Source organism: Arthrobacter sp. P2b, assembly GCF_900168295.1.
Taxonomy (GTDB): Bacteria; Actinomycetota; Actinomycetes; order Actinomycetales; family Micrococcaceae; genus Arthrobacter.
The window spans coordinates 634,000-864,685 of the sequence record NZ_FVZL01000001.1 but is presented as its reverse complement, the minus strand read 5'-3'; the positions used below and the strand labels follow the sequence as shown (position 1 = coordinate 864,685).

Here is a 230,686-nt window from a genome sequence, read left to right as displayed (position 1 = left end):
CTCTGTTGGCCGGCCTCTTGAACCCGGTGGTGGGGTGGCTCAAGCGCGACCGGGTGCCGGCAGGCCTGGCCGTAGCCATCACCGTGCTGGGCTTCCTGGGCCTGATTGCGGGAGCGCTGGCGCTGGTGGGCAGGCAGCTCATCGTCGGTTTCGGGGAACTCTGGTCCGAGGCGCTGACCGGAATAAGGCAGATCCAGGACTGGCTGTCAGAGGGGCCCCTCCACCTGACCGCAGACCAGATTGACCAGTACCTGCAGGAAGCAAGTACCGCGCTGCAGGACAACAGCAGCAGCATCCTCAGCGGGGCCCTTTCCTTCGGCAGCACTGCAGGGCATTTTGCCGCGGGACTCATCCTTGCGCTCTTCGTCCTGATCTTCTTCCTGCTGGAAGGGGACAGGATCTGGGCGTTCCTGGTGCGGCTGCTTCCCAAAAAGGCCAGGGCCGCAACGTTTGGGGCCGGGCGCAAGGGCTGGTCATCCATGGTGAGCTACGCCCGCATCCAGATGTTCGTTGCGTTCGTGGATGCGGTGGGCATCGGCGTGGGAGCGGCCATCATCGGCGTTCCGCTGGCGCTTCCGCTGAGCGTGCTCGTGTTCATAGGCTCGTTCATTCCGATTGTTGGTGCCCTGGTCACGGGCGCCATCGCCGTGCTGCTGGCCCTGGTGGCCAACGGCCCGGTGAACGCCCTGATCATGCTGGCCATCGTGCTGCTGGTCCAGCAACTGGAAAGCCACATCCTGCAGCCCCTCGTCATGGGCAAGGCCGTAGCGCTGCACCCGGTGGCCGTCATCCTGTCCGTGGCCGCGGGTTCCTACCTGGCCGGCATCCCCGGCGCCCTGTTCTCGGTGCCCATCCTCGCCGTCGCAAATTCCGCCATTCGCTACATTGCCGCCAGAACGTGGGAACATGAACAAGTGCCGGCAACGCCGCTGGTGGCTGGCCCGCCGGCGGACAACACGATTAAGCACGTCGAGCCGCCGGAGCCGATCCAGCGCGGCAGGGACGCCGTTACCGGCACGACAGCAGAACATCCTGATGCCCGCACCTCAGCGGAGCGGGGCACCGGGGACGAATCCAGAGGAGAATAGTCCGTGAACATCCTTGAAACCCTTCCCGTCACACTGGACGATGTCCTGGAGGCGCAGAAGCTGCTTGACGGGATTATTGCGCGCACGCCTGTGGAATCGTCCAGGGCCCTGGGGGCCATGGTGGGCGGCGACGTGTACTTCAAGTGCGAAAACCTGCAGCGGGCAGGATCGTTCAAGGTCCGGGGCGCCTACGTGCGCATGGCCCGGCTGTCCCCGGAGGAGAAGAAGCGGGGAGTTGTGGCGGCATCGGCCGGCAACCATGCCCAAGGCGTGGCCGTGGCCGCCAAGAGCCTGGGCATCAAAGCCCGGATCTACATGCCGCTGGGCGTCGCGCTGCCGAAGCTTGCTGCCACCCGCAGCCACGGCGCCGAAGTGATCCTGCACGGCCACAATGTCGACGAAGCGCTCGCGGAAGCCCAACGCTACAGCAACGAGACCGGCACGGTGTTCGTCCACCCCTTTGACAATGTGGATGTTGTTGCCGGCCAGGGCACCCTGGGCCTTGAGATCCTGGAACAGGTGCCCAACGTGGATACGGTCCTGATGGGCGTCGGCGGCGGCGGGCTGCTGGCCGGTGTCGCCGTCGCCATCAAGGCGCGGGCAAAGGAGCTGGGCCGGGAAATCCGCATCATTGGCGTCCAGGCGGAAAACGCCGCAGCCTACCCGCCGTCGTTGGCGGCTGACGCGCTGGTACCCCTGAAGAAGGTGTCCACCATGGCGGACGGCATTGCCGTGGGGCGTCCCGGCCAGCTGCCGTTCAGCATCATCCGCGAACTGGTGGATGACGTGGTCACCGTCAGCGAAGACTCGCTGGCCCGTGCGCTGATCTTCCTGCTGGAACGGGCCAAGATGGTGGTGGAACCCGCCGGGGCCGTAGGAGTGGCAGCACTCATGGACGGCAAAATCGAAAATCCCGGAACCACCGCAGTGGTTCTTTCCGGCGGCAATATCGACCCGATGCTGATGCTCAAGGTCATCCAGCGCGGCCTTTCCGCCGCGGGGCGTTATATGACCGTCCGCATGATGCTGGACGACCGCCCGGGCTCACTGGCCACCATCGCCAGGATCATTGCGGAGAACGATGCCAACGTGACGGGCCTTGACCATACCCGGGTAGGCGGCTCCATCAGCATGGGGGACGTCTCCATCACGGTGAACCTCGAAACCAAGGGTCACCAGCACGGTGAGCAGGTCCTCAGCGCGCTCCGTGCCGAAGGCTTCCAGCCAATCGTGGTGCATTAGGACGCGCCATGGCCGGGCTGATGGGTTTCGGGCAGCGGCAGACCGTGGCCGCAAGGGCCAAAGGCGGCCTCCTGGTATTGGGCGCCTTCGTGGTCCTGCTGTTTGTTATTGAGCTGTTCAACATGGTGATGCTGCGTTCGCTTAACAGCACGTTCGGCCTGCGGCCGCGCAGCGCTGACGGGCTGCTGGACATCTTCACGTTTCCGCTCCTGCACGCGAACCTGAACCATCTGCTGTCCAACAGCCTGCCGCTGATCATCTTTGGCTTCCTGGTGTTCCTCTCGGGCCTCCGGGTGTTCCTGACGGCGCTGGCATTCAGCTGGCTGGGATCCGGCCTTACCGTGTGGCTGATCGGCGACGGCGGCATCACCGTGGGGTCGTCAGGCCTCGTCTTCGGGCTGTTTTCATTCCTGCTTGTCCGCGGCTTCTTCAACCGGAGCTGGCGCCAAATCCTGTTGGCCGTGGTCCTCTTCATGGGTTACGGAAGCATCCTTCTGGGAGTCCTGCCCATCGTGGCCGGCTTCGTCTCCTGGCAGGCCCACCTGGGCGGCGCGGCCGGGGGAGTGGTGGCGGCCCTGCTCCTGCGCCCGCGGACCGGCAGGACGCCGTAACGGCATCCCCGAATGACCCAATAAACGAAGAGCGCCGGCCGTCCCCAGGGGACGGCCGGCGCTTTTGGTGCGCGGGAAACTAGCCTGCGTACGGCTTGGCGGACAGGATCTCCACCTTGATGTCCTTGCCGTTGGGAGCAACGTAGCTCAGCGTGTCGCCTTCCTTGTGGCCAAGGATGGCCGCACCCAGCGGTGACTTTTCGCTGAAGACGTCCAGGTCCGAGTCGCCGGCGATTTCACGCGAGCCCAGGAGGAAGGTCTCTTCGTCGCCTGCGATCCTCGCGACGACGATCATGCCGGGCTCAACGATTCCGTCGTCTGCAGGAGCCTCGCCCACATGGGCGTCGCGGAGCAGCGCCGTGAGCTGGCGGATGCGGGCTTCGATCTTGCCCTGTTCCTCCTTGGCAGCGTGGTAGCCGCCGTTCTCCTTAAGGTCACCCTCCTGCCGGGCTGCTTCAATCTTCTGGACGATCTCCGCCCGGCCAGCGCCGGAAAGGTGGTCCAGCTCTGCCTTCAGGCGGTCAAAAGCTTCCTGGGTGAGCCAGGCTGCAGCTGCGCTGTTGGTGGTAGACACGGACTTCTCCTCTAATGGTCCTACATGCAAAAGACCCCGCCACGGTGGCCACTTGTGGAACAGCAACCAGCTCAGCGGGGTAAAGGTATTGCTCCATTGTAGTCAATCCCCCGGACTTAACCCAACAATGGAGCGGCGCACATCACATGTCTTACGCTGTTCCGTCAGCTATCCAGCAGCTGTCCACCACGCCGGACACGGAAAGCGACTCGGTGCGCACGGCCACCCGCTGCGAAACTGTCCTGCCGCCGTCGGCCGTTCCTTCCGCTGCGTCCGCGGGAATGTCCACCACTTTCCAGCCGACCACCGCGTACTTTGAATCGAGCGCCTTGACGGCGCACTTGACGGCGGTCCCCGGCTCGCGGGTCACCTGGAAGTCCACCTCAGCAAGGGTGGCATCGGGAGTGGTGTATCCCACGTCCTTGAACGTGACGTCCGTCAGCGAGTTGGACGTTGAAACCCACGCCATGAAGCCGATTCCTCCGGCCAGGGCCACGCCCGCAATGGTGCGCTTGGCGGCGGGCGTCAAGCCGCGCTTTTTAGCACCATAGCGATTGGCTAGGCTAGTGTCTGCGGGCGCGGTTGGAGCCGGCTGGTCCGGGGAAGTCACCAGACCAGTTTAGTGCCCTTTCCGCCGGGGCCGGTTGCAGCGGCGACCGGCAGCAGTCCACCCCCGTTCCCCGTCCATTCAGCAGCACTTGGCAAAAGATGAATTAGGAGCCGTCCTTCCATGACAGCGTCCAGCAACTCCCCGGCACCGCTACGGCTGCTCGCAGTCCACGCCCACCCGGATGATGAATCCAGCAAGGGCGCTGCGACCATGGCCATGTATGCCGCCTCTGGCGTGGATGTCATGGTTGCCACGTGCACGGACGGTTCCCGCGGGGACATCCAAAACCCCGCGGTGGAGGGCGAACCCCACCCGAAGCGGGACATGGCAGGGGCCAGGCGGCTGGAAATGGACCGGGCCGCCGCCATATTGGGCATCAGGCAACGCTGGCTGGGTTTTGTTGATTCCGGGCTCCCCGAGGGCGACCCGCTGCCTCCGCTGCCTTCCGGTTCCTTCGCCACCCTGCCCCTGCACCATGCTGCAGCACCGCTGGTGAGGCTGGTGCGGTCCTTCAAGCCCCACGTCATCCTCAGCTACGACGAAAACGGCGGGTACCCCCACCCGGACCACATCATGGCGCACCGGGTTGCTGTTGAAGCCTTCGATTCCGCCGGCGACCCCGCCCGGTACCCGGAGGCGGGGGATCCATGGGAACCCAGCAAGCTCTACTATGACCGGGCCTTCAGCCCCGAGCGTTTCCGTGCGCTGCACTTCGCGCTGGAAGAGGCCGGCCTGCAGTCCCCGTACGCCGAGCGCCTGGCCGCGTGGCTGGAGTCCGACGCCGAGGGGCACACCCCGCCGCCGGCTCCGCACCCCACCACCACGCAGGTGGACTGCGGGGATTTCTTCGAAGTGCGCGACGACGCCCTCCGGGCCCACCGGACGCAGGTGGATCCGCTGGGGTTCTTCTTTGCCGTCTCCGCTGAGATGCAGCGGCGCGCCTGGCCGTGGGAGGACTACTCGCTGATCCGCTCCCGGGTACCCTCGGAGCTCCCGGAAAAGGATCTGTTCGCGGGGCTAAGATAGAACCGCAGGCAATTTCTATGCCGCGTAGAAGATAGGTTCAGGCCCTGTGGCCGTGCTGTCCGCCGCCTGCTGCAACCCGTTCCACAGAAGGTTTTAAACGTGCATCGTCTGCTCCTCAGCCTGGCCACAACCCCCACACCGCTGCCCACCCCTACTCTGCGGGAAGGTATCTCGGAGGATCAGGTGACGCCGGGCCTCCTGGGCTTCATCATGACTGCCTTCTTCGTGGTGGCCACCGCACTGCTGATCGTCGACATGGTGCGGCGGATCCGCAGGGTGCGGTACCGTGCCCAGGTGGAGGAGGACCGCCTTGCGGCCGCTGCCGCCGCCGACGTGCAGGCGTCCGACGCCCAGGACGGGCTCAATGCCCCCGAACCCGGCCGGTCCGACGGCGACGGGAACGGCATTGCCCCCGGCCAGTCCCGGCCGCGGGAGTAAGGCGCCCGGACTCTCCGCTTTCCGCCTGCCGCAGCTCAGCCCAGCACTGCCAGGGTGATGGCCGTGAAGTGGGCCGCGAAGGCAAAAACGGTGAAAGCGTGGAAGAGCTCGTGGAAGCCGAAGTGGTGGTAGCTGATGTTCGGTTTCTTCAGGGCGTAGAAGATTGCGCCGGCAATGTAGAGGGCGCCGCCGACGCAGATCAGCACGGCTGACGGAACGCTGGCCTGGAAGAACTGCGGAAGGTAAAACAAGGCGCCGCAACCCAGCGCAATGTAGATGGGAACGTACAGCCACCGCGGCGCGTCCGTCCACAGGAGCCGGAACAGCACGCCAAGGATGGCTCCGGACCAGATGACCCACAGCAGCAGGACCGCCTGCGGACGGTCCAGGAGGGTCCAGGCCAGCGGTGTATAGCTGCCCGCGATCACCAGCATGATGTTGGTGTGGTCCAGCCGCTTGAGGACCATCTTTACGCCGGGGGACCAGTTGCCGCGGTGGTAAACGGCGCTGATCCCGAAGAGCAGCACGCCGGTGGCGGCGTAGATGGCTGATGTGATCTTGCGGTCCGGCGTCGGAGCCAGTGCCACCAGGACAATCCCGGCGATGAGGGCCAGCGGTGCTGTGACGGTATGGATCCAGCCGCGCCACTTTGGCTTGATCATCAGCAGCTCAGCGAGCCTGACTGCAGCGTCGTCCACCGCACCGGTTTCGGGGTTTGCTTCCGCCGGATGTCTCTTCGGCTCCGGCACGTGCGGGGTATCCGGAGAGTCGCTCTTCATCGCTCCAGAATAACTTACGTCCCGGTAAGTTACTGGCGGGTAATGTCTTATCCTCCGGCGGCCGGTGCCCGGTGGGACTGCCACTGCCCAGGCTGGCGGTAGCCTAGGATGTGGCAAGTACGTACAGCAAGGAAGTCAGGTGAGTGGACGCGTGGAGTTGCCCGGGTTCCTCTACGGCTTTTACGAGCGCAGGCTCCTCAAAGACCTATCCCGGGACCGGATCCCGCGCCATATTGGGGTCATGGTGGACGGCAACAGGCGGTGGGCCAAGCAGTTCAACGCCCCCACCAGCCAGGGCCACCAGGCAGGTGCGGACAAGATCCATGAGTTCCTGGGCTGGTGCCAGGAGCTCGGCGTTAAGGTGGTCACGCTCTACATGCTGTCCACGGACAACATGAACCGCTCCAGCGAAGAGCTGGACCTCCTGATGGGCATCATCGCCAACACCTTGGACCGCCTGGACGAGGACTCCAACATCTCCGTCCACGCGATGGGGGCGCCCGAACTGCTTCCCGAATACCTCGCCGAGCGCCTGAACAAGCTGACTGCGCGCACGCCGGTCCGCGAGAAGATCCACGTCAACGTTGCGGTGGGCTATGGCGGGCGCCGGGAAATCGTGGACGCCGTGCGCGAACTCCTGCGCGACGCCATGGCCAAAGGCAAGGACATCCCGCAGCTTGCCGACGAGCTGAGCGTGGACGACATTTCCCGCTTCCTCTACACCCGCGGGCAGCCGGACCCTGACCTGGTGATACGGACTTCCGGCGAGCAACGGCTCTCGGGTTTCCTCATGTGGCAAAGCGCCTACAGCGAGTTCTACTTCTGCGAGGCGCTCTGGCCCGCCTTCCGCAAGGTGGACTTCCTGCGTGCCCTCCGCGACTACGCGGGCAGGCAGCGGCGCTTCGGCTCCTGACGTCCGCCATTCACTGCGAGTTCACGCAAGCGCAACAGGAATCGCCGCGTAATGGTTGCGGAAATTACTTGGGGTGGAATTACGTTATATCCATCAGCAGGCAAAACCGCCGGCTGATCGGGGAGGCCAGTACATGGAGCGAAACATCGCACCGGTTGTATGGGAGGCCGGACCCGGCCTCGTGGCCGAGCCGCCTCACCAATAACAAATCCGGGCTGGCGCCCGGGGCTGGAGTCGATGTGGCTACTTCTGAACAACTGCCCGAGGTCGTTTTTGACCAGGGAGGGAAAGCTACCTCTCGCGCCATGCGAGCCACCACACAAACCGGCGCAGCAACGGATGCTGCGGCCGGTTTTGCCGTCTCCGGAAAGGAAGCCGACATCCACACCTTCGTGATCGACACCTCGGTCCTGCTGTCCGACCCCCGCGCACTGCTTCGCTTCGCCGAACACGAAGTCATCGTCCCGGTGGTGGTTATCACCGAGCTTGAGGCCAAGCGGCATGATCCCGAACTCGGCTACTTCGCACGCAAGGCACTCCGGCTCCTCGACGACCTCCGGGTCAAACATGGCGGCCTCAACCAGCCCATCCCCATCGGAGACGACGGCGGCACCCTCATGGTGGAGCTGAACCACATTTCCGCAGAGGTGCTGCCACTGGGCTTCCGCAGCGGCGACAACGACAGCCGCATCCTCGCCGTAGCCAAGAACCTCTCCAACGAGGGCCGGGACGTTACGGTAGTGTCCAAGGACCTGCCGATGCGGGTCAAGGCCTCCGCCATGGGGCTCACCGCCGACGAATACCGCAACGAGCTGGTCAAGGATTCAGGCTGGACAGGCGTTGCCGAGGTTGAAGCCAACGAACAGGAAATCTCCGCTCTGTACGGCCATGAGCCGGTCTTCATCCCCGCGGCAGCCGAGATGCCGGTCAACACCGGACTCGTCCTGCTTTCCAACCGGGGATCCGCCCTGGGCCGGGTAGGCCCCGACAAGCAGGTCCGCCTGGTGAAGGGCGACCGGGACGTCTTCGGCCTCCACGGCCGGTCCGCCGAACAGCGCCTGGCCATCGACATGCTGATGGATCCCGCCGTCGGAATCGTATCGATCGGTGGCAGGGCCGGCACCGGCAAGTCAGCCCTGGCACTCTGCGCCGGCCTGGAAGCCGTACTGGAACGCCGCGAGCACCGCAAGGTGATCGTCTTCCGTCCCCTCTACGCCGTGGGCGGGCAGGAACTGGGCTACCTGCCAGGCTCCGAGTCCGAAAAGATGAATCCCTGGGCCCAGGCCGTTTTCGACACCCTCGGCGCGCTGGTCAGCCAGGAAGTGGTGGAGGAGGTCATGGACCGCGGCATGCTCGAGGTCATGCCCCTCACCCACATCCGCGGCCGCTCCCTCCACGACGCCTTCGTGATCGTGGACGAGGCCCAGTCCCTCGAAAAGAACGTCCTCCTCACCGTCATGAGCCGCATCGGCCAGAACTCCAAGATCGTGCTGACCCACGACGTCGCCCAGCGCGACAACCTCCGCGTCGGACGCCACGACGGAATCGCCGCCGTCGTCGAAACCCTGAAAGGACACCCGCTCTTCGGCCACGTCACCCTGACCCGCTCCGAACGCTCGCCAATAGCAGCCCTGGTCACAGAACTGCTCGAAGGCTAGGTCCCCTGGAGGAAGGGCCGTGACCGCGTTTGGGCTGGTCGCGGCCCTTTCGTGTGTGGCAGTAGCCGGGTCCGTGGGTCCCCAGCACTTCGCCGTCGCTTAGACACCTCCCGCCGCGCCGCTCCGGTCGCGGACGACCTGCGCAGCGCTCTGGTCGGCGATGCGCTCCTACGCGAAGCGCTGGCGACCCACGTGTGCCTTGCCTCACCGCGCGAGACGAACGTGCTCACAAGCCTGGTCACGGGCCTTCTCGTAGGAGCGCATCGCGGCGCATCGGCTGCCGGAGGTCGCCCAGCGACCGCAGGTGGCCCTATGCGTCGTGTCTAAGCGACGGAGAAGGACCGTGGCCTGGCGAACCCAGCCACGGCGCCGCACTCAACCTGACGACGAAGTGTTAGCGACGGACGGACCCAGCCACCGGGCACTAAGTGACCTTGAGGAACGCTGCTGCTGCTTCGTGGCCCTCTACGTGGAGGGTCCAGTCGGGGCGTTTGAAGGTCTCGGGGGTGAGGCGGACGTGCTGGACTGTTTCGGCCTTGGTGCCCCAGGCCTTGCGGGTGGTTCCGTTGAGCTCGTAGCCGAGGGAGCGGGAGACACCCAGGGAGGCTTTGTTCCAGGCTGCTGCCTCTGATTCGGCGGCGTCGGCGCCGAGCCAGTCGAAGGCGTACAGTGCGACCGCGGCGCGCATCTCCTTGCCCAGTCCCTGCCCCTGGGCGGACTGCTTGAGCCAGGAGCCGGTGGAAACTGTGCGAAGGGTGGCGAAGTCCTTCGCGCCCACGTCCTGGCAGCCCAGGAATTCCCCGCCGCGCCAGATGCCCAGGAGCAGGGTCCAGCTTTCGGGGGTACATTCCGCGCGGCATTTCCAGTACCAGCGGGCCATGTTGGGGCCGAGCTCCTCTGCGGGAAGCTCGGCCCAGGGGGTGCTGAACGGGTTCCTGCCGGCTTGGTGGATGCCGCTGCGGGCCGCGGCCACGGCGCTGGGGATCTCGTCGTCCGTGATTGGGCGGAGTTCGAGCCGTGGGGTGGCCAGCCTGAGGTCGAAGAGTGGCCAGACGGAGCTCAGCGTAGTCATCAGCGAAGCCTAGCTGATGGCGCGGAAAGGGTCAGGCCGGGATGTCCCAGCTGATGTGCCGCCGCACGTCCGTAAGGTTCATCGATTCGGCCAGGAACAGGTCATCGAGCATGTACTCGTCCACGGCGATGATCCGGAGCCAGTGGCCGTATTCTTCGTTCCCGGGTTCCAAGGACTGGCTGGCCACGCAGACCCCGGTGCCCAGGTCCACCCGGATGCGGGACGGCCCCGGAAGGCAGAGGGGCGCTGCGGGGTCACCGGGATGGTAGGCCGCCGTGGGCGTCACAAGTGCCTCGAACGCCGGCATGCCCTCGTGGTCGACGGTGTGAAGTTCCTGTACCTGGACTGCGTTGCTGCCCGGGAACTCCAGGGGAACCGGTGCGTTGCCGGCGAGTTCCACCGGATCGAGTGCTGCCGAGAAGCGGCCGTTCCCGAATCCGGGCTCCCCGTAGGCTGCCTCGGGCCGGCGCTTGACCAGGCCCGCATCATCGTAGACGGGGGTGACCAGATGCGGGGGCAGCAGCCAGGATTTCCGGGTGGAACTGACGTAGGAGCCATCCCGCGAGTCGTTGATGCCGGTGGTGCTGTGGAGGACCAGTCCCTCAGGGCTTTCCAGGCGGAGTGCCCCCGGCCGGCGTAGCCACGCCCTGACCAGGGGTGCGCCGGGAGAAGGTGCCTCCGCAAAGGGTTCGTCCCAGTATTCAAAGCGCAGGGACTGCCACTTCCACGGCGAGGACCGGCACAGGTTGCGGAACGTGGTGATCGGATCTGCGGGGGGTGCGCCGCCGTTCGGGTCCGGGCGGTGCCGGCTATCCCATGTCGCCATATCCACAGTTTACGCGGGGGCGGTAGGGCGGCCAGGGGAATTCCAGTAGCATCCGGAGGGTGATCGGACGACTCGGCGAACTGTGGCAGCACAATCCGGTGGCCTTTTGGCTGGTGCTTGCGGCGTGCCTGTACTTTGCCGTGATGGCTGTCCGGCTGACGGTGATCGATGTCCGTCACCATCTCCTGCCCAACCGGATCGTATTCCCGTCCTATGCCGTGGCCGGAGTGCTGCTGCTGATGGCAGCTGCTGTGGCGGGTGCCGCCGAGCCGGAGGGTCCGCTGCCCGCCCTGCTCGCCGTTCCGGTGCGCGTGGTGGCCGGAGCGGGGCTGCTGTGGCTCTTCTACTTCGTCCTTCGGCTTGTTTATCCGCCGGGCATGGGGTTTGGTGACGTCAAGCTGGCCGGGGTGCTGGGGATGTACCTGGGCTACCTGGGCTGGGGGCACCTTTTTGCCGGTACTTTCCTGGCGTTCCTGCTGGGTGGCCTGTGGTCCATTGCCCTGCTTGCGGCGCGGCGGGGAACACTGAAGTCCTCCATCCCGTTTGGCCCCTTCATGCTGGCCGGGGCGGCCGCCGCCATGCTGCTGCCTGCCTGAGAAGCAGCACTGGGTAGGCTGTCCGTATGCCTGCGCCTGACTACATCCTGAGTTTACGGAAGAAGATTGGTAATGCCCCGCTGTGGGTCCCCGCGGTCAGGGGAGTGGTGGTGGACGCTGCAGGCCGCATCCTGCTCGCCCAGCGGGCAGACAACCGGCAGTGGGCGCTGATCAGCGGAATACTGGATCCGGGGGAGCAGCCGGCCCGCGGTCTTGTGCGGGAAATTTTTGAGGAAACCGCCGTGGTGGCAGAAGCCGAGCGTGTGGTGTCCGTGGGGGCCGTGGGCCCTTTCACTTACCCGAACGGTGACGTCTGCGAGTTCCTCGACGTGGTTTTTCTATGCCGGTACATCAGCGGGACTGCAAGGGTCAACGACGACGAATCCCTGGCGGTCAGCTGGTTCACAATGGATGAACTTCCCGACGACCTCATGCCGGGGCACCTGACCAGCATCCGCCACGCCCTGGCACCTGCCGAGGCGGCGCACTTCGAACCCTGACCAGCTACTAAAAACAGGGACGCCGCAATCTCCCAGGATTGCGGCGTCCCCGTTTCCCGTGCAGCGGCACCCGTCCCGGCCACGGCTGGGGGAGTACGACGGCGGTCAGCGGCCTTGGGAGACCAGCCCGCCGTCGTCGTCCCTCACGCTGTTTCCGGCCTGGCCGGCAAGCCCGGCGGCAAGAAGCTCGGCTTCCTCGCCGCCGACCGCCTCACCGCGCGCCACCATCCCGGCGGTGTCCGAGAGCGGGATCTGCTTGAGCGTGATGGCCAGCAGCAGGGCCACGGCGATAAAGGGCAGCAGGTACCAGAACACCGGGGCAAGGGAGCCTGCGTAGGCGTTGACCACGGCATCACGCAGCTGCTCCGGGAGCTGGGTCAGCGCGTGCGGGTCCAGGGTGCTGGTGGACTGTGCCGCCTGTTCAGCAGATGCGCCGGCGCCGGTGAAAGCACTGGTGAGGGACTCGGACAGCCTGTTGGTGAAAATCGCGCCGAACACCGCTACGCCCATGGCGGCTCCTACCTCGCGGAAGTAGTTGTTGGTGCTGGTGGCGGTGCCGATCTGATCGGCCGGGACGGAGTTCTGCACCACCAGGACTGTCACCTGCATGATCAGGCCGAGCCCTGCCCCGAAGAAGAACAGCTGGACGCAGATGACCCAGATGGGGGTGGCAGCGGCAAGGGTGGTCATCCACAGCATGGCCGCCATGGTAAGGGCTGCACCCAGGATGGGGTACATCCTGTACTTGCCGGTCTTGGAGATCCGAATGCCCGAGTAGATGGAGGTGCCCATCAGGCCCGCCATCATCGGCAGCATCAGCAGGCCCGATTCCGCTGCCGAAGTACCGGAGGACATCTGGAGGAAGGTGGGCACGAAGGCCAGCGCCGAAAACATGCCCAGGCCCAGGGTGAAGCCGATGGCCGTGGCGTTGACGAAGATGCGGTTCCGGAAGAGGCTCAGCGGAATGATGGGGTCCTCGGCGCGGCGCTCGACCATAACAAAGGCGGCAGCCGAAACCAGCAGCCCGGCACCAAAGGCCCAGGTCAACGGGGAGTCCCAGCCTTCATCCTTCTTGCCGCCGAAGTCGGTGAAGAAGATGAGGCACGTGGTGGCGGCGGAGAGCAAAACAACGCCCAGGATGTCGATCCGCTTCTCGGCCTTCTTGTTGGGAAGCGTCAGGGTGAACCAGGCGATGGCGAAAGCGGCGATGCCGATGGGGATGTTGATGTAGAAGGCCCATTCCCAGGTCATGTGGTCCACAAAGAAGCCGCCCAGCAGGGGACCGGCCACGGCGGAGAGGCCGAAGATGGCGCCGAGCGGGCCCATGTACTTGCCGCGGTCCTTGGCGGGCACGATGTCGGCAATGATCGCCTGCGAGAGGATCATCAGTCCGCCGCCGCCCAGGCCCTGGATGGCGCGGAAGATGACAAAGCCCCAGAAATCGGTGGCGAGGGCGCAGCCAACCGAGGCGAGCGTGAATAACGCGATGGCTATCAGGAAGAGGTTGCGCCGGCCCAGGACGTCGCCGAACTTGCCATAGATGGGCATCACGATGGTGGTGGCCAGCAGGTAGGCGGTAGTAATCCAGGCCTGGTGTTCCACCCCGCCGAGCTTGCCCACGATGGTGGGCATGGCGGTGGAGACAATGGTCTGGTCGAGGCTGGACAGCAGCATCCCGGCGATCAGCGCCGAGAAGATGATCCAGATGCGTTTCTGCGTCAGCAGCAGGGGGCCCGCTGGCGGCTTGGTGGCGATACTCATGGTTGTCCTTCTGCGGCGGGGGTTTCAGGGTGTCCGAGGGGCTGGGAGAAGAGTGTGCTGGCGGCCGTGATGTTTTCCATCAGCAGGTCGGGGTAAGGGCGGGTGTTGCCGTCGGAGAAGTAGGCCATGCTGCTCTTGCGGGCGATGGTGCCAAGCAACACCACGGCCATCTGCACCACGGGATGGTCCGCGGCCACGCCTTCCCGGCGGGCGACGTCGCGGGCGAACTGCGCCTCGCGCTGCTCGGTGATGCCGATGATCCTCAGGATCAGCTGGGGCTCTTTTTTGATCACGCCGATCAGCTGCCGGGTGTCCTCCTCGGAGCCGGCCATGCCCTCGGAAAGCCGCAGGGAGAGCCGCACCAGGTCCTGGAACAGGGTGGGGGAGATTTCACCGGGCGGAGACGAGGCGCCGCCCTCAATGAATTCCTCGATGACGTCCGCGGGGATGTCATCGTCCGCGTGGCCAATGATCGCGTCTTCCTTGGTGGGGAAGTAGTTGAAGAAGGTGCGGCGGGAGATGTCGGCGCGCTCGCATACTTCCTCCACGGTATAGCCGTTGAGGCCATGTTCTGCGGTCAGTGCCCGTGCGGCGGCAGTGATGGCTGCACGTGTGGCGGCGCGCTTCCGTTCGCGGAGCCCGCCCTCAATAACTGCACTTTCTTCCATGGAGTATATTTTTGCACTCAGACAGTAATAGTGCAAAGTTACGTGCCTACGACGGCGGGACGGCCCTGAGGCCGAAGGTGCGCCAACCTGCCTTAAACGACGGCGGCCGCCCGCCTTCGCTGGGAAGGTGGGCGGCCGCCGTCGTACTTGCTGCGGGTGTCAGGCCTTGTGGGCCGGGGACGTCATGGTGGTGACATCCAGGGCCTTGTCGAGGTCGGCTTCGGAGACCTTGCCTTCACCGTCACCGACGAAGCCGAGCTTCTCGGTGGCCTGGCGGACGGTGAGGCCTTCGGCCACGGCCGTCTTGGCAATCTTGGCGGCGTTCTCGTAGCCGATGTACTTGTTCAGCGGGGTGACGATGGACGGCGAAGCCTCTGCCAGGAAGCGGGCACGCTCCACGTTGGCCGTGATGCCGTCGATCATCTTGTCGGCCATGACGCGGCTGGTGTTGGCCAGCAGGCGGATGGATTCAAGCAGGTTGGAGGCCATGACCGGGATGCCGACGTTCAATTCGAAGGCGCCGTTGGTGCCGGACCAGGCGATGGCGGTGTCGTTGCCGATGACCTGGGCGGCGACCATGATGGACGCCTCGCAGATGACGGGGTTGACCTTGCCGGGCATGATCGAGGAGCCGGGCTGCAGGTCCGGGATGGCGATTTCGCCGAGGCCGGTGTTGGGGCCGGAGCCCATCCAGCGCAGGTCATTGTTGATCTTCATGAAGGAGATGGCGATGTTGCGCAGCTGGCTGGACGCTTCGATGAGGCCGTCGCGGTTGGCCTGTGCCTCGAAGTGGTCGCGGGCCTCGGTCAGCGGCAGGCCGGTGTCCGTGGCGAGGAGCTCGATCACACGCTCCGGGAAGCCTGCCGGGGTGTTGATGCCGGTTCCAACAGCGGTGCCGCCCAGCGGAACTTCGGCAACGCGGGGGAGCGAAGCGTTGATCCGCTCGATGCCGTAGCGCACCTGTGCTGCGTAGCCGCCGAATTCCTGGCCCAGCGTGACCGGGGTGGCGTCCATCAGGTGGGTGCGGCCGGACTTGACGACGTCCTTGAACTCAACGGCCTTGCGCTCCAGGGATTCGGCCAGGTAGCCGAGGGCCGGGATGAGGTCGTTGATCAGGGCCGAGGTTGCGGCCACGTGCACGGACGTGGGGAACACGTCGTTGGACGACTGGGAGGCGTTGACGTGGTCGTTCGGGTGGACAACCTTGTCGCTTCCGGCAGCCTTGAGGGACCGGGTTGCCAGTTCGGCGATGACCTCGTTGGTGTTCATGTTCGAGGACGTGCCGGAACCGGTCTGGAAGACGTCGATGGGGAAGTCGCCGTCGTACTTGCCGGTGGCTACCTCATCGGCAGCCTCCGCGATCGCCTTGGCCAGCTCGCCGTCGAGCACTCCAAGTTCAGCGTTGGCCTGGGCGGCTGCCTTCTTGACCCGGGCGAGGGCCTCGATGTGGGCGCGTTCCAGAGTCTTGCCGGAGATGGGGAAGTTTTCAACTGCACGCTGCGTCTGTGCACGGTACAGTGCGTTCACGGGGACGCGGACTTCGCCCATCGTGTCGTGTTCAATGCGGAATTCTTCAGTGGAAGTCATGGGGTTAGCTTAGGGCGATCAGCCGTGCCACCGAAAACCGTGAAGAGCATGCTACGGGTCCCGGCAGCGCGGCTTTTCGGCGCCTTCTAGAGGTCGCCGATTCCCGAAACAAGGTTCGCGCGGCCCTCCGCAAGGCTGTAGGACAGGCCGATGACGGCAGTCCGCCCTTCCTGGATTGCGTCGGAAATCACACGTGAGCTGTCCACCAGACGCTGCGAGGTCTGCTTCACGTGTTCCACCACCATGTCGTTGACCTCGGTTTCGTTGTTGCGCAGCGAGGTGAGGACGGACGGGGTGATCCGCTCCACAAGGTCCCTGATGAATCCGGTGGGCATCTGTCCGGTCTCCACGGCAGACTTGGTGGCGGAGACGGCACCGCAGCTGTCGTGGCCCAGGACAACGATCAAGGGGACCCCGAGCACACCGACGCTGTACTCAAGCGAGCCAAGGACGGCGTCGTCAATCACCTGGCCTGCGGTCCGCACCACAAATACGTCACCCAGTCCGACGTCGAAGATGATCTCGGCGGCCAGGCGCGAATCCGAGCAGCCGAAAATTACGGCGAAGGGGTGCTGGTTCTCCACCAATGAGGACCGGCGGGATGCGTCCTGGTTGGGGTGGGAAGTTTCACCGTTGACAAAGCGTTCATTTCCTTCGCGCAGGCGGCGCCAGGCAAGTGCGGGAGTCAGGTAGGTAGTCACCCTGCTTACCTTAAGGGGCAGTGGTGGCCGCAGGTGAAACTGTGACGGCGGGATTGCTGTCGATGGACTTCACGACGGCGTCAGCGAGGGTGGCGAACTCGTCCAGTTCGGCGGCGCCGGACAGGATGACGGTAGTTCCGCGGTAGTCGAGGACCAGGGATTTCTCGCCTTTGCCGGTGTCCCGGAGCTCCCACTCCTGGCCGCCTGCGTTGCGCGAGCCGGTGACCGGCGCGTTGCGGGTCTGCTGCAGCAGCCAGGTGGGGTTGGCCTTGGTGGTCTGCACCAGGGCGATGAACGAATCCTTGGGTGTCAGGAAGCCGACCTCCCACGTGGGCACCCCGCTGCCGGTTCCCGCTTCCCACCGTGCGTAGTTCGGCCTGAAAGCGCCGCCCGTATCGGGGGCCGCCGGTGTGAATCCCGCCACATCCGCGGCATTCCTGGAGACCGCCGCGACGTCGACGTCCGGACGGTAGCCGTCGCTTTTGGGCAGCGGGTTCATCAGGATGATCGGCAGGAACGCGGCGATGCTCACCACGAGGGCGATGATCATGCCGATCACCGAAGCGTTGGCACGTTTGGCCGCTGCGGCCGGAATGACAGGCTTAACCGGGGCATCCGCGCCCGTTCCACCTGCGCCCTGGCTGCCTGCGGATCCGGCCGGCTCGGGACTGGGACTGGTCTTTTCCTGCATGTCATTCACCCCTCTATAGTCGCCCATCCGGGGACGCAAGTTCTATTCGGCGCCCTCGGGTGCCCGGCCGCTCCGTTCCTGCACATTGCGCACCCGCGTCATCCGCCGTCCCGGGAGCTGTGAGCGCGACTATGATCGGGAGTAGAGGAATCACCGTCCCGCTGTTCCGGCTGGGCGGGTTCAATGATCGCCACTCGAAGAAGAGGTTCACGTGTCACCAGCGTCCATGACCCAGAAGTACTCCACGATCTCACCGTCCCTGGCTGTGGGCAACGATGAGCCGGACCGCAACCTTGCCCTCGAGCTTGTCCGGGTTACCGAAGCTGCGGCAATCGCCGGCGGACACTGGGTGGGTTTCGGCGACAAGAACACGGCGGACGGCGCTGCCGTGGACGCCATGCGCTCCTTCCTGCAGACGGTCCACTTCAACGGCGTCGTGGTCATCGGTGAAGGCGAAAAAGACGAAGCCCCCATGCTGTTCAACGGCGAACGCGTCGGTGACGGCACCGGCCCCGAATGCGATGTGGCCGTCGATCCCATCGACGGAACGCGGCTCACCGCGCTGGGCATCAACAACGCGCTGGCGGTCCTGGCCGTGGCAGAACGCGGTTCCATGTTCGACCCCTCAGCCGTGTTCTACATGGAGAAGCTCGTCACCGGCCCGGAAGCCGCCGACATGGTGGACCTCCGCCTGCCGGTGAAGCAGAACCTCCACCTGATCGCCAAGGCCAAGGGCGTGAAGGTCAACCAGCTCAACGTCATGATCCTGGACCGCGACCGCCACCGCCCGCTGGTCGAGGAAATCCGCGAGGCCGGCGCCCGCACCAAATTCATCATGGACGGAGACGTCGCCGGTGCCATCGCCGCCGCCCGCTCCGGAACGGGCGTCGACGCCCTGATGGGCATCGGCGGAACCCCCGAAGGAATCGTCGCGGCCTGTGCCATCAAGTCCCTTGGCGGCGTGATCCAGGGCCGGCTGTGGCCCACCAGCGACGAAGAAAAGCAGAAGGCAATCGACGCCGGCCACGACCTGGAACGCGTCCTGTCCACCAACGACCTCGTCTCCAGCGACAACTGCTACTTCGCTGCCACCGGCATCACCGACGGTGACCTCCTGAAGGGCGTCCGCTACTCCAAGGACAAGGTCCTGACCCAGTCCATCGTGATGCGTTCCAAGTCCGGGACCATCCGCTTCGTGGACGGCGAGCACCAGGCCAGCAAGTGGGAAGGCTACGCCCGCAAGAGCTGATCCGCGGCCACGCATTCCACCCGGAGCCCCGGAACGCCCAGCGCGTTCAGGGGCTCCGGCGTTAAGCCTTGGTATAGGGTTTAAGCCATGATTCCAGCTGTTGTGCCCTGTACTGACCGCGCCCTTTGGGACGAATACGTCGACCGGTTCCAGGGGCACCCGCAACAGCTCTGGGGCTGGGGCGAGACCAAGGCGATGCACGGCTGGTCCGTGGACCGCGTGCTCCTGAACGACGGCGACAACACGATCGGCTGTGCCCAGCTGCTGATCCGGCGGCTTCCTGTCCCGTTCCGGGCTTTGGTCTACATCCCCAGGGGGCCGATGTGTTCGGTGGAGGACGCTCCCGCCGTCCTCAGCAGCCTTGCGGACCATGCCGCCGCCCGCCACCGCGGCGTTGCCCTGAGCATTGAACCGGACTGGGACAAGGACTCGCCCTACGCGGCCGCGGTGTCCGAAGCCGGTTTCCGGGAGTCCACCAACACGGTCCTGATCCCGCGGACGCTCATCCTGGACCTGCGCAGGTCCGATGACGAACTGATGGCGGAGATGTCCAAGTCCACCCGCGCCAATATCCGCAAGGCAATGCGCAGCGACGTGGAGTTCCGGAAGGTCAAGAACGAATCCGAGCTGGAGCAGGTGCTCGCGATCTACCACGAAACGGCGGAACGCGCCGGTTTCGGTATCCACGAGGACCAGTACTACCGGGACATTTTCCGGAACATGGGAGACGGTTCACCCATCATCGGAGCATTCGACGGAGAGCAGATGCTGGCGTTCGTCTGGCTGGCCCGCAGCGGCTCCACCGCCTTCGAGCTCTACGGCGGCGTCTCCGCCGAGGGGCAGAAGCAGCGCGTGAACTACGGGGTCAAATGGGCGGCGCTGCAGTCCATGCGGGAAGACGGATGCTCCCGGTACGACTTCAACGGCCTGCTCAACGACGGTATTTCGGACTTCAAGAAGCAGTTCGCCAAGCACGAAAACATGCTCCTGGGAACGTGGGAAAAGCCGCTGTCCCCGTTCTACCCGGCGTACTCAAAGGCCATGCCGCTGGCACGGAAGGGCCTCCAGACGGCGCGCCGGCTCGTCAAAACTGCGGCCGGGCGCGCGCGTCTGGTGCTTCGGCGCGGCTAAAGGCCGGTAGTCACCGCAAACGCCAGTGCCGGCTGCGTGCTCCCGGCAACAGGGTGGACGTTGACGGGGGCCTCGGCGGCGGCGAGGAATGCGCTGCCGCCCCGTGAAAGCTGCAGGTCGCCCTTGGGTGAGTCCAGGTAGACGTCGCCCGCCACGACGATGACCACGGCGGCCCCGGACTGCGCCAGCGGGACGGGGCCATCATTCGGCCCGAGCTCGATCCGCTGCAGCTGGAATTCCTCGAACGGCGGCCGGTAGAGCTCCTGGTCCAGGACGGTCTTTTCGGCATTGAGCATCGGCACGGCCACGGGGTGGAAGTCGATGGTGCGCAAGAGCTCGGGGACATCCACGAACTTGGGCGTCAGCCCGCCGCGCAGGACGTTGTCCGAGGACGCCATGACCTCCACGCCCAGCCCGTGCAGGTAGGCGTGGACGTTTCCCGCGGGCAGGTAGACGGACTCTCCCGGCTGCAGGGATATCCGGTTCAGGAGCAGGGAGATGAGGACGCCGGGATCGCCCGGGTACTTCTCGTTTAGGCTGATGGCCGTTCCCAGCTCTGCTTCGTAGGGTGCCAGCGATCCCCGGGAGAGGAGCGACGCCACCACCTGGGTGGTGGCTTCCGCCACGGCTTCTCCGCCCGTGATGAGGCGTTCAAACGCCTTCCGCAGGCCGGCACCTTCGTCGCCGTCGCCCAGGTCATCCAGCAGAGCCGTGATAACGGCAGGCGGCTGCGCGTCCACTGATTCACAAGCTGAGGCGACGTGCAGCAGGAGCTCCCGGGTTTCCGCCGGCGGGCGGAACCCGCACAGGGCTTCGAACGGGGTCAGCGCGAAGATCATTTCCGGCTTGTGGTTATCATCGCGGTAGTTCCGGTGTGGTGCATCCGCCGCCACACCTTCCGCGTTCTCACGGGCAAACCCCGCCCGTGCCTGCTCCAGGCTTGGATGCACCTGGAGGGACAGCGGCTGGGCTGCGGCCAGGATTTTCGCCAGGAACGGCAGCCGCGGCCCAAACCGGGTTACTGATTCGGTGCCGAGGAAGTGCTCCGGATCGCTGGCGATCAAGGCATCGAGGGGAGTCGCGGTGCCGTCTTCCGGGACATGCGCCACGGACGGCGAATCAGTATGCGCCCCGATCCACAGTTCGGCTTCGGGCCCACCGGATTCCGGGCGTCCCAGGAGCGATGCGATCGCCGTTGTCGAACCCCAGGCGTAATCCCGGAGGACGTTTTCAATCTCGTACAAAACCGGTTCCGTTTCTTTCGTATGTAGCGGGGCTAGAGCGCGGCGCACTGGCCGTTGGTGGCCACGAGCCCGGCGATGGCCTGCTCGTTACCCTCGCGCTTGAGCTGGTTCAGCAGTTCTTCGGTGATCGGCTCGCCGTCGGGTGTTGTGGTCACTGGGATGAAGTCCGACGGCGTGGGCTGGTGCGGAAGGCTTCCGCCGGCCAGCAGGGAAGCAGTGGGAGCGTAGGCTCCTGCAGCCTGCACCGGTCCGCCGCCGGCGGCGGGCACAGCAATTGCATCGTCAGGGGTTCCCAGCGACTGCGCGGATGATGCAGAAGCCAGAAGTTCGTCCACGCGCACGTGGATCTGGTCAAAGTCCGGGACCGTGGAGAAGGAGGCGTCGAAGTCCGGCGGGCCGATGGTCAGCCGCTTGACGTCCTGGCCTCTTGCCTTGATGGCGAGGTCCACGAAGCTGCCCAACTGCGTTGAGGAAATGTTGGATTCCACCACTTGGGTCCCCGCGTTGACGATGTCCTCGAACTTCGACAGGAGCGTGGCAGGGTCCAGCTGCTTCAGCATGGCCTGCTGCACGCATTGCTGGCGCTGGATGCGGGCGTAGTCGTCAACGTACTCGCGGGACCGGCCGTACCAGAGTGCCTGGTTGCCGTTGAGTGTTTGCTCACCGGCGGGGATCCATCCCAGCGGCACGCCGTAGGTCCTGCTGAATTCGTCGAAATAACCGCTCATGGGAACCCAGCCGCCCGCCTTGATCCTGATGCCTCCCATGGCGTCGATGAGCGTGGAGAAGCCCTCCATGTCCACCAGGACGTAAGCCTGGACGGTGAGCCCCAGCGTTCCGGACACGGCCTCCAAAGTCGCCTGGGCGCCTGGATCGGCCACTCCGGGGTAAAGGTCTGCGTACTCGTTGGTTACCTCTGTGTTGATGGCGTTGATCAGGCACTCGTCGCCGCAGTCGTAGCCGTCCGGGTAGATGGCCCGCATGGGGGAGCCCTCACTGAACTGCGCGTTCTGCAGGTTGCGGGGTACCGAGATGATGGCCGTCTGGCCGGTTTCGGCGTCGACGCTCAGCACGGAGAGGCTGTCCGGCCGCCGGCCGGTGCGGTCGTCACCGGCGTCGCCTCCCATCATCAGGAAGTTGTAGCGTCCGTCCACCGGATCAATCGCCGGTCCCGAGGAGAAGATACTGCCGATGGCGTTGCGGCTGACGTTGAGCAGGTATGCCGCGTAGCCGAGCGACCCGCTGCCCAGCACCAGTGCCACCACCAAGGCAATGCCGACGGCGGGCCGCGCCGGCGGCGCCAGCAGCACCGGGCGGATGAGCCGCAGGGTGTTGATGAACAGGACAGCCCAGCCGGCCGCGAGAGCCACCAGCACGATGACGATGGCCAGCGATGCGAAGGGGTTGGTGATGATGCTGACCAGCGCGGTCCGGTTGACGATGAGCAGAAGCAAGGCCAGCACCAGGAGTGCCCAGACGCAGAGCGTCACGCGCAGTGCTGCCCGGCCCAGCCTGCGGTCGCCCGCCACGAGTTGCGCGCTGCCGGGGACGAGGAGGGTCAGCAGGACCAGCACGAAGGCACGTTTTGTGCGGACGGGAGGGGAAGCGCTGACCGGGTAACGTACCGGGTCCGTCAGGGCCGTGTCCGAGGCGGACTGCGGAACTTTGCTGCTGGACATGCCGGCGGTCCTAACGGCTGCCCCGGAAGGAGCTGTTGCCGTCGGCGAAGACCTCGCTGACTTTCTGCCGGAGGTTTGCCCCCTTGCGGGAGGCTACAGCGTTGAGGTCGGCGGCAAAGTCGAGAAGGTCGGTGCGCAGCGAAGCTGCGAGCTCATCGGTTCCCGCGGCCAGCATGCGGACAGCCAGAAGTCCGGCGTTGCGTGCGCCGGCGATGGAAACCGTCGCAACGGGGACGCCGGCCGGCATCTGGACGATCGACAGCAGGGAGTCCATGCCGTCCAGTGTCTTCAGCGGCACAGGCACGCCGATCACCGGCAGGGGAGTGACGCTCGCCAGCATGCCCGGCAGGTGCGCGGCGCCGCCGGCCCCGGCGATGATCACGCGGAGTCCGCGTTCGTGGGCCGTTTGCCCGTAGCGGATCATCTCGGTGGGCATCCTGTGTGCGGAGACCACGTCTGCTTCAAACGGAATCCCGAATTCGGCCAGGGCGTCCGCTGCGGCTTCCATGACCGGCCAGTCGGAGTCGGAGCCCATGACCAGGCCCACCAGGGGGTTCGCCGCTGGACCCGCGGCAGGCGTTGCTGGGGCGCTCATGCGTTCTCCTCGAAAGTTTGTGGCGTCTCTTCCGCCGCTGCCCGCCCGTCGCGGATGATGCTTGCCACCCTCGTGGCACGGCGCCGGACCGAATCAACGTCCGCCGTGGACGTGCCCACCAGGTTCACGTGGCCAATTTTCCGGCCCGGACGGACGGATTTGCCGTAGCAGTGGACTTTGGCCGCGGGCTCACTCGCGAGTGCCAGCGGAAATGCTGAGTACAGGTCCTGGTTTTCTCCGCCGAGGAAGTTCTTCATGACCGTCACCGGGGCCAGGGCATCGGTGGCACCGAGGGGCAGGTTCAGGACAGCGCGAAGGTGCTGCTCGAACTGGCTCGTCACCGCTCCGTCCTGGGTCCAGTGCCCGGTGTTGTGCGGGCGCATGGCGAGTTCATTGATGAGAAACCCTGCCCCCACGCCGGGAGTCTCGAAAAGTTCCACGGCCAGGACGCCGGTGACTCCCAGTTCGCCGGCTATCCGGAGGGCGGCATCTTCTGCTGCCGCCGCAACCTCAACGGGGATGTCCAGGGCCGGAGCGATCACTTCGTCACACACACCGTCCACCTGGATCGTATGCACCACGGGCCAGGCGCGGGCCTCCCCGTCGGGCGTCCTCGCCACGAGTGCGGACAGCTCCCGCGTGAAGTCAACCTTTGCCTCGGCCAGGAGCGGACTCATGGCCGCAAACCACTCTTCCGTCCCGGCGGCCTCTTCGGCGGACCCTACGACCCGTACGCCCTTGCCGTCGTAACCGCCGCGCGGCATCTTCAGTATCACTGGCCAGCCCGTTTTGTCACCGAAACTGACCAGGGCGGCAACGTCGTCCACGGACGCCCAGGCGGGGTTGGGAAGTTCGAGCCGGTCTACGGCGGCGCGCATCACCAGCTTGTCCTGCGCATTCACCAGCGCGTCCGGACCGGGCTGGACGTTGACGCCGGCCGCCTGCAAGGCCCGCAGGTGTTCAGTGGGCACGTGCTCGTGATCAAAGGTCATCACGTCCAGGCCTTCTGAGAAGTCAAGCAGCGTCTGCAGATCCTTATAGTCGCCAACGGGCGACGTGGACACGGCCGAAACCGCCGAAACGTCGTCGCCTTCAACAAGGACACGGAGTTCGAAACCGAGTGCTGTTGCGGCTGGGGCCATCATTCGCGCAAGCTGGCCGCCGCCAACCACACCTATTACTGGAAAAGTCACATGGGCCAGCCTACCGAAGACCGTCCGGTATCCCGGCTTTCGGCCGCTCCGGAGGAGGCAAATTAAGGTGAAGGGGGCATCCCGGGACGGTCCAAGGGAGGCTGGCGCAGAGTTTTGGGGGCTAAAATAGGCCTTTGGCCACGTGGCCCACAGATCATTCGGCCATGGAGGGTCATGTTTAGCACACTTGCAGATCGTATTCGGGGACTGGCCTCGCTTTTTTGGCGTGAAGTGGCCAAGTTCGGAGCTGTCGGCGGTGTGGCGTTCGTCATCGACTCCGCGGTCTACATCTGGCTTTTCACGGGTCCGATGCACGGCAGCGAGGTCTGGGCCAAGGCCGTTGCCACCATCGTGGCCAGTATCTTCTCCTGGGTAGCCAACCGCTACTGGACGTTCAGGCACCGCAAGCAGGCCAACGTGGTGCGCGAAGCCGTGCTCTTCGCCGTGATGAACCTGGTGGGGCTTCTGATTGCCTCCGGGTGCGTCTGGTTTGCGAAGTACGTGCTGGACCTCAACGACAAGCCGTCACTCTTCATTGCGGGAAGCGTTGTGGGACTCGTCCTGGGAACCATTTTCCGGTTCTTTGCCTACCGCTTCTGGGTCTTTAACGAAGAACTGGACCAGGAACCCGAGTTCTCGCACGACCATGAACTTATCGAGCTCCACCACCAGCCCAAGGAACACGTGGTGGCGGCGGAACGCGAAGCCTCCTCCGAGGGTCCCGGCCAGCCATAGCAGGCCTCTCCGGCTCAGGCGGGCCGGCTGTGGAAAGCCAGCCGGGGCGGGAACACTATTTGCCGTGGATACGCTCGGCGGCCAGCAGCTTGTCCGTCAGCTCCACGTCTGGATGCGTGAGGACCACCGAGCCGCCCTGCTTCCACGCTCCCAGGGCGTTCGCCAGTGCTGCCTCAAGACCGGTGCCGGCAGGTATATGGAGCCGCACGCCCTCATCATGGGCAACGGCGAAACCGTCGAGCAGATCCCGGTGCAGGTGCCCGCGGCCCTCCCGGTCCACGAGTGCTGATACAGCCGGGTCCGCGTCTGCATGTGCCATGAAGATGTCGCCGTGGGAGCGCACTTCCGCAGCGTAGTCGATGCAACCCGCAGGAAGCTCCCCCGGCCAGCGCATGGCGAGAGCGGGAAGCGCGACGGCGATGACGGCGTCGTACCTGCCGTCCACTGATTCCGGATCTGCCGTGACCAGGAAGTCCGCAGGGCCTCCCTCCAGCACGGTTTCAAGGCCGAGTTGCCAGCTGGCAAGTGCCCACACCATTGCCTTCCAATGTGCAGGCAGCTCGAGGCGAAGCCGCATTCCGGGGGCTGCGTCCAGTTCGTCCTGCAGCAGATTGCTGGTCTTGGCCACCCAGTTGTCCAGGACCCGTCCGGAGAGTTCCACCCGTTCCGCGTCCGGGCCGTACCAGGTAAGCCGCGGCGACGTTGAGTTCCCTGAACGAAGGCTGGCCATCAGATCGAGCGCAGGAGTAGTCATGGCACCATCCTGCCACCGGCCCGGCGGCGGGTCATCCGGTTTCTCCGCAGGCTATGAAGCACCGCGCCGAAAGTGATGTTTATCACATGCGATGCTAAGCGTGCTTGCTATTTATGCTGAATCCGGGTAACTTCCCGCCAGTGGCGCGGGTTTTTCGGGCAAATTTGCCGCCCAGGCCTATGGTGCCCGCCGCTTGGCGGCCTGCGGAGGAAAATTCCCGGGCGTGGCGTACGCGGCGTTGGGGAACTTCAGTGATTATTATCCCGGCCGCGGCTTGACTCGCCCTAGTTACACACGTGTAATTAGGTATCTAAAGCGACTGCGCAAATACCGGCACACAACCGAGTGCCCACGTATCCAGGCAGAGGCTGCAACATCAGGAGGGTCGCCGTGGGGCAAGCAGAGCGTATCCAGGAAGATGCCGTCGTGGCCGGCCAGGCAACGGCAAAATACCGTGCACGGGGGGTGCCGAGCGATTGGTACGTGGATCCTGCTGATCCTGAAGCTGCGGAGCGGTACAACCGGAATGCCAGCGGCATCCTGGAGGACCAGGCCACGGCATTCCTTGCCGCGCATGAGGCCCTCCTGGACGGCGGCGGGGACCTTGAAGACGACCTCGACCCGCCCATGGAGCTGGCTGCGCCCGGCACGGCCCAGCCTGTGTGGATCGGACTGCCCTTCCAACAGGACTTCGACGACGAAGGCGAACTCGGCTGGCAAACTGACGCTTTGTGCGCCCAGACGGACCCCGAGGCCTTCTTCCCGGAGAAGGGCGGCTCCACCCGCGATGCCAAAAAGGTGTGCGGTGCCTGCAACGTGCGGTCGCAATGCCTTGAATACGCGCTGGCCAATGACGAACGGTTCGGCATTTGGGGAGGCCTGTCCGAGCGTGAGCGCCGGCGGCTGAGGAAGCGAGCAATCTAATTCACCAGGATGTTTATGTCACTGCCGTTGTGGTTGCCCACAACGGCAGTGCCTATCTCCCCAGGACCCTCTCGGCTTTGGCGGACCAGACCCGGTCCGTGGACCGTGCCATCGGCGTCGATACCGGATCCCGCGATCACTCGCTGGCCCTCCTTGAGCGGGCCTTTGGTGCACATAGCGTCCTGAGCCATGAACGCGGGAAAGGCGGGATGGGGGCCGCGGTTTCCGCGGGCCTCGGAGGACTCGCGCCCCGGGTGGCCGGCGGGGCGGACGCCATGCCGGAGTGGATCTGGCTGCTGCATGACGATGCCGCCCCTGCACCGGAAGCCCTTGCTGAACTGCTCGCCGCCGTGGAGCGCGCGCCCTCCGTGACCGTCGCCGGCTGCAAGCAGCTGGACTGGCACGAGGAACGGAAGCTGATCGATGTCGGCCTCTCCACCAGCCGCTGGGCCGAGCGGCTCACCCTTATCGACGCCGATGAGCTCGACCAGGGGCAGTACGACGGCCGCAGCGATACGTTCGCCGTGAATTCGGCCGGAATGCTGGTTCGCCGTGACGTCTGGGAGCAGCTGGGCGGCTTCGATCCCGCACTTCCGGGCAGCGGAGACGACGTCGACTTCTGCTGGCGCAACCGCCTCGCGGGCCATCGGGTTGTGGTTGTCCCTGCCGCCCGCATGTTCCACGTGGCCCACCGGCCCCATGCATTGGGCAATCCCGCAGCGGCCCGAAAAGCGCAGGTTCACCTGCGGCTCAAGCACTCGCCGCTCTGGATGGTGCCGGTCCATGCTGCCGGCGCGCTGCTGGGCAGTCTCTTCAAGCTGGTCCTTAGCATTGCAGTCAAGGACCCGGGGCACGGGATTTCCCAACTGGCTGCCACCGTTGCCGCACTGGGCAGGCCCAGGGCAGTGGCGCGGGCCCGCCGGGCAGCCCGGCAGTCGCGGCGGATCCGCCGCTCTGTCATCCGCAAGCTGCAGACACCCCGGCGGGAGGTGTGGAGCCACAGGCGGTCGCTCATGGAGGCCATCGGTTCGGACAACAGCCCGGCTGACGACCTCGAACATGACCCGCTGGCGCACCAGCCCAGCGGCGACTCCTCCGACGATTTCGCTGCCCTGGCCACCAGCAAACGCGGGTGGGTAGGCAATGGGGCCCTGGCGGCGGTCATCATCGCATCCGTCGCTTCACTTCTCGGACTCGCCGGGCTGTTCCGCGCCGACGCCGTTGCCGGCGGGGCACTCATACCGGTTTCTGCGGGTCTCGGTGACATCTGGCACCACGCCTCCAGCTGGTGGATCAGCCTGGGCGCCGGACTCCCGGGAAGGGGCGACCCCTTCGGCTACGTCCTGTGGATCCTCGGCGTCCTCGGCGGCGGGGATGCCAATACAGCCATGGCCTGGCTCCTCCTGCTCAGCACCCCGTTGTCCGCCCTTACCGCCTGGTTTGCTGCGGGCGGATTGACAGTCCGACGCCGCCTGCGCCTCGCTGCCGCAATCTTCTGGGCCGCTTCCCCCGCTCTCCAGGTGGCCCTGAACCAAGGCCGTGCCGGCGCCCTGATTGCCCATCTCATGATCCCCCTGCTGGTCCTTGCCCTGCTGCGCGCCACCGGCTCGGCGGTGGGACACGGACGGTTCACTCTGCCTGCCGCGGACGGGCGCCGCGGGGACCGGCCTCCTGTCCGGCCCGGGATCAACGGCACACCGTCATGGACGGCGGCGGCGGCAGCAGGACTTGCTCTGGCGGTTGTCGCTGCATCTGCGCCCTCCCTCCTGATTCCTGCAACCGCCGTGATCGCGCTCTGCGGGCTCCTGCTGGGCCGCCGCGGCCGCACCGTGTGGTGGGCCCTGCTGCCAAGCGCCGCGCTCTTCATTCCATTCGGCCTGACCGTGCTCGACAAACCGAGGGCGCTGCTCGCGGATCCGGGCCTGCCCCTCGGCTTCACCGCCGCCCCGCTCTGGCAGCAGCTCCTGGGCCAGCCGTTGGCCTTCGGCCCCGACGGAGGACTGGACGGCCTTCCCTACTTCCAGGACGCCGCCTTCCCCTGGGCCCTGCTGTTGGCACTCCTCGTGGGTGCGCCAGTCCTGGTCCTGGCCGTGGCGGGACTTTTCACCACGGGCCGCCGCGCCAGGACGGCCAGGTCACTGTGGGTGGCCGGAGCGATCGCCTTGGCCGGCGGCTGGCTGGCCTCCCACGTGGCAACGGGCATGAACGCCGACACGCTCGTGACGCCCTTCACGGGGCCCGCTGTTTCCGCCGCTGCCTTCGCGTTCCTGGGGGCGGGCCTGCTGGGGGCAGAGCACTTCCTCAATGTGGCGGACAAGGCTGTTGCAGGCACCGCGAAGCAGCGCACCGCGGCACGTTCCGCCATGGCCTTCGGGATGGTGCTGCTGCTCGTCGGCCCCATGGCCGGGATGGCCGCCTGGTCTGCCCGCAACCTGCTCCGTCCCGCAGCTGTTTCCGCCGCCGGCCCCGTTGGCGCTGCCGACACTGAAGGTCCGGCATCCCCCGGATTCGGCGCCGCCCGCCTGGTGGAGGCCGCCAGCCCGCGGACCTTGCCGGCTACAGCCATCGACCGCGGAACAGGCCCCGAGCAGACGCGCACCCTCATGATCAGCACGCGGGATAACGGCTCCTTTGACGCCTCCCTGATGAGGGGCGCGGGCACCACCCTGGACAGCCTCTCGGCAGTCGCTTCCGCACGGAACATCATTGGTGCTCCGGGGGCTGAAACGGTCCGGGACGACGACGACGTCACAGCGGCCGTCCGGCGCGTTGTGGCAACCCTCGTGGCCGGCCAGGGCGTCGACCCGCGCAGCGACCTGGAACAGCTGGGAGTCGGCTTTGTTGTGCTCCGCTCCGCAGATACAGCGGCGCAGCTTACCGCCAGCAGGATGGACGCGGTGCCGGGCCTCGTAGCCGTGGGACAGACCGACGTGGGATGGCTCTGGCGGATCACCCCGCTGAACCAGCCCGTCCTGCAGCCCGCGGATATCGCCCACCGGGTCCGGATCGTGGACGCGGACGGATCAACGGTCTCGCTGGTGCCGTCGGCCTACAACGACGTCGATGCCCAGGTGCCCGAGGGGCCCGAGGGGCGGCTGGCAGTTCTTGCCGAACGCGCCGATCCCGGTTGGAGTGCCTGGCTTGACGGCCGGAAACTGACATCAACCACCTCCGGATGGTCCCAGGCGTTCACGCTTCCCGCTTCCGGCGGCCACCTGACAATCCGCTACGAAAACCCCTGGGCAGCATGGGCAGGAATAGCCCAGGCCACGGTAATTGGCCTGACTGTCATGCTGGCCATCCCCATGCCGGCACGAAGGCCGCGGACCGGCCTCTCCCGGGATGAGGGCTCCCTGCGTAAGGAACAGCAGAATGCATGAGCACACCGTGTCCGGCCAGGCGCCGGACGCCCCGGTAACGGATGCCGGAGAAGCGCCCGGCGGGGCCGGCAACCAGGGGCCCGAAGGCAAGCGCCGGAAGGGGACCCTGGCGGGTTTCGCCACCGCTGCACTCGTCCTGACGGGTGCCGCGGCCGTGGTGGCCGCGGGATCCTTGCTCCCTGCGCCGGAATCGAGCCGCAACCTGCCGGCGGCCGTTGCCGCCGTCCCCGCAGGAGAAAGCCTGGGCGTATGTCCGGGCCCCGCCCGGCTGCTGGAAGGCACCCAGGCAGGCACTGATCCACAATTCAGCCCGGAATCCGCCACGGCCGCCAGTACGGTGACCGCGGCCATCCTCGGCGCCGCAGGCGTGCTGCCGTCCAGCCGGCTGTCCCTGCTGGACGGGACCACCGCCGTCGAGATCGCCAAGGATTCCGGCGAAGTTCCCGCCGAGGGTGCGCGCCAGGAACTCATCGCGGGCGTCCTGGCTAACCGCCAAGTGGACCAGGCAACAGTCGTTAGCGCCGATGCTTTGGCAAACCAGCAGGCGTCGGCTGCGGCAGCGATGAAATTCACGGCAACGGACGGTGACCTCCAGGGAACAGCGGCCGCCAACTGCCAGCGGCCGTCCAACGACCAGTGGCTGGCCGGCGCCAGTACCACTGTGGGCCGTACATCGGTGCTGGTCCTGACAAACGCTTCCACCACCCCGGCCACGGTCAGCCTTGAGTTGTTCGGCCGCAACGGTCAGATCCAGGCGCCCGGCAGCCGTGGCCTGCTCGTGGCACCCGGCACCACACGCTCGGTGGTACTCGCCGGTCTGGCTCCGGGGGAGCCGCAGCTGAGCGTCCATGTCCGCAGCGCGGGGGGACCCGTTGCGGCGGCTATCCAGCAAAGCGTCCTGCGCGGCCTGACACCCGGCGGAGTGGACTTCATCGCACCCGGGGCGGCCCCCGCGGTCCGCCAGGTCATGACCGGCGTGGACATCCAGGATCCGGCCGGAGTTGCCGCCTTGACCGGAAGATCCGGGTACGAGGATGCCGCTCCTGCCCTGCAGATCACTGTTCCGGGTCCGTCGGATGCAGTGGTGGAGGTCAAAGTGTATGGCCGCGACGGTCAGAAATCCCTGCCGTCCGGCGGTGTGATCACCGCCAAAGCCGGTTCCATCACGGAAGTTTCGCTTGCGGGCGTTCCGGCCGGGCACTACACCGTTTCTGCGGCATCCGATGTCTCCTTTGTTGCCGCCACACGCATCAGCCGGGGGACCCAGGAGGGGCAGCCGTCCGATGTCGCCTGGGCGTCCTCCGGGGTGCGGCTTGGCAGCCAGCACGTGGTTCCTGTTCCACGGGGCGGGACCCGTCAGCTGGTCTTTGGTGCCCTGGACGCCAGGGCCACCATCACCTACGCGGCAATCACCGCCGACGGGAAGGTCCGGGCACCGTCCACGGCCGACATCGCGGGCGGAACCACTGCGTCCATCGCCGTTCCGGACAAGGCCGAGGACGCCGACGTGGTTGGCTACGTCGTCTCTGCATCCGGGGATGCCGCCTACGGCGCTGTCCTTGTGGAACAGGACGGCCGGAATGACGTCTCATCCCTTGCCTTCCAGCCCGCTGCGGCGGGGCAGGAAACGGTACCGGTCACCATCAGCTACTGAAACCGGGGTGCCGCCCGGAGACCCTCCGGGCGGTTGGGGCTGGGTGCGTCAGTAGCGGCGCCGGTACACCGGGTCCAGGGTTTCAGGGGCAACGCCCAGCATCTCCGCGGTGTGCTCCACCACCACGTCGTGGACCAGGTCCTGAAGTTCCTCGACGCCGGGGCAGGCCTGCTCCACGACGCGCCGGTACACCGTGATCATGGGGCCGTCTTCACCGGAAGCAGGCGTGTAGGAGCCCATGGGAATGGGGGCGGAGTCAGCGGCCAGCTGCTCGAGGTCCGGCGGAATCTCGTCCACGCCAAACCGGACGCCGTCCAGTGTCTTGCCCCAGATATCGTGCAGCCGCTGGGCCGAATCCAGGACCATGTCATCAAACCGGTCAGACCGTGTCCGGTAGCCCGGATGGGTGGGAAGCATAACCTCGCCGCGCAGCCCGCGACCGTGGCGGTTCCGGCGGCGCTGCATGAAGCTCCTGCCCGTGGAGTCCCCGCCCGTCTGCTGTGGGGCGTCCGGGTCAGCCAACCGGACCGTAAAGCCTGATTCATGGTTCGATGACTGCATACATTGACTGTAAACCCGGGAAATGATTTACGCGATAGATTCACCCTGCAGCGAAGGCGCGTCACGCCCGCGGCGCCAATGCACGGTTTTGCCGAGTACAGAGAGTAGTCTGTGATGTCGTGGGAGCTATCCGTCAGTGTTCAAGATCTGCCTGCCGCCAGTCGGCGGTAGCTACCCTGACGTACGTCTATGCGGACTCCACGGCTGTTCTCGGCCCCTTGGCTACTTACGCCGAGCCGCATTGTTACGACCTTTGTGAACAGCACGCCGATTCGTTGACGGTCCCCAGGGGCTGGGAAGTCCTGCGACTGGCCATGCCGTCCACGCCGCAGCAGCCCGGCCCTGATGACCTGCTCGCACTCGCCAACGCAGTCAGGGACGCCGCGGCCCTGCCCGCCCAGGCGCCGCAGCTGCCGGCCCAGCGCGGTCCCCATTCGGCGCTCGAAGCTCCTCCGGGCACCGAAGGTACCCGCAGGGGGCACCTGCGCGTCCTGCGCGAGCCGTCCTGAATCGGATCTAACGGTACGCTGGAACCTGCACACCAGTCCGCTACCGGCGCGAGCGCGCCCGCCAGGGAGCATGAACCAAATGCCAAAGATCAGTCCCGAACTGCTGTCCGTCCTGCGTTGTCCCGTGACGGGTTCACCCCTGGTCCAGGACGGCGAGGAACTGGTAGCTACCACTGCCGGGGAAACAGGCGTGAAGCCCCGCTACGCGATAGAGGACGGCATCCCCCTTCTCCTGCCCCCGGAACTGCTGGCCGCAGCAACATCGGCGGGCTCCGACCAGCACGACTCTGCCCCCGGGACTGCCCGGGCCATTTAGCCCCCGCTTACCCGCAGACCAGACCCTGGCGCCCCGAGCGCCGATGAATACGCCGTCCTTCACGGACGAAGCAGTACCGGACACAGCAAAGGACCACCCATGACTTTCGATTACAAGGTTGCCGATATTTCCCTGGCGGAAGCAGGCCGGCACCAGATCCGCCTGGCCGAGCACGAGATGCCCGGCCTCATGTCGCTGCGCGAGGAGTTCGGCCCCAGCCAGCCGCTCAAAGGCGCCAGGATTGCAGGATCGCTGCACATGACCGTGCAGACCGCCGTGCTCATCGAAACCCTGACCGCGCTTGGCGCAGAGGTCCGTTGGGCCTCCTGCAACATCTTCTCCACCCAGGACGAGGCCGCCGCGGCCGTTGTGGTGGGCAAAGGCACCGTTGAGGACCCGCAGGGCGTCCCGGTGTTCGCCTGGAAGGGCGAAACCCTCGAGGAATACTGGTGGACCGCAGAACAGATCCTGACCTGGCCGGGTGCGGAGTCCAACCCTGAACTGGGACCCAACATGATCCTGGACGACGGCGGCGACGCCACCATGCTGGTGCACAAGGGCGCCGAATTCGAGGCCGTGGGCAACGTCCCGTCCGCCGGCCCCGCCGATTCCGAAGAGTACGGCATCTTCCTTGACGTGATCCGGCGCTCCATCGCAGCCGACCCGCAGAAGTGGACGCGCACCGCCTCCACCATCAAGGGCGTCAGCGAAGAAACCACCACGGGCGTCCACCGCCTCTACCAGCTGGCAGAGCAGGGCAAGCTGCTGTTCCCCGCCATCAACGTCAACGACTCCGTAACCAAGAGCAAGTTCGACAACAAGTACGGGATCCGGCACTCCCTGCCGGACGGCATCAACCGTGCCACGGACGTGCTCATGGGCGGCAAGGTCGCCGTCGTCTGCGGCTACGGTGACGTCGGAAAGGGCGCCGCGGAAGCACTGCGGGGCCAGGGATCGCGCGTGATCGTGACCGAGATCGACCCCATCTGCGCCCTGCAGGCTGCCATGGACGGCTACCAGGTGGCAAAGCTCGAATCGGTCCTGGCCCAGGGGGACATCTTCATCACCACCACGGGCAACAAGGATGTCATCATGGCCGAGCACATGGCCGGCATGAAGAACAAGGCCATCGTCGGCAACATTGGCCACTTCGACAACGAGATCGACATGGCAGGCCTGGCCAGGATCCCCGGCATCAAGAAGGTGGAGATCAAGCCGCAGGTCCACGAGTGGGTGTTCGACGCAGGAACTGCGTCCGAGCGTTCCATCATCGTCCTGTCCGAGGGCCGCCTGCTGAACCTGGGCAACGCCACGGGACACCCGTCCTTCGTGATGAGCAACTCCTTCGCCAACCAGACCATCGCGCAGATTGAGCTGTGGACCAAGAAGGACCAGCCCGAAGGCGAACGCGAGTACGAAAACCAGGTGTACGTCCTGCCCAAGGTCCTGGACGAAAAGGTGGCCCGCCTGCACCTCGACGCCCTGGGCGTGGAGCTGACGGAGCTGACGAAGGACCAGGCCGAGTACCTGGACATCGACGTCGCCGGCCCCTACAAGCCCGAACATTATCGTTACTAAGAAGTAAAGTGCCCGGGTGCCGAGCGCACCCGGGTTGTTACTTCCAGCATTTAGGATCGGAATATGGAGCCCGAAGCACCCCGCCGCCCGCGGACCTTGAAGAAAATTCTCATCGTCACCGTGGTGTGCCTCCTCGCAGCAGCCGGCGGTGTTTTCGCCGCCGTCGCGCCGGGACTCGCGGGCGGCGCCCTGGAATCCGAAGCCGGCTCCGCCGTCCGGTCGTCTCCGGGCATCGCCTCGCCCGTGATCGCCCCGGTGAAACTCGATGCGGCACCCGCGAACGGTGCCAAACAGGTCAATCCTGCCGCCCCCGTTTCACTCAAGGTCAGCAACGGGACCATCGAGCGCGTGACCCTCACCAGTACCTCCGGTGAAACGGTGGAAGGCCGCATCGACCCGCAGGGCACCGGCTGGTCCGCGTCCGGGCCGCTGGAATTCAATACCGATTACAGCTACACCTGGGTGGTCAAGGACGGCGCGGGGCGCGAAACGAGCACAACGCAGTCCTTCAGCACCGTCTCAAGCTCGCATGAGGCTGACGCGGCCATCTACCCCCTTGACGGGATGAAGGTGGGGGTGGGGCAGCCGCTGCAGATCATCTTCAGCGAACCCGTGCTGAACCGCGACGCCGTCGAGAAGGCCATCAAGATCACCAGCAGCGCAGGCCAGGTGGGAGCCTTCCACTGGCACAGCGACACCATGGTCCGGTACCGGGCGGAGGGCTTCTGGGCCGCCAATTCCACCATTGCCATGGACATGCAGCTCTTCGGCGTGGACCTGGGCAACGGGCAGATTGCCAACTTCAACAAGAAAGTGAACGTGGCCATCGGGGACAAGAAGGTGGCTGTCGCCGACGCCGCTGCCCACACCTTCACCCTCAGCATCAACGACCAGCCGGTCAAGACGCTGCCGGTCAGCATGGGGGACAAGCGCTTCCCGTCCGCCCGCGGTTACGGCGTGCTGATGGAGAAGAAGCGCTACGACCACTTCCGGGCTTCCAGCATCGGGTTGAAGCCCGACGACCCGGCCTACTACGGCGACGTGGACGTCGAGTACACCATCAGGCTGACGCTGAGCGGAGCCTATATCCACCAGGCCCTCGAGTCCGCCTACCCCTTCATCGGCAACACCAACGTCTCACACGGCTGCATCGGTTTTGCCCCCGACGGCGCCGCCTGGGTCTTCGAGAACATGGGTACCGGCGACGTGGTGCAGATCGTGAACACGGAAGGCGACTACGCCGCGCACGACGATGGGTTCGGCGACTGGAACATTCCCTGGAGCGAGTACGACAACTGACGTCAACTGCTGAAAGGCAGCCGCTGGAGGCGCTCGCCCACCTCGGTGTTGCGCCGCCGCTGCTGCGTCAGCCTGGTGAGTTCCCGGTTCCGGCGTTCAGCGACGACGGCGGCAAGGTAGTCATCCGGGCTGGTTCCGGCGGGCGGGGCGGGAGCCACGTGGGCTGACAGTTCCGTGGCGATTGACGCGGCCATGCCGGCACGTGACAGCGGGGCCATCCTGGCCGCCTGGCGGATGAACTGGGAGGCCCTGCGCGCCGTCGCATCGGGGATCCTTCCGATATCCGCCGCGGCCGCCCAGGCACGCAGCTTCGGCGGTACAAAGACCGGCACGGCCTGCTCCACGGGAACCCGGCGGCGGATGGCATAGGTTCCGGCCAGCAGGTCGCCGAGGCGGCGGGACCTGTCATTGAACAGGGCTACGCACAGCGCCAGCCCGCCGAAGGTCAGGTAAATCTCGAGGAACCCCGTGAGCCCGCGGATCACGGCATGGCGGAAGCGGATTGCGCCCCCGTCGTCCCGCACCACGCGCAGGCCGGTCGCCAGCTTGCCCAGTGACAGGCCCCGGCTCAGTGTCTCCACCGCCACCGGAACGATCACCAGGCAAAAGACCACGCTGGAAAGGACCAGGGCGCGCATGGCTGCCTCATCAAGGTCCGCACCGGCCGCGGCCAGGCCAATCAGGATTCCCACCAGCAGCACGACGTTGAAGAGGACATCAAGGACCAGGCCCAGCGCACGGGCCGCGAAGGATGCGGGCCGCAGTTCCAGGACTACTGCCTCGCCGGTGACTATCGAACTCACAGTGCGTACCCATTCCTCGCGGCTCGTGGTGCAGACGGTCAAAGTCTAGTGGTGGCACTAGGCTGGGCCCGTGGATATGGACGCCTTCTCCGCCGTGAACGCGGACAAATGGTCACGGCTGCACCACCTTGCCACAAAGGGCAGGCTCAGCGGACGTGAGGCCGATGAACTGCTGGCGCTGTACCAGTCGACGTCCTCGCATCTGTCCCTGATCCGCTCCGTCGCCCCCGAAAGCGGCCTTTCCGCCTCACTGTCGGCCACGCTGGCCCAGGCCAGGACCCGCTTCACCGGCGCACGGTCCAACCCGATGGCGGACCTCGCACGGTTCTTCGTGGTGGCACTTCCGGCCGCGTTCTACCGGCTTACCTGGCTGACATTGGCCTGCGGGGCCGCGTTCATCCTCATCGGTGCCGCCTATGCCCTCTGGATCGGCACGTCGCCCGAGGCGCTGCGGGCAGTAGCCTCCGAGGCCGCCGCCCAACAGTATGTCGAGGAAGACTTCATCGACTATTACTCGGAGAACCCGGCGGCGTCCTTCGCGGGCGCGGTATGGACGAACAACGCCTGGATCAGCGCGCAGGCCGTAGCCCTCGGCATTACGGGGGTCTGGGTCCCGATGATCCTGTTCAGCAATGCCCAAGGGGTGGGCATTGCAGCCGGGGTCTTCGCTGCCGCGGGCAAGTCCGACGTGTTCTTCAGCTACATCCTGCCGCACGGCCTGATGGAACTCACCGCAGTGTTTGTGGCCTGCGCGGCAGGGCTGCGGGTTTTTTGGGCCATGGTGTCGCCGGGCCCGCGGACCAGGAGCCGGGCGGTGGCGGAGGAGGGCAGGTCGCTGATAACGGTGGCACTCGGCCTGGTGCTGGTGCTTTTCGTGTCCGGACTGGTGGAGGGGTTCATCACGCCCAGCCCGTTGCCGGTGTGGGCGAAGATCAGCATCGGCGCCGGAGTGCTGGCCTCTTACTGGGTTTACGTCCTGGTCTGGGGCAGGCGCGCCTACCTCTCAGGGGAACGTGGTGACCTTCGCCCCGGGGATGCCGGCTACACGGAAATCGCTGCCTGAATCGTTGTAATACCGCCGGGGTGGTTCCTCGCCCACGCCAAGGCCCGGACTGTAGGCTCGTCAACAGATAGAGCGCCGCGCCGGCGGACCCTCGCGCGGCACGGAAAACCCAACGGAAGTGACGCTGCTGTGAAAGACGAAACACCGGCCCGCGCCAAGAGCGCCGCGCCGCAGCCGGACCCTTTCCTGGATACGTCCGGGGACTCCGAGGAGCCCGCTTTTTCCTGGCTGACGCCCGCTGGAAAGGGCGACGCCGGGACGGAAGCCGAAGGCACTTCCACCGCCGAAGGCCCGTCCGTGGGGTCTTCCCGGGTGTCATCGCAGGCCGACACCCATGGACCCGGCTCGACCACTAATCCCCAGGCGGAGAGCAGGGCTGGCCGTAAAGCCGCGGAGGCTGCCGCCGAACCCTCCGGCGGGGCAGCACCAACGGAGGCCGCCGCCGCATCGGAGACGGTCCCGCCGTCGGACTCCGACGGGTCGACCGGCCACGGCAGTTCGCCCGTCTTCAAGGAACCCCTTCCCACGTCCGCGCTGCACGTACGTCCGCCGGAGGAGGAGGTGGCGCGCCGCAACGCAGAGCGGGAGAGCGCCGCCAACGCCAAGCCGGTTGCCCCGCGGGTGATACAGGTCCTCCTTGCCATTTTCTTCCCGGTGGTCCTCCTGGTCCTTGCCGTGCGCGCAGTGACCAGTCCCTTGTTCCTGTGGGTGGAATACAACCGCCCCGGCTTCCCCGGCGACGGCTACGGCTTCAGCACGGACGACCGCATGACCTACGGCTCCTACGCGGTGGACTACCTGACAAACTGGGCAGGTCCGCGGTACCTGGGGGACCTGGTGCACCGCAGCGGCGACAAACTGTTCAAGGACGGCGAAGTCAGCCACATGGCCGACGTCAAGGCGGTGATCCTGTCGACCTTTGGTGCCGGCGCGCTGCTGCTTCTCCTGGGCCTCATCGCCGTCCTGTACCTGCGGAAGCGGAGCAGGGGCGGTGTCCGCAGGGGCCTGTTCGCGGGTTCCATCGTCACCCTGGTCCTCATCCTCGGCCTCGGCACGTTGGCTGTCCTGGGCTGGCAGCAGTTCTTCACCGAGTTCCACCGCATTTTCTTCGCCGACGGGTCCTGGACCTTCAGCCTCGACGACACCCTGATCCGACTGTTCCCCGGCCAGTTCTGGATTGACGCCGGCCTGGTGATCGCAGGCCTGGTGCTCCTGACGGCGCTGGTGACGCTGGTCCTCACCTGGCCCACACGCCGCCGCCGCGGGCTGCTGCGCGAGGAGCCGGCGGCGGAGGGTCAAGCGTAAAGCCTGGCGACGTCCGCCTGGAAGTCCTGCACGACGGCGGCCCGCTTCAGTTTGAGCGACGGCGTCAGGTGTCCGGACTCCACGGTGAATTCTGTATCGAGGAGCGAGAAGGAGCGGATGGATTCGGCCTTGGACACGAGCAGGTTGGCCTGATCCACCGCTTCCTGCACCGCCTTGACCACCTCGGGATCCGCGACGGCTTCGCGGCGGGGGAGCGGCGGCAGGCCGCGCTCGGAGCGCCAGTTGTCCAGGCCCTCCGGGTCCAGGGTCACCAGGGCTGACACGAACGGTTTGCCGTCGCCCACCACCACCGCGTGGCCCACCAGCGGGTGGGAACGGATGGTTTCCTCGAGTGGTCCCGGTGCCACGTTCTTGCCGCCTGCGGTCACCAGCAGGTCCTTCTTCCGGCCGGTAACGGTGAGGTAGCCATCGCGGTCAAGTATGCCGAGATCACCGGTGCGGAAGAAGCCGTCCACGAAGGCTTCGGCGTTCGCTGCCGGGTTGTTGTGATAACCCTTGAAGACGCCGATGCCCTTGACCAGGATCTCCCCGTCCTCGGCCACCCGGATGGTGGTGCCGGGAATGGGGATGCCCACCGTCCCCACCCGCGTGCGCGATGGAGTGTTGACCGTGCACGGAGCCGTGGTTTCGGTCAGGCCATACCCCTCCAGTACGGGAATGCCTGCCCCGCGGAAGAAGTGCGCGTCCTCGAGCGCCAGCGGGCTCGCGCCGGAGACGGTGTACCCTACCTGGCCGCCCAGTGCCTGGCGGAGCCGGGGATACAGCAACCGGTCAAACACCCCGTGCCGGACTTTCAGCAGCAGGCCGGGGCCGGGGCCGTCGCCGCGGCTTTGGCTGTCCAGGTCCCGCGAGTAGGCGATGGCCGCAGCCGAGGCAGCCTTGAACAGGCGGCCCTTCCCGGCCACTGCTGCCTTGTGGGCGGCGGTGGCCCGGACTTTTTCGAAGATCCGCGGGACCACCAGGAGAAACGTGGGCCGGAACGTCCCCAGGTCATCCAGGAGCTGCGCCGCCCCCGGAGTGTGCCCCAGGGTGGCCCCCGCCGCGAGGCAGACCACCTGGACGGCCCGCGCCAGGACGTGGGCCAGCGGCAGGAACATCAGCGTGCGCGCCTGGTCCTTCAGCAGCAGTTCCGGAAGGAACGCGACGATGTTCCTGGCCACCAGCGCAAAATTCCCGTGCGTGATCTCGCAGCCCTTGGGGTTGCCTGTGGTGCCCGAGGTATAGACGAGGGACGCGACGCCGTCCAGCCCTGCCCGGCTCCGGTGCCGCTCCAGCTCGGCGTCGCTGACTCCGGCCCCCGCGGCGGCGAGGCTGGCCAGGTTGGGTGCCGCGCCGTCGTCGTCCATCCTGACCACGTTCACCAGGCGGTCCCGGAGCGGGGGCGAGCCGGCAACAACACCGGCCACCAGCTCCACCGTCGCCTGGTCCTGCGCAAACACCCGCCGCACCCCCGCGTCGCGGATGATCCACTCCACCTGGCGTGCGGAGGACGTCTCGTAGATGGGGACCGTCACCCCGCCGGCGAACCAGATGGCGAAATCCACCAAGGTCCATTCATAGGAGGTGGCGGACATAACGGCCACGGTGTCACCGGGTTCCAGTCCACCTGCAATGAGTCCCTTGGCCAGCGCACTGACGTCCTGCAGGAATTTTCCGGTGGGGACATCCACCCAGCCGTTGGGGCCCTTGCGACGGTAGAGGGCATGGGCCGGGTTGGCGGCGTGCTGTTCCAACAGCAGGTCCGTGACGTTGCTGTCAGCATCCAGCTCAACCAGCAGTTCGATGCTTGCTTCCCTCACAGATGGTCTCCGTTCCGCTGCCAGGCCGCGGCAGCGGCTTCGATCGGGGCTCTGATGCAATCCTGCCCTAGATCCAGGACGGCATCCACATCCTGACTTTCCAGTCCACGTAGGGGATGGTCTCTGCTGCCCAGATCGGGTAGAAGAAGGCTGAGAGCAGGACGGCGGCCGCCACGAACAGCACCACGAGGTACAGCCCGGAGCGCCGGCGCCACGGCGGATCCGCGGCCCTGCCCAGGACGAGGCCCAGGCAATACACCAGCGCCAGGATGAGGAAGGGCTCAAATGACACGGCGTAGAAGTAGAACATGGTCCGCTCCGGGTAAAGGAACCACGGAAGGTATCCGGCGCCCACGCCCAGGAGTACCGCGCCGGCCCGCCAGTCCCGCCGCCCGGCCCACCAGAACAGCAGTACCACCAGCGAGATGGCGGCACCCCACCAGATCAGGGGGTTGCCCACGGACAGGATGGCCGAGGTGCACTTGGCCACGTCGCACCCCGGCGTGCCTTGCTCAGGGGATTCGTAGAAGAACGACGTCGGCCGGCCAAGGACCAGCCAGCTCCAGGCGCTTGCCTCGTACGGGTGGTCGGATCCCAGGCCCTGGTGGAAGGTGTACGCTTCGCGGTGGTAGTGGGCCAGGGACCTGATGGAGTCCGGCAGCCAGGCCCATTCAGGGGAGGGATTGCCCGCAGCCCAGTTGCGGAAGTAGGCGTCTTCCGAGCGGAACCAGCCTGTCCACGCCGCCGCGTACACCAGGCCGGCAACGGGGACCATGCTGAGGAAAGCGGGGATTCCGTCTTTGATGACGCCGCCGCTGATCCAGCCGCGGATTCCCGCCACCCGCCGGGCGCTGAGGTCCCAAAAGACCGTCAGGAGGCCAAACCCGGCGAGGAAAAACAGTCCGGACCATTTGGTGCCAATGGCCAGGCCCAGGCAGAGGCCCGCGGCCACCCTCCACCAGCGGACACCCAGCCAGGGCCCGGACAGCAGCAGGGCAGCCGGCGGCAGTCCGCCGTTCCGGATCGCGGCCTGTGCCAGCCGGGCAGCGAGCCGGCGCCGGCCGTCATCGCGGTCCACCAGCAGTGCACCGAAGGCGGCGAGGATCCAGAACATCAGGAAGATGTCCAGCAGGGAGGTGCGTGACATCACCAGGTGGTGACCGTCCACGGCCAGGAGCAGGCCCGCGGCACCGGCCAGCGGCAGCGACCGGAACAGCTTCAGGGCGATCAGGGACACGAGGAGGATGGAGAGGGTTCCGGTCAGGGCTGCCGCGAAGCGCCAGCCGAAGGCGTTGTCCGCACCGAAAATCCACATCCCGGCGGCGATCATCCATTTGCCCACCGGCGGATGGACCACGTACTCGGGGGAGCTGAGCAGGACCGTGGGGTCACCTGCATTGAAGGAATCGTTCGCCTTGTCCGGCCAGTTGCGTTCGTAGCCGCTGATGAGGAAGGAGTATGCGTCCTTGACGTAGTACGTCTCATCGAAGACCAGCTTTTGCGGAGTCTCCAGCCGGACAAACCGGAGGATGCCTCCGGCCACTGCCGTCAGGACCGGGACGAGCAGGAACCAGAGGCGCAGCGACGGCGGATAGTCCCGCCAGGACCGGACCCCTCCCAGGAGCCGCTCCTGCAGCGCTTCACGGGTGAACGCCTCTTCCGGGGGCCTGATCCAGGTACGGGATCCGCGGCCGCCTGATCCTGCGCCCCGGCCTTCCGCCGCAGCCTCCGTAGCTGCCGTACCGGATGCGGCGGGAGCGGCGTGTCCGGCTCCGGGCGGCCGCGTCGAGGTCTGCGTCACGAGCCCCATGCTACCTTTTGCGGCCGCAGTCCCCCTCAGCAGTAGGCTGGTGGCGTGGACCCTAACCCCAGCACCCCTCCAGAATCCGGCCCGGCAGCGCCAGGACGCATTGTCCTGGCCGCCACTCCGATCGGAAACACGGGTGACGCTTCCGCCCGGCTCGTGGAGCTGCTGGGAACGGCGGACATCGTTGCGGCAGAGGACACCCGCCGCCTGCACCGGCTGGTCCAGAGCCTGGGGGTCACAGTGGCCGGCCGGGTCATCAGTTACCACGAGCACAACGAGGCGACGAAGACGGCGGAGCTTTTGGACCAGGTGCGGACCGGCAGCACCCTTGTGATGGTCACGGACGCCGGCATGCCCTCCGTGTCCGATCCGGGCTTCCGGCTGGTGGAAGGTGCCGTTGCGGCGGGGTTGACCGTTACCGCCGTGCCGGGCCCTTCGGCTGTGCTGACTGCCCTGGCATTGTCCGGCCTGCCCACCGACCGGTTCTGCTTCGAAGGGTTCCTCCCACGGAAATCCGGGGAACGCGCCTCCCGGCTGGCAGACCTCGCCGGGGAACGCCGGACCATGGTGTTCTTCGAGGCGCCGCACCGCCTCGAAGCCATGCTGCGGGCACTGCGGGAACGGTTCGGGCCTGAGCGGCCCATCGCCGTGTGCCGGGAACTGACAAAGACCTACGAAGAAGTCATCCGCGGGTCCCTCGGCGAGCTTTTGCAGTGGGCTGAGGATACGGAGGTCCGGGGCGAGATCGCCGTTGTGCTTGGCGGGGCGCCCGAACAGGCTGCCGGCACGCCCGAGGACCACGTGGCCGCGGTCAACGAACTGGTGGCCCAGGGCATCCGGCTCAAGGAAGCGGTGGCTGCTGTTGCGGACGACGTCCGGGTGAGCAAAAGGGAGCTCTATTCGGCCGTGTTGGCGGCCCGCTGACGGTAGCCGACGGGCCGGGTTGCTGCTGTGCAGATGCACAGGAGAACGGCGTTGGGGCAGTGCGCCGCGGCGTAGACCGGGGCGGTGGCCCGCAGTAGTCTGACAGTTAATCAGCCTGATGAGCCCGGTCACTCCGGCCGCCGCCGCAGGGCTGCAACAACCCTACTGACGAGGGAGTCATCGTGACTGTCACTGCACAGCCAGCCGTTACCGCGGACCGCGAAAGCCGGCTTCTGGCCTCTGTCCCCACCGGACTGCTGATTAATGGTGAGTGGCGCGCCGCCGCCTCCGGCAAGACCTTCGACGTCGAGGATCCCGCCACCGGGAACGTCCTGCTCAGCATTGCCGACGCCGGCGCCGAGGATGGCGCCGCGGCGCTGGACGCCGCCGCTGCCGCGCAGGAGTCCTGGGCGAAGGTCCCGCCGCGTGAACGCGGCGAAATCCTGCGCCGGGCTTTTGACCTGGTGACCGAACGCGCCGAGGACTTCGCACTCCTGATGACCATGGAAATGGGCAAGCCGCTCGCCGAAGCCCGCGGTGAGGTGACCTATGGTGCCGAATTCCTGCGCTGGTTCTCCGAGGAAGCCGTCCGTGCTTTCGGCCGCTACTCGGTGTCCCCGGACGGCAAGTCCCGGCTCCTGGTCACCAAGAAGCCCGTTGGCCCCTGCCTGCTGATCACCCCGTGGAACTTCCCGCTGGCCATGGCCACCCGCAAGATCGCCCCGGCCGTCGCGGCCGGCTGCACCATGGTCCTGAAGTCAGCGAACCTCACCCCGCTGACCTCCCAGCTGTTCGCCGCCGTGATGCAGGAAGCCGGCCTGCCCGCCGGTGTCCTGAACGTCATCCCCACCTCCACCGCCGGCGCCACAACGGGCCCGCTGATCAAGGACGCCCGGCTCCGGAAGCTGTCCTTCACCGGTTCCACAGAGGTGGGCCGCCGCCTGCTGGCTGACGCGTCCGAGACCGTGCTGCGCACTTCCATGGAACTGGGCGGCAACGCCCCCTTCGTCGTCTTCGAGGACGCCGACCTGGATGCCGCCGTCGCCGGCGCCATGCTCGCGAAGCTCCGGAACATGGGCGAGGCCTGCACCGCGGCCAACCGCTTCATCGTCCACGAATCCGTGGCAGCCGAGTTCGCGGAGAAGTTCGCCGCGAAGATGAAGGAGATGACCACCGCCCGGGGCACCGAGCCGGAGTCCAAGGTGGGCCCGCTGATCGACGCCAAGAGCCGGGACAAGGTCCACGAGCTGGTCTCCGACGCCGTTGCCTCCGGCGCAAAGGCCGTCCTGGGCGGCGGACCGGTGGAGGGCCCGGGCTACTTCTACCAGCCCACCATCCTCTCGGGCGTCACCGAAGGCACCCGCATCCTGTCCGAGGAGATCTTCGGGCCGGTGGCACCGATCATCACCTTCAGCAGCGAGGACGACGCCGTGCGCCTGGCAAACAACACCGAATACGGGCTGGTGGCCTACGTCTTCACCAAGGACCTCAACCGCGGCATCCGGATGGGCGAAAAGCTCGAAACCGGCATGCTCGGCCTGAACGCCGGCGTCATCTCCAACGCCGCCGCACCCTTTGGCGGCGTCAAGCAGTCCGGGCTGGGCCGCGAAGGCGGCCTCGAAGGCATCGAGGAATACCTCTACACCCAGTACATCGGCATCGCCGACCCCTACGCCGGGTAATCCCCGGACGGCACCAACTGGAGCCGCCGCCCGCCCTACCGTGAACGCACGGGCCAGGAGCGTGCGGCGGCTTTTGCCGTTACAGCCAACGCCCGTCCGGCGGCCCTGAAGGGCGCGGCAATGATCCGCCCCAGCCGTCCCATCACGGACGGTGGAAGCCACGCGGCCCGAAGCCTCTGCGGCAGGGTGGCATTGGCGCGCAACGCGAGCTCCAAGGCAGCCAGCTGCCCGGACGCGGCGCCGCCTTTTGCGCCTGTCCCGGTCCGTCCGCCGTCGTCCGCATCCTGTCCGCCGGCTGACGGCGGGGGCGGGCCGAACCTGTGCCGCTCGAAGCCTGCGGTGAGTGCAACCGCGGCGCGGTGGGCCGCCTCGTCCATCCCGCCGGGTTCCCCCAGATGCCCACGCAGCCGCGTGGAATAGGCCCGCGGGGTCTCGCTGGAGCCCGGGGCTACGCCGTAGTCGGTGCCCAGGTCCAGCATTTCAGTCCAGGCCAGGGGGACGGCGTCCCCGGGATCCCTTGGGCGGAGGCGCCGGGCACGGATGGCGGTCCGGACCAGATGCGGCGACGCGGCCAGGAGTGCAACGCCCAGGACTCCGCCGGCCCCGAACAGCCATGGCAGGAGCTGCAGGCCATCGTCGCTGCCACCGCCTGTCCCCGGGGCCGGAAGCGGCGTGGCACTGGGCACCGGGGCGGGGGCCGGAGTGGCGTCGGGAATCAGGTCGTCATTGTTGTCAAGCGACCCGGGGGCAGTCGGGGCGGACGAGTCCGTGGCATATTCGGGGACCACGCCGCGGGAGGGTGTGGGCTCGAAAGGTACCCAGCCCAGGCCCTGGAAGTACAGCTCCGGCCACGCATGGGCATCGCGGGCGTCCACCTCGAACTCGGGCAGCGTACCCTGGCCTGCCACCGTCACCGTGGCACCTGTCAGCCGTCCCGGGGCATAACCCACGGCGATACGGCTGGGGATCCCTTCCAGCCGTGCCATGACCGCCATTGCCGACGCGTAGTGGATGCAGTAGCCGCTCTTTTGGTCCAGGAAGTCGGCCAGGACCGAGAGCCCGTTCCCGTCGTAGCCGTTTTGCACCGGTGACTGCAGCGAGTAGGTGAACTCCGCCGACCGGAGGAACCGCTGGATGGCCATCGCTTTTTCATAGGGTGAGCTGGCGGACCCGGCCACCGTGCCGGCCGTGGTCCTGACAATCTCCGGGACGTTGCCCGGGACCCTGGTGAAATCGTCGGGGATGTCCCGCACCCCGCTGGATGATTGGGCCAGCAGCCCTGCCGACAGTTTGGGCACTGAGGACGTTACAACGTACTCCTGCCGCCGGGAGCTGACGTCCGTCCCCTTGATGCTCAAGGTGGCGGGATCCCAGGTCCACCGTCCGTCCAGCCCGCGCACCGTTTCGGGGGCGTAGGGCACAGGCAGATAGGGGCTGGTGAAGGTCCCGGTATCGATCGCGGTCACTTGCTGCAGCTGTTCGTCGGCCAGGACTGCATAGCCGGGATCGATCCGTCCGCCCAGGGGAAGCCGCGATGCGTTCCGGTCGTCCGGGCCCCAGGATTCGCCGTCGAAGTGGTCCACGGTGACAGACCGCAGGTACAGCGGGACGGAGGCGTTGGTGGCGTACGTGATCCGCCCGCTTCCGTCCGGTGTCCGCAGGCTGTTCCCGAGGGTAATCATCGGGTTCAGGCCCGTGGAGGTGCCCCAGGGGTTGAGCCGGGAACCCTGCGGGAAGGTGCCCTGGTCGAATCCCGGGATGGCAAGCGGAACCAGCAGGGTGGCAGCAAGCGCAGCGGAGCCCGTCAACGCCGCCCGCCGGACCTGCCCCGGGTTGCGGGCCGAGTCCGCCTGCGTGCGGGCATCCGGCGCGAACCACTGGCTGCAGGCAAGGATCATCAGGTACCCGGCGACAGCGACGGTAAAACCAAAGAAGCCCACGCTCTGCGGCTTGATCATGGCCGGCACCACCAGGATGGCCAGCAGGCCCACGCCGGTGGCTGCCGGCATGCCGAGGGGTACTGCCAGCGCGTCCACCAGGATGACCGCCAAACCCAACACCGCGCAGATCACCATCACGATCCCCACGTTGGGTGCCACGGGTGCGGTTTCGGCCAGCACGGTTTCGCTGGCACGGCGGACCAGCCGCTGCAGTTCGGTAAAGGTGGCGCCGGTGGGGATCAGCCCCAGCAGGCTGGATCCGCGGAAGAACGTCAGGGTGAGGATGGCGCCCAGGGACAGGAAGCCGCCGGCGGTCACCAGCAGTGGTTGGGCCCGGACGGCGCGCAGCGCGGCGAGGGTGAAACTTACCACCAGCACTGTGGTGAGCACCGGCCAGTACCAGGCCCAGCCCCTCAGCACCCCGTTCAAGGACAGGGCAGCACCGCAGACAGCGACGGCAATGGAGGCGGCCATGGCCCACGGAAACGCGCCAACCCTTGGCCGCCCCGCGGATGTTCCCGCCGGGGAAGCAGGCTGTTTGCCGGTGCCGGGGGTCCGGGCCGGGGCCATGGTCATCGCGCCACCCCCGCTCCGCGCCGGACTTCCGCTGTTGGCGCCGGCAATTCAACGTCCTGGTCAAACTGGCCCCAGGCGGCGGTCACCGGGACCGACGGCGGAACGGCCACCGCCCGCCAGCCACCCTGCCGGAGGGCCTCGAGGACAACGGAGTACTCGGCGGGCTTCTCCACAACAACGATGGCAAAGGCGTTGGTTCCGTAGCCGGCGGCAGGGGCCAGGGCCAGCGCCTCCTCCGGAGAAATCCTCCCGAGCACGGCAATCAGGGGGCCGCGCATGCGGTGCGCGGACAGCTTGTCCATCAGTTGGTCGTCAAAGGAAGGGGGCCCGGCGTCCTGGCCGCTGGTGTGCCGGGAGCCAAAAAGCTCGGGACCAGGTGCTTCGCGCCCCACGATTTCCCGAAGCCTGGCATCGCGCCGCTGATGATGTGGCCCGGTGAGCTGGATGGCCGCGAGGCTCTCGGCAATGGACTGGAGCCCGGAGGCGCCGCTGTACTCCTCGGCCTCGGGATCCGGTGACGAGTGCGAATGAAGGAAGGCCGGTTCCCCGCGCGTGTCCAGCAGGCGCAGGCCGTAGTTGCGTTCTGCAAGGTGGGCGCTGATGGACATGGCCGCTACTACCGACCATTCAAAGGTTTCGCTGGTGACCATGGAATGGCTGTCCTGCGCGGCCAGTCCCGCCAAAGTGGGCGGGGACCCGCCGGAGAACGCCATGAACCGGTGGTCCAGGACGATCGTTGCCTCGGGCGTCGTGACGGATTCCTCCTGGCGGACCATCAGGGCACCGTGGCGGGCGGTGGCTGCCCAGTGGACGCGGCGCATGGGGTCGCCGTGGCGGTATTCACGGGTCATCACGTCGTCGTCGCTGGGGTTTGCGCGGATTCTGGTGGCGGTGACGCCGTCGTTTCCCCGGGCTCCGGCGAGCCCCGTCAGGGGAAGGACGACGGCGGCAGGCGTCACGGTGAGCGTGTCGCCGTCGTCAATGGCCTGGCGGTGCAGTGAGAGCCCGAACGGGTCCGTGAACTCGGCCGTGACAGGGCCGATCCTGAACTGGCCGCGCTGGGCGGATCGCAGGTGGTATTCGTAGCGGCTTGTTCCGCCGGTGGCTGAGCGGGAGGGGAACCGGAACACGGGAGACTCGCCGAAGCGGGGCGGCAGCCGTTCCTCCATGGTGGCCCGGCCGCTTGCGGTTCCCGTCCGGGCCACCGCCAGCCGCACGGTGGTGGGGGAAGACGTCTCCACCGGGGACGGATTGAACTCGCGGTACACGCGGAAGCGGGGCTTCACCAGGCGGATGCCGGCCAGCGAAACCAGGGGGAGGACCAGCAACAGGACACTGAGCGTCAGGAGATCCCGCCGCCCCATGACGTGGGCGGCCGCGAGGGCAGCAGCGCCGGCCCCCAGCATTCCCCAGCCGCGCTGGGTGAAGAGGTGCCGTGGCAGTCTGTCGAGCAGCGCCATGGGTCCGCCTAGTGGTTCCTGCCCACGCCGGCCACCGGGGCAGGGCTCCTGCCGGTGGACCTGGGCTGCCGGGCAGGCTCGGCCGGCGTGTGCGGAACGGGCAGGCGCGACAGGATGCCCCGCAGGACGCTGTGCGGAGTCTCGCCCGCTCCGGCCGCCTTCCGGTCCAGGATGATGCGGTGCGCCAGGACGGCCTCTGCCACCTGGAGCACGTCATCGGGCAAAACGAAGTCCCGGCCGTCAAGGGCGGCAGTGGCCTTCGCTGCACGCAACAGCTGCAGCATGGAACGGGGGCTCGCGCCCAGCCGGAGGAGGGGGCTTTCCCGGGTGGCCCTGCCCACCGAAACCGTGTACTCCTTGACCGCCTGCGAAACATAGACCTGCTGGACGCTGGCGATCATGGCGGCCACGTCGGCCGTGGTTACCACAGCGGCGACCTTGGCCAGCGGAGAGGTGGCCTGATGTGTTTCGAGCATCTCGATCTCGGCGTCCTTGTCCGGGTAGCCCATGGAGATCCGTGCCATGAACCGGTCCCGCTGCGCCTCCGGCAGAGGATAGGTTCCTTCCATCTCAATGGGATTCTGGGTGGCAACCACCATGAACGGCTCGTCGAGCCGGTAGGAGTTGCCGTCCACGGTGACCTGGTGCTCCTCCATGCACTCGAGGAGGGCGGACTGGGTTTTGGCGGACGCGCGGTTGATTTCGTCGCCGATGACGATGTTCGCGAAAACCGCGCCGGGCCGGAACTCGAACAGCCTTGACGCCTGGTTGTAGATGGACACCCCGGTGACGTCGGAGGGCAGCAGGTCAGGGGTGAACTGGATGCGGTTGACGGTGCAGTCGATGGTCCGGGCCAGCGTCTTGGCCAGGAGGGTCTTCCCGACGCCGGGTACGTCCTCGAGCAGCAGGTGGCCCTGCGCCAGCAGGACAGTCAGTGCCAGCTTTGCAGCATCCGATTTCCCATCGATTACCGTGTTCACCGTTGTCAGGATGCGCTGGCTTGCCGCGTGGAAAGACTCACCGTCCATCGCCGCCGGACGGTGCCCGTTCAGGCGGCTGACGGGGTCCGGGACGCCGGCCAGGTTGCCGGTAGCAGCGCTCACATCGTTGGCAGTACGTCGGTGGGATTCCATCGGCAACCTTTCAGCCCGGGGTCTCGCCTGGACGGGACAAGTAAGCCTGCCTTCGCCCGTCGGTGGGCGTTCGCATCTGTCCGTACCAGACTACTAACACAACTGCCGCAGCTGACAGAGAGTTCCGGCAAAAATGGGGCCAACCTCCGCAGTTAGGCTGGAGGGATGTGCAACACGCTGATCCCCGACGCTTACCGCAGCCCCGTTGCCGGGGACGCACCCGATCCTGAGAACGGCAGGAAGCGCGAGTTCCCGCCCGCCCCGGAACCCCTGCCGGTGCCGGTCATGGACAACCACACCCACCTCGATTTTCCCGACGGGAAGGCGCCCGTGGGCATTAAGGCCGCCCTGGATGCAGCCGCCGCGGTGGGTGTCCAGGGTGCGGTGCAGGTGGGCTGCGACCTCGAGTCCTCCCGTTTCACCGTGCAGGCGGTGGACCAGGACGAACGGCTCCTCGGGGCTGTTGCCCTGCACCCCAACGATGCCCCCCGCTACGCGGCCCGCGGCGGGCTGGAAGAGGCGCTCGCTGAAATCGAGCAGCTGGCAGCCCACCCGCGCATCAGGGCCATCGGGGAGACCGGCCTGGACTTCTTCCGTACCGAAGGCGAAGGCCTGGTCCACCAGAAATACTCCTTCCGCCGCCATATCGACATTGCCAAGCGCCTGGGCCTCACACTGCAGATCCACGACCGTGACGCGCACAGTGACGTGGTGCAGGTCCTGCGGGAGGAAGGCGCACCGGAGCGGGTGGTGTTCCACTGCTTCTCGGGTGATGAGGAGCTGGCCGCAGTCTGCAACCAGGAGGGCTGGTGGATGTCCTTCGCGGGAACACTCACCTTCCGGAACGCCACAAACCTGCGTGCCGCGCTGGCCGTCGCCGATCCTGCGTTGGTCCTGGTGGAAACCGATGCTCCCTTCCTCACACCCCACCCGCACCGGGGCCGGCCGAACGCGAGCTACATGGTGCCCTACACGGTGCGTGCCATGGCTGAATTGACAAATACCGACCTGGCCTCGCTGTGCGCCGGTATCAGCGAAAATACCGTGCGGGCGTACGGATCCTGGGTGTAACGAAACAGCTTTGTTGCTCACCCCAAGGAATACCTGGTATGCAAAATTGTTGGTCCCTTTATAACGCTACGGTTACAGTGAAGAACTATTAGCCGGGGTCGGGGAAGGCCAGCGGGTAATTCACTTCTTTCTGCAGCACGATGTGCCGGACCTTGTTCCGGCCTGACCGTTGCGCGAAGTGTGGCGGCGCAACGGTGCCCGGACTGCCTCATGCAAGGCGGTGCCGGGCATTTTATTGCGCGATCCCCGTGCCCGGATGGACCTAAAGTTATGGGCAATCGTGGTCAAGTTCTTCACAACGGACGGCAAGTTCAGCTTTATCAAAGTTGGCGCCCAGTTGCTGGTGCTTTGCGCGCTGGTGGTGGGGCTCGTAGCCTTCGTCGGCAATAACAAAACTGTCACGCTCAATGTCGACGGCAAAGTCACGTCCGTGCAGACCTTCGGCGGTACCGTGGGCCAGGTGGTTAAGAGCGCCAACCTTGAGCTCAAGCCCACCGACCGGGTCTCCCCGGCCATCGACGCCTCGGTCCGGAACGGCACCGTCATCAACGTCAACCAGGCCAAAGAGGTCAAGGTGAGCCTGGACGGGGCAGAGAAGACCGTCAACACCAACGCCCAGGACGTGGCAGGCCTGGTGACCGAGCTTGGCGTTGCCAGCGCATCGTCCGTTTCGGTTCCCAAGGACGCGCAGCTCGCCGTCGCGGGATCCTTCGTCTCGATCTCCACTCCCAAGACCGTCAGCATCGTCGCCGACGGCAAGGTGGATACCGCCACCACCACCGCAGCCACGGTTGGCAAGGTTCTGGAAGACGCCGGCCTGACCCTCGGCGCCAACGACCGCACTTCCCAGCCCGCCAACGCCCACGTGGTAAACAACATGGTGATCAAGGTCTCCCGCGTGGATAACGCCCAGACCGCCGTGACCACCGACGAGGTTCCTTTCGAAAAGGTCACCACGGAGAGCGCCGAGCTTCTGAAGGGCGAACAGGAAGTCACCCAGGCAGGTTCTGCCGGAAAGATCGAAAAGACCTACAAACTGGTTCTGGTGGATGGCCGCGAAGCGTCGCGCACCCTGGTTTCGGAGACGGTATCCGTCCAGCCTGTTGCTGAGAAGATTACGGTCGGCACCAAGCCGAAGCCGGTGGCCCAGGCAGCTCCGGCCCCCGCGGCCGGCACCAACACCGGCGCAGCAGCCCCCGCCATCATGAACGAAGCCATGTGGGACAAGATTGCCCAGTGCGAATCCGGCGGAAACTGGAGCATCAACACCGGCAACGGCTACTACGGCGGCCTGCAGTTCGATATCCAGACTTGGATCGGATCCGGCGGCGGAGCCTATGCGCCGAACGCCAGCCTGGCGACGAAAGCCCAGCAGATCGACATCGCCAACCGCGTCTACGCACAGCGCGGCCTGCAGCCCTGGGGCTGCGGCTGGGCAGCCACCAGCTGACCAGGAGCGGGCACCAGCCCGCCCGCGCACAGCGGCCGGGCCCGGACTTTCCGGGCCCGGCCGCTGCCGTTAAGCAGGCCGGCCGCGGGCATAGACCGGACCGGACGGAACCGGCGCGCGGGATAGGATACCTAGGTGACTGAACCCATCCCCGCCGCGCCCGCACCCTTGTTTGGTGCCTCCGACATACGACGGCTGGCGGAGGAAATCGGCATCAGGCCCACCAAGACCCTGGGCCAAAATTTCGTGATCGATGGCAACACGATCCGCAGGATCGTGGCTGCCGCGGGCGTGGGGCCGGCGGAAACAGTACTCGAAGTCGGGCCAGGCCTCGGCTCCCTGACCTTGGGGCTCCTGGACGCGGCAGCCTCCGTGGTCGCCGTCGAAATCGATCCGGTACTGGCTGCGAAGCTTCCGGAGACGGTGAAGGAATGGCGGCCTGCCGCTGCGGGTTCCTTCCACCTGGTCCATGCCGACGCCATGAAGGTCACCGAACTCCCGGTCCAGCCCACTGCGTTGGTGGCCAACCTGCCCTATAACGTGGCCGTGCCCGTGGTGCTGCACCTGCTGCAGCATTTCCCCAGCCTGCAGCACGGCCTGGTCATGGTGCAGGACGAGGTGGCGGACCGGCTGGCTGCCGGCCCCGGATCGAAAACGTATGGCGTCCCGTCGGTTAAGGCCGCGTGGTACAGCCAGATGCGCAAGGCCGGCGTGATCGGCATGAACGTTTTCTGGCCGGCACCCAAGATCCACTCCGGCCTGGTTGCCTTCACCCGCCGCGAACCGCCGGCCACTACAGCCAGCCGCGAGCAGGTCTTCGCCGTGGTGGACGCCGCTTTCGCGCAGCGGCGCAAGACCCTGCGCGCCGCCCTTGCCGGCTGGGCCGGGGGAGCGCCGGCGGCCGAACGCTGCCTGGTGGCAGCCGGCGTCGACCCCACTGCCCGGGGCGAGGTCATCGACATCGCCGCGTTCGCCAGGATCGCCGAAGCCAAGGAGGCCGGGGCGTGAAACCCGTGGCAGGGCGGTTCACTGCGAGGACGGTCCGGGTGAAAGCTCCGGGCAAGGTCAACGTGTCCCTTGATGTCGGCCCGCTCCGTCCTGACGGCTACCACTCGGTAGCCAGCGTTTACCTCGCCGTTTCCCTCTATGAGGAAGTGGCCGCCACCAGTACCGAAACGCCCGGAATCACAGTCAGCCTCAGTGCGGACAGCACGCTTGACCTGGACGCCGTGGACATCCCCTTGGACGGCAACAACCTGGCCTACAAAGCGGCCGCAATCATGGCGGACGTCTCTGAACATGCCACCGGGGTGCACCTGGAGATCACCAAGCGCGTGCCGGTGGCCGGCGGCATGGGCGGCGGGTCCGCGGACGCCGCAGCCACCCTCCTGGCCTGCGACGCGCTGTGGAACAGCGGCCTGTCGCGGGAGGAACTGGCCCACCTGGCCGCCGAACTCGGCGCGGACGTCCCCTTCTCCCTGCTGGGCGGCACCGCAGTTGGGCTGGGGCTGGGCGACAAGCTGTCCCCGGCGCTGGCGAAGGCCCAGACCCACTGGGTCCTGGTAACGGCGGATTATGGCCTGTCCACCCCGGAGGTGTACCGGACCCTGGACCGGCTGCGCGACGCTGAAGGCGTCAATGCCACCGAGCCCACCGGCGTCGACCCCCAGATCCTGACAGCACTGCGGAGCGGCGATGCCGAAGCCCTGAGCCGCGTCCTGGTGAACGATCTCCAGCGCGCCTCCATAGAACTGGCACCGTCACTCCGCGATACTCTTGGCATTGGCGAATCCCACGGAGCCATCGCGGGCATCGTGTCCGGTTCCGGTCCCACGGTTGCCTTGCTCGCGGATGACTCCCTAACCGCGGACGGCCTGGCAGAAGATCTGCGGCGCTACGGCTTGTCGGCCATCGCCGTGCACGGCCCCGTTCCGGGGGCACGCATCATCTCCGACACCCTGATCTGACAACGTTCAACCCACATCCCACCCGAGCAGCAGAAAGCAGTACCCTTTGGCACACCTTCTTGGCGGCGAGAACCTCACGGTTTCCTACGCAACCCGCACCGTCCTGGACGGCGTCACCCTGGGACTCGAGGAGGGTGACAGGATCGGCATGGTGGGCCGCAACGGCGACGGCAAATCCACCCTCATGCGGCTGCTCGCGCTGCGCTCCACCCCCGACGCCGGCAGGGTCACCAAACGCGGCGACGTCAACGTCGGCTACCTGGACCAGAGCGACGTGCTCGACGGCGACCTCACGGTGGGTGCCGCCATCGTGGGGGACCAGGCGGACTACGAGTGGGCCCGGAACCCCCGGATCCGCGAAATCATGGGCGGTCTGGTTTCCGACGTGGACTGGCACGCCAACGTCCATGCCCTCTCCGGCGGCCAGAAGCGGCGCGTGGCACTCGCCAAGCTGCTGATCGAGGACCACGACGTCATCATGCTGGACGAGCCCACCAACCACCTCGACGTCGAGGGCGTTGCCTGGCTGGCCCGGCACCTGAAGACACGCTGGCGGGCCAACCAGGGCGCGTTCCTGGTGGTCACCCACGACCGCTGGTTCCTGGATGAAGTCTGCACCAAAACGTGGGAAGTCCACGACGGAATCGTTGACCCCTTCGAAGGCGGTTACGCGGCCTACGTGCTGGCCCGCGCCGAGCGGGACCGGATGGCCTCCGTGGTGGAGAGCAAGCGCCAGCAGCTGGTCAAGAAGGAGCTCGCCTGGCTGCGCCGCGGCGCACCGGCACGGACATCAAAGCCGAAGTTCCGGATCGAAGCAGCCAACGCCCTTATCGAAGACGTCCCGGCACCCCGGGATTCCATGGCGCTGAACAAGATGGCCACGGCCCGCCTGGGCAAGGACGTCCTGGACCTGGAGCACGTCTCCCTCAACTTCCAGGGCGCCGACGACGGCCGGAAGCTTTTTGACAACATCACCCTCCGCCTCGCCCCGGGTGAGCGCCTGGGATTGGTAGGCGTCAACGGCGCCGGCAAGACCACCCTCCTGAAGCTCCTCAACGGCCAGATCACCCCCGACGCCGGCAAGCTGAAGCGCGGCAAGACCGTGGTTACGGCCGTGCTCACGCAGGAGGTCAAGGAGCTCGACGACGTCTCCGACCTTCGCGTCATCGAAGTCATCGAGCGGGAGAAACGTTCCTTTAACGTCGGCGGGCGGGAATTCACCGCCGGGCAGTTGGTGGAGCAGCTCGGGTTCACCAACCAGAAGCAGTGGACACCGGTGAAGGACCTCTCGGGCGGTGAGCGCCGGCGCCTGCAGCTCCTGCGATTGCTCGTGGGGGAGCCGAACGTGCTGATGCTCGACGAGCCCACCAACGATCTGGACACCGACACCCTTGCCGCTGTGGAAGACGTCCTGGACGGCTGGCCGGGGACGCTCGTGGTGGTCAGCCACGACCGCTACCTCCTGGAGCGCGTCACCGACCACCAGATGGCCCTGCTTGGCGACGGCAAGCTCCGCGGCCTGCCCGGCGGCGTGGACCAGTACCTGGAACTCCGTGAAGCTGCACTTGCGGGATCCACCGTCACGGGCGGCGGAAACCCCGTCACCAGCGGCGGTTCGGCACCTGCAGCGGCCCAGTCCGGCCCGTCCGAAGCCGAAAAGCGCGACGCCCGCAAAGCCAAGAACCGGATCGAACGCCAGCTGGGCAAACTGGACCAGGCAGAGAAAAAGCTTCACGACCTGATGCTGAAAAGCACCGAGGCCTCCGACTTCGACGCCCTGGCCGAGCAAAACCGGCAACTCAAAGACCTGGCCGGCGAACGCGACGCCCTCGAACTCGAATGGCTCGAAGCTGTAGAGGTCCTCGGGGAGTAGTCCCTTGTTCGGTTCTCTGCGGTTGGTTCCGGAACCGGCCCTTCGACGTCCGCCGCTCGCCTTGGGTGCCGGAGCCGGCCCTTCGACGTCCGCCGCTCGCCTTGGGTGCCGGAGCCGGCCCTTCGACGTCCGCCGCTCGCCTTGGGTGCCGGAGCCGGCCCTTCGACGTCCGCCGCTCGCCTTGGGTGCCGGAGCCGGCCCTTCGACGTCCGCCGCTCGCCTTGGGTGCCGGAGCCGGCCCTTCGACGTCCGCCCGCCTTGGGTTCCGGAACCGGCCCTTCGACGTCGCTTAGACACAGGACATAGGGAGCGCTGCGGTCGCTGAGCGACCTCCACGCTCCGATGTCCCGCGATGCGCGACTTTCCGAAGGACCGTCTCCGGAAGCTAGCGTCCCCTCCCAGCGTGCTCACGTCCGGAACGAAGGAGCGGCAGGGTGCCGGGAACTTCCGTCGGGACCGCCCTGGAAGGTGACGACGCTTCTGTGAGGTTGGCGGTGGGTAAGTTGGCAGCCATGCGAAGGCAACGATCGGGAAAAGTGGTGCGGGGGGCCTTCGTGTAGTCGCGCATCGCGGCGCATCGTAGCGTGGAGGTCGCCCAGCGACCGGAGCGTTACCTATGCGTCGTGTCTAAGCGACGGCGAAGGGCCACTGCACCGCGAACCTAACCACGGCCCACCTGCGAAGGTGACCAAAGGGCGACTCGCAAAGGTGACAAAGGGCCCGGAAAGGCGAGCAGGGGAGACTTAGCCCTCGGACTTCAGCTCAGGGTCTTTCTTGAGGCCGGTCAGGCCGTTCCAGGCGAGGTTGACCAGGTGGGCGGCGACGGTGTGTTTGTCGGGCTGGCGGCTGTCCTGCCACCACTGGCCGGTCATGGCTACCATGCCCACGAGCATCTGGGCGTACATGGCGCCGTCCTCGCCGCTGAACCCCCGGCGGGAGAACTCGTCGGAGAGGATGTGCTCCACGCGGGCGGTGACGTGGGAGAGCAGGGTGGAAAAAGCGCCTTCGGGTTGGGACGGCGGGGCGTCCCGCATCAGGATCCGGAAACCTTCGGTGCGGTCTTCGATGTAGGTCAGAAGTGCCAGCGCGGCGCGTTCCACCAGGACGCGCGGCTTCGCCTCCTCAGTGAGGGCCGTATTGATGGCGTCCAGCAGGATATGGAACTCAAAGTCCACCACCTGGGTGTACAGCCCTTCCTTGGAACCGAAATGTTCGTAAATGACCGGCTTGGAGACTCCCGCGCAGGCGGCGATTTCCTCGATGGTGGTGCCGTCCAGTCCGCGGACGGCGAAGAGGCCGCGCCCGACGTCGATCAGCTGGCTCCGGCGCTGAAGTCCGGTCATCCGCGTCCGCGGCGGGTTGTTGCTCACATTTCCATCATGCCTTACCCGTCTGCGGCGGGATTCCGGTGCGTCCGGGAGGACCCGGCGGCCTCGTGTCGCGCGGCGCCCCGAACCCGTGGCAAAATAGGGGATTGTGCCCGGGCCTTGCGCCTTGGGCATGGTCCGCTCTGGTGTAACGGCAGCACCCCGGCCTTTGGAGCCGTGGAGTATAGGTTCGAATCCTATGGGCGGAACTGCTGTGCGAGGAGTTCAGTAGGATGACACTCGGTGCCGCGCCGGCAGACTGGCCGGACACCGCAAGCGCCAGCGTAACCCAAGCAAGGAGAGCCCGTACGTGATCCCCGAGAAGGCCCCGTCCGCCGTAATCGTCCTGGCGGCAGGCGCCGGCACCCGGATGAAGTCACGTACCCCCAAGATCCTCCATGAAATCGGTGGCCGGTCGATGGTGGGGCACGCGCTCCTGGCAGCCCGCAGCATCAACCCCCGGCAGCTCGCCATTGTCGTCCGCCACGAACGGGACCTGGTGGCCGGTCATGTCGCTGACCTCGATCCTGCTGCCGTCATTGTGGACCAGGACGATATCCCCGGCACGGGCCGCGCGGTTGAAGCCGCGCTGCAGGCCCTGGATGCGGAACAGTTGCTGACGGGCACCGTCGTGGTGACCTACGGCGACGTGCCCCTGCTCTCCGGCCAATTGCTGGCTGAGCTGGTTGCCACCCACGAGCAGGAAGCCAACGCCGTCACGGTCCTGACGGCCGTCCTGGACGACGCCTCCGGCTACGGCCGCATCCTGCGCGGCGACGACGGCACAATAACCGGCATCCGCGAGCACAAGGACGCCACGGAAGCCGAACGGCTGATCCGCGAGGTCAACTCCGGCATTTACGCATTCGATGCCGACGTACTCCGCAACGCCCTGGGCAAGGTCACCACGGACAACGCGCAGGGCGAGAAGTACCTCACGGACGTGCTGGGACTGGCGAGGGAGGCAGGCGGGCGCGTTGCCGCCGTCGTCACCGCTGACCGCTGGCAGGTGGAGGGCGCCAACGACCGCGTCCAGCTGGCGGCCCTCGGAGCGGAGCTGAACCGCCGCACCGTGGAAGCCTGGATGCGCGCCGGCGTCACCGTCGTGGACCCGGCCACCACGTGGATCGATTCCTCCGTGACGCTTGACGAGGACGTCCGTCTCCTGCCCAACACCCAGCTTCACGGGGCCACCCGCGTGGCGAGGGACGCCGTCGTCGGCCCCGACACCACGCTGACGGACGTCACCGTGGGCGAAGGCGCGAAGGTGGTCCGCACGCACGGTTCCGGGTCGGTGATCGGCGCCGGCGCCGCCGTCGGGCCCTTCACGTACCTGCGGCCCGGCACCGTCCTGGGCGAAAGCGGCAAGATCGGCGCGTTCTACGAAACCAAGAACGTGACCATCGGCCGCGGCTCCAAACTGTCCCACCTCGGCTACGCCGGCGACGCCGAAATCGGCGAGGACACGAACATCGGCTGCGGCAACATCACAGCCAATTACGACGGCCAGAACAAACACCGCACCGTCATCGGTTCCGGCGTCCGCACCGGTTCCAACACCGTTTTTGTTGCCCCGGTCACCGTGGGGGACGGCGCCTACAGCGGCGCCGGCGCGGTGATCCGCAAGGACGTGCCTGCGGGCGCCCTGGCGCTGAGCATCGCAGCGCAGCGCAACACCGAAGGGTGGGTCCCCGCCAACAGGCCGGGAACGCGCTCCGCCGAACTGGCCCAGGCAGCCACCACAGATTCCTCAAGTACCCCGGCATCTACAGAAGAGGGCAAGTAATAATGAGCGAAATTACGGCGCACGGCGAGAAGAAGCTGGTGCTCGCCACCGGGCGGGCCCATCCGGAGCTGGCCCGGGAGATCGCCAAGGAGCTCGGTACTGACCTGCTGCCGGTGGACGCCTACGACTTCGCCAACGGTGAAATCTACGTCCGCGCCGGCGAGAGCGTCCGCGGCACCGACGCCTTCGTCATCCAGGCGCACCCGGCCCCGCTGAACAACCACCTCATGGAACAGCTGATCATGATCGATTCGCTGAAGCGGGCCTCCGCCAAGAGGATCACCGTGGTCTCCCCGTTCTACCCCTACGCACGCCAGGACAAGAAGGGCCGCGGCCGCGAGCCCATTTCCGCCCGCCTGGTGGCCGACCTCTACAAGACCGCCGGCGCCGACCGCATCATGAGCGTGGACCTGCACACCTCCCAGATCCAGGGCTTCTTCGACGGGCCCGTGGACCACCTCATGGCCATCCCGCTGCTCGCGGACTACATCCGCACCCGGGTGGACGCAGAGAACATTACGGTTGTGTCCCCGGACACCGGCCGCGTCCGCGTGGCCGAGCAGTGGGCTGAGCGCCTGGGCGGCGCCCCCCTGGCCTTCGTGCACAAGAGCCGCGACCTGACTGTCCCCAACCAGGCGGTCTCCAAGACCGTGGTGGGCCAGATCGAGGGACGCACCTGTGTCCTGATCGACGACATGATCGACACCGGGGGAACCATCTCCGGCGCCGTCCAGGTACTGAAGAACGCGGGCGCCAAGGATGTCATCATCGCCGCCACCCACGCCGTCTTCTCCGACCCCGCAGCCCAGCGGCTCGCCGACTCGGGTGCCCGCGAAGTGGTGGTCACCAACACCCTTCCGCTCACCGCGTCCCAGCGGTTCCCGCAGCTGACCGTCCTGTCCATCGCCCCGCTGATTGCGCGCGCCGTCCGTGAAGTGTTCGACGACGGTTCCGTCACCAGCCTGTTTGACGGCAACGCCTAGGCAGTGCCGGTGCCGGGTCCGTTTTCAGTAAACGGGCCCGGCGCTGGTAAGCTTTACAGCGATACCTTGGCGAGGGAGAGCAGCCGGGCAACCGGCTTGCAGGTCTCCGTTATCGACTGGGTCTGATCTGCCCTTCATGTGAAGGGCTGCCTTCTTGAAAGGGCCGCCTTCGGCCGCCCGGCGTTGAAGGTCGCAACAGACCTCCGCCCTTGCTGAACACCGTTTAGTTTTCAAGGAGATTTCCATGTCTGAGCAGAAGCTCGCAGCAGAACTGCGCACCGAATTCGGCAAGGGCTACGCCCGCCGCGCACGGATGGCGAACCTGATCCCCGCCGTTATCTACGGCCACGGCGCAGAGCCCATCCACGTCACCCTCCCGGCCAAGGCCACCACCCTGGCTGTCCGCACCGCCAACGCCCTGCTGTCCCTGGACATCAACGGCGAAGGCCACCTGGCCCTGGTCAAAGACGTACAGCGCGACCCGATCAAGCAGATCATCGAGCACATCGACCTCCTGACGGTCCGCCAGGGCGAGAAGGTCACCGTCGACGTTCCGGTCCACGTCACCGGCGAAACCGCCCCCGGCACCGTCCACAACCTGGAACTGACCGTTGTGTCCCTCGAGGCCGAGGCAACCCACCTGCCCGAGACCGTCGAGGTCAGCATCGAAGGCCGTGCCGCCGGCGAGCACATCCACGCTTCCGACCTGGTTCTGCCGAAGGGTTCCGCACTGCTGACCGACGCCGAGGCGCTCGTGGTCAACATCTCCGAGGCCACCGCCACGGAAGAAGAGACCGAAGCCGCTGAAGGAGCCGAGGCTCCCGCAGCAGCCGGGGAAGCCGCAGCAGAGTAATCAGCCGCTACTTCCTGACAGTGGCCGGATCCCGCAGGGGTCCGGCCACTGTTGCGTCTGCCGCCCTCCCGCCGCGGAAACACCCCTCACAACACCACCTTAGGATTGACCCATGACTGATACCTGGCTGATCGTCGGCCTCGGCAACCCCGGCGCCCAGTACCACGGCAACAGGCACAATGTTGGCCAGATGGTGCTCGACGAACTGGCGGGCAGGATCGGCGCCGGGTTCAAGACCCACAAGGCACGTGCCCAGGTTGTGGAGGGGCGGCTCGGTATCGGTGGCCCCCGCGTGGTGCTGGCAAAGCCCATGACCTACATGAATGTTTCGGGCGGTCCCGTCTCGGCGCTGGCCAACTTCTACGGCATCACGCCGGACCACGTGGTTGCCGTGCACGATGAGATCGACATTCCCTTCAACACGGTGAAACTCAAGATCGGCGGCGGGGAAGGCGGCCACAACGGGCTGCGGGACATCTCCAAAGCACTCGCCACCAAGGACTACCTCCGCGTCCGCGTGGGGGTGGGCCGTCCACCCGGCAGGATGGACACCGCGGACTACGTCCTGCGTGACTTTGGCAGCGCGGAGCTTAAGGAACTGCCGTTCCTGCTGGACGAAGCGGCCGACGCCGTCGAGTTGCTGCTGCGCGACGGGCTCACGTCAGCCCAGCAAAAATTCCATCCGGCCAAATCCGATCGATAGCAATATACAAACTTAAAGTCGTTTTGACCTGTCTCCTGGTCCGTGCCACAGGGTACTCTTCTTCGTATGCGGGGGAGCAATGGGGCTACATCCCGCTATCGCGGGATGTAGGGGAAAAGTTCATGTCAATCGAGCCACTCAGCTGGGGACGTGGGTCAACACCTCAGGACGTTGGGCTGCGCACACCAAGCTCCGGTGCACCGGGGCAGCAATGGTCCGCGCCCGCCCGCAGTGCCAACCTGGAAACCGTCCGCACTGCGCTGACCACTGAAAACTCATTGGGCGTCGTCATCACCGGGGGCCGCGGGGTAGGCAAATCCTCCCTCGCCCGTGCCGCCGTGGCCGATCTGGGGCCGGAGGTGTGGTCCCTGCAGCTCCGCAGCGGGCCTACCGGATCCACCACGCCCTACGGCTGCCTCTCCTTCCTGCTGGCCAGGCTTCCGCAGGCCTACATGGGGTCGCCCACGGCCATCCTGCGCGGCATCACGTCGCTGATCCGCAGCGACGCCGCAGGCAGGCCATGCGTGATCACCCTTGACACCTCAGGCAGCATTGACGACATGAGCGCCGGAGTGCTGTTGAACGTACTCCTGACGGGCACCGCCAAAATCATTGCCGTCGCACCGAACATCAGCGACCTTCCGGCCGACTTCCACTGGCTGCTCACGGACCGGCGCCTGACAGAAGTACGCCTCAACAACCTCAACGAGCTCCAGACCCGCCAGGTCCTGCTGTCCCTGCTGGGCCACCGGGTGTCTGCCTCCCTGGTCAACACCTACCACCGGATGGTGGGCGGCAATCCGCTGCTGCTCAAAGCACTGGTCACCGAACAGCAACTGTCCGGAAACCTGGTGCTGTCCGACTCCGTCTGGACCCTGCGTGACAAGGTGGTGCTCGACGGCGCCGCCAGCCTCGATGACATCGTCCGGTCTCGCTGGTCGCGGGAAACCCCGGAAACCCGGGAAGTCATTGAAATGCTGTCCTGCGCCCGCCGGGTTGAGCTGTCCCGCCTTACCGCCGTGTACGGGGCAGACGTCGTGGCGGACATGGAAGACGGCGGGCTGCTGGAGGTCGACGACTCGGACCACCGGTGGGTGTCCCTGCGAGAAAAGTACATCGGCGACGTCGTGCGCACCTGGCTGAGCATCGCCCGGCGCCGTGAACTGCGCAGCGTGCTGCTGGCAGGTGAGGAACCTGATCCGGCCCGCATGACGCTCGAAGAACTGATGGCGTTTGCCGCCTGGACCCATGAGTGTGAGGCCCCGCTGAGCCCCGCCCTGGCCCTCGCGGCTGCCGAAGCGGCGGTCCAGCTGTTCGATCCGCGGTTCGCCCTGACCTACGCCGAGATGCTGCACAGGACGGACCGCGAATGGCTGCCCGCGCAGCGCCAGAAGGCTGCCGCGTACCTGCAGCTGGACATGCCCGTCCAGGCACTCGCAGCACTGGACGGCATCTCCCGGCCGGAACTCGAGGCCCTGGACGTCGAGGAATACGCGCACGTTGTAGCCGCCAAAGCACGGGTCATGATGAGGCTGCCGGAGCGGGCCGGCAAGGTACCGGAACTTCTTCAGGAAGCCCGGAACAGGCTGGCACCGGCCGGGAACAACGCATCATGGCCGGAGCCCGCCGCCGTGGCAGCCAACCTTGTCTCTTTGAGCGACTTCGAATACCGCGCCTTCGTGGGTGACTACGCCGCCTTGATTCCGGACCTTGAGGCAGCCGCGGACCCTGCCTTGAACCCTGACGCGGACTACCGGATGCATTCGGCCATCCTCCTGATGACTGCACTAGCCCTGACCGGCCGGGAAATGGACGCCTTGGGCCTGATGCGGCAGCTCGGCGGCCAGATCAGCGACGCCTCCCACGTGGTGGGCCTGCGTGAGCGGTACACCAGGGAGGCCTACCTGGTGCTGCTGCTGGCCGGGCAGTGGCGGCGGTGCATCGACCTGCTGGGACCACAAAGCGACGAGGAACAGTACCGGCTTCCCTACGGCAGTGCCGCCACGGAACTGGCTGCCGGGATCGCCTACGTCTATGCCGGCCGGGGCGCTGCCGCGCTCGATCCGCTGATGTCCGCTGCCGCCCAGCTGGAACTGCAACCTGTGCAGGCTGCACTCCGCTTCGCCTACGCGGCAACAGCCCTGGCGCACGCGCAAACCGGCAACGCCGGCCAGGCCCGCAAATACCTCAGCAAACTGCAGCGGGTTCCCGGCACATCAGGTTTCGCAACCGAAAGCCTCATCAGTTTCTGCGCCCTCGTGGCGGGGCGCTGGCTGGGCGACTCCGACGCCGTCACCCGCCTGAAGCAGTCGGCCCGCCAGAACATGGAGGCCGGGCGCTACACGCTCGCCGGCGTCGAACTGCTTGCGGCCACGGTGAACGGGAGCGACAACGACTTCCGGCTTCTGGAGGAGCTTGCGTCCCACCGCCAGGGACCACTGGCGGAGGTTTCCCGGCTCATTGCCGTGGGCAGCCGGACCAGGGACGCGAAGACGCTCCTTGCCGGCGGCGAGCTGGCGGCCACGCTGGAACTGGACGCGGTGGAGGCCAGGTGCATGGCCCTGGCCGTGGACTTCGCACGCCAGGACGGGGATTCCATCTCCGCCCGGACCGCGCAGGCCCGCCTTGACATCCTGGCCGCCACTGTCGCCAACCTGCCCATCGTGCCCAGCAGCGGCAGCCCGCTGCTGACGAGCAGGGAGCGCCAGATTGCCCGGCTTGCAGGGCGTGGTGCGTCAAACCGTGACATTGCCCTGGAAATGGGCGTGTCAGTCCGGACTGTGGAAGGCCACCTGTACCAGGTCTTCACCAAGCTGGGCGTAACTTCCAGGGGTGATCTGACTGGACTCGTCTAATGGACACAAGCCGGCACCGGCGCACCGGCTCCTCACCGGCCGCCGCGAGCCGCTGGACCGGATCTGCAACATTGTCCGGAACCGCACCAGCCAGGCAGTTTTCGTCATGGCCGGTCCCGGCATCGGCAAATCATCCCTGACGGAGGCCATCGCGGAGCGGCTTGCCGGCGACATGCACATCCTGCAGATCCATGCCAGTTCCGCCCTCACCGCCGTGCCGTTCGGGGTCCTGACCCCGTACACCGCTGACCTGACAGCCGAGGAATCAGTCTCACCCGTAGCGGTCCTGCGTTCCATGTGGACATATTTCGAGAAGCTCAAGACGGGTACCGGCAGCCAGGTCCTGCTGGTGGTGGATGACGCCCACCATCTGGATGACGCTTCCGCCGGTGTTGTGGCAGACCTGATCTCCGCTGGCTGGGCGACCGTCGTGGCGGCCGCACGTCCGCGGCCTGGATTGCCGCAGCCCCTGGACCAGCTGTGGTACGACGGCCTGGCCGAGCGCGTGGACCTGCGGCCCCTGAACCGGGAACAGATCGAGGAAGTCCTCGCCCACGTCCTGGACGGAACAGTTCCCGCAGCCACCGTTGACTCGCTCTGGAGTGCATCAGGCGGCAACCCCCGCATCCTGGACGCGCTGTTGCATGATGCCGCCGAAGCCGGGATCCTGTCCAAGCGCAACGGGATCTGGATCCTGCTGGGCTCCCTGCCGGCTGACGGCGCCAGGTTGACGGCAGTGGTTGCAAAGGACCACCTCCGGCGGCGGCCCGAAGAACAGGAAGCATTGAAGCTGATTGCGCTGGCCGGACCGGTTGGGCGGAAGGTCATCGAGGACATCTGCGGCGCCCCTGTGGTCCGGTCCCTGCTGGACCAGCAGATGGTGGTTGAAACGTCCGGGGTGCCGGCTGAGCTCTCCATGTGGAACGCCTTGTTCGCCAATGCGATACGGAACACGATTTCGGTGTCCCGCAGCCTTCAGCTGCAGGAAAGAACCCGCGCACACCAGGACGGCATCGTGCTGCGCGGCGAAGGCCGGCTGCGTTCCGTGGAATGGGCGTTGGAATGCGGGCTGCGGATACCCGACGCCGACCTGCTGGAGGCCGCCCGCGAGGCGTTGGCGCGGTTCCGCAACGACAGCGCCGCCTCCATCGCCGCCAGGGTGCAGGACCCCGCGATGGCACCCATGGCCCGGGCGGTCCACGCCCGTGCACTGTACAACAACGGCGCCTATGCGGACGCTGCCGCGCTGCTTGACGGCTGCTGGCTTCAGCTTGCGGACGATCCCCAGGGCCCGGCAGTCCTCCTGCTCCGGGTCTCGGCGCATCAGGCGGCCGGGCACCAGCTGGCAGCCGTGGCCGAGGACGTCCGGGAGCACACCGGCCGGTCAGCCGACGGGCAGCGGACCTGGCAGGAGGAGATCCTCCACCTCCTGCAGTCAGGCGCCGAGGTGGACTACCGGGCGCTCGCGGCCGAGGTGGAAACCATCAGGAACCGAAGCTCCCCGGAAGCGGACGTTGAGCCCATCGGCGCTGTGGGCGAGGCGTTGCTGGCCCATGCCCTTACGGCTGCCGGACGGCCCGCAGAAGGACTGGATGCCGCGCTGCTGGCAGCTTCCGAGCTGCCGCCGCTGGAAGACAGCCTGTTTTTCTTTCCCGAGTTCGTGCTGGGCAGGCTCGTCATCAGCTACCTGGCCATGGGGGAGTGGGAATCAGCGGAGCGGGAACTCGACAGCTACGCCGCCGGCCATGCCACCGGTGCCGCAACCTTTGACGGCAGCCTGCAGGTGCTCCGTGGCTATTCGCTGCTGAAGCAGGGCCGGATGGAGCGCGCCTACCAGCTGCTGCTGCCGGCGGTGGAAGCACTGAGGCTCAACGACCCCCTCCAGCTGTTCCGCTTTGGTTCTTCGCTGGGCTTCTATGTTGCGGCGCGGCTGGGAGACTCCGCGCAGGCAAGGCGCCTGGAGCAGGACTACAAGGACGCCGTGGCCGGCGGGCCCGCGCATGACCTCCTTGCAGGAGCGTACGCCGCCGCGGCCGCCGAGTACTTGTCCCGCGACGGCAAGGGCATCGCCTCGCTGCACACGATGATGACAGCTGCCGAAGCCTCGGGAAGGGCCGGCCACCTGCTCGAACTCCTGGCCGTGTGCTGGGATCTGGGGGACCCGTCGGTGATTCCCATGGTGCAGGACGCCGCGCGCGATGTGCTGGGACGCTGGGCAGCGGCCATGCTGACGCTTGCCACCAGCTGGGAAGCGGCCGACGGGGATGCCTTGATGGAAACGGCGGCATCGCTGGAAGCGTCAGGCTTCGTCAACCTTGCCCGCGAGGCCTACGCCCGTGCCAGCTCCGTACTGGAGCACGCCGGGGAACGCCGCCGCTCCAGGCAGGCTGTTGCGCAGCGCGAGCGGTGCGACCATGAACTGGGCGAACGGTTCAGGGAAGGCCGCTTCATCGCCGCGGCTCCCGCCGTCCACCTCACCCGGCGTGAACAGGACATCGTGGAACTCGCGGTGCAGGGCCTCACCGACCGCGAGATAGCGCAAAAGCTGATGGTCTCCGTCCGCACCGTGGAGGGGCACCTGTACAGGACCTACGTGAAGCTGGGTGTACGCAGCAGGGACGAACTGGAGTCCGCTCTGCCCAAGTAGGCCGGGACATCCCGCAACGCCCGGCATCCGGCACGCTGCATCAACCTGCCCTTCTCACCTGCGGCTTTGTCGCCTTCAGGCTGCTCCGCTGTGCCATGCCCGCCTCCGCTCTGACGGGAATGGACCGGTGCCTGCAGCGTCCCAGGGCTCCTAGGTAGTACCCCGGCGCGGAAATCGAGTACACCCTACTCGTGTACAGGAGGGTGGCGCAGGATTTACTTAAGGAGGCAAAGCAAACGGCAGGCAGGACGCCGCAGAGGTTGCCAGCAGCACATCGAGGCCTCTTTCAAACTTCCGGTCCCCAGGGACCGGGCCAAGACGGGGCCGGCGGCGTCAGAGTCTTCTGAGACCGAGACTCTCCCCCCAGCCGTCGCCGGCCCTCCACTCCGCGGGCTGAAGCCCGGAGCGACTGTGGCGGCTGCCCCTCCGGGCGGCCGCCACAGTCGTGCTGTGGGACAATTGAATGTCATCCGTTGGCATCCCAAGGAGATTGTTTTGGCCCTCGTATCAACGCCAGCCTCACTGGAGCAAGCCCTCCCGGCCACACTGGATAACGCCGAAGTTCTCCGCATCCGTAATGATTTCCCGGTCCTGGACCAGCTCGTCAACGGACGGCCACTGGTTTATCTGGACTCCGGGGCAACCTCACAGAACCCCCTCAGCGTCATTGAAGCCGAGCAGGAATTCTATGAGCAGCGGAATGCGGCCGTGCACCGTGGCGCCCACCACCTTGCCGTGGAGGCCACCGAAGCATTCGAGGACGCCCGGCAGACAGTGGCCGACTTCATTGGCGCCGACTACTCGGAGACCATCTGGACGTCCAACGCCACCGAAGGCCTGAACCTCATCTCCTACACCCTGTCCACAGCGGGACTGTGGGCTGCCCAGGGCCGGGGTGACGCCGGGCTGGCGGACCTCGCCCTGAAGCCCGGCGATGAGATTGTGGTGACGGAGATGGAACACCACGCCAACCTCATTCCCTGGCAGGAGCTGGCGTTCCGCACCGGCGCCACCCTCCGTTACATTCCCATCGATGACGCCGGTAGCCTCCGGATGGACCAGGCCGGGGACATCATCGGCAGCCGGACCAAGGTTCTTGCCTTCACGCATGCGTCCAATGTCCTGGGCACCATCAACCCGGTCCGGGAACTCGTGGCCCTGGGCCGCGCCGTGGGCGCTTTGGTGGTCCTGGATGCCTGCCAGTCGGCACCGCACATGGTGCTGGACGTCAAAAAACTCGATGTGGACTTCGCCGTTTTCTCCGGGCACAAGATGCTCGCCCCCACCGGAATCGGCGTGCTCTACGGCAAGCAGGAATTGCTGGATATCCTGCCGCCCTTCCTGACGGGCGGTTCCATGATCACCACCGTCACCATGGAGCGTGCCGAGTATCTGCCTGCCCCGCAGCGCTTCGAGGCCGGGACCCAGCGCATCTCACAGGCCGTAGCCCTGGCCGCGGCAGCAAACTACCTGACGGAAACCGGGCTGGACCGGATCCACCGGTGGGAAACCGAACTCGGGGGACGGATGGTGACCGGTCTCGAATCGATCCCCGGCATCCGCGTGCTGGGTCCGGCCGCCGGCGGGGAACGGATTGGGCTTGCCGCGTTCGACGTCGAAGGCGTCCATGCCCACGACGTGGGGCAGTTCCTGGACTCCAGGGGGATCGCCGTGCGTGTTGGCCACCACTGCGCGCAGCCGCTGCACCGCCGGCTGGGGCTGACCGCCACCACCCGCGCCAGCGCCTACCTCTACAACACCACCGATGACGTGGACCAGTTCCTGGATGCCGTGGCCGGCGTACGGGCCTATTTCCGCGCCTAGCCGGAAGATCGAAGGTAACCCATGAGTTTGGACCAGCTGTACCAGCAGATCATTCTCGACCACTCCAAAGCGCGGCACGGCAGCGGCCTCGCCGGAACCGTAGCTCCCGAGGGCGCGTCCACAGGGCAATCCCACCAGCTCAACCCGGTGTGCGGGGATGAGGTGACCCTTCGCCTTGCGGTGGAGGACGGAAAGGTGGCCCAGGTTTCCTGGGACGGGGCGGGCTGCTCCATCTCCATGGCATCGGCCTCGGTGCTCACGGAGCTTGCGGAGGGCATGACCGTGGCGGAACTGCATGAGGTCATTGACAGCTTCCGCGAAGTCCTGCGGTCCCGCGGCAAGATCCACGCCGATCCGGACCTGCTGGGGGACGCCGCGGCGTTTGAAGGCGTTGCCCGGTACGCCGCACGCGTGAAGTGCGCCATGATTTCCTGGGTTGCCGCGGAGGATGCACTGAACCAGGCCGCCTGACACGCCGGCGCGGATACGAAAAGACCCTCCTCCCCGTGAAGTTCGGGAGGAGGGTCTTCCGGTTTAATGCAACTTACCCGAACAGCCCCATGATGCCGATGACGGCCGTGGCGGCTCCCAGCACCATCGAGATGCTGACCAGCACCACGTGGACCGTCAGGAACTTCGTGGCCTTGCCGGCGGCATCGCGAGCACGCGGGTCCTTCATGACCCGGCGCAGGAACTGCGGCCAGACCACCAGGGACCAGACGCCGGCCACGATCAGGACCAGGGCAGCGAAAACGGGCAGCTCCACGGAACTAGTGGCTTTCCAGCCAGGCCTGCGCCTGCTTGGCCTGCAGGTTCAGGGCCTTGGCCACCATGGGCTCGGCAGCGTCTGCGATCTTGCCGCCCAGGAAAGGCACGGAGGACTTGACCTCGCCTTCGAGCTCGACGCGGGTTCCGCTGGCCTCAGCCACCAGCCGCTGCACGGCGGTGACGTCCACGGGTGCGCCCGCGATCTTGAGGGAGATGTTGCTCTGCCGGGAGCCGTCGGCGGCGGGAGCGGCCCAGCTTTCCACCTGGGTCACCTTCAGGTGCTCGCCCACGAACTTGCGGGCGAATTCGGGAAGGCGGGTGGTGGGAAGGGTCCGCACCGACGTGGCGCTGAACGCACCGGCGACGTCGCCGTCAACGGTGAAGGATTCCAGGTTGCCGCCCACCAGCTGGCTGACGTGGCGCTGGAAATCCTCGTTCACCAGGACAGCTGCAACGCTGTCGACGGAGTGCGGAAGGGTGGTGGTAGCGCTCAGGGCCATGGGTCCTCCTGGGACATTGGGGAACGGATTTAACTCAAAACATCCTACGGTGTCCCGGCCGGGCGCTCCGCATCGACGAGCTTTTGCGCGGCCCCGGTGATGTTCCGTGCCATGGCCGGGAAGATGAGGCTGTGGAACGGCAGCACGGCCAGCCAGTACAGCCGGCCACTCAAGCCCTTGGGGAAGAAGATGGCCCGTTGCCGGTAGCGGCTGCCGGTTCCGTCGGGTTCCACGGACAGCTCCAGCCAGGCCCGCCCGGGCGCCCGCATCTCGGCACGCAGCCGCAGCAGCCGGCCGCGGTCGATCCGTTCCACCCGCCACCAGTCCACCACTTCGCCGGTGGCCAGTGTGTGGGGATGCCGGCGTCCGCGGAGCAGTCCGGCGCCTCCGGTCAGTTTGTCCAGCCACCCGCGCACCTGCCAGGCAAGGGGCAGCGAGTACCAGCCGTTCCGGCCGCCGATGCCTTCGATAATCGTCCACACATGGGCCGGGTCAACGTCGCCGTGGAAGGTCCGTTCGTCGATGTACACCTTGTGTCCGGCCCAGTCAGGGTCGCTCGGCAACGGGTCCGATGCCACGCCGGCGTTGGCCCAGGTGGTGACCACCTGGCCGTCCCGTTCCTTGCCCAGCGCCAGGGCGACGGCGGTCCGGTAGGGGGTCAGGCCGCCGTCGGGCTGTGGCACGTACTGGTCGATGTCATGTTCGTTGGACACGGCGTCATGTTGCAGGGATTGGACCAGCGGTACCGCCATGGAGAGCGGGATGGGCGTGGTCAGTGCCACCCACATGCCTGCCAGCTTCGGCGCCGGGACGGGCAGCGCCAGCACCACCCGGTAGGGCAGGCCAGCTTCCGCGGCGTACTCCTTCATCATCCCCGCGTAGGTGAGCACCTGCCGGCAGCCGACGTCGAACGTCCGGTTGATCGGCCCGTCCAGCGACGCCGCGGCCACCAGGTAGTACAGGACGTCGCGCACGGCGATGGCCTCGATCCGGTTCCGCACCCAGCTGGGTGCGGGCATCAGGGGCAGCGTTTCGGAAAGGTGGCGGATCATTTCGAAGGACGCCGAGCCGGAGCCGATCACCACGCCTGCCTGGAAGACGACGGCGTCCACCGGGCTGTCCAGGAACACCTGGCCCACGGCCTCCCGGGAACGCATGTGGGTGGAGAGCTCCACGCCCTTGGGGTGCAGACCCCCCAGGTAGACGATCCGGTCAACGCCGGCGTCCGCGGCTGCCTGGGCGGCGGTCCGGGCCATAGCCTGCTCCTTGGCCTCGAACCCGGCCCCGGCGGCCATGGAGTGCACCAGGTAATAAAAGACGTCGACGCCGGCCAGCGCCGCCCGCAGCGCGTCGCCGTCGTCCAGGCTGCTTTCCACAACCTCCACGTCGTCCCGCCACGGCACCCCGGCGATCTTGTCAGGGGAACGCACCAGCACCTTGACGCTGTGGCCTGCCTCCAGGAGCTTGGGCACCAGCCGGCCGCCGATGTAGCCGGTGGCGCCGGTGACCAGGACGGTTTTTGGTGACACCTGCAGTTTTTTGCTTTCGGTCATGCCTGTCTCCTTTTCGTCCCCAGCAGTTCGGAGCCGAAGCCACTGTGGACGGGGCTCCGGTTGCCTGGCCGGTGTGGCCAGCCTAGCCGCCACATCCGGTGGAGGCTTTCCGGATCCGGCCACAGCCATGTCGCCGGTGCGCGGTAGGCTGGGGGTACCCGGGATTCGCAGCGAATTTCGGGTTTTCGCGTTGCCTGCGATCCATGAACACCACAGGAGCTTCTGCCATGAGCCTTCCCGGCCCGTCCACCGCTGGCCAATCCACCCCAGGCCCGTCACTGGACGGCCTGCGCCGCGTACTCGCCACGGACCAGACCTTCGCCCGCGTCCGGGCCGAGGCCGCCCGGGGATTTTCCATCCGGGGCCAGGACTACCAGATCAGTGCACCTGCCGGGCTGCGGGCCGTACTGCTCGCCGAAATGGCGGACGGGCTGACGGCCGCCACGGCAGAACAGCCCGGTGACGCAGAGCCCGGCGTGGTGCTGGCCGTCACCGCCACGGGCCGCGAAGCCGAGGACCTGGCCGCCGCACTCCGCGCCTACCTGCCGGCTGACGCGGTGGCGGAGTTCCCCAGCTGGGAGACCCTCCCGCACGAGCGCCTCTCGCCGCGCTCGGACACCGTGGGACGCCGGTTGTCCGTCCTGCGCCGCCTGGCGCACCCTGAAAGTTCGACGGCGGGGCGGCTCCGGGTGGTTGTGGCTCCCGTCAGGGCAGTGGTCCAGCCCGTCGTGGCCGGGCTGGGCGACCTGGTGCCGGTCACGCTGAAGGTGGGACAGGACGTCTCCTTCACGGACGTGGTGCGCCGCCTCGCCGATGCTGCGTACGCGCGCGTGGACATGGTGACGCACCGGGGCGAGTTCGCTGTCCGTGGCGGCATCATCGACGTCTTCCCGCCCACCGAGGACCACCCCATCAGGGTGGAGTTCTTCGGCGACGAGGTGGACCAGATGCGCTGGTTCGCCGTGGCAGACCAGCGCTCGCTGTCCGCCCCCGGCATCCACCACCCCACCGAACTGCATGCCCCGCCCTGCCGCGAAATCCTCATCACGCCGTCCGTGATGTCCCGGGCCGCTACGCTCAAGGCCCAGCTTCCGGCCGCGGCCGACATGCTGGAAAAGATCGCCGGCGGCATCGCCGTGGAAGGCATGGAGTCCCTCGCCCCGGTGCTGGTCGACTCCATGGTCCCGTTCGTGGACCAGCTGCCCGCGGAATCCATTGCCGTGGTCATCGAACCAGAAAAGGTCAGGACCCGGGCCCACGACCTTGCCGCGACCAATGAGGAGTTCCTGGAGGCAGCCTGGTCCACGGCATCCGACGGCGGGACGGCGCCCCTGGACCTGAGCTCCCAGGCAACCGCGGCCCTCCACTCGGCCAGCTTCCGGTCCCTGGCAGAGACCCGCACAACCTCACTGGAGCACGGCGTTTCCTGGTGGTCCATCACCTCGCTCGCCCAGGACGAGGAGCTCCTCCCCGAAATTGACGTCCTGAACCTGCACGCCCGCGAGCCGCGCGGCTACCAGGGCGACGTGGCGGAAATGATGGACTTCATCGGATCCCACGTGCGCGACCAGTGGCGGATCGTGGTGGCCACCGAGGGCCCCGGCCCCGCCCAGCGCCTGGCCGAGCTCTTCCACGACGCTGACATCCCCTGCGCCCGCGTGGACAGCCTTGACCACGAACCCCAGGCGGGAATCATCGAAGTGACCACTGCCGCCGTCGGACGCGGTTTTGTCCTGGACGGCCTGAAGCTGGGCCTGCTCACCGAAGCCGACCTCCTGGGCCGCACGTCCGCCGGATCCACCAAGGACATGCGCCGCATGCCGTCCAAGCGGCGCAACGCCGTGGACCCGCTCCAGCTGGTGGCGGGGGACCACGTGGTCCACGAGCAGCACGGCATCGGCCGGTTCGTGGAGCTCATCCAGCGCAAGGTGGCCGGTGGAGGCGACGGCGTCCGCGAGTACCTTGTCCTGGAGTACGCGCCGTCAAAGCGCGGCGCACCGGGAGACCGGCTGTTCGTTCCCACCGACCAGCTGGACCAGGTGACCCGCTACGTGGGCGGCGACACCCCTGTCCTGAGCAAGATGGGCGGAGCGGACTGGGCCAGCACCAAGTCCAAAGCCCGGAAAGCCGTCAAGGAAATCGCCGGTGAGCTCATCCGGCTGTACTCCGCCCGGATGGCCTCGCGCGGGCACGCCTTCGGCCCAGACACGCCGTGGCAGCGTGAACTGGAGGAAGCCTTCCCGTACGTGGAAACGCCAGACCAGCTGACCACCATCAACGAGGTCAAGGCGGACATGGAGCGGGAAATCCCGATGGACCGCCTGGTGTCCGGCGACGTGGGCTACGGCAAGACCGAGATCGCGGTGCGCGCTGCCTTCAAGGCCGTGCAGGACGGCAAACAGGTGGCCGTGCTGGTGCCCACCACCCTGCTGGCCCAGCAGCACTACGAGACCTTCACGGAGCGCTTCTCCGGCTTCCCCCTGCGTGTGAAGCCGCTGTCCCGCTTCCAGGCCGCCAAGGAGGCCAAGGAGACGGCGGAAGGCGTCAAGAACGGTTCCGTGGACGTGGTGATCGGTACCCACCGGCTGCTGTCCAAGGACTTCGAGTTCAAGGACCTGGGCCTGGTGATCGTGGACGAGGAACAGCGTTTTGGCGTCGAACACAAGGAAGCGCTCAAGAAGATGCGCACCAACGTGGACGTGCTGGCGATGAGCGCCACGCCGATTCCCCGCACCCTGGAGATGTCCCTCACCGGCATCCGGGAGACCTCCACGCTGGCTACACCGCCGGAGGAACGCCATCCCGTGCTGACCTACGTTGGCCCGTACACGGACAAGCAGACCTCGGCCGCCATCCGCCGCGAGCTCATGCGCGAGGGGCAGGTGTTCCTGGTCCACAACCGGGTGTCCACCATTGAACGGACCGCGGCGAAAATCCGTGAGCTGGTTCCGGAAGCCCGGGTGGAAGTGGCCCACGGCAAGATGTCCGAGAGCCGCCTGGAACAGATCATCGTGGACTTCTGGGAGCGGCGCTTCGACGTCCTGGTGTGCACCACCATCATCGAGACGGGCCTGGACATCTCCAACGCCAACACCCTGATTGTGGACGGCGCGGACAAGTACGGCCTATCCCAGCTCCACCAGCTCCGCGGGCGGGTGGGCCGCGGCCGCGAACGCGCTTATGCCTATTTCCTGTACCCCTCCGAGAAGCCGCTCGGCGAGGTGGCGCTGGAACGGCTCAAGGCCGTAGCGGCCCACAACGAGTTGGGCGCGGGCATGCAGCTGGCCATGAAGGACCTGGAAATCCGCGGGGCAGGCAACCTGCTGGGCGGCGAACAGTCCGGGCACATCCAGGGAGTGGGTTTCGACCTCTACATCCGGCTGGTGGGCGAGGCTGTGGCGGACTTCCGCGGCGAGGCCGAGGAGAAGGCCGCCGAGATGAAGATCGAGCTGCCGGTCAATGCGCACCTCCCACACGACTATGTGCCGGGGGAGCGGCTGCGCCTTGAGGCCTACCGGAAACTGGCCTCCGCCCTCACCAACGAGGCCATTGACGAGGTCCTGGCCGAGCTGGTGGACCGCTACGGCGAGCCGCCGCTGCCCGCGCAGAACCTGGTGGCGGTGGCCCGGTTCCGGGTGGGCGCCCGGGAAGCCGGCTTGTCGGACGTCGCCCTGCAGGGCAACTTCATCAAATTCTCGCCGGCGCAGCTGCCGGAATCGAAGATTATGCGGCTGACCCGGATGTATCCGGGCTCGCAGTCCAAGCCGGCACTCGACGCTGTATTGATTCCCAAGCCAAAAACGGCGCGGATCGGTGGCCGGGACCTGCAGGACGCGGAAATCCTGGAATGGGCCAACGGAGTGATCCGCAACATCTTCTCCGACCAGCCGCTGACAGTGGCCTGACGGATGATGGGAGGACACCACGCCGCGTCGGGAGCCGCGGCGTGGGTAGCTGTTGCGTCCACCGGCCCCTACACCCTGGGCTGGTACCCGCTGGATGCCACCGGCATCCTGATCGGCGGCATGGCGACGGCGGGGACAGCACTGGTGTGCGACTGGGACCATCGGCACAGTACGGTGGCCAACTCCCTGCCGCCGCTGTCCAACGTGATTGCCGTGGGTATCGAAAACGCCAGCGGCGGGCACCGGCAGGGCACTCATTCAATCCTCGGCGCAGGGATTTTTGTGCTCCTTGCCGCCCTGGCGTCCCAGTTCCAGATGGAGACCCCCTGGGGCCTGCTGTCCGTGGGCGCCGGGCTGCTCTGCATGTTCCTGATCAACATTGCGGCCAAGGCCCTGAAGCTCTTCCCCAAGAGCGGGTTCGTCACCAACTGGATCTTCGCGCTGGCCATGGCCGGTTTGGTCACCGTGTACGCACCGGAGCAGTGGACGTGGCTGCCCATGTCCATGCTCATCGGCGTGGTGGTGCACATCGTGGGCGACCTGATCACCACCGGGGGAGTGCCGCTGCTGTGGCCGCTTGTCATCCGGCCGCCAAAGCTGCTGCGCAAGGTCCCGCTGCTGCGGAACGTGTGGCGGCCCAACGGCGCACTGTCCCTGCCATTGCTGGGCAGGGCCGGGTCCAAACGTGAATGGCTGGTGCTGATCCCGGTAAGCGCTTACGCCATGGTGGGGCTCACCGTTGCCGGCTGGTCCATCGCGCAGAACCAGTGGACCAGGGTGGCGGCGGCAGCCGGTGCCTGGATGAAACTCTGGCTATGAACGCAGAAACCCCCGGGAGTCGTCCCGGGGGTTTCGTTGGCTTATGTCCCAACCAGGTAGCAGTATGTGTCGTTTTGACCGCTCATAACGACACGTGGTGCTACTTACCTGGAATCAGTGCTCGCCGGCGGAGTCCGAGCGGCCCAGGATGGTCTGCGGGATCCAGAAGGCCAGGGCGAAGAGCCCCAGGCAGACGGCCATCGGCCACGGGTTGCCGAGCGTCAGGAAGGACAGGGAGTACACGGCTCCGAGGAACAGGGCCATGATGATGACGAAGAGAACGATGCTGCCGGAGAGCTTGTTCTCATTCTGGGGAGTGCGGACAGTGCCCTGGTTCGATGGTGAGCCCTGGTTGGACGCCGTAATCTTGCTGGACATTCGTTCCTCCTCGGCCCCGCGGGGCTCAATCTGTGGCTGCCCCCGGCCGGCCGTCAGTAGGCGGATGAACCCTGTTCACCCTTGACGATGGCAATGCCGGAGCTGGCGCCAATACGTGTTGCACCTGCAGCAATCATAGCCTGCGCGTCAGCGAGGGAACGCACGCCGCCGGAGGCCTTGACCCCCAGATCCGGCCCCACCGTCCTGCGCATGAGGGCGATGTCTTCCACCGTGGCGCCTCCGCCGTTGAAGCCGGTTGAGGTCTTCACGAAATCGGCGCCGGCCGCCACGGCCGCCTGGCACGCCAGGACCTTCTGGTCGTCCGTCAGCAGGGCAGTTTCGATGATGACTTTCAGGATGGCTCCGCTGGCATGGACTGCCTCGGCCACCGAGCTGATGTCCTCCGTCAATGCGCCCTTGTCACCGGCCCGTGCGGCGGCGATGTTGATGACCATGTCCACCTCGTCAGCGCCGTCCAGGACGGCGCCGCGCGCCTCAAACGTCTTGACATCCGTGGGCGTCGCACCCAGCGGGAAGCCCACCACCGAGCAGGTGAGGACACCGGAGCCTTGGAGGGCGGTCTTGACCGTTTTGACCCAGACGGGGTTGACGCACACGGACTTGAAGCTGTACTCGGCGGCTTCTGCACAGACCTTCAGGACGTCGGACTCTGAGGCCTCGGGCTTCAGCAGGGTGTGGTCGATGTAGGAAGCGATTGTCCCGGCAACAGCGGCGGCTGGTTGAACGGAAGGGGTGGCTTCGTTGCTCATGATGGTCCTCTCCAGGGGCCTTGTGGGCCCCGGCGCGTCCTTGACTCGTTTCGGGAACCATCTTGTCACAGCCGGGCCCCCACCCAGGGCGCCCGGAACCGGCGCCGGAAGTCAGGCGGCTGCCTGCAGGACAGGCCCGGCCGCGGAGGCCGTCAGGAGCTGTGATGCGCAGGCACCCGCAGCGGAAGCCGCGGCCACCAGCAGGCCCAGCCGGACGCCGTCGAACGCGGCCGCATCCCCGATCGCCCAGATCCCGGGGATGGACGTCCGGAAGTCCTGGCTGATGACGATCCCGCCCGTGGGGGCCGTCAGCAGGCCAGCGGTGGCGGCCAGGTCGTCCCGGGACACCCGCTCCTCGGCCAGGACCACCAGGTCACCGCTCATGCTGCTTCCGTCCTCGAAAATCACGGCGGAGGCGGCCAGCCCGGAGACAGACTTTCCGGGAACGACGGCGGCAGGGCGGGCTGTGGTGCGGATGGGACGGACGCCCCTGGCGCGCAGGACTGCCTCAGCCTGGCCGGCGGCCGCGCCGTTGCCCACCAGGATTCCCAGCGGGCGCCTGCCCAGTTCCCGGGTCACCTGGCCAACGGCCTCGGCGATACGCGCGGCGTCATCGATGGTGGAGTAGTTCAGGCACTGGCCCGCGCCCTCCACCGGGTTGGCCACGGGCGCGGACCCTGTGGCGATGACCAGGTGGTCGTAGGCGAACTCCATGCCGTCCGCCGTGGCGACGGTCCGGTTCACGCCATCGATGTGGCTGGCCGGCTGGCCGAACCGTACCGACACCTGGGGGAGCAGCGCCAGGTCCAGCAGTTCATCCGGGGTGTCATCCCGGTTGCTCAACACGGTGATGGCGCCGGGGAACCGGGCCAGGTCCAGCTGCCTTACCAGTGCCTGGGCTGCGGGACCTGCCCCGGCGATGACGATGCGGGTAGCTGCTGAGGTGGACGTGGAGGGTGCCGGAGCGGACATGTGCTGGCCCTTTCGCTGGCGGCCGGGAATGGCCGGAACTTCGTGATGCAACCCAGCGTAGGCGTGTGCTTTTACCGTTGTGTTTCCCCGTCATTGCCGCTCCGGGAGGGGTGCGTTCGCCAGTTTTTACCGGCCGGTAACAGAACCCGTGACGCACCTCTCATCCCGCCCGAAACGGACACAAACGGCTCCGCACCGCGCATTACACAGGCGCTAGACGCGGATCCGGTAGCCCCGCTTCACCACGGTTTCCACCAGGCGCCCGTCCGGCAGCGAGGACCGCAGCCGGCTCACGGTCATGTCCAGCGCGTGGACGGAGCCGCGCAGTTCCAGCAGGTCGGACAGCGATTCACGGGAGAGGACAGCGCCGCCGGCACCGAGCAGCGCCCGGAGGAGCAGCAGGGGAGCGGGCGCGAGTTCCACGGGCTGGCCGTCGATGCGCAGGCTCCGTCCGCGGAGCTCGATGTTGCCGGACCGGGTTTCCAGCCGCCGCACATGGTTCAGCGCCAGGTGCTCGCATACCAGCCGGATCAGTGCGCCCATGCGGAAACGTTCGGGAATCAGCGGTGTCACGCCGGCGTCAAGCAGGGGCTGCGCCGTGACCGGGCCAACCACAGCCGTGGTGACGTTGGTTTTGAGGCTTTCAATCAGCTGCTTGTACACGCCCATCTCGTGCGCGGTGCTCCACATTGCGTCGACGGCGGGCGCGCTGGTGAAGGTCAGGACGTCCAGGTTGCCGGTGCAGGCGGCGTCGATGAGCCGGGGGAGCTTGTCCTCGCCGTCGGGCTTAACCCAGCGGTAGGGCGTGACGGTCAGGACGGTGGCACCTGACATGCGCAGGCGCTCCAGTTGGCGTACGTCCGTATAGCCGTGCAGCTGCACGGCGACGGTTTTGCCGCGGACGCCCTCGGCAAGCAGCATGTCCACCAGCGTGGCGGTGGTTTCGTCGCTGCTGATTCCGACGTCGGCAAGGCCGGCGGCGCGGACGGCACCGCGGGCTTTGGGTCCCCGGACGAACATCCGGCACGCGCCCAGCGTGTCCAGCAGTTCGTCGCCGATGCCGAAGGAGTCAGCGGCCTCGCACCAGCGGCGCATCCCGTAGGCGGTGGTGGCGATGCAGAGGTCCGGCTTGGCCGCAATGATGGCCCGGGTGTCCTCGATGAGGCGCATGTCCTCCTGCACGGGGGCGATTTTCAGCGCCGGGGCGTGCAGCACTTCGGCGCCGCGGCGTTCCAGGGCCTCGATCAGGTCGCGGGAGCGCCGGTGGGAGGTCACGCCGATGCGGAAACCCTCGAGCGGGGATTCAGCGGCGTCCGGAGCTTCTTCGAGCTGGGACGCTTCGGCCGGTGCAAGTGCAGTCATGGGGGTCAATCCTTTCATGAACCCAGCAGCGAGGCCGCCAGCCTGTCCAGGTCGGCGGCGGCCTCAGCATGCCCGCGGTTGGCTTCTGCCACGCGAACCACCTCGCCAATGACCAGCACGGCGGGGTTGCTGCACCCGGCAGCCGCGGAGGTAATGGTGCCGAGGTTCGCGATGGTGGTGCGCTGTCCGGGCCGGTAGCCGCGTTCCACCACGGCCATGGGCATGTCCGGGCGCATCCCGGCCTTGCGCAGGCCGGCTGCCAGCTGGTGGAGGGTGCCGATGCCCATCAGGACAACGATTGTTCCGCCCAGGCCCGCCAGGTGCCGGTGTTCCTTCTCAGTCAGGGGAGCGTGCCCGGAGACCACCGTGAACATGTGGCTGACCTCGCGGTGCGTGACCGGGATGCCTGCCGCCGCGGGGACGGAGATGGCACTGGTGACGCCGGAAACGACGTGGACCTTGACGCCGGCGGCAACGCATGCGGCCACTTCCTCGCCGCCGCGGCCAAAGACGTAGGGGTCCCCGCCCTTGAGGCGGACCACGTTGTTGCCGGCCAGGGCGCTTTCCACCATGAGCTTTTCGATGTCGGTCTGGCTCACCTTGTGGTGGCCGGGCTTCTTGCCCACATCGACCAGTTCCGCGGAGGTGAGGGACGGCAGCTCCTGGTACGGGGCCAGGCGGTCGTAGAAGACGACGTCGGCGTCACGCAGTGCCTTGACGGCGGCGACCGTCAGCAGTTCGGTGGTGCCGGGTCCGCCACCTACCAGGGTGACCTGGCCCGCCGCGCCGGCGGCCGGTTCGGCTGCTACCGGGATCCCGGTTTCGCGGCACCGCTCCAGCAGGGCGTCCCAGCCGGGCTGGCCGTCGTCGACCGCTGCGACCAGGAAGGGACGCTCGGGCAGTGGCCCGTCATGCCCGGCGCCCTGCGGGGTGCTCAGGCGGTAGACGACGGCGCCCGCGGCTTCGTAGCGGCGCACCGCCTGGCGCGCGGCGTGGTCTGAGCCGGTCACCAGGACCTCGCGGCCGGTGAGATCGATGCTGAGCTGCATGGCTATACCTCGTTCTCGTTGCTGGACCGCACGGGGATGGAGGCGCCGATGAGGACCTTGCCCTTTTCCTCGGGCGTGGCGGGGCGCATCTGGCCGCGCTCGTCCGGGACGAAGGTGATGGAGTCGTCCTTCTGGTCCGGAGCGTTGACGAAGGAACGGAACCGGCGCAGGCGCTCGGGGTCCTTGAGGGTGTCGGCCCACTCGTCGATGTAGGTGTCCACGTGCTTCGCCATGGCTGCTTCAAGGTCAGCGGCGATGCCCAGGGTGTCCTTGACCACCACGTCCTCGACGTGCTTGATGCCGCCGTCGAGTTCTTCCTGCCAGCGGGCCGTGCGCTGCAGCCGGTCTGCGGTGCGGATGTAGTACATGAAGTAGCGGTCGATGTACTTGATGAGCGTCTCGTCGTCGAGGTCCTTGGCCAGCAGCTGGGCGTGGGCCGGGGTGGCACCGCCGTTGCCGCCGACGTACAGGTTCCAGCCATCGGCGGTGGCGATCACGCCCACGTCCTTGCCGCGGGCTTCGGCGCATTCCCGGGCGCAACCGGAGACGCCCATCTTGAGCTTGTGCGGGCTGCGAAGGCCGCGGTAGCGGAGCTCCAGCTGGATGGCCATGGCCACCGAATCCTGGACCCCGAACCGGCACCAGGTGGAGCCGACGCAGGACTTCACCGTACGCAGGCTCTTGCCGTACGCCTGGCCGGACTCGAAGCCGGCGTCCACCAGCTCCTTCCAGATTTCCGGCAGCTGTTCCAGCCGGGCGCCGAACATGTCGATGCGCTGGCCGCCCGTGATCTTCGTGTACAGGTTGTACTTCTCGGCCACCGCGGCGATGACGCCGAGCTTCTTGGGGGTGATCTCGCCGCCGGCGATGCGGGGGACCACCGAGTAGGTGCCGTCCTTCTGCATGTTAGCCAGGGCGCGGTCATTGGTGTCCTGCAGGGTGCCGCGGCCGGCATCCAAAACGTAGGCGCTGTTCTGGCTGGCCAGGATGTTGGCGATGGTCGGTTTGCAGATGTCGCAGCCGGCGCCGGTGCCGTACTTGGCCATGATTTCTTCGAAGGAGCTCAGTTCCAGGACACGGATGGCGTCGAACAGTTCCTGGCGGGAAAGTTCGATGTGCTCGCACAGGGCCTTGGAGACCTCGACGCCGGACTTGGTCAGTTCGGTCTCGAGCAGCTTCTTGAGCATGGGGACGCAGGAACCGCACTGGGTACCGGCGCGGGTGCAGCCCTTCAGCTCGCCCAGCTCCTGGACGGGGGCGTTGCCGTCGCAGGCGCCGCAGCCGTTGATGGCGTCGCGGATGCTTCCGGCGGTGACGTTGTTGCAGGAGCAGAGCGTTGCGTCGTCCGGCAGTTCGGTTTCCGGGGCGTCGCCGCCGCCGGCCGCACTGAGGAACGCGCCCGGCTCGGCGGGAAGTTCGCGGCCCAGCAGCGGACGCAGGCTCATGTACGGTGAAGCGTCGCCTACGAAAATGCCGCCCAGCAGGGTCTTGGCGTCGTCGGTGGTGACGATCTTCTGGTACACGCCGCGGGCGGGGTCGGCGTAGACGATTTCGAGGGCGTGCTCGGTCTTCGCGAACGCGTCACCGAAGCTGGCGACGTCCACGCCGGAGAGCTTGAGCTTGGTGGCGGTGTCGAAGCCGGGGAAGGTGGCGTCGCCGCCGTGCAGGCGGTCGGCCACGATCTCGGCCATGGTGTTGGCCGGGGCAACCAGGCCCAGGCACATGCCGCCGAAGTTGGCCACTTCACCGATGGCCCAGATGCCGGGTACTTCGGTGGCGCAGTAATCGTTGATGACCACACCGCCGCGCTGGCCCAGCGAGAAGATCTGCTCCTCGCCTTCTGCGGCGCGGAAGAGTTCATCGCGCGGCCGGACGCCGATGGCGACGATCACGAGGTCGGCGTCGATGACGCGGCCGTCGGCCATCAGGACGCCGGTGACCTGGTCGTCGTCGTCGGACAATACTTCCGACGGGAAGACGCCGCCGTGGACTTCGAAGCCCTTTGCCTTGATGAGCCGGCCCATTGCCTGGCCTGCGCCTTCGTCGAGCTGGGTGGCCATCAGCCACTGCGAACCGTCGATGACGATCGGGTTGGCGCCCAGCTGCTCAGTGCCGGCTGCGGACTCGAGCCCCAGGAGGCCGCCACCGATGGTGACTGCGTTGACCTTGCGGCCCAACTTTTCCGTGAGCTGGGTAATGGCCTCGTTGATGGCCCAGACGTCTTCGAGCGTGCGGTACACGTGCGTGAGCTCGTTGCCGGGAATCGGCAGGCGCGCCGCGTTGGAGCCGGTGGCCACCACCAGTTCGTCGTATTCGACTACCGTGCCGGCAGCGGTTTCCACCGTCTTGGCTTCGGCATTGATCTTGACCACGCGCTCGCCGGTCTTCAGCTCCAGGGAAGGGTGGTCCCACATCGACGCGTTGCCCAGCGTGAGGTCAACGTCCTTTTCGGTGAGGGCCTTGGACAGCGCCACACGGTCGTAGGGGAGGTGCGTTTCCTCAGTGAGGACCGTGACATGCCAGCCGTCGAGGCCGCGGGCATGCATTGCGTCCGCAAAACGGTGGGCCGCAGGGCCGCCGCCGGCGACGACGATGCGGCGCGGAGTCTCGGTGCGTGAAGTCTGTTCGGTCACTGTGGGCCTTTCGCATGGGCCGCAGCGTTTCCTGCAGCCTTCTGGTGACGAGTGTCCATCCAGACTAGGGAGACGCAGTTTCGCTTCAGTTTCCCAATTGTTTCGCGAACTTAACTTCTGCATCACGAACGCATTTCCGGCCGGGTTAGGTGTCTTTTACGAGACGGACACATTCACTGCATGCCAACGAAACACCCGCGCCCTAGCGTGGAACGTGGCCGCAAAGGTGGCTGAACGCAGGGACAACCAGCACAGGGAGAGGAGCCGGACATGACGGCAACACTGGAACTTGGGGCACTCGAAGCCGGAACTGAGACCACCGCCGAATGGCACCGCGTGTGCCGGGTGGAGGACCTGGAACCCGCCTGGGGTGAAGCCGCCCTCGTCGCCGGACGCCAGCTGGCGCTCTTCCGCACCGGTCCCAGTGAAGTTTTCGCGGTGGCCCATGAGGATCCGGCCACCGGCGCGCACGTCATGGCCCGCGGAATCCTCGGCTCGAAAGGGACCCGGCCCACCATCGCATCGCCCCTGCACAAAGAGGTCTACGACCTGGAAACCGGAGAATGCTTCAGCACCCCCGGCCTGAGCATCGCAACCTTCAGCACCCGCATTACCGACGGATTCATCGAGGTGGAGCTGTAACCGGCAGCTTCGACACCTCAAAGCAGGAAAAGGGCGCCCGGTGGGGCGCCCTTTCGGGTTTTAAAGCCCTAGAGCCTCGCTGACATCGCGCAGCACCTCGTCCAGCGCAGCACGCACCACCTGCCGGGCTGCCGGCAGTTCCGCTGCGGCACCCACCTGGTGAATGACCTCCAGGTAGCACTTGAGCTTCGGCTCGGTGCCGCTGGGCCGGATGATCACCCTGGTGAGGTCTCGGGTGACGTACAGAAGCCCGTCGGTAGGCGGCAGCTGGTCCGTGCCCTCCGCCAGGTCGGTGAAAACCTCCACCGTGGATGACCCGAAGGATTCCGGCGGTGAAACCCGCAGCCGGTTCATCATGGCGTCCAGGAGCCCCAGGTTGGCAACCCGGATGCTGAGCTGGTCGCTGGCATGCAGGCCGTGCTGCAGGTACAGCTCGTCCAGGGTGTCAAAGACGGTCTTCCCGTCGGCTTTCGCGGCGGCGGCAAGTTCGGCGATCAGCACGGCGGCAGAGATGCCGTCCTTGTCCTTCACCTGGTCCGGCGCCACGCAGTAGCCCAGCGCCTCTTCATAGCCGTAGACCAGTCCCGGCACCCGAGAAATCCACTTGAAGCCGGTGAGTGTCTCTTCGTGGGCGAAGCCGGCAGCTGCCGCAATGCGGGCCAGCAGGCGCGAGGATACGATCGAATTCGCGAAGACGCCCTTCGACCCCTCCGCCTCGCCCGCATCCGTGGCGCCGGAGGCGAACCTGGCCGCCACGTGCGCTCCCAGCAGGGCTCCCACTTCGTCGCCGCGGAGCATCCGCCATGCGCCCGTGTCCGGGTCCTTGGCGGCAACGGCCGCGCGGTCGGCGTCGGGATCATTGGCGATCACGATGTCGGCGTCCAGCCGCGCTGCCGTTTCCAGGGCAAGGTCCAGGGCGCCGGGCTCTTCGGGGTTGGGGAAACTAACGGTGGGAAAATCCGGATCAGGCTCGGCCTGTTCGGCCACCAGGGTGACGTCCCGGAAACCTGCCGCGTTCAATACGGCCAGTGCGGTTTCGCCGCCGACGCCATGCATGGGGGTCAGGACAATACGGAGGTCCCGCGCCGGAAAATGGTCCCGCCGGGCAAGCTCCGCCGTGGCGCGCTGGTAGTCAGAGGCAATGGACCCGTCCAGGACGGTCCAGCCCTCCGGCGCCAGCACAATCGAGTCCAGGGAGCCCACGGCGTTGATTCGTTCCGCAATATCGGCATCGTACGGCGTGACAATCTGGGCGCCGTTGCCACTCTCCGCCACGGCATGGCGGCCTAGGTAGACCTTATAACCGTTGTCCTGCGGGGGGTTATGGCTGGCAGTAACCATCACGCCGCCGTCGCACTGCAATGCCCGGACGGCGTACGCCAGCAGGGGCGTGGGCAGCGCTGCCGGCATGAGGAAGGTTTCGATCCCGGCGGCGGTGAAGATCGCGGCAGTTTCCACCGCGAAAACGTCCGAGTTGTACCGGGCGTCATAGCCGACGACGGCGCGTGGCCGCGTTCCGGGCGAGGCTTTGCCGACTGCGTCAACAATGAAGGCCGCCAATCCGGCGGCAGCGCGCCGCACCACCACGCGGTTCATCCGGTTGGGCCCGGGGCCCAAGGGAGCGCGCAGTCCCGCGGTGCCGAACTGGAGGGTGCCCTGGAAGCTGTCTTCCAGTTCCTGCCGTGCCGCAGCGTCCCCGTCTTCGACCGACCTGACGAGCTCAAGGAGGGAAGCCGCCGTTGCGGGATCCGGATCTTGGGAAGCCCATTCGCGGGCTTCATCGAGCAGGCGTAAATCGGCACCGGAAGACGTCATGGGCATAAACCTATCGTCATTGCTCCCTGACTTCATGCCACGCGGGGTCAGAGGCGGCCCGAAGCAGGCGCCGAAATGGGCCTGAAGTGACTCCGCATTTTCAGAGTTTGGCGATGATGCCGGCGAGCAGTTTTGAAATTCTGGGGCCGGCAGCCTGCCCTGATTCGATGACTTCCTGGTGGCTCAGCGGCTGGGGGCTGATGCCGGCCGCGAGGTTGGTGACCAGCGAGATGCCGAACACCTCCATCCCGGCGTGCCGCCCGGCGATGGCCTCCAGCGCCGTGGACATGCCCACAAGGTCGGCGCCGATGCGCTTGGCATACTGCACCTCCGCGGGCGTCTCGTAATGCGGACCCGCGAACTGGGCATACACCCCCTCATCAAGGCTGGGATCAACCTCACGGGCCAGCCCGCGGATCCGGGAAGAGTAAAGATCTGTCAGGTCAACGAACGTGGCGCCTTCCAGGGGCGAGGCCGCGGTGAGGTTTATGTGATCTTTGATGAGTACCGGCGTGCCCGGGGCCCAGTCCTCGTTGAGTCCGCCGCAGCCGTTGGTGAGGACCAGGGTGCTGCAGCCCGCCGCTGCCGCGGCCCGGATGCCGTGCACCACGGCGCGCACTCCCTTGCCTTCGTAGTAGTGGGTACGGGCGCCCAGGACCAGGGCACGCTTGCCGTCGCGGGTCAGCACGGAGCGGATAGTGCCCACGTGCCCTTCCACTGCGGGGGCGTGGAAGCCGGGTACCTCCTCGGCGGAAAGGGTGGCCGTGGTTTCACCGATGAGGTCTGCTGCTGCGCCCCAGCCGGAACCAAGCACCAGGGCGACGTCGTGGCTGTCCACTCCTGTTTCTTCGGCAATGTAGTCTGCCGCGGCGCGTGCGGCGGCGAAGGGATCCGTGTTCAGGAAGTCTGTTGTACTCACTGGTACAAGTTATCCTGCCGCCCCTGGTGCGCCCAGTACACGCCGTTCCGCCGGCGCCGGAAATTCTTGGTGCTGCGGCGGGGATAAGCGAGAATGATTCATTGTGACTACGCATCCAGATTTCAGTTCGCCCCGGATCGCAATCCTGGGAGGTGGTCCGGGCGGGTACGAAGCCGCCATGGTGGCCGCCTCGCTGGGGGCGCAGGTCACCATCATCGAACGCGCCGGGCTGGGCGGATCCGCCGTGCTCACCGACGTGGTGCCGTCCAAGACCCTGATCGCCACGGCGGACCTGATGACCCGCGTCGCCGAGGCGGGCGAGCTGGGCGTGAAGTTCGACGTCGACGGCGGCGACTTTGTACCGGTGATGCGGGCGGACCTCAAGCACATCAACGACCGCCTGCTTAACCTTGCCCGCAGCCAGTCCAAGGACATTCACGATGGCCTGGAGATCCAGGGCGTGCGCATCCTTGCCGGGTCGGGCCGCCTGCTGGACAACCACACCATCGAGGTCCTCACGGTGGACGGCACGGAGATCGTGGAGGCGGACACCATTCTGCTGGCCGTTGGCGCGCACCCGCGTGAGCTGCCCACCGCACGGCCGGACGGCGAACGCATCCTCAACTGGACGCAGATCTACAACCTGGATGAGCTGCCCGAGGACCTGATTGTGGTGGGCTCCGGTGTGACCGGCGCCGAATTTGCTTCCGCGTACAACGGCCTCGGCTCGAAGGTGACGCTGATTTCCAGCCGTGACCGGGTGCTTCCCGGTTCGGACGTCGACGCGGCGGTCGTGCTGGAGGAAGTGTTCGAACGCCGCGGCGTCCGGGTCCTGTCCCGCTCGCGCGCGGAGGCCGTGGAACGGACCGACGACGGCGTAGTGGTCACCCTGGGCGACGGCACCAAGGTGACCGGCAGCCACTGCCTGCTCTGCCTCGGATCCATTCCCAACACCGCCGGCATTGGCCTGGAGGAAGCCGGAGTGGCGCTCAGCGAGAGCGGCCACATCAAGGTGGACGGCGTCTCCCGCACGTCGGCGCCGAACATCTACGCCGCGGGCGACTGCACCGGCGTCCTGCCGCTGGCCTCCGTGGCCGCCATGCAAGGCAGGATCGCCGTCGCGCACTTCATGGGCGACGTGGTAACACCCCTCAAACTGCACCAGGTGGCTTCGAACATTTTCACCTCCCCGGAGATCGCCAACGTGGGCGTCTCGGAAGCTGACATCGATTCCGGCAAGTACCAGGGTGACGTCGTGAAGCTTTCAATGCGCAGCAACGCCCGGGCAAAGATGCGCAACGCCCGGGACGGCTTCGTCAAGATCTTCGCCCGTAAGGGTTCCGGCACCGTCATCGGCGGCGTTGTGGTGGGCCCCAACGCCTCGGAGCTGATCTTCCCCATCTCCATCGCGGTCAAGCAGAAGCTGCATGTGGATGACGTCGCCAGCACGTTCACCGTGTACCCGTCGCTGACCGGGTCCATCTCCGAAGCGGCGCGGCGCCTGCACGTGCACCTGTAGCCCAAAGGCGCCTGTGTGAAGGTCTGGACCCTTCGCACGCCACCTGCATAGACTCCTTCAAGGACCGGCCGGGAATTTCATCAGGGAATTTCCCGGCCGTCCCTGCATCAGCCGTCAACGCAAGGAGACTCCCATGGATCTGCAGGACGTTATATGGAACGAGCAGGCACGCGAGAAAATCCTGCTGGACGCCGACCGGGCGTTGCAGGAAGCAGTCCGGGAAGCAGCATCGTCCCTGGCCGGCAAGGACAAGGACGAGGTGTACAAGTTCCTGTTCGAGAAGTTGAAGGACCAGTTCGTGGACTTCCAGCCCGGACCGGACCTCACGAAGTACGCCGAGGCAGTGGCCGGCGGCGAGCTCGCCGCCGACGAAGCACGGGCTGAAGGGTAGGGCGGGCCCGTGTCAATGGCACTTGAGCGGCCCCGCCGCGGAAAGATGATCGGCGGGGTCTGCGCGGCCCTTTCTGCCCGGTTCGGCCTCCCCAAATTCCTGGTCAGGCTGGGCTTCGTGATCTTCGGCCTGGTGGGAATCGGCGAGCTGGTCTACATCGCGCTGTGGATCATCATTCCAAAGGCTCCGGCGTAAGAGCCGCGGTTTCGCCAGGCTCAGCCGCTGGGGGCTTGGTTAGGCGGTCGAGACCGCCCGGAAGTGTTTTTCGATGAGCCCCTTGATGTCTTCGTGGCAGCCGCCGCAGCCGGTGCCGGCACGGGTTGCCTTGGATACCTCGGAAACGGTGGAGCAGCCGTCCTCGACCGCTCCCTGGATCGCCGCCCCGCTGACGCCTGCGCACCGGCAAACGGTGCTCTGCGGGTCGGCAGCCCCGGCACCGGGCAGCCCGTCCGGCCCATCGAGGCGCAGGAGCAGTGACCGGTCCGCGGGCAGCTCGGCGGAACGCTCGAAGAGCCCCACCAGCTCGGCCGCCGTGCGCGGCATTCCCACCGACACCAGGCCTTCCAGCACGCCGCCGCGGGTGGTCATCTTCACGTAGCGGCCGTGCTCCGGATCCGCCCACTGGGCGATCTGCAGGCGTGGCCGCCCGTTCACTGCACCCGCAGTCAGGACTTCCTCGTCCCACGGCTCGGCGCTGTTGTCCCCGGCCACTGCCATGTTCATGCCGCGCGCCTTGAGGACGATCACGCCGGGCTGCTCAGCAGGCAGTTCCGGCAGCAGGTCAGCGTCCTCCACGGCGCCTGCAGCGAGGAGGCCCAGGTACTCACCCAGCCATTCAGCCTGGCGCCAGCCCGGCCCCACCAGGCCGGAGGGGCCCTTCGCGTTGCGGCAGGCTGCACACTCCGGATCCGGGCAGAGAACCTCCGCGCAGTCGCCGATGGCAAATATGTGCGGCTCGTGATGCGCCCGGAGCCGGTGGTCCACCAGGATCCCGGCGGATGTGGACAGTCCGCAGCCTTCGGCGAGTTCGGTGCGGGGTCGAACCCCGCACGAGATGACCAGGAGGTCCCCGTCAATCGCCGAACCGTCGTCAAGCAGCAGAGCCGAGAAGCCGCCGTCGGGGGCGTTGTGCTCAACCCCGGTGGACCGCGCGTTGCCGGCCATCCGGACGCCGCAGCGCCGCAGCCCTGCGGCCAGGACGGCCCCGCCGCCGCGGTCGATGTTGCGTCCCAGCGGGTGCGGGCCGTTGTGCACAACGGTAACGGTGGCACCTTCCTCGGCCGCGGCGAGGGCCGTCTCCAGGCCCAGGACGCCGCCGCCCAGGACCACCACGCGCTTGCCGCCGTCCACGGCCTGCCGCAGCACATCCGCGTCGCGGAGGTCCCGCAGCGCCGTCACACCCGCCGGAAGGACAGGGGAGGAGGGATCGGGGTTGATGCCGGTGAGGTTGGGGATCACCGGACGGGAACCGGTGGCGAAGACCAGCCGGTCGTAATGGGCGGTGGAACCGTCGGACAGGAGGACCTGCTGCCGGGCGCGGTCCACGCGGCGGACGCGGACGCCCAGGCGGACGTCAACACCGTCGGCGGCCAGTGCGTCTGCGTCGGAGAGTGCCAGCGCGTCGGCGGTGGTGCGTCCCACCCCGAGATCGGCCACGAGGACGCGGTTGTACGCGGCTTCGGCTTCTTCTCCGACCACCGTCAGGCGGGCGTGTCCGGCGCGTACGGCCGGCAGCAGCTCGTCCACCAGCCGGGCCGCCACCGGGCCGAATCCCACAATGACAATCTGCTCGTTCATGAGGCCTCCGTCGTTTGAAGCACGTTGCTGGAAAGGGGAACGGCCACCGGCCGGACCCAAACCTTGTTGAACTTGAACTCGGGCATCCCGGAAACGGGGTCCGTGGCGGCCTCCGTCAGGCGGTTGGCGCTTTCGAGTTCGGGGAAGTGGAAGGGCAGGAAGACCGTCTCGGGGCGGATGGCCGTGCTCAGCTCGGCCCGGCACACCACCTCGCCGCGCTCGTTGGCCAAGGACACCAGGGAACCGGCGGTGATACCCATCGCTTCCGCTGCCGCCGGATGGATCTGCATCTGCGCTTCCGGCTGTGACGCCAGGAGTTCGGTCACCCGGCGCGTCTGGGCGCCGGACTGGTAGTGCTCCAGGAGGCGGCCGGTGATGAGGGTCATGGTTTTCGCGGCCGGGTCCGGATTGGCAGCGGGGGTACGACGGCGGCGCGGCGTCACCGGGGTCATCACGGCTTTGCCGTCGGGGTGCGCAAAGCGGTCCTGGAACAGCCTCGGCGTTCCGGTGCTGCCCGCGGGGTAGGGCCAGTAGGCGGCCTCTCCCCGGTCGAGCATGGCGTAGTCGATTCCGGAGTAGTCGGCGAGCCCGCCGGCGGAGGCCAGCCGGAGTTCCTCGAAGACGGTTTCCGGGTCTTCACTGTAGCTGGAGGGGGCGTCGAGGGCCTCCGCCAGGCGTGCCATGATCCACAGTTCGCTGCGGGCTCCGGCCGGCGGTGTCAGGGCGCGGCGGCGGCGCAGGACGCGGCCTTCGAGGTTGGTCAGCGTGCCCTCCTCCTCGGCCCACTGGAGGACGGGAAGGATAAGGTCGGCCTCGGCGGCGGTCTCGGACATAAAGAAGTCGCAGACCATCAGGAAGTCCAGGCTGCGCAGGCCGTCGATTACGGCGTTGGCGTCGGGGGAGGCCACCGCGATGTTGGAGGCGTGGACAAAAAGGCAGCGGACGCCGTCGGGCTTTCCCAGGGACTTCAGGAGCTGTACGGCCGGCAGCCCGGGCCCCGGGATCAGTTCTTCCGGGACGCCCCACACTCCGGCCACATGGGCGCGGGCGGCGGGATCGGTGATCTTGCGGTAGCCGGGCAGCTGGTCCGCCTTCTGGCCGTGCTCGCGGCCGCCCTGGCCGTTGCCCTGGCCGGTGAGCGTGCCGTAGCCGCTGCGGGCAGAGCCCGGCAGGCCCAGCAGGAGGCTGAGGTTGATGGCGGCGGTGGCGGTGTCGGTGCCGTCGATGTGCTGTTCCACGCCCCGGCCGGTAAGGATGTAGCTGCCGCCTTGGCGGGCTCCGGCGGCCAGCCGGCGGGCGGTTTCCCGGATGAGTTCGGCCGGGACGCCGGTGAGGGACTGGACGCGTTCGGGCCAGAAGGAGTTGACGCTGCGGACTACGGCGCTGTAGCCCGAGGTGCGCTCCTCGATAAAGGCAGTGTCCACCAGGTTCTCGTGGATGACCACGTGGGAGATGCCCAGCAGCAGGGTGAGGTCGGTGCCCGGCAGGGGCTGGAGGTGGAGGCCGCCGCCGTCGGACGTGAAGGCCGCGGTGGCGGAGCGGCGGGGATCCACCACGATCAGCCCGCCGGCGTCGCGCGTTCCCTTGAGGTGCTGCACGAAGGGCGGCATGGTTTCGGCCACGTTGGAACCGAGCATCATGATGGTGGAGGCGGTGTCCAGGGCCTCCAGCGGGAAGGGGAGGCCGCGGTCCACGCCGAAGGCCCGCATCCCGGCGGCGGCGGCTGAGGACATGCAGAAGCGGCCGTTGTAGTCGATGCGGGACGTGCCGAGGGCCAGCCGGGCAAATTTGCCCAGCATGTAGGCCTTCTCGTTGGTGAGGCCGCCGCCGCCAAAAACGCCGACGGCGTCCGCACCGTAGCGTGCGCGGGCATCCTTCACGGCGGACACGGCGAGGTCCAAGGCGTGCTCCCAGCTGATGGGGCGGTGGACGCCGTCCGGGCCTTTCAGCAGGGGCTCGGTGATCCTGCCCGGGTGGTTGAGCAGCGTTGCGGAGGTCCAGCCCTTGCGGCACAGCCCGCCGCGGTTGGTGGGGAAGTCGCGTCCCTGGACCTCGAGGAGGGCGGCAGGGGCAGCGGGAGCCGCGGCGGGGGACGCCGGGGCAGGCAGTGCAGTCACGGGGACTGGCCCCGGCTGGGTAGCCGGGGCCAGTTCCGCTGGAGACGTGAGCGTCATGGCGCACTGCAGGGCGCAGTAAGGGCAGTGCGTGTCGGCGCTTTTGGTCATGTTAGACGTGTCCCATCGCATTTCGGTTGGCGTTGCGGATGTAGCAGAACCAGCAGACAGCCAGCATCAGGACGTATGCCCCAACGAAGCCGTAGAAGGCCGGTGTGTAGGAGCCGCTGGCCGTGTTGGAGGCGTTCAGGACCTGCGGGATGACGAATCCGCCGTAGGCACCGATCGCGGAGATCAGGCCGAGGGCCGAGGACGCCAGCCGCTGGGTTGCCACAGAGCTTGCACCCTTGCGGGCGGCGCGGCTGGAGGTGGCGAAGATGACTGGGATCATGCGGTAGGTTGCTCCGTTTCCGAAGCCGCTGGCGGTGAACAGCATCAGGAACAGGACCAGGAAGAGCCAGAAGTTCTTCAGCGGCAGGGTCCAGATCATGGTCAGCGTGATCACGGCCATGGAGGCAAAGGCTGCCACCGTCATCCGCGCGCCGCCCATGCGGTCTGCCATGCGTCCGCCGTAGGGGCGGGCCAGCGAGCCGACCAGGGGGCCGAGGAAGGCGAGTGAGAGGGCAACGGTTCCGACGCCGATGGAGGAGAACTCGGGGAAGTAGTCCTTGATGAGCTTGGGGAACACACCGGCGAAGCCGATGAAGGAGCCGAACGTGCCGATGTAGAGCAGCGCCATGATCCACAGGTGCGGTTCCTTGATGGCGGCCACCGAACCGGCGATGTCGCCCTTGGCGCTGGTGAGGTTGTCCATGAACTTGTAGGCGCCGAACGCCGCGATCAGGATCAGCGGAACCCACATCCAGCCGGCCAGGGGCAGGTTGACGGTCCCGGCGGCCAGCAGGGTGATGGCAATGGGCACGGCGAGCTGCGCGACGGCGGCCCCCATGTTTCCGCCGGCGGCGTTCAGGCCCAGGGCCCAGCCCTTTTCACGGGCGGGGTAGAAGAACGTGATGTTTGCCATGGAGCTGGCGAAGTTGCCGCCGCCGAAGCCCGCCAGGGCTGCTACGAGCAGCATGACGCCGAACGGCGTTTCCGGGTTGGAGACGCAGAGTGCCAGGCCGACGGAGGGGATCAGGAGCAGCAGGGCGGAGACGATGGTCCAGTTGCGGCCGCCGAAGCGGGGGACCATGAAGGTGTAAGGGATGCGGAGCGTCGCGCCCACCAGGCTGGGCATCGAGATGAGCCAGAAGATTTCCGACGTGGTGAAGGTGAACCCGGCTGCGGGGAGCTGGACCACCACGATGGACCAGAGCTGCCAGACGACGAAGCCGAGGAATTCGGCGAAGATGGACCAGTTCAGGTTGCGGCGGGCGATGGTGCGGCCGGCGGATTCCCACTGTTCCTTGTTCTCGGCATCCCAGTTGGCGATCCAGCGGCCGGGGCGGAATTCAAGGACGGGGGCGTCTGTGGTGCGGGTAGAGCCGGGCTGTGCGCTGGCGGATGCGGCAACGGTTTCCGGGGCCTGTGCATCGTCAAGGTCCAGGGAATTGCCGGTGCCGGCATCAGCGGTGCGGTCAACAGTCACGGGTTACCTCCTTCGGGGGGATGTTGTTCCTCCACGGTAGGTAGGGCGCGTTTCACGGACCGACGCCGTATGTTAACGGGCTGTGACATTTGCCTATCGGCGCCTTTTGGCAGCCGTTAGGCAGGAGTAGGGTGGCAAAAATGAGACACACGGCACAGGTCCGCATGCTGGACCTTTCGTCCATTGACTGGACCGCGGGAACTAATATTGAACTCTAACTATTTCGAGCCGGGGGCAATGCCAGCCTCCGGCCGGTTCTAGCGAAAGCGTTTACCTATGTCATCCACCGATACGTCCACGGTGCCCGGTTCGCCCCAGCCGGTGAACTCGCGCGGCCGCGTGATCGTTGCCAGCCTGATCGGCACCACGGTCGAGTTTTACGACTTCTACGTCTATGCCACTGCCGCGGTGCTCGTGTTCCCGCAGCTGTTCTTCCCCAACCAGAACGAGACAACCCAGCTGCTGAGCTCCTTCGCAGTGTTCGGCGTTGCCTTCATCGCCCGCCCGCTCGGCTCCATCGTCTTCGGGCACTTCGGCGACAAGTTCGGCCGCAAAGGCACCCTGGTGGCCTCGCTGCTGACAATGGGTATCGCCACCTTCCTGATCGGCTGCCTGCCCACCGCGCTGGTGCCGGGCTGGGAATTCTGGGCTCCGGCCCTGCTGGTGGTCATGCGGTTCGCCCAGGGCCTGGCACTGGGTGGCGAATGGAGCGGGGCCGCCCTGCTGGCCACCGAGAACGCGCCGGCCAACAAGCGGGCCATCTACGGAACCTTCCCGCAGCTGGGCGCGCCGATCGGTTTCATCATCGCGAACGTCATCTTCCTTGTCTTCAGCTACGCCCTGTCGCCGGCTGACTTCCAGGCCTGGGGCTGGCGCGTGCCGTTCCTGCTCAGTGCCGTTATGGTGATCATCGGCCTCTACGTCCGCCTCAAGCTCATCGAGACGCCCGCCTTCACCAAGGTCCTCGAGTCCAACGAGGTGGCCAAGCTGCCGCTGGGCCGCGTCTTCAAGACGAGCTGGCGCCAGCTGATCCTGGGCACGTTCATCATGCTCGCCACGTACGTGCTCTTCTACCTGATGACCACGTTCACCCTGACCTACGGCACCCGGCCGGCCAGCCTCGAGGCTGCCAGGGCCGCCGCCGAGAAGGCCGGAAAGCCGATGACGGAGGCCGCCGCGGCTGCCTTCGTTCCCGGCCTGGGCTACACCCGCAACGACTTCCTCTGGATGCTGATCGCCGGCGTCGTGTTCTTCGGTATCTTCACGCTGGTCTCCGGACCGCTGGCCGAAAAGTACGGCCGGCGCAAGATGCTGCTCGCTGTTACCGGCGGCATCTTCATCTTCGGCCTGCTGTTCGTCCCGCTGTTCAGCGGCGGCTTCGTGGGGACCATGGCCCTGCTGGTCATCGGCTTCTCCCTGATGGGACTCACCTTCGGGCCCATGGGTGCGCTGCTGCCCGAGTTGTTCCCCACGAACGTCCGGTACACCGGGTCCGCTGTCAGCTACAACTTCTCCAGCATCCTGGGTGCTGCGGTTGCCCCGTTCATCGCCGTGGCGCTGTGGGAAATGGCTGACGGCAGCCCCGTCCTGGTGGGCATCTACCTCACCGCCATGGCCGTGCTGACCCTCATTGCCCTGTTCGTCAGCAAGGAAACCCGCGACCTGGACTACGAAAACAACGTGGCCTGACGCATTCCGCGCGTTCCAGCCCACTTGGTGGCTGAAGTGCCCGGCACGATCCCCGTATCCGCGGGGATTGTGCCCGGCATTTTCCTTTCCGGGAGGCAGTATGTGGGCAGGAAGGTACGACGGCGGGGCGGCGCCGGCTAGGAGACTGCTGAATTAGGGCGTATTTGGCTTCGCTGTCCGGTTCCTTGGCTGGATCGTACGCGGGTTCCAGCCGTGGTGAGGGCTGCCGCGGGTTCCGTCCGAGGCGCGGAAGCCAGTGCGAGAATGCTGATGGCGGTGGCTCCGGGGCGGAATGCAGGTTGTTGGGATGGCCGGTTCTTAGGCCAGGATCCAGCTTCCGCTGTTGTCCCGGAGTCCGAGGTTGAGGAGCCTGCGCAGGTTCAGTCCCGCGATCCGTAGCTGCAGCCAGGCGTTGTTCCGGCTAATGCCGCGGTGCGGAACGCGTCGGTTGCCCCGGGTGAGCCAGGCGATGGACCGTTCCACCATGGGCCGGTGCGTGCGGTAGTCGTTCTGGAAGGCCGGGTTCTTGGCGCGTTGACGGTGTTCGCGCTGCAGCGCATCGTGTTCGTGCAGTTCGATTTTGCGTCCGTGCGGTGAGGCGGTGCACCGGTACCGGAGTGGGCAGCCGGTGCAGGCGGCGCCGAACGTGACCCTCCGTTTGGCAGTGATCTTGCGGGTGCGGCCATTCGGGCACGTCATGGTGCCGGCTGCTTCATCGACGGTGAAGTCATCGAGGGTGAACCCGCCCTCAACGGCTGGGCGCAGCGGCCAGGGTTTGATCACCGGTGTATGACCGGTGGACGCGAGGGCGGCGAGCATGTCTCCTGTGCCGTAGGCCGAGTCGGCCAGGACGTCCACACTGGTCCCGCTGATCGTTGGATCCTGGGTCAGCAGCCGGGCACCGACCGTCCCGTCGCTGTTCTCCGGCCCGGAGGCCTTGGTCAGTTCCGCGGCGGTGATCAGCCCGGTGTCGGGTTCGATCACGATGTGGGCCTTGAATCCGTCTTGCTGCCTGGACTGGGTTTTATGCGCGTGCCGGGTATCCGGGTCAACGGTGGAGATCATCCGGTCCGGGGCGACCTTCCGGGCAATGCGCCACCGCCCGTCGGTCCCGTCCGAGTCCTCGGCCGGTTCCACATCCTGCCCGGCGACCAGGGCCAGCAGCGCGTACGCATCAGCAGCCTTACCGTCCAAGGAATCGGGATCGACCGCGGCCAGCAGGGCCATCGCGTCGGTGACCAGGGCCGAGATCAGCCCGTCCCTGGCGCCCTGGTCGTCCCAGGCGATGTCGGGTTTGCCGTTACGCGTGTAGTCATACCCCGTCGCGTGACTGACCACCAGGTCTTGGCCGCCTGGGATGTCCCGGCCGAAGCGGCGGACCGCGGCGATCAGCTGCGTGATCGTGTCCTGCCTCGCGACCGCGTCATCCAAGACAGTTGAATCCACAGCCCGCCGGCGCTTGCCCTTCAGTACCCCGGTCTCCGCAAGGACTTCGGCGATGGCCTCCAGAACTGGTGCGGATTCTTCGAGGCGGCCAGCCGCCTGCGCCAATACGTCAGCGTGCTCGGATGGAACGCGGTATCGGTCAGCCCGTAGCCGCACGCAGCCTTCCAACGCAGATCAAAGGTCAGCGCCTCGGCGGTTTCCCGGTCCGAGAGGCCCTGCAAGGCCTGCAACACCAGCACCGACCCGATCACGGGCGCCGGAACCGACGGACGGCCCCGCCGCGATGGGAAGAGGTCCTCCATCATCGAATCCGGAAAGAGGCGCCCCCGATGCCTGGCCAGAAAAGCGAAGACACTGCCCGGAGCCAACAACTCCCCGGCCAGTGCCTCCACATCCAAATACCCGCGTTGCGCGTCCTCGCGTCCCTGCATAAGACCAGTCTTAACCACCAGCCCCACCAGTCCAGCCGACGCGCCCCACATCCGCCGATTAGTTCAGCAGTCTCCTAGGCCGCGTAACGCGCCACGAAGTTCCGCAGCACGTTCATGGGCTCGGTGACGGTGAACTGCCGGGCACTGTCCATCAGCTCCTCAGCGGACTCCGGAGGGAAGTATCCGGCGTGCCGGTAGATGTCGATGCGGGTCACCAGCCCGTCAACGTCCAGCTCAGGATGGAACTGGGTGGCATACAGGTTGTTCCGGATCCGGAACATCTGGACCGGGCATGCCGCGGACCTGGCCAGCAGCACTGCGTGCGGCGGCAGGGTGGTGCAGGCCTCCTTGTGCCCGGTGAAGGCCGTGAAGGTACGGGGCATCCCTTTCAGCACCGGGTCCGCGAGGCCTGCCTCGGTCAGCTCGATCTCCACGCCGCCCAACGGTTCGCCGTAGGTCCGGTCGATGACGGCGCCCTGGTGGGTACCCAGGGTTCCCACCCCGTAGCAGGCTCCCAGGAACGGAAAGTCCTGTGCCACCAGCCGGTCCAGGAGCCCCGACAGTTCGCGTTCCACCCGGTGTTGCACCCGGCTCTTCTGCTCCGGAGGGTCGCTGGACGTGAAGGGGCTGCCGCCGACAATCACACCGGAGTAATCGGACAGCTCAATGTCAGGCAGCGGGCCTGCCTCCAGCCGGACCCTGTGCAGTTCCCGCGGCTCCAGCCCGCCGTACCGGAGGTAGGCGGCGTACTCGTCTTCGGCTGCGGCATCCTCGGCACGCGAGGCCAGGAGCAGGAAAGGCAACATCTGCTAAGTGTGCCCCGCCCGCCGGATCCTGTCAGCAGCTTGCCGGGCTGCCAGGGCAGTCCGGCACCTGCCGGCGGTTTGCGTCAGGAAGCGGCGGGCTGGGTCAGCGACCGGCGGGACTGGGGCCGGGCAGCCGGATCCGCGTGCCGGTGCACCAGCTTCCAGTAGCCTTCCTCGCGCCGGAAGATGCTGGTCACCCGGAGCGCAAACTCCTCCACGGCCCCACCGTCCAGGCGGGCGCGGAAGTGTTCGGTTTCCACGAGGTAGGCCGTATCCCTAGCGGTGTAGGACGTGATGGTGTCGAAGCCGAGCATCTCACCGTCCTGGAACTGGCGGGCTGCCTGGTCCAGCCGGGCCTCCACCTGCGCCCAGCCCCGTGCGATGCCGCCGAACGGGTTCGCCAGGGTGACGTCGTCGAGCTGTGAATACAACTCCTTGATGGGCGCGGGGTTGCCGCGGGTGATTTCGGGGACCGCCAGGTGGTAGCGGTCCACTTCTTCCTGAAAGCTGGGTGCAAGCATGGGAGCCTCCGGGCCTGTCTAGTCTTCGATGGTGGCGATGACGGCACCGGCGGACACGGTCTCACCGGCAGTTGCCGTGAGACCGGTGATGGTGCCGGAACGGTGCGCCGTCAGCGGCTGCTCCATCTTCATGGCTTCCAGGACCACTATCAGGTCTCCCTCGGCCACGGTGTCTCCCTCAGCCACTGCCACCTTCACGATGGTGCCCTGCATGGGGGATGTGAGGGCGTTGCCGGTGGCGGCTGCCGTGCCGCCCGAGCGGATACGCTTCTTGGATTTGCCGGGCTTGGCGGCAGCGGGAGCACCGCTTCCAACCGATCCCAGCGAGGCGGGCAGCACCACTTCGAGGCGTTTGCCGCCAACTTCGACCACCACGCGCTGGCGGTCCTCGGCGGTCTCCTCCGCGCCGGTGCCGGCGTCGGGGGCCCAAGGGGCCAGGTTGTTCACGAATTCGGTTTCGATCCAGCGGGTGTGGACCTTGAAGGGACCCTCGGCGGGGGCAAACGCAGGATCGGACACAACAGCAAGGTCGAACGGGATGACGGTGGGAATCCCTTCGACCACCATCTCGTCCAGTGCCCGGCGGGACCGCTCCAGCGCCTGTTTGCGGCTGGCGCCGGTCACGATGAGCTTGGACAGCATGGAGTCGAAGTTGCCGCTGATCACGTCACCCTGCTCGATGCCGGAATCGATGCGGATGCCGGGACCGGTGGGGTTCTTGAGGACGCGGATGGTGCCCGGGGCGGGCATGAAGTTCCGGCCCGGGTCCTCGCCGGTGATGCGGAACTCGAAGGAGTGGCCGCGCACCTCGGGGTCGCCGTAGCCGAGTTCCTCGCCGCGCGCCAGCCGGAACTGCTCGCGGACCAGGTCGATGCCGGTGACCTCCTCGGAGACGCAGTGCTCCACCTGGAGGCGGGTGTTTACTTCGAGGAAGGAGATGGTGCCGTCCTGGCCCACCAGGAATTCGCAGGTGCCGGCGCCCAGGTAGCCGGCCTCCTTCAGGATGGCCTTGGAGGATTCGTAGAGCCGGCGGTTCTGGTCCTCGGTGAGGAACGGGGCTGGGGCTTCCTCCACCAGTTTCTGGTTGCGGCGCTGCAGCGAGCAGTCACGGGTGGAGACCACCACCACGTTGCCGTAGGCATCGGCCAGGCACTGCGTTTCCACGTGGCGCGGTGCCTCCAGGAAGCGCTCGATGAAGCATTCGCCGCGGCCGAAGGCGGCAGTGGCTTCACGGACGGCCGATTCGTAAAGTTCGGGGATTTCCTCCCGGGTGCGGGCCACCTTGATGCCGCGGCCGCCGCCGCCGAACGCTGCCTTGATGGCGACGGGCAGTCCGTGCCGGTCCACGAAGGCCAGGATTTCGTCGGCCGTCTCGACGGGGTCGGCGGTGCCGGGAACCAGGGGAGCGCCCACTTTTTCGGCGATGTGGCGCGCCTGGACCTTGTCGCCCAGGGCCGAGATGGCTTCGGGGGACGGTCCGATCCACGTGATGCCGGCCTCAATCACCCGGGCGGCGAACTGGGCATTTTCTGCCAGGAAGCCGTAGCCGGGGTGGATGGCGTCCGCACCTGACTGGCGGGCGGCGTCGATGATCTTGTCCATCACCAGGTACGACTCGGCGGCGGTGTTGCCGCCCAGGGCGTAAGCCTCGTCAGCAAGGCGGACGTGCAGGGCGTCGCGGTCCGGGTCGGCGTAGACAGCCACGGAGGCGATGCCTTCATCGCGTGCCGCCCGGATGATGCGGACGGCGATTTCTCCGCGGTTGGCGATCAGCACCTTTGTGAGGGTCGACTGCGTGGGACCTGCGGACTGCTCAAAATTTGCTGACAAGGCGTCTCCTTCTTTCCTTCAGGGAGCCTAGCGCGGTTTTGAGGGTTCCGCCGATATTACTTGCGGAATCCGCGTGTAAAGCGCCAATGCTTTGTAGGGAAGCTACAAGACGAGCCGAAAAGGGGACGTTTTACTGCGCGGCCCACAGGTCCGTGATGCGCACGTTCGCGGAGGCGAGGAGGCCGCGGAGGGTGGAGACGGAAAGTCCGACGACGGCGTGCGGGTCGCCGTCGACCTTCCGGATGAAGGCCCCGCCCAGGCCGTCGATGGTGAAGGATCCGGCGCAGTGCAGCGGTTCGCCGGTGGCGATGTAGGCGTCGATCTCCGCCGGTTCCATCTCCAGGAAGGAGACTTCGGCGGAGGCGACCGTTCCCAGCGTGGCACCGGAGCCCTGCTCCCCGCCGTCGTCGTCGGGATCCGTGTCCCGGCAGTCCACCAGCCAGTGCCCCGTGTGCAGGACCCCGGCATTGCCGCTCATCCGGAGCATGCGCTCGCGCGCGACGGCGGCCGTGTACGGCTTGCCGTGCGCCTCGCCGTCGAACTCGAAGACGGAGTCGCAGCCCAGCACCAGCGCACCCTCGGCCTCCGGCAGCGCGGCCACCGCCTCAGCCTTCGCCCGGGCCAGCAGCAGCGCGGTGTCGTGCGGATCGGTGACGCCGTAGCGTGTTTGCACGGCGTCCTCGTCCACGTCCGACACCAGGACTGAATGCCGGATGCCGGCCTCGGCCAGGAGCTTGGTGCGGGCGGGGGACTGGGAAGCGAGAATCAGGCGGAGCACGGTTCCAGCCTAATTGACGGGCGCCGGCCTAGTGGACCAGTGCCCCGGACGTGGGAGCGGATTCTGCGCGGTTGAGCTTGGCGCCCTCAACATCCACGTCCGGCAGGATCCGGTCCAGCCAGCGCGGCAGCCACCAGGACTTTTCGCCCAGCAGGTACATCACGGCCGGGACAATGGTCATGCGCACCACGAAGGCATCGAGCAGCACGCCGAACGCCATCGCGAAGCCCAGCGGCCGGACCATGGTCAGGTGGCTGAAGATGAAGCCGGCGAACACGCTCACCATGATGATCGCGGCGGCCGTCACCACGGCGGCGGCGTGGCGGAAGCCCACCCGGACGGCCTCCTTCGCGGACGAGCCGTGCATGTAGGCCTCACGCATGCCCGAGGCGATGAACACCTGGTAGTCCATGGCCAGGCCGAACAGCACGCCGATCAGGATGATGGGCAGGAAGCTCAGCACAGCGCCGGGGTTCGCGACGTCGAAGACGTTCCCCAGCCAGCCCCACTGGTACACGGCCACCACGGCACCGAACGCGGCGGCGAGGGAGAGCAGGAACCCGCCGGTGGCGAGCAGCGGCACCACGATGGAGCGGAACACGAGCAGCAGCAGGATCAGGGAAAGGCCGACGACGATCGCGAGGTACGGCGGCAGGGCGTCACCAAGTTTCGTGGAGACGTCCACGTTGCCGGCCGTCTGCCCCGTCAGGCCCATGGCAACACCGTATTCAGACTGGATCTCATCATTGAGCCCGCGCAGTTCCGAGACCACGTGGACGGTGCTGGCGCTGGCCGGGCCTTCCTTGGGGATGACCTGGAAAACGGCGGTCCGGCGGTCCTCACTGAGCGCGACGGGAACGGCCGCCACCACGTTGTCCACCGCACGGAGCTTGTCGGCGACGTCGTACTGCAGGGCCTGCGCCCGGGCCTCGTCAAGATTGGCGGGAAATTCGCCCACGGCAACGATGGGCCCGGTAACGCCTTCGCCAAAGCTGCGGGCTGTCAGGTCATAGGCCTGGTAGGCCTCGGACTCCACGGGTTCCGATCCGCCGTCGGGCAATGCAAGCTGCAGTTGGGTGGCTGGCAGGGCCAGGGTGCCCAGCAGCACAATGCCCGCGATCAGCGCCATCACGGGGTGCCGCGTGACCAGGCCGCCCCAGCCGTGCGTGCTGCGCTCGCGGTCCGTGGCCTCGTCCGCTGCCTCGTGGCCGGGCTCGGCGTTGTGCGCTTCGGCTTTCGCCCAGGCCCGCCGGGAGATGATGCGCCTGCCGATCAGGGACAGCATGGCCGGGGTCAGCGTGATGGCCACCAGGACCGCTACCGCCACGGTTCCGGCTGCTGCGACGCCCATGACGGCAAGGAAGGGAAGGCCGGGGACCACCAGCGCCGCCAGGGCGATGATGACGGTGAGGCCGGCGAAGACCACGGCATTGCCTGAGGTGCCGGTGGCACGCGCTACCGACTCCTCCGGATCCATTCCTGCCAGGAGCTGGGTCCGGTGCCGGTTCACGATGAACAGGGAGTAGTCGATTCCCACGGCGAGGCCGAGCATCAGGGCCAGCATGGGGGAGATGGAGCTCATGTCGAAAACGCCGGAGAGGGCGAACGTGATTCCGACGCCCACACCCACGCCGACCACCGCCATCAGCAGCGGGAGCCCGGCGGCGATCAGGGTGCCCAGCATAATGATCAGGACCAGGGCCGCCACAGCGATGCCGATGATCTCGGCGGCACCGAAGAGCTCGGAAATGTCCTCGGTGATTTCCTTGCTGGCCAGCGCCGTGACGCCCGCGGCGGACGTTTCGTGGGCGATGTCCTGGACCTGGTGCCGGACCTCCGGGCTAAGCCCGTTGATGGAGGTGTTGAACTGCACCTGCGCGACTGCCGCGCGGCCGTCTTCGGAAACGAACCGGATGGCCGACGACGCCTCCGCCTGGCGCTTGCCCAGCTCAAGCCTGGCTTTGTTGGCCTCCAGTTCCCGGGCGCCGGCGTCGAGCCTTGCCTGGCCTTCCGCCAGTCCGGCTTTTTGCTGCCCCAACTGTGCCTCGATGAGTGCAGCAGGGGCGCCGGCCGCAACCAGCTGCTGCTCGGCGGCGGCGAGCTGCGCCGCGCCGGCCTCCAGCTCTGCCCGGGAGGCGGCCAGCTGGGCCTCGCCGGCGGCGAGCTGCTGTTCGCCTTCGGTGATGGCCTGCGCTGCCTGGTCCACCTGGGCCTGGGTGGCGAACGGATCCACCGTGCCCCGGACGTCCGGCAGGGTCTCAAGTTTCTTGAGCGCATCGGTGACGGCGGTGCGGCTCTCCTCGGTGAAGCCGCCTTCGGGCGCCTCGAAGACGATCGTTGCGGTGCCGCCGGATGCCGAGGGCAGCTCCTCCTTCAGCTTGTCCGCGATCCGCTGCGTCTCCGTGCCCGGGATCTGGAAGTTATTGGACAAAGTGCCGTGGAAGGCCGCGGCGGAGCCGCCCACGGCCACAAGCGCCGCGAGCCAGAGTGAGATGACCAGCCAGCGCCGGCGGTAGGAGAACTTGCCAAGGCGGTAAAGGAGCAGTGCCATGTGGGGAGCCGATCTGGTCAGGAGGAACGGGAGTCTGTTGGGGTGGCGGATCCAGTGGATACCGGGGAACGTGGCGTGGATTTGAGCTGCGGGCCATTGAAGCCGGCACCCAGCAGCGCCATGGCGTCGATGAGCAGCTGCCGCAGGTCCGCGAGGGATGCCGGTGAGAGGTCTGGTCCGCGGCGGCTGAACCAGACCTCCATTGCGGCCTTGCCGCAGGAGATGACCGACCCGGCCAGGGCATGGATATACAGGTCATCCTGTTCTCCGCGGTTGCCTGCAACGCGCTCGCGGGCCACGGCAAAGACCTGCGCCCTGCAGTGGTCCCACGCTTCAAGTTCGGTATGTGACATGAGCGGACTCTGCTGGGTCAGGGTGAATAGTTCCGCCAGCGGCGCCACGGCCTTGGGGTCGGCGAGGGCCATCAGGGCCGCCTGCGCCGACTCAAGCATGGGTTCATCCGCCGGCCGGAGCCGCAGCTGCTGGATGGCAATGTCGAGGAAGCCGTGGACGATGGATGCCAGTGCGGCATCGGTGCTGCTGAAGTAGTTGAAGAAGGTCCTGCGCGATATCCCTGCGGCCTCGGCGATGTCCTCAGCAGTGAAGTTCCCGGGGCCCTTTGCGCGCAGCAGCCCCAAAGCGGCGTCGGTAATGGCCTGGCGCGTGGCGGCTTTGTTCAGCTCCCGGCGGGAAGGGACCGCGGCAGCTTCGGCTGTTGGAGGGGATGTCGTCACGCTTTTACACTACGTGCAAGTTTGCACTCTGGGCAAGTTTGATTCACAGGAGAATGAAAGGTTCCCGACAGCCTGTCCAGAACCTGCTCCCGGAAGCTTGGAATGCCTCGAAGGAGGCGCACCAACAGCAGCCGTCACCGACGGCGGATCCAGGAGACAAGACAATGTCACGCACAAAGAAAATGACCCTCGGCCTGTCAGCCACCGCGCTGGCCCTTGGCGCCGGAATCGGAGTCGCCGGCATGGCCTCCGCAACCACTACCCCCACTCCCGCCCCGAGTGCCAGTTCCAGCGCCTCGACGGACGGCACCACCACGCCCGGCGGGATGGGAAAGCACGGTGGCCGCGGCGGCGAGCGGGGTGCGGCCCAAGCGTCCGCGCTCGCGGCGAAGCTTGGGGTGGAGGAAGCAAAGGTTACCGAGGCGCTGCAGGCGTTCCGGGAGGCCAACAAGCCCACCACGGCGCCGGCTGACGGCGAAAAGCCGGATGCAGCCACCAGGGACGGCGCACTGGCGAAGTCTCTGGCCGCTGCGCTGGGTATTGAGGAATCCAAGGTCACCGCTGGGCTGGAGGAGCTTCGCAGTGAAAAGCAGGCAGAGAAGGCTGCCGCTTTGAAGACGCGCCTGGACCAGGCCGTCGCGGACGGGAAGCTGACCCAGGCCGAAGCTGATGCCGTCACCAAGGCGGTGGAGAACGGTGTGATCGGCGGAGCCGGGCGCTGATTCTTCCGGGCCGGTAAAGCCGCAGGCACAAAAAAGTCCCCGGGAACCGTCAGGTTCCCGGGGACTTTCTGCAGCCAAGACTGGCGGCTAGGCCTTTACATCCTGCAGTTCGCGGGGTGCGGTGTCAGTGGACGTGCCGTCCGACGGTGCGCCGGCAGCGTCGCTGTCGTCCACGAACGGGGTGCCGTTGCGGGGTGCGTTGTACAGCGACTCGTCCAGGATGCCCTGGCGCTTGGCCACAATCGTGGGGACCAGTGCCTGGCCTGCGACGTTGACCGCGGTGCGGCCCATGTCCAGGATCGGGTCGATGGCCAGCAGCAGTCCGACGCCGGCCAGCGGCAGTCCCAGCGTGGAGAGCGTCAGCGTGAGCATCACGACCGCGCCGGTGGTTCCCGCAGTGGCCGCGGAGCCAAGGACGGAAACCAGGGCGATCAGCAGGTACTGGCTGAAGTCGAGTTGGATGCCGAAGAACTGGGCCACGAAGATGGCGGAGATGGCCGGGTAAATGGCTGCGCAGCCGTCCATCTTGGTGGTGGCGCCCAGCGGCACGGCGAAGGAGGCGTAGGCGCGGGGGACGCCCAGGCTGCGTTCGGTGACGCGCTGCGTGAGCGGCAGCGTGCCAATGGAGGAACGGGAGACGAAGGCCAGCTGGACTGCGGGCCAGACGCCGGAGAAGTACTGCTTGACGGAGAGGCCGTGGGTCCGGACCAGGATGGGGTAGACCGCGAAGATCACCAGGGCGAGTCCAACGTAGATGGCGAAGGTGAACTTGCCCAGCGAGCCGATGGTGTCCCAGCCGTAGACGGCAACCGCGTTGCCGATGAGTCCAACAGTGCCCAGCGGAGCGATGCGGATGATCCACCAGAGCACCTTCTGGATGACGGCGAGGGCAGAGGCGTTGAGATTCAGGAACGGCTCCGCGGCCTTGCCGACCTTAAGGGCGGCGACGCCCACGGCAATGGCGATCACCAGGATCTGCAGGACATTGAAGCTGACCGAGGTGGTTACGGCACCGGACTCAGCCACTGTGGAGCTCGCACCCAGTCCCAGGAAGTTCTTGGGGAACAGTCCGATCAGGAAGGCCCACCAGTCGCCCACCTTGCTGGGCGCTTCGCCTTCGCCGGTGATGCCGGTGTTGGCGCCGGGCTGCAGGAGGACGCCCAGGCCGATGCCGATCAGCACGGCGATCAGCGAGGTGATGGCGAACCAGAGCAGGGTGTTCCACGCCAGCTTCGCGGCGTTGGATACTTGGCGGAGGTTGGAGATGGAGCTGACGACGGCCGTGAAGATCAGGGGAACGACGGCGGTCTGCAGCAGGGACACGTAGCTGGAGCCGATGGTCTGCAGCGTCGCGCCGAGGCCGTTCGGGCTGGCCTTGGTACTGCCGGTGTACTTGGCCAGCAGGCCGAGTCCGAGGCCGACGATGAGGGCGGCGATGATCTGGAAGCCGAACGAGCCGGCCCACTTGGGCAGCTGGAAGCCGGTCTTTCCTGCGGGGGAGGGGGTGCTTGTCTGAGTGCTCACCCGAATACGTTAGGGCCGCCCCGCATATCACGACGAACGAATATTGAGAAATATTACGCGCCCCAAATTCTGATACCTACAGAAGATCCGCGCAAAATCAAGGGTTCCGGCCCGCTTTGTTACTTATTCCTGCCAAGGATGTGGCATATCTCTCCTGGCAGCAAGGCAAAAGGCCCGGCGTGGGTGCCTTCCGGCAGCTTGCTCCCCACCGGCTCCCTAGCCTCGCAAGCTCGGCCAGGGAACCCTGCCGGCGTGGGCCCAACCTGTGCAACTTAGAGCAGGGCCCGCCTCAGGGTATCGAGTCCAACAGAGCCGATGTTCAGTGCCTTGGTGTGGAACTCCTTGAGGTCGAAGCCAGGCCGGGCTTCGAGTTCGGCACGGATCTGTTCCCACAGGCGCTGCCCTACTTTGTAGGAGGGTGCCTGGCCGGGCCAGCCAAGGTAGCGGGTGAACTCGAAGTTGAGCTGTCCTTCGCTGATAGGGAGGTTTTCTTTCAGGAACCCGTAGCCCTTGTCCGGGGTCCAGGTTCCGGAACCCCAGCGTGCCGGAACCGTGAGTTCCAGGTGGACGCCGATATCGAACACCACGCGTGCTGCCCGCATCCGCTGCATGTCCAGCATGCCCATGTGGTCACCGGGGTCGTTCAGGTAGCCCAGTTCCTGCATCAGTTTCTCGGCGTAGAGTGCCCAGCCTTCGCCATGGCCGGAGGTCCAGCACACGTTCCGCCGCCACTTGTTGAGCAGTTCCCGCCGGTAGGTGGCCGTGGCTACCTGGAGGTGGTGGCCCGGGACGCCCTCGTGGTAGACGGTGGTGGTTTCGGCCCAGGTGGTGAAGGTGTCCTCGCCTGCGGGAACGGACCACCACATGCGGCCCGGCCGGCTGAAGTCATCCGACGGTCCCGTGTAGTAGATGCCGCCCTCGTCGGTGGGGGCGATCAGGCATTCCAGCTTCTTCATGACGTCCGGGATGTCGAAATGGACGCCCGCGAGTTCGGACACAGCTTTGTCGGAAAGTTCCTGCATCCATTCCCGCAGCGCCCCAGTCCCCTTCAGCTGCCGGGCCGGATCGTTGTTGAGGATGTCCTTTGCCTCGGCGATGCTGGCGCCGGCTTTGATGGTGGAGGCCACCTTTTCCTGTTCGGCGATGAGGCGGTCCAGTTCTTCCACGCCCCAGGCGTAGGTCTCCTCCAGGTCCACCGTGGCACCGAGGAAGGCGCGGGAGGCGAGGGCGTAGCGGGCGCGTCCGACGGCGTCCTTTTCCGGGGCGGCGGGGAGGAGTTCTGTCCGGAGGAACTCAGCAAGGTCGGTGTAGGCACGGCGGGCGGCGACAGCGCCGGCGTCGAGCTTTTGCCGGACGCCTCGGGACAACGGACCCTCCGGGGTGGCTGCTCCTGCGGCCAGCTTCGCGAAAAAGCCGTCTCCGGCTGCGTACTTCGTGGCCTGCTCGATGACGATGTTGACCTGGCGCGCGGCTGCCACCCGGCCGGAGTCACGGGCCTGCCGGAGGGACTCGATGTAGCCGGCCACGGCACCGGGGACGTTGTGCGCCCTGCCTGCGATGTGTGCCCAGTCCTGTTCGGTGGCCGTGGGCATGAGGTCGAAGATTGCCCGGATGTCCTGGGCGGGGGAGGCGATGTTGTTCAGGTCGGCATACTCCCAGCCGGAGGCATGGATCAGCAGCTGCAGGCCCAGCCGTTCCTGCATCGCGTCCAGGGTGACGGCGTCCACGTCGTCCTCCGGCGCCAGGCCCTCAAGGTCGGTGAGTGCCTTCCGGGCGGCCTCGGCGAACTCTGCGATGCCAGCGGGGGAGAAATCCTGGTACTCGGTTTCGTGTCCCGGCACGCCCAGGGTGGTGGCGAATGACGGGTTCAGCCGGATGAGGGTATCGGTGTACTCGTCAGCGACGGCGTCAATGCGGGTCTTCGGTCGGGCGGCAGGAGCGGTGTCGGTAGTCACCTCCCGAGACTAGCCGCGCTCTGCAGGTTCCGAAAGGAGGCGCGGGCTACGTCTCGGAGGCGGTGGGGATCAGCCCCGGCTGCGCTTCCAGGCGCCGGGGCCGGGTGTGGGAGCGAGCCGCAGCTGCTGCCGGCGCACCCAGTGGCGGACCGTCGGGGTGCTGGCTGGGGCAGGTTCCGAGCCGCCCAGGGACAGTACGACGGCGGTCAGGGCCGCCAGTTCCTCGGCGCTCGGCTGTCCTTTGACAACAGAGAGCAGTGGAGCGGCAGGCGGTTCAGGGGTTTCGACAGGCTCAACATCGCCTGAAGGGCCCACGCCCGCAGGGTTCCCTGGCTGAGCTTGCGAAGGTAGGGGGCGGGCGGGGATCACAGCGGGATGTTTCCGTGCTTCTTGGTGGGGAGGCTGGCCCGCTTGTCGCGGAGTGCGCGCAGCCCCTTGATGATCTGGATCCTCGTGTCCGAGGGTGCGATGACGGCGTCAACGTAGCCCAGCTCGGCCGCCTGGTAGGGGTTGAGGAGTTCCTCTTCGTACTGGCGGATAACCTCGGCGCGCCGGGCCTCGACGTCGCCCCCCGCTTCCGCCACGGCCGCGAGGTCCCGGCGGTACAGGATATTGACGGCGCCCTGGGCGCCCATGACGCCGATCTGTGCCGTTGGCCAGGCCAGGTTCAGGTCGGCACCAAGCTTCTTGGAACCCATCACGATGTAGGCGCCGCCGTAGGCCTTGCGGGTGATCACCGTCAGCTTGGGAACGGTGGCCTCGGCATAGGCGTAGAGGAGTTTCGCTCCGCGGCGGATGATGCCCTGGAACTCCTGGTCCTTGCCGGGCAGGAAACCCGGGACGTCCACGAGGGTGATGATGGGGATGTTGAAGGCGTCGCAGTGGCGGACGAAACGGGCAGCCTTCTCCGAGGCCGCGATGTCCAGCGTGCCGGCGAACTGCAGCGGCTGGTTTGCCACGATGCCCACCGTGTGGCCTTCAACCCGGCCGTAGCCGATCATGACGTTGGGCGCGTACAGAGCCTGCATCTCCAGGAAGTGCCCGTCATCCACGATCTGCTCAACAACGCTGCGCATGTCGTAGGGCTGGTTGGCGGAATCGGGGACCAGCGTGTCCAGGGCGAGGTCGTCGTCGTCGATCTCCAGCTCCTGCTGGTGCTCCTGCACGGGGGCTTCAGAGAGGTTGTTGGAGGGCAGGAAGTCCAGCAGCTCGCGCACGAATTCGATGGCGTCCGCTTCGTCCTGTGCAAGGTAGGTGGATGTGCCGGTGGTGGCATTGTGCTGGCGCGCTCCGCCCAGGGTCTCCATGTCCACGTCCTCGCCTGTGACGGTCTTGATCACGTCGGGACCGGTAATGAACATGTGCGAGGTCTTGTCCACCATCACTACGTAGTCGGTGAGTGCGGGGGAGTAGGCCGCGCCGCCCGCGGAAGGCCCCATGATCAGGGAAATCTGGGGGACCACGCCGGAAGCGTGGACGTTGTTGCGGAAGATGTCCGCGAACATTGCCAGCGATGCGACGCCTTCCTGGATGCGGGCGCCGCCGCCGTCCAGGATTCCCACCACCGGGCAGCCGTTGCGCAGTGCGAATTCCTGGACCTTGACGATCTTTTCCCCGTTGACCTGGCTGAGGGAGCCGCCGTAGACCGAAAAGTCCTGGCTGTAGACAGCCACCAGCCGGCCGTCCACCGTTCCGTAGCCGGATACCAGGCCGTCACCGAGGGGCTTCTTCTTGTCCATGCCGAACGCGGTGGAGCGGTGTACCGCGAGGGCGTCGAATTCCACAAACGAGTCTTCATCCAGCAGGAGGCCAATGCGTTCCCGTGCGGTGTTCTTGCCGCGCGCGTGCTGCTTTTCGATCGCTTCGGGGCCGGAGGGCTGCTCGGCACGGGCCTGGCGGTCACGGAAATCGGCAATCTTTCCCGCGGTCGTGGTCAGATCGTGGCTCATCAAGTGTCTCCGGCTCTGTTGCAGATTGGTTCTGTGGCGCTCTGGTTGCTGGCGGGCTGAGTCATGCCGGAGCTTAAGTAGCTTCCACACAAAGGACGAACCCTGTTGGCAAGTCTAGTGACGGTTTGGGCGCCCGCAGCTGTAGGGAACCTACAATTTTCTGCCGTGCCGCCACCCGCACCCGCTATGTTACTCATGAGTAACTTACTTGGGTTACAGTGATTGCATGACTTCAAGCAATGACGCTTTGCACGCCCCCGGCAGCCCGTACCGGGCCGCAGGTTCGCTGCACCGGAAGACCATCCTTATCTCCGGGGGAAGCCGCGGCATCGGACTGGCCATTGCCCGGCGCGCCGCGCGGGACGGCGCAAACATCGTCCTGATGGCCAAGACGGGGGAGCCGCACCCCAAACTGGCCGGAACTGTCCATACGGCTGCCCGGGAACTTGTGGATGCCGGCGGCCAGGCCCTGCCCCTGGTGGGTGACGTGCGCCGGGACGAGGACGTGGCCCGCGCTGTGGCAGCCGCGGTGGAACACTTTGGCGGCATCGACGCCGTCATTAACAATGCGTCCGCCATTGACCTGTCCCGGACCGACGACGTGGACATGAAAAAGTACGACCTCATGCAGGACATCAACGTGCGCGGCACGTTCCTGCTGTCCAAGCTTGCGCTGCCCGCGCTCCGCGCCTCCGGGCGGGGGCACATCCTCACCCTCTCACCGCCCTTGAACCTCGACCCCTACTGGGCCGGCAAGCACCTTGCCTACACCATGGCCAAGTACGGCATGAGCCTGACCACCCTTGGGCTCGCCGAGGAACTGAAGGCGGACGGGATCAGCGTCAACTCGCTGTGGCCGTGCACCCTGATCGACACGGCGGCCATCCGCAATATGCCCCATGGCGAGGTAATGGTTCAGGCGGCCCGCGGACCGCAGATCATGGCCGATGCCGCCCACGCCATCCTCACCGGCAGCAACCTTGCGTCCGGCGGGGCGGCGACCGGTAATTTCTACACGGATGAGCAGGTCCTGGCGGCAGCAGGAGTGACGGATTTCCGTCCTTACAGCCTGGGCGCGCCCGAGGACGGGCTGGTTCCGGACATCTTCCTGTAAGGCGGCGGGCGGCACACCGCGCGGGGCAATCGGGGGCAGGTCAACTCCGCCGGGGAAGGATTAGCTCGCTAGGATTTAGGCATGGATGACGCACGCACCCCCGGCACCCCTTTGGACCGAGGGGACCTGGACGACCAGCGTTTCCTGGCCGCGACAGGCATTTCCCGGCTCGAGGTGGTGGATTCCACCGGATCCACCAACGCGGACCTCCTCCGCGCCGTCACGGTGGAGCCGCAGGCCTGGCCGGACCTGTCGGTCCTTACCGCCGAGTACCAGACGGCCGCGCGCGGCCGCCTGGACAGGCACTGGGAAGCGCCGCCGCTGAGCTCGGTTTCCGTCTCGGTGGTCCTGCGGCCCGTGAATGCCGAAGGCAGGCCGCTGCCCACCCAGAGCTACTCCTGGCTTTCACTGATTGCTGCCCTGGCGCTGCGCGAAACCCTCCTGGAGACCGCCGGCCTTCCGGCCGAACTCAAATGGCCCAATGACGTCCTGGTGCGCGGCAGGAAGATCGCCGGCATCCTGGCGCAGCTTGGCCCCATGGTGGACGGCACCGTGCCCCCGGTCATCCTGGGCACCGGCCTGAACGTCACGCTGCGCGAAGGCGAACTGCCGGTCCCCACCGCCACCTCCGTGGTGCTGGAGGGTGCGCGCACCGCAGACCGCACCCTGCTGCTGAAAAGCTACCTTTCACGCTTCGCTGTGCTCTACCGCAGCTTCTGCAACGCCGACGGCGATCCGGCGGCGGGAATGGCCGGCGGACCCTCCCTGCACAAACGGGTGGAAGCGGTCATGCTGACACTCGGCAAGCAGGTCCGCGCCCAGCTTCCCGGCGACCACGAAATCATCGGCCACGCCTCCAGGCTTGACGAGTACGGGTCGCTGCTGGTGATGGACCGGGACTCCCGGGAGCACGTGGTGACCGCCGGGGACGTGGTGCACCTGCGCCCCTGGACGTCCCCCGACGACCCCGGCCAAGGCGGTTATGCGTAAAGACCTCGTTCCGGGCGAACAGGTGATTGTCACCACACGCCCGCAGCCGAGGAAGCTGGCAGGAGCTGCACTCGCCTTCATCGTGTCGCCCGCGCTGGCGGCGTACGCTTCGGCCTGGATCATCCGGGGAGAGGCGCGCCGCCATGTACCTTTCCTCACAGCACAATGGACGCCGTGGCTGGTGGCTGCCTGCATTGCCGCGGCTGCCTGGGTCTGGCTCGGCTTCTGCCTGCCCAAGCTGCTGCGCTGGCACGGCACGCGGTACACCCTCACCAGCCAAAGGATGGTGGCCAGATACGGCAGGTTGAAACGGCGGGACCAGCAGGTCAACCTGGCTTCGGTGCGCAACCTCACCGTCCACGAGTCGGTACTGCAACGCCTCCTGCGCTCCGGGAATATATCCTTGGAAACCGGGCACCAGGGCGTGGTGACATTCCAGGACGTGCCCGAGGTTGCCACATTCCGGGATTTCATCCTCGATGCCATCGAGGAATTGCCGGAGGAACGTGATGTCCAGCCGGGCGGCACAACGCACTACCCCGCCGAAGCTTTGCCGTGGGAAATGAGAGAAGGTGGACGGGATGAACGATGAGGACCAGCAGGAACGCGTCGAATCCATCGCGCCCGCACCCGCGGCGGACCCCCACCCTGCCACCGGCACCATGTCCGCCGAGCGGCTGGCCATGAAGGCGCTGGAAAGCCGGCTGCTCGGCGGGGAACGCAAGCTCCGCCGTCGTGAGGTGGCCGCCGGCGCCGGGCTGTCGCTCCTGTCCGCACGCAAGCTGTGGCGTGCCCTCGGCTTCCCCAACTTTGGCGATGAGGATGTCGCCTTTACCGAACGCGACCAGGCGGCCCTTTCCACCGTGGTGGACCTGGTCCGGTCCGGCAAGCTCACGGAGGAAGCAGCGATCTCCGTCACGCGCTCCATCGGCCAGATGACGGACCGCATGGTGGTCTGGCAGATCGAGGCCCTCGTGGAGGACATGGTCCACGAGCAGGGCGTCACGGACGCCGTGGCGCGCAAGCGCCTGGTCAACGAACTGCCCGCCCTGGTTGATGCCCTCGAAGAGGTTCTTGTCTACTCCTGGCGGCGGCAACTCAACGCCGGAGTCCAGCGGCTCGCCGTCCGTGCCGAGGCCGGCCTGCAGGCCAGCGAAGAGGGCCGTGAGGGGGACGAGGATGACGCGCCGCTGCCGCTGGCCCGTGCGGTGGGCTTCGCCGACCTGGTGTCCTACACCAGCCTGTCCCGCCGCATGAACGAAAAGACGCTGGCGCGCCTGGTCCAGCGCTTCGAAAACAAGTGCGCCGAAATCATCTCCGTCGGCGGCGGCCGCCTGGTCAAGACGGTCGGCGACGAAGTCCTTTATATTGCCGAAACTCCGGCTGCCGGCGCCGAGATCTCACTCGCCCTTGCCCAGGCTTTCACGGAGGATGAAATCCTGCCGGAAGCCCGGGTGGCAATGGTATGGGGCAGGATCCTGTCCCGCCTCGGGGACATCTACGGTCCCACCGTGAACCTCGCGGCCCGGCTTACCACCCTTGCTGATCCCGGAACGGTGTTGGTGGACTCGATGACTGCCTCCGCCCTTGAGCAGGATGAGCGCTTCGTTCTGGTGCCCCAGCCGCCGGAAAACGTCCGCGGCTTCGGCGAAATCCGGCCCGTCAGGCTAGCCCGCGGCCTGGGCAAGGGGCTCGTCCTGGATTAGGGCCGCGTTTCCACACAGTTTATCCATTTGTTGGTCTTACGGGCTATATTAGGTGTGCCCGGCCGCCGCACGGCCGGAAGCCGGCGCCGGAAAATACTTGGGGGAAGCTTTTCCATGAAACTTCGCGGACAAAGTCGCGCGCAAAACGCCGTGCCAGCCGCACCGTTCCGCACCTCGTTCCTGCGGTCCCGGCTCCTTACCTCAGCAATTTTCGGGCTCGCGCTCACTGTCCTGGTGGTTGGCGCCATCGTATATCCGGGGTTTAAGACCACTGAGGTGGAGTTGAACGACGGCGGTGTGTGGGTGGTGTCGAAATCCAAGAATGCGGTGGGCCGGCTGAATTATCCGTCGCGTGTCCTTGATGGTGCGGTGACGCCGGCGTCCACGACCTTCGACATTTTGCAGGACGCGGGGGATGTGTTTGTTGATGATGAGTCTGGTTCGACGTTGAACCAGGTGTCGCCGGCGAACATGCGCCTGGGTGGGGATAAGCAGTTGCCGGGGGCTGCTGATGTGAGTTTCGGCTCCGAGGTGATCTCGGTGACGGATGCGGCTTCGGGCAAGGTGTGGGCGGTGTCGCCGTCGACGGTGAATGGTTTTGATGAGGAGGCTTCCGAGCCGGTGCTGGTGGGCTCCGAGGGCACCGTTTCGGCTGTGGGGGAGGATGACCGGATTTACTCGGCGGATCCGGAGTCGGGTGTGGTGACGGTGACCGGTGTTGGTGCCAACGGTGAGGTCACGTCCTCGGAGTCGGAGACGTGGGGCGAGTTGAAGGGCGCGGGCGACCTGCAGATCACGGTGGTGGGGGGCCAGCCGGTGGTTCTTGATGCGGCTGCGGGAAAGTTGTTCCTGCCTGGCGGGAAGCGGCTGCAGCTGGACAACGCCCGGGAGGCGAAGCTGCAGCAGGGCGGTCCGGCCAGCGACTTTGTGGCAGTTTCCACGCAGAAGGCGCTGCTGAAGCAGCCGCTGGATGGCGGCACGGCCAAAACGGTGGCGTTCGACGGCGAGGGTGTCCCGGCTGCGCCGGTGCAGTTGGGCGGGTGTGTGCACGCGGCGTGGTCGGGGGCGAACAAGTACGTCCGTGACTGTGTGGATGATGCTGACGACAAGAACGTGGACGTGCCCAAGGCCAGTGCGTCGCCGTCGTATGTTTTCCGGGTGAACCGGGACCTGGTGGTCCTGAATGATGTGAACTCGGGCAACGTGTGGCTGGTCAACCAGAATATGCAGCTCGTGAACAACTGGGACGACGTCATCCCACCCAAAGAAACGTCGGACGACGCGGACAAGGACTCCGCCGACGAAGTCCAGCAGACCGTCCTGCCCGACCGCACCAAACCCAACAGCCCGCCCTCGGCAAAACCGGATGCCTTTGGTGTCCGGGCCGGCAAGACTACCATCCTGCCCGTGCTGGACAATGATACGGATCCGGACGGCGACATCCTCACCCTGCGACCGCCCGCCGAGGTTAAGTCCGGAACCCTTTCCACCATCTACGGCGACACCGGCTTCCAGGTCGCGGTGCCCGCGGACAAGACCGGAACAGACTCCTTCCAGTACACAGTGGACGACGGGCGCGGACTGTCAGGAACTGCCGACGTGGCACTGCGCATTGTTCCTGCCGGCGAAAATTCAGCGCCGCAGCAGAAACCAAACCGCGAAACCACGCTGGTGCTCCAGCAGGGCAAGGCGCTCACCCAGAACATCCTCCCCAACTGGATTGACCCCGACGGCGACGACCTCTTCGCGGAATCCGTGACCAGCCCGGACCCGCTGGACCAGGTCCGGATCAGGCCCGACGGGCAGCTCACCTTCCAGGACTCGGGAACAGCCCCCGGCCGCAAAGTCCTCACCGTCCGCATTTCCGACGGAAAAGCCACGGCCGAGGGACGGATTGCCGTTGACGTCCGCGCGCCGGGCGCACTGCCGCCCCTGGCCAACGCCGACCACGTCATCGCCGTGGCCGGCGCCGACACCGTGATCGCCCCGCTCAAGAACGACGTTGATCCGCAGGGCGGATCCCTGCGCCTGGCGCAGGCTACAACGGATGAGCAGTCAACAGCCACCATCGGGGCCGACCAGCAGACCTTCACCTTCAACTCCGAGGTGCTGGGGGCACACTACGTCTCCTACCTAGTGACCAACGGGCCGGCGAGCGCCCAGCAGCTGGTCCGCGTCGACGTCGTTCCAGGCAACGATGAGGGCGCACCGGTAGCGGTGCGCGACATCGCCCTGCTTCCCACCGGCGGCAGCGTGCTGGTGGATGTGCTGGGGAACGACTCCGACCCGTCGGGCGGCGTGCTGGTAGTCCAGTCCGTTACCGCGGATTCCGGCCTGCCGGTCAGCGTCTCCGTCCTGGACCATTCGGTGGTCCGCGTGACGGATATCCGTGCCGAAGGCCAGCTGACCATGAAGTACACCATTTCCAATGGCCGCGCGTCCGCAGTGGGCGAGATCGCGGTGCTGCTGGTCCCGGCCCCAGCCAAACTCCAGCCGCCGCAGGCCAAGCCGGACGAGGCCACCGTACGCGCCGGGGACGTGGTGACCATCCCGGTCCTGGGTAATGACACTGACCCCAACGGCGGGAAACTGGCACTGGTTCCCGAACTTGCCCAGGAGCCCGATGCCGCGGACGGGCGGATGTTCGTATCCGGGGACACGCTGCGGTTCATTGCCGGCGAGACCCCCAAAACCGTCTACGCCATCTATAAGGTGCGGAATGACACCGGCCAGGTGGACTCCCAGCAGGTCACCATCCGGATCCAGGCCCGCGACGACGAACGCAACTCCCGCCCCGAGCCGCGGAACCTGACGGCCCGGGTTGTCTCCGGGATGACCGTGAAGATCCCGGTACCGCTGGACGGGATAGACGCGAACGGCGACTCCGTTCAGCTGATCGGCATCGACAAGGCCGCCGCGATGGGTACGGCCACCGTCAAGGACGGCTACCTCGAATTCACCGCCGCCGGTGACGCCGCAGGCACCGATACCTTCACCTACCGGGTCCGCGACCGCATCGGAGCCGAAAACACGGGAACCGTGATTGTGGGCATCGCCCCGCCGGAAGCCAACAACCAGAACCCCATCGCCGTGGAAGACTCCATCGATGTCCGGCCCGGGCGCAAAGTTGCGGTGGACGCGCTGGCCAACGACTCCGACCCCGACGGCGACCCCATCGCCCTGCTCGCCGGCTCGTTCGAGGCACTGCCCGAGCTCCAGGCGGAAGCCACCGAGGACTCCAAGGTACTCTTCACAGCCCCGTCGATTGCCGGCAACGCCGGCATCGGCTACCAAATCCAGGATGACAAGAAGGCAGGGGCCGGGGCTGCCATCCGGATCCGGATCAGTCCCGACGCCGAGCTCAAGCGCCCGGCCGCAAAGGATGACAGGGTTACGCCCTCGGAAACCCTCGGCAAGGCCGCTGTCGACGTCCCGGTCCTCAAGAACGACTCCGATGCCGACGGCGTCGCCGCGGACCTGAAGATCAGCCTCCCCGACGGCAACCCGAACGCGCGGGACGGGGGCTCCGGCAACGTAGTGGTGACCCTCACGCCGGAGGACCAGCTGATTCCCTATACCGTCACGGATGTTGACGGCCTGAGTTCGACCGCCGTTATGTGGATCCCCGGACAGGGAGCCCAATACCCCAGCCTGTCGAGGACCGACATCGTCGAAGTGATGGCCGGCAAGGACGTCACCCTCGAACTCAGCGACTACGTCCGGGTGCGCGACGGGAAGCGGCCGCGCATCACCGTGGCAGACTCCGTCAAGGTCCAGGGCGCCTCGCCGGAAAACGTCATTGCCGGAGACGGGACCGCGCTCCGCTACGCCGCCAAGGCCGACTACGTGGGCCCGGGGTCCCTGACCTTCGAAGTCACGGACGGCAACGGTCCGGACGATCCCCAGGGCCTGAAGTCCACCCTTGTCATCATGACCAGGGTGATACCGGATCCCAACGCCAACCACCCGCCCACCTTCAGCGGTGCTGCACTGGACGTACCCAAGGCCGAATCAGCACGGCTGGACTTGGGGCCGCTCGCTGAGGATGTTGATCAACAGGACAAGGGCAACCTGAAGTTCGAGCTCGACGGCGGTCTTCCCGCCGGATTCTCGGCCTCCGTGAACGGTTCCATCCTCGAAGTCAGGGCCGAAACGTCGGTAGCGGCCGGGTTTACCGGAAACATCCCCGTCCGGGTCACCGACGGCAGGTCTCCGGCGGTGAAAGCAAACATCTCTGCACGGCACGTGGCCTCCAACAGGCCCATGCCCGTGGCCAACGACGACGTCGTCGAAAAAGCGAACGCGGGAAAGACGGAAACCGTCAACGTCCTGGGCAACGACGGAAACCCGTTCGACGATGCACCGCTGAAGATTGTTGCCGCGGGAGTGGAAACGGGATCTGCGGCGGGACAACCAACATTTGACGGGGACTCCGTCACGGTGACCCCGGCACCGGGCTTCAAGGGCGTGATGGTGGTCCGCTACATGGTGGTGGACAAGACCGGCGACGTTTCACGGCAGGCCACCGGCCGCCTGCGGCTGACCGTCCGCGACGTGCCTGACGCGCCCTCTGCCCCCTCCGCCACGGATGTCCGCAGCCGGACAGCCGTCCTCAAGTGGGCGCCGCCGTCGGACAATGGCGCCGCCATCACCGGCTACCGCGTGGAATCCAACAACGGCTTTTCGCAGGCGTGCCCCACCACCACGTGCACCCTCTCCGGGCTGACCAACGACGTCAAATACGTCTTCACCGTCATCGCCGAGAACGAAGTGGGCAAATCCCGGCCATCGGCAGCCTCGAACGAGATCCGGCCGGATGAAAAGCCCTCCCCGCCGGACGCGCCGTCGGTCAAAGCCGGCGACAGGAACATGGTCATCAACTGGCCTGCCGCCAAGACGGAGGGCTCCGCGGTCAAGCACTACAACCTGGAGATCTCGCCACCGCCTTCCAACGGCATCGCCGTCAAGAATGAGGTGGCCGGCCTGAACTACACGTGGACCGGCCTCACGAACGGCGTCAAATACCGGGTCCGCGCGCAGGCCGTCAACGAACTTGGCCCCTCCGAATGGAGCATCTACTCCGTAGAGGACAACCCTGCCGGTGTCCCGGCCGCCCCCGCTGCACCCACCACGGCTGTGGCCGCCGCAGTGGGCAGCGAAAACCAGATCAGGGTGGACTGGGCCGAACCTGACACCAACGGCGATCCCATCCGGAACTACTACGTCACCATGAACGGCGGGGGCACAGCCCCACAGACCCAGGTGGTGGCCGGGACAGTCCGCACTGCCGTGTTCCGGGCACAGAACTCCGAGACGGCCTACACCTTCACCGTCCAGGCCGAAAACAAAGCCGGCAAGGGAACCGCCAGCCCCTCCTCCGCGCCCCGGCGCGCGACCGGAAAACTCGCCCAGGTCACCGGCGTCAGCGCCACGCCGGCCAATACGAACGGTGCCGGCCGCCAGGTCACCATCCAGTTCAACCGGCTCACGGACGCCCAGCGCAACGGTTCCCGTGCAGAGGAAGTCAGCTACCGCTACTCGGCGGGAGGACAAAGCGGGCCCATCAGCCCCGGCGAATCCGTGGGTGGATTCACCAACGGCCAGGACATCGCCGTTACCGTCACCGCGGTCTCCACCGTGGCGCCGAGCTCTGACGCCAGTGCACCCGCCAGGGTCACGCCGTACGGCTCACCGGGCACGCCCTCCGCCAGCGGCACCAACGGACAGCTCAATGACCAGACCGTAACCCTGAGCTGGTCATCGCCCTCCACGTCCACCAATGACGTTGCGGAAACCCGGATCCTCATCAGTGGAGGCGGCTGGGAGAGTGTTGCCCCCTCCGGCAGCAGGACGATCAACACAGGTGGCTGGGAACAGCAGCGCACCATCACCGTGCAGACGTTCAACTCCCTGGGCACCGGCAGCGCCCAGGTCAGCGCCACCGCCACCTCCGGCAAGCGCGGCGAATGGACCACCCGGCTGAGTTCCGCAGACCCGGCTTTTGTACGGTCCTGCACCTACACCCTGGGCGGGGCGAACTACCGGCCGGCACCCTACTATGACTGCGACGGCATCAACGCGCACCGGCCGCCGTGGCTGTACGTCGCCGACAACCACACTCTCGTGGTCCGCTGCTACATCATTCAGAGCGACCACTGGACCCCCAACCCGATTCGCGCCTGGTACCGGATCGAGGCAGGCTCTGCGAGCAACGTGGGCCGCTACGTTGTGGCTGGTTCCACCACCTTGGGCGAGCCGGGAAATGCCGGGGTGCCGCCGTGCTGACAGCCTGGCAGAGAGATGCAGCAGGCCGGACCCGGGGGGAGACCTCCCCATCGCGGGCTTACTGCCTCTTGGGTAGGCTTGCCCGGGGAACGGAGAGTCCAATACCGGGTACTCCGATGTGCCGGCCTGGGGGCCACCGCCAAACCTTGAGGGAAAAATCGCTGTGACAAGTCTGCTGGGGAAACTTGGATTGAAACGGCGCCACAACAAGATCGTCACCGGCACTGCCTTTGGTGCCGCAGTGGCTGTTGTGGTGACCGGGGCAGTGCTCTATCCGGGGTTTAAGACCACTGAGGTGGAGTTGAACGACGGCGGTGTGTGGGTGGTGTCGAAGTCCAAGAATGCGGTGGGGCGGCTGAATTATCCGTCGCGTGTCCTTGATGGTGCGGTGACGCCGGCGTCCACGACCTTCGACATTTTGCAGGACGCGGGGGATGTGTTTGTTGATGATGAGTCTGGTTCGACGTTGAATCAGGTGTCGCCGGCGAACATGCGCCTGGGTGGGGATAAGCAGTTGCCGGGGGCTGCTGATGTGAGTTTCGGCTCCGAGGTGATCTCGGTGACGGATGCGGCTTCGGGCAAGGTGTGGGCGGTGTCGCCGTCGACGGTGAATGGTTTTGATGAGGAGGCTTCCGAGCCGGTGCTGGTGGGCTCCGAGGGCACCGTTTCGGCTGTGGGGGAGGATGACCGGATTTACTCGGCGGATCCGGAGTCGGGTGTGGTGACGGTGACCGGTGTTGGTGCCAACGGTGAGGTCACGTCCTCGGAGTCGGAGACGTGGGGCGAGTTGAAGGGCGCGGGTGACCTGCAGATCACGGTGGTGGGGGACCAGCCGGTGGTCCTTGATGCGGCTGCGGGGGAGTTGTTCCTGCCTGGCGGGAAGCGGCTGCAGCTGGACAACGCCCGCGAGGCGAAGCTGCAGCAGGGCGGTCCCGCCAGCGACTTTGTGGCAGTTTCCACGCAGAAGGCGCTGCTGAAGCAGCCGCTGGATGGCGGCACGGCCAAAACGGTGGCGTTCGACGGCGAGGGTGTCCCGGCTGCGCCGGTGCAGTTGGGCGGGTGTGTGCACGCGGCGTGGTCGGGGGCGAACAAGTACGTCCGGGACTGTACGAACGATGCTGACGATAAGAACGTGGACGTGCCCAAGGCCAGTGCGTCGCCGTCGTATGTTTTCCGGGTGAACCGGGACCTGGTGGTCCTGAATGATGTGAACTCGGGCAATGTGTGGCTGGTCAACCAGAACATGCAGCTCGTCAACAACTGGGACGACGTCATCCCGCCCAAGAACGAATCCGACGAGCAGGACCAGGAATCGGCGGACAACAACACCATCAACGTCCTGCCGGACCGCACCAAACCCAACCGTCCGCCGGAAACCAAGCCCGACGCCGTCGGCGTCCGCCCCGGACGGACCACCGTCCTCAGCGTCCTGGACAACGATTCCGATCCCGACGGCGACGTCCTCACCGCCGCCCTGGCGGATACGGGCCCGAAATCCGGCACCCTGGAGAACATCTACGGCGGCACGGCCTTCCAGGTCTCCGTCCCGGCAGATGCGAAACCGGGCACGGAGACGTTCAACTACAACGCCTCGGACGGCCGCGGCCTCTCGGCCGGCGGCCAGGTCACGCTCAGCGTGGTGGGCCCTGACGAGAACAAGCCGCCACAGTTCAAGCGCGGCGATGACACCACCATGCTGGTGGAGCAGGGCAAGACCGTCAGCCAGAACATCCTCACGGACTGGATCGACCCCGACGGCGACGACCTGGTCCTCCTCGACGCCAAGGCAGACAACGACCAGGACCAGGTGAAAGTCCGCCGCGACGGGCTCCTGACGTTCCAGGACTCGGGCGCCACGGCCGGCAAGAAGAACGTCGAGGTGACCATCTGGGACGGCCGCGCCACCGTGACCGGGGAAGTCGTGGTCAACGTCCAGCCGCCGGGAGCCTTAGCGCCGGTGGTCAATGCGGACCACGTCACGGCCGTGGTGGGCCAGGACCTGGTCATTTCCCCGCTGAAGAACGACGTGGACCCCAACGGCGGCGCCCTCCGGCTCGCCCAAGTGGAAGCAAACGGCCCGGCCGAACTCGGCCCGGTCACCGACGGCGGCACGTTCACCTTCCGCAGCACCACCCCCGGCCCCGTGTACCTGACCTATATCGCCAGCAACGGCCCGCAGAGCAGCCAGGGCCTGATCCGCGTTGACGTCGAATCCGGGGATGAGACCGGCAACCCCGTCGCCGTCCACGACGTGGCGCTGATGCCCACCGGCGGAAGCGTGCTGCTGGACCCCCTCGCCAACGACTCCGATCCGTCAGGCGGGGTCCTGGTACTCCAGTCCGTCAGGCTGCCCGAAAACTCCACCGCATCTGTCAGCGTGATCAACCACAGCGTCCTGCGCATCACGGACATCCTGGGGACGAAGGACCCCATCCTGTTCGAATACACCATGTCCAACGGCAGGAAATCGGCCACGGGCAGCGTCTCGGTTGTGCCGGTCCCCGCCCCCGCCGTGGTGGAGGCTCCCCAGCCGAAACCGGACGAGGTCAACGTCCGCGTGAACGACGTCGTGACCATCCCGGTGCTCGACAATGACACCCACCCGCAGGGCCAGCAACTCACCGTGGATCCGGTCCTGCCGCAGGGCGTGGACCCGGTGGACGGCAAGAGCTTCGTCTCGGAAAACACGCTGCGGTTCATTGCCGGCAGCCAGCCCAAAACGGTGCGTGCCATCTATAACGCCGTGGATCCGCAGGGCCAGAAGAGCGCCGCCGCGGTGACCATCCATATCCTTCCGCTCGAAGGTGCCGAAAACTCGCGTCCGCAGCCGCGCAACCTCACCGCACGCGTGGTGGCCGGCGGCACGGTCCGGATCCCCGTTCCCCTGGACGGCATCGATCCGGACGGCGACTCGGTCCAGCTCACCGGCATCGACAGCACCCCGGCGATGGGAACGGCCGCCGTCGGCAGCAACTTCATCGACTTCACGGCAGCCGGGGACGGCGCCGGAACAGACACCTTCCGCTACAAAGTGGTGGACCGCCAGGGGGCTGTCAACACCGGAACGGTGACTGTGGGCATCGCGCCGCGCGGCGAGACCAACCAGAAACCCACCCCCGTGGATGACGAGGTGCGGGTCCGCCCGGGCCGGCAGATCGCCGTCGACGCCACCGGCAACGACACGGACCCGGACGGCGACCTCCTCCGCATCCTGACGGACGGCATCGAAGCCGATCCCGCACTGCAGGCCACCGTCAGCAAGGCCAGCGGCAGGATCATCCTGCTGGCGCCGGGCGAAGCCGGAACCGTCAACGTCCGGTATACCATCGCCGACGACAGGGATGCTTCCGCCCAGGCTGCCATCGGTGTCGTGGTCGACAATGAGGTGCCCCTCAAGGCGCCGATCGCCCGTGACGACAGGGTCACGTCCGCGCAGACCATGGGGAAATCCGCCGTGGACGTCCCCGTCCTGAAGAACGACGAGGATCCCGACGGCGTGGGGGAGAACCTGAAGATCAGCACAGAGGCCGCCACGGCCCGGCCCGGCGCAGAGGGCACCGTGATCGTGGACCTCACCGAACAACCACAGCTCATCCCGTACACGGTGGAGGACGTGGACGGCCAGCAGTCGACGGCGGTCATCTGGGTTCCGGGCCTGGGCCAGCAGCTTCCCACCCTGGCGAAGGACGAGGTCATCGAGGTCGTCGCCGGCCAGTCCGTCGAGGTGGACCTGGACGAATGGGTTAAGGTGCGCGAGGGCCGTTCGCCCCGCCTGACGCAGACGGACCGGATCAAGCTGATCGGCTCCGACGGAAGCGATCCTGTCACCGGCGACGGCGACGGTTTGAAATACACCGCCGGCACTGACTACGTCGGGCCCGGTTCGCTCACCTTCGAGGTGACGGACGGAACCGGCCCGGACGATCCGGCCGGCCTGAAATCCACCCTCAGCATCCGCACGAAGGTGCTGCCCGATCCCAACAGGAACAACCCGCCCGAGCTCCTCGGTGCCAGTGTTGATGTGCCCAAGGGCGACTCCGCCAGCATCGACCTGGGCAAGCTGACCTCGGATCCTGACCGGGACGACGTCGAAAAGATGAAGTATGAGCTGGTGGGCGGCTCACCGGCCGGTTTCAACGCCGCCATCGACGGCAAGGCCCTGAAGGTTTCCGCAGCTGACTCCACCGGCACCGGAACCACGGGTGCCGTCCAGGTCAAGGCCAGGGACCCGCGCGGGCTCGAGGCAGTGGCCACGTACCAGCTGTCAGTTACGGCGTCCAACCGGCCGAAACCGGTGGCCAATGATGATGTCCAGGACAACGTTGCCGCCGGCAAGCCCGTGACGGTCAATGTCCTGGCCAACGACGCCAACCCCTTCCCGGAAACGCCGCTGAAGATCATCGCGGCCGGGGCGGAAACCGGCAGCGGCAACGTTGACGTCAACGGTGACGCCGTGACGGTCACCCCGGCGCCGGGCTTCACCGGAACCATGGTGGTGTCCTACACGGTGGCCGACAAGACAGGGGACTCCTCCCGGCAGGCGACGGCCCGGATCCGGCTCACCGTCAAGGACAAGCCGCAGGCGCCCGCCACCCCGCAGGCGCAAAGCGTGGGGGACCGGACAGCACTCCTGAACTGGACGGCGCCGGCGGACCGGGGCTCCCCGATCACCAAGTACACGGTGTACGGCGAGGGCGGGTTCCAGCAGGACTGCCCCGCCAACACCTGCACCCTCAACGGACTGGTCAACAACACCAAGTACCACTTCCAGGTCACTGCCACCAACGAGTTCGGCGAGTCCGAGCGGTCCCCGGCCTCGGCTGAGGTCCGTCCCGACGTCAAGCCCGACACCCCGCTGGCGCCCTCGCTGAAGTTCGGCGACAAGGAGCTGTCCATCACCTGGACCGCCCCGGCCAGCAAGGGTTCCCCGGTGAAGTCCTACGACCTGGAGATCTCGCCGCCGCCGGCAGGGCAGAACGCTCAGATCCAGAACCTGACGGCTGTCAGCTACGTCTGGAAGGGCCTGCAGAACGGCGTCTCCTACAAGGTCCGGGTCCTGGCCCGCAACGATGCCAAGGAACCGTCCGAGTGGAGCCCGTACTCGGCTGCCGAAGTGCCGGCCGGCGTCCCCGCAACCCCGGCGGCGCCGACCGCTGCCCAGGCATCCTCGGTTGGCAGCCAGAGCCAGATGAAGGTGACCTGGACGGCGCCGAACAACAACGGCGACGCCGTGTCCGCGTACACCCTGACCACGCTTCGTGGCGGTACTGTGGTCAACACCCAACAGGTGGCGGGTACGTCCCAGAACGTGACGGTGGACAACTCGGAAACCAACTACACGTTCACGGTTTCCGCCACCAACAAGGCGGGCACCAGTGCAACCAGCGCGCAGTCGGCGGCAATCCGCGCCGTGGGCAAGCCAGGAACCGTGGCTGCCCCCACGGCAGCCCTGGTGGACACCGACGGCAACGGCGGCAAGATCGACGTCCGCTTCACCGTGTTGACGGAAGCGCAGAGGAACGGGTCCGCCCCGGCCGAAATTACCTACCAGTACAGGCTCACGTCGGGAGGCGGCTCCGGAACCATCCCGGCCGGAGGAGGCGTGGTGGCAGCTCCCAACGGCACTAACACTGCAGTTGTGGTGTGGGCCGTGTCGTCCCGCAGTACCGTTGCCGGCGATGCCAGCGCCCCGTCCAACTCCGTCAACCCGTACGGCCTGGCGCATGCTCCCGTGGTGACAGGGGCCAGCAAGCCCCAGGGGGAACGGTCGGTTTCCTGGACCTGGACCCAGCCCAGCGGCAATGGCCGGCCCGTGACCGGCTACCAGTACAGCCTCGACGGCGGTGCCTGGACGAATACCGATGCGCGATCCTTCTCCACGGGTGCCGGCTACAGCGAAACCCATACCCTCCGGGTGCGGGCCATCAGCGCCGGTCAGCCGGGCCGGATCGGCAGCGACACCTCACGCAGCGGATCGGCGCCACCTCCGCCGCAACCCACCTCGTGGACCATCAGCGCCACACCGGTCCGCAGCTGCACCGAGCCCGGTTACGGCGTGGACAGCTTCCGCGCCGGCAACCCGTCCAGCTGCGTCAGCCCCGGCAAGTGGCTGCCCGAAAACACCCCGTCCGAGTCGGATTTTTATGTGGTCTGGTACAAGACCTCGGAGAACCCATCCGGCATCTGGTACCACCTGACCAGCGGTCCCGCCGCCGGCAACTACGTCCGTCACGACACCACCAACAGGGACGGCCAAGGCCCGCCCGCCGGCATGCCGCAGCGCTAGCCCGTTACCGCTTTCCCCCTACCCATCAAGCAAAGGATTGACCATGACCATGACCACCGAGCAGGCCGCCTGGTTTGCCGACACGTTCGAGAAACTCGTTGCCAATGTGGGCCAGGCCGTCCTGGGCAAGGAACACGTCATCCGGCTGACGTTCACGGCCATGCTCGCCGAGGGCCACGTGCTGTTCGAAGACGCGCCGGGAACAGGCAAGACGTCCCTGGCCCGGGCCCTCGCCGCCACGGTGCAGGGCTCGAACAACCGCATCCAGTTCACCCCGGACCTGCTGCCCTCGGACGTCACCGGCGTCACCATCTACGACCAGAAAACGCAGAAGTTCGAGTTCCACAAAGGCCCGATCTTCAACAACATCGTCCTCGCCGACGAAATCAACCGTGCCTCGCCCAAGACCCAGTCCGCGCTGCTCGAGGTGATGGAGGAATCCCGCGTCACCGTGGACGGCGTCACCTACGAGGCAGGGCGGCCGTTTATGGTGATGGCAACCCAAAACCCCATTGAACAGGCCGGCACCTATCGGCTTCCCGAAGCACAGCTGGACCGCTTCCTGATCAAGACCTCCATCGGCTACCCGGACCACGCCTCCACCGTGCGCCTCCTGGGCGGGTCCAACCTCAAGGACCGTTCCAAGGAACTGTCGGCCGTCATCACCACCCAGGCCGTCGCTGACATGGCCGACCTCGCCGCCACGGTGCATGTGGACACGGCCGTCCTGGAATACATTTCCCGGTTGTGTGAAGAAACCCGCAACGCCCCCGAGACCCGCCTCGGCGTCTCGGTCCGCGGCGCGCTGGCGATGGTGCGTGCCGCCAAGGTCTGGGCCGCCTCGCAGGGACGGAACTTCGTCCTCCCGGACGACATCAAGGAACTGGCTGCCGTGGTGTGGACGCACCGTTTTGTGATGGACCCCGAAGCGGAATTCTCCGGAGCAACAGCCGGGGCTGTGCTGACCCGTATCCTCGCGGACGTCGCCGCTCCGCAGCAGCGCACCAACGTCTGACCGCCGCCACCCCCGCGAAAAATAATCCAGCGCAACATAACGAAGGCACACATATGTCCAGCGGCACCCCGTTGATCCGTCTCACGGAGCGTCTCAAGCAACCCTTCGCCAGGAACGGCCAGCCCACTCGGCTGCACCCGGCCGCCGTCTGGGCCGAAGCGAGCAGCACGGCCGGACTGGCACTGGCACCAGCGTGGCGGGCGGTCCGCGGCGCCTGGCTGAAGTACGCCTGGTCGGTCCTGTCAGTGGTCAGCGTCCTGGGCTGGTCCGTGCTTGCCGCTTCCATCCTGCTTTGGGCAACAGGCCAGGCCTTCGGGTGGCAGGAGGCCAAGGCAGCTGCCATTGCAGCCTTCGTCATGCTCCTGGTTGCGGTGGGCTTCATCCTGGGCCGATCCTCCTACGGAGTGGTGCTGGACCTCGCCCGCACACGGGTGGCCGTTGGGGACAGCGCCGTAGGCAGCATCGCCGTGTCCAACACGTCAGCCCGTCCTTTGCTGCCGGCGGCACTGGAACTGCCGGTGGGCAATGCCACCGCGGTGTTCCACCTGCCCCGGATGAAACCCCAGCAGGTCCACGAGGACCTGTTCACCATCCCCACGGCCCGCCGCGCCGTGATCGTGGTGGGGCCCGTGCGGTCCGTCCGGGCGGACCCGCTGCACCTCCTGCGCCGGCAGGTCCTGTGGACCGAACCGGAAGACCTCTTCGTCCACCCCCGCACCGTTGCCCTCGCCGGTTCCGCAGCCGGATTCATCCGCGACCTGGAAGGCATGCCCACCACGGACCTGTCCAGCGCCGACGTGTCCTTCCATGCGCTGCGCGACTACGTCCCGGGCGATGACCGGCGGCACATCCACTGGAAGACCACCGCGCGGACCAACAAGCTGATGGTGCGCCAGTTCGAGGAAACCCGCCGCGCCCACCTGGCCATCTCCTTGTCCATCAACACTGATGAGTATGCCTCCGAGACCGAATTCGAGATGGCCATCTCGGCGGCAGCATCGATCGGCCGCCAGGCCATCCGTGAACAGCGGGAACTGGATATCCTCACCCAAAAAGGCCCGCTGCGCTGTGAAACCGGCCGCAACATGCTGGACGACATGACAAGGATCATCGGCACTCCCATGCGCCGCACCGCCGTCGACCTCGCCAGGACCCTGGCGGACACTGTCCCCAACGCCTCCGTCATTTTCTTCGTGGTGGGCAGCAACGTGACCGCCACGCAGCTCCGTTCCGCGGCGGTGTCTGTTCCGCCCGGCGTCCGCAGCCTCGCCGTGAGGATCGAGGCGGGAGCCGCCCCCACCAGGGCCAACATCGCAGACCTGACGGTGCTGACGCTTGGCGACCTGGCCGACCTTGCCATCGTGCTGAGAAAGGCGGCAGCATGAGCTCCGCACCGGGCCAGGGCCCGCGCATGACCTCCCGCCGCGCTGCGTCAAGGAACCAGCAGGGCTCGCCGTTCGACGACGGCCAGCCGCGCTGGCATTTCGTGCTCGACGCCGGCGCCCTGACAGTCCTGCTGGGACTGGGCCTGCTCGGCTTCGGGCTGAGCTTCGGCGGCGATCCCTACTACCTCTTGTCCGGCTTTGGCGGGATTATCCTCGGCCTGGCCCTCGGCGTCGTCAATGCCCACCTCCGCCTGGGCCTGCTGATCACCACAGCCCTCGCCCTGGGTGCCTACCTGGTGTTCGGCACGCTGCTGGCGGTCCCTGACTCGGCCATCGCGGGGTTTGTTCCCACCCTGGACTCGCTGCGGATCCTGCTGCTGGGCATCGTCTTCGCGTGGAAGGACATGCTCACGGTCGGCGTGCCGGTTGGAACGGCCGGCGGCGTGCTCATCGTCCCCTTCCTCAGCTCGATGATCACCGCGCTGATCGCTGCGATCCTGACCTGGCGCGCCAGGAGCCCCTACTTTCCGCTCCTTCCCGTGCTGGTCCTGTTCGTCACGGGCATCGCGTTCAGCACCAACGCAGCGTTCCTCACGCTCGAACGCGGCATCGGCCTCACGGTCCTGGGCATCGCCTGGGCAACGTTCCGCCGGGACGCCCTGCGGCGGAACAGCACCCGCAAGGTCTCGGTGAACAACCCGCAGACGGATTCCTCCACCGCCCGCCGCGCCAAGGTCCGGCGGCTGGGGATGGCCGCGGCCGTCATCGCCGTCAGCGTCGCCGTCACCGCACTGTCCGCCCCGCTGGTCACCGCCGGCAACGACCGGAAAGTTTTGCGGAACGTGGTGGTCCCGCCGTTCGACCCCAAGGACTACATCACTCCGCTGGCCAGCTTCCGGACCTTCGTCAAGGACAAGAAGGACGACACCCTGTTCGTCGTCAAGGGCCTCCCTCGCGATGCCCGGGTGCGCCTGGGGGCGCTGGACGCCTTCAACGGCACCAACTACAACATGGACCCCAACGGATCGGGCAACTTCAGCAAGGTGGGCGATACCGAATCCATCAACACGCTGGCGGACACCTCCGGGACCGTGCCCACCAACGACTACGCCATCAACATCACCATCGAGGACTACCAGGGCTTCTTTGTTCCGGGCGGGCGCAAAACCACCGGCCTCAGCTTTGACCAGGGTGCCTCCGCCGCAGCCTCCGGCCTCTATTTCAACTCGGGCACGGACACCGCCGTCACCACCAACGGGCTGTCCCGCGGCGATTCCTACAGCGTGCAGGTGTCCGACCCCGTCAAGCTGGAACACGGGCAGCTCACCCAATACGACTTCGCCAAAATCACCCTGCCGGATGCCCTGGAGGTGCCGCCTGTCGTAGCGTCCCAGGCCAACGACCTGTCCGCGGATGCGCCCACCGCGATTGACCGTGTGCGCCAGATCGAAGCGCACTTCCAGAAGACCGGCGCATTCAGCAACGGCCTGGTCAGTGAAGGCCAGCTGCCCAGTGTCTCCGGGCACGGTGCCGCCCGGATCCGAAACCTGCTGACGGCGAAACAGATGCTTGGTGACGATGAGCAGTACGCCGTCGCCATGTCCCTGATGCTCCGCCACCTGGGCATTCCGTCCCGCGTGGTGATGGGCTTCTACCCTGATCCCACCAGCCCCGAAAACGGTGCGGGCGAGGTCAAGATCACCGGCAAGAACGTCCATGCCTGGGTGGAAGTGGCCTTCGAACGCGTGGGCTGGGTCAGCTTCGACCCCACCCCTCCGAAGGACAACGTTCCCATCCCGCCGGACCCGGAAAACAAGTCCAAGCCCAAGCCCCAGGTGCTGCAGCCGCCGCCCCCGCCGCAGGAGCCCGCGGACCTTCCGCCGGACTCCTCGCCCGATGCGCTGGACGCCGACCAGAAGAAGAACAACCCCTGGCTGTTCTGGGGTGCCCTGCTGGGCGCGCTGGGCGTCGCCCTGATCCCGCTGTCCATCCTTGCGTTGCCGCTGCTGCTGATTGCCCTGCTGAAATCACGACGCCGGAAGTCGCGTTTCAGCGACGGCCACCCTGCGCAGCGGGTCGGCGGAGGCTGGAGCGAGGTGGTGAGCCTTGCCACGGACCTGGGCGCCGCCGTTGATACCCGTGCCACGCGCCGGGAAAGCGCCGCGGTCCTGGCCGAGGCGTTCCCCGCCAGCAGGGAAACAACCACCCTGCTGGCACGACGGGCCGACGCATCGATCTTTGGTGCCGGCCAGCCCACCGAGGACGAGGTCCGGGAGTACTGGACCATTGTGGACAGCTCCCTGACCGAGATGACCGCAACGATGGGATTCTGGCGCCGGCAACAGGCGAGGTTCTCCCCGCGTTCCCTCCTTGCCGATGCCCGCACGGTCCTCAACCTGCGGGGTTCACGCCTGGCGTTGCTGGCCCTGCCGTCCATCACGTTGCCCGGGCGGCGCCGTGCCGCGGCAGGACCGGGGCCGGGGCAGGAGCCGGCTGACGGTCCTGCATCGCAGGCCCCGCCGGCCGGACAGCCGGGCACAGAACAGCCAGGCACAGGACAGCCGGGCACAGGACAACCGCCCACAACAGCACCTCCCACGCAAGGACCCATGACGCAGTGACCTCCGACGCCGAACGCTGCCCGCGATGCCAGCAACTGATCCTCACGGGGGCGGCTTTCTGTACGGCCTGTGGTGCGCCCCTGCCCAACCGGTCGGCGCGGAGCACCAGCAACCTGGACCGCAGGCCGAACCACGGCGTGGACTCCCGTACCGGCCTGCGCGCCGCGCACGGGCCGGCGATTCCCGGTACTATCCCGGTAGTACAAACGCCCCCGGCCCATCACGCCGCGGGCATCGCGGGCACGGGGCAGGGGAGTTCCGGCGGTTCCACTGCCCAGGTGGGTGCCGCTCCAGGGGGAGGAACGGGAATGGCAACAAACCTTCAGCTTGTTCCGGCCACGGCGGGCAAGCGGCTCGGTGCCGCCGTCATTGACTGGCTGCCGCCGCTGGCAGTGCTGGTGGTGACGTTCGCCATTGGTTTTGCGGGGATCACCCGTACCCGAAGCGGCGGGTTTATCACCTACGACACAGCGTCCCTGGTGCTGTTCGGCAGCATCGGACTGGGGCTTACCCTCGTCTACACCTTCGTGGTGATGGGAATCGAAGCCCGGACCGGCAAGACTCCGGGAAACCTGTTGATGGGCATCCGCAGCGCCGATAACGACGGCTACGCCCCCGGTGCAGGTGCCGTCTTCCTGCGTGGCCTGGTCACGGGTGCCGGCATCCTGCTGGCGCTGCTCGCGGCGATCCTGGTGGTGGTCTTCCAATGGTTCGGTCCCGCCCTGTTCATCCTCACGCCGCTGATGCTGGTGGGCGCGGCCTGGGCCGTGCTGGTGGTGGTGTCCAACAGCTGGGACAAGAACGGCCGGCTTCGGGGGTGGCACGATGCCGCTGCCAAGACGCTTGTTTTTGACGTTAAGGCAGGCCGCGACCCCATCACCACCGGCGGCATCCAGGGGCCCTACAGTTTCGCGCCGCTGGACCTGCCGCCCGTGCAGCAGGTGCTGTCGCCGGTGGCCGGTGCCAAAGCTCCCACGGTCATCAATGCCCAGGGCCCGGTAAGCCCGGGCCAGGCGCCGGCGGCCACCACCCAGGCGCCGGGCGCACTGCCAGTCCAGCCAGGACCGGGCGTTACGCTGCCCTCCCAGACGATGCCGTACACGGCCCCGGCGTCCTTTGCGCCGCCTTCCGGCACGGGGTTGGAAGCGGCTCCGGCTGCCCTACAGTCACCGGCTCCGCAGCACGTCCGGGCATACCACCCGGACGACGATGTCGAGCGCACGCAGGTGCGGCCGGGAACCGGCGGCCCTGCTCCCGTTGCCGTCCTGAGGATCCGGCTCGACGACGGCCGCGACTTCCAGCTGGACCGCAGCGTGCTGGTGGGCCGCAACCCTGTGGGCCAGGCCGGTGAACAGCATGCGCAGTTGCTGGCCGTTGACGATCCCGGCCGCTCCATCTCGAAGACCCACCTGCACCTGCTCACGGACGGCGCAGGGATCTGGGTGACCGACCGGAATTCGACCAACGGCAGCGCCGTGACCACCCCAGACGGACTCCGCACAGCACTTGTGCCGGGTGTCCCCACCTTTGTTACCCCGGGATCCAGTGTTCATTTTGGAGACCGAACCTTTTACCTAGGACAGGCATGAACCAACAGCCCGCCAGCGTTCCCTCCATCATGCAGCCGGGGCCGGGCCTCAGCCTTACCTGCGGTTACGGAACCGACCGGGGCCTCCGCCGGGAGCTGAACGAGGATTCCTACATTGCTTCCGATCCCGTTTTCGCAGTGGCGGACGGCATGGGCGGCCACGAAGCCGGCGAGGTGGCCAGCGGACTGTGCGTCCGCGCCCTGGCCGCCATGCCCCAGCTCACCACCGGCGAGCGGACCGCCACGGCCGCGGTCCTCCAGCAATACCTGGTCCGGGCGGACAACTCCATCCGGGAAGCCACTGGCGCCCGCGCCGGCACCACCCTGAGCGGTGCCGTAATCGTGGAGCAGATGGGCGTGCCCTACTGGCTGGTCATGAACATCGGCGACTCCCGCACCTACCGCCTCAGCCAGGGCCGGTTCGAACAGATCAGTGTTGACCACTCCGAAGTCCAGGAACTCGTGGACGCCGGCGAGATCACCCCCCAGCAGGCCACTGTGCACCCCCGGCGCCACGTGGTCACGCGGGCCCTGGGCACGGGAGACGAGACGGAGGCCGACTACTGGCTTCTTCCCGTTGAGGAAGGGGACCGCATCCTGGTGTGTTCCGACGGGCTCACCTCAGAACTGAGCGATGAACATATCTTCCGGATCCTCAGCACCGTGGGCCAGCCGCAGGATGCCGTGGATGCCCTCATCCAGGCCGCACTGCGCAACGGCGGAAGGGACAACGTCACGGTGATCGTAGTGGACGCCCGAAACGTCCTGAACGACGCCGGCGCGGCCACCACCGCGCCGCGGCCCGACTCCTCCGCGGAAGACGAAGTGACGCTGCCCCGCTCGCAGGCCGTGCAGTCGGCCACCCAGCCGTTGCCTCAGCAGGACGCAGGGGAGGACGACGCAGGGCAGCACACGGGGCAGACGCCGGACCAGGGTGCTGAAACGAACAACGGCCAGGGCCCGGAAGCGAAGAATGAACAGGGCAGCGACGACAACGGGGAGCCCGACCATGGCCGGCATTAGCTACGTACCGGGCACCTGGCTGGGCATCGTCCGTTCCCGGACCGCCGTCCTCCTCGGCCCGGACACACCGCCCGCCCTTGCCGATGCGCTCTGGACCCTGCTGGCGGACACACCCGAGGTCCACGAAGTACTGCATGCCGTCACCAGCAGCTCCGGCGGCTCCCTGGCGAGCATCCCGTCTTTCGGCATCCTCGACTTCACCGGGCCCCTGCGGGTGTTCCTGCGGGGGGAACTGGAGCTCACCGTCGCGTTGCCGGACGGCACAATGGAGCTCAACGGCCGGGACGTCACTACCTGGAACGAACGCCGCTTCGACATGCCGGGACAGTGCACACTCACCATTCCGGACGCTGCTTCCGAGGGGCACCGGGAACTTCCGCTGCGTGAGGGGGCGGTCCTGCTGCAGTCCCTGACCCTTGCGCTGGCTACGGGACAGGCAGGAGCCGGCTCAGTGCAGGCGACAGTCGGCGCCGCTGCACTTCAGGGAGAGGTTGACGCCGAAACCGCCATCGAAGGGCACCTGGAAGTTGAAGCCGAAGCGGATGCGCTGGAAATGACGGTGTCGCCGGAGCACGGGGTGTCAGCGGAAACAGTGCTCGAAGTTATCGACGACGAGGCGGACCACAACGATCCGGACCACGACGATGCGGGCTTCGGCGGGCAGCCGGAGATGGAAGGCCATGCGGGGCACGCCCCGGTTTCCCCGATTCCGCAGGTATCCGTCACGCCGCTCGACGCTTCTCAATCAGGGACCGCGGAGGCAGGCAGCACACCTGGCGGGGTGGGGTCTGCACAGGCTGAAACTGTGGCGGCCAGTGACCTCACGGGTTCCTATGACCATTTGTGGGAGCGCACGGTGATACGGAACATCGAAGATGCGGCCGTGCGGGAAGACGCGGAGGCGGACGAGGCTGCGCAGGCCTCTTTCCGGGCCCCGACCGAGGTCGCCGCCCAAGCCCCGGCCCTAGAGCCGGCGGCCCAGCGGGCGGCGCTTGAACCCGCCGACGAGGGGGAGGTGCAGGGCGAGCCCGCCACCAGCGGGGACTCCGCAAGCGCGCCGGGCTCCGGTCCGCTTGATGGTCCCGGGCACCGGCCCGGGTCCGGCAACGGGCCCGTGTCAGCAGCACGCCCGGCCCAGGCCGGGACCCTCATTGATTCCGTACCCTGGCGGACGGGAAACCCAGCCTCCGGCCAGGCGCAGGCGCAGGTGGGGGCGCACATCACCGCAACCCCAACCGCAGCGGCGCACATCGCCGCGCCTCCAGCACCGCCAACCCCCTCAATCCCGCCAACCCCGGGAACACCGCCGTCGGACGTGCCGGCACCCGTGGCGGGAACAACGCCGCCGGAAGGGACTGGCTGGCAAGGAGGGGCGCATCCACAGGCCGCGGTGGACTTTGACGGTGATCACGACGGCCAGACCGTGATGAAGGGCAGCCTCGCCGGTATGGTGTCCCATCCCGCCCCGGCCGTCTCCGCGGATCCCGCCGCAGGGCCCACTGTGCTGGCCCGGGTCTGTGCCCAGGGCCACGCGAACCCTCCCACCCGTGCCCAATGCGCAGCATGCGGAGCGGCGCTGTTGCCTGACGCCGTCCAGGTGGCCCGTCCCAGGCTGGGCCGGATGCGCCTGTCCACCGGCGAGCTGCTGGATCTGGACCAGTCCCTGGTCATCGGCCGGCAGCCGTCCGTATCCCGCGTGCAGGGCGGCGTTATGCCGCGCCTGGTCCAGGTGGCGAGTCCCGGCGGCGACATCTCCCGATCCCATGTTGAAGTCCGGCTGGAAGGCTGGCACGTCATGCTCTGCGACCTGAAAGCCACCAACGGCACCGTCCTGGTGCGGGACGGCCAGCCGCCGCGCCGGCTGGCCCAGAACGAGATGGCCATCCTGCTGGACGGCGACATCGCCGAACTGGGAGACAACATCTCGCTGCGTTTTGAGGAGATTCTTTGAGTTCCAAACGGCCTGTAGCGCCGCCGCCCCACATCCCGGGGTTTACGTACATCAGCCTGCTCGGCTCCGGCGGGTTCTCCGACGTCTACCTGTATGAGCAGGACCGGCCCCGGCGGAAAGTCGCCGTCAAGGTGCTGCTTTCGGACCTGAAGACCGAGGGCGCCCGCCGCCGCTTCGAGTCCGAGGCCAACCTGATGGCGCAGCTGTCCTCGCACCCCTACATCGTCACGATCTACGAAGCGGAAGTGACCGACGCCGGGCACTCCTACCTGGCCATGGAATACTGCTCCCGGCCAAGCCTTGACGTCAGGTACCGCCGTCAGCGTTTCAGCGTGGATGAGGTCCTGGCCGTCGGCATCCAGGTGGCGTCCGCCGTCGAAACAGCCCACCGCGCAGGCATTGCCCACCGTGACATCAAGCCCGCCAACATCCTGGTGACCGACTACAACCGCCCGGCGCTCACCGACTTCGGAATCTCCGGCACGCTGGCCGGCGACTCCGACGACGACTCGGGCATGTCCATCCCGTGGTCGCCGCCCGAGCAGTTCAGGGACGGCAGCGTGGACGGCGTGATGGTGGACGTCTGGGCCCTCGGCGCGACGCTCTACACGCTCCTGGCCGGCCGGTCGCCCTTCGTGATGCCCGGCGCGGACAATTCGCAGCGTGAGCTGATCAACCGGATCAGCACCATGGCCCTGCCCCGGCTGGGCCGCGCCGACGTGCCCGAGTCCCTGGAACTGGCGCTGTCCACGGCGATGGCAAAGTCCCCGCAGTCCCGCTACTCGTCCGCGCACGCCTTCGCCCTTGCCCTGCAGCGGATCCAGGCCGAGCTCAACCTCTCCGTCACGCCGTTCGAGGTGCTGGAGGAACCGCACCAGGAGGACAGCCACCCGGACGACGGCTTCGAGGAGACCCGTGTCCGGAGCATCGCCGCCATCGATCCGGAGCGGACAGGCAGCGCGCCCACCTTTCCGGCACGCACGTGGCCCCAGGACACAAGCAAGGGAGGCAACAACCGGGGAACCGGCGGCCCAGGAAGCGCCGCACCGCCGTCGCGCCTTCCCGCAGCAGGGGCGTTGCCCGCGTCCCCGGCGGCGCCCGCCCCGCAGGTCCCCGCCGGCCTCTCGGGCCAGGACGTTAGGCACGACGGCGGCCCGCAGGAATGGGCCCAGGCTACGGTCCTTCGCGGCGCCGCGGGAAGCGCTGCTCCTCATGACGGCGGGCCCGTTTATGCTGCCGATGCCTCCTACACGGGCGCTGCCGATGCCACCGTCCACAGGCCGGCAAGGGTGGACGAGCCTGCCGTGGCGCCGGCCAGGGACCACGGCAAGCGCAACCTCTGGCTCGCCCTCTCCGGGGGGACCCTGCTGGCGCTCGCCGCCGTCGTCGGCCTGGTGGTGGCAAACGCCGCCCCGCACACGCCCGAAGCAGTTGAGACCCAGCAGGTGAACAATCCGCCCGCCGATGCCCTTGGGGATGGCGGGGTGCCTGAAGTAGCCGACCTCCATCCCGAGGTCCAGGGCGGGGGGTTGGGTCCGCCGTTGATCATCTTTCGTTGGGACAACCCGAACTTGAAAGATGGCGACACCTTCCGATGGCGGGTCAAATCAGCAAAGTCCGAGGGCCCTTACGAGTCGACAGACACGAACTACGCTATCGTTTCCGGCCGGACGGAACGGCCTCTCTGCGTTCAGGTGATCCTGGTACGGGCCGACGGCAGTGCTTCTCCGGGGGGCCCGGACTCCATTGCCTGCCTGGAGGATTAGCCGGCGTATGACACAAGCACATTGCCCACTGAGGAGGCACAGAGCATGGGGGATCTAGCAATAGATTTCTGTGGTGAATGGTACGAGCCGTCGGACGAGGACGTCTTCAACATCGGCCGTGAAGGCGACCTGGAGGTGGACGACAACCCGTACCTGCACCGGCAGTTCCTGCAGGTGGCCCGCTACGACGGCATCTGGTGGCTGAGCAACGTGGGCAGCATGCTGTCCGCCACCGTTGCCGACGCCTCGGGCGGCATGCAGGCATGGCTCTCGCCCGGCGCCCGCATCCCGCTGGTGTTCAGCCACACCAACATCATTTTCACGGCCGGTCCCACAACGTACGAGTTTGCGGTGCACCTGAAGACTCCCTCCTTCCGACAGGAGGCGCGCGACGGCGACAGCAACGGCGACACCACCATCGGCCCGGTGGTGTTCACCGATTCGCAGAAGGCGCTCATTGTGGCGCTTGCCGAGCCGATGCTCCGGCGTGAAGGGACGGGGTTCAGCGCCATTCCCTCCTCAGCCGCGGCGGCCAAGACCCTTGGCTGGGCCCTGACCCGCTTCAACCGGAAACTGGACAACGTCTGCGACAAACTGGACCGCGTGGGCGTGGTGGGGCTGCGCGGCGGCGGCGGCAAGCTCGCCACCAACCGCCGGGCACGGCTCGTGGAACACGCCGTCACCTCACACCTGGTGACACCGGACGACCTCCACCTCCTCGAGAAGATGAGGGGCGTGGACGAAGGATGAGGATCCGGCTGACACTCCGCAGGGAACCCGCCGAAGCCAAGGACCTGGCCGTGACCGTGGACGGCCTGGCCACGGTGGCTGACATCGCCGCCGTGCTCTGGGCTGCGGACCCGGACCGCAAGGGCACCCCTGCGCCGGAGAACCTTTCCCTGCGCATCGATGAGGCCTTCGTGGGCGCCGGCATCAGCGGGAACGTCCTGACCCGCACCGACAACCTCCTCGAGTCCGGCCTCCGCCCGGGCTCGGTGGTATCGCTGGCCCAGGTGAGCGAACAGTTCCATGTTCCCGGCGCCAGCCGCGGGCCGGCCGCCGCCACCCTCCGTGTACTGTCCGGGCCCGACGTCGGACGGGAATTTTCCCTGCCCACCGGCACCAGCTACATCGGCCGGGACCGGGACGTCGACATCCGGCTCACTGACCCCCTGACCTCCAAGCGCCATGCCCGCATCACCGTGGGCGAAAGCGTGGAGATCGTGGACACGAACTCGGCCAACGGGCTCCTGATGGACGGCCTTCCCGTTACCCGCGCCACCTTGAACTCCTCGGACACGGTCACCCTGGGCGACACCACCGTGACGGTGGTTCCGCTGGGGCACAACCATGCGGCAGCCCCGACGTCGCCCCTTGTGGACTTCAACCGGTCACCCCGCGTGGTGCCGCGGTTCGAGGAACCCAAGCGGGTGGTTCCGGCCGGGCCCAAACGGCCCGATGACCAGCCTTTCCCCTACATCATGCTGATCACCCCGCTGATGATGGGTGCCGTCATTTTCGCCGTCACGCGCAACGCGCTGTCGATGGTGTTCATGCTGATGATGCCGCTGTTCGTGGTGGGCCATTATGTGGACCAGAAGATGCGGAGCAGGCGCCAGCAGAAGGAAGCACTCAAGCAGTTCCGGGCCTCCATGGCGGCCTTCCGGCAGGACCTCACCGAAGCCCAGCAGGTGGAGCGTGCTGTCCGCCTGCAGGAAGCACCGTCGGTCAGTGACACCGTTGATGCCATCTACAAGCTCGGACCGCTGCTCTGGACCCACCGCCCGGAGCACGAGTTCTTCCTGGGCCTGCGGTTCGGGCTGGGGACGGCGCCGTCGCGCATCCAGCTGGAAGAACCGTCCAGCAACGACACCGAAGTCCAGTACACCCGCGAAATCCAGGACTGCCTTAAGCAGTTCCGGGACATCGAAGGCGTGCCCGTGGTCTCGCAGTTCCGTACCTCCGGTTCCCTCGGCCTGGCCGGCGCGCGCGGCCTGGTGGACGACGTTGCCCGCGGCATGGTGCTCCAGCTTGTTGGGCTGCATTCGCCCGCGGAGGTGGTCCTCACCGCCATCACTTCGGCGCAATCGCGGGAGCGCTGGAACTGGCTGCAGTGGCTGCCGCACGTCGGCTCCGGCCACAGCCCCCTCTCCGGCGACCACCTCGCCGCCGGATCAGCCGGCGGCTCCTCACTCGTGGCCCGCCTCGAAGACCTGCTCGACGCGCGGGAGGCGGCCGCCAGACGGTCCGCCCCGGACCTGCGTCCCGCTGTGGATCCCGCCAAGCATGAGATTGAAGCGCCGGTGCTGCCATCTGTGCTGGTCATCGTGGAGGACGACGCGCCCGTGCACCGCGGACGCCTCACCAGGCTTGCCGAACGCGGACCCGACTCCGGCGTCCACGTCATGTGGGTGGCCACTGACGTCCAGGCCCTGCCGGCAGCCTGCCGGGACTTTATGGTGGTGGACGGCGATCACGGCACCACCACCGGCCAGGTACGCCTGGGCCGCCACACCTACCCGGTCAGCTGCGAGAGCGTGGACGCCGAACTCGCCGGCCAGCTGGCACGGATGCTCGCCCCCGTGGTTGATGTGGGCAAGCCGGTGAACGACGACTCGGACCTGCCCCGCGCGGTCTCCTACGCAACGCTGATCGGCAAGGACTTCCTGGACAACCCCCAGGCAGTGGCCGAACGCTGGACGGAAAACAACTCCGTCCACGCCACCGCTGTGCCTAACCGGAAGGACAACGGCACCCTCCGCGCCCTGGTGGGGTCCAAGGGCATCGAGCCGCTGTACCTGGACCTGAAGAACGAGGGCCCGCACGCCCTGGTGGGCGGCACCACCGGCGCCGGCAAGTCCGAGTTCCTGCAGTCCTGGGTGATGGGGATGGCGGCCGCCTACAGCCCGGACCGCGTCAGCTTCCTGTTCGTGGACTACAAGGGCGGCGCCGCCTTCGCCGACTGCATCAACCTTCCGCACACGGTAGGCCTGGTCACCGACCTCTCGCCGCACCTGGTGCGCCGCGCCCTGACGTCGCTCCGGGCTGAGCTCCACTACCGCGAGCACCTGCTGAACCGCAAGAAGGCGAAGGACCTGCTGGCGCTGCAGCGCGAAGCCGACCCCGAGGCACCGCCCTACCTCATCATCATCGTGGACGAATTCGCGGCCCTCGCCAGCGAGGTCCCCGAGTTCGTGGACGGCGTGGTGGACGTCGCTGCCCGCGGCCGGTCCCTGGGCCTCCACCTCATCCTGGCCACCCAGCGGCCCGCCGGCGTGATCAAGGACAACCTCCGCGCCAACACCAACCTCCGGGTGGCCCTGCGCATGGCGGACGAGGAAGACGCCACCGACATCCTGGGCGTGCCGGACGCCGCCTACTTCGACCCGGGCATTCCCGGGCGCGGCGCCGCGAAGACCGGCCCGGGCCGCATCCAGGGGTTCCAGACCGGTTACGCCGGCGGATGGACCACCGACAAACCGCAGCGTCCGCAGATCGACATCGTGGAAATGGCTTTCGGGTCAGGGCCAAGTTGGGAAGCGCCCGCCCCGAAAAAACCGGCAGTGGCCGAACCTGCCGGGCCCAACGATATCGCCAGGATGACGGCAAACATCGCGCGGGCCGCCGATGCGCTCGCCATCCGGCCGCCCCGCAAGCCATGGCTGGACGAACTGGCCAAAACCTACGATTTCTCCAGGTTGCCCAATCCCCGTACCGACGAGCAGCTCCTGCTCGGCGTGGCCGACGACCCCGTCCGGCAGGACCAGCCCACCGTGTTTTATGAGCCGGACAAGGACGGCAACATGGCCATTTACGGCACGGGCGGGTCCGGAAAATCCGCCGCCCTGCGCGGGATAGCCATCGCCGCCGCCGTCACGCCCCGCGGCGGGCCCGTCCACGTCTACGGCATCGACTGCGGCTCGGCCGGCCTGCGGATGCTGGAAGAACTTCCGCACGTGGGTGAAATCATCGACGGCGACGACGTCGAACGGGTAGGCCGCTTGCTGCGCCTCCTGCGCGACATCGCCGACCAGCGCTCAGCCCGCTTCGCCGAAGTCCGGGCATCCACCATCGTGGAGTACAGGAAGCTCGCCAACAGGCCCGAGGAGAAGCGCATCTTTGTCCTGGTGGACGGCATGTCAGCGTTCCGCGAGGCCTATGAGCACAGCCGGCTGTCCGGACTCTGGGACATCTTCCTCCAACTGGCAACCGACGGCCGTGCCCTGGGTATCCACCTGGTGGTGACGGGGGACCGGCCCAACGCCGTGCCTGCGTCGCTGCTCGCTTCCATCCAGCGCCGGCTGGTGCTTCGCCTGTCCTCCGAGGACGACTACCTCTCCCTGGACGTGCCCCGCGACGTCCTGGGCGCCACCTCCCCGCCCGGCCGGGGACTGCTGGACGGGCTGGAAGTCCAGTTGGCCGTGCTCGGCGGAAACTCCAACCTGGCCCTGCAGGCACGCGAGGTGCACAAGCTCAGCGAAGCGATGCTGCGCCAGGGCCTGGACGCAGCGCCTGCCATCGAGCGGCTTCCGGACCAGGTGGAACTGGACGTGCTGCCGGCCGGCGGCCCGGACGTGCCGGTTATCGGCGTCGATGATGAAACCCTGCAGCCCGCGGGAATCATGGCCCGCGGTCCGCTGCTGCTGGCAGGACCTCCCGGCGCCGGCCGCACCGTGGCCCTGGTGACGCTCGCCTACGCCCTGCGCCGGTCCAACCCCGAAACCGAGCTGATCTACCTCGGTGCCCGGCGCTCGGCGGTGGCCTCGCTGCCGTTGTGGAACCGCTCCGTGGTGGGACCCGATGACCTGGCGGAGGTGGTGCAGGACCTGGTGGCGCATTCCTCCGGAAACCCGGGCCGGCTGGCCATCTTCATCGAAGGCCTGACGGAATACACGGATACCTTGGCGGAATCCGGCGTGGCACAACTCGTCACCGCGTCCATCAAAGCGGACCAATGGGTGGTGGGGGAGTCGGAAACCTCCACCTGGTCCTCGGCATGGCAGCTCGCCCAGCCCTTCAAGTCCGGCCGCCGGGGCCTGCTGCTGAACCCCGGCGACATCGAGGGCGACAGCCTTTTGAACACGTCGCTGGGCCGGGTCAGCCCGGACTTCATCCCGGGCCGCGGATACGTGGTGGGCCGCGGAAAGGCGCGCAAAATCCAGGTGGCGCTGCCGCCCGAAAACCGGGACTAGGAACCATATAACCGAAGGGCCGCACATTCGATGGATTTGCGGCCCTCCGGCGTGTTGTAGAAGACTGCAGGGACACCAGAAAGCCGCAGACGGGGGACTGCGCGCGTCGAAAGGTACCCATGACCGCGTCCTCCCCGATACTCCGCGCTGCCTCGGCAACCGCATCAGCAGCCGTACTGGCGCTCTCAGTGACCCTTCCCGCAGGCGGAGCCGCCTTCGCTGATTCGCCCGAGCCAACAGGTTCTGCCACTACCAGCACCACCTATCCTGCGGAACCAACGGAAACCAAGACCACGGAGCGTACAGAGAAGCCCCGGGATCCCGACGATCCCCCCGGCCAGCCGGACGGCCCTGCTCCGGTGGCCCCGCAGCCCCAGCTGCCCTCCGCGCCCGCTCCCGCAGCCCCCACTGTGGTCCCCGAGCCCGCAGAACCGGCTGATGCCGACGCTCCCGACCCCGCCGGAACGTCCGGCCCGCCCGAAACCGGCACCCCGGCCGGCGTCAGTCCCTCCACGGCTGGACCGTCGTCGGAATCAAACTGGAACAAGCCCGTCACCCGCTCAGCCAAGGCCACCCAGGCCGCCGCGGTGACCCGTCCCGGCAGCCACGGCCCGGGCGCACCCAACCTGGCGGCCGTCACGGCCGGCGTCCTCCTGGTGGGCCTCGGCGGAGGCGTCTTTACCTGGTGGGGCAGGAACCGCCTCCGCGCGCACTGACCCCGGACTCCGGCACGGGTAGGGCAAGATAGGTCTGTGAGCACAGGAGCAGGCCCCGCAGAAAAGACAGCCACCCGGACCACCGCACCCGATGGTCAGGACGCCATCCCTTCCGAGTCCGTCCGGGAGGAGTACGAGAACCTGGCGGACCTCGTCCGGAAGTACCGGTTCGCGTACTACCAGGAAGACGCGCCCCTGGTATCGGATGCCGAATTCGACACACTCTTCCGCCGCCTCGAGGAGATCGAGGCCCTGCACCCCGAACTGGTCTCCAACGACTCACCCACCCAGGAAGTGGGCGGCGAAGTCTCGGCAGCCTTCGCAGCCGTGGAGCACCTGCAGCGCATGTACAGCCTCGAGGACGTCTTCTCCCTCGGGGAACTCGAGGCATGGCTCAACAGGGCCGAGGCAAGCATCGAAAAACTTGGCGACGGCGCTGCCAAAGCGGCCTGGCTCACGGAGCTCAAGATCGACGGGTTGGCCGTCAACCTGCTGTACCGGGACGGCAAGCTGGTGCGTGCCGCCACCCGCGGAGACGGAACCACGGGTGAGGACATTACCCACAACGTGCTCACCATCAAGGAGATCCCTCAGCAACTGAACGGCGACAGTTTCCCCGCCGAAATGGAAGTCCGCGGCGAGGTGTTCATTCCCTCGCAGGCATTCGCCGAATTCAACGAAGCACTCATCGAAGCGGGCAAGGCTCCGCTGGCGAACCCTCGCAACGCCGCCGCAGGCTCGCTGCGGCAGAAGGACCCGGCGGAGACCGCCAAGCGGCCGCTGAAGATGTTCGTCCACGGCATTGGCGCCCGCGAAGGCCTCGAAGCCCGCAGCCAGTCGGAAACCTACGCCCTGCTCAAGGACTGGGGCCTTCCCGTGAGCCCGTACTTTGAAGTGCTGGAACGCCGGGAGGACGTCCTGGCCTTCATTAAGAAGTACGGTGACCAGCGCCATAAGCTGCTCCACGAAATCGACGGCATCGTGATCAAGGTGGACGACTTTGCCACCCAGCGCGCCCTCGGCTACACCACCCGGGTACCGCGCTGGGCCGTCGCCTACAAGTACCCGCCGGAGGAAGTGCACACCAAGCTTCTGGACATCATGGTCAACGTTGGCCGCACCGGACGGGTTACGCCCTTCGGGATGATGGAACCGGTCAAGGTGGCCGGCTCCACGGTGGAGATGGCCACCCTCCACAACCAGGACGTGGTCAAGGCCAAGGGTGTGAAGATCGGCGACATCGTGGTCCTGCGGAAGGCCGGCGACGTCATCCCCGAAATCGTGGGCCCGGTCCTGAACCTGCGCGACCAGCAGGATCCGCCGGTCCGGGACTTCGTCATGCCCACCGAATGCCCGTCCTGCGGCACCCCGCTGGCCCCGGCCAAGGAGGGGGACGTGGACATCCGCTGCCCCAACGCCAAGTCCTGCCCCTCACAGCTCCGGGAGCGGGTGTTCCACCTCGCCGGCCGCGGCGCCTTCGACATTGAGGCGCTGGGCTGGGAAGCGGCCATCGCGCTGACCCAGCCGGCCGAACCGGAGGTTCCGCCGCTGACCTCGGAGGCCGCCCTCTTCGACCTCACCACCGAAGATTTGGCCCCCGTAAAGATCCGGCGCGAGAAGCGGTCCAAGGGCGTTGGAACCGGTGAGTACGAGCTGGTGCCCTACTTCTACAGCAAGGGCACGGCGAAGTCGCCGTCGAAGCCCACCGCCACCACGGAAAAGCTGTTCAAGGAGCTGGAAAAGGCCAAGGCACAGCCGCTGTGGCGCGTCCTGGTGGCACTGTCTATCCGGCACGTCGGCCCTCGGGCCTCCCGCGCGCTGGCCCAGGCCTTCGGCACCATGGACGCCATCCGGGCGGCGTCGGAGGAAGACCTCGCCCACGTTGACGGCGTGGGACCCACCATCGCCGCCGCACTCAAGGAATGGTTCGCGGAGGACTGGCACCGGGAGATCGTGGACCGCTGGGCAGCCGCCGGCGTGCGGATGGAGGATGAGCGTGACGAGTCCATGCCGCGCACCCTTGAGGGACTCACGGTGGTGGTGACCGGCTCGCTGCCCAACTTCAGCCGGGATGAAGCCAAGGAAGCCATCCTGCTCAGGGGAGGCAAGGCCGCAGGCTCGGTCTCCAAGAACACCAGCTACCTGGTGGCCGGCGAAAGCGCCGGCACAAAACTGGACAAAGCCGAGCAGCTCGGCATTCCCGTCCTGGACGAAGACGGCTTCCGGCTGCTGCTGGAGGCCGGGCCGGCAGCATTCGCGGAAGCAGCGCCGGCAGCGGCGGATACGGCCGAAGCCGTGGAGGAGGACGCATGAGCGCCGGCGAAGGACAGCTGAATAGCGAAGCTACAACAGCAGGGCTCCTTGCCATCGCAAAGGACGCGGCAGCGGCAGGAGCGCAGGTCCTCGCCACGAGGAACAGCGACGCACTCAACGCCAGCAACAAGGGTGCGGCCGGGGACTGGGTCACGGCCTTCGATGTGGCCGCCGAGAACGCGGTGCGCGCTGTCCTTGCCGCGGCCCGTCCGCGTGACAGCATCACCGGCGAGGAACACGGAACCACCCGGCCGGAGGCGTCCTCCGGGTACCGCTGGTCCATCGACCCCCTGGACGGCACCACCAACTTCATCCGGAACATCGTCTACTACGCCACGTCGGTGGCGGTGGCGGATGCCGACGGCGCCTGGCTGGCCGGCGTGGTCAACGCGCCAGCGCTGGGCCGCGTCTACTACGCCTCCCGCGGCGGGGGTGCCTGGCTGGAGGAGGGCGGCACGGTGACCCGGCTGGAAGGTCCGGTTCCCGGCCGGAAGGGGCAGATCCTCGCCACCGGCTTCAGTTATGATCCCGGCGTCCGTTCCGAGCAGGCAGCCGTCTTTGGCCAGCTGATGGCGGGCTTCGCGGACGTCCGGCGCCTTGGCTCCGCCGCCCTGGACCTGTGCCTGGTGGCAGACGGAACCCATGATGCCTTCGGGGAGCGCGGACTCAACGAGCACGATTTTTCGGCCGGTGCCCTCATCGCGGAGGAGGCCGGGTGCTGGGTGCGGCGGCCCCGGCTGGCCAGCCCGCTGGAGGGCGGACCCACCGACCAGGAGCGGCTGGACGCCTGGACCTGTGCCGCGGGCCTGGAGCTCTCCGGCAGGTTCCCGCTCTGAAAGCTGCCAAAAGGTGATAGTTCGATCACGGAAAACGCCCTTTGGGGCCGGTTGGGCGGCGGCCGCCACTACCATTGATGGGTGCATCCGCAGATAACCGTCCGTCCCGCCGTCGAATCCGATTTCGACGCCGTTGCCCGCATCACGCGTGATTCCTACCTCGCGGCGGGCTACTTCGACGACGCCGAGCACCCCTACATGCGCAAGGTCCAGGACGTCGCACAGCGCGCCGGCCAGGCCACCGTCTGGGTGGCAGAGCGGGCCGGGGCCGTGGTGGGGTCGGTGACCCTGGCCCTGGCGGGCGAGCCGTACGCGGACATCGCACTGGGCGACGAGCTGGAATTCCGCATGCTGGTGGTGGACCCGGCCGTGCAACGCAGCGGCGCCGGCAAGGCCATGATGGCGGCCATCGTGGACCACGCCAAAGCATTGGACGGCATCAACGCCGTTTCGCTGACCACCGGAAGCACCTGGGAAAGCGCCCGCGGACTGTACAACAAAACCGGCTTCGCCAGGGTGCCGGACCGGGACTGGTTCGTACCCGGAACTGACATAAAGCTGCTGGTTTACCGGCTGGACCTGTAGCAGCCCTACAGTGGTGGCGACCTCATTCCAGCTCTGAAAGGCCCACCATGCGCAAAACCTTCGGCACCGGCTCCGTCTGGGAACAGACCCTCGGCTACTCCCGCGCCGTCCAGGTAGACAACACGCTCTACATTTCCGCCACCGCAGCAAGCGGCGAGGACGGCATCGTGGGCGAGGACTTCTACACCCAGACCCAGTACATCCTGCAGAAGCTGGGCAAGGTCCTGGCTGACGCCGGATTCGGGCTGGAGGACGTGGTGCAGTCCAAGCTGTACCTGACGGACATCAGCAAATGGGAAGAAGCCGGCCGGGCCCACGGGGAAGTCTTCGGTGACATCCGCCCCACCCTGTCGCTGGTACACGTGCTGCCGTTCCTGGACCCGAAGATGCTCGTCGAAATCGAGCTCGTGGCCCAGAAGAGCGCCAACTAACCAAGGCGCGGCTCAGGACGTCGCGGGCAGGCCGTAGCGGTGCTCCGGCCTGCCCGTTGTCCCGTAGCGCAGCTGGATGTCCACGGCGCCGTCGTCCGCGAGCGAGGACAGGTACCGCTGCGCAGTCGCCCTGGATACGCCCACCCGGCCCGCGACCTCGGCCGCGGAGTACTGCTCGCCGGGAACCAGCGATTCGAGCACCGCGGCTTCGGTCGCGGAGCGCGGCCTGGCCGACGGCGTGACGTCCCCCGGGATCAGCGAACGTTTGGCCCGCTCCACGGAGTCCTGGTCCAGTGCACCGGGCTGCGCCAGGAGGCGGCGGTAGCGGGCGTAGGACCGCAGCTGCTGCGACAGGGCGTCAGCCGTGAACGGCTTCAGCAGGTAGCCCAGGGCGCCGCGGCGGAAGGCCAGCCGGACGGACGCCGCGTCCGACGCTGCGCTGAGGATGATGGTGTCCACGTCCAGCTGCTGCAGCAGGTCCAGACCCGAAGCGTCCGGCAGGTACACGTCCAGCAGCACCAGGTCCGGCCGCAGGCTGTGGATCGCCTGCAGGGCCAGGGAGGCGGTGCCCACCGGCGAGAGCGCCAGGAAACCCGCCACCGAGTCCACGTAGGCGGCGTGCAGCTTGGCCACATGGAAGTCGTCGTCCACGATCAGGACGCGAAAATCCTCAGCCATCGTTATCCTTTCCAGTTACCCCCGGGATCTTTGCGGTATGGCTTCCTGCCGTGGTGTGCGGCAATGTGGCCATAAAAACTGCGCCCGGCCCGCCCCTGCTGCCCGGATCCAGCACCGTGACGTCGCCGCCGCGCCGCCGGGCCAGCTGGCGGGCCAGCGCAAGCCCGAACCCCTGGCCGCCGCCGGCCCGCACGTTCCGGGATAGCGGTCCCGTTGCGGTGGTGAAGCCTTCGGCGAAGACGGCCTCGGCGTCCGTCCCCTCAGCCAGCCCGTCGCCCGAGTCTGCGACCACCACGTGGAGGGTGCCGCCGTCGTCGCCCGGCGCATCCAGCACCTCAAGCTCAACCCAGCGGTCCTCCGCCGAGCCGGCGACGGCGGCGTTGACCGCGTTGTCGATCAGGTTGCCCAGCACGGTGGTGACGTCCTGGGCCTCGGTGACCTGCCCGCGGACCAGGGTCTCGGGCCCGATCCGCAGGGCGACGCCCCGCTCGTCGGCTTCCACGCCCTTGGCCCCCACGAAGGCCTGCAGGTACGGGTCCTGGAGCAGTTCCGCCTGCTCGACAGGAAACTTCAGCGGCCCTGTGGCAGCCAGCCGGCTAAGGTACTCGCGGGCCTGATGGTGCTGTCCGATGCTCATGAACCCTGCGAGCGTGTGCAGCTGGTTGGCGAACTCGTGCCGCTGGGCCCGCAGGGCGGTTGACATGGTGCCCACGGCGTCCAGCTGCCGGGTGAGTTCCTGCAGTTCGGTGCGGTCCCGCAGCATCACCACCCAGCCCAGGTCCTCCCGCCGGTGCAGTGCCTTGCGGGCGTTCGCCACCAGCACCCGGCCGCCGGCCACGATCTCCAGGGCGTCGGTACCGGCGGGACCTGGCCTGGTGAGGGACTTCAGCTGGTCCGGGACCGGGGCGTCCTCCCAGCGCGTGCCCGCCAGGTCAGGCAAATCCAGCAGGCGCTGCGCCGCTGCGTTGAAGACACTGATCCGGCCGTCGGCCGAAATGCCGATGACGCCGTCGTCCACGCCCTGCAGCACCGCCACCTGGTCGTGGACCAGCATGCTGATCTCCTCAGGCTCGAGCCCCAGCGTGAGCCGCTGCAGCCGGCGGCGCAGCAGGAAGGATCCCAGGACGCCGGCCAGCAGGGCGCCGGCGGCCGTCACCGCCACCGGCCCGATGTCGCGGGCCACGCTCTGGCCCACGGTTTCCATCGAATAGCCCACGCTCACCTCGCCCACCACGGCGGTGCTGTCCGGCGAGTACACCGGCACCTTCGCTCCCGCGGACGGGCCGAGGGTTCCCGTGTTCCGGGTGGTGACCTCCCGGCCCGCCAGGGCTTCGGTGGGATCCGTGCTGACCTTTTCGCCCAGCCGCTCCGGGTCCGGGTGCGCCAGCCGCAAACCTGTCTCGTCGGTAATCACCACGAACAGGGCGCCCGTCCGCACCCTCGCGGCCTCGGCTTCCCGCATCAGGGGCCCGGCCGCCAGCTCGGCCGGCGGGGGAGTCCCGGGCTGTCTGCTGATGGCCAGCACGTCCTCGCGCACGGAAGGGTCCGAGGCAACGGTCCGGGCAAGGGTCAGCGCCTGGTTCTCGGCCTCGCTGCCCACCCGGTCATAGGTGAGCCAGGCATGGACCGCGGCGCTGAGCAGGACCACCAGGAGCACCACGGCCACCTGCAGCAGGAGCGTCTGGGTGGAGAACCGCAACGGCGGGCGGGGTGCGGAACGCTGCATGATCCTCCTTGATGGGTGTCCGGCGGCGGCGGGGCGTTCGGCAGTGGCGTGGGCAGAAGCGTGAGCACAATGCGCAAAATGCTCCCAATAAGCAGTATGCCAATCAATTGAGCCAAAGGCACTGCCGTGACGGCGGCCACCCTACAGTCTGTAGCACGCGTCACAACGCTGTGCCGCTGTTCACAAAGAAGGAGCCGGCCGTGCTGGTATTACTTGGATTCGCAATGATCGCGGTATTCATGGTGCTGATCATGACGAAAAAGTTGACGCCAGTGCTGGCGTTGATCATCGTCCCCACCGTTTTCGGACTTTTCGCTGGTGCCGGCCTTGGCATCGGCGACATGGTGATGGACGCCATGAAGTCCATGACCTCCACCGCAGCCCTGCTGATGTTCGCCATCATCTACTTCGGACTGATGATCGACGTCGGGCTGTTCGACCCGCTGGTGAGGTTCATCCTCCGCAAGCTGGGCAACGACCCCGCCAAGGTGGTCCTGGGCACCGCCCTGCTGGCTGCCGCAGTGTCCCTGGACGGTGACGGCTCCACCACCTTCATCCTCACCACCGCGGCCATGCTGCCCATCTACCTCCGCCTGAAGATGAGCCCCGTGGTCCTCACCTGTGTGGCCGGCCTGGCCAACGGCACCATGAACATCGTTCCGTGGGGCGGCCCCACCGCCCGCGCCGCCACCGCCCTGAAGATCGATGTCAACGACGTCTTCGTTCCCATGCTCCCGTCGCTGATCGGCGGCATCGCCGTCGTCCTCGCCTTCGCCTGGCTCCTTGGCCTGCAGGAGCGCAACCGCCTCCGCGCCACGGCGCCGGAGATCTGGGGCGTGCCGGACACCGCTGAAGGGTTCGACGGCAGCACCCCCGCGGGCGGTTCAGGAACCGGCCGCGGACGCAAGGGAACCAACCCTGGCGGAGCAGCCCCCGCCGTCGGCGGTTCCTCCGTTGCCGTCCTGGAACACACCGAAGACCTCGTGGATGACAGCGACACCGCCATGGCGGACACCGCCCTGGACCCCAACCGCAGCACCCTGCGCCCCAAGCTGTTCTGGTTCAACCTGGTCCTCACGGTCGCGGTGATGGGCATGCTCATCGCCGACCTCGTGCCCCTGCCGTACGTGTTCATGGTGGGCTCGGCCATCGCCCTGCTGGTGAACTTCCCCCACGTCAAGGACCAGGCCGCGCAGATCGTGGCCCATGCCCCGTCAGTTGTTGCCGTGGTCAGCATGGTCATGGCTGCCGCAGTCCTGACCGGCGTGCTCACCGGCACCGGCATGGTGGAGGCCATGTCCGCGTGGCTGGTGCAGATCATCCCGTCCAGCATGGGCCCGCTCATGGCCGTCATTACCGGCGTCCTCAGCATCCCCATGACGTTCTTCATGAGCAACGACGCCTTCTACTTCGGCGTGCTCCCCGTCCTGAGCGAGACCGCCGGCCATTACGGGATCAGCGCAGCCGAGATGGCCCGCGCCTCCATCACCGGCCAGCCGTTCCACATGCAGAGCCCGTTGGTTCCCGCCATCCTGCTCCTCGTATCACTGGCCAAGGTGGACCTCGGCGACCACCACAAGAAAGTGCTGTGGCGCAGCGCGGTGGTGTCCCTGGTCATGCTGGGAATCGGCGTGCTGACCGGAGCCATTGGAATCGGTTAGTCTGTAGCTGCCGCGGTGCTGCCCTGAGGGGTGGGGGCCCGGTAGGAAGGTGCCCGTCTGACGCCCGCTGGGGGTCGTCAGACGGGCATCATCGTTTCCCCACTAGAATGGATCGGAAATCAATTCAAACTTTGCAGGGGAGATCCATGGCTGCGATCAACCGTGACGACGTTGCGCATCTCGCGCGGCTCGCTCACATTGAGATGAGTGCTCAAGAGCTGGACAGGATGGCCGGAGAACTCGCCGTCATCGTTGATTCGGTCAAGTCCGTCAGTCAGGCCGCCGGTGACGACGTCCCGGCCACGTCCCACCCCATCCCGCTGAACAATGTGTTCCGCGAGGACGTTGTGGGGCACACCTTCACCGCGGAACAGGCACTCTCCGGTGCGCCGGATTCCGATGACAACCGTTTCAAGGTCCCGGCAATCCTGGATGAGGCATAACCATGACTGACAACAACGAACTCATCCGCCTCTCCGCCGCCCGGCTGGCGGAAAAGCTGGCCGCCGGCGAGGTGACCTCCGTGGAGGTCACGCAGGCATACCTGGACCGGATCGCCGCGGTGGACGGCGGTGAACGGGGCGTCAACGCGTTCCTGCACGTCAACGCCGAAGAGGCGCTCGCCGTCGCAGCCGAGGTGGATGCCATCCGCGCCGCCGGCGGTGCCGAAGCCGATGCGCTGCACGTCCTGGCCGGCGTTCCCATCGCCGTCAAGGACCTCATCGTCACTGTCGGCCAGCCCACGACGGCCGGCTCGAAGATCCTCGAGGGCTGGCACAGCCCGTACGACGCCACCGTGGTGGAGCGCCTGCGCGCGGCGAAGATGCCCATCCTGGGCAAGACCAACCTGGACGAGTTCGCCATGGGCTCCTCCACCGAGCACTCGGCCTACGGCCCCACCCGCAACCCCTGGGACCTGGACCGGATCCCGGGCGGCTCCGGCGGCGGGTCCGCTGCCGCCGTCGCCGCTTTCGAGGCCCCGCTTGCCCTCGGCACGGATACCGGCGGGTCCATCCGCCAGCCCGGAGCAGTCACCGGAACCGTCGGCGTGAAGCCGACCTACGGCAGCGTGTCCCGCTACGGCGCCATCGCCATGGCCTCCTCACTGGACCAGATCGGCCCGGTGTCCCGGACTGTCCTGGACTCGGCACTCCTGCACCAGGTCATCGGCGGGCACGATCCGCGCGACTCCACCTCCCTTCCGGACCCGCTGGCGGACCTCGTGGCCGCCGCAAAGACCGGCAGCGTCGAGGGCATGCGGATCGGCATCATCAAGGAACTGCACGGCGAGGGCTACCAGGCCGGCGTCGAGAACCGCTTCAACGATTCCCTGGAACTGCTGCGGGAAGCGGGCGCGGAAATCGTTGAGGTGTCCTGCCCCAACTTCCAGTACGCCCTGGGCGCCTACTACCTGATCATGCCGTCCGAGGCGTCCTCCAACCTCGCCAAGTTCGACGGCGTCCGCTACGGCCTGCGCGTCCTGCCCGAGGACGGTCCCATGACCATTGAACGCGTGATGGGTGCCACCCGCGCCGCCGGCTTCGGCGACGAAGTGAAGCGGCGCATCATCCTGGGCACCTACGCCCTAAGCGCGGGCTACTACGACGCCTACTACGGTTCGGCGCAGAAGGTCCGCACCCTGGTGCAGCGCGACTTCGATGCCGCCTTCACCGTGGCCGACGTCCTGATTTCCCCCACGGCGCCCACCACCGCCTTCCGCCTCGGCGAAAAGCTGGACGACCCGCTGGCGATGTACCTCAACGACGTCGCCACCATCCCGGCCAACCTGGCCGGTGTGCCCGGGCTGTCCCTGCCCGGAGGACTTGCGGACGAGGACGGACTGCCGGTGGGCATCCAGCTGCTCGCCCCCGCCCGGGAGGACGCCCGCCTGTACCGGGTTGGCGCCGTCCTGGAGTCGCTGCTTGAGGCCAAGTGGGGCGGCCCGCTGCTGGCGCAGGCGCCCGCGCTGGGTGAGCTCGTTGAAGCCAAGGAGGCAAAATAATGAACACTGACGCAATCCTGAGCTTCGAAGAGGCCATGGAGAAGTACGATCCCGTCCTGGGGTTCGAGGTCCACGTGGAGCTCAACACCAAGACCAAGATGTTCTCCTCCGCGCCCAACGTCTTCGGCGACGAGCCCAACACCAACGTCAACGAGGTGGACCTGGGCATGCCGGGCGTCCTGCCCGTGGTGAACAAGGCTGCGATCGAGTCCTCCATCAAGATCGGACTGGCGCTCAACTGCAAGATCGCCGAGTCCTGCCGCTTCGCCCGGAAGAACTACTTCTACCCGGACACCCCCAAGAACTTCCAGACCTCCCAGTACGACGAACCCATCGCGTACGACGGCTACCTGGACATTGAGCTGTCCGACGGCACCGTGTTCCGCGTTGAGATCGAACGCGCGCACATGGAGGAGGACGCCGGAAAGCTGACCCACATGGGCGGGGCCACGGGCCGCATCCAGGGTGCGGACTTTTCGCTGGTGGACTACAACCGCGCCGGCGTGCCCCTGGTGGAAATTGTCACCAAGCCCATCGAGGGAGCGGGTTCCCGTGCTCCGGAGCTGGCAAAGGCCTACGTGGCTGCGGTCCGCGAAATCGTGAAGAACCTTGGTGTGTCCGACGCCCGGATGGAACGCGGCAACGTGCGCTGCGACGCCAACGTCTCGCTCCGCCCGCACGGCCGCGAAAGGTTCGGCATCCGGTCAGAGACCAAGAACGTGAACTCGCTGCGCGCCGTCGAGCACGCCGTCCGGTACGAGATCCAGCGGCACGCCGCCGTGCTGGACTCCGGCGAGCCGGTGGTCCAGGAGACCCGCCACTGGCACGAGGACACCCGGACCACCACGTCCGGCCGGGCCAAGTCCGACGCTGACGACTACCGCTACTTCCCGGAGCCTGACCTGGTTCCCGTGGTTCCGTCCCGGGAATGGGTTGAGGAACTCCGGGCCACGCTGCCCGAGCCGCCGGCTGCCCGCCGCAAGCGCCTGCAGGCCGACTGGGGCTACTCGGACCTGGAATTCCGCGACGTGGTGAACGCCGGCGTTATGGACGAGATCGAGGAAACCATCGCCGCCGGTGCGTCGGCTTCGGTTGCCCGCAAGTGGTGGATGGGCGAGATCGTGGGCCGCGCCAAGAACGCCGACGTGGATCCCGGCCAGCTGGGTGTCCGTCCCGCCACCATCGTGGAACTCGCCCGCATGGTGGAAGAGGGCAAGATCAACAACAAGATGGCCTCGGAGGTGCTGGACGGCGTGCTCGCCGGCGAAGGCACTCCGGCGGAGATCGTCGACAAGCGCGGCCTCGCCGTCGTGTCCGACGACGGCCCCCTGCTCGAAGCCATTGACGCCGCCCTGGCAGCGCAGCCCGACGTCGCGGACAAGATCCGCGGCGGCAAGGTGCAGGCCATCGGCGCCATCGTGGGCGGGGTCATGAAGGCCACCCGCGGCCAGGCCGACGCCGGCCGCGTCCGTGAGCTGATCCTGGAGAAGCTGGGCGTCACCGTCTAGGTCCTTCCGCCCCAGCCGGGCAGCAGTTTTTGCCGTTCATCACGGCATCTACTGCTGCCCGGTTGTGCTTTAAGTACTCAGGTGGCCGCGCGGAAAAGTACGCGTATTCAGGCGCCCGTCACGGTCCTACACTGGAGCGCACGGGGCCGGCCTATGGCGGCCCCGGCCAGCGATGCGAAGGGGGCCGCGATGCCACAGCAGGACCAGCCGGGGATCCGGAAGGCACTCCTGGCGGGGGCTGTGGCCCTTGCCCTGACCGGAACGGGCGCGGCCCTGGCTTGGTCTGCCGACTCACCCACGCCTTCACCGTCCCAGTCGGCGCCCGGGCAGGACAACCGCCAGGACAAGCCGGCCAAACCGGACAAGCCGGCCAAACCGGACAAGGCCCAGCGGCCCCAGCTGCAGCACAGCGAAAGCGTGGTTAAAAGGGCGGACGGCACCTTCCAGACGGTTCTTGAGCAGCGCGGAACCGTGGAAGCGGTGAGCGCCACCTCCATCACGGTCAGGAGCGAGGACGGCTACACCCGGACGTACGCCGTTACCGCTGATACGAAAATCACCAAGGTCCCGGCTCCTGCGGCTGACGGCGGGTCTACAGGCAGTCCTGGGTCTACAAGCAGTCCGGGGGCAACGGGCGACGGCGGCAAGCGGCATAAGCAGTCAGCCGGAACCATCGCGGACATCACCGCCGGGGAAGTGGTCAGGATTTCCGGGGTAAAGAACGGGGACCAGGCCACGGCGGACCGGATCGCCGAGGGCGCCGGGGACGTGCCGGGCCTCGGGCTGGGCCGCGGCCACGGCCTGGGGCATGGAAAGGACCACGGCCACGGCAACGGGCTGGGCAGGGGCCACGGGCACGGAAACCAGCCCAAGTAGGTAGCGCCAACTGTCGTTATGGGCGCCCAGAACGACAGTTACTGCTACCCAGTTGGGTCAGCCTCGGTCCACGAGTCCCGCCATGATGTCCTGCAGCGCCTCGCACACGATCATGACGGAACGGCGCTTCAGGTTTTCCGGCCGGGCCAGCAGGTCGATCCGACGGCGGGTGCTGATGCCCTCAAGGGGCCGGAGCACAATGTCCGGGTTGAGCACCGGGCCTGCCGTGTACCGCGGCAGCAGTCCGATCACACCCCCGGCAGCCACAAGTGCCGCCACCGTGGAGTAGTCGTTGATGCGATGCACGATGTTCAGTTCCCTGCTGGACACGGCGGCGACGGCGGACAGCACATCGGCGGGGGAGTAGCCGGCGTGGCTGGTCACCCAGGCCTCGCGGCCGACGTCGTCCGCTGTTACGGCGGCCTGGCGGGCCAGCCGGTGCCCTGCGGGCAGCGCCACGTCCAGCGGCTCATGGGCGAGCGGAATCACCGTCACCCGTTCGGCGGGCCAGCGGGGGCTGTGGTCCATGCGGTGCGCGAGGACCAGGTCGTAGCGCGCCGTCAGCGCGGGAAAGTCCTGCTGTGCCACGTCCTCGTCGGAGAGTTCCACGCGCGGCTGCCCGGGGGCGTCGAGGATCCTGGCCAGCGGCGCGAACACGGCCTGGCCGGCGCTGTGGAAACCGCTGAGGGTTACCCGGCCGGACGCCGACCCGTGGTAGGTCCCGATCGCACCCCTGGCGTCGGCCATGGCACTGACGACGGCGGCACCGGCGTCAGCAAGCACCTGCCCCGCCTCGGTCAGCACCAGGTTCCGTCCCTCCTTCCGCGTCAGGGGCACGTCCACAGTCCGCTGCAGCAGGGCCAGTTGCTGGGAGACGGCCGACGGGGTGACCATGAGGGTGTCCGCAACGGCCTTGACGCTGCCCAGGGCGCCGAGTTCGCGCAGGATTTCGAGCTGGTGGATCTCCATTCCACCAGTTTATGCATTAGGAAAAGCTACATCGTCGATTGAGAATATCCCTGTTGTGCTAAAGCTTCTTCGCCGTTGTAATGAGGAGGGCAGCAACCTGCCGAAGAAGTGACTGACAAAGAGTAAGGAAGCCAATGAAGGCTCTGTACAAGGCCGGCCCACAGGCCGGCTTCGAGCTGGTGGACCGGCCGGAGCCGGAGGCCGGCCCTGCCGACGTGAAGATCCGCGTTATGACCACGGGCATCTGCGGCACCGACCTCCACATCCAGTCCTGGGATTCCTGGGCGCAGGGGATCATCGAGGCGCCCCTGATCGCCGGCCACGAGTTCTACGGCGAAGTGGTGGAAACAGGCGAAGACGTCCGCGACGTCAAGGTGGGGGACCGGGTATCCGGCGAAGGGCACGTGGTGTGCGGAATCTGCCGCAACTGCCGCGCGGGCCGCCGCCAGATGTGCATCCATACGGTCAGCGTGGGCGTGCAGCGTGATGGTGCCTTTGCCGAATACGTCGTCATTCCGGAAACCAACGTCTGGGTCCACCACGATCCGTCGGTCACCCCTGAGCTGGGGGCCATTTTCGATCCTTTCGGCAACGCCGTGCACACGGCACTGAGCTTCCCGCTGGTGGGCGAGGACGTGCTGATCACCGGCGCCGGGCCCATCGGACTGATGGCCATCGCCGTCGCCCGCCATGCCGGTGCACGCAAAATTGCCATCACCGACGTCTCCCGGCCGCGGCTGGACCTGGCCCGGCAGCTGGGCGCAGACCTCGCCATCGACGTCTCCACCACGCGGGTCCGGGACGCCCAGCGCGAACTGGGCATGCGGGAGGGCTTCGACATCGGCATGGAAATGTCCGGCCACCCCACAGCCCTGCCCGAGATGATTGACAACATGAACCATGGCGGCCGGATTGCCATGCTGGGCCTGCCCAGCCAGGACATCACCATTGACTGGGGGAAAGTGGTCACCCACATGCTCACGCTCAAGGGCATCTACGGCCGGGAGATGTTCGAAACCTGGTACGCGATGAGCGCCATGCTCTCCTCCAACCCCGTGCTCCACGCGGGCATCTCCGCCGTGGTCACCGATACGCTCCCCGCTGCCGAATGGGAGAAAGGCTTCGACATTGCCCGCAGCGGCGCGGGCGGCAAAGTTGTCCTCGACTGGACCCGACTCTAAGGAACATCATGTACACCTCGATCAAGGACCAGCTGCGCACCGAGCTGGAGGACATCCGCACCGCCGGACTCTACAAGACAGAACGCAGCATCAACTCCCCGCAATCCAGCCACATCACGGCAGGAAGGATTGGCGCGGACGGAGCAGCCGTCCTGAACTTCTGCGCCAACAACTACCTTGGCCTGGCGGATCACCCGGACATCATCGCCACGGCCAAGGCCGCGATGGATGAGCGGGGCTTCGGCATGGCCAGCGTCCGTTTCATCTGCGGCACGCAGGACCTGCACCTGGAGCTCGAGGCGCGCGTCTCCCGCTTCCTTGGCACCGAGGACACCATCCTGTTCTCCAGCTGCTTCGATGCCAACGGGGGAGTCTTCGAGTCACTGTTCGGTCCTGAGGACGCCATCATCTCCGACGCCCTCAACCATGCTTCGATTATCGACGGCATCCGGCTGTGCAAGGCCCAGCGGTTCCGCTACGCCAACCAGGACATGGTGGACCTTGAAGCGAAGCTCGTGGAGGCGAAGGGAGCCCGGCGCAGGATCATCGTGACCGACGGCGTGTTCTCCATGGACGGTTACCTGGCTCCGCTGGAAGCCATCTGCGATCTCGCCGAAAAGCATGACGCGCTGGTGATGGTGGATGACTCGCACGCGGTCGGTTTTATGGGCGCCACCGGCGCAGGAACTCCCGAACATGCCGGTGTTTCGCACCGGGTGGACATCTACACCGGCACCTTTGGCAAGGCCCTTGGCGGAGCATCCGGCGGTTATGTGTCTGGTCGTGCCGAGGTGGTCGCCATGCTGCGGCAAAAGGCGAGGCCGTACCTCTTCTCCAACTCTCTTGCCCCGGCCATTGTTGCCGCCACCATTAAGGCGCTGGACCTGGTCCAGAACTCAGCGGACCTGCGGCGGCAGCTTTTCGACAACGCCGCGCTGTTCCGTCAGCGGATGACGGAGGAAGGCTTCGACCTGCTGCCCGGCGAACACGCCATTGTCCCGGTGATGTTCGGCGACGCTGTCCTGGCGGCCAAGGTTGCCGACCGGATGCTGCAGCACGGCGTCTTTGTCACTGCCTTCAGCTTCCCCGTGGTTCCGCGCGGCGCCGCGCGGATCAGGGTGCAGCTTTCGGCCGCACACTCCGCGGACGACGTCGAGGCCTGCGTGGCTGCCTTCGTCGCCAGCCGGGCTGAGGTAGCAGCAGACTGACCCCGCGCCACACCCCCCTGCAACACTTTGGTTCGCTCCCTATCCTCCGGTGGTTGAGCCTGTCGAAACCAGAAGGAGCTCAGTAACTCTGCATCTCTGCAAGGATGGACGCATGGCAGCACATTACGATGTCCTGATTGTCGGCGGCGGCATCGCCGGCCTGTCCTTGGCTTCAGCATTGGCGGGCCGGTGCAGCGTGGCGCTGGTGGAAGCGGAGCAGGAACTCGCGTACCACACGTCCTCCCGCTCCGCCCGGCAGCTCATCCCGAGCTACGGACCCCCGGTGGTCCGGGAACTGACGGTCCGGACCCTGGAGCTCATTGCCGCCAGGGACTTCGAACTGCCTGAACCGGTGCTCACGCCCCGCAGCTTCATGCTGATCGGCGGCGAGGAGGATGTGGCGGCGGAAGCCAGCGGCTCCATGCAGCCCATCACGCACGCCGAGGCGCTGGAGCTCTGTCCGGCGCTGGTCCCGGACGCGTTCAGTGCGGCGGGCCTGGACACCCACTCCTTCGGATGCAATGCTCCACTGCTGCTGGCGGACCACCGGCAGCGGGCGGAAGCGGCCGGCGTGGATATCATCACCGGCGCACGGGTCCATTCAGCGCAGCGCCTGGGTTCCGGCTGGCAGGTGGGGGCGGGCACCGAAGCCTTCCAGGCCGGCGTCCTGGTCAACGCCGCCGGTGCCTGGGCCGATGAACTCGCCGTCATCAGCGGCGTGGAAAAGCTGGGCCTTCAGCCGTACCGGCGCACTGCGGCGATTGCCGCCGTCGGGCACCCCCTGCCGGAGCACAGCCCCATGGTTGCAGCGGCGGACAACACCTTCTACTTCCGCCGGGAAGGCAACGACGTGCTCATCTCACCGTCGGAGACCGTGCCCAGCGGGCCGGAGGACGCCTGGCCCCGCGCGGGCGACGTGGAGCATCTGGTGGAACGGCTGAACGCTATCACCACGCTCGGGATCACGGCGGTGCGCAGGGCCTGGACGGGACTCAGGACCGAGGCTGCCGACGGCGTCCCGGTGGCGGGATTCGACGCCGAAGCGCCCGGCTTCTACTGGCTCGCGGGACAGGGCGGCTACGGGTTCCAGACCTCATCCGCCATGGCGGAACTGGCTGCTGAACAGATTGTGGCCGGGCAGCAGGGCCGGGGTGAGGCCGGCGGCGAGCGTCCGGAATCCCGGACAGCGGAGGCGTTGGCAGCCACCCGCTGGTCCATCCGGCGCTGAAGAATGGTTCAATGAGCATCCTGATCACCAACATTGCCGAGCTGATGACCCAGGACCTCGAACACCGGGTCCTGAAAGACGCGGCGGTAGTGGTTGAGGGGGAGCGCATCGCCTGGATCGGCGCTGCTGCCGATGCCCCTGCCGCGGACGAGGCCATGGATGCCGCCGGCCGGGCGGTCCTCCCGGGGTGGGTGGACTCCCATACCCATCTGCTGTTCGCCGGCGACCGGACGGCCGAGTTCGAGGCACGCATGGCGGGGGAGCAGTACGCGGCCGGCGGCATCGCCGTCACCATGAACGCCACCCGCGCCACCTCGGACTTCGACCTCACGCGCCTGGCGCTCGGCCGGGTGGCGGAAGCCGTCTCACAAGGAACCACCTACCTGGAGACGAAAACCGGTTACGGCCTGGACACTGACCATGAGGCCCGCAGTGCCCGCATCGCGTCCACCGTTGCAGACCAGGTGACGTATCTGGGCGCCCATCTGGTTCCGGCGGGCCAGGATCCGGAGGCGTACACCGACCTGGTGTGCGGTCCCATGCTGGCTGCGGTCCGTCCCTACGTTCAGTGGGCTGATGTTTTCTGCGAGGAAGGCGCCTTCACAGCTGAGCAGTCACGCCGGGTCCTGCTGGCCTGCCGCGACGCCGGCCTGGGGATACGGGTGCACGGCAACCAGCTCGGCGAGGGCCCCGGTGTGCAGCTGGCCGTGGAACTCGGCGCAGCCAGCGTGGACCATGTGAATTACCTGGCAGGCCGGGACGTGGAAGCCCTGGCCGGCACCTGGTCCGGCTGGAATGCGTCGAACGGCGAGGGTTCGCGGGGGACCGTGGCCACGTGCCTGCCGGCGTGCGACCTTTCCACCCGGCAGCCGTTGGCACCCGCCCGCGCGCTCCTGGACGCCGGCGTGCAGGTGGCGCTCGCCTCCAACTGCAATCCCGGCACCTCCTACACCAGCTCGATGGCGTTCTGCGTCGCTACTGCCGTGCTCCAGATGCGCCTCAGTGTGCACGAGGCAGTCCGGGCCGCCACCTACGGCGGCGCCCTGGCGTTGCACAAGGACACCGGAAACGACGCCGACGGCGAACGCGCCCTCGGTTCCATCGCCGTCGGGCACCGGGCGGACCTTCACATGCTTAACGCGCCTTCGGCCACGCACCTCGCTTACCGGCCGGGCATGCCGTTGACGTACGCTGTGTGGCGGGCCGGAGACCGGGCCCGGTAGATCCCTGCCACCTTTGTGACGTAAGGTGATCGTTTCGCTTCTGTTATGATCAGAAAGCGTCATCGAAGCGATGGCCGGAGTACCGAGAGGCCCTGCATGACCCGCACTGACCGGCTGACCGCCATCCTTGACCTGCTGGCCAAATCGGGCCAGGTGGAGGTCGATGAAATCGTCAGCACCCTGGGCGTATCACCGGCCACCGCACGGCGGGACCTGGACAGCCTGGCCAAGCGCCGGCTCCTTACCAGGACCCGGGGCGGAGCCACCACCGGTGCCCTGGCGTACGACCTTCCCGGCCGCTACAACCGGGACGACCACGCCGAAGCCAAGGAACAGATTGCACAGGCGGCGTCCGCGCTGATCAGGCCCGGCGCCGTGATCGGTCTCTGTGGCGGCACCACCAGCACCGCGCTGGCCCAGATCCTCGCCACCCGCGAAGACCTCAACGCCCCCTCCAACCAGCCCACGCTGACGGTGGTCACGAACGCCATTAACATCGCCGGGCAGCTGGCGGTGCGGCCCAACATCAAGGTCATGGTGACCGGCGGCATCCTCAACCCCCGGTCCTACGAGCTGGTGGGCCCCTACACGGACATCATCATGCAGAAGGTAGTGCTGGACATCGCCTTCATCGGGGTCAACGGCATCGACCCGGAAGTGGGGCCCACGAACACCGGCGAGGGGGAGGCCTCGGTCAACGCGCTGCTCGCGAGCCGGGCCCGGGTGTCCTATGTCCTGGCTGATTCTTCCAAGGTGGGCGTCCGGGCCTTTGCCACCATGGACGGGTACAACTTCACCCGGCTGATTACGGATGCCGGGATTTCGGCGCGGGACAAGGCGGCCTTCGAGGCCAACGGCACCGAAGTGATCGTCGCGCCCAGCTGAACTCCCGGCTCAATACGGCAGGCCTGAATATCCCCGGCCTGGATATCCCCGGCCTGGATACGCCGCACTGCATACCGCCCTCTGAATACCGCCGGCGCCACGCATGGATCGCGGTCAGGCTTGATCCAGCAACTGCAGGCAAGATGGGTACATGTTGGTTCCCTCCCGCCGCCGCCTGAAGTTCGAAGTCTGGATTGTGCTGGGCCTCTCCCTTGGCCAGTCCGCCGTGTACTCCGTGGTGCAGCTCCTGGACAAGATGACCCGTGCGCCGCTGGCCGAGGGCACATCAACGCTGAACCGCTCCCAGAGTGCCCGCGAGTATTTTGACCTGACCTACCAGTTGCTGGACATCATTTTCGCGCTGGTTCCGGTGCTGCTGGTGATCTACTTCCTTACAGACCAGCGGCAGGCGGCCTCCGGAGATGTTGGCAATCAGAGCTCAGCCTTCCGGAAACTGGGCTTCAATTTTGCACGGCCGGGAATGGACATGATGCAGGGGGTGGGGTTGGCGGCCCTGATCGGCATCCCGTCGCTCGGCCTCTACGCCGCGGGCCGGGCACTGGGGATAACCACCGCGATCATTCCCAGCGCGCTGGATGCCTACTGGTGGACAGTGCCGGTCCTGATCCTGTCCGCCATCCGGCATGCCGTGGTGGAGGAAGTCATCGTGGTGGGCTACCTGCTGAACCGCTTCGGCAAGTTTGGCTGGAGCGTGCCGCTGTCCATTGCCGCCAGCGCCCTCCTGCGTGGAAGCTACCACCTGTACCAGGGTTTCGGGCCGTTCATCGGCAATGTGGTCATGGGTATTGTCTTCGCGTGGCTCTACACCCGGACCAAGCGCGTCATGCCCCTGGTCATTGCGCATGCGTTGCTGGACATCGTCGCTTTTGTCGGCTTCAGCCTCTTTGGAAGGTCCATGGGCCTGGGCTAGGCGGGCACGACGACGGGCGGGGCACAAGCGGGCCGTTGCTCAGTTTCCGGTCCCGTGCAGGACACGCAACAGGCCTTCCTCACCCGGGGACAGCCCTTTGTAGCAAAGGTCCGGGTAGCCGTAGGGAGCACGGTTGGTCAGTGACAGCGGCCGGTGCACGTTTCGCTTCCGCTGCGAAAGTTGTCTCCGTTTCCGCTTCCGATGCAGCTCGCGCCTGAGTTGTTCCGGCCAGTATGGTGGTTCCCAGTCCTGGTGTTCGCTCTTATAGCGACGGCCTGAGGGTGAGATCCAGCCGGGTGGTTCGTGTTTCGTGGCCGGGGTGGGTGTCCAGCCGCTGGTGTGCCTGAGGCGGTGGTGTTTGCGGCAGGGCTGACCCAGATTGCTGACCCCGGTGGTCCCGCCGTGATGCCACGCCAACAAATGGTCCGCCTCGTTGTCCAACGAGTTGTTGCTGCAGCCCGGGAACGGGCACTTCCCGTCCCTCAAGCGCAGCCACCGCCGGATGGCCTTGGTGACCCGGTAACTGGTGCGCCCGATCTCCAACGGCGCCCCGTCCCGCGGATCCACCAGCACCCGGTAAAACGAGCCAGCCCCGTCCGCGACCAACTTCCGGGCCATCGACGCCGGGATGGGGCCGTAGCCGTCAAGCATCGCCGGTTCATCCGTCAACCCCATGAGCGAGAACACCGGCACCGTAACCAGAACCTCCGCGTGCGGAGTGCGGACCTCCGCCACCGCACCGCCGGGGCGCTGCCCGTTCTGCCTGTCCTGGCCGTTGCTGAGGACGGCGTCGGCGAAGATGTCGGCGCAGAGCTGGGGCAGGGTCCGGAACTCGTCCGGGCCCTGCAGGCCCCGGGCCAGGGCGGTGGTGCGGTTCCACATCGCCGACGCGGTATCGGCCGGCAGGTAGGCGTGGAACCAGGCCATCCCGTCCATGTCCGGACGGTGTTCCACCCGCCGCTCCGCGACACTCCTGGCGTGGCGTTTTTCGAGGGATTCGGGGTGGTGGCGTTCCCGCCAGGTCCGGGCCTTGTGCCGGAACCGGTGCGGCAGGCAACTCACCCGGCGCCGGCGCGGTAGCCGGATTGGGTGCATCCGGGCCCAGGAAATGCGCCTCCAACGCCGCGGCCCCGGCCCGATCCAGGGTGGCGGTTTCCTCCACCATCGCCTTCGCGTGCGCCCACGACAGGCTCCCGTCCTGCAACCCCGCCAGGGTCAACGGCAAAACATTGGCCAGCACCTGCGACTCGTTCAGCAGCACACCGGCAGCCCGCGCACCAATGGTTAGCACACCGGCGACCTCTGCGACCATCGACGCTTCCTGCGCCATCGCCCCGGACGGCACCGTGGCCCGTGACGCCACAGCCTTGGCAGCTTCTGCATACCCTGCAGTCAGATGCACCTTCAACGCAGCTGTCCCGGCCTCAAGCCGGGCGACCCCGGCGAGCCCGTCCAGGCTCCGATCAGCCTGCTCCCGCAACGGATCAAAACCCTCACCGGTCCCACGCAGCACAGCACCCAGCTCAGCAAGGGACGCCTCAAGGACCTCCAACGCTTCCAATGCCGCCCTGCTTGCCATAGGAAAACTATGACAGGGGGGTCTGACAATCCATGTGGACCACTGGGAGGTCGGCATGAAAAGCCTGGCACCCACTCCAGTCCAATGTCCGGGCGGGCCAGTAACTGCCCATGTCAGGAACCGGCAAGCCAAGACCGGGCACGCCAGGAAATGGATTCGGCCGCCATCGGCAGGTGACTTCGTTGTCACATGCTGATGGCGGCCGAAGATGGTCGGACAGGGAACCCACAGGGGTGCCCCTGCGTGATCCGGCAGCACCGGACCACGCAGCAGGAGGTCAGATTGTGACGGCTCCGCTGGCGGTTTCGAACGTAACTGACAGAATGCCCGGCGTCCCGTGCGGCGCCACCCACTCCACGGCCACGTCTTCCAGCGGCTTCTCCACCGGTTCGCCCAGCCACTCGGTGACCCGGGCAGCCGAACCGGCAATGGTGAGGCAGCTCATCTTGACGTTGCTGTCGTAGGCGTTGGACGGGTGCAGGGAGGGGTCGCCCTCCCACTTGAGCATGTACGGAACCTGGGGGTCGGCAATGAGCCCCAGGATGCCGATCTGCTTCCACACCAGTTCACGGCCGTCCGGGAATTTCCGGTTGCCGTTCACGGCGGAGCGTCCGAGGCGTTCTTCGAAGGGGGCGAGGTCGTCCACTTCGACGCACCAGCCCATCCATCCGCCGCCGGCCGCCGAGCGGGCACGTACTGCCTGCCCGAAGGGTGCCTTGTCGGATGCGGGGTGGTCCAGGACCTCCACCACTTCGAGGTATTTGTGTCCCGCGAGCGGGATGATCATATTCCGGGTTCCGAACCGGGGGTGTACCCCGCCTTTCACTGCCTCGACGCCGAGGGCAGAGGAAATACGTTCGGTAGTGGCCGCGAGGCCATCGTGTTCACAGGCGTAAGAGACGTGATCCATGCGCATGCCAACATCTTGGCACTTTGTGATCGGGCTCTCAGCTAAGGGTTGCCTTACTGGGATTTTCCGAGGTCAACCCCTTCACGGGTCGCCTTCAGGCGGTGAAACCTGCAGGACTATGTTCGTCACAATGCTGTCCGGCCAGCCGGCAATGTTCCTACACTGAGCTCAGGTCATGAGCGCCAGCGCCAAGCCCCGGCTCGCTGGCCGGCAACCCTCCATCCGCGGTGGGGTGCCCCGGGTGAGGACCTGGCTGTCCGGCAACGGCCGGATGGCAAGCGCGGCCCGTGGTGCTCCCAGCCCGCCCCGGGCCCATGTCAAAGGAGCCTTGAATGTCCAACGGATGGTCCTTCGAAACCCGCCAGATCCACGCCGGACAGGAACCGGACAGCGCCACCGGCGCCCGTGCGCTGCCCATTTACCAAACCACGTCCTTTGTGTTCCCCAGCGCGGAGAGCGCCGCGAACCGGTTTGCGCTGGCGGAACTGGCGCCCATCTACACGCGCATCGGCAACCCGACCCAGGACGCGGTGGAGCAACGGATTGCCAGCCTCGAAGGCGGCCTGGCAGCCTTGCTGCTCAGCTCCGGACAGGCAGCCGACACCTTCGCTGTCCTGAACATTGCCGAGGCCGGCGACCATATTGTCGCGAGCCCCAGCCTTTACGGCGGAACTTACAACCTCTTCGCCCACACCCTGAAGAAGTTCGGCATCAGCGTCACGTTCGTGGCGGATCCGGACAACCTGGACCAGTGGCGCGCCGCCGTGCAGCCGAACACCAAGCTTTTCTTTGCCGAGGTGGTGTCCAATCCGCGGCAGGATGTCCTGGACATCGAAGGCGTCTCCCAGGCCGCCCACGAGGCAGGTGTGCCGTTGATCGTGGACAACACGCTGTCCACGCCGTACCTGATCCGTCCGCTCGAGTGGGGCGCGGATATCGTGGTCCATTCGGCCACGAAGTACCTGGGTGGCCACGGTGCGGCCATCGCCGGCGTCATCGTGGACTCGGGCAAGTTCGACTTCAGCAAGGACCCGGAGCGGTTCCCCGGCTTCAACACCCCGGACCCCACCTACAACGGGCTGGTCTACGGCCGTGACCTCGGGGAGGGCGGCGCCCTGGGTGCCAACCTGTCCTACATCCTTAAGGCACGCGTCCAGCTCCTGCGGGACCTGGGCTCTGCTGTTTCGCCGTTCAACGCCTTCCTGATCTCCCAGGGCCTGGAGACGCTGAGTCTTCGCGTGGAACGCCACGTGGCCAACGCCGCGGAGGTTGCCCGCTGGCTGGAAGCGCGTGACGACGTCGAATCCGTCGCCTACGCGGGCCTGCCCTCGAGCCCCTGGTACGAGCGCGGCCGCAAGTACGGACCCAAGGGCACCGGTGCCATTGTGTCCTTCAACCTGGCCGGGGGTGCCGAGGCCGGCAAGCGGTTCGTGGATGCCCTGGAGCTGCACTCGCACGTAGCCAACATCGGGGACGTCAGGTCCCTGGTCATCCACCCGGCGTCCACCACCCACAGCCAGCTCTCCCCGGAGCAGCAGGCCGTGGCCGGCGTGACCCCCGGGCTGGTCCGCCTGTCGGTGGGCATTGAGCACATCGACGACATCCTGGCCGACCTCGAGGCCGGCTTCCGGGCAGCAAAGGCGGCGTCGGGCGCCTGACCAGATTAAGGCGCGACGGCGGCCGGCACGTAGGCAGGCAAGCGGCAGGCAGCTGCAGGGCACCAGCAAACAGGCAGCCAGGGCGGGCGCGCCCGGGCCGGGGAAGTCACAACCAGTCACACTCTTGGCTTGGGACGGGTGGTGTTTCGTACACTCGAACCAGGTCATGAGTGCCAGTGACAGCCCCGGCTTGCTGGCCGGCAACCCTCCTTCCGCGGTGGGGTGCCCCGGGTGAAGACCTGGCCTGCCGGTCATTCGACGGCGGGCAAGCGCGTAGAAGAGGTCTTGCCATGACGGTTACCGTCACCCGTACCACCGTTCCCGAACACGGGATTGTCCGCTACGCCTCCATTGGAGGCCTGGAACTTGAGGCGGGCGGCTATCTTCCCGAGGTGACGCTCGCCTACGAAACCTGGGGCACCCTCAACGAAGACGGCAGCAACGCCATCCTGATCGAACATGCCCTCACCGGCAGTACCCACGTGACCCGGGGCGACACCGACGAACCGGGCTGGTGGGAACAGCTGGCCGGACCCGGTGCACCCGTGGATACAGACCGTTTCTTCGTTGTCTCCATCAACATCGTGGGCGGCTGCTACGGATCCACCGGCCCGTCCTCGCCTGCCCCCGACGGCAACCCATGGGGCTCCCGCTTTCCCCTGGTCACCCTGCGGGACAGTACAGTGGCGGAGGCCCGGCTGGCTGACCAGCTCGGCATCTCCAGCTGGTTTGCCGTCCTGGGCGGTTCGATGGGCGGCGCCCGCGCACTCGAATGGGCTGTCACCTACCCGGAGCGCGTGCAGCGATGCGCGGTCATCGCCGTAGGGGCCGCCAGCACCGCCGAACAGATCGCCTTCGCCCAGGCGCAGACCCTCGCCATCCGGCAGGACCCCAACTTCAACGGCGGCGATTATTACGGCGGCCCTTTCCCCGAGGCCGGACTGGCACTGGCACGGCGCATCGCACACATCACCTACCGCTCAGCCGCCGAGCTGGAAGGCAGGTTCGGCCGTGCCCCGCAGGCTCCCGAATCGCCCTTGCAGGGTGAGTGCCTGGCGGAACGCGGACGCTACCAGGTGGAGAGCTACCTTGACCACCAGGGCAACAAGCTGGTGCAGCGGTTTGACGCCAACAGCTACATCGCCATCACCGAGGCTCTGATGAGCCATGACGTGTGCCGGGGGCGCGGCACGCTGGCCGAAACACTGGCCGCCAGCCAAGCCCGCTTCTTTGTTGCCGCCGTGGACTCCGACCGCCTGTACTTCCCGTCCCAGTCACGTGAGCTGGCCCGGGCGCTTCCGGAGGATGTGGACGTCCACCTGATCGAGGCGCCCATTGGCCACGACGGGTTCCTGACCGAAATCGGCCAGCTGGGACCGCAGCTCCAGAGGCATCTTTCCGCGTAGCACCACTCCCTCCTCTGCCCGGATGTGCGTTTATGCAGATGTGCTCTGCGAGATTCGCCGTTGAGCTGGGCTGACAGGCGGACCATACTCAATGGGACCCGGCGGTTCGTGGCCAAAATCACACGTATCCGCCCCAATACGTCCCAGTGGTGTCGACGACGACGCCGAAGGAGTAACAGATGAGCACGGAAAGCTCCGCCGCACGGCGGACTGAGGAAACCGACGTCAAGGCCTCCGGCCTGAAGAAAGTCGTCACGGCCTCCATGGCCGGCACCGTTGTGGAGTGGTACGAGTTCTTCCTCTATGCCTCCGCCGCCACCCTGGTGTTCGGCAAAATGTTCTTCCCCAATTCAGGGACCGAACTGGATGGCATCATCGCCGCCTTCGTCACCTACGCCGTAGGCTTCGTGGCGCGCCCCATCGGCGGCATCGTCTTTGGCCACTTCGGTGACAAATTCGGCCGCAAGCAGCTGCTGCAGCTGAGCATCATCCTGGTAGGCGTGGCCACCTTCCTCATGGGATGCCTGCCCACGTTCGCCCAGATCGGTTACTGGGCTCCGGCCCTCCTGGTGTTCCTGCGCTTCGTGCAGGGCTTCGCCGTCGGCGGCGAGTGGGGCGGCGCCGTCCTGCTGGTCGCAGAGCACAGCCCCAGCAAGTCCCGCGGTTTCTGGTCCAGCTGGCCGCAGTCAGCAGTACCAATGGGCAACCTGCTGGCCACCGGCGTGCTGTTCACCCTTTCGGCCACGCTGTCCCAGGAAGCATTCCTGGGCTGGGGCTGGCGCGTCGCCTTCTGGCTCTCTGCCGTCATCGTGATCGTCGGTTACTACATCCGCACCAAGGTCCAGGACGCGCCGATCTTTCTCGAGGCCCGCAAGGAAGTCACCGTGGAGAAGAAGGGCTACGGCGTTGCCGAAGTCTTCCGCCGCTACCCGCGTGGTGTATTTACCGCCATGGGTCTGCGTTTCGCCGAGAACATCCTGTACTACCTGGTGGTGACCTTCTCCATCACGTACCTCAAGGTTGTGGTCCAGACTGACACCTCCCGCATCCTCCTGCTTCTGCTCGTGGCGCACTTCATCCACTTCTGCGCCGTGCCGCTCGTCGGCAAAATGTCCGATGCGTTCGGCCGGCGCCCGGTCTACATGGCCGGCGCCATCCTCGGCGGCACCTGGGGCTTCTTCGCCTTCCCCATGATGGACACTGCCAATGACATCGTCATTCTGGCCGCCATCACCATCGGCCTGCTGTTCCACGCGCTGATGTACGCGGGCCAGCCGTCCATCATGGCCGAGATGTTCCCCACCCGCATGCGGTACTCAGGCGTTTCCCTGGGTTACCAGGTGACCTCCATCGTGGCCGGTTCACTGGCCCCGATCATCGCCACATCGCTGCTGAGCAGCTTCAAGTCCTCCACTCCGGTGGCGCTGTACCTGCTGGGAACCTGCATCGTGACGGCAATCTCCGTGTTCTTCCTCAAGGAAACCCGGGGCATTTCGCTCCGCGATGTGGACGCAGCCGATGCCCAGGGCACGGCCGACCTTCTCGCATCCGGCAAGAAATAGGCAACGCCACCACAAAAGCCACACAGCATGCCAGCTGCCCGGACCCGCCACCACGCAGGCCCGGGCAGTTGCGCGTCAGCACCTCGAGGAAGTCAGGATTCTCCATGAAAGCAGCCGTTCTTTACTCCACGGTCCCGTCCGGAACCAGCTACACCGAAGCGCACCCGCTTCAGGTGGAGGAGCTCGACCGGCCCGAACCCCGCGCCGGCGAGTTAGGCATCCACATCACCTATTCGAGCCTGTGCCACTCTGACCTCTCCGTGGTGGACGGTTCCCGCGTCAGGCCGCTCCCGATGGCGCTGGGGCACGAGGCTGTAGGACGGGTCGCTGCCGTGGGGCACGGCGTCACCGATGTTTCCCCGGGGGACCACGTAGTCCTCGTCTTCGTCCCGAGCTGTGGTGGCTGCCGTGCCTGCCGGGCAGGCCGCCCGGCGCTCTGCCACCGCGCCGCCGACGTCAACGGGTCGGGGGACCTCCTCCATGGCGAAGCCCTGCTGCGGACACCTGCCGGGAAGCGCATCAACCACCATCTGGGGGTTTCGGCATTCGCCAATTACGCCGTGGTGGCCCGTGAATCAGTAGTGGTTATCGACGACGACGTCCCGGACACCGTTGCCGCAATGTTCGGTTGCGCCGTGCTCACCGGAATGGGGGCCGTCCTCAACACAGCGGCCGTCCAGCCCGGCCAGTCCGTAGCTGTCTTCGGGCTCGGTGCCGTGGGGCTCTCGGCCGTTATGGCCGCGGCGCTCGCCGGTGCCTCCTCCGTGATCGCCATCGATCCCAACGCCGCCAAGCACGGGCTCGCGCTGAAGTGCGGGGCAACGGCCGTAGGGACCCCGGATGACGCTTCCCGCCTGATTGCCGATGCCTCCGGTGACGGTGTGGACACCGCCGTCGAAGCTGTGGGGTCTGCCCGGGTCATCGCCTCGTGCCTGGAGCACGTAACGCGCGGTGGCTCCGTAGTCTCCGTAGGGCTGCCGCATCCCACGGCGGAACTGACGGTGCCGGCGCTCCAGTTCGCTGGTGCGGGCAAACGGCTGCTGGGCTCGTACATGGGGGACGCCGTCCCGGGCCGGGACATCCCCCTCTACCTTGGCTACTGGCGGGAGGGCAGGCTTCCCGTTGAACTGCTGCACACCGACACCCGGCCGCTTGACCAGATTAACGAAGGCCTTGACGCACTCGCTGCGGGGCAGGTGGTGAGGCGGCTCTTCCAGGCCTGACAACTGCTCCGGGTCTAAGGGACCAGGACCCAGGGACCATGGTGCCAGGGCCTAGGCTGCCAGCAGATCCTGGCGGGCCGCCACTTCTTCCTTGAGGGCAGCGATCACGGCCTGCACCCGGGCGGACCGGAGTGATTCCGGCCGGGCCACCGCCCAGACGGGAATCTGGCGCTGAAAGGCGTCGGGGAGCACCGGAATGAACTCCGCGTTCTGCGCCACCATAAAGTTCGGGAGCAGCCCGATGCCGACGCCACGGCGCACCGCCTCCACCTGGGCAAAGATGCTCGTCGCCTGGAAGCTGGATTTCGGCATCGGCAACTGCGAGGACCGGTGGCCCAGTTCGGCAACCTGCAGGGCGGACTCAACGTAGGAGACGAAGCCGTGCTGCCCCACGCCGTCGGGCGTTTCCGGCAAACCCCGCTGCGCCGCGTACGCGGGACTGGCATAGAGCCGCAGGAAGTAGTTGGCCAGGAAGATGGCCTGCGCATTGCTCACATCCGTGCGGCCCACCACCACTTCAAGGTCCACGCCGGAGCGGTTCTGGCTGACCTTGCGCGTGGCGCTGAGCATCTCCACATTCAGCAACGGATGCCGCTGTTGGAGGCGGACCAGGGCAGGAGTGACGAATTCGGCGCCGAAACCGTCAGAGGTGCTGATGCGCACCATGCCGGACACTGCGTCCCGGTCCTGGCCCACAACGGCGGCCAGTGACCCCAGTGTTTCCTCGATCGTTTCCGCAGCCGCGACGGCCGAAGCGCCAAGCTCCGTCAGCTCCCACCCGTGCGGACTGCGCTCCAGCGTCCTGCCGCCCAATTGCTTGTCCAGGGCGAGGATCCGCCGCGAAATCGTGGTGTGCGTGGTGCCCATGGTTTCGGCGACCGCGTTGAAGCGTCCCAGCCTGGCGACAGTGAGCAGGATCAACAGGTCGTCCGGACTTGGAAGCCGCGCCACCGGGTGTCCCTTCGTTCGTGTGCATCAGTGCACATACCACCTGTGATTTTTCCCCTTGATTGCACTGTAGCAGGGTGTGATGGTGGACACAGACCTTCCGGCCGGTCCTGGCCGGAGGCACAGCAAAGGAGCTTATGCCATGGCAGTAGTCGGTTGGATCGGTTTGGGAAACATGGGCGGATCCATGTCGGGGAACCTTGCCAAGGCGGGTCACGACGTACGGGGATTCGACCTCAACCCCGCCGCCGTCGCCGCTGCCGAGGCTGGCGGTGTGAAGCCGGCGGGAAGCATCGCAGAGGCTGTGGCGGGCGCCGATGTTGTGTTCACCATGCTTCCGAAGGGCGAACATGCCAAGGCCGTCTACCTGGGTGCGGACGGCGTGCTGGCACATGCGGAAACACGGACGCTCCTGGTCGATTCCTCCACCATCGATATCGCGGCTGCCAGTGAACTGCACGACGCCGCCGCTGCCGCCGGCTTCCGCTTCGTCGATGCCCCCGTCTCCGGCGGGATGAGTGGCGCCAAAGCAGGAACACTCACGTTTATGGTGGGCGGTGAAGCCGACGCAGTAGCGGATGCCACCCGCTACATCGGGCCGATGGCCACCAACATCATCCCCACCGGCGGAGCCACTACCGGCCAAGCGGCCAAGATCTGCAACAACCTGATGCTCCTGATCAACCTGGCCTCCACCGCTGAGGGTGCAGTGCTGGCCGACAGGCTCGGACTCGACAAGAAGGTGTTCTGGGACATCGCCTCCGTGTCCTCCGGTGACAGCTGGGCCCTGCGCACCTGGTACCCCGTTCCCGGTGTGGTCCCCACCGCCGCATCCAACAACGACTTCGCGCCCACGTTCACCGCCGAGCTGGCGAACAAGGACATCGGCCTGGCCATCAGCGCTGCCGAGGACACCGGCACGCCGCTCGAAATCGGCAGGCATGTTCAGCAGCTGTACCAGCGCCTCATCGATGCGGGCGAGTCCGGCAAGGACTGCTCCATGATCATCAAGCTCGCCGACGGTTCCCTGGATTCAGCAAAGTAGAAGAGAGACTTTCATGCACACCATTCCGCATTACATCAACGGCAGCCGCGTTGCCGATGCCGAGCGCTTTGGCCCCGTGTTCAACCCGGCCACCGGAGAACAGGAAAAGCAGGTTGCGCTCGCTTCCGCTGCCCGGGTAGAGGAAGCCATCGCCGCTGCCACGGCCGCGCTGCCCGCCTGGCGGGCGACGAGCCTGGCGAAGCGGACCAACATCTTCTTCCGGGTCCGCGAAATCCTCACACAGCGCAAGTCCGAGCTGGCCGCCATCCTGACCAGTGAGCACGGCAAAGTACTCTCCGACGCCGAAGGGGAGATTTCGCGCGGCCTCGAGAACATCGAGTTCGCCACCGGACTGTCCCACATGCTTAAGGGGGAACGCTCGGAGCAGGTCTCCAGCGGCGTGGACGTGCACTCCGTCCGGCAGCCTGTGGGTGTGGTCGCCTGCATCACCCCGTTCAACTTCCCGGCCATGGTGCCGCTCTGGATGATCGGCAGTGCCCTGGCGTGCGGCAACACCGTGCTGCTGAAGCCCAGTGAAAAGGACCCGTCCTCCGCCGTGTTCATCGCGGAAGTCTTCGCCGAAGCGGGACTGCCGGCGGGTGTGCTGAACGTGGTGCAGGGCGACAAGGGAGCCGTGGATGTGCTGCTTGAACACCCGGACGTCAAGGCCGTCAGCTTCGTGGGCTCAACGCCCATAGCGCAGTCGATTTACAAGCGCGCGGCCGACCACGGCAAGCGGGTCCAGGCCCTGGGCGGGGCCAAGAACCACATGGTGGTCCTGCCGGACGCGGACCTGGACATGGCAGCAGACGCCGCCATTTCAGCTGCCTACGGCTCGGCCGGTGAGCGCTGCATGGCGGTCAGCGTGCTCGTCGCCGTCGGTGCCATCGCCGACGACCTGGTGGCGGCCATCCAAAGCCGGATGGCCACCCTCACGATTGGTCCCGGGACGGACCCCGCATCGCAGATGGGACCGTTGATCACCGCCGAGCACCGGGACAGGGTGGCCTCTTATGTGGCAGGCGCCGAAGATGAAGGCGCCACAGTGGTTGTTGACGGCCGCTCGCAGCAGTTCGATTCCAACGGGTTTTTTATCGGAGTCAGCCTGGTGGATCACGTCAAGCCGGGCATGAAGGTCTACGACGACGAAATCTTCGGTCCCGTCCTGTCCGTAGTCCGGGTAGATTCCTACAGCGATGCGGTCCGCCTGGTCAACGACAACGAGTTCGGAAACGGGGTTGCCATCTTCACCCGCGACGGCGGTGCCGCCCGGCAGTTCGAGTTCGACGTCGAGGCCGGCATGGTGGGGGTCAACGTGCCCATCCCGGTTCCGGTGGGTACCTTCTCCTTCGGTGGCTGGAAGAACTCCCTGTTCGGGGACACGCACATGTACGGGCCGGACAGCATCCGGTTCTACACCCGGGGAAAAGTGGTCACCACGCGGTGGCCGGACCCCGCAACGTCGGTCATCGACCTGGGTTTTCCGCAGGTGGACTAAAGCGCGTGGACTAACGCGCGTGGTCTTTCCGCTGGTGGACTAACGCACGTGGGCTTTCCGCTGGTGGATGTGACGCAGTTCAGCCGTTCATGATGTCGCTGCGGCGTGTCATGTACTCCTCGACGGACAGTTCGCCGTTGCTGTATTGCTGGTCCAGTTCCGCAAGCTTCCGCGCCCGGTAGCCCTGAGGGGCCGACGGCGGCGGGGGAGTAGCGGGGGCCACGTGCTGTTCGGGGGAGGGCTGGCCGGGCGCGCCCTGCTGGGCCCCGGGCTGGGAGAACGGGGGCTGGGAGAACGGGGGCTGCTGGAACGGCGGCTGCGGCGCGGTCCGGTTGTCGGCGCCCGGCATCGGCTGCTGGGGCGGCTGGCCATACTGGTAGGGCAGCGGCTGGGGATCATTGATGGGCTGCGGCCGCTCGATCTGCTGGAATCCGCCGGCAAAATAGTCCTGCTGGGTGTAGCCGTCGCGGGGCTGCTTGCTCTGCGGCCCGGCCGATCCAGGGAATTGGCCGGCGCCCGGGAACTGCTCCGGGTAGCGCCCGGAGAAGCTCTGCCCATGGTCCCTGCGGGCCACGGATTTCCGGTACATCCGCATGGCCACCGGGATCAGGAGTGACAGGATGATGATCCAGAAAAACAGGTTGCTCACGGTGGGGCGCCTCTCATGTGTGTCCTTCCAGCTTAGCCCCGGAGTGCACACGAACGGCCGGGAGCCCCGTGAAAGCCGCGTAGCGGTCCAGAGCATCCTGGACCGCGGCGGCCAACGGGGAACCCGGCATTTCAGCGGCATGGGACAACCGGATATCGAGTTCGCACCGGTCCGGAAGCAGTTTGTGCCGCCAGGAGCCGGCCATCCGCCCATCCAGCAGCACCACGTGGATGGGCTCGCCGGCAAAGGGGAAGGAAGGGGCGCTGCCGCCCATGTAATGCCGGGTGGCGGAATAGCCCATCACATATTCGTCGTAGCACTGGATCAGGTCGACCCGCGGTCTGCTATCGGAGCGAGGTCCGCGGTCAGGACCAGCGCTGGCTTCCCCGCCGGCTTCTACAGGATAGTAATGCTCGACGCCGTCAATGGCCGTTGCTCCCAGGGCACCGGGATGGGCCTCCATGGCCAGCTGCACACCCTGACGTATATCGGTCATTGTCAGCTTTGACCAGTCCGCGCAGTCCCGGATCGTGGCGGGTCCCCGGCTGGTGAAGTAGCGGAGGGCGAGTTCAGCCAGTGCTTCCGGCCGGGAAAGCGGTACGGCCGGCCCGGCGGGTACCCGCTCGTCAAAGAGCGCGTACGTCTGTCTTAGTGCACCGCCCGGGCTCCGGACCGGCGTGCCGCTGGCAAGGACGCCGCTGGCTTCGGCGTGCATGATGATGTACGCAAGGCGCAGTCCGCTGGCCTCGAAGCCGGCCTCCTGCAGCTTCACGGCCAGTTGCCCGCGGGTGAGGTGGTTGCCGCCGGCCACAGCCCCGGCCAGCACCTCGCCGCCCCGGGCCGCAGTTGCTTCATCGATTCCGGTGAGGCGGTACGTCGGCGCATTGGCCTGGTGGAGCCGTGGGGCAGAGAGGATTGACAGCCACCGGAGGTCGTCACGGTGCACAAAATGCCAGGTGGGCCGGAGGATATGGGTCCGCAGGATCCGGCCGTCGGCCACTGCCTGCTCAACCTCCGCTGCCGCAACGGGGGATGCGCCCGCCGACACCCGCTGGGCCAGGCTCCACCGGGCGTAGGGAAACTCCTGCGCCTGCACGGCCAGCAGTTTTCGCAAGGCGGCCTTCGGCGATGCGGCAGCGGGATCCCGAAGCATCTGGGCCTGCAGCCTCAGCCGCACCACCATGTCCGGTTCCATACCGCCCGCCTGCGCCGCTGCCAGGTTCCAAGTTCCGGCGTCAGCGCCGGGACGGCTCCGCGGTACCCAGCGGCCCCTCGCCCGAACCCAGCGGAACGCCCGGGCCAAAGACGGGACCCGGCGTCGGACGTTTTGCGGTGATGCCGTCCCCGGAGGACTGGTGGCGGAGGCGGCGCAGCACCCACGGGACAAAGTATTCGCGCGCCCACACCAGGTCACCGGACCGCGCCTCGCGCCACGTCCGGTGCGGCAGGGCCTTGGGCTGCAGCGGCTCCAGGGTGTGCTCCACGTTCAGTGCATCCAGCACCATGGCCGCGATGGTGTGGTGGCCCAGCGGCGAGAAATGCAGCCGGTCCTGGTCCCACATCTGGGGGTCGCTGAGCTGCCGGAGGGACCACATGTCCGCAATGACCGCGTCGTGCCGGGCCGCGACGGTGCGCAGGTTCTCGTTATAGATGGCCACCTTGCTGCGGATCCTGCCCAGCACGGACGAACCGGTATCGGGCCCGTTGAAGAGGACCACAGTGGCGCCGCCCATGGCCAGGATCTGCACCACGGAATCCAGCTTTTCGGCCAGCGCGTCAGGGTCACCGCCCGGGCGGATGAGGTCGTTGCCCCCGGCGGACAGGGTGACAAGGTCCGGCTTCAGGGCCAGGCAGGGCGCCAGTTGCTGGTCCACGATCTGCTGCAGCAGCCGGCCCCGTACCGCGAGGTTGGCGTACGCGAAGTCCGGCTGGGTGCGGCCCAGTTCCTCCGCCACCCGGTCCGCCCAGCCGCGGAAGCCGCCGGGGCTTGAGGGCTCGGGGTCGCCGATGCCCTCGGTGAAGGAATCGCCCATGGCCACATACCGGGTCCAGGGGTGGGATCCGGAGCGTGCATGCGGGGTTTCAATGATGCTTGCGTCAGTCACGGTCCTTATCCTGCCTTCCGGCTCTCTGGCTACGCGAACGTAGGTTGTTGCCCTCAGGTAGCTGTAACAATGGAAACCATGACTGAAGCCGATGTATTTCCTGCCCCTGTTGTTCTGTGGTCCCACCCGGAGGACCAGCGCGACGGAAAGCCGCTGCTGGTGCTCCTGCACGGATATGGCGCCAACGAGCAGGACCTGCTGAGCCTGGCAGACCTGCTGCCGGGGGACTTCGCAGTGGCCTCCGTCCGCGCGCCCATTGCTATGGGCCCCGGCTTCACCTGGTTCCCGCTCAACGCCTCCATCGACTATTCGCTGGACCGGGTCAAGGCGGCGTCGTCCTTCGTGCTCGACTGGATCGACACCATCAAGGTGGGCCACCCGTCGGTGTCCCTGCTCGGTTTTTCCATGGGGATGGCCATGGCCACCACGCTGCTGCGGCAGCGGCCCACGGACTTCGCGGCCGTCGTCGGCCTGTCAGGCTTCGTGGTGGACGCCGGCGACGACCCCACCTTCCGGGACGCCGAACTGGACGGAACCATTCCCATGTTCTGGGGGCGGGACCAGCAGGACCCCGTGATCACCCCTGACAAGATCGACTTCACCATGGGCTGGGTCCGCAAGCACGTCAAGCTCACCAAAGTGCTGTACACGGGCATGTGGCACGGCATCAACCAGCAGGAAATCGGGCATGTGGGGGAGTTCCTCACCCACGAGGTCCTGAAGAAGTAGGCGTACGACGGCGGCCGGTCACCTTTCGGGCGCCGCTCCGCCGTCGCAGCAGGTTCAGTCCGCTTCGGGTGCCACCACGCGTACGGTCTGGTTATTGACCGTGACGGTGTCGCCGTTGTGCAGCTGGCGGCCGCGCCGGTCGTCGATTTCGCCGTTGACCTTCACCAGGCCGTTCTTGATCAGATCCGTGGCCTCCACACCGTCCTCCACCAGGTTGGCGAGCTTCAGCAGCTGGCCCAGACGGATCATGCTGTCACGGATGGGGACGTCCTCAACGGGGTTGCTCATGTAGCAATAATGCCTGACGTAAGGTGGATTCAATGACCTCCACCTCCCGCCTGCCGCTGCTCGCAGGCCTGCCGCTGGCGGTAGGCGCCGGCCTTGCCATCCCTGTCCAGGGCCGCATCAACGGAGCACTCGGAGCCCGGCTCAATGACGGAATCGCTGCCGCCGTGGTGAGCTTCAGCACAGGCCTGGTGGTCATGATCCTCATCTCGCTGCTCCTGCCCCGCGGCCGCGCCGGGCTGGCCAGGATCCTTCCGGCCGTCCGCAGCAGGGCCTTTCCCCCCATCTACGTCCTCGCCGGCTGCATCGGGGCGGTCTTTGTCTTTGCCCAGTCCTTCACGGTAGGCCTCCTTGGGGTGGCGCTGTTCACGGTGGCCACCGTCACCGGGCAGACGGTGAGCGGACTCCTGGTGGACCGGCTGGGCCTCGGGCCCGCGGGCAAGAAACCGGTCACGGGCATCCGGATCATCGGCTGCGTGCTCACCATCGCCGCCGTCGCATGGGCTGTTTCACCGCGTTTCGCCTCAGGCTCCGCGCCCGGAACCGACGGCGGTCCCGCTTCTTTGGTGCTTCCACTCCTGCTCCCTGTGGCCGCAGGGTTCCTCATGAGCTTCCAGCAGGCCATGAACGGCACCGCCACCGTCCACTACGGGACCCCCATCGCCGCCACACTCGTCAACTTCGTGGCCGGCTGCCTGGTGCTGTGGACCGCGCTCGCCGTCAAGGTTTCGGTGGCCGGGCCGGGCAACCCGCTGCCGGGGGAGTGGTGGTACTACCTGGGCGGTCCCATGGGCTGTGTCTTCATTGGCCTGGGAGCGCTGCTGGTTCGAAGCCTGGGCGTCCTGGTGACTGGGCTGGGAATGATCGCGGGCCAGCTGCTCGGATCGCTGGCCCTGGACGTGGTGCTTCCCGGCCCCGGCACCGTGGTGGCGCCCGCCACCGTCCTGGGCACCATCCTGACGCTGGCCGCCATTATCCTGGCCACGCTGCCGTGGCCGCGGGGCGCGCTCTGCAGGCAGCGGCCGGTAGGCTAGGACACGCAGCTTTACCACCCCCTTCATCCGCCCCGACCGGCCACCGGAAGTGCCCTGCTTTTGGTGATGCCCGGGGCCTGAAAACCGCGGACCGCACCCAGCGGCCCTGTAGAAACTGGAGTTACCCCATGGCAGCAAAATCCGTTCTCGACCAGGTCATTTCCCTCTCCAAGCGGAGGGGCTTCGTGTTCCAGGCCGGTGAGATCTACGGAGGTTCGCGTTCTGCCTGGGACTACGGGCCCCTTGGCGCCGAGCTGAAGGAAAACATCAAGCGCCAGTGGTGGCAGTCCATGGTCCGCGGCCGCGAGGACGTGGTGGGCCTGGACTCCTCCGTCATCCTGCCCCGCCAGGTGTGGGAAGCCTCCGGCCACGTGGAGGTCTTCTCCGACCCGCTGGTGGAATGCCTCTCCTGCCACAAGCGCTACCGCGCCGACCACCTCGAGGAAGAGTACGAGGAGAAGAAGGGCCGCCCCGCCGAGAACGGCCTGAAGGACATCGCCTGCGCCAACTGCGGCACCCGCGGTGAATGGACCGAGCCGCAGGAATTCTCCGGCCTGCTCAAGACCTTCCTGGGCCCCGTGGCCAGCGAAGAAGGCATGCACTACCTGCGCCCGGAAACCGCCCAGGGCATCTTCGTGAACTTCAACAACGTCCTCACCACCTCCCGCAAGAAGCCCCCGTTCGGCATCGGCCAGATCGGCAAGTCCTTCCGCAACGAGATCACGCCCGGAAACTTCATCTTCCGCACCCGCGAGTTCGAGCAGATGGAGATGGAGTTCTTCGTCGAGCCCGGCATGGACGAAGAGTGGCACCAGTACTGGATGAAGGAGCGCATGGCCTGGTACACCGGCCTGGGCATCCGTGAAGAGAACCTGCGCTTCTTCGAGCACCCGCAGGAAAAGCTCAGCCACTACTCCAAGGGCACAACGGACATCGAATACCGCTTCGGCTTCCAGGGCTCCGAGTGGGGCGAGCTGGAAGGCATCGCCAACCGGACCGACTTCGACCTCTCGACGCACGCCAAGGCCTCCGGCACGGACCTGAGCTACTTCAACCAGGCCACGAACGAGCGCTACACCCCGTACGTCATTGAACCCGCGGCCGGCCTGACCCGTTCCTTCATGGCCTTCCTGGTGGACGCCTACACCGAGGACGAGGCCCCCAACGCCAAGGGGGGCGTGGACGTCCGCACCGTCCTGAAGCTGGACCCGCGGCTGGCCCCGGTGAAGGCCGCCGTGCTGCCGCTGAGCCGCAACGAGGACCTGTCCCCGAAAGCCAAGGACCTCGGCACCCAGCTGCGCAAGAACTGGAACATCGATTTCGACGATGCCGGCGCCATCGGCCGCCGCTACCGCCGCCAGGACGAAATCGGCACCCCGTTCTGCATCACGGTTGACTTCGACACTCTCGAGGACCAGGCCGTGACCATCCGCGAGCGGGACACCATGAGCCAGGAACGCGTTTCCCTGGACAAGGTGGAGGGCTACCTGGCCGCACGCCTGATCGGCGCCTGAGCATGGCCATCGAATACCGCGAATGGCGCGAGGGCGACGACCTGGCGCTCCTTGAAATCTGGGGCGGCCCGGAAACGTCCCAGGCGCGCCAGTTCCGCGGCGCGCTCGCGCCGTCCTCTGCCGGCACCGGCGGCGCTCTCTGGCGCCGCTGCATCGTGGCCGAGGACGTGATCGACGAGGTCGGGATCCCGGTGGCTGCCGGTGTGGTCTACGAGGCCTCGCTGCACCCTGAACGGCTGTGGACGTACATCGAAGTGGCGAAGGACCACCGCCGTGCCGGCATCGGAGCCAGCCTCCTGGCCATGCTGCGGCGGGAAGCCGAGCACGCGCCGTCGGGCGTTGCCAAGTTCCGCGCCAAGGTGGAGCCCGGTACGCCGGGGGCCGCCTTCGCCGAAGCCGTGGGACTTTCGCCCATCCAGCGGTCCCGGCTGGTCATCGTGGAACCGGGTGCCTTGCGGCTTCCCGTGTTCCCTGCCAAGGACGGCGGGTCCGCCGGCGACCAGGACGCCGGCTCCGACGTGGTGATGGAGCTGGCCACCGGGTCCGTGGAACTGACCGATGTCGTGGGCAGGTACTACACCTCCATCCACGGCTGGGATTCCCCGGGCGTGCTGTCCATGGGCCAGGTTCAGAAGCTGTTCCTGGATGACCTCACCGGAGCGCACGGCGCCATCGTGCTGCGGGCACAGCCGGAATCGGCGTTCGGTGCGGGGGTGGCGCCGAGTAAGAAGGGCCGCATCCGCGCCTTTGCCGTCAGCTACGCGGCGCCCGCCAACCCGGACCCCGCCCAGGGCCCTGAGCCCGAGGGAGCGGAGGCACCCACGGACGTCTTCGTCGGCCACGAACCGGCGCTGGATGCCGATGACGCCGCCGAGGCTGTCCGCGACATGCTGGCACTGATCGCGTACCAGCACCCGGTGATGCTGGAACTGGATGACTCGATGACGGCCCTGCGCGCCGCCGTCGAACCCCTCCTCGACAGCGGGAAAGCCAGGCTCGCCGGCGCCGAAACCCTCGTGGTCTCGGACTAGAGCTTCGTCCGGGCCCCATCCAACCAGGTAGCGCCAAGTGTCGTTGTGGACCTCCACAAGGACACTTGGCGCTACCTACTTTCGGGGAGTACGACGGCGGCCCCTGGCGGCGTCCTGGGCGTCCAGCGCCTGCCGCTCAGCTTCGGAAGGAGCACCGCCGCCCAGGTGCCGCGGCATCCACCAGGCGCCGGGCTCCGGTTTCAGCGGGAAGTCCGCGATGCAGGCATCGATGCCCGCCTGCAGCGTTCGGCGCAGGAGTTCGGTTTCGCGTTCCGCGTCCACACCAGGCGGGAACCGGAGCGGTTCGCCGTAATGCACCCGGACCGGTGCACGCCATGCCCTCCGCGGGGAAAACCGCTGCCCCCTTGTCAAGAGCCGGTGCGCGCCCCACACCGAGACCGGGAAGACGGGGACGCCTGCTTCGGCTGCCATTCGTACGGCACCTGTTTTGCACTCCCGGACCAGGAAGCTCCTGCTCACTCCCGCCTCCGGGAACACGGCCAGGTATTCGCCGCTCCTGAGCTTGGCCACCGCCTTGTCAAAAGCGCCGGCGCGTTCGGTGTACCCCACCACCACGCTGTTTGTAGCACTGATAGCGGGGCCTGCCAGCCAGTGGTCGGCCGCCCCCTGGTGGATCATGAAGCGCATGTGGGCGCGGGAATGCTTCCACAGGACCAGTTCGGACGCCGCGAAGTCCAGGTAGCCAAAGTGCGTGATGGCAAAGACGGCGCCGGAGCCGGGCACCACGGTCCGCGCGATGCCATGGCGCAGGCCGGGTGCCGGCACATGTTCCAGCCCGGTGGGAAGGATGGTGATCCGGAAGGCCCACCGGAGGACCTGGCCCAGGCGGACAATCAGCCGGTAGAAACGGTCACTGGGCGGCGGATGCCATGGCATGCATGTCTCCAGCTGTTCGGGGAATCCGGGTTTCAGGCCCGTCTGGGGCCAATAAAGAGTCGCCAGGAAGGCGTTCCGGGTAAACGGCTCACAGGGTCACCTGGACGGACGATTCCGGCAGGAGTTGCCCGAAGGCGCGGGGCGGCCGGACAGTGGCGCCCGTGCTTTCGCTGAACGCCTTGATGACGAACCCGGTGGCCAGGATCTGCCACAAACGGACCTTGCGGAGCATGAAGTGGCCAGCCCCTTTCAACGCCACGTACTGCATGCTGGCCGCTGCCTCTGAGCCCCGCCGCGCGAACGCCAGCGACTGGGACGGGCTGGTCCACCGGTCCAGGGTCCCGTGCACGATCAGGACCTTCCTGCCGGCGACACCTGAGGTTGGCGTCTGCGGGCTGAGCCAGGGAGCCAGCGCCACCACCGCTTCCACCTGGGGATGGCCGGCGGCGCAAACAGCCGTCAGCCCGCCCATGGAGTGGCCCACCAGGAATACGGGTACGCCGGGATGCTGCTCTTCGATCTGCCGCAGCGCCCACCGGGCGTCCTGCACCGGGGACATGTCCGGCCCGTTCCACCCGCGGACGCTGTTGCGCAGCGACCAGACCGCCAGCCCATGTTTCCGCCCGGCGCGGTGCAGGTGCCTCGCGAAGGGCACCATACGGGCCGGGCTCAGGTGCAGGGCTTCCACCGGTTCGCGGCTGTGGGACTTGCCGCCGTGGAGCACCAGTGCCACGCCCCTGGTGGGACCGGAGGCCTCGAGCACACTCAGCACGGCCTGGTGGCCGGGTGCCGGGGGGACGCCGCCGGAGGGCAGTTTGCTGCTGTCTTCAGCGCTTCGGTTGGTCACGCCTGGTACCTCCCAATGATCCATTTATCAACCCTACGGTGCCGGACGTAGAGTTCAACGTATGAGGTTTCACTGCTGATGGGCGCCGGCCATTCCCACGCTTCTACAGGTCATTCGGAGCCGACGCCGCAGGCGATGGCTGCCCGGAGGAAGGCCAACCGGATCCTGGCAGCGGTGCTCATTCCCATCACCCTGCTGACCCTGGCCGGGATGGCCATGCTCTGGCCCTCCGGAAGCAAGGAAGGCATCTCGCTGGCCAACCCGTACTCGGCTGCCCCTGGCGTGACCTTCGATACGGGCACCATCCAAAGCGTGGTAACGGAAAACTGCATGCAGGGGGCCGGCCAGCAGAACCAAACGCCCCAGGCTCAGGACGGGCAGGCGCCAACCCAAAGCCCGGGCCAGCAGGGATCGGACTGCACCTTCGCCTTCACTGAACCGGACAAGGGCGGCAGCCCCGTCAAAGTGGTCATCAACCCGGACGTCGCCAAGTCCCACGGCGTCAAGCCCGGGGACCAGATCCGCTACCTGAACCTGTCCAATGCCCAGGGCGCCTCGGCCTCGCAGGGTTCGCCCGCCTACATCTTCGTGGACTTTGTGCGGACCCTGCCCATCGTGCTGCTGGCCCTGCTGTACGCAGCCGTGGTCATCGCCGTGGCGCGGTGGCGGGGCTTCCGCGCGCTCGTCGGGCTGGTCGGCGCCTACTTCGTGCTGGCCAGCTTCATGCTTCCGGGCCTCGTGGAAGGGAAGCCGCCCCTGCTGCTGGCGCTGGTGGGGTCCACCGTGATCATGATCGGGGTCCTGTACTTCGCCCACGGATTCTCGGCCCGGACCTCCACCGCGCTGCTGGGCACCATCTTCGGCCTGGGCATTACGGCGCTCCTGGCCGCCTGGGCCACGAATGCGGCCAACCTCGCGGGCGTGGGCAACCACGACGCCACCACCCTGGTCAACACCTCAGCCAACATCTCCATCTCCGGCGTGATCCTGTGCGGGCTCATCATCTCCGGCCTGGGCGTCCTGAACGACGTCACCATCACCCAGTCCTCCGCCGTGTGGGAACTGTACGAACTGGCCCCGGGCAGCAGCGCGCGGAAGCTGTTCACCTCCGCCATGCGGATTGGCCGCGACCACATCGCCTCCACGGTCTACACCATTGCCTTCGCGTACGCCGGTGCGGCGCTGCCCATCCTCATCATCGTGATGCTCTACGACCGGCCGCTGGGGGAGACGCTGACCAGCGCAGAGCTCTCGGAAGAAGTCATCAGGACGCTCGTCGGCTCCATCGGGCTGGTCCTGGCCATCCCGGTGACCACCCTCATCGCGGTCCTGGTGGTCAAGGCGACCGGCATCAACGCCGGTGCGGCCGCCGCCGAAGCCCCTGCCGTGGCCGTGGCAGGCGGATCCCAGCCACGCGGGGCCAGTGCACGCGATGCCGGCACCGGCCACAACCTGGACGATGTCGCGGACACCGGTGCGCTCGCAGCCGCGGCGTTGGAAGGACGGGCCCGGCGCGTTGCCGCACAACCAGGCGCCGCCGCAGGCGCCGGCGCCGGCGAAGGACCGGGTGCCGCTCAACGTCTGGACTCGGCTGATGGTCAGGAGGGCGCGCCGCTTACCCGCCGCGGCCGCCGGGCCGCCGCCGACCGGGAACGCCCCTGACCGCGAACGCCACTGACCGCGAACGCCGCCGACCGAGAATGCCGCCGACCGGACGGACGCTCTCCAGCCCCCTGACCGGGCCGCCGCTAACCCGGCCGGTGGAGGCGATCCTTGACGGGCCATCCGATTTGTCCGGCTTTGCAACAATGGAATGGTGACTGTTGCAGCAACTACTCCCGCTCCCAAGCTGGAACTCCCGCCCCTGAAGCTGGGTCCCATCACCGTGGACACGCCGGTGATCCTGGCACCCATGGCCGGGATCACCAACTCTGCCTTCCGCAGGCTCTGCCGTGAATACGGCGGCGGCATGTACGTGGCGGAGATGGTTACCTCCCGCGCGTTGGTGGAGCGGACCCCCGAATCCCTCCGGATCATTTCCCACGACGACGACGAGAAGGTCCGGTCCGTCCAGCTGTACGGCGTGGATCCGGTGACGGTGGGCCAGGCAGTGCGGATGCTTGTGGAGGAGGACAGGGCGGACCACATCGACCTGAACTTCGGCTGCCCCGTCCCCAAGGTCACCCGGCGCGGCGGCGGATCCGCCCTGCCCTGGAAGATCGACCTCTTCACGTCCATCGTCCAGACTGCCGTGAAGGAAGCCTCCCGGGGCAACATCCCGCTGACCATCAAGATGCGCAAGGGCATTGACGAGGACCACCTGACGTACCTCGACGCCGGCCGCATCGCCCGCGATTCCGGCGTGGCCGCCGTCGCGCTTCACGGCCGCACCGCCGCCCAGTTCTACTCGGGCCAGGCGGACTGGTCCGCCATCGCGCGGCTCCGTGAAGCCCTCCCGGATATCCCGGTGCTGGGCAACGGCGACATCTGGTCGGCGGAGGACGCCGTCCGGATGGTCCGCGAAACCGGGGTGGACGGCGTGGTGGTGGGCCGAGGCTGCCAGGGCCGGCCGTGGCTGTTCGGCGATCTGCAGGCGGCGTTCGAAGGCAGCGACACCCGCTTCCGGCCCAACCTGCGCCAGGTGGCCGAGGGCGTCTACCGCCATGCCGAGCTGATGGTGGAGACCTTCGGCGACGAAGGCAAGGCGCTCCGCGAGATCCGCAAGCACATCGCCTGGTACTTCAAGGGCTACGTGGTGGGCGGAGAGCTGCGCACCCGGCTGGCGCTGGTGACCAGCCTCGAGGTGCTGCGCGATACCCTGGCCGAACTGGACCTTGACTCGCCGTACCCGGGCGGTGACGCGGAGGGCCCGCGCGGCCGTGCCGGATCACCCAAGAAGCCCGCCCTGCCCAAGGACTGGCTGGAGTCCCGTGCCCTGAACGACGACCAGTCCAGGGACATCTCGGCAGCAGAGCTGGACGTCTCCGGTGGCTGAGGCCCGCACGGCCGCGCCGGTGCTGCCCGGCTACGATGCCGACGATTCCGCCCGCTGGGTGGAGGAGCCGCCGAAAAGCACGTACCGCTCCGATTTTGAGCGGGACCGCGCCCGCGTCCTGCATTCTTCCGCCCTGCGCCGGCTGGGTGCCAAAACCCAGGTGGTGGCCCCGGACACCGACGACTTCGTCCGGACCCGGCTGACCCACAGCCTGGAGGTGGCGCAGGTGGGCCGCGAACTCGGCCGCGCCCTGGGCTGCGACCCTGATGTGGTGGACACCGCCTGCCTGAGCCACGACCTCGGGCACCCGCCCTTCGGCCACAACGGGGAGTCAGCGCTGAACGAGGTGGCGCACGCCATCGGCGGCTTCGAGGGCAACGCCCAGACCCTGCGGCTGCTGACCCGCCTGGAGCCCAAGGTGCTGACGGCGGATGGCCTGCCCGCCGGGCTGAACCTCACCCGGGCGAGCCTGGACGCGGCGGCCAAATACCCATGGTCCGCACTGGAGGCCCCGGTCATCCACGGCCAGCGGACCAGCAAGTTCGGCGCCTACGAGGATGACCTGCCCATCTTCACCTGGATCCGGCAGGGCGCCCCCGAGCGCCGGTCCTGCCTGGAAGCCCAGGTGATGGACCTCGCGGACGACATTTCGTACTCGGTCCACGACGTGGAGGACGCGATCGTCGCCGGGCACTTCCAGCTCCGCTGGATGGACAACCCTGACCACCGCGCCCGCGTGGTGGGCTACGCCAAGCAGTGGTACCTGCCGCACAACGACCCCGCCGCCATTGACGCCGCCTTGGCCCGTCTGGAAGCCACCGATGTGTGGGTTCGGGAGGCGGACGGCAGCCGCAAATCCATGGCCGCCCTGAAGAACATGACCAGCCAGCTGATCGGCCGGTTCTGCCAAAGCGCGCTCGAAACCACCCGTGCTGTCTACGGTCCCGGCCGGCTCACGCGCTACAACGCCGAACTCATGGTCCCGGATGAAACGGTGATGGAAATCGCCGTCATGAAGGGCCTGGCCACCACGTTCGTGATGACCACCGAGCACCGGCAGCCCATTTATGAACGCCAGCGCGAGGTGCTCCACGCCCTGGTGACCGCCCTGAGCGCCACAGGTGACCGGCACTTGGAGCCCATGTTCGCTGCCGACTGGCGGGACGCCCCCGACGACGGCGCCCGGCTGCGTGTGGTGATCGACCAGGTGGCCTCCCTCACGGACGGTTCCGCCCTGGCCTTGTACGAGCGCCTGGTGGGGAGCCTGCCGTCGCTGTGGTGATGTGCACTGTGGTGAGGAACGCCATAAGGCGGCTTCCGCCGTCGTACCCCCGCATTAGGATTGCTCTGTGGCTGGGCTGATCAAACGCGAAGATATTGACGAAGTACGCCAGCGCACGGACATCAAGGAAGTGGTTGACGGCTATGTCACGCTCAAGGGTGCCGGGCTGGGGACCTTCAAGGGCCTGTGCCCGTTCCACGACGAGCGCTCGCCGTCCTTCACCGTCCGCCCGCAGGTAGGCCGTTACCACTGCTTTGGCTGCGGTGAGGACGGCGACGTCATTGCCTTCGTCCAGAAGCAGGACCACAGCTCCTTCCAGGAGGCCGTGGAGAAACTTGCCGCACGCATCGGTTACGAGCTCCGGTACGAGGACGGCGGCACCGGCCCCAACCGCGAGGAGGTGGGGCGCCGGCAGCGGCTGCTGGACGCCCACAAAATCGCGGACGAATTCTTCCGCGCCCAGCTGCTGACGCCGGGCGCGGCGGAGGCACGGACCTTCCTGCACGGCCGCGGCTTCGACCGGGCGGCAGCGGAACACTTCGGCTGCGGCTACGCTCCCCAGGGCTGGGACGCCCTCCTCAAGCACCTCCGCGGCCGCGGCTTCACCGACGCCGAGCTGAAGCTCACTGGCATGTTCTCCGAGGGCAACCGCGGCATCTACGACCGCTTCCGCGGCCGCCTCATCTGGCCCATCAAGGACATCGCCGGGGACACCATCGGCTTTGGCGCCCGCAAGCTCTACGAGGACGACCAGGGGCCCAAGTACCTCAACACCCCCGAGACCGCCCTGTACAAAAAATCCCAGGTCCTCTACGGCATTGACCTCGCCAAGCGCAGCATAGCCAAGGACCGCCAGCTGGTGGTGGTGGAGGGCTACACCGACGTGATGGCGTGCCACCTGGCAGGAATCACGACGGCGGTGGCCACCTGCGGCACCGCGTTCGGCACCGAGCACATCAAGATTGCCCGGCGGCTGCTCTCCGACGACGGCACCGGGGGAGAGGTGGTGTTCACTTTCGACGGCGACGCCGCCGGCCAGAAGGCCGCGCTGCGGGCCTTCGAGGAAGACCAGCGCTTCACCGCGCAGACGTACGTGGCGGTGGAACCCACAGGTGCCGATCCCTGCGACCTGCGCCAAAGCAGGGGCGACGAAGCCGTTCATGCCCTGGTGCAGTCCCGCCGGCCCCTGTTCGAATTCGCCATCCGCACCACCCTGAAACAGTTCAACCTGGACACCGTGGAAGGGCGGGTGCAGGGCCTGAAAGCCTCGGTACCGGTGGTGGCGGGCATCCGTGACGCTTCCACCCGGACGGGCTACTGCCAGGAGCTCACAGGCTGGCTGGGGATGCCGGACCCCAACGAGGTGCTGAGGCTCGTCAACGCCGCCGTAAAACGCGGTGACCAGGGAGGGGCTCCTGCCGCCGCTCCCCGGACGTCCGCTCCGGCCGCCCAAGCCGGCGGGCCAGGCGTTGCCGCAGGGCCGGCGTCGGGCGCTGTTCCTTCCTTCCACCGGCCCGACCCGCGGGACCCTGTCGCCTCCATGGAGCGCCAGGCGCTCGAAGTGGCCCTCCAGGAGCCCGCACTGCTGGGCGGCGGGGTCTGGGAGCGGTTTGCCGCTGCCCGGTTCGCCACGCCGGCGTTCCAGGCCGTCCACGATGCCATGCGCGCCACCGGCGCGGGCCTGGTGAACGATCCGGTGCGGTGGGTGGAGCACGTGATGCACGAGGTTCCCGAGCCCCTGCGGCCGCTGGTGTCCGAGCTCGCGGTGGTGCCGCTGCCGGCAAGCACGGAGGAGGCGGTGCAGAAGTACTGCCGGGACATCCTCTCCCGGCTCTTCGAGCTGCAGATCACCAGGGTCAAGGCGGACAAGATGGGGCAGCTGCAGCGGCTGGACCCTGCGGCGGACCCGGAAACCTACCAGCGGCTCAACCGTGAGCTGATGATGCTGGAGATGGAACGCCGCGCACTGCGGGCGGAGGCGTAGCCCCCGTGTCCGGCCCCTCGGCAGGCCCCGATTTCATTTCCGGGGCAGGTGTTTGCTAGGCTAATACCCGCTTCATTCCTCCTTAGCTCAATTGGCAGAGCATTCGACTGTTAATCGAAGGGTTGCTGGTTCAAGTCCAGCAGGAGGAGCGCACAATCCCCGTTCCGGCCTCCGGAACGGGGATTTTTTTATCCCCGCGAACGGCAATCCGTCCCGCAAATCCGCCGATTTCACATTCGCCGGAATCCTTTGCTAATGTCATACCTGCTTCATTCCTCCTTAGCTCAATTGGCAGAGCATTCGACTGTTAATCGAAGGGTTGCTGGTTCAAGTCCAGCAGGAGGAGCCAGCCGGAAAATCCCCGTTCCTCAGCCATGAGGAACGGGGATTTTTTCTTGCCGCCCATCCTCCCGGCAGTGACTCTTCTCATGCACTGTGCCCGGGAGCATGATGGGGGAGGACGGATGCTGGTGCCGTGCCGCGGACAGGGCGGATGATGACAGGTACAGCGAAGCGCCGGGCGATAGTTATCGGCGCGGGCATCGGCGGGCTCACTGCCGGGCTCGCGTTTGCCGGCAAGGGCTGGGACGTCCAGGTCCTGGAGCGGACGGCGGCCCTCTGGCCCGTGGGGTACGCCCTGATCATGGCCCCGAACGCGCAGCGGGCCCTTGACACCATCCCCGGCGGCATCGTGGAACAGATCCATTCCCTTGCCACCTTGCAGGGCGAGAGCGGCATCCGGACCGCGCGGGGCGGCTGGTTGTCCCGCAACGACGCCTCCCTGGCCGAGGAGCGGTACGGCCATCCGGCAGTGGTGCTGCGCCGCGCCGAGCTCGTGGAGATGCTGGCCGCCAACCTTCCGCCTGGCTCGCTGCGACTCGGGACACCTGTTGCCGGCCTGGATGCAGCCACCGGTGAGGTCACCCTTGAAACAGGGGAAGTGCTGCGCGGCGACGTGCTGGTCGCGGCGGATGGCATCCACTCGGCAGCCAGGGCAGCGCTCTTTCCCGGGTGTCCCGGACCGGTGTTTGCCGGACTAACGGCCTGGCAGGCGCTGGTGCCTTCGGCCGGCATCGACTACCAGGTGGGCACCACGTGGAGCCGCGGCGGAGAGTTCGGCATGCTGCCGATGAAGGACGGGCGGCTGTACGTCTTTGCCGAGGCGGCGGCGGATAAACCGATGCCGCGGCGGACCGGGGCCGAGGAGAAGGCCGAACTGGTGCGCCGGTTTGGCGGCCTGCGCCCCCCTGTTCCGGAAGTCATCAGGCGGATCGATGAAGAGGCGGTCCTGCGCGCCGACATCCACTCAATGCAGGTACCGCTGCCGGCCTTCCATCGTGGCAGGGCAGCAATTCTGGGCGATGCAGCGCACGCCATGGCTCCGAACCTGGGCCAGGGGGCCTGCCAGGCCATTGAGGACGCCGTCACCCTCGCGTACGTCCTCGACAGGTCCGGCAGCGTCCCGCAAGGACTGGCGGACTACACGGCAGCCCGGATGCCGAGGACCTCACTCATCGTTCGCCGGTCCTCGCAGGTCGCCCGGTTCGCCACGATGCGGAACCCGGCCGGGCAAGTGCTTCGGAATGGAATGCTGCGGGCCATGGGACTGCTCGGCAGCTCCGCTGCGCTCCGCCAGGCAGATTTCGTGATGCGCTGGGACCACCCGGCTGTGGCGGTTCGTCCCCGGCCGCCGCAGTGAGGTGCGGGGGCCCGGTGCCGGTTTCCTGACGGGCTGACGCCGGTTTCCTCACGGGCTTCAGACGAAGTCCATCTCCACCTGCAGGAACCTCTCGGCTTCCACAACGGCGGCCTGGAAGGCTTCCTTCTCCGTGGGGGACTTCCGGGGCTGCCGCGGGTTCCACTCGTGCGGTGCCGAGTGGATCCGGACGAACCCGGTGTCCGGGGGCGCGTAGAAGATTCCAAAGCGCTGCACCGGCCATTCCGGGGAGGTCTCCGGGGCCACGAGCAGGGCGGCGTTGAAGGCGGGATTGAACCATTGGGCGATGGGCCGTCGGCGGTCCTCGGTGAAGAGCCCGGCGGCGTAGAGCGCGGCAGACTGCTCGCCGGTCTGGGCGCACAGCCGGTCCCACCACAGTGGCAGAATTCCGGCATCGCACCGTTGCCATGTGGCCGGAAGCGGCTGTGGATCCTGCCAGCTGGGCACAGACATTATTTTATCGCGGCAAGGGCTTTGCGCGGCAGATGGAGCGGCGCGGCGCCGCGGCTGGTGCAGGCGTCAGCGGCGCTTCCAGGGGCCGGGGTTGACCCGGTACAGCAGTGCCGCGCCGGCCACCGCTCCCAGCGCGATGCCCATGGCAGGGTTGCCCGATGCCCGTCCCGCAAAGTAGCCGACGACGGCGCCAAGCACCGCGCCGAGGAAGAGTCCCCTTCCGTTCCGGTGCGGCTTGCGCTTCTTCCTGCCATGCAATGAATCGCCGGTCATTGGGTTGCCCGCTCCTTAATGGCCCTGTTCCTTGATGCCCTGCTCCTTGATTGCCTGGTTCCGTGATTGCCCTGTTCAGTGGATGGACGGCACGGTGCGCGGACGGACCACGAGCCAGAGGGCTGCGATGGCCAGCAGGATGCAGGCTGCCTGCACCGCTCCCATGGGCGTGGCGCTGGTGATGCCCAGCCAGCCCACCACCGGCGAGATCAGGCCGGCCATCATGAAGGTGGCCGCACCCAGCAGGGAGGCGGCGGTTCCGGCCTGGGAGGCGTGGCCGGCGAGGGCCAGCACCTGGACGCAGGGGAACATAAAACCGGTGCCCATGATGTAGAACCACAGTGGAACCATCACGCCCCACAGGCCCAGGCCCAGCTGGTCGAACAGCACGATCAGCATTGCCATCAGGAACATCCAGGCCGTGGCGCCGGCCAGGATCCACTGCGGCGGCACCCTCCTGATCAGCCGCGAACTCGTTTGTACGCCCGCCACGATGCCCAGGGAGTTGATCCCGAACAGCAGCCCGTACTCCTGCGCGGAGAATCCGAACACGTCCTGGAAGAGGAACGGAGAGGCGGACAGATAGGTGAAGAGGCCGCCGAAGTTCAGCCCTGCCACCAAAAGGAGACCCACAAAGATCCGGTCGCTGAAAAGGACCTTGTAGCGCTGCCGGGCCGTCATGCCGCTTTGCCCACGCTTTTCCGGCGGGAGGGTCTCGCGGACCAGGAACAGCGCGGCAATGATGACCAGGGTGCCGTAGGAGGCCAGGAAGACAAAGATCCCGGGCCAGGCCATCACCAGCAGCAGCTGGGATCCGATCACGGGCGCCAGGATGGGTGCCAGGCCGTTGACCAGGCTCATGCGCGAGAACATCCGCACCATGGCGTAGCCGGAGAACAGGTCCCGGACCATGGCCATTGCCACCACGCCGCCTCCGGCCGCGCCGATACCCATCAGGACGCGGAAGATGCCCAGGGTGGTGATGTCAGTGGACAGCGCCGCTCCCAGCGACGCCGCGATGTGCAGTGCCGTCGCCAGGATCAGCGGGTTGCGCCTGCCGAATTTGTCGCTGAAGGGGCCCACCACCAGCTGCCCGAACGCGAACCCCAGGGTGGTCTCGGCGAGGGTGAGCTGGACCTGGGCCTCGGTCACGCCAAGGCTCGCCTCCAGCGCCGGGAACGCCGGCAGGTACAGGTCGATCGTGAACGGCCCCAGGGCGGTCAGCGCGCCCAGAAGGAGAATGTACAGAAGTTTCCGGCGTCGGGTCAGCAAGTCGCCTGGATTGGAGGGAGTGGTCACGGATTACCATCCTAGGCCCGGCACCATCTATTTTTTCAGCGTTGTAGGCCGTGCCGTCCGGCAAGCCCCGAAGTTCGGCCTGAACCTGAATGGTAGTTTTGGGGCGGGGACTGTGCCGAGGCACTTTTCCCGCAGCATACGGAAGCCGGATCGACCATAACCAGTAAGGCGGAACCGATGAGCGGACGTCACAGCGGGCGGACCAGCCCGGGATTGCGCATCACCGCGCTGCCCAGGACGCTTAAACTCCTTTTCCGGCTGGCCCCGCGCCAGCTGAACGATGAGATCGCCTTCGCCAAGATTGAGCTCAAGCGCAAAGGCATCCAGCTCGGAGTAGCGGCCGCCTTCTTCGCCGTCGCCCTGGTCTTCCTCGTCTTCCTGGTGGTCGGACTCATCGTCGCGGCCATCATGGGGCTGGCCACCATCATGCCCGCCTGGCTGGCCGCCCTCCTGGTGTCAGCGGCCTTCCTGCTGATCGCCCTCATCGGCGGCCTGATCGGCTTCCGCAAATTCAAGAAGGCCATGCCACTGATGCCGGAGGAAACCATCCGGGGCATCAGGCACGATATCGGTATTGCCAAGGAAGGCTCGGCCTTCAACCCTGCGGTCCTTGACCCGAACACCCCCGAAGCGAAAGCTGCCAAGGCCGCCAGGGAAGAGGCCGCGGCCAAGGCCAAGGCGGAGAAGGCGGCCAAGGCAGCCGAGCACGACAAGGAATACCCGCACGCCTCCGAACCCGAGCTCGCACGCCGCCTCAACCAGCGGCGCCACCACCTCACCGACGTCCGCGACGAACTCCGCACCGAACTGGACGTCAAGACCCAGGCGCAGTACCTGCTCGCGGCCGCCCAGGGCAAAGTGCGCCAGGGCCAGGCCATCGCAGGGCGCGGCATGGACGCGGCCAGCGAACGGCTGGCCACCCTGGCCGCATCCACCGAGGGGCTGCAGAAACGCTGGAAGCCGCTGGCAGCTTTGGCTGCCGCAGGCACCGTTTTGGTGGTCCTGCTCCGTAAGCTTCTTCGAACCTACTAGCACGGGTTTGCCAGGGCTGCCGGCCGCCAGCACGCCCGGGCACAACCGCAGGACTGATGCAGCAAGCCAACAACTGCAGGACCGCGCCGACCAGGCAGCAGGAAGGAAAGGGGGACGGGTGAAGTTTATTGGTGCCGGCGCCCGTCCCGGCCGTCCCCAGGTGGACCATGACCGGGTTTTCACCATCCCAAACCTGCTCACCGTGGTCCGGTTCATGGGGGTCCCACTCTTCATCTGGCTCGTCCTGGCGCGGAAGGAGTACGGCGCCGGTGTGGTTGTCCTTGCGGTGATGGCCAGTACCGACTGGATTGACGGGTACGTTGCCCGCCGCTTTGACCAGGCCTCCAAGCTCGGGCGGGTCCTGGACCCCATCGCCGACCGCCTGGCGCTGATCGCCGTCGCCATCACCCTGGTGATTGCCGGCGTCGTGCACTGGCTGTACCTGGCGGCGCTGGTCATCCCGGACGCGGTACTCCTGGTGCTGACACTCTCGCTGTTCGGCGGCCATCCCGACCTTCCTGTCAGCGCTGTTGGCAAGGTGCGGACCGGGCTGCTGCTCCTGGGCACGCCGATGCTGCTCCTCTCCCGGCTGGACACCGGGTTCTCGGACGGATTGTTCGTGGCCGCCTGGATTGTGCTCGGGCTGGGCCTGCTGGGCCATTGGATCGCTGCGTACAACTACTTCTGGGCGATCCTGCGCAAGGGCAGGATGCGCACCGGGCACGACGGCGGGACCACCTGATGGTGTGGGTCGCCGTCGTGCTTGCGCTGCTTGGGGCCTTCTGCCTCGCCCTTGGTGCCCAGCGCCAGGGAAGCGCCGTCAAGGCCGACACCGGCGGCCTGGCCCTGAGCTCCAACGGTTTCCTCCGCCTGCTCCGCAATCCCCGCTGGGTCTTCGGACTCCTGCTGCTTGGAGCCGGGATGGCCATGAACGCGGTGGCGCTCGTGTCCGCCCCGCTCACAGTTGTCCAGCCAATCGGTGCCATTGCGCTGGTCATCACCACCGTCATCAACGCCAAGGACCAGGACCTCACCATCAACCGGGCCACGGTGGTGGCCATCGCCGCCTGCGTGACGGGCTCAGCGCTCTTTGTCCTCCTTGCCGTTAACGTGACGCAGGAGAACCATCATGTGAGCCTGGACGCGGAGCTCACCATCGTGCTGCTGCTGGCGCTTGCCGTCGGGCTCTTCGGCACTTTGGCCGTTATGTTCAAGCACCGGATCAACGCTTTTGTCTATATCCTGGGCGCCGGAGTCCTCTTTGGCTTCGTGGCCGTCCTCACCCGGATCATCGGCAAGCACATGCTGGATCCCAACGGCCTCTTCCTGCTGAACGTGCAGTGGTACTCCGTGGTGGCACTCGTTGCCGCCGGCGGGCTGGGGTCCTGGTTCGTCCAAAGCGCATACTCCTCGGGTCCGCCGGACCTGGTGATCGCCGGACTGACGGTGATCGACCCCATCGTGGGGATCGCCATCGGAATCGTCATTCTGGGGGAACTGCGGCCGGATGTGCACGCCGTCATGGCGATTGCCATGGGAACCGCCGCTTCCCTTGCTATCGTTGGGGTTATCGCCCTTTCCAGGCACCATCCCGAGGTCACCAAGCGCAAGAAGGACGCGCGGAAGGCCGCGGGCAGGCCGTCCCACTAGCCCCCATTCCCGCCTACCAGATCCAGCAGTTCCACGAAGCCCCGGCGCCACATGCCAGGCCAGACGTGCAGTCAGTCGACGCTGTCCGCACCGTGACCATCAGGAGTTCTCCACGTGACCACGCCCGCCGACCAGACGCCGCTGACCATCCTGATCGCTGCTGACACCTATCCGCCCGACATCAACGGCGCAGCCCAGTTCGGCTACCGCCTGGCCAAGGGAATGACCGGCCGCGGGCACAACGTACACGTCCTGGCCTGCCGCAACGGCAAGGGCAAGAGCTTTAGCGAATTCCGCGACGAAGCCACCGTGCACCGGCTCCGCTCCCACAGCGTGCCCACGCACGAAACCTTCCGGATCTGTTTTCCCTGGGAGATCAAAAAGGAAATCAGCCTGCTGTTCGACCGCGTCAAGCCGGATGTTGTCCACATCCAAAGCCACTACATGATCGGCGAGCACGTCCTGTATGAAGCCGTGAAGCGCGGCGTCAGGATCGTGGCCACCAACCACTTCATGCCGGAAAACCTCAACCCGTTCCTGCCGTTTCCCCAGTGGTTCAAGGACATCATCGGGCGCATCTCCTGGAAGGACATGGGCAAGGTGATGGGCAAGGCTGACGTGGTCACCACACCAACACCCCTGGCGGCCAAGGCCATGCACGAGCACGCATTCCTCCGGAAGGTCCTGCCGCTCTCCAACGGCATTGATTCTGCCGCCTACGAGCTCCAGCCCGGCGAGCAGATCGAGCCGCACCCGCACCCTACCGTCATGTTCGCGGGCCGGCTCGCCGAAGAAAAGCACGTGGACGTGCTCATCAGGGCAATCGGCAAAACGCCCCCGGAACTGAACGTGCACCTGGAAATTGTGGGCGGCGGCGAGGTGCGTGCCTCCCTCGAGGAGCTGGTGCAGCGGCTCGGCCTGGGCAGCCGGGTGAAGTTCCTTGGCCTCGCGAGCGACGAAGACCTGCGGAAGGCCTACATCCAGGCTGATCTCTTCTGCATGCCCGGCACCGCGGAGCTGCAGTCGCTGGTGACCCTGGAGGCAATGTCTGCCTCCACCCCGGTGGTGCTGGCGGACGCCATGGCGCTGCCGCACCTGGTGCGCGACGGCGAGAACGGCTACCTCTTCACACCGAATGACAGCGATGACCTCGCCAAGAAGATCACCCAGATCCTTGAGCTTCCAAAGGACCAGCGCGAGGCCATGGGCCAGGCCAGCCGGCAGATGGTGGAGCCGCACAGCATCCAGGGCACCCTGCAGACCTTCGAGGACCTGTACCGCGGCGCGGGCTTCGAGGACAAGGTGGTCTAAACCCCTTCCGGGGTTTGCTAGAGTGTTTTTGCCCTGCTGGAGCCGATGTCCGAACGGATCGGGACCTGCAGGGCGCACGGGGCTATAGCTCAGCTGGTTAGAGCGCGGGACTCATAATCCTAAGGTCCTCGGTTCAAGTCCGAGTAGCCCTACATTCCTCCCAAACCGCGGCCGACCTCTTCGGCCGCGGTTTTTCTATGCCCACAGCCGTTCCTTTGCTCCCCGGTTCTTTGCTGGAAGGCCGATCTGGGGTATGTTACTGACCAGTAACTTACCGCGCCCCGTCCCTGGGGGCGCCGGTCACCGCCGATCACCTGTGAGGTACCCATGTCCACGTCCATGCCAAGTGTGAATGACCTTCCCTATGCTGACGGCGACTTCTACGCCTTTGAGCAGCTGCTCGGTGCCAAGGAGCAGGACCGGCTCGCTGAAGTCAGGGACTTCCTGGCCCGGGAGGTCCGGCCCATCGCCGTGGACTGCTGGAACCGCGGCGAATTTCCCATGGACCTCATCCCCAAGCTCGCCGACATTGACCTGGTGAGCCCCGTCCGGCGGCAGGGTTACTCAAACCTGTTTGCGGGACTGCTCCATGCCGAAGTAACGCGCGCTGACGCATCCATTGCGACCTTCATGGGCGTCCACGACGGGTTGTTCACGGGCTCCATAGAAGCCCTGGCCTCCCAGGAGCAAAAGGACGAGTGGCTTCCCGAGATCTACGCCCTGAAGAAGACCGGCGCCTTCGGGCTCACCGAGCCGCTGGGCGGAAGCGATGTAGCCGGGGGAACCCGCACCACGGCCCGGCGGGACGGCGGCAACTGGATCCTGAACGGCGCCAAACGCTGGATCGGCAACGCCACCTTCTCGGACTGGGTGGTCATCTACGCCCGCGATGTTGAGGACAACCAGGTGAAGGGATTCCTGGTGGACACCACCCTTGCAGGATTCAGTGCCACAAAGATCGAGAACAAGATCTCGCTCCGGACCGTCCAGAACGCCGACATCACCCTGACCAACGTCACTGTGCCGGACTTCTTCAAGCTTGCCCACGCCAACAGCTTCCGCGATGTCAACAAGGTCCTCAAGGTCACCCGGCTCGGCGTCGCCTGGCAGGCCGTTGGCCTGCAGATGGCCGCATTCGACGTTGCCCGGCGCTACGCCGTGGAGCGCCACCAGTTCGGCAGGCCCCTGGCCTCCTTCCAGCTCGTGCAGAACCAGCTGGTCCGGATCCTCGGCAACACCGTCAGCTCCATGGGCATGATGGCCAGGCTTTCGCAGCTGGAGGACGCCGGCCTGGCCAAGGACGAACAGTCGGCGCTGGCCAAGGCCTTCACCACGGAGCGGATGCGGGACAGCGTGGCCCTCGGCCGAAGCATCCTGGGCGGCAACGGGATCGTGACGGACTTCGAGATGGCCAAGATCTTCGCCGATGCGGAAGCCATCTACTCCTATGAAGGAACCGCCGAGATCAACACCCTGGTGACCGGCCGGGCAATCACCGGCATATCGGCCATCGTCTGACCGCAGCCGTTGCCGCCGTACCCCCATCGGGACTACGGCGGACCGTCGAGCGGCAGCAGGATGGACGGCCGCAGGTCCATCACGAACTGCAGGGGATTGACATAGTCCTCGCCGCGCCGGACGCCCCAATGGATGCAGGCGGATACCCCGCAGTGCCCGGGAAGGGCGGTACCGATGACCTGTCCGGCGGCTACCGGGTTGCCCGCCGCCAGGGTACTCTCCACCGGTTCAAAACTGCTGCGCAGCCCGTTGCCGTGATCAATGGTGATGACCGGCCGATCCACCACCACGCCCACGAAGCTGACCGTTCCGGCCGCAGGGGAGGTGACCGGGGCGCCGTCGTATCCTGCCCCAAGGTCCACGCCCCGGTGCCCGCTCAGCCAGGGCTTCGGCGGGGGATCGAAATTGCGCAGAACCTTCGGGCGGGGTGCCAGCGGCCACTGCCACGAGGGCGCCGGCACGGCCGCGCCCGCGTCCCCTGCCGCCGTCGTGCCGGCCGCGTGAACGGCAGGGGAGAAGCTGGATGGCAGCGGCTGCGTGGTGGAGGCGACCGACGCGGGAAGGAGCAGGAGCGCCGCGAGGAGGAGCGAAGGTTTCATCCGCCCAGCATGCGCCGCACGAAAACCGGGCCGGCAGGGCCGATCCGGCCTATGTGGAAAAGGCCCCGGGCAGGGCGTTTGCTGTCCGCCGGACACGGGCGCCTGTAGTACACTTGGTGGAGCAGTTTGCTGCGCCCTCAACGCTTCCCGTCCCAGTGGTTCACCCCCGCGGTGCATCCCCTTGTCCGGATTGCGTCGGCACATCTCATTCAGGAGTGTGGGGGAGCAGCAGCTGACTACGCGCATCCAGCCCTCCACATGGTGAAGCCCCGGCAACGCCTCTGAAGGATCGCGCCTCCTGCGGTCCGTGCCATATGGCGCGGATGGGAAGCGTGATGGATGCCAGGAGCACGGCCCGGCCTGGGCCACGCTAATCAACCGTCAACTATTGGCAGGGTAAGAAGCCTCCGGGCTCTCTCATGAATGACCTGCCGGAAGGAGCGTCGGCATGCCCGTCGTAACTATGCGCCAGCTGCTTGACAGCGGCGTCCACTTTGGACACCAGACCCGCCGTTGGAACCCGAAGATGAAGCGCTTCATCTTCACCGAGCGCAACGGCATCTACATCATCGACCTTCAGCAGTCGCTGTCCTACATCGACCGCGCCTACGAGTTCGTCAAGGCCACCGTTGCCCACGGCGGCACCGTGCTCTTCGTCGGCACCAAGAAGCAGGCCCAGGAAGCAATTGCCGAGCAGGCAACCCGCGTTGGCCAGCCCTACGTGAACCAGCGCTGGCTCGGCGGTATGCTGACCAACTTCCAGACTGTCGCCAAGCGCATCCAGCGCATGAAGGAACTCGAAGAGATCGACTTCGACGACGTCGCCGGTTCCGCGTACACCAAGAAGGAGCTGCTGCTCCTCAAGCGCGAACTCACCAAGCTCGAGTCCAACCTCGGTGGTATCCGCAACCTGACCAAGGCACCCTCCGTGCTCTGGATCGTGGACACCAAGAAGGAACACCTCGCCGTTGACGAGGCCAAGAAGCTGAACATCCCGGTTGTTGCCATCCTGGACACCAACTGCGATCCGGACGAAGTCGACTTCCCGATCCCGGGCAACGACGACGCCATCCGCTCCGTGAACCTCCTGACCCGCGTTGTTGCCGACGCCGTTGCTGAGGGCCTCATCGCCCGCAACAACCGTGGCACGGGCGCCACCGAAGCTCCGGAAGAGCCGCTGGCTGAGTGGGAGCGCGAGCTCCTCGAAGGCAGCAAGGCCGAGGAAGCTGCGGCAGCCCCTGCTGCTCCGGCAGAAGAAGCTGAAGCCCCGGCTGCTGCCGAGGCTCCCGCTGACGACGCCAAGTAACACAACTAAATCCGGATTCTCCGCGCTTACCAGCCGGAGCTGCTGACAGGATGGCCGCCCGCTTTCGCGGGCTGCCGTCCTGTCGGTCCGTACACCACAACAAATTTCTAGACAGAGGGGTTCACATGGCGAACTACACTGCCGCGGACATCAAGGCCCTGCGCGAGCGCACCGGCGCCGGCATGATGGACGTCAAGAAGGCTCTTGACGAGGCCAACGGCGACGCCGAGAAGGCCATCGAGATCATCCGCATTAAGGGCCTCAAGGGCGCTACCAAGCGTGAAGGCCGCTCCACCGCTGAAGGCCTCGTGGCCGCCAAGGTCAGCAATGGCGTCGGCGTCATGATCGAGGTCAACTGCGAGACCGACTTCGTTGCCAAGGCTGACAAGTTCATCCAGCTGGCCGACAAGGTCCTGGCCGTGGCCGTTGAGTCCGGTGCCGCCGACCTCGAAACCCTGCTCGCCACCGAAGTTGACGGCAAGCCGCTCTCCGAGGTCGTCGTCGAAGAAGGCGCTGTCCTGGGCGAAAAGGTTGTTGTCCGCCGCATCTCCCGCGTTGAGGGTGCCACGGTTGACGCTTACCTGCACAAGACCTCCAAGGACCTGCCGGCCCAGGTTGGCGTGCTGTTCGCTGTTGACGGTGAAGGCGAAGCTGCTGCCACCGCCGCCCACGACGTCGCAGTCCACATCGCTGCCATGGCTCCGAACTACCTGACCCGCGAGGACGTTCCGTCCGACCTGGTTGAGTCCGAGCGCCGCATCGCCGAAGAGACCGCCAAGGCCGAGGGCAAGCCCGAAGCTGCCCTCACCAAGATTGTGGAAGGCCGCGTGACGGGCTTCTACAAGGGTGAGGTCCTGGTTGACCAGGCATTCGCAAAGGATGCCAAGAAGTCCGTGGCACAGGTCCTCAAAGAGGCCGGTGTCAACGGAACCGCGTTCACGCGTTTCCGCGTCGGCTCCTAGTCGAATCTGTGAGGGGGTGGCCACTTCGGTGGCCGCCCCTTTTGCATGCAACGGGACCGGTACCGACCACCGGGCCCGGCAGGATAACCTTTTTTCAGACTCATCAACGGGAAGGCATCATGGAAGCCGTCAACACTGTAATCCAGCCAGAGAAAAGCAGGCGGCGGGTCCTCCTGAAGCTCTCCGGTGAGGTCTTCGGCGGCGGGAAGCTGGGTGTCGATCCCGAGACCGTCCGCGACGTCGCCAAGCAGATCGCCGCAGCCGTGCCCGAGGTGGAAGTGGCCATCGTTGTGGGCGGCGGCAACTTCTTCCGCGGCGCCGAACTCTCCCAAAGCGGCATGGACCGTTCCCGCGCCGACTACATGGGCATGCTGGGAACCGTCATGAACTGCCTGGCCCTGCAGGACTTCCTGGAGCAGGCCGGCGTGGAAACCCGCGTCCAGAGCGCCATCACCATGGGCCAGGTGGCGGAAGCCTACATCCCGCGCCGCGCCATCCGGCACATGGAAAAGGGCCGCGTGGTCATCTTCGGTGCCGGCGCCGGCCTGCCCTACTTCTCCACGGACACGGTAGCCGCGCAGCGGGCCCTTGAGGTCCACGCCGACGTTGTCCTGATGGCCAAGAGCGGTGTGGACGCCGTCTACACGGCCGATCCCAAGAAGGATCCCACCGCTGAACGGCTCGAGACCCTCAGCTACGACGATGCCCTCCGCCGCGACATCCGGGTCATGGACCAGACGGCGATGACCATGTGCAAGGACAACAACCTCTCCATGGTGGTCTTTGGCATGGAGGGTGAAGGCAACGTCACCCGCGCCATCCTGGGCGAAAAGCTGGGCACACTGGTCACCGCCTAGCTCCGGCTAGGATGTTTTCAGGACAGTTCCGTCCCCGCCCGGCCGGCGGGGACGGAAGCAGCAACAGAGAACCATGTGTGTGCAGGGAACCGGTGCCCCGGACTGCACCAGAATCTGAGGAGAGACCGTGATCGAAGAAACCTTGCTCGAAGCCGAAGAAAAGATGGACAAGGCCGTAGAGGTAGCCAAGGAAGACTTCGCTGCCGTACGCACCGGCCGGGCCAATCCGGGTCTGTACAACAAGGTCCTGGTGGACTACTACGGCTCACCCACCCCGCTCCAGCAGCTGGCCTCGTTCGCCATCCCTGACGCCCGCACCATCCTCATCACCCCGTTCGACAAGACGGCCCTGCGTGACATTGAGCGTGCGCTCAGCGACTCGGAGGTCGGCGCGAACCCGTCCAACGACGGCAACGTCATCCGGATCACCATTCCGGAACTGACCAAGGAACGCCGCAAGGAATACGTCAAGATCGTCAAGACCAAGGGCGAGGACGCCAAGGTTTCCATCCGCAACATCCGCCGCAAGGCCAAGGAAACCCTGGACCGCCTGGTCAAGGACGGCGAAGCCGGCGAAGACGAGGGCAGCCGGGCCGAAAAGGAACTGGACGGCCTCACCAAGGCACACGTCGACGGCATCGATGAGCTGCTGAAGCGCAAGGAAGCAGAGCTGCTCGAAGTCTGATGGGCCAGGCAGATCAGGCCCCCACCCCACGGGCGCGCACACGGGGGAAGCAGCCTAGGAGCAACCCGACGCCGAAGGCCGGGCGGAACCTGCCCGCCGCCGTCGTGGTGGGCCTGGCCATGCTGTTCGCCGTCCTGGGCGGGCTGCTGTTCCTCCCGCTCGGCTTCGTAGCCGTCACCACCGCCTTCGCAGTATTCGGCGTCTGGGAAATCTACCGGGCCCTCGAAGCCAACGGCACCAGGATGCCCATCGTTCCGGTCATGACCGGAACGGTGGCCATGCCGTTCGTGGCATACCTTGGCGGCATCGAAGGCCTGCTGTTTGCCATGCTGCTCAGCTCCGTGGCCGTGCTGCTTTGGCGATCCGTTGAAAGTGCTGCAGGCTCCGCCAACAGCATTTTCGCGGGTGTCTTCACCCTGGGCTGGGTGCCGTTCTTCATCAGTTTCGCCGCCCTGCCGCTGCACGCCACCGGCGGGGCGTCCCCGCTGGGGCTGTGGCCCGGCGGGACTATCCCCGAAGGAGCCTGGCAGGTGGCGGTCATGCTCCTGCTGGTGGTCTCCAACGACACGTTCGGGTACCTCGTGGGTGCGTCCCTCGGGAAGCACCCCATGGCGCCGAAAATCAGTCCCAAAAAATCCTGGGAGGGATTCGCCGGTTCCGTGGCCGGTGCCGTGCTCATCGGCATTCTCGCCTGCCTGTTCGTGCTGGACAAGCCCTGGTGGGTGGGGGTCGTGCTGGCCGTGGGCACCGTGGCCGCCTCCACCGCCGGTGACCTCGCCGAATCCATGGTGAAGCGCGAACTGGGCGTCAAGGACATGAGCAGCATCCTGCCCGGGCACGGCGGAGTCATGGACAGGCTCGACTCCATCGTGTTCGCATCACCGGTGGTTTTTGTCCTTTACGGACTGCTCGCCGGAGCCTGACACAAACCCTGGCCGGGCCCCGGCACCCATAAACTGGTGCAGCGGCGCTACGGCTGAAAAGCATCGAAGGAATCAAAGTGGCATTGGACATTCATCGGCAGCAGATCCCTGCGTCCTTTGAGCGCGTGCAGCGCAGTGAATACGGCTACAACGCCAAGCAGGTGGACCAGTTCCTGCAGCGGGCACGCGTGTCCCTGGAAACCCCCGAATCCGCAGCCCAGCCGATCAACAGCGCAGACGTCCGGGCCGTGTCCTTCGACCCCGTCAAAGGCGGATACTCAGCATCCGTTGTGGACGCCGCCCTTGACCGCCTGGAAGACGCCTTCGCCCGCAGGGAACGGGACGAGCTGATCGCAGCCCATGGCGAGGAAGCCTGGCTGCGGGAGATCGGAAACCTCTCGGGGATCCTCCGCGGCCGGCTCCACCGCCCCGACGGGGAGCGTTTCCGCCGGCCGGCCAAGAAGAAGGTCCGCAGCTACAACACAACGGATGTGGACAGGCTGTGCCATGAGCTCGTGGCGTACCTGGAACAGGACAAGCCGCTGAGCGTGGACAGCGTCCGCCGGGCCGTTTTCCGCCCTGCCACAGGCCGCGACGGCTACGAGGAAGCCCAGGTGGACGCGTTCCTTGACCGTGTTGTTGAGCTCATGGCCGCCATCGACTGACGGCTAGGGTCCGTCCCGCGGGGTGGGGGACAGGGGCGTGTACCTGCTCCAGATCCCGGCATAGGCGCGGTATCCGTAGTAGGCGGAAGCCGCCAGGAAAGCGAAGCCGCAGGCCGCTCCCACGATGACCGCCGCCGTCGTCCCTGCCCCCACAAGAGTCAGCAGCAGTCCAGAGAGAATGGCGATCAGCGCGGCATTCGCGCAGTTCATGAAAACCATGCTGCTGCCGGCCACATGGCTGAACGCGCTCCGGTTTCCGAAGAAGAAGTAGGTCCTCTCCGAACCGGACTCATCGTCGTGGTAGGCCGCCATCAGGTACGGCGCCACACCGGGGTCCAGGTCCACGTACGCCGCCCGCAGCCTGTTCATGGCGGTCACATACATGAGGTCTTCCTGGGCCACGTTCAGGACCCGTACCTGCGTGAGCAGCCCCATGGCCACGTCGATGCACAGCACGATTACCGCGAGCAGGACGAAGGCGTCCGAAAATTTCGTGGCCTGGCCCACCAGCGCCGCACTCACCACGCTGGCCGACGTGAAGGTCAGGAACATGCTGATCCGTGTCAGCACCTCGCTTTGGGCGGTGCTGCGTGATGCCAGCAGGCCCCAGTGCTCGGTGGCGAGCAACTGCGCCCGCACGGACGGCGGCACCGCGTCCTGCTGGCCTTCCGGGCTCCCGCCGTCGGTGGACATGGCGTAATTGTCCACCCATTCAGCGTTCCGTAGCCAGCGGCCTTTCCGGCGTATGCAGGCGGGTCATGACCCGTGCCATGGTCTTCGGCACCCGTCCTGCCGTGGCCCGTGAAACCAGCACCATCACGGCAAACGCCGTGGGAACGGTCCATGCCGCAGGCTGGGCGAGCCAGGCGGGAATGCTCGCAGCGCCCGCCATGGCTCCGATGATCATGGCGCCGCCGCACAGCAGGCCTCCGGTTACCATGCCCGTGATCGCGCCGGCGTCGGTCAGCCCCCGCCACCAGATGCCCAGCAGCAGCACCGGGCAGACGGTCGAGGCGGTGAAGGCGAACACCAGGCCCACGCTGCCGGCCAGCGCGAAGGAATCGGTCATGAACGCAAAGCCAAGCGGTACGACGGCGGATATTACGGCTGCGAGGCGGAACCCGCCGACGCCGCCGCCCAGGACGTCCTGGCTGATGACGCCGGCCAGGGAGACCACCAGCCCCGACGTGGTGGACAGGAACGCGGCGAAGGCGCCTGCCACCACCAGGGCCGAGAGCAGGTCACCGGCCGTACCGCCCACGAGTTCCCCGGGGAGCAGCAGCACCATGGCGTCGGCTTGGCCGGCTCGCGCCAGGCCCGGCGCAAACATCCTTCCCACCAAGCCGTACGCGGTGGGAAACAGGTAGAAGACGGACAGCAGCCCCAGGACGATCAGCGTGGTCCGCCGTGCCGACTGCCCGTCCGGGTTGGTGTAGAAGCGGACGAGGACGTGGGGCAGCCCGAGCGTTCCGAACAGGAGCGCCACCAGCAGGGACATGTTTTGGTACAGCCCGGCCGGGGGAGCATTGGTGGGGTTGGCGGCAGGCGGGGACAACTCCGGGGTCCCGTTCCCGGCAAGCATGAAGATGATGAACAGGATGGGGACGGCCAGGGCGGTGAGCTTGAGCCAGTACTGGAACGCCTGGACGAACGTGATGGACCGCATCCCGCCGGCAGCTACCGTGAGGCAGACGACGATCACCACCGCCACGGACCCCGCCCAGGACGGGAGGCCGGTGGTGATGCGAATGGTCAGGGCGGCGCCGTGCAACTGCGGCACGATGTAGAGCCATCCCACCAGCACCACCACCAGGCTGGTGACCTTGCGGACGGCGCGCGAATCCAGCCTCGCCTCGGTGAAGTCAGGAATGGTGTACGCGCCGGAACGCCGCAGCGGGGCCGCGACGAACAGCAGCAGCATCAGGTACCCGGCGGTGTATCCCACCGGAAACCACAGCGCGTCGGTTCCGGACAGCAGGATGAGTCCGGCCACACCCAGGAAGCTGGCGGCGGACAAGTACTCGCCGCCGATGGCCGAGGCATTCCACCATGGCCGAACGGTCCGGGACGCAACATAGAAGTCGCCCGTGGTACGGGAAATCCGCAAGCCGTAGAACCCGATGACGGCCGTCGCCACGGAAACCACGGCCACGGCAGCAATCGCGATGCCCGGGTTCACGCCGCCCTCACTGGTCACCGGCCAGGTCGCGGTAGCGGGCCTCATTGCGGGCCGCCGTCCGGGTGTACAGCCAGGCGCTCAGCCCGATCACCGGGTAGATGCCGCCCCCGAGCAGCAGCCAGCCGAACGGAATCCCGGCGATCCGGGTTTCGGCCAGGCCCGGCACCATGGCGAGCAGCAGCGGAAATGCGCCAAGGATCAGCAGGAACCCGCCGGCCACCACCAGGGCCAGCCGCAGCTGGGACCTGATCAGGGAACGGACAAAGACCTGGCCCACATCCGACTCCTGCGCCGCTTCCCGCGTCTCCTGGGCCGGGCGGGCCGCCGTGGTTGGAGCCGTCACCCGCACCCTTGTCATGACTGCGGCCTGATCCGGGTGGCCTCGAGCTTCTCCCGGACGGTGGGCAGGTGCCGCCTGCTGATGGGCAGGCCGGCGCCTGCCACCGTGACGCTGGGCCCGTCGGCAGCCAGCTTCATGGAGCTGACGTGCTTGAGCGCCACCAGGTAGGACCGGTGCGTGCGGATGAAGCCGGCCTCCGCCCACTGCTGCTCGAGTTCGGCCAGCGGCACCCTGATCAGGTAGCTGGCATCGGCTGTGTGCAGCCGCGCGTAGTCTCCCTGCGCCTGGACGTACGTGACGTCGTCGCGCCTGATCATCCTGGTGGTGCCGCCCTGGTCCACCGTGATCATCTCCGGGGCGCTGCCGCCGTCGCGCAGTTCACTGATGCGGGCCACGGAGCGGGCCAGGCGCTCGGCCCGGACGGGTTTGAGGAGGTAGTCGACGGCGGCGAGTTCAAAGGCGGCCAGGGCGTGTTCCTCGTCAGCCGTGACAAACACCACCGCCGGCGGGTTGCTGCTCGCGGAAATCGCCCGGGCAATGTCCAGGCCGGACACGGCCGGCATATGGATGTCCAGGAACACGGCGTCCACGGACCCGGCGGACAGGGCCCGGAGGGCTTCGCTGCCGGACGTCGCCCGGAGGACCGTGCCGATCCGTGAGTCCCTGCCCAGCAGGAATGCGAGCTCTTCCACCGCGGGCAGCTCATCGTCAACGACGAGGACGTTAATCATGCTCCTAGGTTAGCTTTCCGTCGGCAGTGGCCAGGTCACGCGTCGTGGCCGGGCTGGGACTTGGGCACCCGCATGGTGATCAGTGTTCCTTCGCCGGGAGCGGTTTCGATGATCAGGCCGTGGCCGTTGCCGTAGACCTGGCGCAGCCGGGCGTCCACGTTCCGCAGCCCCACGTGCTCCCCGTCGCTGTGGCCCGCGAGCATCGACTGCAGCTGTTCGGGGTCCATGCCCACGCCGTCGTCCTCGATGGTGACCTGGGCAAACGCGCCGGCGTCGTCCGCGGTGATGCTGATGTGGCCCGGTCCTTCCTTGGCCTCCAGCCCGTGCCGAACGGCGTTTTCCACCAGCGGCTGCAGGCTCAGGAACGGGATGACGGTGCCAAGCACCTCGGGCGCCACGCGCAGGCTGACCTGGACCCGCTCACCGAACCTCGCCCGTTCCAGGAGCAGGTAGCGGTCAATGCACCGCAGTTCCTCGGCAAGCGTGGTGAAGTCCCCATGCCGGCGGAAGGAATAGCGCGTGAAATCGGCGAACTCCACCACCAGTTCCCGCGCCCGTGCCGGATCCGTATTGATGAAGGACGCGATGGCGTTCAGCGAGTTGTAGATGAAGTGGGGGCTGATCTGGGCGCGCAGCGCCCGCACCTCGGCTTCCATCAGCTGCGTGCGGGAGGCGTCCAGCTCCGCGAGCTCCACCTGCACGGCCACCCAGTCCGCCACCTCGCTGGTGGCCCGGACCAGTCCTGCACCCACGGACGGCGCGAAGGCGGCGACGGCGCCCACCACCCGGGTGCCGGCACGGACGGGTGCGATGACAGCGGCGAGCGGGCCGCCGGTGGCGTCCGTGGCCGCGCTGGCCTCTCCGGCGGGGAGGACGGCTGTCCGGCCACCCGCCAGGACTCCGGCAGCAAGGTCCATCAGCCGGGGCTTCAGCTCCTCGCCTGCACCGTCCCACGCCAGCACACCGGAGGTGTCCGTAATGGCCAGGGCGTCACAACCGAGGAGGGTGCGTAGCTGCCGGCCGGCCTTCGCCGCGCCCGCGGGGTTGAGGCCGCGGCGGAGATGCTGGCCAGCCTGGGACGCGGCGTGGAGCGTGTGGTACGTGGCACGCTCGGCGTCAGTGCCAAGGTCCCGGAAGGACCGGAGCACCTTGAGTCCCACGCCGACGACGACGGCGATGGCCATGGCGATGACGGCCACGGCCGCGGCGGTCAGGAGGGGGGAGTCCGGCATGCTGCCCAGCGTAGCGGCGGGTGCCGTTTGCCGCAGCATTCCGACCGCTGGGCGACCGCACCGGGGCCAGGTCTGGAAAGTAGCAGCCCGCGCGCAGCACAGTGATTGCAGTCACACTTCCGGTGTCCCAGCCCAGGGCCAACCGCCCGGTGTGTCCCGGCAAGTCTCAATGAGGAGGAACGATGGGTAACGATGCCCATACTCCGGACGCAGCGGCGTCCGTGGACTTTGAACAGGTCCAGTCGACCGGGCAGTTCCAGGAACTGCGCAAACGACACCGCAGCTTTGTTTTCCCCATGGCAATCGCCTTCCTGCTGTGGTACTTCGCCTACGTCCTGCTCGCCGACTATGCCGTGGGCTTCATGTCCACAAAGGTCTGGGGCAACATCAACATCGGCCTGATCTTCGGACTGCTGCAGTTCGTCTCCACGTTCGCCATCACGGGCTGGTACGTCCACTACTCCAACAAGCGGCTGGACCCCATCGCCAAGGAGATCCGGGACGAGATTGAGGGCCACGAATTCGATAAGCAGGGCAACCGGGTAGGTGGAGTCAACAAATGATCAACATAGCTGCCGCGGTGGACGTCGCCGCACTTAAGGACACCACCCTGCTGAACATGGGCATCTTCGGCATCTTCGTGGCCGTCACAATGGTGATTGTGTTCCGGGCCAGCCGGAACAACAAGACGGCCGCTGACTACTACGCTGCCGGACGTTCCTTCACGGGCTCGCAGAATGGAACCGCCATCGCCGGCGACTACCTCTCGGCGGCCTCCTTCCTGGGCATCACGGGCGCCATCGCCATCAACGGGTATGACGGCTTCATGTACTCCATCGGCTTCCTGGTGGCCTGGCTGGTGGCGCTGCTCCTGGTGGCTGAACTGCTGCGCAACACCGGCAAGTTCACCATGGCCGACGTGCTCTCCTTCCGGCTGAAGCAGCGGCCCGTCCGGATCGCCGCGGCCATCTCCACCCTTGCCGTGTGCTTCTTCTACCTCCTGGCCCAGATGGCGGGTGCCGGCAGCCTGATCTCCCTGCTGCTGGGCATCAGCGACTGGGGCGGACAGGCACTGGTGATCATCGTCGTCGGCGCCCTCATGATCATGTACGTCCTGATCGGCGGCATGAAGGGCACCACCTGGGTCCAGATCATCAAGGCCATCCTGCTGATCGCAGGTGCCGCGGTCATGACCCTCTGGGTCCTGGCCATCTACGGCTTCAACCTCTCCAGCCTGCTGGGCGCGGCCGTGGAGACCGCCAACAACCCGGCCGTCCTGAACCCCGGCCTGCAGTACGGCAAGACCGAAACCTCCAAGCTCGACTTCATGTCCCTGGGCCTGGCCCTGGTCCTGGGAACTGCCGCCCTGCCCCACGTCCTGATGCGCTTCTACACGGTCCCCACGGCCAAGGAAGCACGCAAGTCCGTGGTGTGGTCCATCTGGCTGATCGGCCTCTTCTACCTGTTCACCCTGGTCCTCGGCTACGGCGCCGCAGCACTGGTGGGTCCCGAAACCATCAGGACCGCCCCGGGCGGCGTCAACTCGGCAGCTCCGCTGCTGGCCTTTTACCTGGGCGGTCCGCTGCTGCTGGGCTTCATCTCGGCCGTGGCCTTCGCCACCATCCTGGCCGTCGTGGCGGGCCTGACCATTACCGCCGCTGCCTCCTTCGCCCACGACATCTACGCAAGCGTCATCTCCAAGGGCAAGGCCGACGCCGACACGGAAGTTAAGGTCGCCCGGCGCACCGTGGTGGTGATCGGCGTCCTGGCCATCCTGGGCGGCATCCTCGCCAACGGGCAGAACGTGGCGTTCCTGGTGGCCCTCGCCTTCGCCGTGGCAGCATCAGCCAACCTGCCCACCATCATCTACTCCCTGTTCTGGCGGAAGTTCACCACCCAGGGCGCGGTGTGGAGCATGTACGGCGGGCTCGGTGCAGCCATTGTGCTGATCATCTTCTCGCCTGTGGTGTCCGGCGGAGCAACGTCGATGATCAAGGACGCCAACTTCGCGCTCTTCCCGCTGAGCAACCCGGGCATTGTGTCCATCCCATTGGCCTTCTTCCTGGGCTGGCTCGGGACCGTCCTCGACAAGAAGCGCGAAGACACCGCGAAGCAGGCCGAGATGGAAGTCCGGTCCCTCACCGGAGTGGGCGCCGAAAAGGCCGTCAACCACTGACGATCCAACCCCGGCGGCCTCCACAGGCCACCACAAACAGAAAGAGCCTCCGTTCCGCGCCAAGCGGGAACGGAGGCTCTTTTTGTGGAGGGCCCTTTTGTGGAGCTCTCCTAGCGTTGGTGGTGCCCGCCGGTGGCGGGAGCGCCGCCGTGTTCGCCGTGCGGGACAGCGAACTGTCCTGCCGTTGAAGCGGCGAGTCCCGGCGTCGTAATTCCTGCCACTACAACTGCACCTGCGAAGGCGGCCAGCAGCAGCCGGCCGGGTTTGCCGGTGGGGACAGCGCCAGCCAAAGGTACCCGTAGCTGCACGGAAGTCCGGCGCAGCCAGGCGAGCGCTGCAATGATCATCAGGGTCAGCAGCAGGGCGGCCGCCTGGCTCAGGTTGAGCCCGGACGTCCCCGGGGTGCTGAGGAGGATGGCAGCCACATGGACCCCGGCCGCTGCGACGAGGGTCCATCCTGCCGCCCTGCCGCCCGGGACACTTCCCCTGGCCAGGAACACAACGGAAGCGGCGAGGAGTCCGGCTCCCCAAAGCCCGGCAAGTCCGCCCGCCGCGTATCCAACCGCTCCAGGACCTTCCGCCCCCAATGCGAAGAAGCTCGAGGAGATGGCAAGATTGACCGTCCCGGCCCCGAAACCGGCGAAACCGGCGAAGAGCCGGACTGCCGCTGGCTTGGACCCCTCCCCTTCCGGCGGGGACGCCGGAAGGGGCGGGATGCTGGTTGCGGTCCGCTGGGACATGGTCCTTATGCCCGTACGGTCGCCGGGGACTTGTCGAGCGACAGGCCGACGCCCAGCAGGAGCACGGCGCTGGCAAGGTGCAGCACGTTGTCCGCACCGTTCAGCGCGATGATGTTCAGCGGGGAGGCCAGCAGGAAGAGGCCCAGCACGCCGACCAGCAGGTACACGGCGCCAACGGCGGTGTTCACGGTACGGGCGCTCGCGGTGCCCTTCACCCCGGCGAGAAGCAGTGCGGCGCCGATGGCGAGGTGGATGATGTTGTGCAGGGGGTTGACTTCAAAAATGATGAGGTTGGCGCCCTCGGTGGCGGCGAAGCCAACGCCGGATGTGACGGCGAAGCCCAGGAGGCCGACCAGCAGGTAGACGGCTCCGAAGACGGTGGCGACGAGACGGTTGGGTGATGTGCGCATGGCCCGAATCCTTCCGGTAAGGCGGGTGGCTTGTTCCCCGCCGGACTGCAGGTCCCTGGCCGGGACCCTCGGAAGCAATTCGGACCATGCAGGGGCGTGGATGGGTAAAAAATCAGCGCCCTTCCTCACGCGGCCGGTTACGCGGCGGGCCTCAGCTTGATGTTGGTCATCTTCAGCTCATCGGTGCCCTCGAACCGGTACGCGAGGTCCACGTTCTTGCCGTCGCAGGTGATGAGGCCGGCAACGTCCGCGGATTTAACGCCGTTTTCCGTGGCCACCTGGAGATCGTTGTAGGCCGGTTCGCAGGTATCGTCCATTCCCAGGCTTTCGACGCCGGCAATAAACGACTCCTTGGACAGCTGCTCCTGCAGCGCCGGATCCAGGTAGTCGTCGTAGGCTTTGGAGCTGTCGCCCGCGATCACCAGCTTGGTGAAGCCGTCGGCCAGGCCTTTGGCCTGGTTGGTGGCACTGCCGGCCACATTCACAAGGATGATGAAGCCGAGGATCACCAGCAGCAGGACGCCGCCAATGCTTGCCAGGATGATCCACAGCTTCCGGCGGCTTTTCGCCGGGGGCTCCCCGGGGAGGCCGAACGGGCCGGATCCCGGCTGCTCCGGTTGCGGCTGCCCGTACTGCGGTTGCCCATACTGCGGCTGCCCGTACGGTGCTTGTCCGTACGCCGGCTGGTTTCCGGCCGGGGGCTGCTGCGGCTGTTGGGGCAGCGGCTGGGGCCCGGAGCCGGTGCTGCCCGGCTGGTACGGTTCCTGGGGACTGCTCAAGGTGGGGCCTTTCCGAAGTGGTGCATGCACCGCCTGGTTGCGGAGCCGTCGTTCCGGCCCCGGCGGATATCTTGGACCAGCCTATAACCCGGGCCGCCGGCGCCGTACTCCAAACCAGCCGCCCGCCGTCGTAATTCATGCCACCGCTAGCTGCGCTCTGAACCCCGGTCCAGGAGGGGCTGCACCCGGAAGGGGATGAGTTCACCCATGGCCAGCGCGGTGTCTGTCCGGTCCACGCCGTCGCACGCGAGGATTTTCCCGTTGATGCGGAACAGGTCTTCGGCGTCCAGTGCCACCACCCGCAGCAGCAGGTCGGCGGATCCGGTGAGGCCGTAGCCTTCCAGGATTTCCGGGATATCGGCCAGTTCCGTGGCCAGCCGGGTGAGTTTCTGCTGCTGGACATGCAAGGAGATGAACGCCATCAGCGGATAACCCAGCGAGGCCGGATTGATGCGCCGTTCAAAGGACAGGAAGACGTGCTTTTTCTCCAGCTGGGACATCCGGGCCTGCACCGTGTTCCGGGACAGGCCAAGCTTCTGGGCGAGTGCCACCACCGTTCTGCGGGGGTCCTGTGCCAGGGCCGAAAGGAGGCGGGTGTCGGTGCCATCCAAAGCTTGCATAATGCGCAACGCTAGCACGGTCCTGCGCCGCCAAACAGAGCATTGTGCTCAGTCGGTGCCGCAGTGGTTGTACCTCCTGAGCATTGTGAGTAGGGTCACAATATCCGGGGCAACGGCGCCCGGGAGGCCTGCGGATCAGGGGACCACAAGTTCCAACGCTGCAGGTCAACGACGTGAGAAGGTTGCGGGCTATCGTGTCTACAGACGGAACGGGCCAGGGCGGTACAAAGGCCCACAACAGCGCCCAGGGTACCCACGGACCTGCCCATGGGCTGGTCCAGCTGATCACTCCTTCCGGGGAACGGGTCAGCCATCCGGAATTCGATTTCTGGGTTAGGGACATCACGGACGAACAGCTGTGCTCGCTGTTCGAGGATATGAGCGTCATCCGGCGCATCGACGTCGAGGCCACGGCCCTGCAGCGGCAGGGTGAACTCGCGCTCTGGCCCCCGCTGCTTGGCCAGGAGGCGGCGCAGATCGGTTCGGGCCGGTCCTTGCGCCCCGACGACTTCGTGTTCTCCAGCTACCGGGAAAACGGGGTGGCGTACTGCCGGGGCGTGGATCTGACGGACCTGGTCCGCGTCTGGCGCGGCAACGCATCAGCGGGGTGGGATCCCTACGCGGTTAACATGGCCACTCCGCAGATCATCATCGGCGCCCAGACCCTGCACGCTACCGGCTATGCCATGGGCATCCAGAACGACGGCGCCGACTCCGTAGCCGTCACCTATTTCGGGGATGGCGCAACCAGCGAGGGCGACGTCAACGAGGCCATGGTGTTTGCCGCCAGCTTCCAGGTTCCGGTCGTATTCTTCTGCACGAACAACCATTGGGCCATTTCCGAGCCCGTGCGGCTCCAGTCACACATCCAGCTCGCGGACAGGGCCACCGGCTTCGGAATCCCCAGCATGCGCGTGGACGGCAACGATGTCCTGGCCGTGATGGCTGCGACCCGCGTTGCCCTTGACCGGGCACGCCGCGGGGGCGGTCCCACGTTCATTGAAGCTGTCAGCTACCGGATGGGACCGCACACCACGGCCGACGACCCAACCCGGTACCGGGACCCGAACGAGCTTGAGGACTGGGCGGCAAAGGACCCGATCAGCCGGGCGGCGGCCCTGCTGGACCGGAAGGGCCTGCTCACCGACGAGCTGCAGCAGCAGGTTAAGGACAAGGCCGACGCCGTGGCCCGTGAGATGCGCAACGGCTGTACCACCATGCCGGACCCGCGGCCGCTGGACGTCTTCAAGCACGTGTACAGCACACCCAACTCCTGGCTGGACCGGCAGCAGGAGCACTACGCCCGTTACCTGGCCTCCTTCGGTGATCCCGCCGGGGCCACTTCTGAAGAAGGTGCACGCTGATGACCCAGATGACCTTTGCCCGTGCCATCAACGCGGGCTTGCGCAAATCCCTCGAAAACGATCCCAAGGTGGTCCTCCTCGGCGAGGACATCGGTACCCTCGGGGGTGTCTTCCGGGTGACGGACGGGCTGCAGAAGGACTTCGGGAAACACCGCGTGGTGGATACCCCGCTCGCCGAATCCGCCATCGTGGGGACCGCCGTCGGCCTCGCATACCGGGGTTACCGGCCCGTGGTGGAAATCCAGTTTGACGGCTTTATTTACCCGGCGTTCGACCAGATCGTCAGCCAGGTAGCCAAGCTGCACTACCGTACGCGGGGAGCGGTGAAGATGCCCATCACCATCAGGGTCCCGTTCGGCGGGGGCATCGGCTCGCCCGAGCACCATTCCGAATCACCGGAAGCGTACTTCACGCACACCTCTGGCCTGCGCGTGGTGACCGTTTCCAACCCGCAGGACGCCTGCACCGTGATCCAGCAGGCCATCTCCTGCGATGACCCCGTCATCTACTTCGAACCCAAGCGCCGCTACCACGACAAAGCGGACGTGGATGATGCCGTTGACTTCCGCAGCGCAGCACCCATGGATCAGGCGCGGGTCCTCACCGAAGGCACCGACGTCACCCTTGTCGCCTATGGGCCCCTGGTCAAAACTGCCCTTGACGCCGCTGCAGCCGCCGCGGACGAGGGAATCTCCATCCAGGTCATCGACCTGCGCTCGCTGGCCCCCGTCGATTACGACACGGTTGTCGGCTCGGTCCGGCGCACCGGCCGCTTGGTCATCACCCACGAAGCCGGTCAATCAGGCGGACTCGGGGCAGAGGTGGCGGCAAGCATCACGGAGCGCTGCTTCTACCACCTGGAAGCTGCACCGGTCCGGGTCACCGGCTTCGACATTCCGTACCCCTATTCCAAGCTGGAGATGCACCACCTGCCCGGCCTGGACCGCATCCTCGACGGAGTGGACCGGGCCCTCGGCAGGCCCAACTCCCTCAGCGGGCTGGAAGGATGAGCGTCACCATGATCAAGGAATTCCGGCTCCCGGACCTGGGCGAAGGACTCACCGAGTCCGAGATCCTCAGCTGGAAGGTGGGAGTGGGCGACACTGTCACCCTGAACCAGGTGATCGCCGAGGTCGAAACCGCCAAGGCAGTGGTGGAACTGCCGTCACCGTTCGCCGGAGTCATCAAGGAGCTCCACGAACAGCCCGGAACCATCGTCGAGGTGGGCAAACCGATCGTGTCGTTTGAAGTGACGGACGACGCCGGCACGCCACCTTCCGCGTCAGGTGACACTGCCGCCGGGGTGCGGGAGGCGGAGGAAGGGGAGGCGCCTAAGAGGCAACCGAACCTGGTGGGGTACGGCGCCGTCGTCGAAAGCTCCGGACGCCCCACCCGCCGGCCCCGGAACTTCGCCGCCCCGGTGGTTGAGCGTATCCAAACCATGTCGGTGGTTGAGCCTGTCGAAACCACGCCTGTCGAAACCCAGCCTGTCGAAACCCGGTTTGCCGAAACGACGCCGGGTGAGCGGCCCCGCTCCACTCCGCCGGTGCGCAAGCTGGCCAAGGATCTCGGCGTGGACCTGGCGGCAGTCACCGGCACTGGCCCGTCCGGTCTCATCACCCGGGAGGACGTTCAGTCCTACCTTGAGGGCACGCCGACAGAAGCGCCGGGCGCCGACCAGCCGGTTCCGGACAGCCGGGAAACCGGAGCGGGGGAGCGGGAAACCCGGACCCCCATCAAGGGTGTCCGGAAATTCACGGCCGCAGCGATGGTGGAAAGTGCCTTCACCGCCCCGCACGTCACGGAGTTCCTCACCGTTGACGTCACTCCGAGCATGGAGCTCCTTGCCAGGCTGAAGGGCAGCCGGGAATTCTCGGCCTTGAAGCTGACGCCCCTGACCCTCGCGGCGAAGGCAGTGCTCATCGCCCTACGGCGCAATCCCGCCCTGAATGCCCGCTGGGATGAAGCGAACCAGGAGATCGTCACCTTCAACTACGTGAATCTGGGCATTGCGGCAGCCACGCCGCGCGGACTGATGGTGCCGAACATCAAGGATGCCGATGCAATGTCCCTTGCGCAGCTGGCTGAAGCGTTGACGGCCCTCACCGAAACTGCCCGTGCGGGAAAGACCACTCCGGCGGACCTCTCCGGGGGAACTGTTTCGATCACGAATATCGGCGTCTTCGGCATCGACGCCGGGACACCCATCCTCAACCCGGGGGAAGCGGCCATCCTTGCCATCGGCGCCGTGCGGACCATGCCGTGGGAATACCGTGGCGAGGTGGCCCTGCGGCAGATCATGACACTCAGCCTGTCCTTCGACCACCGGCTGGTGGACGGCGAACAGGGATCGAGATTCCTGGCCGACGTCGGGGCCATCCTGGCCGAACCCGGCATGGTCCTGGCCATGGTCTAAATACGGGACGCGGGCCAGCGGCTACACGGCCGCCGGGTTGTCGACCGTGAGGGCCGCCAGCGCCATCCCCTCAAGCAGCGGCCGGGCAGCCGCGGCCGCGATCCTGCGGCCGTGGCTGCGCACGGAATGCGGCGTGGAATTGATGAGGCCAAAGGTGGCGTGCGCGCGCATCCGGAGCTCCGAGGTATCGGTGCCGGGGTGCAGCCTGGCGAGCACGTCCACCCACACCTCCACATAGCTGCGCTGGAGGGCCCGCACCGCGGCCTGGTCCTGCTCGGAGAGGTTGCTGAAATCCCGGTCCTGGACCCGGATCACGTCCGGCTTGCCCAAGGCAAAATCCACCTGGAACTCCACCAGCTGCCGCAGGGCGGTCAGGGGGTCCGGGCTGTCCTCCACCACTTTGCGGCCGCCGTCCAGCAGCTCCTCGCTGACCGTCACCAGCAGATCCGCCAGGACCGCCTGCTTGCCGGGAAAGTGACGGTACACGGCCGGGCCGCTGACGCCTGCTGCTGCTCCCAGGTCCTCCAGCGACACCCGGTTGAAGCCGTTCACGGCAAACAGGGAGGCGGCGGCGGTCAGCAGCGCCTGGCGGCGGTTCTCCTTCGCCTTGCTGCGCTGGGTTGAACTGCGGTGCTGGGCTGCATTGCCCTGCTGGGTTGCACTGCCCTGCTGGGCTGCATTGCCCTGCTGGGCTGTATCGCCGTGCTGGGTCGTACTGCTCTGCTGGGCCGGCGTGCGTTCGCTGGTCTGCGTTGCGTCGGTGCTGCGCACATTTCCTCCTCGGACCCGCAGATTCTAGCAAGGCACCTCTGTGTTGGACATCACAGTTAATAGAGACTAACCTGAATTTCAGTTATTGGTCACTAACCGAGTTGGCTCCTGCCGGCCTGGTTTGCACAGGAATGGACCCGTCGATGGAGACCCTTGTCAGCCTGCTGGACCCCACCAACGAGGCGTTCGGTGCCAACCGCGAAGCCCAGCTCCAGCTGGCGGAGGACCTGCGGAAACGGTTGGCGGACGCCGCCCTGGGGGGTCCCCAGAAGTCCCGGGAACGCCACGTGGCACGGGGAAAACTCCTGCCCCGCGAGCGCATCGACCAGCTGCTGGATGACGGTAGCCCCTTCCTCGAAATTGCACCCCTCGCCGCCACCGGGATGTACAACGACGAAGCTCCCGGCGCGGGGGTCATCGCCGGCATTGGCCTGGTGCACGGACGCCATGTCCTGGTCATCTCCAACGACGCCACGGTCAAAGGCGGCACCTACTATCCGATGACCGTCAAGAAGCACCTGCGGGCCCAGGAAGTCGCACTCGAGAACCGGCTGCCGTGCATCTACCTGGTTGATTCGGGCGGTGCATTCCTGCCCAAGCAGGACGAGGTTTTTCCGGACAAAGACCACTTCGGCCGCATCTTCTACAACCAGGCGCGCCTCTCAGCGGCAAAAATCCCGCAGATCGCCGCGGTGATGGGCTCCTGCACTGCCGGCGGCGCCTACGTCCCGGCCATGAGCGATGAAACCGTCATCGTGCGCAACCAGGGCACCATCTTCCTGGGCGGCCCGCCGCTGGTGAAGGCCGCCATCGGCGAAATTGTCACGGCCGAGGAGCTCGGCGGCGGGGACGTGCATTCGCGGATCTCGGGGGTGACCGACCATTTGGCGGAAAACGACCACCACGCCCTGCAGATCATCCGCGACATCGTGGCCACGCTGCCCAGACCGGCGGCCCCCGCGTGGGACGTGGAACCCGCCGTCGGGCCTGCCGCACACACGGAGGAGCTGTACGGCGCTGTCCCCACGGACGTCAACGCCCCCTATGACGTCCATGAGGTCATCGCCAGGTTGGTTGACGGCAGCAGGTTCCACGAGTTCAAGAAGGACTACGGCACCACCCTGGTCACCGGCTTCGCCCGCCTCCACGGCCATCCGGTGGGCATCGTGGCCAACAACGGCGTGCTGTTCAGCGAGTCGTCCCTCAAAGGCGCACACTTCATCGAGCTGTGCGACCAGCGCGGCATCCCCCTGGTGTTCCTGCAGAACATCTCGGGCTTCATGGTGGGCAGGGACGCGGAGCAGGGCGGCATCGCCAAGAACGGGGCAAAAATGGTCACGGCCGTGGCCACCGCCAGGGTCCCGAAGCTGACGGTGGTGATCGGTGGTTCCTTCGGCGCCGGCAACTACTCCATGTGCGGCCGCGCCTATTCGCCGCGCTTCCTCTGGATGTGGCCGGCAGCCCGGATCTCGGTGATGGGCGGCAACCAGGCGGCAAGCGTGCTGGCAACTGTGAAGCGGGACCAGTACGAAGCGGCCGGCGAGGAATGGTCAGCCCGGGATGAAGAAGAGTTCAAGGCCCCCATCCGCCGGCAATACGAGGACCAGGGCAGCCCGTACTACTCCACGGCCCGGCTCTGGGACGACGGCGTCATCGACCCCGCGGATACCCGCACCGTCCTGGGCCTGGCACTGGACGTCGTCTCCCGCACCCCCTTGCCGGAAACCTCTTTCGGCCTCTTCCGGATGTGAGCCAGCCATGACCCTGCACTCAACGACGAGCATCACCGCACCCGGCACGGCCGCCGCCCGCCAACCGTTGTTCGGCACGGTCCTGGTGGCAAACCGCGGCGAAATCGCGTGCCGCGTCATCAGGACCCTCCGCGCCCTGGGCATCCGCTCGGTGGCCGTGTACAGCGATGCCGACGCCGGCGCCCGGCACGTCCGCGAAGCTGACTCGGCCGTGCGGATCGGCCCGGCGGCCGCCGCCGAGAGCTACCTGAACATCGAGGCGGTCATCGGGGCCTGCCGGCAGACCGGCGCCGAGGCTGTGCACCCGGGCTACGGCTTCCTGAGCGAGAACGTGGAGTTTGCCCGCGCCCTGGAAAAGGCCGGCATCACGTTCATCGGGCCAGGCGTGGAAGCCCTGAACATCATGGGGGACAAGATCCGCTCCAAAAACCACGTGGCGGGCTACGGCGTCCCGGTGGTTCCCGGCGTAGCACGCCCGGGCATGACGGACGCTGACCTGGTGGAGGCTGCCGCCGCCGTCGGATTTCCGCTCCTGATCAAGCCCTCCGCGGGAGGCGGCGGCAAGGGCATGCACGCGGTGGAAACCCAGGAGGACCTTCCCGGAGTCCTTGCCACTGCCCGGCGGGTGGCGGCCAGCGCGTTCGGTGACGACACCCTGTTCCTGGAACGGCTGGTGACCACCCCGCGGCATATTGAGGTCCAGGTATTGGCGGACAACCACGGCAACGTCATCCACCTTGGCGAACGCGAATGCTCCCTGCAGCGGCGGCACCAGAAAGTGATCGAAGAAGCCCCGTCGCCCTTGCTGGAAAGCCTGCCCAACGGGCCGGAAGTCCGGGCCCGCATCGGCGAGGCCGCCTGCAACGCCGCCCGCAGCGTGAACTACAGCGGCGCCGGAACAGTGGAGTTCCTGGTATCCGATGACGCCCCGGACGAGTTCTTCTTCATGGAAATGAACACCCGCCTGCAGGTTGAGCACCCGGTCACGGAGATGGTCACGGGCGTCGACCTCGTTGAATGGCAGGTCCGGATCGCCGCGGGTGAGGAACTGACCGTCCGGCAGGCCGACGTTGTCCTGGAAGGCCACGCCGTGGAGGCGCGTGTGTACGCCGAAGTGCCGGAAAAGAACTTCCTGCCGTCCACCGGGCGGGTTTACCTGCTTGACGAGTTGCCGGACGGAGGGGAGGGACGGATCCGGGTGGATTCGTCACTGGTCGAAGGGCTGCAGCTGTCGTCGAGCTACGACCCGATGATGGGCAAGGTCATCGCCTGGGGTGCGGACCGGGCAGCCGCACTGGACACCCTGGACGGGGCGCTCGCCGGCTACACCGCGCTGGGCCTGGACACCAATGTGGAGTACCTCCGGCTCCTGATCAACGATCCCGATGTCCGGAACGGCCACCTGGACACCGGCCTCATCGAGCGGAAGCTGCCTGGCTTTGCTTTCCGCCGCGTCGATGAGGCCGAGCTGGTGGCCGCGGCCCTCTTCGTTGTCCAAGCCGGTGACCGGGCACCACAGGCGGCCGGTCCCTGGCACGCGGGTAATGGCTGGCGTCTGGGAGCTCCCGCTCCCCGGCGGGTGAGCCTGGGAACGCCCGACGGCGGCGTGGCCACCGTTGCGGTCAGCGGCAGCCCCGCCGCGGGAGACATCATCGTGGCGGTCGACGGCGGTGCCCGCCGCACAGCCTCTCTTCGCTTTTCACGGCGAGGCCACGCGGAGCTGGCCCTCGACGGCGACGTCCACGAGTATGCGCTGGCTCCGGTCTACCCGGGGCCACTCCACCCAGGGCCATCCTTCCCGGAACACGGCACTGCGGAACCCCGCGAAAGGGAGCCGGGGACCCCGCCGTCGGACGCCCCCTTGGAGCTGTTCCTCGGCAACGAAGGCTGGTCCTGCCGGCTGGAGGTGCTGAGCCGTGAGGCGCGGCTCGAACGGGTCCTGGCGGCGATCCAGCGGGAGGAAGGATCCGCGGACCCGGCCGTGCGTTCACCGATGCCCGGCACGGTGGTGTCCGTCCCGGTGGCCGATGGTGACGCCGTGGAAGCCGGCCAGGTCCTGGCTTCGGTGGAGGCCATGAAGATGGAACACCAGCTCCTGGCACCGCTGGCCGGGACGGTGCACCTCACCGCCCGGCCCGGCGACCTGGTGAAGGCGGACCAGATCCTGGCCACCATCCATCCAACCGCTGCCCCGGAACAGCCACAAGACAGTTTGACGAATGGCAAAGGAGCCTAGACATGGCAGGTTTTGAACTCAGCGAGGAATACCAGGACCTCAGCGACACCGTCCGCGACTTCGCGGACACCGTGGTGGCCCCGGTATCGGCCAAGCACGACGAGGAGCACAGCTTCCCCTACGAAGTCGTGAAGCAGATGGCGGAGATGGGCCTGTTCGGCCTGCCCTTCCCGGAGGAGTTCGGCGGAATGGGCGGGGACTACTTCGCCCTCGCCCTGGCACTGGAACAGCTGGGCCGGGTGGACCAGTCCGTCGCCATCACCCTGGAAGCCGGCGTCTCCCTGGGCGCCATGCCCGTGTACCGCTTCGGCACGGACGCCCAGAAGGAGGAATGGCTCCCCATGCTGGCGTCCGGCCAGGCGCTCGCGGGCTTCGGGCTGACGGAACCCGAAGCCGGGTCAGATGCCGGCGGCACCAAGACCCACGCCCGGCGCGAGGGTGGCCAATGGGTGATCAACGGCAACAAGGAGTTCATCACCAACTCCGGGACGGACATCACCCGGCTGGTCACGGTGACCGCAGTCACCGGACAGAAGGAGCGTCCGGACGGCAGCCTGCAGAAAGAGATCTCCACCATCCTGGTGCCCACCGACACGCCCGGCTTCAAGGCGGAAAAGCCCTACAACAAAGTGGGCTGGAACGCCTCTGACACCCACCCGCTCACGCTGAAGGACGTCCGCGTCCCGGAAGAAAACCTGCTGGGTGCCGAAGGCCGCGGCTACGCCAACTTCCTCTCCATCCTGGACGAGGGCCGCATCGCCATCGCAGCCCTCGCCACCGGCGCCGCCCAGGGATGCGCGGACCTGTCCGTCAAATATGCCAAGGAGCGCAGGGCCTTCGGCCAGGAGATCGGCAAGTACCAGGCCATCTCCTTCAAGATCGCCCGCATGGAAGCCAGGGCCCACACCGCCCGCCTGGCCTACTACGATGCAGCCGCCCGGATGCTCGCCGGAAAGCCGTTCAAGACGCAGGCGGCCATCGCTAAGATGGTCGCAGGCGAGGCGGCCATGGACAACGCGCGGGATGCCACCCAGGTATTCGGCGGCTATGGCTTCATCAACGAGTTCACCGTGGCACGCCACTACCGCGACTCCAAGATCCTTGAAGTGGGGGAGGGCACCACGGAGGTCCAGCTGATGCTGATCGCCCGCGAACTGGGACTCTAGCGGGTCCGCTGGGCGGTAGAGCCGTCCGGCGGTCCAGCCTGTCCCGGTGGTCGAGCCTGTCGAGACCCTTGAAAGGACCAACGATGATCAACAAGGTTGTTGCCAGCGCCGACGAAGCAGTGGCGGACATCCCGGACGGCGCCTCCCTGGCCGTGGGCGGGTTCGGACTCTGCGGAATTCCGGTCACCCTCATCGACGCCCTGCACCGTGCCGGCACCTCCGGACTGGAAACGGTCAGCAACAACTGCGGTGTGGACGACTGGGGGTTGGGCATCCTGCTCCGGGACGGGCGCATCCGCCGCACCATCAGCTCCTACGTGGGCGAGAACAAAGAGTTCGCCCGGCAATACCTGGCCGGGGAGCTGGAAGTGGTCCTCACGCCCCAGGGCACCCTCGCGGAGAAACTGCGCGCCGGCGGCGCCGGGATCCCTGCCTTCTTCACCAAGGCGGGAGTGGGCACCCAGGTTTCCGACGGCGGCCTGCCGCAAAAGTACGACGCTGACGGCGGGATCGCGGTGGCATCGGAACCGAAGGAGGTGCGCTCCTTCGCCGGGGTTGACTACGTGCTGGAGGAGGCCTTGACGCCGGACTTCGGGCTGGTCCACGCCTGGAAGGGCGACCGGCACGGCAACCTCGTCTTCCACGCAACGGCCATGAACTTCAACCCGCTCTGCGCCATGGCCGGCCGCATCACCATCGCCGAGGTGGAGGAACTGGTGGAGCCGGGAGAACTGGACCCGGAACACATCCACACCCCCGGCATTTTCGTGCAGCGCGTAGTCCTGGCTTCCAACGCCGAGAAACGCATTGAAAAGCGGACCGTGGCGCTGGCGGCCCCGTCCGGCGGAGGTTCCGTGCAGGGACCCGGCAGCAACCAGCAGGCAGGAGCTTAGCCATGGATCCGAACAGCCCCTACGCTCCGCGGCCCGAAGGCGTCCGCCCCGAGTACCGCCGCGCACCCTCCCAGCAGCACGCCGCCACCGGCGATGCGGCAGGCGAAGCCGAAACCAAAGGCTGGACGCGCAACGAACTGGCCGCCCGGGTGGCCATGGAGCTCAGCAATGGCCAGTACGTAAACCTCGGAATCGGGATGCCCACGCTGATCCCCAACTACATTCCCGCCGGTGTGGAAGTGGTGCTGCACTCCGAAAACGGAATCCTCGGCGTCGGCCCTTATCCGGCGGAGGATGCCGTGGACCCCGACCTGATCAATGCCGGCAAGGAAACCGTCACCGTCAACAAGGGCGCAGCATTCTTTGACTCTGCATCGTCCTTCGGGATGATCCGGGGCGGCCACGTGGACGTTGCCGTCCTGGGAGCCATGGAGGTGGCAGCAAACGGCGACCTGGCCAACTGGATGATCCCGGGCAAGATGGTCAAGGGCATGGGCGGGGCCATGGACCTGGTGTTCGGCGCCAAGAAAGTCATCGTGATGATGGAGCACGTGGACCGCAGCGGCAGGCCCAAAATCGTCCAGGAGTGCTCGCTCCCGCTGACCGGCAAGGGGTGCGTGGACCGGATCATCACGGACCTCGCCGTCATCGACGTCGTCAAGGACACCTCGGGATCGCGCCTGGTGCTGCGCGAACTGGCACCCAACGTCTCCGCGGAGGACGTCGCTGCAGCCACCGGCGCCGAGCTGTTCGAAGAAGACCAGGAACTCACGGTATGACCGGGAACGAGGCTTCAACGAGCCCTGCCACGGGCTCTGCCTCCGGCGCCCCGCGCGTCATCGAGCAGCGCGGGCTGTACTTCGATGAACTGGAAGAAGGGGTGGTTTACGCGCACCGTCCCGGCCGGACGGTCACGGAGGCGGACAACGTCCTGTTCACCACCCTCACCATGAACACGCAGGCCCTGCACCTCGACGCCGCCTGGAGCGCCGGCCAGCCGTTTGGCCAGCGGCTGGTCAATTCCATGTTCACGCTTTCCACGGTGGTGGGCCAGTCCGTCACCCAGTTAACGCAGGGGACCATCATCGCCCAGCTGGGCCTGACCGACGTGTCCTTCCCGCACCCGCTGTACCACGGGGACACCCTCTATACGGAGACCGTGATCGCCGGGAAGCGGCTCTCGCAATCACGGCCGGGCCAGGGGGTCGTCACCATGCAGCACACCGGCCGGAACCAGGACGGCGCCGTGGTGGCGCTCGCAACCCGAAGCTGCCTGATGTGGACCCGGGACGCACATACCAGGCAGCCCGGTAACGAACAGGAGACAATGCCGGTATGACCTTTGTGATGGGCCCTGCCCTGCTCTTTTGCCCTGCTGACCGGCCGGAACGCTACCAGAAGGCCGCCACCCGCGCCGATGCCGTCATCCTGGACCTCGAAGACGCCGTTGCCCCTGCCGACAAGCAGCGCGCCCGGGGTGCCATCCTTGCCCAGGTGGGGGCCACCGGCGACGTCCCGGAACTGGATCCCAGCCGGACCATCATCAGGGTGAACCCGGCCGGGACGGAGGAATTCGAAAAGGATCTGCACTCCCTGGCGCACACGCCCTACCGCACGGTCATGCTGGCAAAGGCGGAAAGTGCCGAGCAGTTGAAAGCGCTTGAGGCCTACCAGGTCATCGCACTCTGTGAGACTGCCCTCGGCATCCTGAATGCGCCGGCCATTGCCGCCGCCCCCAACGTGGTTGCGCTGATGTGGGGAGCCGAGGACCTGCTGGCAACCCTGGGCGGTACGTCCAGCCGCGGGGACGACGGCGGCTACCGGGCTGTGGCGCTGCATGCCCGGTCATCGGTCCTCCTGGCTGCCCGCGCTTTCGGCAAGGAAGCGGTGGATGCCGTGTATGTCAACATCCCGGATCTCACAGGTTTGGCGGCGGAAGCGGCCGATGCCGTTGCGTCGGGCTTCGGTTCCAAAGCCTGCATCCACCCCAGCCAGGCCGCGGTGGTGCGGGGCGCCTACGCTCCTTCCGAGGCGGACGTGGCCGCGGCCTCAGCCCTGCTGCAGGCTGCCCGGACCGCCGGTTCCGGTGTTTTCCAGCACGAGGGAAA

185 protein-coding genes, 4 tRNA genes, 2 pseudogenes and 2 riboswitches (2 of these 193 running past the window's edge) are annotated in these 230,686 nt (G+C 66.8%); of the genes and pseudogenes, 117 read left to right on the top strand and 74 right to left on the bottom strand.

Going from position 1 to position 230,686, the window contains the following annotated elements; translation table 11 throughout:
• The 3 genes in view from B5520_RS03810 to B5520_RS03800 are tightly spaced (at most 8 nt apart) and all read left to right on the top strand, a layout consistent with a single transcriptional unit that may run on beyond the window.
• On the top strand, nucleotides 1-1,088 hold the 3' portion of the coding sequence (locus tag B5520_RS03810) for an AI-2E family transporter (RefSeq protein ID WP_079595701.1). It extends 238 nt beyond the left edge of the window; 1,088 of the gene's 1,326 nt are visible here — the last part of the coding sequence; its start codon lies off the left edge, out of view; its stop codon occupies nucleotides 1,086-1,088.
• A gap of 3 nt (nucleotides 1,089-1,091) precedes the next feature.
• Nucleotides 1,092-2,330 carry a threonine ammonia-lyase gene (gene ilvA / locus B5520_RS03805; protein ID WP_079595700.1) on the top strand — a complete coding sequence of 413 codons (1,239 nt, stop codon included), beginning with the start codon at nucleotides 1,092-1,094 and terminating at the stop codon, nucleotides 2,328-2,330.
• Nucleotides 2,331-2,338: 8 nt separating this feature from the next.
• Nucleotides 2,339-2,941 (top strand): rhomboid family intramembrane serine protease, encoded by a 603-nt coding sequence (locus B5520_RS03800; RefSeq protein ID WP_079595699.1) that lies wholly within the window; start codon nucleotides 2,339-2,341, stop codon nucleotides 2,939-2,941.
• Nucleotides 2,942-3,020: 79 nt separating this feature from the next.
• Here the strand turns inward: B5520_RS03800 and greA are convergent, their stop codons facing one another.
• Both greA and B5520_RS03790 read right to left on the bottom strand, forming a co-directional pair.
• Nucleotides 3,021-3,515 (bottom strand): transcription elongation factor GreA, encoded by a 495-nt coding sequence (gene greA, locus B5520_RS03795; protein WP_079595698.1) that lies wholly within the window; start codon nucleotides 3,513-3,515, stop codon nucleotides 3,021-3,023.
• A gap of 151 nt (nucleotides 3,516-3,666) precedes the next feature.
• Nucleotides 3,667-4,125 carry a DUF4307 domain-containing protein gene (locus B5520_RS03790; RefSeq protein ID WP_079595697.1) on the bottom strand — a complete coding sequence of 153 codons (459 nt, stop codon included), beginning with the start codon at nucleotides 4,123-4,125 and terminating at the stop codon, nucleotides 3,667-3,669.
• Between the two features lie 120 nt (nucleotides 4,126-4,245).
• On the opposite strand from B5520_RS03790, the gene mca reads away from it, so the two are divergent.
• Entirely contained in the window at nucleotides 4,246-5,151 is a 906-nt protein-coding gene (gene mca, locus B5520_RS03785) for a mycothiol conjugate amidase Mca (RefSeq protein WP_079595696.1), read from the top strand.
• A 99-nt stretch (nucleotides 5,152-5,250) separates the two neighbouring features.
• Nucleotides 5,251-5,589: a hypothetical protein gene (locus B5520_RS03780; protein WP_079595695.1), complete on the top strand. Its 339-nt coding sequence runs from the start codon at nucleotides 5,251-5,253 to the stop codon at nucleotides 5,587-5,589.
• A 35-nt stretch (nucleotides 5,590-5,624) separates the two neighbouring features.
• Here B5520_RS03780 and B5520_RS03775 read toward each other — a convergent pair whose 3' ends face one another.
• The gene (locus B5520_RS03775; protein ID WP_254865449.1) at nucleotides 5,625-6,368 is read right to left on the bottom strand and encodes a PAQR family membrane homeostasis protein TrhA; all 744 of its coding nucleotides are present in this window, start codon (nucleotides 6,366-6,368) and stop codon (nucleotides 5,625-5,627) included.
• Between the two features lie 151 nt (nucleotides 6,369-6,519).
• Here B5520_RS03775 and B5520_RS03770 point away from each other — a divergent pair, with 151 nt between their 5' ends.
• Both B5520_RS03770 and B5520_RS03765 read left to right on the top strand, forming a co-directional pair.
• Nucleotides 6,520-7,281, top strand: a complete 762-nt coding sequence (locus B5520_RS03770) for an isoprenyl transferase (RefSeq protein ID WP_079595694.1) — start codon at nucleotides 6,520-6,522, stop codon at nucleotides 7,279-7,281.
• Between the two features lie 239 nt (nucleotides 7,282-7,520).
• Nucleotides 7,521-8,939, top strand: coding sequence for a PhoH family protein (locus tag B5520_RS03765; protein WP_079595693.1), 1,419 nt, complete (start codon nucleotides 7,521-7,523; stop codon nucleotides 8,937-8,939).
• 424 nt (nucleotides 8,940-9,363) lie between these two features.
• Here the strand turns inward: B5520_RS03765 and B5520_RS03760 are convergent, their stop codons facing one another.
• Nucleotides 9,364-10,011, bottom strand: a complete 648-nt coding sequence (locus B5520_RS03760) for a GNAT family N-acetyltransferase (RefSeq protein WP_079595692.1) — start codon at nucleotides 10,009-10,011, stop codon at nucleotides 9,364-9,366.
• 31 nt (nucleotides 10,012-10,042) lie between these two features.
• Entirely contained in the window at nucleotides 10,043-10,837 is a 795-nt protein-coding gene (locus B5520_RS03755) for a hypothetical protein (protein WP_176156752.1), read from the bottom strand.
• Nucleotides 10,838-10,896: 59 nt separating this feature from the next.
• Here B5520_RS03755 and B5520_RS03750 point away from each other — a divergent pair, with 59 nt between their 5' ends.
• Nucleotides 10,897-11,433 carry a prepilin peptidase gene (locus B5520_RS03750; RefSeq protein WP_079595691.1) on the top strand — a complete coding sequence of 179 codons (537 nt, stop codon included), beginning with the start codon at nucleotides 10,897-10,899 and terminating at the stop codon, nucleotides 11,431-11,433.
• A 26-nt stretch (nucleotides 11,434-11,459) separates the two neighbouring features.
• Nucleotides 11,460-11,933, top strand: a complete 474-nt coding sequence (locus tag B5520_RS03745; protein ID WP_079595690.1) for an NUDIX hydrolase — start codon at nucleotides 11,460-11,462, stop codon at nucleotides 11,931-11,933.
• Between the two features lie 105 nt (nucleotides 11,934-12,038).
• On the opposite strand, the gene B5520_RS03740 is transcribed toward B5520_RS03745, so the two are convergent.
• The 5 genes from B5520_RS03740 to B5520_RS03720 form a co-directional block, all read right to left on the bottom strand.
• Complete coding sequence (locus tag B5520_RS03740; protein ID WP_079595689.1) at nucleotides 12,039-13,694, bottom strand: MDR family MFS transporter; 1,656 nt, start codon at nucleotides 13,692-13,694, stop codon at nucleotides 12,039-12,041.
• Nucleotides 13,691-14,362: a TetR/AcrR family transcriptional regulator gene (locus B5520_RS03735; protein ID WP_079595688.1), complete on the bottom strand. Its 672-nt coding sequence runs from the start codon at nucleotides 14,360-14,362 to the stop codon at nucleotides 13,691-13,693. Before B5520_RS03735 ends, B5520_RS03740 begins: the two co-directional genes overlap by 4 nt.
• A 159-nt stretch (nucleotides 14,363-14,521) precedes the next feature.
• Nucleotides 14,522-15,949, bottom strand: coding sequence for a class II fumarate hydratase (locus tag B5520_RS03730; protein ID WP_079595687.1), 1,428 nt, complete (start codon nucleotides 15,947-15,949; stop codon nucleotides 14,522-14,524).
• An 86-nt stretch (nucleotides 15,950-16,035) separates the two neighbouring features.
• On the bottom strand, nucleotides 16,036-16,650 hold the full coding sequence (locus tag B5520_RS03725) for a carbonic anhydrase (protein WP_079595686.1): 615 nt from the start codon (nucleotides 16,648-16,650) through the stop codon (nucleotides 16,036-16,038).
• A gap of 10 nt (nucleotides 16,651-16,660) precedes the next feature.
• Nucleotides 16,661-17,341, bottom strand: a complete 681-nt coding sequence (locus B5520_RS03720) for a DUF4245 domain-containing protein (RefSeq protein ID WP_079595685.1) — start codon at nucleotides 17,339-17,341, stop codon at nucleotides 16,661-16,663.
• A 226-nt stretch (nucleotides 17,342-17,567) separates the two neighbouring features.
• On the opposite strand from B5520_RS03720, the gene glpX reads away from it, so the two are divergent.
• Together glpX and B5520_RS03710 are read left to right on the top strand one after the other, a co-directional pair.
• Nucleotides 17,568-18,590, top strand: a complete 1,023-nt coding sequence (gene glpX / locus B5520_RS03715) for a class II fructose-bisphosphatase (protein ID WP_176156781.1) — start codon at nucleotides 17,568-17,570, stop codon at nucleotides 18,588-18,590.
• Nucleotides 18,591-18,677: 87 nt separating this feature from the next.
• A complete protein-coding gene (locus tag B5520_RS03710; RefSeq protein WP_079595684.1) occupies nucleotides 18,678-19,721 on the top strand; it encodes a lipid II:glycine glycyltransferase FemX in 1,044 nt (347 codons plus the stop codon).
• Here B5520_RS03710 and manA read toward each other — a convergent pair.
• Genes manA through B5520_RS03690 form a run of 4 tightly spaced genes read right to left on the bottom strand, consistent with a single transcriptional unit; the run spans nucleotide 19,718 to nucleotide 24,432 of the window.
• On the bottom strand, nucleotides 19,718-20,965 hold the full coding sequence (manA, locus tag B5520_RS03705; protein WP_079595683.1) for a mannose-6-phosphate isomerase, class I: 1,248 nt from the start codon (nucleotides 20,963-20,965) through the stop codon (nucleotides 19,718-19,720). The two genes, B5520_RS03710 and manA, sit on opposite strands and share 4 nt — an antisense overlap.
• Nucleotides 20,966-20,997: 32 nt before the next feature.
• Nucleotides 20,998-22,644 (bottom strand): LCP family protein, encoded by a 1,647-nt coding sequence (locus B5520_RS03700; protein ID WP_079595682.1) that lies wholly within the window; start codon nucleotides 22,642-22,644, stop codon nucleotides 20,998-21,000.
• A 10-nt stretch (nucleotides 22,645-22,654) separates the two neighbouring features.
• On the bottom strand, nucleotides 22,655-23,239 hold the full coding sequence (purE, locus tag B5520_RS03695) for a 5-(carboxyamino)imidazole ribonucleotide mutase (protein WP_079595681.1): 585 nt from the start codon (nucleotides 23,237-23,239) through the stop codon (nucleotides 22,655-22,657).
• Nucleotides 23,236-24,432: a 5-(carboxyamino)imidazole ribonucleotide synthase gene (locus B5520_RS03690; RefSeq protein ID WP_079595680.1), complete on the bottom strand. Its 1,197-nt coding sequence runs from the start codon at nucleotides 24,430-24,432 to the stop codon at nucleotides 23,236-23,238. The genes purE and B5520_RS03690 overlap by 4 nt, the downstream gene beginning before the upstream one ends.
• 174 nt (nucleotides 24,433-24,606) lie before the next feature.
• Between B5520_RS03690 and B5520_RS03685 the strand changes: the two genes are divergently transcribed.
• A complete protein-coding gene (locus B5520_RS03685; protein ID WP_079595679.1) occupies nucleotides 24,607-25,167 on the top strand; it encodes a GtrA family protein in 561 nt (186 codons plus the stop codon).
• A gap of 55 nt (nucleotides 25,168-25,222) precedes the next feature.
• On the opposite strand, the gene B5520_RS03680 is transcribed toward B5520_RS03685, so the two are convergent.
• A complete protein-coding gene (locus tag B5520_RS03680) occupies nucleotides 25,223-25,921 on the bottom strand; it encodes a TIGR03089 family protein (RefSeq protein ID WP_079595678.1) in 699 nt (232 codons plus the stop codon).
• Nucleotides 25,922-26,311: 390 nt separating this feature from the next.
• Here B5520_RS03680 and B5520_RS03675 point away from each other — a divergent pair, with 390 nt between their 5' ends.
• From B5520_RS03675 to B5520_RS03665, 3 genes are read left to right on the top strand one after another with little or no spacing between them, the layout of a single operon-like run.
• Nucleotides 26,312-26,845, top strand: coding sequence for a WhiB family transcriptional regulator (locus B5520_RS03675; protein ID WP_079595677.1), 534 nt, complete (start codon nucleotides 26,312-26,314; stop codon nucleotides 26,843-26,845).
• 29 nt (nucleotides 26,846-26,874) lie between these two features.
• The gene (locus B5520_RS03670) at nucleotides 26,875-30,225 is read left to right on the top strand and encodes a glycosyltransferase (protein WP_079595676.1); all 3,351 of its coding nucleotides are present in this window, start codon (nucleotides 26,875-26,877) and stop codon (nucleotides 30,223-30,225) included.
• Entirely contained in the window at nucleotides 30,218-31,879 is a 1,662-nt protein-coding gene (locus B5520_RS03665; protein WP_079595675.1) for a DUF5719 family protein, read from the top strand. Before B5520_RS03670 ends, B5520_RS03665 begins: the two co-directional genes overlap by 8 nt.
• Before the next feature lie 48 nt (nucleotides 31,880-31,927).
• Here the strand turns inward: B5520_RS03665 and B5520_RS03660 are convergent, their stop codons facing one another.
• The gene (locus B5520_RS03660) at nucleotides 31,928-32,440 is read right to left on the bottom strand and encodes a metallopeptidase family protein (RefSeq protein WP_079595674.1); all 513 of its coding nucleotides are present in this window, start codon (nucleotides 32,438-32,440) and stop codon (nucleotides 31,928-31,930) included.
• Between the two features lie 119 nt (nucleotides 32,441-32,559).
• Between B5520_RS03660 and B5520_RS03655 the strand changes: the two genes are divergently transcribed.
• The 4 genes from B5520_RS03655 (at nucleotide 32,560) to B5520_RS03640 (ending at nucleotide 36,142) form a co-directional block, all read left to right on the top strand.
• Complete coding sequence (locus B5520_RS03655; RefSeq protein ID WP_079595673.1) at nucleotides 32,560-32,949, top strand: DUF3499 domain-containing protein; 390 nt, start codon at nucleotides 32,560-32,562, stop codon at nucleotides 32,947-32,949.
• 79 nt (nucleotides 32,950-33,028) lie between these two features.
• Nucleotides 33,029-33,265, top strand: a complete 237-nt coding sequence (locus tag B5520_RS03650; RefSeq protein WP_079595672.1) for a Trm112 family protein — start codon at nucleotides 33,029-33,031, stop codon at nucleotides 33,263-33,265.
• 99 nt (nucleotides 33,266-33,364) lie between these two features.
• Entirely contained in the window at nucleotides 33,365-34,843 is a 1,479-nt protein-coding gene (gene ahcY, locus B5520_RS03645; RefSeq protein WP_079595671.1) for an adenosylhomocysteinase, read from the top strand.
• Between the two features lie 63 nt (nucleotides 34,844-34,906).
• Nucleotides 34,907-36,142, top strand: coding sequence for a L,D-transpeptidase (locus B5520_RS03640; RefSeq protein WP_079595670.1), 1,236 nt, complete (start codon nucleotides 34,907-34,909; stop codon nucleotides 36,140-36,142).
• A gap of 2 nt (nucleotides 36,143-36,144) precedes the next feature.
• On the opposite strand, the gene B5520_RS03635 is transcribed toward B5520_RS03640, so the two are convergent.
• A complete protein-coding gene (locus B5520_RS03635) occupies nucleotides 36,145-36,945 on the bottom strand; it encodes an RDD family protein (protein ID WP_079595669.1) in 801 nt (266 codons plus the stop codon).
• Between the two features lie 70 nt (nucleotides 36,946-37,015).
• Here B5520_RS03635 and B5520_RS03630 point away from each other — a divergent pair, with 70 nt between their 5' ends.
• Nucleotides 37,016-38,008: a stage II sporulation protein M gene (locus B5520_RS03630; protein WP_181039483.1), complete on the top strand. Its 993-nt coding sequence runs from the start codon at nucleotides 37,016-37,018 to the stop codon at nucleotides 38,006-38,008.
• Nucleotides 38,009-38,137: 129 nt separating this feature from the next.
• Nucleotides 38,138-39,313: a TIGR01906 family membrane protein gene (locus B5520_RS03625; protein WP_079595667.1), complete on the top strand. Its 1,176-nt coding sequence runs from the start codon at nucleotides 38,138-38,140 to the stop codon at nucleotides 39,311-39,313.
• Here B5520_RS03625 and B5520_RS03620 read toward each other — a convergent pair.
• Complete coding sequence (locus B5520_RS03620) at nucleotides 39,304-41,133, bottom strand: AMP-dependent synthetase/ligase (protein ID WP_079595666.1); 1,830 nt, start codon at nucleotides 41,131-41,133, stop codon at nucleotides 39,304-39,306. The two genes, B5520_RS03625 and B5520_RS03620, sit on opposite strands and share 10 nt — an antisense overlap.
• Before the next feature lie 67 nt (nucleotides 41,134-41,200).
• Entirely contained in the window at nucleotides 41,201-42,943 is a 1,743-nt protein-coding gene (locus B5520_RS03615; protein WP_079595665.1) for a dolichyl-phosphate-mannose--protein mannosyltransferase, read from the bottom strand.
• 45 nt (nucleotides 42,944-42,988) lie between these two features.
• Between B5520_RS03615 and rsmI the strand changes: the two genes are divergently transcribed.
• Nucleotides 42,989-43,864, top strand: a complete 876-nt coding sequence (gene rsmI / locus B5520_RS03610; RefSeq protein WP_079595664.1) for a 16S rRNA (cytidine(1402)-2'-O)-methyltransferase — start codon at nucleotides 42,989-42,991, stop codon at nucleotides 43,862-43,864.
• A gap of 182 nt (nucleotides 43,865-44,046) precedes the next feature.
• The gene (locus B5520_RS03605) at nucleotides 44,047-45,546 is read left to right on the top strand and encodes an NAD-dependent succinate-semialdehyde dehydrogenase (protein WP_079595663.1); all 1,500 of its coding nucleotides are present in this window, start codon (nucleotides 44,047-44,049) and stop codon (nucleotides 45,544-45,546) included.
• Nucleotides 45,547-45,581: 35 nt separating this feature from the next.
• Here the strand turns inward: B5520_RS03605 and B5520_RS03600 are convergent, their stop codons facing one another.
• The 3 genes from B5520_RS03600 to B5520_RS03590 are packed head-to-tail and all read right to left on the bottom strand — an operon-like array spanning nucleotide 45,582 to nucleotide 50,655.
• The gene (locus tag B5520_RS03600; RefSeq protein ID WP_079595662.1) at nucleotides 45,582-48,062 is read right to left on the bottom strand and encodes a transglutaminase TgpA family protein; all 2,481 of its coding nucleotides are present in this window, start codon (nucleotides 48,060-48,062) and stop codon (nucleotides 45,582-45,584) included.
• Nucleotides 48,059-49,522 carry a DUF58 domain-containing protein gene (locus B5520_RS03595; RefSeq protein ID WP_079595661.1) on the bottom strand — a complete coding sequence of 488 codons (1,464 nt, stop codon included), beginning with the start codon at nucleotides 49,520-49,522 and terminating at the stop codon, nucleotides 48,059-48,061. The genes B5520_RS03600 and B5520_RS03595 overlap by 4 nt, the downstream gene beginning before the upstream one ends.
• Nucleotides 49,523-49,530: 8 nt before the next feature.
• Complete coding sequence (locus tag B5520_RS03590) at nucleotides 49,531-50,655, bottom strand: AAA family ATPase (protein ID WP_079595660.1); 1,125 nt, start codon at nucleotides 50,653-50,655, stop codon at nucleotides 49,531-49,533.
• 165 nt (nucleotides 50,656-50,820) lie between these two features.
• Between B5520_RS03590 and B5520_RS03585 the strand changes: the two genes are divergently transcribed.
• The 5 genes from B5520_RS03585 (at nucleotide 50,821) to B5520_RS03565 (ending at nucleotide 57,016) form a co-directional block, all read left to right on the top strand.
• Nucleotides 50,821-51,726, top strand: a complete 906-nt coding sequence (locus B5520_RS03585; RefSeq protein WP_079595659.1) for a TatD family hydrolase — start codon at nucleotides 50,821-50,823, stop codon at nucleotides 51,724-51,726.
• A 256-nt stretch (nucleotides 51,727-51,982) separates the two neighbouring features.
• A complete protein-coding gene (locus B5520_RS03580; RefSeq protein WP_176156748.1) occupies nucleotides 51,983-53,176 on the top strand; it encodes a resuscitation-promoting factor in 1,194 nt (397 codons plus the stop codon).
• 135 nt (nucleotides 53,177-53,311) lie between these two features.
• A complete protein-coding gene (rsmA, locus tag B5520_RS03575) occupies nucleotides 53,312-54,184 on the top strand; it encodes a 16S rRNA (adenine(1518)-N(6)/adenine(1519)-N(6))-dimethyltransferase RsmA (protein ID WP_079595657.1) in 873 nt (290 codons plus the stop codon).
• Nucleotides 54,181-55,143 (top strand): 4-(cytidine 5'-diphospho)-2-C-methyl-D-erythritol kinase, encoded by a 963-nt coding sequence (locus B5520_RS03570; protein WP_079595656.1) that lies wholly within the window; start codon nucleotides 54,181-54,183, stop codon nucleotides 55,141-55,143. The genes rsmA and B5520_RS03570 overlap by 4 nt, the downstream gene beginning before the upstream one ends.
• A 46-nt stretch (nucleotides 55,144-55,189) precedes the next feature.
• Nucleotides 55,190-57,016: an ABC-F family ATP-binding cassette domain-containing protein gene (locus B5520_RS03565; RefSeq protein ID WP_079595655.1), complete on the top strand. Its 1,827-nt coding sequence runs from the start codon at nucleotides 55,190-55,192 to the stop codon at nucleotides 57,014-57,016.
• 743 nt (nucleotides 57,017-57,759) lie between these two features.
• Here the strand turns inward: B5520_RS03565 and B5520_RS03560 are convergent.
• Nucleotides 57,760-58,386: a TetR/AcrR family transcriptional regulator gene (locus B5520_RS03560; protein WP_079595654.1), complete on the bottom strand. Its 627-nt coding sequence runs from the start codon at nucleotides 58,384-58,386 to the stop codon at nucleotides 57,760-57,762.
• Nucleotides 58,387-58,520: 134 nt separating this feature from the next.
• Here B5520_RS03560 and B5520_RS03555 point away from each other — a divergent pair.
• The 9 genes from B5520_RS03555 to sufU all read left to right on the top strand — a co-directional run bounded on the left by B5520_RS03555 (nucleotide 58,521) and on the right by sufU (nucleotide 70,505).
• A tRNA-Gln gene (locus tag B5520_RS03555) sits at nucleotides 58,521-58,592 on the top strand.
• A gap of 101 nt (nucleotides 58,593-58,693) precedes the next feature.
• Entirely contained in the window at nucleotides 58,694-60,169 is a 1,476-nt protein-coding gene (glmU, locus tag B5520_RS03550; RefSeq protein ID WP_079595653.1) for a bifunctional UDP-N-acetylglucosamine diphosphorylase/glucosamine-1-phosphate N-acetyltransferase GlmU, read from the top strand.
• A gap of 2 nt (nucleotides 60,170-60,171) precedes the next feature.
• Complete coding sequence (locus tag B5520_RS03545) at nucleotides 60,172-61,152, top strand: ribose-phosphate diphosphokinase (protein ID WP_079595652.1); 981 nt, start codon at nucleotides 60,172-60,174, stop codon at nucleotides 61,150-61,152.
• A 244-nt stretch (nucleotides 61,153-61,396) separates the two neighbouring features.
• The gene (locus B5520_RS03540) at nucleotides 61,397-62,005 is read left to right on the top strand and encodes a 50S ribosomal protein L25/general stress protein Ctc (RefSeq protein WP_079595651.1); all 609 of its coding nucleotides are present in this window, start codon (nucleotides 61,397-61,399) and stop codon (nucleotides 62,003-62,005) included.
• A gap of 112 nt (nucleotides 62,006-62,117) precedes the next feature.
• Nucleotides 62,118-62,708: an aminoacyl-tRNA hydrolase gene (gene pth / locus B5520_RS03535; protein ID WP_079595650.1), complete on the top strand. Its 591-nt coding sequence runs from the start codon at nucleotides 62,118-62,120 to the stop codon at nucleotides 62,706-62,708.
• A 122-nt stretch (nucleotides 62,709-62,830) separates the two neighbouring features.
• Nucleotides 62,831-65,563 (top strand): helix-turn-helix transcriptional regulator, encoded by a 2,733-nt coding sequence (locus tag B5520_RS03530; protein WP_079595649.1) that lies wholly within the window; start codon nucleotides 62,831-62,833, stop codon nucleotides 65,561-65,563.
• Entirely contained in the window at nucleotides 65,550-68,210 is a 2,661-nt protein-coding gene (locus B5520_RS03525; protein WP_368483716.1) for a helix-turn-helix transcriptional regulator, read from the top strand. Before B5520_RS03530 ends, B5520_RS03525 begins: the two co-directional genes overlap by 14 nt.
• Nucleotides 68,211-68,705: 495 nt before the next feature.
• Nucleotides 68,706-70,034, top strand: a complete 1,329-nt coding sequence (locus tag B5520_RS03520; RefSeq protein WP_079595647.1) for a SufS family cysteine desulfurase — start codon at nucleotides 68,706-68,708, stop codon at nucleotides 70,032-70,034.
• A 21-nt stretch (nucleotides 70,035-70,055) separates the two neighbouring features.
• Nucleotides 70,056-70,505, top strand: a complete 450-nt coding sequence (gene sufU / locus B5520_RS03515; RefSeq protein WP_079595646.1) for a Fe-S cluster assembly sulfur transfer protein SufU — start codon at nucleotides 70,056-70,058, stop codon at nucleotides 70,503-70,505.
• 73 nt (nucleotides 70,506-70,578) lie between these two features.
• Here sufU and B5520_RS03510 read toward each other — a convergent pair whose 3' ends face one another.
• The 3 genes from B5520_RS03510 to B5520_RS03500 are packed head-to-tail and all read right to left on the bottom strand — an operon-like array spanning nucleotide 70,579 to nucleotide 72,855.
• Nucleotides 70,579-70,800, bottom strand: coding sequence for an SCO4848 family membrane protein (locus tag B5520_RS03510; protein WP_079595645.1), 222 nt, complete (start codon nucleotides 70,798-70,800; stop codon nucleotides 70,579-70,581).
• Between the two features lie 4 nt (nucleotides 70,801-70,804).
• On the bottom strand, nucleotides 70,805-71,302 hold the full coding sequence (locus tag B5520_RS03505; RefSeq protein ID WP_079595644.1) for a DUF2505 domain-containing protein: 498 nt from the start codon (nucleotides 71,300-71,302) through the stop codon (nucleotides 70,805-70,807).
• Nucleotides 71,303-71,346: 44 nt separating this feature from the next.
• Nucleotides 71,347-72,855: an SDR family oxidoreductase gene (locus B5520_RS03500; protein ID WP_079595643.1), complete on the bottom strand. Its 1,509-nt coding sequence runs from the start codon at nucleotides 72,853-72,855 to the stop codon at nucleotides 71,347-71,349.
• Between the two features lie 227 nt (nucleotides 72,856-73,082).
• On the opposite strand from B5520_RS03500, the gene mfd reads away from it, so the two are divergent.
• Nucleotides 73,083-76,760 (top strand): transcription-repair coupling factor, encoded by a 3,678-nt coding sequence (gene mfd, locus B5520_RS03495; RefSeq protein ID WP_079595642.1) that lies wholly within the window; start codon nucleotides 73,083-73,085, stop codon nucleotides 76,758-76,760.
• Between the two features lie 3 nt (nucleotides 76,761-76,763).
• Nucleotides 76,764-77,579 (top strand): metal-dependent hydrolase, encoded by an 816-nt coding sequence (locus tag B5520_RS03490; protein ID WP_176156746.1) that lies wholly within the window; start codon nucleotides 76,764-76,766, stop codon nucleotides 77,577-77,579.
• 114 nt (nucleotides 77,580-77,693) lie between these two features.
• Here the strand turns inward: B5520_RS03490 and B5520_RS03485 are convergent, their stop codons facing one another.
• The 6 genes from B5520_RS03485 to nirB form a co-directional block, all read right to left on the bottom strand.
• Complete coding sequence (locus B5520_RS03485) at nucleotides 77,694-77,957, bottom strand: hypothetical protein (protein ID WP_079595640.1); 264 nt, start codon at nucleotides 77,955-77,957, stop codon at nucleotides 77,694-77,696.
• A 53-nt stretch (nucleotides 77,958-78,010) separates the two neighbouring features.
• Nucleotides 78,011-78,727, bottom strand: a complete 717-nt coding sequence (gene deoC / locus B5520_RS03480) for a deoxyribose-phosphate aldolase (RefSeq protein WP_079595639.1) — start codon at nucleotides 78,725-78,727, stop codon at nucleotides 78,011-78,013.
• A 111-nt stretch (nucleotides 78,728-78,838) separates the two neighbouring features.
• Nucleotides 78,839-79,699, bottom strand: a complete 861-nt coding sequence (locus B5520_RS03475; RefSeq protein ID WP_079595638.1) for an FAD-dependent oxidoreductase — start codon at nucleotides 79,697-79,699, stop codon at nucleotides 78,839-78,841.
• A gap of 213 nt (nucleotides 79,700-79,912) precedes the next feature.
• On the bottom strand, nucleotides 79,913-81,061 hold the full coding sequence (locus B5520_RS03470; RefSeq protein ID WP_079595637.1) for a uroporphyrinogen-III synthase: 1,149 nt from the start codon (nucleotides 81,059-81,061) through the stop codon (nucleotides 79,913-79,915).
• A gap of 14 nt (nucleotides 81,062-81,075) precedes the next feature.
• Nucleotides 81,076-82,110, bottom strand: coding sequence for a uroporphyrinogen-III C-methyltransferase (cobA, locus tag B5520_RS03465; RefSeq protein WP_079595636.1), 1,035 nt, complete (start codon nucleotides 82,108-82,110; stop codon nucleotides 81,076-81,078).
• A 2-nt stretch (nucleotides 82,111-82,112) separates the two neighbouring features.
• Nucleotides 82,113-84,743 carry a nitrite reductase large subunit NirB gene (gene nirB, locus B5520_RS03460; protein ID WP_079595635.1) on the bottom strand — a complete coding sequence of 877 codons (2,631 nt, stop codon included), beginning with the start codon at nucleotides 84,741-84,743 and terminating at the stop codon, nucleotides 82,113-82,115.
• Nucleotides 84,744-85,013: 270 nt separating this feature from the next.
• On the opposite strand from nirB, the gene nirD reads away from it, so the two are divergent.
• Nucleotides 85,014-85,385: a nitrite reductase small subunit NirD gene (gene nirD / locus B5520_RS03455; protein ID WP_079595634.1), complete on the top strand. Its 372-nt coding sequence runs from the start codon at nucleotides 85,014-85,016 to the stop codon at nucleotides 85,383-85,385.
• A gap of 60 nt (nucleotides 85,386-85,445) precedes the next feature.
• Here nirD and B5520_RS03450 read toward each other — a convergent pair whose 3' ends face one another.
• Nucleotides 85,446-87,200, bottom strand: a complete 1,755-nt coding sequence (locus B5520_RS03450; RefSeq protein WP_176156745.1) for a phospho-sugar mutase — start codon at nucleotides 87,198-87,200, stop codon at nucleotides 85,446-85,448.
• 100 nt (nucleotides 87,201-87,300) lie between these two features.
• The gene (locus B5520_RS03445; protein ID WP_079595632.1) at nucleotides 87,301-88,119 is read right to left on the bottom strand and encodes a purine-nucleoside phosphorylase; all 819 of its coding nucleotides are present in this window, start codon (nucleotides 88,117-88,119) and stop codon (nucleotides 87,301-87,303) included.
• A 103-nt stretch (nucleotides 88,120-88,222) separates the two neighbouring features.
• Here B5520_RS03445 and B5520_RS03440 point away from each other — a divergent pair, with 103 nt between their 5' ends.
• The 3 genes from B5520_RS03440 (at nucleotide 88,223) to B5520_RS03430 (ending at nucleotide 90,224) form a co-directional block, all read left to right on the top strand.
• Complete coding sequence (locus B5520_RS03440; protein WP_079595631.1) at nucleotides 88,223-89,638, top strand: NAD(P)H-quinone dehydrogenase; 1,416 nt, start codon at nucleotides 88,223-88,225, stop codon at nucleotides 89,636-89,638.
• A gap of 133 nt (nucleotides 89,639-89,771) precedes the next feature.
• Complete coding sequence (locus B5520_RS03435; protein ID WP_079595630.1) at nucleotides 89,772-90,029, top strand: hypothetical protein; 258 nt, start codon at nucleotides 89,772-89,774, stop codon at nucleotides 90,027-90,029.
• A gap of 15 nt (nucleotides 90,030-90,044) precedes the next feature.
• The gene (locus B5520_RS03430) at nucleotides 90,045-90,224 is read left to right on the top strand and encodes a PspC domain-containing protein (protein WP_079595629.1); all 180 of its coding nucleotides are present in this window, start codon (nucleotides 90,045-90,047) and stop codon (nucleotides 90,222-90,224) included.
• Between the two features lie 39 nt (nucleotides 90,225-90,263).
• Here B5520_RS03430 and B5520_RS03425 read toward each other — a convergent pair whose 3' ends face one another.
• Genes B5520_RS03425 through B5520_RS03415 form a run of 3 tightly spaced genes read right to left on the bottom strand, consistent with a single transcriptional unit; the run spans nucleotide 90,264 to nucleotide 95,528 of the window.
• On the bottom strand, nucleotides 90,264-91,826 hold the full coding sequence (locus tag B5520_RS03425; protein WP_079595628.1) for an FAD-dependent oxidoreductase: 1,563 nt from the start codon (nucleotides 91,824-91,826) through the stop codon (nucleotides 90,264-90,266).
• Nucleotides 91,823-94,051, bottom strand: a complete 2,229-nt coding sequence (locus tag B5520_RS03420) for a molybdopterin oxidoreductase family protein (protein WP_079595627.1) — start codon at nucleotides 94,049-94,051, stop codon at nucleotides 91,823-91,825. The genes B5520_RS03425 and B5520_RS03420 overlap by 4 nt, the downstream gene beginning before the upstream one ends.
• A 1-nt stretch (nucleotide 94,052) precedes the next feature.
• Complete coding sequence (locus B5520_RS03415; protein ID WP_079595626.1) at nucleotides 94,053-95,528, bottom strand: MFS transporter; 1,476 nt, start codon at nucleotides 95,526-95,528, stop codon at nucleotides 94,053-94,055.
• 276 nt (nucleotides 95,529-95,804) lie between these two features.
• On the opposite strand from B5520_RS03415, the gene B5520_RS03410 reads away from it, so the two are divergent.
• Entirely contained in the window at nucleotides 95,805-97,217 is a 1,413-nt protein-coding gene (locus tag B5520_RS03410; RefSeq protein ID WP_079595625.1) for an MFS transporter, read from the top strand.
• 318 nt (nucleotides 97,218-97,535) lie between these two features.
• Here B5520_RS03410 and B5520_RS03405 read toward each other — a convergent pair.
• From B5520_RS03405 to B5520_RS03375, 7 genes and pseudogenes are all read right to left on the bottom strand, one after another.
• Nucleotides 97,536-99,094: pseudogene (locus tag B5520_RS03405) on the bottom strand (IS1182 family transposase).
• 74 nt (nucleotides 99,095-99,168) lie between these two features.
• Entirely contained in the window at nucleotides 99,169-99,900 is a 732-nt protein-coding gene (locus B5520_RS03400; protein WP_079595624.1) for a glutamine amidotransferase, read from the bottom strand.
• Between the two features lie 83 nt (nucleotides 99,901-99,983).
• Nucleotides 99,984-100,421: a YybH family protein gene (locus B5520_RS03395; RefSeq protein WP_079595623.1), complete on the bottom strand. Its 438-nt coding sequence runs from the start codon at nucleotides 100,419-100,421 to the stop codon at nucleotides 99,984-99,986.
• Nucleotides 100,422-100,439: 18 nt separating this feature from the next.
• Nucleotides 100,440-102,251 carry an acetyl/propionyl/methylcrotonyl-CoA carboxylase subunit alpha gene (locus B5520_RS03390; protein ID WP_079595622.1) on the bottom strand — a complete coding sequence of 604 codons (1,812 nt, stop codon included), beginning with the start codon at nucleotides 102,249-102,251 and terminating at the stop codon, nucleotides 100,440-100,442.
• Between the two features lie 130 nt (nucleotides 102,252-102,381).
• Nucleotides 102,382-103,029, bottom strand: a complete 648-nt coding sequence (locus tag B5520_RS03385; RefSeq protein ID WP_079595621.1) for a Maf family protein — start codon at nucleotides 103,027-103,029, stop codon at nucleotides 102,382-102,384.
• A 28-nt stretch (nucleotides 103,030-103,057) separates the two neighbouring features.
• Complete coding sequence (locus tag B5520_RS03380; protein WP_079595620.1) at nucleotides 103,058-105,580, bottom strand: MMPL family transporter; 2,523 nt, start codon at nucleotides 105,578-105,580, stop codon at nucleotides 103,058-103,060.
• Nucleotides 105,581-105,597: 17 nt separating this feature from the next.
• Nucleotides 105,598-106,314: a TetR/AcrR family transcriptional regulator gene (locus tag B5520_RS03375; protein WP_079595619.1), complete on the bottom strand. Its 717-nt coding sequence runs from the start codon at nucleotides 106,312-106,314 to the stop codon at nucleotides 105,598-105,600.
• Between the two features lie 164 nt (nucleotides 106,315-106,478).
• On the opposite strand from B5520_RS03375, the gene B5520_RS03370 reads away from it, so the two are divergent.
• Entirely contained in the window at nucleotides 106,479-107,036 is a 558-nt protein-coding gene (locus tag B5520_RS03370; protein ID WP_079595618.1) for a hypothetical protein, read from the top strand.
• Nucleotides 107,037-107,123: 87 nt separating this feature from the next.
• On the opposite strand, the gene B5520_RS03365 is transcribed toward B5520_RS03370, so the two are convergent.
• From B5520_RS03365 to B5520_RS03350, 4 genes are all read right to left on the bottom strand, one after another.
• On the bottom strand, nucleotides 107,124-108,560 hold the full coding sequence (locus B5520_RS03365; protein ID WP_079595617.1) for a dicarboxylate/amino acid:cation symporter: 1,437 nt from the start codon (nucleotides 108,558-108,560) through the stop codon (nucleotides 107,124-107,126).
• Nucleotides 108,561-108,832: 272 nt separating this feature from the next.
• A complete protein-coding gene (locus tag B5520_RS03360; RefSeq protein ID WP_079595616.1) occupies nucleotides 108,833-110,515 on the bottom strand; it encodes a DUF885 domain-containing protein in 1,683 nt (560 codons plus the stop codon).
• Between the two features lie 69 nt (nucleotides 110,516-110,584).
• Nucleotides 110,585-110,830, bottom strand: coding sequence for an acyl-CoA carboxylase subunit epsilon (locus tag B5520_RS03355; RefSeq protein ID WP_079595615.1), 246 nt, complete (start codon nucleotides 110,828-110,830; stop codon nucleotides 110,585-110,587).
• Nucleotides 110,831-110,880: 50 nt separating this feature from the next.
• Nucleotides 110,881-112,464: an acyl-CoA carboxylase subunit beta gene (locus B5520_RS03350; RefSeq protein WP_079595614.1), complete on the bottom strand. Its 1,584-nt coding sequence runs from the start codon at nucleotides 112,462-112,464 to the stop codon at nucleotides 110,881-110,883.
• A 226-nt stretch (nucleotides 112,465-112,690) separates the two neighbouring features.
• On the opposite strand from B5520_RS03350, the gene B5520_RS03345 reads away from it, so the two are divergent.
• From B5520_RS03345 to B5520_RS03250, 20 genes are all read left to right on the top strand, one after another.
• A complete protein-coding gene (locus B5520_RS03345) occupies nucleotides 112,691-113,578 on the top strand; it encodes an SDR family oxidoreductase (RefSeq protein ID WP_079595613.1) in 888 nt (295 codons plus the stop codon).
• Between the two features lie 81 nt (nucleotides 113,579-113,659).
• Nucleotides 113,660-114,568 (top strand): biotin--[acetyl-CoA-carboxylase] ligase, encoded by a 909-nt coding sequence (locus B5520_RS03340; protein ID WP_079595612.1) that lies wholly within the window; start codon nucleotides 113,660-113,662, stop codon nucleotides 114,566-114,568.
• Nucleotides 114,561-115,160 (top strand): PH domain-containing protein, encoded by a 600-nt coding sequence (locus B5520_RS03335; RefSeq protein ID WP_079595611.1) that lies wholly within the window; start codon nucleotides 114,561-114,563, stop codon nucleotides 115,158-115,160. The genes B5520_RS03340 and B5520_RS03335 overlap by 8 nt, the downstream gene beginning before the upstream one ends.
• Nucleotides 115,150-116,274: an adenylate/guanylate cyclase domain-containing protein gene (locus B5520_RS03330; RefSeq protein WP_079595610.1), complete on the top strand. Its 1,125-nt coding sequence runs from the start codon at nucleotides 115,150-115,152 to the stop codon at nucleotides 116,272-116,274. Before B5520_RS03335 ends, B5520_RS03330 begins: the two co-directional genes overlap by 11 nt.
• A gap of 114 nt (nucleotides 116,275-116,388) precedes the next feature.
• Entirely contained in the window at nucleotides 116,389-122,559 is a 6,171-nt protein-coding gene (locus tag B5520_RS03325) for an Ig-like domain-containing protein (protein WP_079595609.1), read from the top strand.
• 163 nt (nucleotides 122,560-122,722) lie between these two features.
• Nucleotides 122,723-128,845: an Ig-like domain-containing protein gene (locus tag B5520_RS03320; RefSeq protein WP_079595608.1), complete on the top strand. Its 6,123-nt coding sequence runs from the start codon at nucleotides 122,723-122,725 to the stop codon at nucleotides 128,843-128,845.
• 43 nt (nucleotides 128,846-128,888) lie between these two features.
• Nucleotides 128,889-129,860 (top strand): AAA family ATPase, encoded by a 972-nt coding sequence (locus B5520_RS03315; RefSeq protein ID WP_079595607.1) that lies wholly within the window; start codon nucleotides 128,889-128,891, stop codon nucleotides 129,858-129,860.
• A gap of 53 nt (nucleotides 129,861-129,913) precedes the next feature.
• Nucleotides 129,914-131,245, top strand: coding sequence for a DUF58 domain-containing protein (locus B5520_RS03310; RefSeq protein ID WP_079595606.1), 1,332 nt, complete (start codon nucleotides 129,914-129,916; stop codon nucleotides 131,243-131,245).
• On the top strand, nucleotides 131,242-133,866 hold the full coding sequence (locus B5520_RS03305; RefSeq protein ID WP_079595605.1) for a transglutaminase-like domain-containing protein: 2,625 nt from the start codon (nucleotides 131,242-131,244) through the stop codon (nucleotides 133,864-133,866). The genes B5520_RS03310 and B5520_RS03305 overlap by 4 nt, the downstream gene beginning before the upstream one ends.
• Nucleotides 133,867-134,174: 308 nt before the next feature.
• Nucleotides 134,175-135,455, top strand: a complete 1,281-nt coding sequence (locus tag B5520_RS03300; protein WP_079595604.1) for an RDD family protein — start codon at nucleotides 134,175-134,177, stop codon at nucleotides 135,453-135,455.
• Nucleotides 135,452-136,477 carry a PP2C family protein-serine/threonine phosphatase gene (locus tag B5520_RS03295; RefSeq protein WP_079595603.1) on the top strand — a complete coding sequence of 342 codons (1,026 nt, stop codon included), beginning with the start codon at nucleotides 135,452-135,454 and terminating at the stop codon, nucleotides 136,475-136,477. The genes B5520_RS03300 and B5520_RS03295 overlap by 4 nt, the downstream gene beginning before the upstream one ends.
• Nucleotides 136,464-138,428 (top strand): FHA domain-containing protein, encoded by a 1,965-nt coding sequence (locus tag B5520_RS03290; RefSeq protein WP_079595602.1) that lies wholly within the window; start codon nucleotides 136,464-136,466, stop codon nucleotides 138,426-138,428. The genes B5520_RS03295 and B5520_RS03290 overlap by 14 nt, the downstream gene beginning before the upstream one ends.
• Nucleotides 138,425-140,194: a serine/threonine-protein kinase gene (locus tag B5520_RS03285; protein WP_079595601.1), complete on the top strand. Its 1,770-nt coding sequence runs from the start codon at nucleotides 138,425-138,427 to the stop codon at nucleotides 140,192-140,194. The genes B5520_RS03290 and B5520_RS03285 overlap by 4 nt, the downstream gene beginning before the upstream one ends.
• 45 nt (nucleotides 140,195-140,239) lie before the next feature.
• Nucleotides 140,240-140,944 (top strand): hypothetical protein, encoded by a 705-nt coding sequence (locus B5520_RS03280; RefSeq protein ID WP_079595600.1) that lies wholly within the window; start codon nucleotides 140,240-140,242, stop codon nucleotides 140,942-140,944.
• Nucleotides 140,941-145,386, top strand: coding sequence for an FtsK/SpoIIIE domain-containing protein (locus tag B5520_RS03275; protein WP_079595599.1), 4,446 nt, complete (start codon nucleotides 140,941-140,943; stop codon nucleotides 145,384-145,386). Before B5520_RS03280 ends, B5520_RS03275 begins: the two co-directional genes overlap by 4 nt.
• A gap of 119 nt (nucleotides 145,387-145,505) precedes the next feature.
• Complete coding sequence (locus B5520_RS03270) at nucleotides 145,506-146,102, top strand: hypothetical protein (protein WP_079595598.1); 597 nt, start codon at nucleotides 145,506-145,508, stop codon at nucleotides 146,100-146,102.
• A 36-nt stretch (nucleotides 146,103-146,138) separates the two neighbouring features.
• Nucleotides 146,139-148,415 carry an NAD-dependent DNA ligase LigA gene (gene ligA, locus B5520_RS03265; RefSeq protein WP_079595597.1) on the top strand — a complete coding sequence of 759 codons (2,277 nt, stop codon included), beginning with the start codon at nucleotides 146,139-146,141 and terminating at the stop codon, nucleotides 148,413-148,415.
• A complete protein-coding gene (locus tag B5520_RS03260; RefSeq protein ID WP_079595596.1) occupies nucleotides 148,412-149,251 on the top strand; it encodes an inositol monophosphatase family protein in 840 nt (279 codons plus the stop codon). The genes ligA and B5520_RS03260 overlap by 4 nt, the downstream gene beginning before the upstream one ends.
• 81 nt (nucleotides 149,252-149,332) lie before the next feature.
• Nucleotides 149,333-149,836: a GNAT family N-acetyltransferase gene (locus B5520_RS03255; protein ID WP_079595595.1), complete on the top strand. Its 504-nt coding sequence runs from the start codon at nucleotides 149,333-149,335 to the stop codon at nucleotides 149,834-149,836.
• Between the two features lie 47 nt (nucleotides 149,837-149,883).
• Nucleotides 149,884-150,267 carry a RidA family protein gene (locus tag B5520_RS03250; RefSeq protein ID WP_079595594.1) on the top strand — a complete coding sequence of 128 codons (384 nt, stop codon included), beginning with the start codon at nucleotides 149,884-149,886 and terminating at the stop codon, nucleotides 150,265-150,267.
• 12 nt (nucleotides 150,268-150,279) lie between these two features.
• Here the strand turns inward: B5520_RS03250 and B5520_RS03245 are convergent, their stop codons facing one another.
• Complete coding sequence (locus tag B5520_RS03245) at nucleotides 150,280-150,945, bottom strand: response regulator (RefSeq protein ID WP_079595593.1); 666 nt, start codon at nucleotides 150,943-150,945, stop codon at nucleotides 150,280-150,282.
• Nucleotides 150,938-152,671, bottom strand: coding sequence for a sensor histidine kinase (locus tag B5520_RS03240; protein WP_079595592.1), 1,734 nt, complete (start codon nucleotides 152,669-152,671; stop codon nucleotides 150,938-150,940). Before B5520_RS03240 ends, B5520_RS03245 begins: the two co-directional genes overlap by 8 nt.
• A gap of 200 nt (nucleotides 152,672-152,871) precedes the next feature.
• On the opposite strand from B5520_RS03240, the gene B5520_RS03235 reads away from it, so the two are divergent.
• From B5520_RS03235 to B5520_RS03215, 5 genes are all read left to right on the top strand, one after another.
• Nucleotides 152,872-154,332: a CitMHS family transporter gene (locus tag B5520_RS03235; RefSeq protein WP_079595591.1), complete on the top strand. Its 1,461-nt coding sequence runs from the start codon at nucleotides 152,872-152,874 to the stop codon at nucleotides 154,330-154,332.
• A 146-nt stretch (nucleotides 154,333-154,478) separates the two neighbouring features.
• A complete protein-coding gene (gene gatC / locus B5520_RS03230) occupies nucleotides 154,479-154,775 on the top strand; it encodes an Asp-tRNA(Asn)/Glu-tRNA(Gln) amidotransferase subunit GatC (protein ID WP_079595590.1) in 297 nt (98 codons plus the stop codon).
• A 2-nt stretch (nucleotides 154,776-154,777) separates the two neighbouring features.
• Nucleotides 154,778-156,334 (top strand): Asp-tRNA(Asn)/Glu-tRNA(Gln) amidotransferase subunit GatA, encoded by a 1,557-nt coding sequence (gene gatA, locus B5520_RS03225; RefSeq protein ID WP_079595589.1) that lies wholly within the window; start codon nucleotides 154,778-154,780, stop codon nucleotides 156,332-156,334.
• Nucleotides 156,334-157,842 (top strand): Asp-tRNA(Asn)/Glu-tRNA(Gln) amidotransferase subunit GatB, encoded by a 1,509-nt coding sequence (gatB, locus tag B5520_RS03220; RefSeq protein WP_079595588.1) that lies wholly within the window; start codon nucleotides 156,334-156,336, stop codon nucleotides 157,840-157,842. Before gatA ends, gatB begins: the two co-directional genes overlap by 1 nt.
• 189 nt (nucleotides 157,843-158,031) lie before the next feature.
• Complete coding sequence (locus B5520_RS03215; RefSeq protein WP_176156743.1) at nucleotides 158,032-158,718, top strand: hypothetical protein; 687 nt, start codon at nucleotides 158,032-158,034, stop codon at nucleotides 158,716-158,718.
• 57 nt (nucleotides 158,719-158,775) lie between these two features.
• Here B5520_RS03215 and B5520_RS03210 read toward each other — a convergent pair whose 3' ends face one another.
• Nucleotides 158,776-159,687 carry a LysR family transcriptional regulator gene (locus B5520_RS03210; RefSeq protein ID WP_079595587.1) on the bottom strand — a complete coding sequence of 304 codons (912 nt, stop codon included), beginning with the start codon at nucleotides 159,685-159,687 and terminating at the stop codon, nucleotides 158,776-158,778.
• Between the two features lie 134 nt (nucleotides 159,688-159,821).
• Here B5520_RS03210 and tdh point away from each other — a divergent pair, with 134 nt between their 5' ends.
• From tdh to B5520_RS03180, 6 genes are all read left to right on the top strand, one after another.
• Nucleotides 159,822-160,868, top strand: a complete 1,047-nt coding sequence (gene tdh, locus B5520_RS03205; RefSeq protein WP_079595586.1) for an L-threonine 3-dehydrogenase — start codon at nucleotides 159,822-159,824, stop codon at nucleotides 160,866-160,868.
• Nucleotides 160,869-160,876: 8 nt separating this feature from the next.
• Complete coding sequence (locus tag B5520_RS03200; protein WP_079595585.1) at nucleotides 160,877-162,076, top strand: glycine C-acetyltransferase; 1,200 nt, start codon at nucleotides 160,877-160,879, stop codon at nucleotides 162,074-162,076.
• Between the two features lie 112 nt (nucleotides 162,077-162,188).
• Nucleotides 162,189-163,304 carry an NAD(P)/FAD-dependent oxidoreductase gene (locus B5520_RS03195; RefSeq protein WP_079595584.1) on the top strand — a complete coding sequence of 372 codons (1,116 nt, stop codon included), beginning with the start codon at nucleotides 162,189-162,191 and terminating at the stop codon, nucleotides 163,302-163,304.
• An 11-nt stretch (nucleotides 163,305-163,315) separates the two neighbouring features.
• Nucleotides 163,316-164,527, top strand: coding sequence for an imidazolonepropionase (hutI, locus tag B5520_RS03190; RefSeq protein ID WP_079595583.1), 1,212 nt, complete (start codon nucleotides 163,316-163,318; stop codon nucleotides 164,525-164,527).
• 96 nt (nucleotides 164,528-164,623) lie between these two features.
• Nucleotides 164,624-165,412 (top strand): DeoR/GlpR family DNA-binding transcription regulator, encoded by a 789-nt coding sequence (locus B5520_RS03185; RefSeq protein WP_079595582.1) that lies wholly within the window; start codon nucleotides 164,624-164,626, stop codon nucleotides 165,410-165,412.
• A gap of 151 nt (nucleotides 165,413-165,563) precedes the next feature.
• Nucleotides 165,564-166,343 carry a CPBP family intramembrane glutamic endopeptidase gene (locus B5520_RS03180; protein WP_079595581.1) on the top strand — a complete coding sequence of 260 codons (780 nt, stop codon included), beginning with the start codon at nucleotides 165,564-165,566 and terminating at the stop codon, nucleotides 166,341-166,343.
• 39 nt (nucleotides 166,344-166,382) lie between these two features.
• Here the strand turns inward: B5520_RS03180 and B5520_RS03175 are convergent.
• Together B5520_RS03175 and B5520_RS03170 are read right to left on the bottom strand one after the other, a co-directional pair.
• Nucleotides 166,383-167,922: pseudogene (locus tag B5520_RS03175) on the bottom strand (DUF222 domain-containing protein).
• A 277-nt stretch (nucleotides 167,923-168,199) separates the two neighbouring features.
• Nucleotides 168,200-168,838: a VOC family protein gene (locus B5520_RS03170; protein WP_079595580.1), complete on the bottom strand. Its 639-nt coding sequence runs from the start codon at nucleotides 168,836-168,838 to the stop codon at nucleotides 168,200-168,202.
• A gap of 165 nt (nucleotides 168,839-169,003) precedes the next feature.
• Nucleotides 169,004-169,119, top strand: a riboswitch (SAM riboswitch).
• Nucleotides 169,120-169,164: 45 nt separating this feature from the next.
• Here B5520_RS03170 and B5520_RS03165 point away from each other — a divergent pair.
• The 4 genes from B5520_RS03165 (at nucleotide 169,165) to B5520_RS03150 (ending at nucleotide 174,681) form a co-directional block, all read left to right on the top strand.
• Nucleotides 169,165-170,490 (top strand): bifunctional o-acetylhomoserine/o-acetylserine sulfhydrylase, encoded by a 1,326-nt coding sequence (locus B5520_RS03165; protein WP_079595579.1) that lies wholly within the window; start codon nucleotides 169,165-169,167, stop codon nucleotides 170,488-170,490.
• Between the two features lie 162 nt (nucleotides 170,491-170,652).
• A riboswitch (SAM riboswitch) is annotated at nucleotides 170,653-170,768 on the top strand.
• Nucleotides 170,769-170,780: 12 nt separating this feature from the next.
• Nucleotides 170,781-171,896, top strand: coding sequence for a homoserine O-acetyltransferase MetX (locus B5520_RS03160; protein ID WP_079595578.1), 1,116 nt, complete (start codon nucleotides 170,781-170,783; stop codon nucleotides 171,894-171,896).
• 179 nt (nucleotides 171,897-172,075) lie between these two features.
• On the top strand, nucleotides 172,076-173,458 hold the full coding sequence (locus B5520_RS03155; RefSeq protein ID WP_079595577.1) for an MFS transporter: 1,383 nt from the start codon (nucleotides 172,076-172,078) through the stop codon (nucleotides 173,456-173,458).
• A 104-nt stretch (nucleotides 173,459-173,562) separates the two neighbouring features.
• Nucleotides 173,563-174,681 (top strand): zinc-binding dehydrogenase, encoded by a 1,119-nt coding sequence (locus tag B5520_RS03150; RefSeq protein ID WP_079595576.1) that lies wholly within the window; start codon nucleotides 173,563-173,565, stop codon nucleotides 174,679-174,681.
• Between the two features lie 51 nt (nucleotides 174,682-174,732).
• On the opposite strand, the gene B5520_RS03145 is transcribed toward B5520_RS03150, so the two are convergent.
• Nucleotides 174,733-175,632: a LysR family transcriptional regulator gene (locus tag B5520_RS03145; RefSeq protein WP_079595575.1), complete on the bottom strand. Its 900-nt coding sequence runs from the start codon at nucleotides 175,630-175,632 to the stop codon at nucleotides 174,733-174,735.
• Nucleotides 175,633-175,771: 139 nt separating this feature from the next.
• Here B5520_RS03145 and mmsB point away from each other — a divergent pair, with 139 nt between their 5' ends.
• Nucleotides 175,772-176,674, top strand: a complete 903-nt coding sequence (gene mmsB, locus B5520_RS03140; protein ID WP_079595574.1) for a 3-hydroxyisobutyrate dehydrogenase — start codon at nucleotides 175,772-175,774, stop codon at nucleotides 176,672-176,674.
• Nucleotides 176,675-176,687: 13 nt separating this feature from the next.
• On the top strand, nucleotides 176,688-178,172 hold the full coding sequence (locus B5520_RS03135; protein ID WP_079595573.1) for a CoA-acylating methylmalonate-semialdehyde dehydrogenase: 1,485 nt from the start codon (nucleotides 176,688-176,690) through the stop codon (nucleotides 178,170-178,172).
• A 79-nt stretch (nucleotides 178,173-178,251) separates the two neighbouring features.
• On the opposite strand, the gene B5520_RS03130 is transcribed toward B5520_RS03135, so the two are convergent.
• Genes B5520_RS03130 through B5520_RS03120 form a run of 3 tightly spaced genes read right to left on the bottom strand, consistent with a single transcriptional unit; the run spans nucleotide 178,252 to nucleotide 180,926 of the window.
• On the bottom strand, nucleotides 178,252-178,821 hold the full coding sequence (locus tag B5520_RS03130; protein WP_079595572.1) for a hypothetical protein: 570 nt from the start codon (nucleotides 178,819-178,821) through the stop codon (nucleotides 178,252-178,254).
• A gap of 13 nt (nucleotides 178,822-178,834) precedes the next feature.
• Complete coding sequence (locus B5520_RS03125) at nucleotides 178,835-180,016, bottom strand: winged helix DNA-binding domain-containing protein (RefSeq protein ID WP_079595571.1); 1,182 nt, start codon at nucleotides 180,014-180,016, stop codon at nucleotides 178,835-178,837.
• Nucleotides 180,017-180,056: 40 nt separating this feature from the next.
• A complete protein-coding gene (locus B5520_RS03120; protein WP_079595570.1) occupies nucleotides 180,057-180,926 on the bottom strand; it encodes an SGNH/GDSL hydrolase family protein in 870 nt (289 codons plus the stop codon).
• 78 nt (nucleotides 180,927-181,004) lie between these two features.
• Between B5520_RS03120 and B5520_RS03115 the strand changes: the two genes are divergently transcribed.
• The gene (locus tag B5520_RS03115) at nucleotides 181,005-181,655 is read left to right on the top strand and encodes an alpha/beta hydrolase (protein ID WP_079595889.1); all 651 of its coding nucleotides are present in this window, start codon (nucleotides 181,005-181,007) and stop codon (nucleotides 181,653-181,655) included.
• Nucleotides 181,656-181,709: 54 nt separating this feature from the next.
• Here B5520_RS03115 and B5520_RS03110 read toward each other — a convergent pair whose 3' ends face one another.
• The gene (locus B5520_RS03110) at nucleotides 181,710-181,943 is read right to left on the bottom strand and encodes an RNA-binding S4 domain-containing protein (protein WP_079595569.1); all 234 of its coding nucleotides are present in this window, start codon (nucleotides 181,941-181,943) and stop codon (nucleotides 181,710-181,712) included.
• Nucleotides 181,944-181,975: 32 nt separating this feature from the next.
• Here B5520_RS03110 and B5520_RS03105 point away from each other — a divergent pair, with 32 nt between their 5' ends.
• The 3 genes from B5520_RS03105 (at nucleotide 181,976) to B5520_RS03095 (ending at nucleotide 185,519) form a co-directional block, all read left to right on the top strand.
• Nucleotides 181,976-182,974 (top strand): DMT family transporter, encoded by a 999-nt coding sequence (locus B5520_RS03105; RefSeq protein ID WP_079595568.1) that lies wholly within the window; start codon nucleotides 181,976-181,978, stop codon nucleotides 182,972-182,974.
• 128 nt (nucleotides 182,975-183,102) lie between these two features.
• Nucleotides 183,103-184,488 (top strand): glycine--tRNA ligase, encoded by a 1,386-nt coding sequence (locus B5520_RS03100; protein WP_079595567.1) that lies wholly within the window; start codon nucleotides 183,103-183,105, stop codon nucleotides 184,486-184,488.
• Nucleotides 184,489-184,490: 2 nt separating this feature from the next.
• The gene (locus B5520_RS03095) at nucleotides 184,491-185,519 is read left to right on the top strand and encodes a GNAT family N-acetyltransferase (RefSeq protein ID WP_079595566.1); all 1,029 of its coding nucleotides are present in this window, start codon (nucleotides 184,491-184,493) and stop codon (nucleotides 185,517-185,519) included.
• A 75-nt stretch (nucleotides 185,520-185,594) separates the two neighbouring features.
• Here B5520_RS03095 and B5520_RS03090 read toward each other — a convergent pair whose 3' ends face one another.
• A complete protein-coding gene (locus B5520_RS03090) occupies nucleotides 185,595-186,416 on the bottom strand; it encodes a lysophospholipid acyltransferase family protein (protein ID WP_079595565.1) in 822 nt (273 codons plus the stop codon).
• An 88-nt stretch (nucleotides 186,417-186,504) separates the two neighbouring features.
• Entirely contained in the window at nucleotides 186,505-187,263 is a 759-nt protein-coding gene (locus tag B5520_RS03085; protein ID WP_254865447.1) for an alpha/beta hydrolase, read from the bottom strand.
• Between the two features lie 135 nt (nucleotides 187,264-187,398).
• On the opposite strand from B5520_RS03085, the gene B5520_RS03080 reads away from it, so the two are divergent.
• The 7 genes from B5520_RS03080 to B5520_RS03050 all read left to right on the top strand — a co-directional run bounded on the left by B5520_RS03080 (nucleotide 187,399) and on the right by B5520_RS03050 (nucleotide 195,223).
• Nucleotides 187,399-188,925 (top strand): YibE/F family protein, encoded by a 1,527-nt coding sequence (locus B5520_RS03080; RefSeq protein ID WP_079595563.1) that lies wholly within the window; start codon nucleotides 187,399-187,401, stop codon nucleotides 188,923-188,925.
• Nucleotides 188,926-189,079: 154 nt separating this feature from the next.
• Nucleotides 189,080-190,258: a tRNA dihydrouridine synthase DusB gene (dusB, locus tag B5520_RS03075; protein WP_079595562.1), complete on the top strand. Its 1,179-nt coding sequence runs from the start codon at nucleotides 189,080-189,082 to the stop codon at nucleotides 190,256-190,258.
• Nucleotides 190,251-191,540: a deoxyguanosinetriphosphate triphosphohydrolase gene (locus B5520_RS03070; RefSeq protein ID WP_079595561.1), complete on the top strand. Its 1,290-nt coding sequence runs from the start codon at nucleotides 190,251-190,253 to the stop codon at nucleotides 191,538-191,540. Before dusB ends, B5520_RS03070 begins: the two co-directional genes overlap by 8 nt.
• Nucleotides 191,541-191,607: 67 nt before the next feature.
• On the top strand, nucleotides 191,608-193,524 hold the full coding sequence (dnaG, locus tag B5520_RS03065) for a DNA primase (RefSeq protein WP_079595560.1): 1,917 nt from the start codon (nucleotides 191,608-191,610) through the stop codon (nucleotides 193,522-193,524).
• A gap of 76 nt (nucleotides 193,525-193,600) precedes the next feature.
• Nucleotides 193,601-193,673: transfer RNA gene (locus B5520_RS03060), tRNA-Asn, on the top strand.
• Between the two features lie 124 nt (nucleotides 193,674-193,797).
• Nucleotides 193,798-193,873: transfer RNA gene (locus B5520_RS03055), tRNA-Asn, on the top strand.
• 144 nt (nucleotides 193,874-194,017) lie between these two features.
• A complete protein-coding gene (locus B5520_RS03050) occupies nucleotides 194,018-195,223 on the top strand; it encodes an FAD-dependent monooxygenase (protein WP_217700298.1) in 1,206 nt (401 codons plus the stop codon).
• A 57-nt stretch (nucleotides 195,224-195,280) separates the two neighbouring features.
• Here the strand turns inward: B5520_RS03050 and B5520_RS03045 are convergent, their stop codons facing one another.
• From B5520_RS03045 to B5520_RS03035, 3 genes are all read right to left on the bottom strand, one after another.
• The gene (locus B5520_RS03045; protein WP_079595887.1) at nucleotides 195,281-195,688 is read right to left on the bottom strand and encodes a hypothetical protein; all 408 of its coding nucleotides are present in this window, start codon (nucleotides 195,686-195,688) and stop codon (nucleotides 195,281-195,283) included.
• A gap of 72 nt (nucleotides 195,689-195,760) precedes the next feature.
• Nucleotides 195,761-195,967 (bottom strand): glycine zipper 2TM domain, encoded by a 207-nt coding sequence (locus B5520_RS03040; RefSeq protein WP_079595559.1) that lies wholly within the window; start codon nucleotides 195,965-195,967, stop codon nucleotides 195,761-195,763.
• A gap of 75 nt (nucleotides 195,968-196,042) precedes the next feature.
• The gene (locus B5520_RS03035; RefSeq protein WP_079595558.1) at nucleotides 196,043-197,266 is read right to left on the bottom strand and encodes a multidrug effflux MFS transporter; all 1,224 of its coding nucleotides are present in this window, start codon (nucleotides 197,264-197,266) and stop codon (nucleotides 196,043-196,045) included.
• Between the two features lie 177 nt (nucleotides 197,267-197,443).
• Between B5520_RS03035 and B5520_RS03030 the strand changes: the two genes are divergently transcribed.
• The 6 genes from B5520_RS03030 to B5520_RS03005 all read left to right on the top strand — a co-directional run bounded on the left by B5520_RS03030 (nucleotide 197,444) and on the right by B5520_RS03005 (nucleotide 202,777).
• On the top strand, nucleotides 197,444-198,298 hold the full coding sequence (locus tag B5520_RS03030) for a phage holin family protein (protein ID WP_079595557.1): 855 nt from the start codon (nucleotides 197,444-197,446) through the stop codon (nucleotides 198,296-198,298).
• 118 nt (nucleotides 198,299-198,416) lie between these two features.
• Nucleotides 198,417-199,040, top strand: a complete 624-nt coding sequence (locus tag B5520_RS03025) for a CDP-alcohol phosphatidyltransferase family protein (protein WP_079595556.1) — start codon at nucleotides 198,417-198,419, stop codon at nucleotides 199,038-199,040.
• On the top strand, nucleotides 199,040-199,948 hold the full coding sequence (locus B5520_RS03020) for a DMT family transporter (RefSeq protein WP_079595555.1): 909 nt from the start codon (nucleotides 199,040-199,042) through the stop codon (nucleotides 199,946-199,948). Before B5520_RS03025 ends, B5520_RS03020 begins: the two co-directional genes overlap by 1 nt.
• A gap of 114 nt (nucleotides 199,949-200,062) precedes the next feature.
• Nucleotides 200,063-201,259, top strand: a complete 1,197-nt coding sequence (locus B5520_RS03015; protein WP_079595554.1) for a glycosyltransferase — start codon at nucleotides 200,063-200,065, stop codon at nucleotides 201,257-201,259.
• A 78-nt stretch (nucleotides 201,260-201,337) separates the two neighbouring features.
• Nucleotides 201,338-201,411: transfer RNA gene (locus B5520_RS03010), tRNA-Ile, on the top strand.
• Between the two features lie 175 nt (nucleotides 201,412-201,586).
• Nucleotides 201,587-202,777 (top strand): acyl-CoA dehydrogenase family protein, encoded by a 1,191-nt coding sequence (locus B5520_RS03005; protein WP_079595553.1) that lies wholly within the window; start codon nucleotides 201,587-201,589, stop codon nucleotides 202,775-202,777.
• A gap of 32 nt (nucleotides 202,778-202,809) precedes the next feature.
• Here the strand turns inward: B5520_RS03005 and B5520_RS03000 are convergent, their stop codons facing one another.
• Complete coding sequence (locus tag B5520_RS03000; protein WP_079595552.1) at nucleotides 202,810-203,376, bottom strand: M23 family metallopeptidase; 567 nt, start codon at nucleotides 203,374-203,376, stop codon at nucleotides 202,810-202,812.
• A 448-nt stretch (nucleotides 203,377-203,824) separates the two neighbouring features.
• On the opposite strand from B5520_RS03000, the gene rpsB reads away from it, so the two are divergent.
• The 6 genes from rpsB (at nucleotide 203,825) to B5520_RS02970 (ending at nucleotide 208,774) form a co-directional block, all read left to right on the top strand.
• Nucleotides 203,825-204,682, top strand: a complete 858-nt coding sequence (gene rpsB, locus B5520_RS02995; RefSeq protein WP_079595551.1) for a 30S ribosomal protein S2 — start codon at nucleotides 203,825-203,827, stop codon at nucleotides 204,680-204,682.
• 125 nt (nucleotides 204,683-204,807) lie between these two features.
• Nucleotides 204,808-205,644, top strand: coding sequence for a translation elongation factor Ts (tsf, locus tag B5520_RS02990; protein WP_079595550.1), 837 nt, complete (start codon nucleotides 204,808-204,810; stop codon nucleotides 205,642-205,644).
• 119 nt (nucleotides 205,645-205,763) lie between these two features.
• Nucleotides 205,764-206,501, top strand: a complete 738-nt coding sequence (pyrH, locus tag B5520_RS02985; RefSeq protein ID WP_079595549.1) for a UMP kinase — start codon at nucleotides 205,764-205,766, stop codon at nucleotides 206,499-206,501.
• A gap of 127 nt (nucleotides 206,502-206,628) precedes the next feature.
• The gene (gene frr, locus B5520_RS02980; protein WP_079595548.1) at nucleotides 206,629-207,186 is read left to right on the top strand and encodes a ribosome recycling factor; all 558 of its coding nucleotides are present in this window, start codon (nucleotides 206,629-206,631) and stop codon (nucleotides 207,184-207,186) included.
• Nucleotides 207,186-208,109, top strand: a complete 924-nt coding sequence (locus B5520_RS02975) for a phosphatidate cytidylyltransferase (RefSeq protein ID WP_079595547.1) — start codon at nucleotides 207,186-207,188, stop codon at nucleotides 208,107-208,109. The genes frr and B5520_RS02975 overlap by 1 nt, the downstream gene beginning before the upstream one ends.
• Nucleotides 208,110-208,186: 77 nt before the next feature.
• Nucleotides 208,187-208,774 (top strand): DivIVA domain-containing protein, encoded by a 588-nt coding sequence (locus tag B5520_RS02970; RefSeq protein WP_079595546.1) that lies wholly within the window; start codon nucleotides 208,187-208,189, stop codon nucleotides 208,772-208,774.
• A 3-nt stretch (nucleotides 208,775-208,777) separates the two neighbouring features.
• Here the strand turns inward: B5520_RS02970 and B5520_RS02965 are convergent, their stop codons facing one another.
• Genes B5520_RS02965 through B5520_RS02945 form a run of 5 tightly spaced genes read right to left on the bottom strand, consistent with a single transcriptional unit; the run spans nucleotide 208,778 to nucleotide 213,256 of the window.
• Entirely contained in the window at nucleotides 208,778-209,467 is a 690-nt protein-coding gene (locus B5520_RS02965; RefSeq protein WP_079595886.1) for a hypothetical protein, read from the bottom strand.
• A gap of 19 nt (nucleotides 209,468-209,486) precedes the next feature.
• Nucleotides 209,487-210,953, bottom strand: a complete 1,467-nt coding sequence (locus B5520_RS02960) for a sodium/solute symporter (protein ID WP_079595885.1) — start codon at nucleotides 210,951-210,953, stop codon at nucleotides 209,487-209,489.
• 7 nt (nucleotides 210,954-210,960) lie between these two features.
• On the bottom strand, nucleotides 210,961-211,311 hold the full coding sequence (locus B5520_RS02955) for a hypothetical protein (protein ID WP_079595545.1): 351 nt from the start codon (nucleotides 211,309-211,311) through the stop codon (nucleotides 210,961-210,963).
• Nucleotides 211,308-212,024: a LytR/AlgR family response regulator transcription factor gene (locus B5520_RS02950; protein WP_079595544.1), complete on the bottom strand. Its 717-nt coding sequence runs from the start codon at nucleotides 212,022-212,024 to the stop codon at nucleotides 211,308-211,310. Before B5520_RS02950 ends, B5520_RS02955 begins: the two co-directional genes overlap by 4 nt.
• A 35-nt stretch (nucleotides 212,025-212,059) precedes the next feature.
• On the bottom strand, nucleotides 212,060-213,256 hold the full coding sequence (locus B5520_RS02945) for a sensor histidine kinase (RefSeq protein WP_079595884.1): 1,197 nt from the start codon (nucleotides 213,254-213,256) through the stop codon (nucleotides 212,060-212,062).
• A gap of 182 nt (nucleotides 213,257-213,438) precedes the next feature.
• Here B5520_RS02945 and B5520_RS02940 point away from each other — a divergent pair, with 182 nt between their 5' ends.
• Together B5520_RS02940 and B5520_RS02935 are read left to right on the top strand one after the other, a co-directional pair.
• Entirely contained in the window at nucleotides 213,439-213,819 is a 381-nt protein-coding gene (locus B5520_RS02940) for a DUF485 domain-containing protein (protein WP_079595543.1), read from the top strand.
• The gene (locus tag B5520_RS02935) at nucleotides 213,816-215,432 is read left to right on the top strand and encodes a solute symporter family protein (RefSeq protein ID WP_079595542.1); all 1,617 of its coding nucleotides are present in this window, start codon (nucleotides 213,816-213,818) and stop codon (nucleotides 215,430-215,432) included. Before B5520_RS02940 ends, B5520_RS02935 begins: the two co-directional genes overlap by 4 nt.
• Before the next feature lie 110 nt (nucleotides 215,433-215,542).
• Here the strand turns inward: B5520_RS02935 and B5520_RS02930 are convergent, their stop codons facing one another.
• The 4 genes from B5520_RS02930 to B5520_RS02915 all read right to left on the bottom strand — a co-directional run bounded on the left by B5520_RS02930 (nucleotide 215,543) and on the right by B5520_RS02915 (nucleotide 217,981).
• A complete protein-coding gene (locus B5520_RS02930; RefSeq protein ID WP_079595541.1) occupies nucleotides 215,543-216,172 on the bottom strand; it encodes a hypothetical protein in 630 nt (209 codons plus the stop codon).
• Between the two features lie 5 nt (nucleotides 216,173-216,177).
• Complete coding sequence (locus B5520_RS02925; protein ID WP_079595540.1) at nucleotides 216,178-216,582, bottom strand: DUF4383 domain-containing protein; 405 nt, start codon at nucleotides 216,580-216,582, stop codon at nucleotides 216,178-216,180.
• Nucleotides 216,583-216,719: 137 nt separating this feature from the next.
• Nucleotides 216,720-217,361, bottom strand: coding sequence for a hypothetical protein (locus B5520_RS02920; RefSeq protein ID WP_079595539.1), 642 nt, complete (start codon nucleotides 217,359-217,361; stop codon nucleotides 216,720-216,722).
• A gap of 146 nt (nucleotides 217,362-217,507) precedes the next feature.
• Nucleotides 217,508-217,981, bottom strand: coding sequence for an Lrp/AsnC family transcriptional regulator (locus B5520_RS02915; RefSeq protein ID WP_079595538.1), 474 nt, complete (start codon nucleotides 217,979-217,981; stop codon nucleotides 217,508-217,510).
• Between the two features lie 194 nt (nucleotides 217,982-218,175).
• On the opposite strand from B5520_RS02915, the gene pdhA reads away from it, so the two are divergent.
• The 3 genes from pdhA to B5520_RS02900 are packed head-to-tail and all read left to right on the top strand — an operon-like array spanning nucleotide 218,176 to nucleotide 221,761.
• Nucleotides 218,176-219,345, top strand: coding sequence for a pyruvate dehydrogenase (acetyl-transferring) E1 component subunit alpha (pdhA, locus tag B5520_RS02910; RefSeq protein ID WP_079595537.1), 1,170 nt, complete (start codon nucleotides 218,176-218,178; stop codon nucleotides 219,343-219,345).
• Nucleotides 219,345-220,355, top strand: a complete 1,011-nt coding sequence (locus B5520_RS02905) for an alpha-ketoacid dehydrogenase subunit beta (protein ID WP_079595536.1) — start codon at nucleotides 219,345-219,347, stop codon at nucleotides 220,353-220,355. The genes pdhA and B5520_RS02905 overlap by 1 nt, the downstream gene beginning before the upstream one ends.
• An 8-nt stretch (nucleotides 220,356-220,363) precedes the next feature.
• Entirely contained in the window at nucleotides 220,364-221,761 is a 1,398-nt protein-coding gene (locus B5520_RS02900; RefSeq protein WP_254865446.1) for a dihydrolipoamide acetyltransferase family protein, read from the top strand.
• Nucleotides 221,762-221,782: 21 nt separating this feature from the next.
• On the opposite strand, the gene B5520_RS02895 is transcribed toward B5520_RS02900, so the two are convergent.
• Complete coding sequence (locus B5520_RS02895; RefSeq protein WP_079595533.1) at nucleotides 221,783-222,532, bottom strand: SACE_7040 family transcriptional regulator; 750 nt, start codon at nucleotides 222,530-222,532, stop codon at nucleotides 221,783-221,785.
• A 143-nt stretch (nucleotides 222,533-222,675) separates the two neighbouring features.
• Here B5520_RS02895 and B5520_RS02890 point away from each other — a divergent pair, with 143 nt between their 5' ends.
• The 7 genes from B5520_RS02890 to B5520_RS02860 form a co-directional block, all read left to right on the top strand.
• The gene (locus tag B5520_RS02890) at nucleotides 222,676-224,283 is read left to right on the top strand and encodes a carboxyl transferase domain-containing protein (RefSeq protein WP_079595532.1); all 1,608 of its coding nucleotides are present in this window, start codon (nucleotides 222,676-222,678) and stop codon (nucleotides 224,281-224,283) included.
• Nucleotides 224,284-224,290: 7 nt separating this feature from the next.
• Nucleotides 224,291-226,519 carry an acetyl/propionyl/methylcrotonyl-CoA carboxylase subunit alpha gene (locus B5520_RS02885; protein WP_079595531.1) on the top strand — a complete coding sequence of 743 codons (2,229 nt, stop codon included), beginning with the start codon at nucleotides 224,291-224,293 and terminating at the stop codon, nucleotides 226,517-226,519.
• 2 nt (nucleotides 226,520-226,521) lie between these two features.
• Nucleotides 226,522-227,685, top strand: a complete 1,164-nt coding sequence (locus tag B5520_RS02880; protein WP_079595530.1) for an acyl-CoA dehydrogenase family protein — start codon at nucleotides 226,522-226,524, stop codon at nucleotides 227,683-227,685.
• An 83-nt stretch (nucleotides 227,686-227,768) separates the two neighbouring features.
• On the top strand, nucleotides 227,769-228,578 hold the full coding sequence (locus B5520_RS02875; RefSeq protein ID WP_079595529.1) for a CoA transferase subunit A: 810 nt from the start codon (nucleotides 227,769-227,771) through the stop codon (nucleotides 228,576-228,578).
• A 2-nt stretch (nucleotides 228,579-228,580) separates the two neighbouring features.
• The gene (locus B5520_RS02870) at nucleotides 228,581-229,357 is read left to right on the top strand and encodes a CoA transferase subunit B (RefSeq protein WP_079595528.1); all 777 of its coding nucleotides are present in this window, start codon (nucleotides 228,581-228,583) and stop codon (nucleotides 229,355-229,357) included.
• Nucleotides 229,354-229,917 carry a MaoC family dehydratase gene (locus B5520_RS02865; protein WP_079595527.1) on the top strand — a complete coding sequence of 188 codons (564 nt, stop codon included), beginning with the start codon at nucleotides 229,354-229,356 and terminating at the stop codon, nucleotides 229,915-229,917. Before B5520_RS02870 ends, B5520_RS02865 begins: the two co-directional genes overlap by 4 nt.
• Nucleotides 229,914-230,686: the 5' portion of an HpcH/HpaI aldolase/citrate lyase family protein gene (locus B5520_RS02860; protein ID WP_079595525.1), read on the top strand. The gene runs 67 nt beyond the window's last position; only the first 773 of its 840 coding nucleotides appear in the window; it begins with the start codon at nucleotides 229,914-229,916; its stop codon lies beyond the right edge, outside the window. Before B5520_RS02865 ends, B5520_RS02860 begins: the two co-directional genes overlap by 4 nt.

Excerpts from the sequence above, each read along its gene's own strand:
- B5520_RS03800 (WP_079595699.1), top strand. The coding sequence starts at position 2,339 with ATGGCCGGGCTGATGGGTTTCGGGCAGCGGCAGACCGTGGCCGCAAGG.
- mca (WP_079595696.1), top strand. The coding sequence starts at position 4,246 with ATGACAGCGTCCAGCAACTCCCCGGCACCGCTACGGCTGCTCGCAGTC.
- B5520_RS03775 (WP_254865449.1), bottom strand. The coding sequence starts at position 6,368 with ATGAAGAGCGACTCTCCGGATACCCCGCACGTGCCGGAGCCGAAGAGA.
- B5520_RS03760 (WP_079595692.1), bottom strand. The coding sequence starts at position 10,011 with ATGACTACGCTGAGCTCCGTCTGGCCACTCTTCGACCTCAGGCTGGCC.
- B5520_RS03755 (WP_176156752.1), bottom strand. The coding sequence starts at position 10,837 with ATGGCGACATGGGATAGCCGGCACCGCCCGGACCCGAACGGCGGCGCA.
- B5520_RS03745 (WP_079595690.1), top strand. The coding sequence starts at position 11,460 with ATGCCTGCGCCTGACTACATCCTGAGTTTACGGAAGAAGATTGGTAAT.
- B5520_RS03740 (WP_079595689.1), bottom strand. The coding sequence starts at position 13,694 with ATGAGTATCGCCACCAAGCCGCCAGCGGGCCCCCTGCTGCTGACGCAG.
- B5520_RS03735 (WP_079595688.1), bottom strand. The coding sequence starts at position 14,362 with ATGGAAGAAAGTGCAGTTATTGAGGGCGGGCTCCGCGAACGGAAGCGC.
- B5520_RS03730 (WP_079595687.1), bottom strand. The coding sequence starts at position 15,949 with ATGACTTCCACTGAAGAATTCCGCATTGAACACGACACGATGGGCGAA.
- B5520_RS03720 (WP_079595685.1), bottom strand. The coding sequence starts at position 17,341 with ATGCAGGAAAAGACCAGTCCCAGTCCCGAGCCGGCCGGATCCGCAGGC.
- glpX (WP_176156781.1), top strand. The coding sequence starts at position 17,568 with ATGACCCAGAAGTACTCCACGATCTCACCGTCCCTGGCTGTGGGCAAC.
- B5520_RS03710 (WP_079595684.1), top strand. The coding sequence starts at position 18,678 with ATGATTCCAGCTGTTGTGCCCTGTACTGACCGCGCCCTTTGGGACGAA.
- B5520_RS03700 (WP_079595682.1), bottom strand. The coding sequence starts at position 22,644 with ATGTCCAGCAGCAAAGTTCCGCAGTCCGCCTCGGACACGGCCCTGACG.
- purE (WP_079595681.1), bottom strand. The coding sequence starts at position 23,239 with ATGAGCGCCCCAGCAACGCCTGCCGCGGGTCCAGCGGCGAACCCCCTG.
- B5520_RS03685 (WP_079595679.1), top strand. The coding sequence starts at position 24,607 with ATGTTTAGCACACTTGCAGATCGTATTCGGGGACTGGCCTCGCTTTTT.
- B5520_RS03680 (WP_079595678.1), bottom strand. The coding sequence starts at position 25,921 with ATGACTACTCCTGCGCTCGATCTGATGGCCAGCCTTCGTTCAGGGAAC.
- B5520_RS03665 (WP_079595675.1), top strand. The coding sequence starts at position 30,218 with ATGCATGAGCACACCGTGTCCGGCCAGGCGCCGGACGCCCCGGTAACG.
- B5520_RS03660 (WP_079595674.1), bottom strand. The coding sequence starts at position 32,440 with ATGCAGTCATCGAACCATGAATCAGGCTTTACGGTCCGGTTGGCTGAC.
- B5520_RS03650 (WP_079595672.1), top strand. The coding sequence starts at position 33,029 with ATGCCAAAGATCAGTCCCGAACTGCTGTCCGTCCTGCGTTGTCCCGTG.
- ahcY (WP_079595671.1), top strand. The coding sequence starts at position 33,365 with ATGACTTTCGATTACAAGGTTGCCGATATTTCCCTGGCGGAAGCAGGC.
- B5520_RS03640 (WP_079595670.1), top strand. The coding sequence starts at position 34,907 with ATGGAGCCCGAAGCACCCCGCCGCCCGCGGACCTTGAAGAAAATTCTC.
- B5520_RS03615 (WP_079595665.1), bottom strand. The coding sequence starts at position 42,943 with ATGGGGCTCGTGACGCAGACCTCGACGCGGCCGCCCGGAGCCGGACAC.
- B5520_RS03600 (WP_079595662.1), bottom strand. The coding sequence starts at position 48,062 with ATGACCATGGCCCCGGCCCGGACCCCCGGCACCGGCAAACAGCCTGCT.
- B5520_RS03595 (WP_079595661.1), bottom strand. The coding sequence starts at position 49,522 with ATGGCGCTGCTCGACAGACTGCCACGGCACCTCTTCACCCAGCGCGGC.
- B5520_RS03590 (WP_079595660.1), bottom strand. The coding sequence starts at position 50,655 with ATGGAATCCCACCGACGTACTGCCAACGATGTGAGCGCTGCTACCGGC.
- B5520_RS03585 (WP_079595659.1), top strand. The coding sequence starts at position 50,821 with ATGTGCAACACGCTGATCCCCGACGCTTACCGCAGCCCCGTTGCCGGG.
- B5520_RS03580 (WP_176156748.1), top strand. The coding sequence starts at position 51,983 with ATGGACCTAAAGTTATGGGCAATCGTGGTCAAGTTCTTCACAACGGAC.
- B5520_RS03545 (WP_079595652.1), top strand. The coding sequence starts at position 60,172 with ATGAGCGAAATTACGGCGCACGGCGAGAAGAAGCTGGTGCTCGCCACC.
- B5520_RS03540 (WP_079595651.1), top strand. The coding sequence starts at position 61,397 with ATGTCTGAGCAGAAGCTCGCAGCAGAACTGCGCACCGAATTCGGCAAG.
- pth (WP_079595650.1), top strand. The coding sequence starts at position 62,118 with ATGACTGATACCTGGCTGATCGTCGGCCTCGGCAACCCCGGCGCCCAG.
- B5520_RS03530 (WP_079595649.1), top strand. The coding sequence starts at position 62,831 with ATGTCAATCGAGCCACTCAGCTGGGGACGTGGGTCAACACCTCAGGAC.
- sufU (WP_079595646.1), top strand. The coding sequence starts at position 70,056 with ATGAGTTTGGACCAGCTGTACCAGCAGATCATTCTCGACCACTCCAAA.
- B5520_RS03505 (WP_079595644.1), bottom strand. The coding sequence starts at position 71,302 with ATGGCCCTGAGCGCTACCACCACCCTTCCGCACTCCGTCGACAGCGTT.
- B5520_RS03500 (WP_079595643.1), bottom strand. The coding sequence starts at position 72,855 with ATGACCGAAAGCAAAAAACTGCAGGTGTCACCAAAAACCGTCCTGGTC.
- mfd (WP_079595642.1), top strand. The coding sequence starts at position 73,083 with ATGAGCCTTCCCGGCCCGTCCACCGCTGGCCAATCCACCCCAGGCCCG.
- B5520_RS03490 (WP_176156746.1), top strand. The coding sequence starts at position 76,764 with ATGATGGGAGGACACCACGCCGCGTCGGGAGCCGCGGCGTGGGTAGCT.
- B5520_RS03485 (WP_079595640.1), bottom strand. The coding sequence starts at position 77,957 with ATGTCCAGCAAGATTACGGCGTCCAACCAGGGCTCACCATCGAACCAG.
- deoC (WP_079595639.1), bottom strand. The coding sequence starts at position 78,727 with ATGAGCAACGAAGCCACCCCTTCCGTTCAACCAGCCGCCGCTGTTGCC.
- B5520_RS03475 (WP_079595638.1), bottom strand. The coding sequence starts at position 79,699 with ATGTCCGCTCCGGCACCCTCCACGTCCACCTCAGCAGCTACCCGCATC.
- B5520_RS03470 (WP_079595637.1), bottom strand. The coding sequence starts at position 81,061 with ATGACTGCACTTGCACCGGCCGAAGCGTCCCAGCTCGAAGAAGCTCCG.
- cobA (WP_079595636.1), bottom strand. The coding sequence starts at position 82,110 with ATGCAGCTCAGCATCGATCTCACCGGCCGCGAGGTCCTGGTGACCGGC.
- nirD (WP_079595634.1), top strand. The coding sequence starts at position 85,014 with ATGACGGCAACACTGGAACTTGGGGCACTCGAAGCCGGAACTGAGACC.
- B5520_RS03450 (WP_176156745.1), bottom strand. The coding sequence starts at position 87,200 with ATGACGTCTTCCGGTGCCGATTTACGCCTGCTCGATGAAGCCCGCGAA.
- B5520_RS03435 (WP_079595630.1), top strand. The coding sequence starts at position 89,772 with ATGGATCTGCAGGACGTTATATGGAACGAGCAGGCACGCGAGAAAATC.
- B5520_RS03430 (WP_079595629.1), top strand. The coding sequence starts at position 90,045 with ATGGCACTTGAGCGGCCCCGCCGCGGAAAGATGATCGGCGGGGTCTGC.
- B5520_RS03425 (WP_079595628.1), bottom strand. The coding sequence starts at position 91,826 with ATGAACGAGCAGATTGTCATTGTGGGATTCGGCCCGGTGGCGGCCCGG.
- B5520_RS03420 (WP_079595627.1), bottom strand. The coding sequence starts at position 94,051 with ATGACCAAAAGCGCCGACACGCACTGCCCTTACTGCGCCCTGCAGTGC.
- B5520_RS03410 (WP_079595625.1), top strand. The coding sequence starts at position 95,805 with ATGTCATCCACCGATACGTCCACGGTGCCCGGTTCGCCCCAGCCGGTG.
- B5520_RS03400 (WP_079595624.1), bottom strand. The coding sequence starts at position 99,900 with ATGTTGCCTTTCCTGCTCCTGGCCTCGCGTGCCGAGGATGCCGCAGCC.
- B5520_RS03395 (WP_079595623.1), bottom strand. The coding sequence starts at position 100,421 with ATGCTTGCACCCAGCTTTCAGGAAGAAGTGGACCGCTACCACCTGGCG.
- B5520_RS03380 (WP_079595620.1), bottom strand. The coding sequence starts at position 105,580 with ATGGCACTGCTCCTTTACCGCCTTGGCAAGTTCTCCTACCGCCGGCGC.
- B5520_RS03370 (WP_079595618.1), top strand. The coding sequence starts at position 106,479 with ATGTCACGCACAAAGAAAATGACCCTCGGCCTGTCAGCCACCGCGCTG.
- B5520_RS03350 (WP_079595614.1), bottom strand. The coding sequence starts at position 112,464 with ATGAGCCACGATCTGACCACGACCGCGGGAAAGATTGCCGATTTCCGT.
- B5520_RS03345 (WP_079595613.1), top strand. The coding sequence starts at position 112,691 with ATGACTTCAAGCAATGACGCTTTGCACGCCCCCGGCAGCCCGTACCGG.
- B5520_RS03340 (WP_079595612.1), top strand. The coding sequence starts at position 113,660 with ATGGATGACGCACGCACCCCCGGCACCCCTTTGGACCGAGGGGACCTG.
- B5520_RS03335 (WP_079595611.1), top strand. The coding sequence starts at position 114,561 with ATGCGTAAAGACCTCGTTCCGGGCGAACAGGTGATTGTCACCACACGC.
- B5520_RS03330 (WP_079595610.1), top strand. The coding sequence starts at position 115,150 with ATGAACGATGAGGACCAGCAGGAACGCGTCGAATCCATCGCGCCCGCA.
- B5520_RS03325 (WP_079595609.1), top strand. The coding sequence starts at position 116,389 with ATGAAACTTCGCGGACAAAGTCGCGCGCAAAACGCCGTGCCAGCCGCA.
- B5520_RS03315 (WP_079595607.1), top strand. The coding sequence starts at position 128,889 with ATGACCATGACCACCGAGCAGGCCGCCTGGTTTGCCGACACGTTCGAG.
- B5520_RS03310 (WP_079595606.1), top strand. The coding sequence starts at position 129,914 with ATGTCCAGCGGCACCCCGTTGATCCGTCTCACGGAGCGTCTCAAGCAA.
- B5520_RS03305 (WP_079595605.1), top strand. The coding sequence starts at position 131,242 with ATGAGCTCCGCACCGGGCCAGGGCCCGCGCATGACCTCCCGCCGCGCT.
- B5520_RS03300 (WP_079595604.1), top strand. The coding sequence starts at position 134,175 with ATGGCAACAAACCTTCAGCTTGTTCCGGCCACGGCGGGCAAGCGGCTC.
- B5520_RS03295 (WP_079595603.1), top strand. The coding sequence starts at position 135,452 with ATGAACCAACAGCCCGCCAGCGTTCCCTCCATCATGCAGCCGGGGCCG.
- B5520_RS03290 (WP_079595602.1), top strand. The coding sequence starts at position 136,464 with ATGGCCGGCATTAGCTACGTACCGGGCACCTGGCTGGGCATCGTCCGT.
- B5520_RS03280 (WP_079595600.1), top strand. The coding sequence starts at position 140,240 with ATGGGGGATCTAGCAATAGATTTCTGTGGTGAATGGTACGAGCCGTCG.
- B5520_RS03275 (WP_079595599.1), top strand. The coding sequence starts at position 140,941 with ATGAGGATCCGGCTGACACTCCGCAGGGAACCCGCCGAAGCCAAGGAC.
- B5520_RS03270 (WP_079595598.1), top strand. The coding sequence starts at position 145,506 with ATGACCGCGTCCTCCCCGATACTCCGCGCTGCCTCGGCAACCGCATCA.
- B5520_RS03260 (WP_079595596.1), top strand. The coding sequence starts at position 148,412 with ATGAGCGCCGGCGAAGGACAGCTGAATAGCGAAGCTACAACAGCAGGG.
- B5520_RS03250 (WP_079595594.1), top strand. The coding sequence starts at position 149,884 with ATGCGCAAAACCTTCGGCACCGGCTCCGTCTGGGAACAGACCCTCGGC.
- B5520_RS03245 (WP_079595593.1), bottom strand. The coding sequence starts at position 150,945 with ATGGCTGAGGATTTTCGCGTCCTGATCGTGGACGACGACTTCCATGTG.
- B5520_RS03240 (WP_079595592.1), bottom strand. The coding sequence starts at position 152,671 with ATGCAGCGTTCCGCACCCCGCCCGCCGTTGCGGTTCTCCACCCAGACG.
- gatC (WP_079595590.1), top strand. The coding sequence starts at position 154,479 with ATGGCTGCGATCAACCGTGACGACGTTGCGCATCTCGCGCGGCTCGCT.
- gatA (WP_079595589.1), top strand. The coding sequence starts at position 154,778 with ATGACTGACAACAACGAACTCATCCGCCTCTCCGCCGCCCGGCTGGCG.
- gatB (WP_079595588.1), top strand. The coding sequence starts at position 156,334 with ATGAACACTGACGCAATCCTGAGCTTCGAAGAGGCCATGGAGAAGTAC.
- B5520_RS03215 (WP_176156743.1), top strand. The coding sequence starts at position 158,032 with ATGCCACAGCAGGACCAGCCGGGGATCCGGAAGGCACTCCTGGCGGGG.
- B5520_RS03210 (WP_079595587.1), bottom strand. The coding sequence starts at position 159,687 with ATGGAGATCCACCAGCTCGAAATCCTGCGCGAACTCGGCGCCCTGGGC.
- tdh (WP_079595586.1), top strand. The coding sequence starts at position 159,822 with ATGAAGGCTCTGTACAAGGCCGGCCCACAGGCCGGCTTCGAGCTGGTG.
- B5520_RS03200 (WP_079595585.1), top strand. The coding sequence starts at position 160,877 with ATGTACACCTCGATCAAGGACCAGCTGCGCACCGAGCTGGAGGACATC.
- B5520_RS03195 (WP_079595584.1), top strand. The coding sequence starts at position 162,189 with ATGGCAGCACATTACGATGTCCTGATTGTCGGCGGCGGCATCGCCGGC.
- hutI (WP_079595583.1), top strand. The coding sequence starts at position 163,316 with ATGAGCATCCTGATCACCAACATTGCCGAGCTGATGACCCAGGACCTC.
- B5520_RS03185 (WP_079595582.1), top strand. The coding sequence starts at position 164,624 with ATGACCCGCACTGACCGGCTGACCGCCATCCTTGACCTGCTGGCCAAA.
- B5520_RS03180 (WP_079595581.1), top strand. The coding sequence starts at position 165,564 with ATGTTGGTTCCCTCCCGCCGCCGCCTGAAGTTCGAAGTCTGGATTGTG.
- B5520_RS03170 (WP_079595580.1), bottom strand. The coding sequence starts at position 168,838 with ATGCGCATGGATCACGTCTCTTACGCCTGTGAACACGATGGCCTCGCG.
- B5520_RS03165 (WP_079595579.1), top strand. The coding sequence starts at position 169,165 with ATGTCCAACGGATGGTCCTTCGAAACCCGCCAGATCCACGCCGGACAG.
- B5520_RS03160 (WP_079595578.1), top strand. The coding sequence starts at position 170,781 with ATGACGGTTACCGTCACCCGTACCACCGTTCCCGAACACGGGATTGTC.
- B5520_RS03155 (WP_079595577.1), top strand. The coding sequence starts at position 172,076 with ATGAGCACGGAAAGCTCCGCCGCACGGCGGACTGAGGAAACCGACGTC.
- B5520_RS03150 (WP_079595576.1), top strand. The coding sequence starts at position 173,563 with ATGAAAGCAGCCGTTCTTTACTCCACGGTCCCGTCCGGAACCAGCTAC.
- mmsB (WP_079595574.1), top strand. The coding sequence starts at position 175,772 with ATGGCAGTAGTCGGTTGGATCGGTTTGGGAAACATGGGCGGATCCATG.
- B5520_RS03135 (WP_079595573.1), top strand. The coding sequence starts at position 176,688 with ATGCACACCATTCCGCATTACATCAACGGCAGCCGCGTTGCCGATGCC.
- B5520_RS03125 (WP_079595571.1), bottom strand. The coding sequence starts at position 180,016 with ATGGAACCGGACATGGTGGTGCGGCTGAGGCTGCAGGCCCAGATGCTT.
- B5520_RS03115 (WP_079595889.1), top strand. The coding sequence starts at position 181,005 with ATGACTGAAGCCGATGTATTTCCTGCCCCTGTTGTTCTGTGGTCCCAC.
- B5520_RS03110 (WP_079595569.1), bottom strand. The coding sequence starts at position 181,943 with ATGAGCAACCCCGTTGAGGACGTCCCCATCCGTGACAGCATGATCCGT.
- B5520_RS03105 (WP_079595568.1), top strand. The coding sequence starts at position 181,976 with ATGACCTCCACCTCCCGCCTGCCGCTGCTCGCAGGCCTGCCGCTGGCG.
- B5520_RS03100 (WP_079595567.1), top strand. The coding sequence starts at position 183,103 with ATGGCAGCAAAATCCGTTCTCGACCAGGTCATTTCCCTCTCCAAGCGG.
- B5520_RS03095 (WP_079595566.1), top strand. The coding sequence starts at position 184,491 with ATGGCCATCGAATACCGCGAATGGCGCGAGGGCGACGACCTGGCGCTC.
- B5520_RS03090 (WP_079595565.1), bottom strand. The coding sequence starts at position 186,416 with ATGCCATGGCATCCGCCGCCCAGTGACCGTTTCTACCGGCTGATTGTC.
- B5520_RS03080 (WP_079595563.1), top strand. The coding sequence starts at position 187,399 with ATGGCTGCCCGGAGGAAGGCCAACCGGATCCTGGCAGCGGTGCTCATT.
- B5520_RS03050 (WP_217700298.1), top strand. The coding sequence starts at position 194,018 with ATGATGACAGGTACAGCGAAGCGCCGGGCGATAGTTATCGGCGCGGGC.
- B5520_RS03040 (WP_079595559.1), bottom strand. The coding sequence starts at position 195,967 with ATGACCGGCGATTCATTGCATGGCAGGAAGAAGCGCAAGCCGCACCGG.
- B5520_RS03030 (WP_079595557.1), top strand. The coding sequence starts at position 197,444 with ATGAGCGGACGTCACAGCGGGCGGACCAGCCCGGGATTGCGCATCACC.
- B5520_RS03020 (WP_079595555.1), top strand. The coding sequence starts at position 199,040 with ATGGTGTGGGTCGCCGTCGTGCTTGCGCTGCTTGGGGCCTTCTGCCTC.
- B5520_RS03005 (WP_079595553.1), top strand. The coding sequence starts at position 201,587 with ATGTCCACGTCCATGCCAAGTGTGAATGACCTTCCCTATGCTGACGGC.
- B5520_RS03000 (WP_079595552.1), bottom strand. The coding sequence starts at position 203,376 with ATGAAACCTTCGCTCCTCCTCGCGGCGCTCCTGCTCCTTCCCGCGTCG.
- rpsB (WP_079595551.1), top strand. The coding sequence starts at position 203,825 with ATGCCCGTCGTAACTATGCGCCAGCTGCTTGACAGCGGCGTCCACTTT.
- tsf (WP_079595550.1), top strand. The coding sequence starts at position 204,808 with ATGGCGAACTACACTGCCGCGGACATCAAGGCCCTGCGCGAGCGCACC.
- pyrH (WP_079595549.1), top strand. The coding sequence starts at position 205,764 with ATGGAAGCCGTCAACACTGTAATCCAGCCAGAGAAAAGCAGGCGGCGG.
- B5520_RS02975 (WP_079595547.1), top strand. The coding sequence starts at position 207,186 with ATGGGCCAGGCAGATCAGGCCCCCACCCCACGGGCGCGCACACGGGGG.
- B5520_RS02965 (WP_079595886.1), bottom strand. The coding sequence starts at position 209,467 with ATGTCCACCGACGGCGGGAGCCCGGAAGGCCAGCAGGACGCGGTGCCG.
- B5520_RS02955 (WP_079595545.1), bottom strand. The coding sequence starts at position 211,311 with ATGACAAGGGTGCGGGTGACGGCTCCAACCACGGCGGCCCGCCCGGCC.
- B5520_RS02950 (WP_079595544.1), bottom strand. The coding sequence starts at position 212,024 with ATGATTAACGTCCTCGTCGTTGACGATGAGCTGCCCGCGGTGGAAGAG.
- B5520_RS02945 (WP_079595884.1), bottom strand. The coding sequence starts at position 213,256 with ATGCCGGACTCCCCCCTCCTGACCGCCGCGGCCGTGGCCGTCATCGCC.
- B5520_RS02940 (WP_079595543.1), top strand. The coding sequence starts at position 213,439 with ATGGGTAACGATGCCCATACTCCGGACGCAGCGGCGTCCGTGGACTTT.
- B5520_RS02935 (WP_079595542.1), top strand. The coding sequence starts at position 213,816 with ATGATCAACATAGCTGCCGCGGTGGACGTCGCCGCACTTAAGGACACC.
- B5520_RS02930 (WP_079595541.1), bottom strand. The coding sequence starts at position 216,172 with ATGTCCCAGCGGACCGCAACCAGCATCCCGCCCCTTCCGGCGTCCCCG.
- B5520_RS02925 (WP_079595540.1), bottom strand. The coding sequence starts at position 216,582 with ATGCGCACATCACCCAACCGTCTCGTCGCCACCGTCTTCGGAGCCGTC.
- B5520_RS02915 (WP_079595538.1), bottom strand. The coding sequence starts at position 217,981 with ATGCAAGCTTTGGATGGCACCGACACCCGCCTCCTTTCGGCCCTGGCA.
- B5520_RS02905 (WP_079595536.1), top strand. The coding sequence starts at position 219,345 with ATGACCCAGATGACCTTTGCCCGTGCCATCAACGCGGGCTTGCGCAAA.
- B5520_RS02900 (WP_254865446.1), top strand. The coding sequence starts at position 220,364 with ATGATCAAGGAATTCCGGCTCCCGGACCTGGGCGAAGGACTCACCGAG.
- B5520_RS02890 (WP_079595532.1), top strand. The coding sequence starts at position 222,676 with ATGGAGACCCTTGTCAGCCTGCTGGACCCCACCAACGAGGCGTTCGGT.
- B5520_RS02885 (WP_079595531.1), top strand. The coding sequence starts at position 224,291 with ATGACCCTGCACTCAACGACGAGCATCACCGCACCCGGCACGGCCGCC.
- B5520_RS02880 (WP_079595530.1), top strand. The coding sequence starts at position 226,522 with ATGGCAGGTTTTGAACTCAGCGAGGAATACCAGGACCTCAGCGACACC.
- B5520_RS02875 (WP_079595529.1), top strand. The coding sequence starts at position 227,769 with ATGATCAACAAGGTTGTTGCCAGCGCCGACGAAGCAGTGGCGGACATC.
- B5520_RS02870 (WP_079595528.1), top strand. The coding sequence starts at position 228,581 with ATGGATCCGAACAGCCCCTACGCTCCGCGGCCCGAAGGCGTCCGCCCC.
- B5520_RS02865 (WP_079595527.1), top strand. The coding sequence starts at position 229,354 with ATGACCGGGAACGAGGCTTCAACGAGCCCTGCCACGGGCTCTGCCTCC.